Raw genomic sequence first — 230686 nt, 5'->3', positions numbered from 1 at the left:
CGGCGGCTGGCAATGGGGCATGAAGCTGATGCAGGAAATGTTGTTGAGTAAGTAGTGTAGCAGTATCTATTAATATTAATAAACGAAGGCCGTCTGAAACCGATATGTATTTCAGACGGCCTTTGTTTACAAATATCATGTTAAATATAATTAAAAGAAACTATTCTCATTTCTTTTTGAAGCAATATAATTCGGTTGTTTCGTTAAATTGAGTATAAAAATGCAAATACCATTTCATTTGGCTTTATTACCCACGCTGATTATCGCTTCCTTCCCTGTTGCTGCCGCCGATACGCAGGACAATGGTGAACATTACACCGCTACTTTGCCCACTGTTTCTGTGGTCGGACAGTCCGATACCAGCGTACTCAAAGGCTACATCAACTACGACGAAGCCGCCGTTACCCGCAACGGACAGCTCATTAAAGAAACGCCGCAAACCGTCGATACGCTCAATATCCAGAAAAACAAAAATTACGGCACGAACGATTTGAGTTCTATCCTTGAAGGCAACGCCGGCATCGACGCTGCCTACGATATGCGCGGCGAAAGCATTTTCCTGCGCGGCTTTCAAGCCGACGCATCCGATATTTACCGTGACGGCGTGCGTGAAAGCGGGCAGGTCCGCCGCAGCACCGCCAACATCGAGCGCGTGGAAATCCTGAAAGGCCCGTCTTCCGTCCTTTACGGCCGCACCAACGGCGGCGGCGTCATCAACATGGTCAGCAAATACGCCAACTTCAAACAAAGCCGCAACATCGGTGCGGTTTATGGATCGTGGGTAAACCGCAGCCTGAATATGGACATTAACGAAGTGCTGAACAAAAACGTCGCCATCCGCCTCACCGGCGAAGTCGGGCGCGCCAATTCGTTCCGCAGCGGTATAGACAGCAAAAACGTCATGGTTTCGCCCAGCATTACCGTCAAACTCGACAACGGCTTGAAATGGACGGGGCAATACACCTACGACAATGTGGAGCGCACGCCCGACCGCAGCCCGACCAAATCCGTGTACGACCGCTTCGGACTGCCTTACCGCATGGGTTTTGCCCACCCGAACGATTTTGTCAAAGACAAGCTGCAAGTTTGGCGTTCCGACCTCGAATACGCCTTCAACGACAAATGGCGTGCCCAATGGCAGCTCGCCCACCGCACGGCGGCGCAGGATTTCGACCATTTCTATGCAGGCAGCGAAAACGGCAGCCGAATCAAACGCAACTACGCCTGGCAGCAAACCGACAACAAAACCCTGTCGTCCAACTTCACACTCAACGGCGACTACAACATCGGCCGTTTTGAAAACCACATGACCGTAGGCATGGATTACAGCCGCGAAAACCGCAACCCGACATTGGGTTACAGCAGCGCTTTTACTGCCTCCATCGACCCTTACGACCGCGCAAGCTGGCCGGCTTCGGGTAGATTGCAGCCTATTCTGACCCAAAACCGCCACAAAGCCGACTCCTACGGCATCTTTGTGCAAAACATCTTCTCCGCCACGCCCGATTTGAAATTCGTCCTCGGCGGTCGTTACGACAAGTACACCTTTAATTCCGAAAACAAACTCACCGGCAGCCGCCGCCAATACAGCGGTCACTCATTCAGCCCCAACATCGGCGCAGTGTGGAACGTAACGCCCGCCCACACGCTCTACGCCTCGTATAACAAAGGCTTCGCACCTTATGGCGGACGCGGCTATTTGAGCATCGACATTTCGTCTTCCGCCGTGTTCAACGCCGATCCCGAGTACACCCGCCAATACGAAACCGGCGTCAAAAGCAGTTGGCTGGACGACCGCCTCAGCACCACATTGTCCGCCTACCAAATCGAACGCTTCAATATCCGCTACCGCCCCGACGCGCAAAATGATCCCTATACTTGGGCAGTCGGCGGTAAACATCGTTCGCGTGGCGTGGAATTGTCCGCCATCGGGCAAATCATTCCCAAAAAACTCTATCTGCGCGGTTCGTTGGGCGTGATGCAGGCGAAAGTCGTTGAAGACAAAGACAATCCCGACCGAGTGGGCATCCATTTGAATAACACCAGCAACGTTACCGGCAACCTGTTTTTCCGTTACACACCAACCGAAAACCTCTACGGCGAAATCGGTGTAACCGGTACGGGCAAACGCTACGGTTACGACTCAAGAAATAAAGAAGTTACCACGCTTCCAGGCTTTGCCCGGGTTGATGCTATGCTCGGCTGGAACCATAAAAATGTTAACGTTACCTTTGCCGCGGCCAATCTGCTCAATCAAAAATATTGGCGTTCGGATGCCATGCCGGGTAATCCGCGCGGCTATACTGCTCGGGTAAATTACCGTTTCTGATGAAATCAGGCAAAGGCCGTCTGAAAATAAGGCTATGATCTAAGCCATATTTCAGACGGCCTTTTATAAAGACTGAAATAAAACTAAACACATTTTTTCACTCAAATTGAACACGCCTCCAACAAAATGCCATAAAATCCGCCCATTGATTTGAATGTAAAGAGATACCTATGAAACTGAAAACCTTAGCCTTGACCTCATTAACCCTGTTGGCATTGGCCGCTTGCGGCAAACAGGCGGAAACCAGCGTTCCAGCAGACAGCGCCCAAAGCAACACATCCGCTCCGGCAGCCCCTGCCGCATTGACCGAAGGTGTCAATTACACCGTATTGTCCAATCCGATTCCGCAACAGCAGGCCGGCAAAATCGAAGTATTGGAATTCTTCGGCTACTTCTGCCCGCATTGCGCCCATCTTGAGCCTGTCTTGAGCGAGCACATCAAAACGTTTAAAGACGATACCTATATGCGCCGGGAGCATGTCGTGTGGGGTGACGAAATGAAACCTTTGGCACGTTTGGCGGCCGCAGTGGAAATGGCCGGTGAATCAGATAAAGCCAACAGCCATATTTTCGATGCGATGGTTAACCAAAAAATCAACTTGGCCGATACCGATACCCTGAAAAAATGGCTGTCCGAGCAAACAGCGTTTGACGGCAAAAAAGTATTGGCTGCATTTGAAGCTCCTGAAAGCCAAGCGCGTGCGGCTCAAATGGAAGAGTTGACCAATAAATTCCAAATCAGCGGCACGCCGACCGTTATTGTCGGTGGCAAATACCAAGTCGAATTTAAAGACTGGCAGTCCGGCATGACCACGATTGATCAGTTGGTGGACAAAGTACGCGAAGAGCAGAAGAAGCCGCAATAATTTAAAGGTTGAATGAGCAAAGGCTGTCTGAAAATAGGATTTCAGACGGCCTTTTATATTTAGGATCTATAGAATAAATGGTTGCTTAAAGCCTTATGGTTTTAAATTTGAATACAAAACAAAACGCCGTCTGAAATTTCAGACGGCGTTTTCGGTCAAATCGGCTTACAAACCCGGGAACATGCCTTTCATTCCCTTCATGCCTTTGGCCAAGCGCATCAGTTTGCCCAAACCGTTGCCGCTGAACATCTTCATCATTTGTTGCATTTGTTCAAACTGTTTGAGCAATTTGTTCACTTCCTGCACGGTTGTACCTGCACCCATCGCAATACGGCGTTTGCGGCTGGCTTTGAGCAGGGCAGGGTTGGCGCGTTCTTTAGGGGTCATCGAGTTGATGATGGCTTCTACTTTGCCCATCGCTTTTTCAGCCGTTCCTTCGGGGATTTGTTTCGATATTTGGCCCAGTTCGCCCGGCATTTTCGACATCAGGTTTTCCAAGCCGCCCATATTGCGCATCTGCTGAATTTGTTCTTTAAAGTCATTGAGGTCAAAGCCTTTGCCTTTTTGCAGCTTTTTCGCCATTTTGGCGGCGGCTTCTTCATCAATACCTTTTTGAACGTCTTCAATCAGGGTTAATACGTCGCCCATGCCGAGGATACGGCTGGCAAGACGGTCGGGGTGGAAAGGTTCGAGGCCGTTGATTTTTTCGCCGACACCGATAAATTTAATCGGTTTGCCGGTTACATGGCGTACGGACAATGCCGCACCGCCGCGCGAGTCGCCGTCCATCTTGGTCAATACGACACCGGTCAGCGGCAGGGCTTCATTAAATGCTTGAGCAGTGTTTACTGCATCCTGACCCAACATGGCATCGATAACGAACAAAGTTTCAACCGGGTTGACCGCCGTATGAAGCGCTTTGATTTCGTTCATCATCTCTTCATCGATTGCCAAACGGCCGGCGGTATCGACCATCAAGACATCGTAAAAATGTTTTTTGGCGTAATCGACGGCGGCAGTTGCAATCTCAACCGGTTTTTGGTTGGTATCGGATGGGAAAAAGTCCACGCCGACCTGTTCGGCCAACAGACGCAGCTGTTCAATCGCGGCAGGGCGGTAAACGTCGGCAGATACCACTAAGACTTTTTTCTTCTGATCGTTTTTCAGCAGGCGGGCGAGTTTGCCGACGGTTGTTGTCTTACCGGCACCCTGCAAACCGGCCATTAAAACGATGGCAGGCGGTGAAACCGATAAATCCAGTGTTTTGTTTTCCTTGCCCATCAATTCGACTAAGGCTTGGTTGACCACACCAATAAAGGCTTGGTCAGGCGTCAGGCTGCCGACGACTTCTTGGCCAAGAGCCTGTTCTTTGACTGTGTTGACGAATTCTTTAACGACGGGTAATGCAACGTCGGCTTCCAGCAGGGCAAGACGAACCTCGCGCAAGGCTTCTTTAATATTGTCTTCGGTCAGCGTTGATTGGCCGCGAATATTTTTAAGTACCTTGCTGAAGCGGTTGGTCAGGTTGTCTAACATACTTATCCTTGATAATGAGAATAGCTGCCCAATACAGGGCATTCTTTGTTAAAATAAAATTCGGATTATTTTACACGATAGTCCGAAGTTATGCTTCAAGAACACAAACACGACACCAAGGCCGTCTGAAACCCTGCCGGCTGTCCGTCTAGTGTTCACATGTCTATTGAGAAAGATATTTATGCCGATTGTCTTAATCTGCCTTATGCTGGTGTATGCCGGATTGGGCGCATTTTCCTGGTTGCAACATAAAAAGCACAATAATAAGTCTTACCCGCTGAAAACCGAACTGCTGATTTTGAGCGGCGCATTATTGGTACATGGCGCAGCATTGATGTTCCCTGTATTGCAGGATAGGGTATTGATTACCGGTTTTGGTTATTCGCTCAGCCTGATAGTTTGGCTGATGCTGATGATGTACTGTTTGGGCAGCTTCTTTTATTGTCTGCGCGGAGTGCAACTCTTATTGTATCCCTGTGCCGCATTGACCTTATTGTTGGGTTTCCTTTTCCCGGGAGATTTTTCAGGCCGTCAAATTGTAGACTTATTGCCGCTGTCGCACATTGCATCATCATTGCTCGCATACGGACTGTTTGGCATCGTTACCTTATTTGCCATCCTGATCCTTTTGCTCGACCGCAATCTGCACAAACGCCGTTTTTCTGCATTGGTCAGCTTCTTGCCACCTTTATTGAGTTTGGAGAAACTCATGTTCCAAGGTATGTGGGCAGGTTTCATTTTATTGACCTATTCCGTTATCAGCGGTACGTTTTTTGCCGAAGCCGTTTTCGGCAAACCCATGACCTTCACGCATAAAACCATCTTCAGTATTATGTCGTGGCTGATTTATGGCGCATTATTGTTGAAACACAGCATGACCGCATGGCGGGGTAAAAAAGCCGCAGTTTGGACTATTGTCGGATTTGTCAGTCTGATTTTTGCCTATGTAGGCAGCAAATTCGTCCTAGAAATTGTCCTTCAACGTATTGGATAAATAGAAACCATAAAAAAGGCCGTCTGAAACCAAAATTTCAGACGGCCTTTTTTTGTGTTTTTTTGTATGTATGGATTGTGTAGAAAGGTTGTTGGAGTTTTTTTATAAAATAAAAACCCTGTTAAAACAGGGCGGTGGTTAAATTTCTGAAAATAATTTTGCGAAAGGTGTTGACTGGTTTTATTGTGAGGCGTATAGTTCGGTTCTTCGCTGCTGACGCGGTGAAGAAAACGAAGCAGACAGTATAACACAGTTAGTTAAAATTTTCGATAATTTTAGTTGACATTTGCTAAATGTACTGTATAATTCGATTCGCTCTTTAAAAAACAGATTACCGATAAGTGTGAGTGCATTAGGCCTCACACTGTTTGAAAGACAGACAAGATGATGTTTTAGACATTGTCCTGTCGGTTTCTTTGAAGCAGACCAGAAGTTATAAGTTAGAGATTGAACATAAGAGTTTGATCCTGGCTCAGATTGAACGCTGGCGGCATGCTTTACACATGCAAGTCGGACGGCAGCACAGAGAAGCTTGCTTCTTGGGTGGCGAGTGGCGAACGGGTGAGTAATATATCGGAACGTACCGAGTAATGGGGGATAACTAATCGAAAGATTAGCTAATACCGCATATTCTCTGAGGAGGAAAGCAGGGGACCTTCGGGCCTTGCGTTATTCGAGCGGCCGATATCTGATTAGCTAGTTGGTGGGGTAAAGGCCTACCAAGGCGACGATCAGTAGCGGGTCTGAGAGGATGATCCGCCACACTGGGACTGAGACACGGCCCAGACTCCTACGGGAGGCAGCAGTGGGGAATTTTGGACAATGGGCGCAAGCCTGATCCAGCCATGCCGCGTGTCTGAAGAAGGCCTTCGGGTTGTAAAGGACTTTTGTCAGGGAAGAAAAGGCTGTTGCTAATACCGACAGCTGATGACGGTACCTGAAGAATAAGCACCGGCTAACTACGTGCCAGCAGCCGCGGTAATACGTAGGGTGCGAGCGTTAATCGGAATTACTGGGCGTAAAGCGAGCGCAGACGGTTACTTAAGCAGGATGTGAAATCCCCGGGCTCAACCTGGGAACTGCGTTCTGAACTGGGTGACTAGAGTGTGTCAGAGGGAGGTAGAATTCCACGTGTAGCAGTGAAATGCGTAGAGATGTGGAGGAATACCGATGGCGAAGGCAGCCTCCTGGGATAACACTGACGTTCATGCTCGAAAGCGTGGGTAGCAAACAGGATTAGATACCCTGGTAGTCCACGCCCTAAACGATGTCAATTAGCTGTTGGGCAACTTGATTGCTTAGTAGCGTAGCTAACGCGTGAAATTGACCGCCTGGGGAGTACGGTCGCAAGATTAAAACTCAAAGGAATTGACGGGGACCCGCACAAGCGGTGGATGATGTGGATTAATTCGATGCAACGCGAAGAACCTTACCTGGTCTTGACATGTACGGAATCCTCCAGAGACGGAGGAGTGCCTTCGGGAACCGTAACACAGGTGCTGCATGGCTGTCGTCAGCTCGTGTCGTGAGATGTTGGGTTAAGTCCCGCAACGAGCGCAACCCTTGTCATTAGTTGCCATCATTTAGTTGGGCACTCTAATGAGACTGCCGGTGACAAGCCGGAGGAAGGTGGGGATGACGTCAAGTCCTCATGGCCCTTATGACCAGGGCTTCACACGTCATACAATGGTCGGTACAGAGGGTAGCCAAACCGCGAGGTGGAGCCAATCTCACAAAACCGATCGTAGTCCGGATTGCACTCTGCAACTCGAGTGCATGAAGTCGGAATCGCTAGTAATCGCAGGTCAGCATACTGCGGTGAATACGTTCCCGGGTCTTGTACACACCGCCCGTCACACCATGGGAGTGGGGGATACCAGAAGTAGGTAGGGTAACCGCAAGGAGCCCGCTTACCACGGTATGCTTCATGACTGGGGTGAAGTCGTAACAAGGTAGCCGTAGGGGAACCTGCGGCTGGATCACCTCCTTTCTAGAGAAAGAAGAGGTCTGATGCATTCACACTTATCGGTAAACTGTAAAAGATGCGGAAGAGAAAAGCTTGAGTGAAGACAAGATTCGCTTAAGAAGAGAATCCGGGTTTGTAGCTCAGCTGGTTAGAGCACACGCTTGATAAGCGTGGGGTCGGAGGTTCAAGTCCTCCCAGACCCACCAAGAACGGGGGCATAGCTCAGTTGGTAGAGCACCTGCTTTGCAAGCAGGGGGTCATCGGTTCGATCCCGTTTGCCTCCACCAAGAACTTTACAAATCAAAGGAAGCCTGCTATACTTAGCAGCTTATTTTGATTTGCGAAGTGAAATATCGACGCATCGATCTTTAACAAATTGGAAAGCCGAAATCAACAAACAAAGACAATGAGTTTGTTTTGATTTTTTGTTCTTTGCAAAGGATAAAAAATCTCTCGCAAGAGAAAAGAAAACAAACACAGTATTTGGGTGATGATTGTATCGACTTAATCCTGAAACACAAAAGGCAGGATTAAGACACAACAAAGCAGTAAGCTTTATCAAAGTAGGAATTTCAAGTTTGCTTCCCTAGTCAACGGGTAGGCAGACGAAGTCAAAGAGGTTCTTGAAATGATAGAGTCAAGTGAATAAGTGCATCAGGTGGATGCCTTGGCGATGATAGGCGACGAAGGACGTGTAAGCCTGCGAAAAGCGTGGGGGAGCTGGCAATAAAGCTATGATCCCGCGATGTCCGAATGGGGAAACCCACCTCTTAGGAGGTATCCTTATCTGAATACATAGGATAAGCGAAGCGAACCCGGAGAACTGAACCATCTAAGTACCCGGAGGAAAAGAAATCAACCGAGATTCCGCAAGTAGTGGCGAGCGAACGCGGAGGAGCCTGTACGTGATAACTGTCGAGATAGAAGAACAAGCTGGGAAGCTTGACCATAGTGGGTGATAGTCCCGTATTCGAAATCTCAATAGTGGTACTAAGCGTACGAAAAGTAGGGCGGGACACGTGAAATCCTGTCTGAATATGGGGGGACCATCCTCCAAGGCTAAATACTCATCATCGACCGATAGTGAACCAGTACCGTGAGGGAAAGGCGAAAAGAACCCCGGGAGGGGAGTGAAATAGAACCTGAAACCTGATGCATACAAACAGTGGGAGCACCCTTGTGGTGTGACTGCGTACCTTTTGTATAATGGGTCAACGACTTACATTCAGTAGCGAGCTTAACCGAATAGGGGAGGCGTAGGGAAACCGAGTCTTAATAGGGCGAACAGTTGCTGGGTGTAGACCCGAAACCGAGTGATCTATCCATGGCCAGGTTGAAGGTGCCGTAACAGGTACTGGAGGACCGAACCCACGCATGTTGCAAAATGCGGGGATGAGCTGTGGATAGGGGTGAAAGGCTAAACAAACTCGGAGATAGCTGGTTCTCCCCGAAAACTATTTAGGTAGTGCCTCGAGCAAGACACTGATGGGGGTAAAGCACTGTTATGGCTAGGGGGTTATTGCAACTTACCAACCCATGGCAAACTAAGAATACCATCAAGTGGTTCCTCGGGAGACAGACAGCGGGTGCTAACGTCCGTTGTCAAGAGGGAAACAACCCAGACCGCCAGCTAAGGTCCCAAATGATAGATTAAGTGGTAAACGAAGTGGGAAGGCCCAGACAGCCAGGATGTTGGCTTAGAAGCAGCCATCATTTAAAGAAAGCGTAATAGCTCACTGGTCGAGTCGTCCTGCGCGGAAGATGTAACGGGGCTCAAATCTATAACCGAAGCTGCGGATGCCAGTTTACTGGCATGGTAGGGGAGCGTTCTGTAGGCCAATGAAGGTGCATTGTAAAGTGTGCTGGAGGTATCAGAAGTGCGAATGTTGACATGAGTAGCGATAAAGCGGGTGAAAAGCCCGCTCGCCGAAAGCCCAAGGTTTCCTACGCAACGTTCATCGGCGTAGGGTGAGTCGGCCCTAAGGCGAGGCAGAAATGCGTAGTCGATGGGAAACAGGTTAATATTCCTGTACTTGATTCAAATGCGATGTGGGGACGGAGAAGGTTAGGTTAGCAAGCTGTTGGAATAGCTTGTTTAAGCCGGTAGGTGGAAGACTTAGGCAAATCCGGGTCTTCTTAACACCGAGAAGTGATGACGAGTGTCTACGGACATGAAGTAACCGATACCACGCTTCCAGGAAAAGCCACTAAGCTTCAGTTTGAATTGAACCGTACCGCAAACCGACACAGGTGGGCAGGATGAGAATTCTAAGGCGCTTGAGAGAACTCAGGAGAAGGAACTCGGCAAATTGATACCGTAACTTCGGGAGAAGGTATGCCCTCTAAGGTTAAGGACTTGCTCCGTAAGCCCTGGAGGGTCGCAGAGAATAGGTGGCTGCGACTGTTTATTAAAAACACAGCACTCTGCTAACACGAAAGTGGACGTATAGGGTGTGACGCCTGCCCGGTGCTGGAAGGTTAATTGAAGATGTGCAAGCATCGGATCGAAGCCCCAGTAAACGGCGGCCGTAACTATAACGGTCCTAAGGTAGCGAAATTCCTTGTCGGGTAAGTTCCGACCCGCACGAATGGCGTAACGATGGCCACACTGTCTCCTCCTGAGACTCAGCGAAGTTGAAGTGGTTGTGAAGATGCAATCTACCCGCTGCTAGACGGAAAGACCCCGTGAACCTTTACTGTAGCTTTGCATTGGACTTTGAAGTCACTTGTGTAGGATAGGTGGGAGGCTTTGAAGCAGAGACGCCAGTCTCTGTGGAGCCGTCCTTGAAATACCACCCTGGTGTCTTTGAGGTTCTAACTCAGACCCGTAATCCGGGTCGGGGACCGTGCATGGTAGGCAGTTTGACTGGGGCGGTCTCCTCCCAAAGAGTAACGGAGGAGTTCGAAGGTTACCTAGGTCCGGTCGGAAATCGGACTGATAGTGCAATGGCAAAAGGTAGCTTAACTGCGAGACCGACAAGTCGAGCAGGTGCGAAAGCAGGACATAGTGATCCGGTGGTTCTGTATGGAAGGGCCATCGCTCAACGGATAAAAGGTACTCCGGGGATAACAGGCTGATTCCGCCCAAGAGTTCATATCGACGGCGGAGTTTGGCACCTCGATGTCGGCTCATCACATCCTGGGGCTGTAGTCGGTCCCAAGGGTATGGCTGTTCGCCATTTAAAGTGGTACGTGAGCTGGGTTTAAAACGTCGTGAGACAGTTTGGTCCCTATCTGCAGTGGGCGTTGGAAGTTTGACGGGGGCTGCTCCTAGTACGAGAGGACCGGAGTGGACGAACCTCTGGTGTACCGGTTGTAACGCCAGTTGCATAGCCGGGTAGCTAAGTTCGGAAGAGATAAGCGCTGAAAGCATCTAAGCGCGAAACTCGCCTGAAGATGAGACTTCCCTTGTGGTTTAACCACACTAAAGAGTCGTTTGAGACCAGGACGTTGATAGGTGGGGTGTGGAAGCGCGGTAACGCGTGAAGCTAACCCATACTAATTGCTCGTGAGGCTTGACTCTATCATTTGAAGAACTTCAAAGATAAAAGCTTACTGACTGATTCAGTCATCACCATTTATACCGATTAAGGCTTTACCGATTTGTAACAGTTTAAGTTTGGCGGCCATAGCGAGTTGGTCCCACGCCTTCCCATCCCGAACAGGACCGTGAAACGACTCAGCGCCGATGATAGTGTGGTTCTTCCATGTGAAAGTAGGTCACCGCCAAACAACCATTCCGAAGCCCCCGACTGATGTCGGGGGCTTTTTACATGCCTGTTGTTTCTGTCGGTTTGGTGGCAGAATTGGGGTAACAGGTGTTGGGATCAAACATTGGGGTAGTAATGTGCCGGTGTTTATGGAGTATTCGTGCATCTTGGTATTGGGATCGGAAATATTTACCCTGTTGTTATTCTTGCACAAAAGTACCGAAAGTTACGGTTAACTGTTTAGAATATTTGAAATCAAACGATATTTGAGTTAATATGTCGTAAGCATTTATGTGGTATGGGCTGTTGCCCTATCTGCGTATGTGACAGTGTTTACAGAGTGGAATAAAACCATTCGGTAGACTTCCTGACTGATTCAATCAAACACGTTATGGGAAAAAATCTGATGAAGAAATTTTTATTTGGTGCATTTGCCGCTGTTTGTGCAGCATTCTCTTTGGCCGCCGTGAACATCAATACCGCATCTTCTGCCGAACTGGAGGCCTTGCCGGGTATCGGCCCGGCTAAGGCGAAATCGATTGTAGAATACCGCCAGAAGAACGGTGCGTTCAAATCGGTGGAGGAGCTGAAAAACGTGAAGGGCATTGGTGATGCGGTGCTGAACAAGTTGAAGGCGGAGGCGACGGTTTCTTCTGCCGCGCCTAAGGCTGCCCAGCCTGCCGTGAAAAAATAACCTGACGGACGATCGTACCGTAATGCCGCCCTGCGGCCGAACCGTTTGCCGGTTGGGCCACGGGGCGGCTTTGTTTGGGGGGGGAATAAAACTTGAACCAGTGGAGACTTTACATGGGGTGAAGGGATAAACGGATAGGGCGCCTCTTGTTGGATAGGGATATAGAAGATAAAGGGAAGAAAGATATGTACTTAAAAGCATTTGACAGAAAACGGGATAGGGCAACTGTGCAGAGGGGCTACTCCTTGATACAGCTGCTGGTGGTGATGCTGCTGGTTTCGATCTTGGCGACGGCGGCCTTTACGGTCTATCGGGAATCGGTCCGCTCGGCCAACCTGCGTGCGGCTCATGCCGCACTGCTGGAAAATGCGCGCTTTATGGAGCAGTTCTATACGAAAAAGGGCAGCTTTAAGCTGACGTCGACGAAGTGGCCGGAATTGCCGGTGAAGGAGGCGGGCGGTTTCTGTATCAGGATGAGCGGCCAGGCTAAGGGTATCCTGGAGGGTAAGTTTACCTTGAAGGCGGTGGCGCTGGACAGGGAGGCGGAGCCGAGGGTGCTGCGCTTGAATGAGTCGCTGACGGCGGTGGTGTGCGGGAAGATGAAGGGGAAGGGCAGTTGTACGGACGGTGAGGAGATATTTAGGGGCAATGATGCGGAGTGTAAGCCTTTTATGGGGTGACAATAGAGTGGAAAGGAGATAAAAAAGTAAAAAGGACGTGCACAGGCACGTCTTTGGGGGAGAGGGGAGTTTAATTGTTCCTGCCAACACAACCAACCTCAGTTAGCTTTAGCTAAGGAAGGAGATGAAATATTTAGTCTTATCAGATTGGCACACTATCAATTTTCAGACGGCCCTTTGTTATAATCCTCTCTTTACCTGAACATAAAACAGGCCGTCTTATGGAAGTCATCCAATATCCCAATTCTCCGTTTAAACTCCACCAGCCCTTCCCACCTGCCGGTGACCAGCCCACTGCCATTGCCGGCCTGCTCGAAGGGCTTTCAGACGGCCTTGCCTACCAAACCCTGCTCGGTGTAACCGGTTCGGGCAAAACCTATACCATGGCGAACGTCATCGCCCAAAGCGGCCGCCCCGCCATCATCATGGCGCACAACAAAACCCTTGCCGCCCAGCTCTATGCCGAAATGCGCGAGTTTTTCCCCGAAAACGCGGTGGAATATTTTGTGTCTTATTATGACTATTACCAGCCCGAAGCCTATGTGCCCAGCCGCGATTTGTTCATCGAAAAAGACAGCGCGATCAACGAACACATCGAACAGATGCGCCTTTCCGCCACCAAAAACCTGATGACGCGCGACGACGTGATTATCGTCGCCACCGTGTCCGCTATTTACGGTATCGGCGACCCGACCGAATATCAACAAATGGTATTGTCCGTCAAAGAAGGCGACACCATTGAGCAGCGCGACATCATCGCCACGCTCGTTTCCATGCAGTACGAACGCGGCGATTTGGACTTCAAACGCGGCAGCTTCCGCGTGCGCGGCGACGTGATTGACGTGTACCCCGCCGAAAGCTCCGAAAATGCCTTGCGCATCAGCCTGTTTGACGACGAAATTGACCGCCTCGATATGTTCGACCCGCTTTCAGGCAGCCTTATCCAGCGCGTCGGCCGCTACACCGTCTTCCCATCCAGCCACTACGTTACCCCGCGCGACACCGTCTTGCGCGCCTGCGAGTCCATCAAAGAAGAACTGCGCGAACGCATCGAATTTTTCGCCCGCGAACAACGTCCCGTTGAGCAACAACGTATCGAACAGCGCACCCGCTTCGACCTCGAAATGCTCTACGAAATGGGCTTCTGCAAAGGCATCGAAAACTACTCCCGCCACTTCTCCGGTAAAAAAGAAGGCGAACCGCCGCCCACGCTGATGGACTACTTGCCCGACAACGCCATCATGTTCATTGACGAAAGCCACGTTACCGTCACCCAAATCGGCGGCATGTACAAAGGCGATGCATCGCGCAAGCAAAACCTCGTGGACTACGGCTTCCGCCTGCCTTCCGCCCGCGACAACCGCCCGCTCAAATTCCACGAATTTGAAAAAGTCATGCCGCAAACCGTCTTCGTTTCCGCCACCCCCGCCAAATACGAAGAAGAACACGCCGGACAAGTGGTCGAACAAGTCGTCCGCCCCACAGGGCTGGTCGACCCCCAAATCATCATCCGCCCCGTCGCCACCCAAGTCGATGACTTAATGAGCGAAATTAACGACCGCATCCAAAAAGGCGAACGCGTACTCGTTACCACCCTCACCAAACGCATGGCGGAGCAACTCACCGACTATTACAGCGAACTCGGCATCAAAGTGCGCTACCTGCACAGCGACATCGACACCGTAGAGCGTGTTGAAATTATTAGAGATTTGCGGCTCGGATTGTTTGACGTACTCGTCGGCATCAACCTCTTGCGTGAAGGCCTCGACATCCCCGAAGTCTCCCTCGTCGCCATCCTCGACGCCGACAAAGAAGGTTTCCTGCGCTCCCACCGCAGCCTGATTCAAACCATAGGCCGGGCCGCGCGCAACGTGAACGGCGTTGCGATTTTGTACGCCGACAAAATCACCGACTCCATGAAAGCCGCCATCGACGAAACCGAACGCCGCCGCGAAAAACAGATTAAATTTAACGAAGAGCACGGCATCATACCGCAGCAGATTAAAAAACAAGTCAAAGATATCATTGACGGCGTGTACCACGAAGAAGACAGCAGCAAAGGCCGTCTGAAAGGTAAAAACAAGGTTAAAGTCGGCGAGATTCACAACGAAGAAGACGCGATTAAAGAAATCGCCAAACTGGAAAAAGCCATGCAGCAGGCGGCTAGGGATTTGCAGTTTGAAGAGGCTGCTGTGTTACGCGATAAAATTAGGAATATTAAAGAGAACTTATTGTTTGGATCGGAATAAATTTAGGAGAAACTTACCCATCTTAGAGGATAAGCATTTTAGGTTGAGGATAACATTTTCAGTTTTAGTTTAAAATGCCGTATTTTATTAAATAGCTGGTTAAACTTTTTACTTGGAAGTTTTTTGAAGCTAAGTTTGATATATTGAATATAATTAAGCTTATGGTTAAATGGGCTTGTATATAGGATGTGAAAATTTTTTAGAAGAGCCTGTATAGTTCTATATTAAACGTTTAATTAATAAATGGTTAGATAGTTACATAGATAATATTAAGAATCTATGTGCTAATGTTTAACCAATATAATTATTTTTATATATAATTGATTTTTTGAGTATAAGGCTATTTAAAATGCAATGGAATATTCCTGAAGTTCCCGCAACATTAGTTCCAGAAGTCAAAAATAAGTGGGGAAAACCATGGATGTGGGCCGCTACTTTGGCATTTGCATGTTGCTGTTCATTGCTATGGATTTTATTGCTGAAAAAGTATGCAATTTATTCGTTGGTCTTTCCTGTTATATGGTTTGCAGCACTTTCTTACCGCTATATTTCTTCAGTCCATCGTTATGCCGCTATGGAGGCATGGCAGAAAGAAAAAGACAATATTCGTAGGAAGTGGACAGAGTGGGCTGGTAAGAGGGTTGCTGTAATAGACGCTTATGTAGCTCTGCCGTCTGAAATTGCACTGAATGATGTAATTGCTGAAACTAAAGGTAATGAGAGATTTGATTGTATTGCTTTTATTGATGGAGAAGATAATTTTGAACGACCATTGTGTCATGAAACAACGGTGTGGCAATTAGAAGAAAGAATTAGATCTTTGGCTGAGTTTTCAAAAAAATTGACCGTACATATCCATACTCCTGACAACGATATTTATGAAGCCTGGCAAAATAAGCTAATCAATATGTCGGAAACTATTGGTATAGAAAACTTGGATCTGGCCATCATGCCTCTACAGGATATGAGTGGATTTATCGATAATTGGTTTGAGAAATCTGAACCTGAAGGTATCCATGCTGTCTTATCGGCTTGGTTAAATCCAGATATAGATGATTTAGAATTTACTGAAACAGTAACCTGGATAGTTTTTTCCTCTCTGTATTTGGCTAAACAGAATAATCTACCAATTCGTGCATGGGTACAACGACCTATTACGCTGGATGATGGAAAACAACCACAGTTATTGAAAAAATATGTGGATTATGGATTACATGGTGAAGCAGTTGATGCAGTATGGTTTGCTTCTTCACATGAGGAAATCCAGCAATATATGGATGGGATTAAGGCAGCAGGAGGAGACTGGAATTACGACAGAAATAGTGTTTTAAGACATAATCCTGGACTTTTTATGGGACCTCTTGCTTCGGAAAATCAATTGCTCATGTTAGGTTTGGCTGTTGAAAATACTGATCAGAAAAATCAGTTATTTGGTTGGAATACGGATAATGGTTTTTATATGGGGCGTTTGATTCAGGCTTATGGTAATGTCTGAGATCTACTATCTGGTTTATAGGAATTGACGGTAAAGGAATGTAAAAATGAAGGGTATTATTAGATTGGGCGATTCTACTACGCATGGTGGTATGGTCATTCAAGCATCTTCCCAAATGACTATTGAAGGAAAACCTGCGGCACTAGTTGGAGATTTGGTTAGTTGCCCTATAACCGGTCATGGTGACAATCCGATTATTGAAGGCAGTCAGTATATGATGTTTGAAGGTAAAGCAGTTGCTGTCGATGGTTGTAAAACTGCATGCGGATGTGCTTTGATTAGTAGTTTGCCCAGTGTTGGGAGTGATTAAAAAAATCCTCTTTCCTTTTTGGAAAGAGGATTTTTCAAGTTTGCCTAATTGCTTATTTCTTTTCTTTAGGCATTTGAGATACCAATGACAAGTTGACATCCAAGCCTTCGATTTGAAAGTGCGGGCGGGCAAATAGGCGGACTTTGAAGAAGCCCGGGTTGTCCTCGATATCTTCCACCAATACTTTTGCCTCCCTCAACGGATGTGTTGCCTGCAGCTCGTCGCTCGGGTCGGTCATTTCCGTTACCAGGGTATTGATCCAATTATTCAGTTCCAACTCAAGCATACGGCGGTCTTTGGTGGTACCGATGTTTTCACGCTGGATCAGTTTGAGGTAGTGTGCCAGACGGGAAAGCAGGAAGACGTAAGGTAAACGGGCGTTAATGCGGCTGTTTGCGGTTGCTTCCTTGGTCTCGTACAACGCAGGTTTCTGAGTCGAGTTGGCGGAGAAGAAGCAGGCATAATCGCGGTTTTTATAGAAAGACAGCGGAACAAAGCCCAAGTTGGCAAATTCGAATTCGCGGGTTTCCGGAATCAGGACTTCTGTCGGGATTTTCATTTGATTGCCGGTGCCCAGGTCGTACATGTGAATAGGTAAATCTTCAATCAAACCGCCGGCCTGCGGGCCGCGAATTTGGACGCACCAACCGTTATTGATGAAGCTGCGTACCATATTGGCGGCAAAGGCAAATGATGCATTTGCCCACAAATAGCGGTTATGCTCCGTACCTTTTACCTGTTCTTCGTAATTGAAGCTGCGGACAGGCACGGTATCGCTGCCGTACGGCAGACGGGCAAGGAAGCGGGGAAGGGTCAAGCCGATATAGCGTGCATCGTCTGTTTCGCGGAAGCTTTTCCATTTGATGTATTCGGCACGGTCCATATAGTTGGCCAAGTCTTGGATGGCGGCCACTTCCTCCATGCTTTCTTTGCCGAAGAAAGATGCACCGACCGAGCCGATAAATGGCATATGTGCAGAAGCGGAAACACGCGAGATATTGCGCAGCAAAGCCATATCTTGAGGGCTGCGGTCAAATTCGTAGTTTGAAATCACGGCGCCGATAGGTTCGCCGCCCGGGGTGTCGTATTCGTTACTGTAAGTGTGGCGGTACAGTCCGCTTTGCACGATTTCAGGCGCATCTTCAAAGTCTTGAATCAAATCTTCTTTGGAAACATCAAGAATTTCAATTTTGACATTGTGACGGAAGTCGGTTCGGTCGACCAAGAATTTCAAACCGCGCCATGCGGATTCGATTTTTTGAAATTCTTCGTTATGGAGGATTTCATCCAGTTGACGGCTGAGTTGTTCGTCGATACGGGCAATGTGGTAATCGAGCAGGCTTTTGTCCAGGCGTTCCACTTTTTGGGAAGAGTCTTGGATCATTTTCATGAAGACGCTGACGGCTGCGGCGATACGCTCGTCGGCAGAGGCTTCCGACATTTTCTCGGCACTTTGGAATTGCTCGATATCGATGACGGAGTCAACGGCGTTCAGATTGATTTTTTTACACAGGTCTTCATAAACACTGTTTGTGCTTTCTTGTTCGATAACTGTAGTTTGGGCTTGGGCCTTTTGGCTTTTTTGCATATTTGAATCCTTACGGGTATTTCAGACGGCCTTTGATATTACTTATTATTGATAGGTGCGATTTTTTCAAGACGGTCGCGCAGTTCGGCAGACAGGTTTTCGTCACGCAGAATGGCTTCCAATTCGCGACGGAAAGCAGAGTCGTCCAATAAGTTGGATTTCAAATCGCGAAGCAGGTTGCGCATAGCCAGCAAGGCACGCAATTCCGGCACATTCTGGGCAATTTGTTCCGGATGGAAGTCGCGCATGGATTTGAAATCCAAATTCACATTCATCTCGCCGCCGGCAGGAGAGAGTGTGTTTTTGACGGTCAGATTGGCTTTAGGATTGAAATCGGATAATACTGAATCAAAGTTGTTTTTGTTGATATTGACTTTTTCTTTTTCGGCAAGATCGCGTTTATCTTGGCCGTTGCTGTAATCGCCGGTTACTAAAAGCTTAAGCGGCAACTCAACCTTTTTTTGTGCGCCGCCGGTATGCAAGTCCAATTTAATATTGATACGGGAAGGCGGAACTTCGTTTTGAAAACTTTTGCTCACGATGAAATTTATCCTTTTTTGATAGATTAAATGACACTTATGTCATTTTTTCAAATAAAATGCAAGGTATGGGGTCAGGAAATATCCTGATTGGTTAGTATAAATGTTAGACAGATAGCTTGTCTATCGTATTCAAATTTACCGGAAAAAGGTTTTTCAGTGAAATTTCACAAGCCGTTATGGGAAGAGGGGGTACTCCTATCGCCTCAACATTTTCAACAACAAGACAAATTCAATAATCATATGCATGCCCTGTTAATGAGAATGATGGGGGATTTTAGGTGGGGCTGTTTTCAATGTGAATTTGACCGTCAGGCATTAGAAGTTGGAAAAATCAAATTAGATACACTTCAGGCATGCTTGCCGGATGGCACCTTAATTGATTTGCAGGCCGGCGGACGCCACGTCAATGTGCGCAATATTGAAGGTCTGCCTTTACAGCAACGAAATGTTGTATTGTTGGCACTGCCCGTCTATCAGGCGCATGTTTCAAACTTGGTAGATGAGGATGAAACCAAAGATACGCCCAAGCGCTTTGTTAAGAGCTTTGAGAAGGTGGAGGATATTTTCTCTACCGAGGAAACAGAGTTTGCGGTGGAGGGATTGAATCTCACCATTCGTTTCGATTTTGAACAAAATGACGACTATATTACCTGTCCTATCGGTGCAATAGAGAAAGATGAGACGGGTGCTTTCGTTTGGGCTAAAAACTATATCCCGCCATTGTTATCCATAACAGGATCGGAAACTTTATTCTCTTGTCTTAACCGCATCACTTTGATGGTATTATCCCGTATAGAGAATTTGTCTGCCCGCCGCCGCTCTCGGAGCGAAAGTGTCGTTGATTTTTCAGTTTCCGATTCGATGCTGTTTTGGTTTCTGCATGGCTTAAATACCATTTATCCGGAATTGAAGCACCTGAATGACTACCCGCAGAAGCATCCGGAAGAGTTTTATAAACTTTTGGTACGCCTGCTGGGTATGCTGTATACCTTTAGAGCCAACGAGTCCGTTAAAGAGATAGACTCATATGATCACTTTGATTTGTTTGGAACATTCAACCGTTTGGAACAAAAAATCCGTGATTTGCTGGATGAGGTTATTCCTTCCCCTGTTATCGAATTGTCACTGGAGCATCTGAAATCGACGCATTGGCGCGCCCAGATATTTGATGACCGAATCAATGCTGATGCAGAGTTTTATCTTTCCGCCCATTCCGACTCCGTCGACTTTTTGGAATTGCAAAAACAGCTGCCTTTGGTCAGCAAAATCGGTGCGCCCGATGATGTGGAGCGGGTAATTAATACGGCAGTGGTCGGCGTACCTTTACATCACCTTCATCAGACTCCGCCGGGCCTGCCTTTTAGAATGGACAATGTGTATTTTAGGTTGGATAAACGGCATGTCGCGTTTGATAGGATGATGCAGTCCCAAGTATGCAGCATTTATGTTCCGGCCTCTATTTCTGATTTACATTTAAGCCTATTTGCAGTAGTGAGTATTTAATATGAATAACCAACCCTTAATTAGAACCGTTTTGAGAGATACTGCTTTGGCGGTATCCGCATTATCTGCCGGCTTTACACCTGACCATTCCGAATCATGGTATGCTCATTGCAAAAATCTGATTCAAGATTTAAAGGCAAAATTAGCTGAGCTTGGATGGAAAGAGGCGGATATTGAAGAAGTTTCATATGCACAATGCGCCCTTTTGGATGAGGTTGCACTGCGCACGCTGAAAGGTAACGACAGGGAAGTATGGGAAAGAAACCCTATGCAGGTTTGTTTTTTCCAATCATATAATGCAGGGGATATCCTGTGTGACCGAATCGAATCTTTGTGTAAAAACCACAAGGATGCCAGCCCCTTAGTGGCGGAAACCTATCTGAGTGTGATTAATTTGGGCTTCAGGGGCCGATATGTTCTGGATGAAGATGCATTACACACCGCACAGGAACAGTTGAAAAAAATCACACCCGCCTTTCCAAGCAATGCCGTATCGGAAGACGGTAAGTTGTTTTATATAGATCAAAAGGGAACGCCGCTGAAAAAAGCATTCAGCCTCCGTCCTGCCTGGCTGCTTGTGGGAAGCATTGTTGTAGCAGCGGTTGCATACTTTGCATTTAGATATTATCTGGATGGTTTGGTTGAACAAATACAAGCATTGTAATTTCAAGTGTTTATATAATGACTTATCGGAAAATTTCGGTTCTGGCAACCTTGGCTGTTTTTGAGCTCGTTTTACTGTATGTGTTCGCAGTATATTGGCAGGCAGGTTGGATAATCAAAGGCTGTGCTTGGGCATTGTCCGTTGGGGCTGCCTTTTATTATTGGCGTTTTTATCTAAAGAAAAAACGCGAACAAATCAATACGGATTTTTGGAAGAAAATCACAGAAGAATTGGATTCCAACGGAGATTTGGGTTGCTATACCATTCGTCTGCATGACTCTTCTGTGCCGAGAAAGTTGGTAGAGAGGGTAAATGAAACCGTCTATATCAATATGTCGGGTTCGGAAAATCTGCATCCGGTCGTTTCCAATTTGCTTGAAAATACAGCCCATAAGTATGTTTCTGTGAGTCTGGAGCTGTGGCTTTCCCCTGCGGAAAATACCGATATTGCGACCACTTTGCGCACATGGTTGCGTAATATACTTTTTCTGCAGAAGAGCACGGGTTTGACTATCCCAGTGCACTGGTTGATTCAAACGCCGGTGTCTTTTTTGTTTGATAGAAAAAACAGTCATTCCGTTTTTTCTATCATCAATAAGAAAGAACACAACCGTCTGCAGATAAACGAATTCTTAAAGAACCTGAAAAACGCCCTGTCCCTTAAATTCCTGCATGATAGCAATGCCCAGTATAGCCATCAATATATTTATCTGATGGAGGCACTGAATTTTTTAGAAGAAAAATTCTTAAAAAATACAGATAGCGGATGGGAGTATGTGGACATATGCAGTTTAAGCCTTGCCGATTGCGGAAATTTTCAAAATACATCTGAATGGGCAGCTTATCTGGTAAAAAATACAGATGGTCTTATTCCGACGGCAAAAAGCGTTCAACATGATTCGGTAAGATACATCCTATCCGAATATCTGGATAAATATGCCGTTTATCATAGAAATCATATTTCAGATATGATTTTTAAGGTATTATTCATTGGTGTTGCCGGTTTTTTTCTGGCCGCGTCGTTTTCAACTGTCAACAACAGCCGTTTGTTGGAACAAATCGGCACGCATATAGCGGACTTCCGCATGGAAACGGATAAAGCTGAACAGGATAAAAAAATAGGGCTGTTGAAGCAGGACTTGAAATTGCTTGAAGGATACCGTGATCACGGTGTTCCTGCGTATTTGGGTTTAGGGCTGTATCGTGCGCAGGCCTATACCCCCAAATTAAAAGCCTTAATTCCCGCCGAAGTTCCTAAAGCGCCCAAGCCTGTCAAAAAGCCGGAGCCGGTGGTTCTTACCCTGGACAGTTTGGCACTCTTTGAAACCGGCCAGTTTGAATTAAAAAATAATGCCAATAAAGCATTGATTGGCGTATTGAAGGCAATCGAATCACATCCTGATACCCGCATTTTAGTTGAAGGCCATACCGATAATGTCGGAAATCCTGTTTCCAATCAGCAGTTGTCAGAAAAACGGGCCCAATCCGTCAAAGACTGGTTGGTGATTTCCTCCAATGTTCCGGAGGGCAGGTTTGAAGTCAAAGGTTTTGGCGATACCAAACCGATTGCAGACAATCAGACAGAAGACGGTAAGGCCAAGAACCGCAGGGTTGAGATTATCCTTATTCCCTCGGCAACACAGTAATTCAATGCAGCACAAGTTGCTTTAAGCCTTAAAACTTAAAGCGTTTTTAATAAAACTAAGGAGTAAAAATATGGCAATTCCTGCTTATATGTGGCTGAAAGACGATGGCGGTTCCGCTATTAAAGGTTCCGTTGACGTTAACGGCCGTGAAGACAGTGTTGAGATCGTTGAGTTCCAACACAATGTCCGCATTCCTACAGATGCCAACACCGGCAAACTGACAGGTACCCGCGTTCATGAACCTATCGTATTGTACAAAGAATACGATGCGTCTTCTCCATACTTGTACAAAGCCGTGACCACCGGCCAAACTTTAAAAGAAGTAGAAATCAAGTGGTATCAAATTGATGCATCCGGTCAAGAGAAAGAGTACTTCAATACCAAACTGGACAACGTTAAAGTTGTCGCAGTAGGTCCTGTAATGCACAACATCAAAGACCCTGCACGCGAGCGTTACAACCACTTGGAACGCGTTGAATTGCGCTACGAAAAAATCACTTGGACTTATAAAGACGGCAACATCATTCATTCCGACAGCTGGAACGAAAGCCGCGCTTAATCATCCACATAAAGTGCTGCCTGATAAAGGTAGCACTTTTTTATAACACATTTTTACATCAGGGATATCAAATGTCTGCACATGATCAAGCCTTATTATTACGTCGTCTGAATACGCATTGCCAACAGGCAATGGAAGCCGCCGCCGGTTTATGTCAAACACGGGGTCATGCCGAAATTACGGTTGACCATTTGTTTATCAAGCTATTGGAATTAGGGGATGGCGATGTCGGCGCCTTATTGAGACGTTACGAAATAGATTCGGAAAACATCTGGAACCCTTTGCTGGACACGATGGATAAACTGCCGCGCAATGTCCGCGGTAATCCTTCACTGTCCAAATCACTGGTCAGCCTATTGTCAGACGCATGGCTACTGGCAAGTGACGAAGGCGCATCGGAAATCCGTTCCGCTTATCTGTATCAGGCATTGTTGAAATCCCCTTACCGTCTGATGACGCAGGATGCATGGCCGCTGTTGAGTCTGACGGAAACCCAAATAGGCCGTCTGAAAACATGGTTGGATGAAGTCTCAATCGAAGGCACCAACAATACGTTTGCCCAAACTTCTGCCGAAGAAGGCCAGGAAGGCACTCAGGCCGAATCCAAACCACAACCGGTTAAAGCAACCGGACAAAACGATGCATTGGCGCGCTTTACCGTCAACCTGACTGAAAAAGCAGCCCAAGGCGGCATCGACCCCGTATTTGGCCGCGAAACAGAAATCCGCCAAATGATGGATATTTTATCGCGCCGCCGTAAAAACAATCCGATTTTGGTCGGCGAGCCGGGTGTCGGCAAAACCGCACTGGTAGAAGGCCTGGCCTTGAAAATCGCCTCAGGCGAAGTGCCTAAAATATTAGAAAACACACAGGTATTGGTCTTGGATTTAGGCCTGCTGCAGGCAGGTGCGGGCGTCAAAGGCGAATTTGAACAACGCCTGCGTAACGTGATTGAAGCCGTTCAAAATTCCGAAGAGCCTATCTTATTGTTCATTGACGAAGCGCATACCTTAATCGGCGCTGGCAACAGCGCCGGTGGCGCAGATGCCGCCAACCTCTTAAAACCGGCCTTGGCACGAGGCGAATTGCGCACCATTGCCGCCACAACCTGGAGCGAATACAAACAATATTTTGAAAAAGATGCCGCATTGGAGCGCCGTTTCCAAATGGTCAAAGTAGAAGAGCCCGATGACGAATCAGCCTTTACCATGCTGCGCGGCTTGAAACAGCGTTATGCCGCCTACCATAAAGTCCATATTCAGGATTCCGCAGTCATCGCAGCCGTGCAACTCTCCAGAAAATACATTACTGGCCGCCAACTGCCCGACAAAGCCGTAGACTTGTTGGATACAGCCGCCGCCCGCGTCCGCATGAGCTTGGATACCGTTCCCCATATCTTCGGCTTGATGGAGGCACAGGCCTCCTCGCTGCAACGGGAATTGGAAGCATTGGATGCCGACAAACAACTGGGCCGTCTGAACGCGTCGCAAGAAGAAAACATCCGACAAGTCGAGCAGGAAATTGCCCAGCTGAACGAACAACGCGAAGAAATGAACCGCCGCTATCAGGAAGAAAAACAATTGGCGGACGAAATCCAATCCTTAATGGAAGCCGCCAAAAATACAGAATTGACTTCCGAAGAGCGGGAAGCCGCACAACAAAGCCTGACCGAGAAACAGCAACAGCTGGATGCCGTCGTCGCAGGCAAACCGCTGATTTTTACCAGCGTCGATGAAACCGTGATTGCCGACATTATCGCCGACTGGACAGGCGTGCCCGCAGGCAGCGTACTCAAAGACGAACTGGCCAACCTGCTGCAGCTCGAAAGCCTGCTTGAGCAACGCGTAGTCGGACAAAGCGAAGCCATCCATGCGATTGCGCAAAGTTTAAGGGCCGCCAAAGCCGGCCTGAAAACCAACGACTCCCCGTTGGGCGTATTCCTGTTGAGCGGCCCATCCGGTGTCGGCAAAACAGAAACCGCTCTAGCATTGGCAGACGCACTCTTCGGCGGCGAAAAATCACTGATTACCATCAACCTGTCCGAATACCGCGAAGCACACACCGTTTCCCAACTTAAAGGCTCGCCTCCGGGTTATGTCGGCTACGGCGAAGGCGGCGTATTGACCGAAGCCGTACGTCAAAAACCATACAGCGTCGTATTGCTGGACGAAGTCGAAAAGGCCCACAAAGACATCCTCAACCTCTTCTACCAAGTCTTCGACAAAGGCATGATGCGTGACGGCGAAGGCCGGGAAATCGACTTCAAAAACACCGTTATCCTGATGACTTCGAACTTGGGGGCAAACGAACTGACCCAGTTGCTGAAACCGCAAGAGCCAGAAGAGGCAGAAGAAGCCGCAGCAGAAAACCAAGAAGCAAACGAACAAGAACAGATCGCCGATACCGAAGTAGAACTTTCTGCACAAATGCCGGAAACTCCGTCTGAGCACACCGAAGTTTCAGACGGCCCTGCCGAAGCCGAAGAAGCACCCGAATACAGCTTGGAAGAACTGGCGGAAGCCATCCGTCCGATACTGACAGACCACTTCCAGGCCGCATTGTTGGCGCGTATGCAGGTCGTTCCTTACCGTCCGTTGGAAAAAGAAGCATTGGCTCAAATCGTCAGATTGAAGTTGGATAAAATAGCAGACCGGCTGTATGAAGCCCATCAAACGCGCCTCAGCTACAGTGAGGACTTTGCAGCGCTGCTGGCCGATTCCTGTACGACCGGCGACAGTGGTGCGCGCAACATTGACCACCTGCTGAACCGTCAGGTGATGCCGGCGATAGCCCAAAGCTTTTTACAATGGCAGCAGACGGCGGGTCATATGCCGGAGCGAGCGAGCTTGGAGGTTGGAGAAGAAGGTATAGACGTCTTGTTTGAGTAAGGCGGATTAAAGGCCGTCTGGAGGGGAAGTCAACAAGATTGATTACCTTTCAGACGGCCTTTTTTCCATTTATCCCATTTGCTTTACCATCAGTATAATCCAAGTTAATATATCAAATTCAATGTCATTCTAAAATTGTCTCGTCATGACCGCCCGCCAATCCTACCACCTTACCTTCGCCCGTTTCTCTCCGTCACTTTCAGTCCGTTCCTTCAGCGCATCCGAAGCGGTCAATACCGCTTACCGTGTCGAAATCACCGCTACCTCGACCGATTCCTCACTGCCTCTCTCTTCCTACCTCAACCAGCGCGCAGCGTTTGAGATTCGTCCGCAAGAAGGTTTACTGTCGGAAGTGGCCGGGGCATTCGGGTCTGCTTTAGACGACTCCCCGGCAAAGCAATGGCAGGGCATTATCACCTCATGCGAGAAGTTGTCGGTATCCAAGGATGAAACCGTTTACCGCTTTGTTTTAGAGCCGCGTTTCGCGGCTTTAAAGCATTTCCAAACCTCCCGGTTGTTCCAACACCAAACCGTCCCCGACATCGTTGCCGCCGTCTTCAAACACCACGGTTTCTCCGGCGTCGACTACCGTTTCCAAAAGAGCCGCAACTACGCCGTACGCGAGTATGTGACCCAGTATCTCGAAAGCGACTTCGACTTTATCAACCGTCTGTGTGAAGAAGAGGGTATTTGGTATGCCTTCGAACAGCATGAACAACATGGCGACGTAGTCGTCTTCGGCGACAGTCCCGAACATTACTTACGCAGCCAAGGCTTACCCGTATCCTACCGACCCCATGCCGGATTGGAGAGTGTCGGTACCGAAGCACTCTTTAACTTAAGCATCCGCCACAACCCCATTGTCGAAGGCATACGCACGGCCGACTACAACTACCGCAGTGCCGATACCGACCTATTTGCCGAAACCGACAACAAACAGTCGGAAGAATCAGCCGACAATACCGTTTTATTGGGCAAACAACAGCATTGGGGCCTTCATCCCAAAACAACCGACGAAGCCCAAGTTCAGACGACCCTGTTGAACGAAGCCAACCTCTGCCGCCAAACCGTCGCAGCCGGCAGCGGCAACGTCGTCTCCATGACGCCGATGAAGGTGTTCCAAACCGATGTCTCCTTCCCCGAAGCCCCCGACGGCTGGCTGGTACTTTCCATGGAGCACAGCGGCAGCCGCGATACCGCCTACAGCCATACCTTTACCGCCATCCCCGCCCAACTCGCCTACCGTCCTGAACGCATCACCCCGCGTCCGCATATCGACGGTACCTTACCGGCACGGGTAACTGCGGCAGAAAACTGCACCTACGCCTATATCGACGATATGGGCCGCTACCGCGTCAAACTCCCGTTTGACCTGGACGAATGGAGTCCCGGCGGGGAAAGCCGTCCCGTCCGACTGGCTAAACCCTATGCCGGTCCCGAATACGGCATTCACTTCCCCTTACACGAAGGCACCGAAGTGATGCTGTCCTTCGTACAAGGTAATCCCGACCGTCCGTATATCTCCGGTGTCATGCACGACAGTGCCCATACCGACCATATCCCTGCCGATTGGAACACAAGAAACGTCATCCGTACCTGGGCGAACAACAAACTGAGGATGGAAGACCTGCAGGGACAGGAACACATCAAACTTGCCACCGACTATCAGAAATCCCAACTCAACCTCGGCCATATCGTCGACTCAACCCGCAACAAACGCGGAGAGAACGGCGAAGGCTTCGAACTCAGAACCGACGGTTGGGGGGCCGTACGGGCAGGTAAGGGCATACTCGTCAGCGCACAAAACCAGGATGCCAACGGCAAAGTGTTGGATATGGACGATGCCATCGCACAGATCGAACAGGCACTCTCCCTGGCCAAAAGCCTGAACAAAGCCGCCCAAACCGCCAACAACCACAACACCGATGAAGAAACCCAAAGGGGCCGTCTGAAAGACGCCCTTAAAGACCTGAAAGAGGCAGGTTTGATCCAAACCGCCCCGGCCGGCATCGCCACCGCGACAGAGCAAAGCCAACTGCACACCGCCAATGAAAACATCCACCTCGTCAGCGGCAGCCATACCGACATCAGCGCCGGACAAAGCCTGACCGCCCATGCGGCAGAGAGTCTGAACCTGTTTGCGCAAAGCAGCGGCATCAAGGTACAGGCCAATCAGGGTAAAGTGGAAGTACAGGCACAGAATGACGAGCTGCAGCTGAATGCACTGAAGGATGCGACGTTAACCAGCAGTGCAGGGAAGATCACCATTGCGGCGAAGGAAGAGATTCTGATTACCTGCAAGGGGCGTATATCAAACTGAGCAACGGGGAAGTTGAGATCGGGAGTCCGAAGGTGGTGCGGGTGAGGGCACCGTTGGTGGTGAATGGGGCGAATGGGATCAATGCACGGCTACCATTACTTCCACAAACAGGTTTGTTTAGTAGGCGTTTCGATTTTAGTAGTGTATTCACTTCTGATTTTTTATCAGGAGGTATTAGTTATAAAGTAATTAATAGGGGGCAAAATTCAGAGCGTATAGAAACTTTTGATAAAAATGGGAGAACATCAAGATTTTATGGAGATTCGAAAGATGAAATCGAAATTTCTGTGATAGGTAAGCTGACCAAAGAGCAAAAATGGGCTCTCATCCCAGATAATGAGACAGAACATGAAGATCACTGTTGTGCCTGTGATGAAGAAGATCATGATTGTGAAGAAATATCTGAGACAGAAGAAGTCGTCGAGGATAATTTATTAGAAGATTACAACCAATTCGGAAATTAATATACTTAGAAATACTGTTTTAGGAAAATATTAAATTTATTATTAATAATAATTATTTAGGAAATTAATTATGAGAAAAAATAAGGCTGTATTTGACATATCCTATCCTTCTAATAGAAAAGGGTTCATTTATGCATTAGCACGAAGAGAAAGTAGTGCTGATTTAAATCAGAACGATTTAGTAAACAAAAAAGCTATTCATGAAATTAACGAAAGAGGGTATATTGGTTTGTTCCAGTATGGAGAAGGCGCTCTAATTGATATAGGATATAAAAAACAAGGCGAATGGACAGGAAAAAATGGAGCAGTATCAGAAGAAGCATTTAGATCATCTCGTGAAATTCAAGTAGCAGCAATTAATTTATCTATTGATTTATGGTGTAAAAGATTACGGGTATGGGGGTTTAATGAGTATTATGGAAAAATTGTTAAGGGGATAGAAATTACCGAATCCGGTTGTATTGCCGGCTGCCACCTAGTTGGTTCTGGTGGTTTAGCATCTTTTTTAGATATGCCTGGAAATTACAAAATTGATAAAAAAACAGGAAAACGACACAGCGAGTTTGATGGCAATAAAACTCATATCAGCGAATATCTGAAATTATTTGCCAACTACGATTTGGAAACCTGTTGCAAACGTAAAATTCGAGTAAAACTGCAAGATGTTGACGGTCTTCCTGTAAAAGATAAGGCCGTTAAAATACTATCTTCATATGATGGTAAACATTTAAATAGCAAATTTGAAGTTACTCATAAAACTGATACAGATGGGGAGCTACCTGTTATAGTCAGACATCCTGGAGCTGAAATCATTTTAGAAATTGATGGCATTAAAAGTGAAAAAGTTACTCAAGAAGTTGATCAGGTACAGCCATATACAATCACAGCTTCAGATATGAAAGTTTCGGCTCCATTGGCTGCAAAAGGCACTCCAGAACCCAAAAAACAAGATGAAATTACTCAGCAAACAAAAAATCCTGCTTCAGAATTGGAAGATGCTGCTTCTAAAGATGTCAATTTTCACCTTACTATTTTGGAAGGAGATACAAAAAAGCCAATCAGTAATGTTAAATTTACTTTGGTTTATAAGGGAACTCCTAAACAACATATTACAAATACGGAAGGGATTAAAGAAAATCTTCGTGCCGAAATAGGTCAGACTATCCAGGTTTGCATTGCTGGAGAAGGAAGACTGCAACCGATTACCTCTTTTACTGTCACAGAAAGTTTACGTGATACCGTAGTAAAGGTTTTACTTCCGGTACATACATTTACAATTATAGTTGTAGATACTCAAGGGAAACCTGTACCTAATACGGAATTCAGTATATTTTACCGTAAGAGGGAAAAAAGTAAAAAGACTGATAGTGAAGGTCGTTTAAAAGTAAAGGCCTTAGTCGGTTTCGTATATGGGCTTGGTAATAAAGGTAAACCACTATTACTGTTGAGATGTTTACAATCTGTTTCTATTCGAAAAATTACTGTTGATCATACAGCAAGACAGAATGCAAGGGATACTTTAGGGAGAATCCAATAACAGCTGTAACACAGGTGGTGCAACAAACTGCTTTTAATACTATAGGGCAGGTATTGAAAAATAAGCCCTTACAAAAACAACCAACTACGACACAAAAAACTCCCCCGCCAAAGCAAGAAGAGAAAGTTAAACCTCAACCTCAACAAAAAGAACCCCCCCGTCAAAAAAATACCCATACAGAACAGGGAGGAAAACCATTGACTGTTGTTGGTCGTGAGAGAGAGGCTAACTCATCTGTAAGGATTATTTTCTCCAGCTCTGTTAATGAATATCAGAGAAGTCTCGTAAGTAATAAAACAAAAGAAGTGCTTGAAAGTTTAGCAAAATTATCAGGTAAAAAACAACTTGTTATTACTAGTACAATTAGGACACCAAGAAAGCAGGCTGAGCTAATGTACAACCCTACGGCAACTTATGGTAAATATGGTACTGAAATTATTAAAATTGCAAATGCAGGAAAAAGACAAGGAGAAAGTAAAGAAGTCACTTTGGGTAAAATGGTACAAAAAATACTAGAATTTCAAAAACAGAATAGAAAAGTATCTCTTCACTGTGTATCAGAAGAAGCATATAAAAAGTTAAATGTCATAGATTTGGGAATTAACTCAAATGGACTTTCTTCTGCTGCTGAACAAAAAAAATTTTATGAATATTGTATTCAACTGAGTAATAAAGGTTTAATTAAAACGATTTTATATCCTGGAAATAATCCAGGAGAAGGGGCATTTCATTTGGAAATTAATCAATAATTGAGGGTTATATGTACAGAATAGGTTTTGTATTCTTGTTTTTTTATTTATATTTTATTTACTTTTCTGATATGAAAGGAGATCATCAAGATTTACTGGCATATTCAAGTGAAAAGGTAAGTGTAAAAGATAAATTAGATAATGGTATATATTTTTTATATAAAAAATGTAATTTAAGTTTTAATAAGTGTCATGAGTTACAAGCTGATAGACATAATGATTCATATTATTTATCTGGTAATCAAGAACCAAATGAAGAAAGAATGTATATATATGTACGGGACAGCTTGATAATTATGTATTCACTTATTTATTATGATGAAGAAATGATACCTACAATTATTTGGTCTGAGTTGAAGAGAGATGGAAATAGTCCATTTACTTATACTATAAGTAAAAATACAACTGTTTTTGGATTGAATGATGATGGAGATATAAATAATTTTTACGTTTCAAACACAAATGGCCATGATAATTCAATAGTTAAAATTGGAGATACCCCTAAAGGGAAAGAATATTACTTAAATCAAAAAGTATCTTTTAGGTTGGTAAAAGGTAGTGACTTTTCAATAGATTGTAAAAAATATTTAAATGATATGAAAAAATTAAATGTGGAAGATAAAGCATCATTTGGAGGAATTCTCGAGATGGCCTGTGATACTGATAGTTTTTTTCGCAATACTGCTAAATATGGAGAAAAAAGGAGTATTTATTTCAAAAAGTTAGAGTAATTTCTAAAGGGTAAATATATGATTTTTTCTAAATGTCATCACATGATATTATTTTTTTCTTTTCTGGGAGCGTTATTAGCTTGTGGGAAAGAGGCAGTAGTTACTGAAGGAACACTTGCTGATAGAAACATCAAAGAAGAGCCTGTTGTATCTCTTCAAAAAAGCAGTAGGGATAATTGTTATATTAATTATCCTAAGGAGTAGGGACATTTGGCGGAGGCGGAATGTTTAACGTTACCGATTTCATCTAAAATCTGGTTTCAGTCCTATCCTAGATTATCAAATGGTTTTCTTGATTTAAATAAGATTAAGGCGCCTAAGGATTCTAAAGAATATATATATGCTGTTCCAACAAGTATCCCCGAGTATGCAAAAGTTCTGGGCGTGATTCCCTATAATGATTCATTTGCATGGCTTGTTGTTGCAACTAATAGAGAGTCAGAAGAGTCTGAAGAAAATAGTATTATTGAGCAAAATTATAATATTTATTTGATTAATAGAAAGGATGGAAGCATCGGCCAAGATCATACCGGCCTTCCAAGTTTAGGCTCAATAGATTTGGTATACGAATCATTCTATGATAATAAAAAGTTGTTGCGCCCGCCCTTCAATTTTAAAAAAATAGATGGAATACTGAGTTACCATGTAGAAGATACCTTGTCCTTGAAGCCGCAAGGAAAGTGTGTGATGGAATTTGAACTCAGCAAAGAGTTTGTATTAAAAACAGATAGGGTCTGCTATGAATTTCATCAGGGTAAAAAATCCATATCTTCTACAAATAAGACTACTTGGAAGTTAAATCAGAAAAGTATGAAATTTGAAGATCAAGAAATTTCATCAGAAAATTAAAAGCCTGTATTGCATCAATACTCTGTATTTATTGAATTCTGAAAATCGGATAAGTTTTTAAACTATATAAAACTTGAAATATATGGATGCGTGTGTACAGTAAGCATAGATTAGGTTAAAAATTTAGCTTTCAGAAGGTTTTATTTAAAAAGGGCTCAGGCCGTCTGAAATATTCAGACGGCCTTTTTACAATCAAAACGGGATACCAAATCTCATCTCAATCTATGTTGCGAACGATTGATTATTTTGCAGAGCTGCTGACTTGTTTCATCCAGGCAAACAGTTCGTCTAAGTCATAATCGCCGCTGTGGCCGACATCCCAAGGCAGGGCGTAGTCGACGGTTTGGCCGTTGTTTTGCAGTTTGGCGGCTAAGACGGCGGAGACTGCCAGTGAGGTGTCGCGGTCGTTGGTGCCGACGCGGATGCGCCAGTTTTGCGGCAGATTTACGCCCGGTTTGCCGATGTAGTTGAGCGGGTTCATGATTTTGATGGTTTCTTCATCTGCGATTTCGGCGTTGGCGGCGGTGTTGTGCTGCATGGAGAACGCGGTGAAGTGGCGTTTGTCGACGGTATTGGTGCCGAAGAGTTGGTTTTCGCCTGCGCTCAAATCTACGCCATCAAAGGCTGGCGGTGTTTTTTGCCGTCCGGCGGCTTTTGCGTAGGCATCGAAATCGACGGAGACGACTTTGCCTTTGCGGACGGTCAGCCAAGTGCGGTCGCTCAGGTCTTTGCCTGCATCAAGCTGGGCTTGTGCGGATTTGGCAAGTAAACCGGCAATATGGTTTTTAAAGCTGCCGTTGCCTTGGGCGTCCAACGTCAGGGGTTTGCCTTCGGGGGATTTCAGGTTCAGGCTGTTGAGGTATGCGGGGTATAGGGGTTTGAGGAGGTCGGACAGTTTTTTCTCGTCATCGGTCAGTGTACCTGCGACCAGCTCGCGTTTGACGCGGTAGTCGAGCATGGAAATGTTCATTTTTTGTAGTCGTTGATACCGTTGAACTGCCATTCGTAAGCCATGTCGGCATGGTCCAAATCGGTAATCGGGCAGTAGGCGGATACGGCGAAAACTTTGTCGCTGCCGTCTGCTGCGCCTAAGGCTTTTAGGTGGTTTTCGTAATCTTTTTGGTCGGCTGTTGCGCCTAAGAGGGCGGACATCGCGCCGCCTGCGCTTGTGCCGTTGGAAATGATTTTTTCGGCATCGCCAGGCATGACTTTGTCGTTGGCTTTCAGGTAACGGACGGCGGCTTTCAAATCGACAATGGCGGCAGGTGCTTTACCGGTGGGTTCTGTCCGGCCACGTGCGCCAGGGGAGGCGACGACGTAGCCTTTGGAGAGGGCAACCAGGGCGGCGTTAGGCGATTTTTGGCCGTCTTCAGGCTCGCCGCGTTTGCCTTCTAAAGCGGGTTTGCCCGGTTCGGCAGGCATATATCCGCCGATTTGGTTGGGCAGAAAAATCGGTGCGGTTTCGGCGTTGAAACCGTCTATCTCGCCGCCGTTGTAATAGGCTTCGGGTACATAAATATTGATGATTTCGTAACGGGTATCGACAGGATTGCGGACGTAAACCACGCCTTCGTAAGCGCGGAATTTAACCGCCTGACCGTTCACTTCGATGCTTTGTTCGGTGTATTTTTGTTTGGAGAAGTCTAGGTCGTAGGTATCTGCGGTTTTGACGGAAGCGCAGGCGCTCAATCCCAGCGCGACAGAAACGGATAAGAGGGTTTTGTTTAGGGCGTTCATCATCATACTTTCTGAAGAGGTGTGAATGGATATGATAACCAATACTAAGGCCGAGACCTTTGCAAAATTCCCCAAAATCCCCTAAATTCCTACTAAGACATTTAGGGGATTTCTCATGAGTACCTTCTTTCAGCAAACCGCCCAAGCTATGATTGCCAAACACATCGACCAAGACATTTGCAAAATTCCTTTTCCCCAACAGCCGAAATCCTGTGTTTGGGTTTCGGCTGTTTGGGTAAAGATGAAGAGGGATATTTTGCAAAGGTTTCTTCAGGCCAACCAGTAGTAATTAAATCAAAAAGGGACATTATCGAAGTAGGTAAAACCTATAAAGTTTTTCACTGGGACATCACGCCCAAAAATAAAAGATATAATCCTCGTTGGTCTGTAACGGGTAGCTGACATTTCTAAGAGAGATATTATGAGAATTAAACAAATAGCATTATCTTGTTGTTTTTTATTTGGTATTGCTTGCACTCAGTCTGAACATGATGGGCAAAAGAACCAGGCGCAGGAGAGACGTACTGATACCGTTTTAGAAAACAGACAACAGAAGCCTGACACTAAGCCATTAATTCCAATCAATAAAGTAACAAAAAGTGAAAATATTCTTTCGGATTTCGCTCAGGATCGTATTTTAGACTTACTAAATGCTACGGATTCAGAGTGGATTGAATGTAAAGATGAAAAAGGTAAAAGAGTTAAAAATTTTCTGTATCCTACAGCTAGAATGTCTATTCAATTCAGAAGTATATCTGATGGATATATACACGAACTGGAGTATTGGAAAGATACATACAAAGAAATTCAGCAGCTCATTAAGTCAAAAAATATGAATATTCAAGATTTGAAATCAGAATATCTAGTATTAAATGCATATTCATTAAATAGTAAAAGTAAGAATCCTATCTCAATGAAAAAAGTTGGTGCAGTTTATGTTTCTTCTGATAATAAATTTTTTGAAATTAAACTATTAGATGGATCTTCTGCCCATATTGAGGTATTTAAAAATATTCCAAATTACCTTTTTGAAAGCCCTAATCCAGAATATGAATTAGGTAATGCTCCTGATTATTCTCCCTATTATTTTCGTTTTTGGTTTGATGGAGATAAAGAAAAACAAACATGCCGTTTAAAGTATAATAATGATGTTATTGATTAAATATCATTAGGCAGAGGCCACTTCCTGTTACTATTGAGACGATGCTTTTGAATACATAACGCTCGATGATGTAATATTTCTCAGATTGTTAATATATCTATTCGATAAACATATTTTCTATATATTGAAACGCACTCGACAAGATACTCGTTTAGTATGCGTAACGGTTTGAAAATAAGCAGGTGTGGCGGTATTTATGCTTGATTCGCGGATTCAACGTACTTGTCAGAACGTTTTGCTCAATTCGACAAACATTCTGGATTTGCCGTATTCGTAAAACTTGTCGTTGCTCCATGTTTTGTTGTGGGCAATGGTCAGGCGCGGAGTGATGCCTTTGAAATGGAGGGCGCGGTGCCATACGCTCAGGGAGGCGGAGGCTTCTTTGTCGCGGCGGTTTTGTTCGTTGCTGAAGAAGCCGGGGGCTTGGTAATGGCGTTGGGCGGCGCTGAGGCGTAGGACGGTGGAGAGGCCTTTGGGCCATTCTTGTCCCCATGTGGTGCGCAGGGCGTAGCGGTTGAAGCTGTCGCTTTTGTCGTCGCGGTTGCGTTCGCGGTAGAGGTCGATACCGGCCACCCAGTATTGGCGCGCGTTGCGGTAGTACACGATGGAGTTGCTGAGCAGTTGGCTGGTGTTGTTGGAATGCTCGCGGCGGCTGTTTTTCAGACGGCCTGCTTCAAATGCGCTGAGGGTTTGCAGCTTGGGTTGCCACCAATGGTTGTAGTGGAGGCGTGCACCGTTGGTGTAGGTGTAGGGGTCGTTGCCGTAGAAGCGGCGTTCGTGGAACGGGGTCATGCCGACGTCGTTGCGCTGGTCGGCATAGCCGATGCCTGCTGAGAAGCGTGTGGTGAGGTCGTTGTAGTTGGTGTGTTTGGGGTAGATTTTGCCGTAATGGTCTGCGCCTGCCGTGGCATAGAAGCCGCGTGGTAGCGACCATTTTTTTTCTGCACCGATTTGGTAATGGATGGCTGTGGCATTGATGGGCTCGGGGAATGTCCAGCCTCGGAAGCAGTCGTCGTCTGGATAGACAAGGCGCACGGCGCGGCATTGTTCGTCGCTCAGGTGGTTGCCCAGACGGCGTTGGCTGGGAGCTTGGTTGATGTTTTGTTCGCGCGTGATGTTTAAGCCGGCGTTGAATTGCCATGAGTCGCGTTCGCGCAGGGCTTTGCGGTAGGTTTCGAGGCGTTCTTGCAAGGCAGGCGGGAGGGATTCGGTTTGCAGTTTGTCGAACTGATCGGCTGCGGCTTCGTTTTGTTTGTCTTCAAACAAGGCGGTTGCAAGCTGCCAGCGGACGGCGGAAGCATCGGGCTGCTCGGCGATAAAGCGGCGGTAATGGCCGACAGCTTCGGCGGCACGTCCTTCGGATTGGGCAAGCAAACCTTTGGCGTAGCGCGCCATGGCACGGTCGTGTTCGGGCCATTGTTCGTAAATGGGCAAAACGGCTTTGATGCCGGGGATATTGTGGGCGACGACGGCGGAATACATGGCGCGTGCCAGTAATTCAGTGTTGGCAAGCAGGGTGTCGGCATCGACGTTGATGATTTTTTCAGACGGCCTGTTTGTTTGCTCGGCAGGGATGTTGTGCGCTTCGGGCTGTTCGGGTTCGGCTGTGTTGACTTGAAGCTCGGGTTTTACATCGGGAGGCACATCGACGGCGTGAAGGGAAAGGGGAAGGATGGCGAGGAGGAGCAGACGTTTTTTCATGGCAATGTTTGGGATGTTATCGGTATAAGTGGGCAGATTGTACAATGTTTTGAGCCGGAAATTTTGCAAACTGAGTGCCATTTTATCTGATAAAGACGATAAAAGGCCGTCTGAAACCCGATGGGATTTCAGACGGCCTTTATTTGCGAGTCGGATTTAGTTTTTGTCCAAGTCCAAATCGGCTTTGTATTCGATACGGCCTTGGCCTTTGTCTTCGATGGAAACGTCCAGCTCTTGTTTGCCGCGTTTGAATTTCAGATCGGCATCGTCGTGTTTGATTTCAGACTCAACCACATGGAAACCTTTGCTGCGCGCGTGGGCGATCACTTTTTTGGCCAGGGAAGGAATGGAATTGCGTTGGCCGGAGAGTTCGGCTTCGTATTCAAATTCGCCGTCGCCTTGATGATCGGCTTTGATGGTGTGCGCGCCATCCGGACGGTAGATTTCGGAAGGCAACGGGGAGGCGAATGCCGTGGCGGAGAAAAGAGCCAAAATGCCGGTGGCCAGTAACGATTTTGCTTTGGTCATCGGTTTTCCTTTCTGAAAAGGGTTTTGAGAACGACATCATCTTATCGGCAGGTATGAGGGGCGGCAAGCAGATAAACTCGATTTTACGCACGGCTACATGATTTGTTTGGAGGACGTTGGTTCTTTGCTTTGGGCTGGTGTTTGCTTGCAGAAAAATACTGAAAGTAAAGACTTAGCCGAGTCGGAACAATTCGCCGCCGTGCACCTTCAGCCATTGTTCGGCTTGGTCGACATGCGGCGTGAGCGAGTGGGTCAGAGCCCAAAACGCAGGGCTGTGGTTGGGATGGCGCAGGTGGGCGAGTTCGTGCAGACAGACATAGTCGGCGACATATTCGGGTGCGCCGATGAGCCGCCAGTTGAGACGGATGCCGGTGGTGTGGCGGCAAACACCCCAGAAAGTTTTGGCGTTGGAAAGGGAAATGGCGCTCGGAGTCAGGCGGGTGGTTCGGATATGGCCTTCGAGGCGCGGCAGCAGATATTCGTGCGCACGCTCGTGTAGGAAACGGCGCAAATGGGTGAGTTGGGTGGCGTTTTCTTTTTCGGGCAACAGGATTTCAGACGGCCTGATTTGGATGTGGTTTGCTGCGTGGACGGACAAGGCCGTCTGAACGCCTTGATACCAAATCCATTCGGGAAGCGTGTCGGTAGGTGTTTGTCGGGCCGGTGTTTTGTTTAAGGTACGGCGCAGGATGGCTTCGTTGTCGTTCAGCCATTGGGTAAAGGTGTGCCGGGTAACAAACGGAGGGATATTGATGCTGACGGTATCGGCGGAAACGGGGCGCAAGATGAGGTTTTTCTTGGCGCTGCGTTTGAGCTGGATATGAATAGTGAGGCCGTCTGAAAGGGTGTGGGTATGGAGGCGGGGCATGGTGTTGTGGGAAAGATTGGACGGCATGGAAAGGGTGGGCATAGCGGCCCACCCGATGGAATGATTTATTTGGTTTGGGGCGCGAACGGGCCTTGTCCGGTAATCAGGGGCTGCTGGCTTTCAATCCATTGCTCGCATTGGGCCATGAGTTTGGCTTCATTGCCGTTGTTGTGGGCAATGGGTTTGCCGATGATGACGCTGACCGTGCCGGGGTATTTGAGGAAGGAGTTGCGCGGCCAAAACTCGCCGCTGTTGAGCGCGACGGGGACGATGTCCATCTCAAACATTTTTGCCATGCGCGCGCCGCCGAGCTTGTAGCGGCCTTTTTCACCGGGCGGCAGGCGTGTGCCTTCGGGGAAAATGGTAATCCAATAGCCTTCGTTTTTACGCGCAAGGCCTTGTTCTAAGAGTTGTTTGTTGGCTTCGCGGCTGTTGCTGCGGTCAATGCCGATGGTTTTGACCAGCTTCAAACCCCAGCCGAAGAAAGGGATTTTGAAAAGTTCGCGTTTGGCAACATAGACTTGCGGCGGAAAAATCTCTTGCAGGGCAAGGGTTTCCCAGCCGCTCTGGTGTTTGGCGCAGATGATGGCAGGGCGATCGGGAATGTTTTCCGCGCCGCTTAAGGTGTAGTTCAAACCAATGATGTGCTTGAGCGACCAGTTGAGGATACGCACCCAAACTTGCGCCATTTTGTGCGCGCCGCCTTGAAAGGGCAGGGCAAGCAGCATAAAGGGGAACAGCAAAATAATGCTAGAGGAAAGGATGAACCAGTAAATCAGGTTGCGGATAATCAGCATATCGGGGGAAAGTCAGTCGTTTGAAGGCCGTCTGAACACCGTTGTCGGCAGTTTTCAGACGGCCTTGTCGTTTATAGGATGGCTTGCGCGGCTTCTTCGATTTGTGTGTTTTCACGCATGATGTATTGCGAGAAAGCGAGCAGGTTGTCGAAGACTTGGGTGTGCTCGGGCAGGTCTTGCTCGTGTTTGGCCAGCGTTTTTTTGCCTTTGCCGGTCAGGACGAGCGCGGATTTGCCGCCTGCGGCATCAATGGCTTGCAGGTCGCGCAGGCTGTCGCCGACCAGCCAGGTTTCGGCGGCATTGGCCTTGAAGCGTTCGATAATGTCGATAATCATGCCGGGCTTGGGTTTGCGGCATTCGCAGTTGTCAACGGCGGTATGCGGGCAAAACCAAATGCCGTCGATGGTGCCGCCTGCTTGAACGGCAAGGCGGTGCATTTTTGCGTGCATTTCGGTCAGGTCTTGCACGGTAAAGTATTTGCGGCCGATACCGGATTGGTTGGTGGCCACGGCGATGGTGTAGCCTGCCTGCGTTAAAAAGGCGATGGCATCCATGCTGCCTTCGATGGGAATCCATTCGTCAACGGATTTGACGAAATCGTCGCGGTCTTGGTTGATGACGCCGTCGCGGTCGAGGATGATGAGTTTCATGGTGTGGGCTCTTATTTTTCTGCTTTCAAACTGCTTTTCCATTTTTCAAAGGCCGTCTGAAAAACGGGTGTCAGTTTGGCGAAGGTTTCCGGGGTGTTTTTGACGTGGTAGAAGCCACCGAGCGAGGGCGTGTCGAGGGCGAGGACGTAGTCTTCCATAAATGCGCCGTAGCCGTCTTCTTCGTCGGTGTAGTAGAACTCAGTAAACCGTTGGCCGAGTTCGGTAAAGTCGTCCGCCGTTAATGCGCCGTCCATGTGTTTGAGCAGAAAGTGCCGTCCGCTGATTTTGCCCGAGGCCATGGCGGCGAAGTCAGCCGCGGTTTCGGGGGCGGTTTGCCAGACGGGGTTGACGAGGCCTGCATGCGCCGCCCACTGCCAGTACATGCCGATATGGGTGGCGGCGTTTTCGGGTGGGAGCTGGTCGGGATAGTCTTCGTCGAGATGGAAGCGGATATTGTCGTACATGGACGGTGTTCGTTGGGGGAAAGGGGGTATTGTAGCGGAAAATAATGAATTAGGCCGTCTGAAAGAGGGTGTTTCAGACGGCCTTAAGGGAATTTAACCTTTAAATACAGGGACAAGTTCCATTTGGCTCAGTATTTGGGCGGCAATGTTGATGATGCCGAAGAGGAAGACCCAAACCATCAACCAGAATCCTCCGTAAACTTTGTAGTTTTTGCCGACGCCGAATTTATGGCGCGAGCGGTAGAGCAGCATGGCGGGGATGATGCCTGTCCAAATGGTTGCGGCCAGACCGACGTAGCCGATGGCGGTAACGAAGCCGGTAGGGAAGAGCAGGCAGGAAATCAAAGGCGGCAGGAAGGTCAGCGCGGCGGTTTTGGTACGGCCGGAGATGCTGTCGTTCCATTTGAAGATGTCGGCGATGTAGTCGAACAGGCCGAGCGTTACGCCGAGGAAGGACGTTGCAATCGCCATGTAGGAGAACAGGGTCAACACTTTGTCCATATTGCCGGTTTGGGCGAACTTGGACAGCGTTTCGATCAGGACGGAAACTTGGCCTTCGGCGGCGATAACCGGTGCAAACTCGCTGCGCGGCAGGTTGCCTTGGATGGCGATTTGCCAGAGGACGTAAATCACCAAGGCAATCAGCGTACCCGACCACAGGGATTTGGCCACTTTGGGCGCGTCGCCTTTAAAGTATTTGAGCAGGCTGGAAACGTTGCCATGGAAGCCGAATGAGGCAAGGCAGACGGGCAGGGCGGTGGCAACATAAATCCAGTAGCTGGTGCCGGAAGGGGCTTGGGTGTCGAACAGGACAGGCATTTTGGCATCGGCAATCAGGCCGCCGGTTGCCCAGATGAAGGTGAGTACCATGCCGCCGATGAGGATGCTGGTGAAACGGTCAACCAAGCGTGCGGATGCCCAAACGCAAAAGGCGAGAATGCCGAAGAAGACGAGTTGGCCGACGGTGAGCGAAATTTCGCCGCCTACCGCGCTGCCGATGCCTTTGGCAGTCAGGTCGCCGCCGACGAAGATGTAGGCGTAGGTGAGCAGGTATAAAACGAAAGCGACAGCAACGCCGTTGATGACGTTCCAAGTCGGGCCGAGCAGGTCTTTAACCATGGTGTCGAAGCTGGCACCGTGCGGATAATGGGTGTTGACTTCCAAAATCATCAGGCCGCTGGAGAGCATGGAAAACCAGGTGTACAGCAACACGGCCAGCGAGCCGGTAAACCATACGCCGGAAGTGGCGGTCGGGTTGGCAAGCATGCCTGCGCCGATAACCGTACCGGCGATAATCATCGCGCCGCCGAATAGGGAAGGGGTTTTGGTTGACATTGTTTATCTTTCTTCTAGAAATGCGTGGCTGCCATTATGCCGTAAAGTGTAAGAAAAGGTAAAGCAAAGGCCGTCTGAAAACCCGATTGTCGTTTTCAGACGGCCTTTGATGTGTATAAATGCAACTGATCAAATCAATTTTCGCAGTTTCAATTCGTTTTTCAAATAGGCGTAATAAACCGGCGCGACGATGATGCCGCCGATGCCGAAAATGCGTTCAAAGACGACCATCGCCACCAGCAATTCCCATGCGCTGGATTCGATTTCCGAGCCGATGATTTTGGCGTTGAGGAAATATTCGAGCTTGTGGATGACAACGAGGAAAACCAGCGAGGCGAGGGCGACGTAAAGCGATGCGCCGAGGCTCAAAATAATGATGATGGTGTTGGAAATCAGGTTGCCCGCCACCGGAATCAGTCCGACGATAAAGGCGACGATCAGGACGGTCATTTTAAACGGCAGCTCAACGCCGAACAGCGGCAAAACCAAGTAAAGGTATAGGCCGGTCAGGAAGGTGTCGATCAGCGAGATTTTGACTTGGGCGAGGAACACGCGTTCAAAGCTGGTTTCAAAATTGATGATGCGCCGCATCAATTCGGCTTTAAACAATGGCATTTTGTGGCGGTTTTTGCGCATTTCCAGGCGGTGGAAACTGAGCATGGCGCCGATGATGATGCCGATGAGGATGTACACGAAGGACGTGATGCTGTTTTTACTGATGCGGGTCAGCGCGGCGCGGTATTCTTCAATCAGCTTGATCGCCGAGGCTTTGATTTCGGCCATATTGTTGGGCAGCATATTGAGAATGGCCGCAGGCAGGTCTTGGCTGTTTTTGGTGTCTTCCAAAATTGCCGCCAGCTTCGCCAACATAAAGCCGACATGGCCGCCGTGTATCAGGTGGTAAATGCCTAAAGACATCATTGTGATGATGCTGAACACGATGGCCAGCGTCAGCGTAGTGGAAATCAGGTTGATATTGTGCGCGTTGAGCGATTTATGCAGCCGCGTGTTGCGCGGCAAAACACGGCGGCGGAGCTTGAGGATGACGCCGTTGGTGCGCGTAATAAAGATATAGGTCAGGATAACCGACAGCAGCAGCGGCAGCAAATGGTAGTGCAAGACAATCAGCAAGGCCAAGCCCATCAGGATATAGGAAGCGTTGCGGAAAGTCGGGTTGTCGGTGTGGGAAGAGAGTAAGGACATGTGAAGCCAATAAGGTAAAAAGCAAAAAAACAGGTCAGGCCGTCTGAAAAACCATGTTCAGACGGCCTAACTTAATGACAGCGATTAATCGTGCAATGAGGCCGCGTGTAGCGTGTTTTCCAACAAAGTGGCAATCGTCATCGGGCCGACGCCGCCGGGAACGGGCGTAATCATGGATGCGCGTTCTTTGGCAACATCAAACTCCACGTCGCCGCACAGGCTGCCGTCGTCCAAGCGGTTGATGCCCACATCGATAACGACTGCGCCGGGTTTGACCCATTCGCCTTTAACGAAATTCGGAATGCCTACGCCGACCACCAAAATATCTGCGGCAGCAACTTCATCGGCAAGGTTTTGCGTGGCACTGTGGCAAATGGTTACCGTCGCGCGGGACAGCAGCAATTCCAATGCCTGCGGGCGGCCGACAATATTGGACGCGCCGACGACGACGGCTTTTTTGCCTTTCGGGTCGATGTCGTAGGCTTCCAACAAAGTCATCACGCCTTTGGGTGTGCAAGGGCGCATCAGCGGCATTTTGACGACCAGGCGGCCGACATTGTAAGGGTGGAAGCCGTCCACATCTTTATGCGGCTCGATACGCTCCAAAACCGCTTGGCTGTCAATGTGTGCCGGCAGCGGCAGTTGCACCAAAATACCGTCGACGGCAGGGTCGCCGTTCAATTCGTCCATCAGTTTCAGCAAATCGTCTTGCGTGGTTTCAGACGGCAGCTCGTAAGAGCGCGATTCGATGCCGCTTTTTTGGCAGGCCAGTTTTTTATTGCGTACATAAACCGCGCTGGCAGGGTCGTCGCCAACCAATACCACCGCCAAGCAAGGCGTGTGCAAACCTTTTTCCTGACGCGCTTTTACCGCCTGCGCGACCGCCTCGATGCGTTGCTGGGAGATTTTTTTTCCGTCTATAAGTTGTGCAGCCATGATTTTTCCTCCTCAATAGGGATAAATATTGCGTTTAAATTATCGCATTTTTCAGACGGCCTGACACAAAAGAGTGCCTCAATTACGAAACATAAAAATAAATAACGATTAAAAATAATAAGATAACCAAAAAATGAAAAAATAAAGCAAAGTAAGTGTTGACCGGACTGAAAAGGGTCTGTATAGTTCAGGTCTTCAGTCGGGGCGTAGCGCAGCCCGGTTAGCGCATCTGCTTTGGGAGCAGAGGGTCGTGAGTTCGAATCCCACCGCCCCGACCACAAAATTCTTCGCACGAATCGGCATGAGCGCCCGTAGCTCAACCGGATAGAGCACCGACCTTCTAAGTCGGGGGTTACAGGTTCGATTCCTGTCGGGCGTGCCAATTTTTACGGTGGCTGTAGCTCAGTTGGTAGAGCCCTGGATTGTGATTCCAGTTGTCGTGGGTTCGAGCCCCATCAGCCACCCCAGATGAAAGCCTGCATATTATATGCAGGCTTTTTTCCGTTTATACCCGAATTTTACTTCAGATTTAATTGGGTTTCAAAAAAGTATTTATCAAACCGTTTCATCATGGCATTGGCAAAGATGGCATTTGCTGTGTTATCAAATGTCAATGAATACGCAGTCAAGCCCGAATATTATACCGTTCGGTATCTTTTTATGGCGTTTCGCCGTTATCCTTTATAATACCCCGATTATTTTCTGTTTCATTCCCAAAGGAACCGCATCATGTCCGAATGGTCAGCTCCAGAATTTGAATCCAAAATCTGTCCGCCTGAAAAGCTGGCGGAACGTTTGGCGGCATTGCCCCGTCCGCTGGTGTTTACTAACGGTTGTTTCGATATTCTCCATAGGGGCCATGTAACGTATCTGGCGCAGGCACGATCGGCCGGTGCGGCTTTGGTGCTGGCGTTGAATACCGATGCTTCGGTGCGCCGTCAGGGCAAAGGGGACGACCGTCCGATTAATCCTTTGGAAAACCGCGCGGCAGTGGCAGCTGCATTGGCGAGCGTGGATTTGGTCACTTGGTTTGATGACGATACGCCTGCCGCGTTGATTGAAATGGTCAAACCCGATGTGTTGATTAAAGGCGGCGATTGGCCTGTGGATAAGATTGTCGGTGCGGCCGAAACGTTTGCGCGTGGCGGCAAAGTATTTTCGATTCCGTTTTTACACCAGACTTCGACCACCAAAACTTTGGCGAAAATCCGCGAAGCCGGAGGAGGCGAATGACGGATTTGAACAGCCGCCATTGGGCCTTGCTCGCTGCGCTTTCAGACGGCCTGCCGCAACACGTTTCTCAGTTGGCGCGAGTGGTCGGTATGAAGCCGCAACAATTAAACGGATTCTGGCAGCAGATGCCGGGCCATATCCGTGGTTTGCTGCGCCAGCATGACGGGCAATGGCGCTTGGTGCGCCCTTTGGCTGTGTTTGCCGAAGAATCTCTGCAACAAATGGCCGGAAAACAGGGTTTTCGTGCGCAGTTGAAACACGAATGTTCGTCCAGCAATGATGAAATCATGGCATTGGCGCGCCAGTCGGCAGATTTGGCGCATAAGGCCTTGTGTGTGGCGCATTTTCAAACCAAAGGCCGCGGACGGCAAGGGCGAAGCTGGGTCAACCGACAGGGCGAATGTTTGATGTTCAGCTTGGGCTGGGCGTTTGACAAGCCGCAGTATGAGCTGGGTTCGCTGGCGTTGGTGGTGGCATTGGCCTGCCGACGCGCGCTTGCCGATATCGGTTTGGACGTAAATATCAAGTGGCCGAACGATTTGGTCGTGGCCAACGATAAATTGGCCGGTATTTTGATTGAAACGGCGCGGGTAGAGAATAAAACCGTCGCCGTCATCGGCATCGGCATCAATTTTGTATTGCCGAAAGAAGTTGAAAACGCCACTTCCGTGCAGGCCTTGTTTCAGACGGCCTCTAAGCAGGGCGTAAGTGTCAAAACTTTATTAAATGCAGTATTGGCGCAACTTGATGCGCTGTTGAGCGAATACGCGCAAAACGGATTTGCGTCATGTATCGGCGAATACGATGCCGCCAACCGCGACACAGGCAGGCCGGTATTGCTGCTTCAGGAAGGGCGCATTGTCCACGAGGGCGTAGTCAAAGGCGTGGATGCACAAGGCGCGTTGCGTTTGCTGACGGACAAGGGCGAGAAAACGATTGTCAGTGGCGAGATCAGCTTGCGCCCGGATAACCGCCCGGCACAACCTGCAGCCGCCAAGCCGGAACGCTTTTTGCTGCTGGACGGCGGCAACAGTCAGTTGAAATGGGCGTGGGTAGAGAACGGCACATTTTCCGAAGTCGGCCGCGCGCCGTATCGTGATTTGACCCAGCTGGGCGAAGAATGGCTGCGATTTGCCGATGAAGATGTGAAGATTGTCGGTTGCGCCGTGTGCGGTTCGGTCAAAAAAGCAATGGTAGAAGAACAATTAACCCGTCCGGTCGAATGGTTGTCTTCCATGCCGCAGGCTTTGGGTATCCGCAACCATTACCGCCGCCCTGAAGAACATGGCTCCGACCGTTGGTTTAATGCGCTGGGCAGCCGCCGCTTTACGCAAAACGCTTGCGTCGTCGTCAGCTGCGGCACCGCCGTAACCACCGACGCACTGACGGAAGATAATCATTATCTCGGCGGCACCATCATGCCTGGTTTCCACTTGATGAAAGAGGCGATGGCGCTCAAAACCGCCAACCTCAACCGCCCCATCGGCAAGGTATATCCGTTCCCAACCACAACGCCGAACGCCATTGCCAGCGGCATGATGGATGCCGTTTGCGGCGCGTTGATGATGATGCATGGCCGTCTGAAAGACAAAACGGGCGAGGGCAAACCGGTCGATATTATTATCACCGGCGGCGGCGCCGCCAGAGTCGTGCAGGCGCTGCCAGAGTCATTCGTTCATGACAATCAAGTGAAAATCGTCGATAATCTCGTGATTCACGGACTCTTGCATTGGATTGCCCATCGCAACGGACAATAAAAAGGAAAACGCATCATGAAATGGCTGTTTGCGGTCTTGGTCGCACTCAACATCATTGTTTTTGGCAGCATGGTTGCCTATCGGACACAACATAAAACCGCCAAGCCCGAATCTGCTTTGGAAGGCGGTACGCACGAATTATTGCGCCCGTCTTCTTTGGACGCGCCCAAAGCTGAGCCTCAGCAGGCATCGCAACCCGATTGGGTGGCGGATGAATCAGACGGCCTGATTATGGCAGAACCTGAATCCGAAGAAGCAGAAGCCTTGCGTAAAAAGCAAGAAGCGCAGCAGTTGAAAGAGAAAAAAGAAAAAATGCGCCGCGAGAAAGAAGCGCAAGAGCGCCGTGCCGCCGAAGAAGAGATGGACGCGGCCGGCGTGGAACGCTTGTGTACCAGCAGCGCCACCGTAGTGATGGATGAAGACGATTACCACCGCATCAAAGGCCTGTTGGGCAAATGGCCTCATGCGGCCAGCCGCAGTATCGAAAAACGCAACGGCGCATCCGGTGGCGAGACTTCTTCCAAAACCTTCCGCGTGGTCTTGCCTGCCGACGGCGACACTTCCGCCCAGCTTGATGCCTTGGGCAGCCGAGGCTTTAGCGGCAGTATTCACAACGGCGAAATCAGCATTGACGTAACACGCAGCCGCTCTTCCGCCCAAGTTTTGATTTCACGCTTGTCCAGCGCAGGTTTCGGCGGCGCGCGCATTGTTGAGCAGGAAGACAGAAGCGTACCCGATACCGGTTTGAGCGTGGCGCGCATGACCGTGGTCTTTATGGCGGTCGACGAGCGCGATGCCCAAGACATCAGAAACATTGTCGGCCGTTATGGCAAATTGAACATGAAAACCTGCCGATAATCAGGCCTATTCGGTTCCAGACGGCCTGATAAACCGAACGCTGCAAAACACGAAACCCACTGTATCGGCAGTGGGTTTCATGTTTTTCGGTTTTGAGTATCTGATATAAAGGGGAACAGGTATGTTTCGTATATGCGCACTCCGAGTGTCAAGAGATAATGGGGAAGAGGGGGATAAAATCTGTCGTTTAATGGCTCGGATTAGGACGTCTTCCGAGTGGTTTTGATTATACGCTAATAATAACTATTATCAATAGCAAAACTAAAAAAAATAAGGGATTTTTCTGTAATAGATTGTTTTGTATGGGAATTAAGTTTCTGTATTGGCTTTGCCATGATTGAAAAGGCCGTCTGAACAAAGACGGCCTTTTGTCTATTAGAATTTAGGCATAGAGCAGCCTTCGGTGGCAATAATTCTACATTGTGCTTTTCTATTTTTTTGGCATTTTTCTAAGGCTTCCGCTTCAGCAAGACCAGGGGTAGTTGATCCAAAAAAAATTGTACCATTTTGATCTTGGGCAACGGCAAGACAGCCATTCCTGACCCAAGCATAAATTTTACACGGCTTATTTTTCCCGCCTAGTTCACAAGTTTTAATGGCTTCTCTTTTTGCAGCATCAAGTGAATCCATCTCGAGTGCCCCACCTGATATACCAGTTTTAGGGTTAGATGCCCAAGCCCCGTATCTTGAAGGAACCTCGATATTGACAACCCTTGGTTGGTTCTGAGCATAACCATTATTAGAAGATTGTGGTCTGCCAACGTTATATATAATTTGTCTGCCTGAGCTGTCGATAATACGACAGGTTCCAGTTGCCGGTTGGTATTCACCGCCACAGCCGTTGGCATAAACATTAAGACTTGCCAGTCCTAGCAATACAACAAGTAACTTTTTCATTTTAATTCCAATCTATTTATTATTTGAATCTTGATCAGTCTGCCGCTGCATCAGTCATGCGATGATTTGTTATCTTAATTACGCGGCTGACGTTGAACTAGGGTAAGGCAAGCATTTCAACCCTATCTTTCAGACGGCCTTTTGATTTGCTTCAATCACTCATAAACCCAAGCAATCAACATATCCAAAGCCATATAAAATAATGGCACTTTGTCTATTAGAATTTAGGCAGTGAGCAGGCTTCGTTTACAACAACTTTGCATTGTGAGAGTCCATGTTCTTGACATTTCCTTAATGCTTCTATTTCAGCCATGCCTGGTGGAGTTGTTCCGAAAAAATTTCTCCATGATTTACTATCCTTTCCTTGAGCAACAGCGATACAACCATTTCGAACCCAAACTAAAACTTTACATGGTTTGTTTTGTCCACCTTGTTCACAGGTTTTAATAGCTTCTCTTTTGGCAGCTTCAAGTGAATCCATCTCAAGTGCGCCGCCTGCAATACCAGTTTTAGAATTTAATGCCCATGCACCGTATCTTGAAGGGACATCGATATTAACAACCCTTGGTTGGTTCTGAGCATAACCATTATTAGAAGATTGTGGTCTGCCAACGTTATATATAATTTGTTTGCCTGAGCTGTCGATAATACGACAAGTTCCAGTCGCCGGTTGGTATTCACCGCCACAGCCGTTGGCATAAACATTAAGACTTGCCAGTCCTAACAATACAACAAGTAATTTTTTCATTTTAATTCCAATCTATTTATTATTCGAATCTTGATCAGTCTGCCGCTGCATCAGTCATGCGATGATTTGTTATCTTAATTACGCGGCTGACGTTGAACTAGGGTAAGGCAAGCATTTCAACCCTATCTTTCAGACGGCCTTTTGATTTGCTTCAATCACTCATAAACCCAAGCAATCAACATATCCAAAGCCATATAAAATACCGTATAATCAAGGCCAAATTAACTTTGCCTGCTTGTCGGGCCGTCTGAAAAATTATGCAACAAACCTACGCCGCCGTACAGCGAGATTTGCTCGAAGCCAACCATCTTTCCCCCGATTTGCTCGCCCAAAGCCTGAGCATTATTGGCGCCAACCATGTCGATTATGCCGACATCTATTGTCAGCGCACTGCCTATGAAAGCTGGCATTTGGAAGAGGGCATCGTCAAATCGGGCAGCTTTCAAATCGATCAGGGCGTGGGCGTGCGTGCCGTTTCGGGCGATAAAACTGCTTTTGCCTACGCCGACAGCCTGTGTATCGATTCAATCAACCGCTCTGCCAAAGCAGTTCGCGTGATTGGTGCGGCTGGCAACGAGGCCAGCGTCAAAGTGCCGACACCTGCCTACGGCAAGCCTGTCCACATGGCGATTGACCCTATTGCCAGCCTTGATTCCGCTGCTAAAGTCGCGCTGTTGAACAAAGTCGAAACGCTGGCCAAAGCCGCCGATCCGCGTATCGTGCAAGTGATGGCCGGTTTGACCTGCGAATACGACATGGTGTACATCGCCCGTCTGGACGGCAAACACGCTGCCGACATCCGACCCATGGTGCGCATGAATGTAACCGTCATTGCCAAGCAGGGCGAGCGTCGCGAGCAGGGCAGCGCAGGCGGTGGCGGGCGTTATGATTTGGCGTATTTCGATGAAAACTTGGTGCATCGGTTTGTCGATTCCGCCGTCAAACAAGCCCTGACCAATCTCGAATCCCGTCCTGCGCCTGCCGGCGAGATGACCGTCGTTTTGGGCAACGGCTGGCCGGGCGTGTTGCTGCACGAAGCGGTCGGACATGGTTTGGAAGGCGATTTCAACCGCAAAGAAACCAGCGTTTTCTCCGGCCGTATTGGCGAGCGCGTGGCCGCCAAAGGCGTTACCGTTGTGGATCAAGGCGATATTGCCGACAGACGCGGTTCGCTCAATATCGACGACGAAGGCAACGAAACTCGCCGCACTGTATTGATTGAAGACGGGATTTTGGTCGGCTATATGCAGGACGAAACCAACGCCCGCCTGATGGGTACGCAATCGACCGGCAACGGCCGCCGCGAAAGTTACGCTTCTGCGCCTATGCCGCGCATGACCAATACCTTTATGGAAAACGGCGGCTATGAGCCGGAAGAAATCATCGCGTCCATCGACAAGGGCATTTACGCCGTCAACTTCGGCGGCGGACAGGTGGACATTACCAGCGGCAAGTTCGTGTTCAGTGCATCCGAAGCGTGGTGGGTGGAAGGCGGCAAACTGCAATATCCTGTCAAAGGCGCGACTATTATCGGCAACGGTCCTGAGGTGTTGAAACACGTCTCCATGATAGGTAACGACACCGCACTCGACAGCGGCATCGGCGTCTGCGGCAAAGAAGGGCAGAGCGTTCCTGTCGGTGTCGGACAACCGACCCTGAGGATTGATGCCGGGCTGACCGTCGGCGGTAGCGAAATTTAAACGGCAGGCCGTCTGAAAGGTTTTCAGACGGCCTTTTACATTAGGATAAAACCATGCAGGAAGAGAATCGGAAATCAAGTTTTCCCATCGTGATGTTGCTGGTGTCGGTTGCCTTGTGGATAGCGTCTTTGTCCAATGTTGCATTTTATTTGGGCAATCATGAAAGCATGAAGGGTTTGACCGTTTTAATTTTGGGGTCGATATTTGCTTCTTTGGATATCAGGTATTGTGCGGCCTATGCCAATTATGTTTGGTTGGCGGCCATTGTGTTGCTGGCGTTGCGGAAGAAGGTCGTGCCTGTCCATGCGGCACTTTGGGGCTTGGCGCTGGTGGCTTTCAGTGTGAAAGCCGTACACGTCGATGAAGCAGGGAATACGGCGGATATCGTGCGCTACGGTGCCGGATTTTATTTGTGGTATGCCGCATTTGCGGTTGCCACCATCGGCACGTTTGCCGGAAAGATTAAGGAAAGAAAAGCCGCAACGCTGGCAGATGGGATGAAAAATGACGCTTGATGAATGGTTGCGCCAATCGGCACTGCCCAAAAACGAAGCGCGGATGTTGTTGCAATATGCGCTGGGTTACACGCGTGCGCAGCTGGTTACACGTGGTACGGACGATTTAGCGGAATCTGCCCTGCAAACCTTGGCGGCTTTGGTCCAACGCCGTCTGAAAGGCGAGCCGATGGCCTATCTGTTGGGCGAACGCGAGTTTTACGGACGACGTTTTGCCGTCAATCCCCATGTGCTGATTCCACGCCCTGAAACCGAGCATTTGGTGGAAGCCGTACTCAAACGCTTGCCGCCGCAAGGCCGCGTGTGGGACTTGGGGACGGGCAGTGGCGCCATTGCCGTGACCGTCGCGCTTGAACGCGTTGATGCCGATGTTCGCGCATCCGATATCAGCGTCGGTGCTTTGGATACTGCCCGTCAAAATGCGGCCGAATTGGGCGCAAAAGTCGAGTTTGCGCAGGGTTCGTGGTTTGATACCGACAGGCCGTCTGAAGGCAGATACGATGTGATTGTTTCCAATCCGCCGTATATCGAGAATGGCGATGAACATTTGTCGCAAGGCGATTTGAGGTTTGAGCCGCAAAATGCGTTGACCGACTTTTCAGATGGCCTCAGCCATATCCGCTACATTACCCAAGAAGCCCCCAAATACTTGAAAGCCAACGGCTGGCTGCTGTTTGAACACGGCTACGACCAAGGAGAAGCAGTGCGAAACATTATGCTGGAGAACGGTTTTTCAGAAGTGGCAACAGAGCAGGATTTGGCTGGATTGGACAGGGTCACGCTGGGGCGTTTGCCAGCTTAGTGGGCATGGTTTGTCGGAAATAAAAAAGGGCGTGTCGATCACGCCCTTTTGGTTTTCTGGTTTAGCTGTTTAGACGGCCTGGTTTAATGCCAAGCAGCGACGAACTCCGCCCAGTGTTGTTTTTCTTCGGCTTGTGCGGCCAGATAATGTTTGATGCGTTTGATTTCGACTTCGTATTCGTCAGCATCGAGCGCGCCGCTCATCATGCGAAAGCGCATATACATCAGGTAGGTATTGGCGGCATCGGTTTCACAATAATCGCGGATGTCTTTCAGACGGCCTGCATGATAAGCGTCCCAGACCTTGCTACCGTCCATGCCCAGTTTGCCGGGGAAGCCGCAGAGTTTGGCCATATCGTCCAAAGGCACGCTGGCACGCGGTTGGTAGAGGGCGAGTAAATCCATTAGGTCGCAATGGCGGGTGTGGTAGCGGCTGATGTAGTTGTTCCACTTAAAGTCGCGGCTGTCGCCAAAGTCGCCGTCACCCGTGTCCCAATAGCGGGCGGCGCTGATGCCGTGTATCAGGGCGCGATAGTGGAGGACGGGCAGGTCGAAACCGCCGCCGTTCCAGCTGACGAGTTGCGGCGTATAGTTTTCGATGACTTCGAAGAATTTGGCAATCATGACTTCTTCGCTGTCTTCGGGATCGCCGATGGTACTGACGCGGATTTTGTCCTGACCCCAGCGCATACAGCAGGAGATGGCGACGACTTGGTGCAGATGGTGTTGCATAAAGTCGCTGCCGGTTTTGGCGCGGCGTTGTTGTTGGGCAAACAGGACGACTTCGTTGTCGGGCAAATCGGCAGGTAAATCGTAAAGCTGGCGGATGCCGTTTACGTCGGGGATGGTTTCAATGTCGAAGGCGAGTATCGGAGTCATGGCGTGATCGGGTTGGATAAGGGATGATGTCATTGTGGCATGACAGCGCAGATAAAAAAAGAGGCAATCCCCCACAGGATTGCCCCAATACCTCAAATCAGAGATTTACGCTTCACAAACAATACAGGCTTTCACCTGCGGCTTTACAGATGCAGCTCAACTCTGCATCGGTAAACTTTCATTTCGGGCATTGCACCGAAATCTTCTAAAATACCGCAATTTCTTGCAATATCAGAAAACTGCTTACAAAAGATCTAAAACCGGCGAAGGCCGTCTGAACATCTTGTAATTTGATGTAGTGAAATTTACGCGAATTTTTACAGTTTGCCAAGTATTTTTTTCTGAAGGCTGGTTTCGGTATAAATTTCAGGTGTTGTCATATTTTTGCAATTATATTTCATAATTGTTCAAAAGTTAGATATTTATTTTATTTTTTTAAATTTTAATTTAATTTTATTTCATATTTTGAATGATTAAAATGTATTTTTTTAGATGAACTATTTTGTAATATGTTGTTTTTAAAAGAAATTAAATTTAATATGTGAATGAAAAGTGTGTTAAACCGGATGTTTTTCATTTGAGAAAAAATATAGGGTTGTTTGAAAGTTTCAATCGCGATGAAAAAAGTTGTTTTTAAAGCATTTAAAGCGGAATATTATTTGATTGTTTGAAGTCAAACATGAGTTTCGGTTTGATTCAATTAAAATGAAAAAGCGGCGAAAGAAAGTTTTCTCCGCTTTTTACATATTTAAATTGTAATTCAGTGTAGTCAATAAAAGCTGTTTTCGCCTTCGGGACGGGTTTTGAAGCGTTTGTGCAGCCAGAAATATTGTTCGGGATGCTCGCGTACCCGCTCTTCGATGAAGTCGTTCATGCGCTGGGTATCGGCTTCGACATCTTCGGTCGGGAAATTGTCCCAAGCCGGATAGAAGCGCAGGGTTACGGTATTGTCGGCTTCGCGCGTGGGGATGGCGGGAATGATTTTGGCTTTGGTCATGCCGGCGATACGGCTGAGGCCGGTAATCGTGGCCGTCTGAATGCCGAAGAAATTGACGAAAATGGAATCGTTGCGGCCGAAGTCTTGGTCGGGCAGATAAAGAAAGGGCGCATCGCTTTTGCGCAGGTGTTTGATGATGGCGCGCAGGCCTTCTGTGCGGCCGATCAGGAAAACATTGTTGTAGCGGTGGCGGCCTTTCAGGATCTGCTCGTCTAGGGTTTTGTTTTTTTGGTGCGAATACATGCTGGTCAGCGGCACATCCTGATTGAGCGTGTAAACCGCCATTTCAAATGCGGTAAAGTGCGGATAGAGGATGATGACTTTTTCGCCGGCGGCGAGGGCTTCGTCAAGATGGTGTTTGTCTTGATAGCGTACCAACGAGCGCAGCTTATCCGCAGGCGCGTACCAGTAGAGGCCGTATTCGAGCATCAGCTTCGCCATGTGTTGGAAATGGCGTTTGAGCAGGGCAGTGCGCTGGCTGTCGTTTAGCTCGGGAAAGCATTTTTTGAGGTTGACCTCACCGACTTTGCGACGCGGTTTGACTGCGTAATAGGCGAGAATACCGATCGCGTCGGCAATCTTATGCAACACGCAAAAAGGCAGCAGGCGGATGAGGTAGAGAAAAAGGAAGGCGGCTTTCATGAAGGCTCGCTGTATGTGGGCAAAGGGTTATTATAACCGAAAGGCCGTCTGAAAACGGGCTGGAACACGATTTCAGACGGCCTGGATGTCGGCTTACCATTGGAAACGGCCGCGCTTGACCTGTAGGCCTTCAGGGTTGAATTGCGAAGCCAATCCGTGATTGCGCAGGGCATGGGTGAGGGCAACGGCGAGTCCGTCGGCGGCATCGGCTTGCGGCGTGCCTGAAAGCGCGAGCATTTGGACCACCATATGCTGCACCTGCTCTTTGGCGGCCTTACCCTTGCCGACCACCGCCTGCTTGACCTGAAGCGCAGTGTATTCAAATACGGGCAAATCGTGCATGACCAAAGCAGCAATCGCCGCACCGCGCGCCTGACCGAGCATCAAAGTTGCGGCCGGGTTGACGTTGACAAACACTTGTTCGATGGCCGCCTGATGCGGCTGATAGTGGCGGATGATTTCGTCGATATGGCGGACAATCACGGCGATGCGTTCGGAAAGCGACGCGCCGGTCGGCGTTTTGATACAGCCGGAAGCAACATAATGATGCTCGCGGCCATGGACATCGATAACGCCGAATCCGGTCACGCGGCTGCCGGGGTCGATGCCGAGAATGCGTGTGGGTTGGGAGTGGGACATAGTGCGTGTTTAAAGTAATCGGTGTTTCAGGGCAGGCAGGCGCGTGCGCACGCTTTGCAGGCGCGCGGTATCCAAATCGGCCAAAATCACGCCTTCGCCTTCGGGCAACGTCGCCAACACATCGCCCCAAGGGTCGATAATCATACTGTGGCCGAATGTGCGGCGGCCGCTTTCATGCAGTCCGCCCTGTGCCGACGCGATGACGTAGCATTGGTTTTCCACTGCACGGGCGCGCAGCAGCAATTCCCAATGCGCCTTGCCGGTCGTGTGGGTAAACGCGGCCGGCAACAATAAAACATCAAACGGCTGCTGGGCGCGGAAAAACTCAGGAAAGCGCAAATCGTAGCAGACACCGGCCGCCAGCGGAACATCGTCCACGCTTAACTTCGGCACATCGCTGCCCGCCAGTATCGTATCGGCTTCGGCGTAGCGTTCGCCCAAACCGGAAAAGCCGAAAAGGTGCATTTTGTGGTAAAGCCCGATTCGGTTGCCGTTGCGGTCATACACCAGCATTGTGTTCATCACCTTGCCAGCGTTTGGGCTTTGCAGCGGAACCGTACCGCCAAACAACACCACGCCGCATTCCCTTGCCGTTTCGCTTAAGGCCGTCTGAAAACGGGTGTCGCAGGTTTCGCCAACGCGTCCATCGTCCAAAGGCTCGGCAAATGCCAGCTTGTCCGTATCGTTTTTGCCCATCAGCGGCCAATATTCGGGCAACAACACCCAATCCGCCCCTTGTTCGGCCGCCTCGCGGACAAGGCGTTTCATCGTGGCAATATTGGTTTCGGGGTCGGTGGACGACACCATTTGCACCGCGGCAGCGCGTAAAGAGCGCATCATCAAAACTCCTGTCAGATTTTGCAAGAATTGTAACTTGTTTACGCACAAGGCCGATACAATCGCCTCACAATTCCTCTCCAAAAAAGGATAAACCATGAACTTGAAACTTCTCCTCACTGCCGCACTTTCCACCGCCGCACTCGCCGCACATGCCGACGTACAGCTTTACGGCAGCATCAAAAGCGGCATCGAAACCTCGCAAACCCGTTTCCGCGGCCAAACACGCAGCAACACCGCCGTTGCCGACCAAGGCAGCCACATCGGCCTGCGCGGCTCGCATCCGATTGGTGGCGGAACGAATTTTATTTGGGAAGTCGAACAAGATACTCCGGTCGGTAAAAGCGGCTCCATCCGCCAAGACTGGCGTGAACGCCGCGAGAATTTTGGCCGTTAAAGGAAAGATTGAATAGTAAAGGCCGTCTGAAAAATCAGGATAACTGGTTTTCAGACGGCCTGTTTTTTATAGTGAGGCCGTTTGATTTAAAGAATACACTTAAAAGGCGGCAATCAATAATATCTTAATATTTTCAAAATTTAACGGTTTTGTATAACTTATTGATTAATTAAGAGATTAATAAGATATTTGTTGATTGATTAAAAAATTAGCATTGTCTTTACTTGAAAATTAATAAATTATCAAGTAAGGTTAAATGTAAGCGGTTTTATCCGTGAGTTAAATATTAATCAATAAGATAGGATGATATAACCATGAATAAAGATATTATCAAAGGAAAATGGGAGCAACTTAAAGGTAAAGCCAAAGAAAAATGGGGCGAGCTGACAAACGACGATTTGGACATCATCGAAGGCAAGCGCGATCAGTTGGCTGATAAAATCCAAGAGCGTTACGGTCGCACTAAAGATGAAGTTGAAAAAGAAATTGATGATTGGTTGAACAACTAAGACCGTTGAATTTCACAATAAACGGTCGTCTTTCCCTCGACCGTTTTTATATTAAACCGAAAGGAAAAAATCATGCTTCATTATTCGATCGTTTTCTTTATCATCGCTATTATTGCAGCTGTATTAGGTTTCGGTGGTATTGCAGGTAGTGCGGCAGGCATAGCCAAAATTTTATTTGCCGGTTTCTTGATCTTGTCGGTGATATCATTGATTTTTGGCAGGAAGAAATAATACCTGTAGGCCAATAAGGTTGTATCAAGTCACCATTCCGTCAAATATGCCGTCTGAAAAATCAGGATAACTGGTTTTCAGACGGCCTTTGTTCTTATAATAGCGGTTTATTTTTTTACACACTCAGCAACGGAGTTTCCATGCAATTTTCAGCATTCGGCGAAAAATTCACGCAACACAGCGGCATTTTGCAGTTGATGGACGATTTGGGCGACGCGCTCAAAAGTGACAAGCCCGTCAATATGCTTGGCGGCGGCAATCCGGCGAAGATTGCTGAAGTCAATGCGGTGTTCGCCGATGTGTTTTCCAAGTTGGCGGCGGAACACGCTGTTGAGAATATCGGCAATTATTCCAATCCGCAGGGTGATGCGGCGCTGATTGCGGCTTTGACGGAGTTTCTCAACCGTGAATACGGCTGGAATCTGACGGCGGACAATATCGCGCTGACCAATGGTTCGCAAAACGCGTTTTTCTATTTGTTTAACCTGTTCGGCGGCAAATTCAATCTTTCAGACGGCCAAACGGCTGAGAAAGCCATTTTGTTGCCGCTTGCGCCTGAATATATCGGTTATGCTGACGTGCATGTCGAGGGGCAGCATTTTATTTCGGTAAAACCGAAAATCGAAAATGTCGAACACGAAGGCGAAGCGGGCTTCTTCAAATACCGCGTGGACTTTGACGCGCTGGAGAGCCTGCCTGAATTGAAAGAGGGCAAAATCGGTGCGATTTGCTGTTCGCGCCCGACCAACCCGACCGGCAATGTGTTGACCGACGGTGAGATGGCGCGTTTGGACGCTTTGGCGCAGGAACACGGGATTCCGCTGATTATCGACAACGCTTACGGAATGCCGTTCCCGAATATTATTTACAGCGATGTGACGCTCAACTGGCACGAACACATCATCCTCTGCTTCAGCCTTTCTAAAATCGGCCTGCCCGGCGTGCGCACCGGCATTATTGTCGCTGCGCCGGAAGTGGTCAAAGCCGTCAGCAGTTTGAATGCGATTGTGAATTTGTCGCCAACCCGTTTCGGCGCGGCGATTGCGGCTCCGCTGTTAAACGACGGCCGTCTGAAACAGCTGGCCGACCAAGTGATTCAGCCATTTTACCGTCAGCAGGCGCAAACGGCGGTCTCCCTGCTCAAACGCGAATTGGGCGCGTATCCGTTGAAAATCCACAAGCCTGAAGGTGCGATTTTCTTGTGGCTTTGGTTTGAAAACCTGCCTGTTTCATCGCAAACCTTGTACGAAATGCTCAAAGCCGAAGGCACGCTGATTATTCCGGGCGAGCATTTCTTTGTCGGCATTGATAGGCAAGACTATCCGCACGTGCACGAGTGCATCCGTATGAGTATTGCGCAAGACGCGGAAACGCTGGAAAAAGGCATTGCCGCGATCGGTCGCGTGGTGCGCGGTTTGTACGATAAAAAATAAACGCTTTGAATAGACAAAGGCCGTCTGAAACATGAGCAATCGGGTTTCAGACGACCTTTTTGTCGAATTTAGATATGGTGGATAACCAGTTTTTTGCCTTCGTAATCGAGGACGTTGACGTCCATATCGAATAGGATTTTGATGTTTTCGGCGGTGAAAATATCGTTGGGCTTGCCCTGCATGGCGACTTGGCCGTTTTTCATGGCGACGACGTAATCGGCATAGGCGGCGGCCTGGTTGATGTCGTGCAGTACGACGACGGTGGTGCGCTTGTGTTCGTCGGTCAGCCGGCGCAGGATTTGCATGAGGGAGCGGGCATGATACATGTCGAGGTTGTTCAGCGGTTCGTCCAGCAAAACGTAGTCGGTGCGCTGGCAGAACACCATGGCAATCATGGCGCGTTGGCGTTGGCCGCCGGAAAGTTCGGTTAGGTAGCGGTCGGCGAAGTCTTGCAGGTGGAACTCGGTGAGCGCTTCTTCGACGATGGTTTTATCCGTTTCAGACGGCCTGCCTTGGTGGTAGGGATAGCGGCCGAACATGAGCAGGTCGCGCACGGTAATGCGGCTCATGATGCTGTTTTCTTGGGTGAGGATGGAAAGCGTGCGGGCGAGTTCGGCGGTAGGGGTGGTTTTGATGTCTTTGCCTGCGTAGCTGATGTCGCCGTGTACCAAGGGCTGCAGGCGCGCCATAAAGGAGAGGAGGGTGGACTTGCCTGCGCCGTTCGGACCTATTAGCGCGGTAATGCCGCCTTCGGGAATGTCGAGGCTGACGTCGTTGAGGATGGGGTTGCTGCCGATGGTGTGGCTGACGTTGCGGATGGTAATCATAGGCGGGTCCGAAAATGGGAAGTTGGGGTTTCAGACGGCCTTTCAGCATGGGGCCGTCTGAATTTTATTCCTGTATGGTGTGATTAGATTTCGCTGACGGTGACAAATTCGGGATTGTCGGCTTGGTCAATCAGGAAGGCGCGGACGCGTTCTTGCCAAAGCTCGCCGAATTGTTTGAGTTCGTCGGCATTTGCGCTGCCGCTGACGGCTTTGGGCATAATGTCGCGCATTTGCGGCGCAAAGGGTTGAAGCGCGGCGTTGAGGCTGATGGCAACGGTTTTGCCGGTATCGCGGCGGCGGAGCGCGAGTGTGCCGTTGATTTCGCCTGCACCAAAGGATAAGAGGTGGCGGCGGGCAAAGCGTCCGGCTGGGCCTACGCCGCCAAAGCCGGTTTCAGGTGCCGCGCCGGTAAGGAGTTGGACGACGGAAGCGGTAACGCCGGTTGTACCTTCGTCACGCTCGCCCTGCATAAAGGCTTCGATGTCGCCGCGTTGCGGCAGCTCTTCGCCGTAAAGGGCTTTCAGGCCTTTGACCACCATCAGGTAGGCGCCGGCGACGGTCGGGCAGGAATGGCCGCACAGGCGCACGGCATCGGCGTAGCGGTAAGTGAGGATGCCGTTTTCGGCTGCGCCGAGGAAGTCGGCCAATGCGTCTTGGACGGTAATGGTCGGGGCATTATCGAAGAATGAAGGGAGGCGTTCTTGTGTCATGAGGGTTGTCCTTTATGGGTTTGCTTAGGCCGTCTGAAGGTTTCAGACGGCCTGAGTTTATTTTTGCGAACGTTTGGGCACGTTTAATTTATTTCTTTTTCAACACCAAATATAAAAATACCAATCCACCTGCAAATTCGACGACCACGCTCAATACGGCCTGCATGCCGAGGAAGTGTTCGAAGATGGTTTGCCCGCCGACCAACAGGATGCCGCCGACACAAAAAGTCATGGGCAGGCGGACGGAATGTTTGACCGACGGGGAAAAGTGGTTGGCCAACGCGGCAACCAGCAGGCCGAAAAAGCTTACCGGGCCAACAACGGCGGTGGCGGTTGCAACCAGTGCGGCGATCCACAACAGCAGCCATAAGGTATTGCGCGTGTAGTTGATGCCCAAATTGATGGCTTGATTGCGGCCGAGCAGGTAAACATCGAGGCGGTGGCGTTCGCACCAGATCACGGCGGCGCTGATGAGCAACACGATTGCGCCGATACCCAACAATTCCGAGTGGACAGTATTGAAGGTGGCAAACATATTCGCCTGCGCGGCGGTAAATTCTTCGGGGTCAATCATGCGCGAAAGCAGCGATGACAGGCTGCGGAACAAAATCCCGAAAATCACGCCGATTAAAATCATGCGCGACAAATCGCGTCCGCCCTGTTTGATGAGCGTGTAAAACAGCAGCAGCGAGCCGCCCATCATGACGACCAGTTCAAAGCCGAATTTGCCCGTCAACGGCAGGGAAGCATAGCCCACGCCGCCGAGCGTAAACACCAGCAAGGTCTGTAAAAACACATACAGCGAATCGAAACCCAAAATCGAAGGGGTCAGAATCGGATTGTTGGTCAGCGTTTGGAAGAGTTGAGTGGACACGCCGACTGCATAGGCGACCATCAGCAACGCGGCAAGCTTGGTCAGGCGCAGGTGCAAGACAAAGTCCCAATCGCCTTTGACGTTGAGCGTCATAAACAGGACGCAGGAAACCAGCAACAGCGCAAAGGCGACCCACAACGGACGGCTGCTTCCTGCCATAAAACCGATATTTTTTTCAGACGGCATGAGCAGGTTTCCTTAATAAAAGCCATAAAAACAAAGCCGTCCCCATTACACCAAAAACCGTAGAGACCGGAATTTCAAACGGAAACACAATCACGCGTCCGACAATATCGCACAGCAACACCAAAGACGCGCCCAGCAAGGCCACCGCCGGCAGGCTCTGGCGCAGCTTGTCGCCCATCAGGCGGCTGATGATGTTCGGCACGACTAGGCCGATAAACGGAATATTGCCGACCGTTACGACCACCAAAGACGTAATCAGCGCCACAATAATCAGCCCCGACCACAGAATCGCCGTCCGGTTCAGCCCCAAATTCACGCTTACTGTTTCGCCCAAACCCAAAATCGTCAGCTGGTCGGCAATTAAATAGGCAAACAAAGCCAAAATCCCCGTTGCCCACAACAATTCATACCGCCCGAGCAACACGCCGGAAAAATCGCCCTGTTGCCACACGCCCAGCATTTGCAGCATTTCGTTTTCATACGCGATAAAGGTGGCCACCGCCTCAATCACACCGCCGAAAATAATCCCGACCAGAGGTACCATCAGTTGCGCGGTCGGCGGCAGGCGGCGGATCAGCAGCATAAAGACCAACATCCCAATCAGCGCGGCAACGGCGGCAACCGACATTTTTGCCAGCAGCGGCGCGGCCGGAAGCAGCAGGGTCATCAACAGCAAACCCAAAGCCGCGCTTTGACTTGCGCCCACCATCGACGGTTCGACAAAACGGTTGCGCATCAAAATCTGCATAATCATGCCGGCTACCGCCATCGACGCACCCGTCAGCACAATCGCAAACGTGCGCGGCAGGCGGCTGATGAACATGACTTGCTGGCTGTCGGATAGCGAAAACAGGGCGGACCATTTGAATTCGGCCACGCCGACCGACAGGCTGACGACAAACAATATCAGCAGCGCCACACCGTTGACCGCATTTAAAAATGAAGGTTTGTGAAACATAAAATGGTTCGGAAAAATAAGGCCGTCTGAAAGAAGGGTTAAGGTGTTTTGAGAAAAAAAGCAGGTTCGCCCATCATAAAAAACAGATGCAAACAGGCAAAAATTGTCCATTTGCACCATGTATTTTCAGACGGCCTAAATCCAATGAATTCAGGTCAAGCAGCTTGACCCTGTGGATCATCAAACCGTTCAGGCCGTCTGAAAGAAGCGGGCTGTTATGCCAGCGCCGAATTACTTGGCTGCATTAAACGCATCGCTTACCTGTTTGGAAGCATTCAGCAATTCTTGTGCGCCGCCGGCCGCCAGATAGGTTTCCGGCACGAGGTACACGACATGGCCTTTTTTCCATGCAGTTGTTTCGGCAACCAAAGGATTGTCCAAAACATCTTTCGCAGCCTGACCTTCTTCACCGATGGCTGCGCCGCGGTCTAAAACGAACAGCCAATCAGGGTTTTTCTCTTTCAGGTATTCAAAGCTGATAGGCTGGCCGTGGCTGCCTTCTTTAATCGATTCATCAACAGCGGGAACGCCGATATCTTTATGCAACCAACCGCCCAAACGTGAGGAAGGGCCGAAAGCCGACATCTTACCGCCGTTGACCAATACCACCAAACCCTTGCCTTTACCTTGAGCAGCGGTTTTTGCCGCTTCAAACGAAGCATCGATTTCCGCTTTCAGCTTGTCCGCTTCGGCCTGTTTGCCGAAGATTTGCCCCAGTGCATCGATGCGCTCTTTAGAACTTTCTTTCAGATTGGCGGTTTCGGCGGTCATCTCGATGGTCGGTGCGATCTCGTTCAACTTGTCAAACGCTTTGGCCGCACGGCTGCCGATGATGATGAGCTGCGGTTTGTAAGCGTTTAAGGCTTCGTAGTCAGGCTCAAACAGCGTGCCGGCAGGTTTCGTGGATTTGAAATATTCGTCTAAATAAGGCAGCTGGTTTTTATCGACGGACAAACCGGTTTTCACGCCCAGTTTGTTTAAAGTGTCGAGCATGCCCAAATCGTAAACGGCGATACGCTCCGGATTTTGCGGCACTTTCGCATCACCGCGCGTGGTTTTCACCGTCAGGCTTGCGCCTTCGGTTTGTGCGGCAGAAGCGGAAGCAGTTTGTGCCTGATTGGAAGCAGAATCTTTCGGTGAACACGCACCCAAAGCGAGGGTGCAGCATACGGCTAAAGCGGTCAAACGTAACATAGAGTTTCTCCGTAGTCGGAAATAAAGTAAATCGAAATGATAACTTGTATCGGATTATAAAGCTAGATGCCGTCTGAAAACTTTTGTTTTCAGACGGCTTTTTCAAGCTGATTGCTTAGAAGCGGTAGTTCACACCCAAGCGGACATCGCGGCCTGGTTCAGGCAGAGAATTGGCACCTGCGCGCTGGCTGTGCGGCTTGTAGTTTTTATCGAAGACATTGTTGACGGAGAAGTTGACGTTCAAGTCGTCTTTGCCTGTCGGTTTCCAGTTGGCGAAGATATCGTTGACGCCGTAGCCTGCACGGACGACATTCAGAGCCACATCAGAGCCGCGCGAGGTTGGGGCGTAGCCTGCATTTTGGACATAACGTCCGCGCCAGCCGATTTCCAGATTCGGATTGTCGAATTGGTAAGACAGACCTGTTGTCCATGTGCGTCCCATCGGGATGGCGGTCGTTACTTTGTCGGCGGTATCGCCGTTCAGCTTCGGTTTGCTGTAGGCTACGCCTGCACGTGCGGTCAGACCTTTCCAGCGGTAGGCTGCGTTCAGTTCGTAACCTGTGTTTTTCAGCTTGCCGCCGTTATACCAGACGTTGTTTCGCCCTTCTTGACGGATGGCCTGTACATCTTTGATTTGCTGATGGAAATAGCTGCCGGAGAGCGTCAGGGCAGAATTCCAGTGGTAGTTAAAGCCGATTTCTGCATTTCGCGAGCGTTCTGCTTTCAAATCAGGCGATGAAACAATCGGCCTGTTGTTTGCTAAAGCTGCTTCGTACAGGCGGGGGCTGCGGGTTGCATAGTTCAGGCTGGTGTTAATGGAAAAATCAGGGGTAATGTCATAAACTAAGCCAATGCTTGGATTGAGGTTGCCGTCTGAATTTTCTGTTTTGCTGCTGGTTTTCATTTTCCAACGGTCATAGCGCAAACCTGTGGTCAGTGTAACTGGAGAGAAATCCCAAATGCCTTCTACATATACGCCGGCATCGCTTTTCTTCTCGTTGTTTTCTCCGTTTGAGCTGCTTTTTTGAGTGCGCCAGTTTACTCCGTATTTCAGGGTATGGCGGTCAAATAGACGACTGTCGAGATTGAGGTTGGCTCCGTATGTCCGTACTTCGCCGTCCAATTCATAATTTGGATTGGGGACTTCGTCACGTTTGGTATTTAAACGGTAAACATTGGCTTTGATTTTGTCGATAAAGCCCCAGTTTCCGCCTTTGAATTCCAAGTTGGTGGTGTCTTGGGTCAGCGTGCGGTAACGCGGCGCGTTGTTGGCGGTATTCGGAATACGGTTGCCGTTGGCATCCAAAACGTATTGACCCGTGCGGCGGTCGGTTTGGAAGACTTGCGAGAAATCGAACTCTTCGCGCAGGGCGCGTTCCCCATATTGTTTCTCTTGGCGGTGGCTTAATTCAATGCGGTTGTCCTCGTTGAAACGATAGCCGATTTTGCCCAGCAAACCGCGCGAACCCAGTCCACTGTTTAAAACCTTATCGCTTCCGAGCAGATTACGGTAGCCTTTGCCTGCCGTGTATTCTTTGTCGCGTACGAAATTGCCTGAAACCAAAGCGTCAAAACCGCCTGCCTGACCATAAACGCTTACGCCGCGAGAATAGCCTTTATTGCTGCTGATGCCGGCATTGACTTTGAAACCGACATTTTGACCTTCTCTCAGCAAATCTTTGGCTTCAACCGTTTCGGCAACAATCGCGCCGCTGGTTGCACCGATACCTGCGGAGGCCGAACCTGTACCTTTTTGCACGGCAACGACTTTTACCAATGCAGGGTCAAGCATAAAGCGGCCGTTGTGGTGGAAAATCTGGCTGTCGGTGTAAGTATCGTCAACTTTATAGTCTATTTGATCTTGTCCCATGCCGCGGATGGTTACCCACTGCGACTGACCGTTGCCACCGCCGAAACTGATAGAAGGCTCGTTGAACAATACGTCTTTTAAATCAGTGGAAGTCGTTTCTTCCATACGTTTTGTCGTTACACGGTGTGTGGCGCTTGTAGCCTGACCTTTTACGGTAACGGTATCAAGGGTAACGCTTTCTTTCGCTTCGTCTTCCGCGTGGGCAAAGCCGGCGGCGAGTGCCAGTGAAAGCAGGCTGAATCGGAACAGGGGTGAAGTCATAGAAATTTCCTTTTCGGGATAAGTTTAATTCTTCAGTGAAAAATATTTATTAATAATAATTTCTATTTATTATTTTAAAGTTAGGATATTATTTTGTAAAGGTGTGCATAGGTTTGTACTTAACAGCGTCTTTTTCTGATTGGGACGTTTGGCGTTTGCTTTTGGTAAAAGGCCGTCTGAAAATATTTGCCAGTTTGGCCGGCGTGGAAAATAGGGAAAGAGGGTGCGAAATTATCGTGTCTGTTTTCAGACGGCCTTAAATAGAAAATTTTTACATTATTCTCTTGAATTTATCGGGTCGAACCCTAATTTGTCGCTGTGTTCAGGTAAGTTTGTCGACAAACTTGCCGCCTACTTTTTCAAACCGTATCTGCCGGATGAAGGCAGATGATTGTTTTCAAACTATTTATCGGAGCATAAAACATGACTATCCGTCCTTTACACGACCGCGTCGTCGTCAAACGCTTGGAAGCTGAAGAAAAAACCGCCTCTGGCATCGTTTTGCCGGGTGCGGCCGCTGAAAAACCCGATATGGGCGAAGTGATCGCCGTGGGTGCGGGCAAAATCGGTAAAGACGGCGCACGCCGTCCGCTGGATGTCAAAGTCGGCGACAAAGTGATCTTCGGCAAATACAGCGGCCAAACTGTAAAAGCCGACGGCGAAGAGCTGTTGGTAATGCGCGAAGAAGACATCTTCGGTATCGTTGAATAATTGTTGGATTAAGTTTCAGAACCAAAGGCCGTCTGAATCAAACATGAAGTTTTCAGACGGCCTCAAACAGATTTTTAATATTGATTTGGAGAATTTAAATGGCAGCAAAAGACGTACAATTCGGCAATGAAGTTCGCCAAAAAATGGTAAACGGCGTCAACGTATTGGCAAACGCCGTACGCGTAACTTTGGGCCCTAAAGGCCGCAACGTGGTACTCGACCGCGCTTTCGGCGGCCCGCACATCACTAAAGACGGCGTGTCTGTTGCAAAAGAAATCGAATTGAAAGACAAATTCGAAAACATGGGCGCGCAAATGGTGAAAGAAGTGGCGTCTAAAACCAACGACGTAGCCGGTGACGGTACCACTACTGCAACCGTATTGGCGCAATCCATCGTTGCCGAAGGCATGAAATACGTGACCGCCGGCATGAACCCGACCGACCTGAAACGCGGTATCGACAAAGCCGTTGCCGCTTTGGTTGACGAGCTGAAAAACATCGCCAAACCTTGCGACACTTCTAAAGAAATCGCCCAAGTCGGCTCTATTTCCGCCAACTCTGACGAACAAGTCGGCGCGATTATTGCCGAAGCGATGGAAAAAGTCGGCAAAGAAGGCGTGATTACTGTTGAAGACGGCAAATCTTTGGAAAACGAGCTGGACGTGGTTGAAGGTATGCAGTTCGACCGCGGCTACCTGTCTCCTTACTTCATCAACGACGCTGAAAAACAAATTGCTGCTTTGGACAATCCGTTTGTATTGTTGTTCGACAAAAAAATCAGCAACATCCGCGACCTGTTGCCTGTTTTGGAACAAGTAGCCAAAGCCAGCCGTCCGCTGTTGATTATCGCTGAAGACGTAGAAGGCGAAGCCTTGGCAACTTTGGTGGTGAACAACATCCGCGGCATTCTGAAAACCGTTGCTGTGAAAGCCCCTGGCTTCGGTGACCGCCGCAAAGCCATGTTGCAAGACATCGCCACCCTGACCGGCGGCGTGGTGATTTCCGAAGAAGTCGGCCTGTCTCTGGAAAAAGCGACTTTGGACGACTTGGGTCAAGCCAAACGCATCGAAATCGGTAAAGAAAACACCACCATCATCGACGGCTTCGGTGACGCTGCCCAAATCGAAGCGCGTGTTGCCGAAATCCGCCAACAAATCGAAACCGCAACCAGCGAATACGACAAAGAAAAACTGCAAGAGCGCGTGGCTAAATTGGCCGGCGGCGTAGCAGTGATCAAAGTCGGTGCTGCTACCGAAGTCGAAATGAAAGAGAAAAAAGACCGCGTGGAAGACGCGTTGCATGCTACCCGCGCAGCCGTTGAAGAAGGCGTGGTTGCAGGCGGCGGCGTAGCCCTGTTGCGCGCACGTGCTGCTTTGGAAAACCTGCACACCGGCAATGCCGACCAAGACGCAGGCGTACAAATCGTATTGCGCGCCGTTGAGTCTCCACTGCGCCAAATCGTTGCCAACGCAGGCGGCGAACCTAGCGTGGTTGTGAACAAAGTATTGGAAGGCAAAGGTAACTACGGTTACAACGCAGGCTCCGGCGAATACGGCGACATGATCGAAATGGGCGTACTCGACCCTGCCAAAGTAACCCGTTCTGCGCTGCAACACGCCGCATCTATCGCCGGCCTGATGCTGACCACAGACTGCATGATCGCTGAAATCCCTGAAGAAAAACCTGCTATGCCTGATATGGGCGGCATGGGTGGTATGGGCGGCATGATGTAAGGCCGTCTGAAACCTTCAGACAAAAAGCAAAACCGCACGGCAAGCAGCCGTGCGGTTTTTTATTTGCCAGAAAGAAGCGTGAGATGGTGAGGGGTATGCCATGATTTACGGAGAAATAAGGGCAGCCAGTTCCATTGAATCTGAAGCAGTTAAATAAACTTCATCATCGAAAAAGGCCGTCTGAAACTTTATTTTGTATTTCAGACGGCCTGCTTAATGATCTAAACCGTTACTTTTTGCCCGAACGGCTGTATCGGACAGCTTGAGACAAGATTTCTTCAATTTCTATCCACATAATGCCTCCTTACAGTAAACCAGGTTGACCTAAAGCCGGGTCGTTAGCTCTTGCCGCTTGGGCATCTTCGACAGTCAGTCCAAGGGCTTTGGCTACGCCTTCGCCGTATGCCGGATCGCAACGGTAGCAGTTGCGGATATGGCGATATTTGATGAAGTCTGGTGCATCGCCCATGGCTGCGGCGGTGTTGTTAAACAAAGCTTGTTGTTGCTCATTGTTCATCAGCTTGAACAAGGCGCGCGGTTGGCTGAAGTAGTCGTCATCGTCTTGGCGGTAGTCCCAGTGCGCCACGTCGCCGTTGATTTTCAAAGGCGGTTCGGCGAAGTCGGGTTGTTGCTGCCATTGGCCGAAGCTGTTGGGTTCGTAGTGCGGCAGGCTGCCGTAGTTGCCGTCGGCACGGCCTTGCCCGTCGCGTTGGTTGCTGTGAACAGGGCAACGCGGGCGGTTGACGGGAATTTGGCGGAAGTTTACGCCCAAACGGTAGCGCTGCGCGTCGGCGTAATTGAACAAACGGGCTTGCAGCATTTTGTCGGGGCTGGCGCCGATACCGGGAACGAGGTTGCTCGGTGCGAAGGCGGATTGTTCCACATCGGCGAAGAAGTTTTCGGGATTGCGGTTCAACTCGAATTCGCCCACTTCAATCAGCGGATAGTCTTTTTTCGGCCAAACTTTGGTCAGGTCGAAGGGATGATACGGCACTTTTTCCGCATCGGCCTCAGGCATGACTTGGATGTACATCGTCCATTTCGGAAACTCGCCGCACTCGATGGCTTCGTACAGGTCGCGCTGATGGCTTTCGCGGTCGTCGGCGATGATTTTTGCGGCTTCTTCGTTGGTCAGGTTTTTAATGCCTTGTTGGCTGCGGAAATGGAATTTCACCCAAAAACGCTCGCCCGCTTCGTTCCAGAAGCTGTATGTATGCGAACCGAAGCCGTGCATATGGCGGTAGCTGGCGGGGATGCCGCGGTCGCTCATGACGATGGTGACTTGGTGTAGGGCTTCGGGCAGCAGCGTCCAGAAGTCCCAGTTGTTTGTGGCGGAACGCATATTGGTGCGCGGGTCGCGTTTGACGGCTTTGTTCAGGTCGGGGAATTTACGCGGGTCGCGCAGGAAGAACACGGGCGTGTTGTTGCCGACCATATCCCAGTTGCCTTCTTCGGTATAGAACTTCAATGCAAAGCCACGGATGTCGCGTTCCGCATCGGCTGCGCCGCGCTCGCCTGCCACGGTGGTGAAACGGGCGAACATCTCGGTTTTCTTACCGACTTCGCTGAAGATTTTGGCGCGGGTGTATTTTGTGATGTCGTGTGTTACGGTGAACGTACCGAACGCACCCGAACCTTTGGCGTGCATACGGCGTTCGGGGATGACTTCGCGCACGAAGTCGGCGAGTTTTTCATTCAGCCACAAATCCTGCGCCAGCAACGGGCCGCGTGGGCCGGCAGTCAGGCTGTTTTGATTGTCGGCAACAGGCGCGCCGTTGTTCATGGTCAGGTGGGTAACAGGGCATTTAGAGACGGTCATGATGATTTCCTTTGCAAAATGGTCAGTGATTTATAAAACGATTTGCCGAAAAGCATATTCGTAGCCGGTTTCTTGGTATTCATAAATTTCTTGTATCGACATTTGTTTTTCCTTTTGCTTAAGCTATGAAAAGAACTATACAGAAAGGTTTTAACTATTGGAACTATGACTTCAATTTAATATTGTTATTATTAATTGAGATTTTATTTTTGTTAGATTTTTATTATCGAATAAACATGTTAAACAAAAAGGTCGTCTGAAACTGTTTTCAGACGACCTTTTTGTATCTCCGTTCGCATTAAAGCTTGCGCATCATCATCATGAAATATGCGCCGCCTATGAGCGTGGCCATCATTCCGGCGGGGACTTCGTAAGGGAACATTACCTGCCTGCCCAGCCAGTCGGCCGTCATCATAACCGATGCACCGATGAGTGCGGCGGCGGCAAGTTGCTGTTTGGGCAGGCGTGCGCCGAGCATACGGGCCAGATGCGGCGCAAGCAGTCCGACGAAGCTCAAGGGGCCGATAAGCAGTGTGGATAAGGCGGTTAACGCTGCGCTTGAGACGATCAGCACCAGCCGTGCAAGGGGGACGTTGATGCCGACGGAGCGGGCGATTGTTGCGTTCAGACTGAGCAGTCCGAGCCAGCGTTGCAGCGTGAGGATGAGGAGGAGTGAGGCGGCGGCGAGGAGGCAGACGGTAAGGGCGGATTCGGGCGTTGCCTGATAGGTTGAACCTGACATCCACAATAAAAGCAGTTGTACGCGGAAATCGCCGGTTGCCATCCAAATGCGGATGGCGGCATCGGCGAGTGCGGCCAGCGCCATGCCGGTAAGCAGGATTTTTTCGGGAGTAAATCCGTTTTTGCGGTTGAACAGCATCAACAGCCCCAAGGATACGAGAGCGGAAACGATACCTGTCAGCCAAAACCAGCCACTGCCCGAGGTAATGCCGAACAGCATCACTACCGACATCGCGCCGAATGCCGTTCCAGAGCTGATGCCCAAGAGTTCGGGTCCCGCCATCGGGTTTTGCGTCAGCCTTTGCAGTATGACGCCGGTCAACGCGAGCATGGTGCCGGTGGCGGCGGCGAGCAGCACGCGCGGGTAGCGGAATACGAAATATTCCGGGTCTATAGTCAGGCGCAGGGTTTCGTCATAGCGTCCAACCGTAAACGCCAATACCGATACGGCGACGGCGATAATCAGCAGAAAACGCAAGAGGTGCGGGACGTGCGGCGCGGCGGTTGAAATATCGGAGGTTGTCTGAAACGAAGGACGCGGAGGTGCTTTAGCCGTCAGCCACAACAAAAGCGGCGCGCCGACGAGGGCAGTTACAGCGCCGGCTGGCAGATCGGTGCCGCGGTAGTGTTTCAGCAGCATCAGGCCGTTGTCCGTCAGCATCAAAAGCAGTGCGCCGACGATGAAGGAACAAATCAGGCGCATGGACAGCGTGCGTACGCCCATTTGCCGCACCAGCGTCGCCGCCGCCAATCCGACAAAGCCCATCATGCCGACAAAGCCGACCACGCCCGCACTCAAAAATGCAGCAACCGCCAAAGACAGCAGGCGGATTTTCTTCACCGGTATGCCTGCCGATTCCGCCTGCGTGTCGCCCAGGCTCATGATGTTTAACGGTTTGATTAAAAAGGCGGTAAGTATGGCGGCAACAGCAATCCGCCACAAAAGCCCTAACGTATCGCGCCAACTGTCCTGCACCAGGGAGCCGCTGCCCCACTGCATCACGCCGCGCGTCTCTTCGCTGAAAAACAGCATCACGATACCGGTGAGGGAACCCAGATACAGGCTGACCACCAAACCCGCCAGCACGACGCTGAGCGGTTGCAGGGCGCGCCGTGCCGACAGCCGCAATACCGCGCCCAAAGCCGCCGCTGCGCCGGCAAATGCCACGGCGGACGTGCCGTAGGCAAGGAAGGAAGGGGCGAACACGGTCGCCGCCACCAAAGCCGCCTGCGCGCCGCTGCTGACTGCCAGTGTACTGTCGGATGCGAGCGGATTGCGCATCAACTGCTGCATCAGCATGGTCGCCATCGCCGTACTGCCGCCCGCGAGCAGCGCCATAGCCATGCGGGGCAGGGTGTTGTTCTGCACCATCAGCGCGTCCAAAGGCAGGCTGTCGGGACGATCAAACAGCCGCAGCCACGGCAGCGTCCATTCCAGCTTCAATATCCAAAACGCCGTCAGCGCGCACGATATTGCCAACGTGGCGGCAAGGATAGGCAGAGGTCGTCTGAAAATCTTTACCATGCGACTTCCTTTTGTGCGGACGGGTTTTTAGACGACATCGAACGCATCAGTTGCAAAGTGAAACGCTGCATGGATGGCAGCGCGCCGTAGCTCCACGACGGCTCGAAGATGCGGCGGTTTGCAGGGCGGCTGAACGGCAGACGTTGCCAAAGCGCGCTTTTTTCGAGCGTTGCACGTGTATTTTGAGGATGCGGTTTGACGATGATCAGCAGCGTGTTCGGCGGCAGCTTTGCCAAATCTAAAAGCGTGATGTTTTCGAAACCCCATTCGTTGCTTTTGCCCGTCCAGGCATTGTTTAGCCCCAATTTGTCGAACACAGCCTGAAACAGCGAAGTCTTGCCGTAAATCCGCAAATGCCGCCCGTCGGCAAACTGCACCACCGCAAACGGGCGGCCGCGATATGCCGAAAGCGCGGGTTTGGCGCGAGCAAACAGGTTTTCCGTACCGGCAATCAGCTTTTCGGCAGCGGCAGGGTCGCCGATGATTTTACCCAGCCTGCGCGTGGCTTCGACCGTGTGGGCATATTCGATGCTTTTTGCCGTGCCGAAATCCACTTCGCGTACCGGGGCGATTTTTTCAAACTGGGACTTGGCGGCGGCATACCAGGAAGATTGCACGAAAAAATCAGGCTTTATCTGATACAGCCGCTCCAAATTCGGCTGGAAGCGCAGCCCCGCTTCCTTGACGGCAGCGGGCAGCGGCGGATGGTTCACCCAGGTATCGTACACGCGGCGGTCGGCGACGCTGACGGGCGGATGCCCCATCGCCGTCAGTGTTTCGGCGACCGTCCAGTCCGAAGTCGCCACGCGCGGTGCGGCGGGTGCAGGCAGGGAAAACAGGAGGGCGGCGGTAAAAAACAGCCGTGCGGCAAGGCGGGGAATGTCGTCTGAAAAGCGGTGGGACATCAGCTTGGAAGGTTTTTCGGTTTTTGAATAAAGGGTCGTCTGAAACATATCGGATACAGGTATTCTACAATGGTCTGCAATGTCATCCGGTTTGGATTCGGGTGGCGGATTTTATGATCGGAGCTTATGCGGCAGGACGGCTTGCCTGCGTCAAGGCAATGCCACGGGTCGGCCGTTTTCAGGATGGGCGATGATGTTCATATCGACGCTGTAAATGTCTTTCAACACTTCTGCGGTCATGATGTCGGCGGGTTTGCCCGTTTTTAATAGCCATCCCTGTTTGAGCGCGACCAGTTCATCGCAATACTGCGCCGCCAGATTAATATCGTGGATGACGATGATGACGCCCAAACCCAAATTGCGAGACAGCTTGCGCACCAGTGCCATCACGTCGATTTGGTGGGCGATGTCCAAAGCGGCAAGCGGTTCGTCCAGCAGCAAAAAGCGGCTTTGCTGCGCCAGGCACATCGCCAGCCAGACGCGCGAACGTTCGCCGCCCGACAGCGTATCGACGATTTGATCGGCAAATTTTTCCGTATGCGTCAGCCGCAACGCCTGTTCCACCGCCTGTCTGTCCGCATCGTTCGTGCGCCCTAAAAGCCCGCTCCAGGCATAACGCCCCATCATAACCAGCTCGCGCGCGGTCAGCGCGGTAGCGGCGGGCAGTTGCTGCGGAAGATAGGCGACTTCTTTGGCGTATGCGCGGGCGGAATAGGCGCGTATTTCTTTGTCGTTTAGCAATATCCTGCCGCCTGCAGGTTCATGCTGGCGGGTGAGCAGTTTCAACAGCGTGGACTTGCCCGAGCCGTTATGACCGATGAGGCCGTACACGCGGTTAGGGAAAAAGTTGACGCTGATGTCGTGCAGCAGCGAGCGGCCGGGTATGGCGAAGGTGGCGTTTTGGATTTGGAACACGTTTCAGACGACCTTTTAGTGGGTTTGACGTTATTCGGAGAAAGCGGCGGCGCAGCAAAATCCATTGCCCGTTGTCGGTGCCAATGCCGCAAAGGCGGAGTTTTACGGCAGTTGTCCGAAAGCGTAGGGCAAAGTCGGACGCCCCAGGCTCCAAGGTCGTCTGAAAACGTTTCAGACGACCTTTGGACCGTTGGAGGCCGTTTGCCGCCCGTCCCTTAAAAATCGACCGAAGCCGACAGGGTGAAGCTGCGCGGTGCGCCGGCGTTCAGGTAGCCGCTGTTAGGGTATCCGCCGACGGATGCCCAGTATTTCTTGTTGGCAACATTATCGAGGCGGGCGCGGAAGGTGGCTTCGTGCCTGCCGATTTGGGTGTGGTAGCGCGCGCCGATGTCGAAGCGCGTCCAGCCGCCGACTTTAAGCGTATTGGCCGCATCGGCGTAGGAAGAACCGGTGTAAACCATGCGTCCGTCAAATGCCAAACCCTGCACTTTCGGCACTTCCCATTCCAAGCCAATGTTGGCTTGGGTTTTAGCCGCGCCGATGGTGCGTTTGCCGTCAGTTAAAGATGAGCCGGTAGATTTCTGCTTGGCATCGAGCAGGGTAATGCCGCCCAAGAGCCTCACACCTTGTGCGACTTCCCCGTAAACGGTGATTTCCGCGCCCCGGTGGCGGTCTTTGCCTTCGGAGGTGAAGCGGGCGGTGTTGTTGCTTTCGGCAACGTAAAGCGAACGCGGTTTGTCGGTGTGGAACAGGGCCAATCCCGCGCCGAAGCCGTTGGCTTCAAATTTCGTGCCGATTTCTTTTTGTTTGGAAACATAGGGTTTGAGCGATTCGCCGGTATTGCTGACGGCGTAGACCCGGCCGTTGATGGAGGCAGTCGAGCCTGCAGTCGCGCCTTGTCCCAGGCTTTCGATGTAGTTGCCGTACACCGACCAATTCGGCGTGATGCGGTACACCGCGCCGGCGGCGGGACTGAGGCGCGATTTTTTGTAATTTTCGGTTTGCGCGCCCGTATTATAGGCGTAAGCCTTGTTATGCACCTGCTGCCAGCGCGCACCGAGCATGAATTGCAGGCGTTTGTCCCAAAGGCTGAAGGTGTCACCCAAGGCGAAGCTGGTCAGGCGTGTTTTGCCGGTAACAGCAGGATTGCCCATGTCGTTGCCCGAATACAGCGGGTTGGCGGCTGCAGGTTGCGGATAGCGGGACGGGTTGTAGAGGTTGGTCGTATATTGGTTGCCCCAATCCATGATGTAAGCGTTTTTGCGCGAGGATTGGAACCGGTTGGCGGCGGCGGTCCATTCGTGCTCTACCGCGCCCGTATTGAATTTGCCGCGCAAACCGATTTCGCCCGTGTCGATTTTATCCTTACGCGCGTTGTCAAAGCGGTAAATCGATCCGTTGCCGTTGACATTGCCGACAGTCAGGTTTGCCAGAGAATTGTTTTCCTTGCTGCGGCGGAAGCCGTAGGCGGCGTAGGCAGTCAGGTTGTCGTTGAAATCGTATTCGCCGCGCATTGTGCCGAACCAGTCGCGCTCGTTGGAATACGTCCAAGGCTGCGCCCAGTTGGACGAGGCATCAGGCGCGGCCGGCACGGCGGTCAGACCTGACAGGGTAACATTGGTACGCGTGGCTTTGAGCTTGTTGTCCTGCCAGCCCAAATCGGCGGACAGGCGGGCATTTTCATTGCGCCAGTCTAGGCCGACATTGACCAGGCTGAGTTTGGACTTTTCGTCGTCTATTGCGGTTTTGCCGTTATGGTGCGCCGCATTGACGCGCACGCCGAATTCCTGATTTTGTCCGAAACGGCGCGCCACGTCCGCCGCCAAACCACCGCGTTTTCCCGCGCCGTAATTGGCAGTCAGCCGGTTCAATCCTTCATTGGACGCGCGTTTGGGCAATACGGATACCGTGCCGCCGATATTGTTGCCGCCCGGTGCCATGCCGTTTAAGAAGGCGGATGCGCCACGCTGGACTTCCACGCGTTCGAAAAGCTCGGTGGCGATGTATTGGCGCGGCAGGATGCCGTAAAGGCCGTTGTACATGGTATCGTCCGATTCGGCGGCAAAGCCGCGTATGAAATACGCTTCCTGAAAATTGCCGTAACCGCGCGCAACGCGGACGGTCGGGTCGTTTTGCAGTACGTCGCCGACGCTGCGCGCATGTTTGTCCTGAATCAGCCTATTGGTGTAAGCAGTATTGGAGAACGGCGATTCTAGGTTTTTTTTATTGCCCAAAATACCCACGCGGCTGCCGCGCGCCACCTGTCCGCCCTTAAATGCAGGAATCAAACCGCCCTTGGATGCGTCCGCGCTGGCGGTTACGGTGATGGTTTCGAGTTCGGCGATTTCTCGGTCTTGGGGTTCGTCTGAGGCAAATGCCGCCGAAACGGCAAAGAGGGAGAGGCTGAGGATGCTGAGTCTGGAAGCGGGCTTAGTCATTTGTATTTTCTTTCAAAAGTCGATCGTAACGGTTAATTTTAAAAGAAAATTAATTTCATTTCAAAAAAAATAAATAAATGACAAAAGGTCGTCTGAAACTGTTTTCAGACGACCTTTTGACTGAATGGCTATCAACTTTACCGTTTACACCGCATCGTACAAACTGCGCACCACCCTGCCGATGGCGGCAATACCTTTTTCCAGCGTTTCCGCGTCCTGCGCGATGCTCATGCGGATGCACTCGCGGGTGTGCGGGTAATCCTGCGTGTCGATGCCGACGAAGAAATGTTCGCCCGGAATAATCAGCGTGCCTTCGGCTTTGAGCATTTCGTACAGAGTTTGCGACGAAACGGGCAGGTTTTCAAACCAGAGCCATAGGAAAATCACGCCTTCGGGCTTGTGGATTTTCAGCGGATATGCGCCCAGCTCGCGCTTGAGCAGCGAGACGGCATTGCGGTAAAACGGCCGGATGACGTCGTCTGAAAGCTGTTTCAGACGACCGTCCCGCAACAGCGGCGTTGCAATGGCTGCGCCGAAGCGGGTAGGCGACAGGTTCACAATCGCGTTCAGACTGCTGACGGCTTTGACCACTTCCGGTGCGGCGACGATGATGCCGGTGCGCACGCCCGGTAAGCCGACTTTGGAAAGGCTGAAGCAGAGGATGATGTTTTCGTGCCAATTCAGCGTCACGTCGCTGTAAATGATGTTGGGGAACGGTATTCCGTAGGCGTTGTCGATAATCAGCGGAATGCCGTGTTCTTGCGCCAAAGCGGCCAGCCGCGCCATTTCGCCGTCGGTCAGCACGTTGCCGGTCGGGTTGGTCGGACGCGAACGGCAAATCGCGCCGATTTTGCCTGCTTTGAGTTCGGGCAGGCTTTCCAGCGCGTCAAAGTCCACGTGGTATTTGAAGAAGCCTGCTTCGCCTTAAAAAAGGCCGTCTGAAACTTTATTTTGCGTTTCAGACGGCCTTATTTTTAGTCAAAACAAGGGATTATTTATCCTGTTTGGCTTTGCGTTCTTCCAACCAATGTTCCAAGTAGTGGATGCTGACACCACCTTTTTGGAAACCCGGATCGCTGAACAAGTCGCGGTGCAGCGGCGTATTGGTTTTGATGCCGGTAATCGCTAGCTCGGCAAGGGCTACGCGCATTTTTGCCATGGCTTGGTCGCGGTCTTTACCGACGACACAGACTTTGCCGATCAGGCTGTCGTAGTAAGGAGGGATGCGGTAGCCTTGGTAAATATGGCTGTCGACACGGACGCCGAAGCCGCCGGGCAAGTGGCAGCTTTCAATCAGGCCCGGGCTTGGAATGAAGTTGTACGGGTCTTCGGCGTTGATACGGCACTCAAACGCGTGGCCTTCGACTTGAATGTCTTCCTGTTTGTATTGCAAAGGCAGGCCGGATGCGATGCGTAATTGCTCTTGGACGATGTCCACGCCGGTGATGAGCTCGGTAACCGGATGCTCAACCTGAACGCGTGTGTTCATCTCGATAAAGAAGAATTCGCCGTCTTCGTACAGGAATTCAAACGTACCTGCGCCACGATAGCCGATGCGTTTGCAAGCGTCGGCACAGGCTTTGCCAATTTTGGCGCGTTCTTCTTCAGTGATGAACGGAGCCGGTGCTTCTTCGATGACTTTTTGGTGGCGGCGCTGCATGGAGCAGTCGCGCTCGGCGAGGTAGATGGCGTTGCCGTGTTCGTCGGCAATCACTTGGATTTCGACGTGGCGCGGACGTTGCAGATAGCGTTCCATGTAAACCATCGGGTTGCCGAATGCCGCGCCTGCTTCGGCTTTGGTCATTTCGACAGACTGGAGGAGGTCTTCTTTTTTCTCGACGACGCGCATACCGCGACCGCCGCCACCGCCGGATGCTTTGATAATGACGGGATAACCGACTTTATCGGCAATTTTGAGGATTTCTTCGCCGTCGTCCGGCAATGCGCCTTCAGAGCCGGGAACGCAAGGCACACCGGCTTCGATCATGGCGTGTTTAGCGGATACTTTGTCGCCCATCAGACGGATGGTGTCGGCTTTAGGGCCGATGAAGACAAAGCCGGATTGTTCGACTTGTTCGGCAAAGTTGGCGTTTTCGGCGAGGAAGCCGTAGCCCGGGTGGATGCCGTCGGCTTCGGTGACTTCGGCAGCAGCAATGAGGGCGGGAATGTTGAGGTAGCTTTGTGCAGATGCGGCAGGGCCGATGCACACGGATTCGTCGGCGAGTTTGACGTGCAGGCTGTCTTTGTCGGCTTCGGAATGGACGGCGACGGTGGCGATGCCCATTTCACGGCAGGCACGCAGGACGCGCAGGGCGATTTCGCCCCGGTTGGCGATCAATACTTTTTTCAGCATGATAATCTTTCCGGATGGTTCAGACGGCCTCAGCGGCCGCCTAATGCGTTGCGGATTTTCTGGTCGGTTTTGTATTGGCTCAAAGCGTAAACCGACCACATGGCTGCCGGTATCCAGCCAACCAGCGTACACTGCAGAATCAGACAGATGATGCCTGCAAACGGACGGCCGATGGTGAAAAACTGCAACCAAGGCAAGAAAATAGCCAAAATCAGACGCATGGTTTGTCCTTAATGAACAGAAAAAGGAATTTCAGACGGCCTTGAAGATAAAGGCCGTCTGAAAAAGCGGATTATTCAATGATGAAGAGCGGCTCGCCGTATTCGACCGGAGTACCGTTTTCAACCAAAATTTCTTTAACGACACCGGATTTCTCGGCTTCGATTTCGTTCATCAGCTTCATGGCTTCGATGATGCACAAAGTATCGCCGGCTTTTACTTGTTTACCTACTTCAACGAAAGCTGCGGCGTTAGGGCCGGGAGCGCGATAGAACGTACCTACCATAGGCGATTTTTGCGCGTTGGACAAATCGCGAGCGGCAGGGGCTGCGGCTGGAGCGGCTGCGGCCGGAGCAGCAGCAGCAGGGGCGGCAACCGGAGCGGCTGCGGCAGGTGCCGGAGCAGCATAAATAGGCGCTGCGGCGGCAGTGGTACGCGTAATGCGGACTTTTTCTTCGCCTTCGGTAACTTCAATTTCTGCAATGCCTGATTCTTCGACCAAATCAATCAGTTTTTTTAATTTACGCAAATCCATTGCTTTTCCTTTTTAGCGCGGCATAAAGTGCATATTGGGTATGCGCCGCTGTGGTTTTAGATGATTTCCTGAGACGTCGGAAGGTAGGTTTGCCATCCGGCGTTTAAATAATGTCGGAACAGGGCGGAGCCTGAGAAATGAATCTGGTTATTTTCCCGAACTTGTCGGTAAATGTCCAGTAAAAGATAGAAAAAAGGCGTTTTTCGGCGAAAAAAGAAAGGAACGCTGATTTTCGTTAAAAAGTGATTTTTTCAAGAGCGTTTATTCTAATTTATTGGTTTTTCGACAAAACATGCCGTCTGAAAACCAACTTTGCGCGTATAATGGCGCCTGTTTTTTTAAAGTATGCACGACAATGGATATTTCCGATTTTGATTTTGAATTGCCCGAAAAACTGATTGCCCAGCATCCTCCGGAAGTGCGCGGCAGTAGCAGGCTTCTGGTTGCCTTGCCTACATTGCCGATTGAAGACAAACATTTCGGCGATTTACCCGATTATGTCGCACCGGGCGATGTGCTGGTGTTTAACAATACCAAAGTGATGAAGGCACGCCTGTTCGGCCAAAAAGCCAGTGGCGGCAAAATCGAAGCCCTGATTGAGCGGGTATTGGACGCACATACCGCATTGGCGCATATCCGTTCGTCCAAATCGCCGAAACCGGGTACAGAATTGATTTTTGAAGGTGATATCCGTGCCGTCATGATGGAGCGAGCGGAAGAATTGTTTTGCCTGAAATTTGAAGGCGAGCAAACCGTTTACGAACTTTTAGAGCAAAACGGCCATCTGCCCTTGCCGCCTTATATCGAACGCGCGGCCGATGATGAAGACGACAGCCGCTATCAGACCGTGTACGCCAAGTATCAAGGCGCAGTGGCCGCGCCGACGGCGGGTTTGCACTTTACCGATGAATTGTTGGGCCGTCTGAAAGCCAAAGGGGTAGAAACTGCGGAAGTGACCCTGCACGTCGGTGCCGGCACATTCCAACCCGTGCGCGTCGATAAAATTGAAGAACACAAAATGCACAGCGAGTGGTTTGATGTACCGGCCGAGACCGTTGCCGCCGTTGAAGCCGCCAAAGCGCGCGGCAATAAAGTGTGGGCTGTGGGCACAACCTCCATGCGCGCCTTGGAATCCGCCGCACGCGAGACAGGCCGTCTGAAAGCCGGTCGCGGCGATACCGATATTTTCATTACGCCGGGCTACCGCTTCAATGTTGCCGACCGCTTGATTACCAACTTCCACCTGCCCAAATCAACCTTGCTAATGCTCGTCAGCGCGTTTTCGGGCATGGAACATATCCGCAGCGTTTACCGTCATGCGGTGGAACAGGAATACCGCTTTTTCAGCTATGGCGATGCGATGATTTTGGGGAAAGCGGAATAAATCGGAAACGGATTGGAGCGTTTCAAACTGGTTATTTGGGATTGTCCAGAATCCAAATCAGTTGAAACGCTCTATTAAAATATGCAGCTGAAGCAAGTTATCTAAGGGTCAAATTAATGGATGAGAAAAAAATAGATTTTTTGCTGTATAGCGTACCTGAAAATGTGGACTATACGACGATTCCAGAAGAGCTTGACTTGGAGGATGTGCCGCAAGAGAGGATAGATGGATTAATCAAATTGCTATCCAATGAAAATGAGGTATTGCAATTTGATTCAGCACGCCTGCTTGTTCACTGGGGTATTGATGAAGGTTTTGATACTTTGGTTTTGATGTTTGAGAAAGGGGAGACAGAGGGAATGATTGATCATCGTTTACATGGTTATGATGATACAGATCGGCATATCTTGTCTGCTTTTATCAGTTACTGGGCATCTAAAGCAGATCAGAGTCAGCAAAAAGGTGATGATGCACGTCAGAAAATCTTTCCTTCTGTGGCTAGAATTATTCGTAAAGCATCATCGGCAGATTTTTCTATCAGTGAGTTGTTTTGGCTGGTTACGAAAATGCAGTTTATGGAGTATGTGCCGCTCGTTAAGGAGTATCTACGGCATATTATTGACTATCCAAGTAAACGGTATTGGGAAATCCATGATACTGTAAAATCATTATTAGAAATAGAACCGCAATTTATTCATGATTTATTTGAAAGTAAACACAAAAAGTTATCGGACTTTGGATTATAAAAAGAATATTGTGAATAAAATGAAAACAAAAAGGCCGTCTGAAAATAGTTTTTCAGACGGCCTTTTATCTTTCCATGCTTAGGCGTCGATGTTTTGTGCCAGCAGGGCGTTGTTTTCGATGAAGGCACGGCGTGGTTCGACTTCGTCGCCCATCAGGGTTACGAACACTTCGTCGGCGGCGATGGCGTCTTCGATGCGGACTTTCAGGAGGCGGCGGACGGTAGGATCCATCGTGGTTTCCCAAAGTTGTTCCGGATTCATCTCGCCCAAGCCTTTGTATCGTTGGATGGACATGCCTTTTTGGGCAACGCTCATCAAGATGTCCAAAGCGCCTTCAAAGCTGTCGATGTCGTATTCGTTGTCGCCTTTGTAGAGCTTCGCTCCTTTGCCGACCATGCCTTTGAGTGCGGCGGCGGTTTGGGTAAGGGTTTGGTAGGCTTTGCTGTTGAGGAACTTAGGCTCTAGGTAGCTCACCATCACGTTGCCGTGCAACTTGCGTGTGATTTTGATGAACTGGTGTCCTTCGTGGCCTTCGATGCGTTCGAGTGCGACTTCTTTTTCGTCCAAGAGGCCGCTCAATTCGGCAACTGCGCGGTCTGCGCTTTCTGCCGTGCTGAGATCGACCGGCGAAGCGTGCAACATGGCATGTAGGACGAGTTCGTCAATGATGCGGCTTTCTTGCTCGATAACCGTTTTTGCCAACAGGAATTGTTTGGCGGTATTGGCAAGCTCTTCGCCTTCGATGGTACGGCCGTCTGAAACGATTTTGGCTTTTTCCAATGCCAAACCGAGCAACCATTGGTCTTTTTCCAGTTCGTCTTTGAGATAGCGCTCTTGTTTGCCATATTTGGCTTTGTACAAAGGCGGCTGGGCAATGTAGATGTAGCCGCGTTCGACCAGCTCGGGCATTTGGCGGTAGAAGAAGGTCAGGAGCAGGGTGCGGATGTGCGCGCCGTCCACGTCGGCATCGGTCATGATGATGATGCGGTGGTAGCGCAGTTTTTCGGCATTGAATTCTTCTTTGCCGATGCCTGCGCCCAAAGCGGTAATCAGCGTGGCGACTTCTTGGCTGGCCAGCATTTTTTCAAAACGTGCTTTTTCGACGTTCAAAATCTTACCTTTGAGCGGCAAAATTGCTTGGAATTTGCGGTCGCGGCCCTGCATGGCGGAACCGCCTGCGGAGTCGCCCTCGACGAGGTAGAGTTCGGACAGGGCAGGGTCTTTTTCTTGGCAGTCGGCCAGTTTGCCCGGCAGACCCAAGCCGTCCATCACGCCTTTGCGGCGGGTAATTTCGCGGGCTTTGCGTGCGGCTTCGCGCGCGCGGGCGGCATCGACGATTTTGCTGGTGATGATTTTGGCTTCGGTCGGGTTTTCTTCAAGGAAGTCGGTCAAGGCTTGGTTGATGACTTCGTTGACAACGGGGCCGATTTCGCTGGAAACCAGTTTGTCTTTGGTTTGCGATGAGAATTTCGGATCGGGCAGTTTGACGGACAAAACGCAGGTCAGACCCTCACGCATATCGTCGCCGGCGGTTTCCACTTTGGCTTTTTTAGCCACTTCGTTGGCTTCGATATAGTTGTTGATGGTGCGGGTCATCACTTGGCGCAGCGCGGTCAGATGGGTGCCGCCGTCGCGTTGCGGAATGTTGTTGGTGAAACATTGCACGCTTTCTTGGTAGCTGTCGTTCCATTGCATCGCGCATTCCACGCTCATGCCGTCTTTCTCGCCGAACGCGTAGAAGATTTTTTCGTGCAACGGTGTTTTTTTGCGGTTCATGTATTGCACGAAACCAGCCACGCCGCCGGAAAGGGCGAAGCTTTCGTGTTTGCCGTCGCGCTCGTCAATCAATTCGATGTCCACGCCGTTGTTCAGGAAGGAAAGTTCGCGGATGCGTTTGGCGAGGATGTCGAAGCTGTATTCGACATTGCCGAAGGTTTCCGCGCTGGCGAGGAAGCGTACGGTCGTGCCTTTTTTGTCGGAATCGCCGACAACCTTCAACGGCTCTTCGGTTTCGCCGCGTACGAAGCGGACGAAGTGTTCTTTGCCGTCGCGGTAGATGGTCAGCGTTACCCAGTCGGACAGTGCGTTGACGACGGAGACGCCCACGCCGTGCAGGCCGCCGGAGATTTTGTAGCTGTTGTTATCGAATTTGCCGCCTGCGTGCAAGACGGTCATGATGACTTCGGCGGCGGAGCGGCCTTCTTTCGGATGGATGCCGGTCGGCATACCGCGGCCGTTGTCGGCCACGCTGACGGAATTGTCGGCATGGATGGTTACGGTGATTTTGTCGCAATGTCCGGCGAGCGCTTCGTCAATGGCGTTGTCGAGCACCTCGAACACCATGTGGTGCAGGCCGCTGCCGTCCTGCGTGTCGCCGATATACATACCGGGGCGTTTGCGTACCGCTTCCAAGCCTTCCAGCACTTGTATGCTGTCGGCGCCGTATTCTTCGTGTTTTTGGTCAGTCATGGTCTTTTCTTGCTGAATTTCAAGGAATTTTTCCGTACGCACAATGAAATGTCAAACGGGCGCGGCGGATGTGTTCCGAAAGGTCAAAATAATAGGCAATTATACCTGATTTTGCTGGAATATTCAGCGTTTTAAGTGCAAAAAGGCCGTCTGAAAGATTAAATTTCAGACGGCCTTTGTATTGGAAAACAGGTTTAGCGTTTGACACCGTTCAATCGCGCCCAGCCTTCTTCGATTTCGGCAGGCTCGATGTCGAACCATTGGCTGTAAATGCCGCTGAGTTCTTCGACTTGTTCGTCCAAAAGGCCGGATAAAACAATGCGGCCGCCTTGTTTGGTGCGTGCGGCAAGCATTTCGCCGAGCATACGCAACGGGTTTGCCAGAATGTTGGCGACAACGACATCAAACTGGCCTTGCGGCAAGCCGTCCGGCAGGTAGAACTGCGCGTCAACGTTGTTTTGCGCGGCATTGTCTTTGCTGGCGCGGATGGCTTGTTCGTCAATATCTACGCCGATGGCGGAGCCTGCGCCGAGTTTGAGGGCGGCAATGGCCAAAATGCCTGAGCCGCAGCCGTAGTCCAATACGCTTTCGCCGCCTTTGAGCTGTGTGTCGAGCCATTTGAGGCAGAGGCGGGTGGTCGGATGGCTGCCTGTGCCGAAGGCAAGACCCGGGTCAAGTTGCAGGTTGACGGCGTTGCCGTCGGGCGCTTCGTGCCAAGACGGGGTAATCCATAGGCGGTCGGAAATTTGAATCGGGTCGAATTGCGCTTGGGTCAGGCGTACCCAGTCTTGATCTTCAAGGATTTCGCCGGTGTATTTCAAATCGTTCAAACCGCATTCCTGCGCGGCGGCTTCGATAATGGAAGCGGCATCGTCGCTTTCGCCGAAAAGGGCGATGACTTTGCTTTGTTGCCAGATTTGTTCGGTCGGCATGCCCGGCTCGCCGAAAATGGCCTGCTCGTTTTCTGTACCGGCGTAGGCATCTTCAATGGCGGCGGACAATGCGCCGTGTTCCATCAGCGCGTCGGCAAGGCGTTCGGCGACGGCATCGTTGACGTTGATGGTGATTTGTTGATAGGACATGGTGGGGCTTTCTTTTTAATAAGGCCGTCTGAAAATCGATGTTGTGCTTTCAGACGGCCTTGTAAGGTATGAAACCTGATGATGCGGGTTTATCGGTTTTTCAAACCCAATACGTCTTGCATATCGTACAGGCCTTTTTTGCCGTTTGCCCAAACTGCGGCGCGTACGGCACCGGCGGCAAAGGTCATGCGGCTGCTGGCCTTGTGGGTGATTTCCACGCGCTCGCCGTCGGTGGCGAAGAGGGCGGTGTGGTCGCCGACGATGTCGCCTGCGCGGACGGTGGCAAAACCGATGGTGGATGGATCGCGCGGGCCGGTGTGGCCTTCGCGGCCGTAAACGGCGCATTCTTTGAGGTCGCGGCCGAGGGCGTCGGCAATGACTTCACCCATGCGCAACGCGGTACCGCTTGGGGCATCGACTTTGTGGCGGTGGTGGCCTTCGATAATTTCGATGTCGTAGCCTTCGTTTAACACGCGGGCAACAGTGTCGAGGATATGGAAGGTCAGGTTGACGCCGACGCTGAAGTTGGCTGCAAAGACAACGCCTATTTTTTCGCCTGCGGCTTGGATGGCGGCTTTGCCTGCATCGTCAAAACCGGTCGTGCCGATGATGATGTTGACGCCTTTTTCCACGCATTTTTGCAGGTGTTTCAGGGTTGGCTCGGGACGGGTAAAGTCGATAAGGACATCGCTTTGAGCCAGTACGGCATCCACGTCGTCTGAAATGGCAACGCCGGTTTTGAGGCCGGAGGCGAAGCCTGCATCCAAACCCAATACTTCCGAACCGGAATGCTCGAGTGCGCCAGAGAGGACGGTATCGGGATGGTTGTTGACCGCTTCAACCAATACGCGACCCATGCGGCCGTTGACGCCGGCAATGGCGATTTTCAATGCGCTCATGGGGCTTCCTTATTTCGCGTTGGTTTCGGTGGTCGGAACGACGTTTTGTCCGGCTTGAACGGCTTCGATGGATTTTTGAATGGCATCGCCTTCGGCGCGTGCGAGGACGTCGTTTTCAAAGTACAGGGTCAGGTTGCTTTGTTCTTTGATGATGCCGTTGCGGCTGGTGTTGAAAGTGTAATCCCAGCGGTCGGCATGGAAGGCGTCGCGCAGGAGCGGTGTACCGAGCAGCAGTTGGACTTGGTCGCGGGTCATACCTTGGCGCAGGGAAACCACGGCGCGGGGATTGAGCTCGTTACCTTGAATGATTTTGAGTTTGTAGGATGGAAAGTTGGATACGCGCTCGGCACTGCATGAGGCCAGACCTAAAATAGCGGCGATGGCAAGGCATAAGGCTTTATTCACGGGCTTACCTTTCTGTGTCATTTCGGGAAAGATGTTTATCATCGCTTGAATATTTTTAAAAAGCAAACGATAATCATCTTCTTAATTTTTCTTTTCGCCGATTTTCAATTGCAAGACCGGCGGCAGATTGCCACCCTTTAACGGCCCAATAGTGGGCAAACGGGCGGAAAGTGCGTATTATAACGGTTATTACCTTACAGGGATATTGAATATTATGGAAAAATTCAGCAACATTGCGCAATTGAAAGACAGCGGTTTGAAAGTTACTGGTCCACGTTTGAAAATTTTGGACTTGTTCGAGACTCATGCCGAGGAGCATTTGAGTGCGGAAGATGTGTACCGTATCCTGTTGGAAGAGGGCGTGGAAATCGGCGTGGCGACGATTTACCGTGTGTTGACCCAGTTTGAACAGGCCGGCATTTTGCAACGCCACCATTTTGAAACCGGCAAAGCGGTTTACGAATTGGACAAAGGCGATCACCACGACCACATCGTCTGCGTGAAATGCGGCGAAGTAACCGAATTCCACAATCCGGAAATCGAAGCGCTGCAAGACAAAATCGCCGAAGAAAACGGCTACCGCATCGTCGATCACGCGCTGTATATGTACGGCGTATGTGGCGAATGCCAAACCAAAACCAAACGTTAAGCAGTTTGTATGTTGATTTTTCAGACGGCCTTGGGCATTTTCAGCTTGAGGCCGTCTGAAACTTTATGGGCTTTACGATGAAGATTCCTTTTCTTGCGCCACGGGATTATCGTTTCCCCGACCCGTCTTACGCTTTGGCAGAATGCGACGGCTTGGTCGGCGTCAGCGGCGATTTGGATACGGGGCGGCTGTTGTCGGCGTATGGGCAGGGGATTTTTCCGTGGTTTAGCCGCGACGGTTGGTTTTTCTGGTATGCGGTTGCGCCACGAGCTGTGATTGTGCCGGAAAACCTGCGTATCGGCCGATCGCTCGCCAAAACTTTGCGCCACAAGCCGTATCGGGTAACGGTCAACCGCTGTTTTGAAAAAGTGATTGCCCATTGCGCCAATGTGCCGCGTCCGGAACAGGACGGAACGTGGATAGAACCAGCGTTTCAGACGGCCTATTTGAAGCTGCACCATCAGGGGCATGCGCATTCGTTTGAATGCTGGCTGCCGGATGAACAAGGCGAAATGCAGTTGGCAGGCGGGTTTTACGGCGTGCAAATCGGCTGCGTGTTTTATGGCGAATCGATGTTTGCCTTGCGTCCCGATGCGTCAAAGATTGCGTTTGCCTGCGCCGTCCCATTTCTGGAGGATTTGGGCGTTGCGCTGATAGACTGTCAGCAGGATACCGAACATATGCGCCGTTTCGGTTCGCAGCTGATGGATTTTGCCGACTTTCAGACCGCCTTGAAGGATTTGAACGCGAAACCGTTAAAGCGGAATATCGAATGCCGCGTGGTGGCTGAAAATCTTCTGCAAAAGATTGGCGGCGAAGATTGATTTATCGGCACGGCGTGTCGTCAGAATCGACAGTCTGCATATTGTGATTGGGAAACCGGTTGGAAAATAAATACGATTCAACTCTCTTGAACAGGCCGTCTGAAAATCTTGGCTTAACCAAAATCCCGTCGTGTAACGCTCGGCGCTAATCATGTTAATAGCTGACGAAATCGCTTTTACATGGCAAAATAACGAGTTAAATATTTGTAATAGGGCGGCCTGAATAGGTTTCAGACGGCCCTGATCTCTTGAAGGAATCAACATGTCTTTGCAAAACATCATTGAAACGGCTTTTGAAAATCGTGCCGAAATCAATCCGAATACCGTTACCCCCGAAGTGCGTGAAGCGGTTTTGGAAACCATCCACCAGCTCGACTCCGGCAAACTGCGCGTTGCCGAGCGTTTGGGTGTGGGCGAATGGAAAGTCAACGAATGGGCGAAAAAAGCCGTATTGCTGTCTTTCCGCATTCAGGACAATGAAATCCTCAACGACGGTGTAAACAAATACTTCGACAAAGTGCCGACTAAATTTGCCGATTGGTCTGAAGACGAATTCCGCAGCGCAGGTTTCCGCGCAGTTCCGGGTGCGGTTGCCCGCCGCGGCAGCTTTGTGGCGAAAAATGTCGTATTGATGCCTTCTTATGTCAATATCGGCGCATACGTTGACGAAGGTGCGATGGTTGATACTTGGGCGACTGTCGGCTCTTGCGCACAAATCGGTAAAAACGTGCACTTGAGCGGCGGCGTCGGCATCGGCGGCGTACTCGAGCCTCTGCAAGCCAGCCCGACCATTATTGAAGACAACTGCTTCATCGGCGCGCGTTCTGAAATCGTCGAAGGCGTGATTGTCGAAGAAGGCAGCGTGATTTCTATGGGCGTATTCATCGGTCAATCCACCAAAATCCTTGACCGTACGACCGGCGAAATCTATCAAGGCCGCGTACCGGCTGGTTCGGTTGTCGTATCCGGCAGCATGCCTTCCAAAGACGGCAGCCACAGCCTCTACTGTGCGGTTATCGTCAAACGCGTGGATGCGCAAACCCGTGCGAAAACCAGCGTGAATGAATTGTTGCGCGGTATCTAATCGGATAACGATAACGCCGACTGAGGGTGGGTGGCAAAGCCTGCTTTACGGTCGGGTGTGAATACAAAACAGGCAGAATGTTCTGCCTGTTTTTTATGGCTTAAAGGCCGTCTGAAATAATTTCAGACGGCCTTTTGTTTTTGATGACGGGTTGTTTAAGATAATCGAAGGAGAGGGGTTCTTTGCCTGAAATTACGCTTTCGGCCAGTCGGCGCAATAGTATTGCCAATAGACTTCGATAAAAGGAATCTCGCCGTAATCGCACAGCCACGGTTTGGCGCGTGTGGTGTAGTGGATGATGGGCGGGGCGGTATCCGGCAGAGGGAACATTTCGTCAAGGTCGTATGTTTGGAAAAATCTTCTGGCGCCGGTTTGGTAATTCCAAGACTCTTCCAATTGCAGCCAGTTTTCTTGAAATACGGTGTTTAGAAAGCATTGGTCACCAAAGGGGATGGCTTTATCAATGGTGGCGGCGGTTTGCAGCAGTTGCTCCGCGATATTGTGTTTGCGCCATTGACCCAAATCGGCCAGCAGCATGCCGGAATTGAAATAGGGTGTGGTGTGCAGGCCGGTCGGATGGTTCCAATCGGTACGGGCAAGATAGGAATCTTGTACGGCGGCGACGGGATAGCCGCGCATATCGAGGTTGAACAAATCGTGCAGGGACTGGGTAACCACCATATCGCTGTCGAGGTAAAGGGCGCGGTCGACGGGCAGGTGCTGCATCATCAGGCGGAAAAATGCGGCATCCGAAATATGGGACAGGCGGCGATATTGGCTGAAGTCCATTTCAATTTTGACATCATTCAGACGGCTGCCGCTGGCGGCGAGTTTTTGGTTGGTATAGTTGATCCATTCCTTCCTGAAGGTGTTGTGCATAAGGTAGAAATTGACACCTGTATTGTGCGTACAGATGGACTTCATCAGGGTATGGACTTGTTCGGCGTAGCCGGTATCGGCAGCAAGGACGATGGTGATGTTGCTCATTGGTTAAATTCCCTTTTTTACAATGTTTTGGAGTTGGTCAGTTATTTTCTTGATTTTGTGTGGTGGGTAAAGCGGCATGGTCTTCGGTTTCCGACACGGCCTTTTCTACTAAATCCCGTTGCAGTTGTTTGCCGGCTTTGATGCCCAATTTGCGCAGTTTTTCGGTGCTGCTGATGAGGTTGCCCCTACCGGAAACCAAGCGGCTGTAGGCAGTCTGAAACTGGGATTGAGCCTGACCAAGCGCTTTATTGATGCCGTCCATGCTTTCGACAAAGCCAACAAATTTGTCATAGAGTTTGCTGCCTGCTTCGGCAATGGCCAGCGCGTTTTGGTTTTGCTGCTCATTGCGCCAGATGTTGGCAACGGTGCGCAGGGTGGCGAGCAGGGTGCTGGGGCCGGTCAGCATGATGCGTTTGTCGAAACACTCTTGGAAGAGGTTCGGATCGTGTTGCAGGGCGAGGAGGTAGGCCGGTTCGACAGGGACGAACATAAAGACGAAGTCCAACGTTTTGACACCCTCAAGGTCGGTGTAATCCTTCGCTGCCAAGCTTTTGATGTGGGCGCGGATGCTGGCGACGTGGTTGGCAAGCTCGCGCTCTGCTTCTGCGCCGGTGCTTTGCGTATAGCGGACGTAGGCGGTCAGCGATACTTTGGAGTCGATGACGATTTGTTTGTTGTCGGGCAGATTGATGAGGACGTCGGGCTGGAGGCGGCGTTGGGTGCCGTCTGCTTCGTGGCGGACGCTGGAAGCTTGAACGATGTATTCGCGGCCTTTTTGCAGGCCGGAATTTTCCAATACGCTTTCCAAAATCATCTCGCCCCAGTTGCCTTGGGTTTTGTTTTGCGTGCCGGTCAGCGCGGTGGTCAGCGCTTTGGCATCGTGGTGGAGCTGGGTGTTGAGTGTTTGCAGGCGTTTGAGCTCGTTTTCGATGGTCAGGCGTTCTTTGGCTTCTTTTTCATAAGTCTGCTGAACCAGCTCGCTGAAGCCGTGTATGCGTTCGTTGAGCGGATTGAGTAGTTGCTGGAGATGGTCGTGGTTTTGTTCGGTAAAGCGGCGGCTTTTCTCTTCCAGAATAGTGTTGGCGAGGTTTTGGAACTGGTCGCTCAGGTTTTTACGAGCATCTGCCAGCAGGGTTAGTTTTTCTTCGGCAGCCTGACGGTCTTTTTCCGATTGGGTGTTGAGGCGCTCGTTTTGGACTTGAAGCGCGTGGTTTTGCTCCAAAAGGGCGGCGTATTCTTGTTTCAGACGGCCTTTTTCAGCTTCCTGTTGCTGTAAAAGGCTGTTTTTGTCGTCGATATTGGCTTTTTCTTGCGCCAGTTGTGTGGAGAGGCGTTCGTTTTGGACTTGCAGCGCATGGTTTTGCTCCAACAGCGTGTCGTAGTCTTGTTTCAGACGGCCTTTTTCCGTTTCCTGCTGTTGTAAAAGCGTATTTTTATCCGCACTCAATGCCTGTTCTTGAATCAGTTGCGTGTTGAGGCGTTCGTTGTTGATTTGCAGGTTTTGCGCGCTTTGCTGCCATTTTGCACATTCGTGTTTTAAAGCTTCGGCTTCGGCCTCGCAATCTTGCAGATAGGCAATCTGTTTTTCGGCTGCGGCAAAGCGGTTGCCTGTCTCCTGCAATTCGTCTTGCAATTCCTGCACGGTATGGCGGCTTTGCGCCAAGTCCGCCGCAGTTTGAGCCTGCACCTGTTCGGCAAACTCATGCAGGCGGCGGCTTTCGGCCAATTCTTGTAAAACAATAAAGTGTCGGCTTTGGGTTTGGTAGCGTGTTATCAGCCAAGCAAACAGCGCGCCGATAAAAAATGCGGCCGCACCGGTCAGGATTAGGGTGTTGTTCATGCTGGAAATAGTCAATATGCAGAATGTTTCACTATATCATATATTTGCAGCGCATTTTATGGTCGGATATGCGCTAGAAACGTGTGTTTTCTTTAAAAGAAGCTATCAAAGGTATTGGTTTTGACTAAATGAATATTTGGTTTGCAAAAAATATAATTTTGTAACATTTTGAATTTAAAAATATATTTAATTTAGAGTGCAATTTTGCAACAAAAAAGGAGGGATTTTATGGGCGCAGAAAGATACGTTTGTAGTGTATATGTAATTAAGACATCGGTGTCATTGAAAAAGACATCGGTGTCATTTTCAAAACAAAATATAAATTAACTAAAATCTTCATTATGTACATTTTTATCATTTTATCTTTACGAAAAAGTCGTATTAATTAACGATTAACACGGTATGATTCGTCCTGTCGGCGGCGCAGATGCCGGCGAAAAAATGTGTATGTTGTTAAATAACATTTTGTATCTATGAAAAAGGACTACTTAAAATGGCACATTTAATAACGCTTGCCGTCGCTTCTTTAATCGGTATGTCGGGGATACCGGCCTCCGCACTCGGCGTCGCCTACAATATTGAAACGGTAGTACACAAATAATTCAATTATAAACGAATTGATTACAATACTTCAGAAAACGCAACTTAGGCCGTTTTTCGGCCGACAGACAAGAAAGTGAGACAAACAATGAAAACTTTAATTAAACTGGCAGCAGCCTCTTTAATCGGTATGTCCGGCCTGACCGTCGGCGCAACCAATATCGCCCACAATATGGCTGATGCCGACAAATAAAAAATACACAACACACCCTTAAATACACAGAAAAGAGTTAAAATGAAAACATTAATCAAATTGGCTGCGGCTTCTTTGATCGGCATGTCCGGTTTGACAGTTGGCGCAACCAAAATCGCAAAAAATATGGCAGAAGCTGCCAATAAATAAACGCAAGTGAAATTAAGCTTGTTTTGGTGATAAAAAAGGCCGTCTGAACATTCAGACGGCCTTTGTATTTGATGGCAAACCGTTTTATTTGCCGATACAGAAGCGCGAGAAAATCACGCCCAGCAAATCGTCGGCGGTAAATTCGCCTGTGATTTCGCTGCACGCGTTTTGGGCGAGGCGCAGGTGTTCGGCGAAAAGCTCGATTTGGTTGTTGTCGCAGAGGGCGGCGTTTTCCAGCTCGGTTTCGGCTTCGTGCAGGGCGTTGAGGTGGCGGTTGCGGGCGAGGAACAGGCTTTCGCTTTCGCCCTGCCAGCCGACTTCCTGCAACAGCGCGTGTTTGAGCAAGTCGAGACCCGCACCGGTTTTGGCGGACAGGCTGATGACGGTGTCCGCGCCGGTTTGCGCGAGGCCGTCTGAACGGACGGCGACAGGTTCGCCGGTCAGGTCGGCTTTGTTGTGGATTTCGATTTTTTTCAAACCTTCGGGCAGGCTGTTCAAAATCGCTTGGGTTTTGGCATTCACGCCTTCGCGCGGGTCAATCAGAATCAGGGCGACATCGGCTTCGGAGACGGCTTTGCGGCTGCGCTCGATGCCGATTTGTTCGACCACGTCGTCGGTTTCGCGCAGACCGGCGGTGTCGATGATGTGGACGGGCACGCCGTCGAGGGTGATTTGTTCGCGCACAGTGTCACGGGTGGTGCCGGCGATGTCGGTTACGATGGCGATGTCGTCGCCCGCCAAGGCGTTGAGCAGGCTGGATTTGCCGACGTTGGGCGCGCCGACGAGGACGACGTTCATGCCTTCGCGCAAAATCGCGCCTTGTTCCGCACTGGCGAGCACGGTTTTCAGACGGCCTTGCAGGGCTTGGAGCTTGCCGCGCGCGTCGGCGGCTTCGAGAAAGTCGATGTCTTCTTCGGGGAAGTCTAACGTGGCTTCAACCAGCATCCGCAGGGTGATGAGATCGTCCACCAGCTCGTGTATGTGTTGGGAAAACGCGCCTTTGAGCGAACGCAACGCCATGCGCGCGGCGGACTTGCTGGAGGCATCAATGAGGTCGGCGACGCTTTCGGCTTGGGCAAGGTCGAGTTTGTTGTTGAGGAAGGCGCGTTTGGTAAATTCGCCCGGTTCCGCCATGCGCGCACCCAGTTCGAGGCAGCGCGAGAGCAGCATGTCCATCACGACTGGGCCGCCGTGTCCCTGCAATTCAATCACGTCTTCGCCGGTAAAGCTGGCAGGGGCGGCGAAGTAGAGCAGGATACCATTGTCTATCGGCTGCCCGTCGCCGCCGAGAAAGTCGGTGTAAAGCGCAGTGCGCGGTTTGGGCATTTTGCCGCCGCTGAGGGTTTGTGCCAAAGGCAGCAGGTTTTTGCCGGAAAGACGGATAACGCCGACGCCGCCGCGTCCGGGGGCGGTGGCGATGGCGGCGATGGTGGGTTGGGTTGCGGACATGAGAACTCGCGTATAGATAAATTTAATGGGCGTATTATAGCAAAAGGCCGTCTGAAACTTTGGGTTTTGGGGTTTCAGACGACCTTTTTAGCAGATTGGCAATGTGGGCGTACTACTTGAACGGTTCAAGTATTTTTAATTTCCAAATCATCCGGTAGTAAGTCGTGTACGGAGCAGTTTAAAGCAGAAGACAGTTGATATAGTTTATCAACCGTTATGTTGACCTCCCCCCTTTCTATTCTACCCATATAGCTTCTGTCTATATCGGCAAGTAAGGCTAAGCTTTCTTGGTTGATATTAGACTGTTTGCGGATTTCTCGGATTTTTATACCTATCAAAACACTGATTTTACTCATGAGATTTGTCTTCACAAATCTCAAAATATCCAATTTTGACGCTTATTTATCCACGGATTATAATCCGTATTTTTGGAAAATATCTAAATGTGGAGAACGTTAAATGGCAAGTTATATTGAAAGCTCTTTAGGGCGAGGTGAACGTATTGTTTATAAAGCGCAAGTATCGTGGTTTTCCCAATTCTGGAGGATTTTTTTCGGTATCCTGCTGTTGATGTGGGTAATCGGTATCGTATTTATAGTGTTCGCGGTATTGAATGTAATGACAACCGAGCTTGCTTTAACTAACAAAAGGGTTATCGCTAAGTTTGGCTTTATCCGCCGGCAAACAATTGAGATAAATATCAACCGTATCGAAAGTATTTCGGTAAATCAAGGTTTTTGGGGTAGGATTTTCAATTATGGCTCCGTAGTGGTCAGAGGGACGGGCGGTAGTCATGCTCCGATTCCTTATATCGCCCGACCAATGGAGTTCCGTCAACAATTCAATGATTTTATAGATAACGAAATTGGTGGGGGCTCGAAAAATCAAATTGAATTAAAACCGCCTGCCGTTTGAGGTGGGTGGAAACGGTGGTTTTTGTTTTATATAGCCCAATTACTTTATTTTCGATACGCAATACCTATTGCCGTCATTTCCGCGCAGGTGGGACTGACGAGGTTGGAAGCCTTGAAATATCGGAAGTTAGTTATGTTTGCTATAGCAAAATTGTAATTAAATATTTATTTCTATCGATCCGAATATGAAAAGGCCGTCTGAAACTTTGGGTTTCAGACGGCCTTTAAATTAAGATGATTAAACGGCGGCGACGGTAAAGCGTTCAAACAAATGCGCTTTGTTTTCCACATCGTCGGCGATGGCGACTGCCAAATCGGCCACGCTGATGCCTGCCGGAATTTCACCGTCCATCAGCAAATCGTCTTTGCCCAAGCGGTATTTGCTGGTTTTGTCTTCGCTGAAACCGCCGTCTGCGCCTAGCCGTGCCGGAGGGGAAACGAAAGACCAGTTCACGTCGTGGCGCGGCAGGAGTTCTGCCAAGAGATGGCGTGCGCCATTGGCGCCGTCGAAAATTTCTTTCGGGAAGTCGGGCGTATCGATAACTTGCAAACCGGGTGCCACATACAGGCTGCCTGCGCCGCCAATGACCAATAAATAAGGCACTTGCGCTGCTTTTGCCGCTTCGACGATGCTGTTTGCGCCGCGTGTGAAATCCGCGCCGATGTTGGGATTGGTCCAGCCCGGGTTGAACGCGCTGACTACGGCATCAAAACCGGCCAGTTTGTCGGCAAAATCTGCTGCGTTGACATCTGCGGAGACTGCGGCAACATTTTGCGCTTGGAACACTTTGTCTGTGTTGCGGGCGAAAACGGTCACTTCATGACCGCGGCCTGCCAATTCTTGAACGACTGCGTTGCCGACATAACCAGTTGCACCGATAACTGCGATTTTCATATTTGACTCCTTGTAGGGATGTGATTGATTAGATGAGTGCATTGTAAGGTCGTCTGAAACGCTTGATAATCCCTGTTTTACTGTTATGATTGTGAAGTTAAACTAAACAATTATTTCCAAATGCAAGACATCAACCCCCTGCTTGTTTTCGCCGCCGTCCTCGAACACGGCAGCATGAACGCCGCTGCGGCCGCGCTGGGCATGACTCCGTCTGCCGTCAGCCAGCACATCAACCGCCTCGAAACCCTGCACGGCATCAAGCTGTTAAACCGCAGCACGCGCAGCCTTACGCCTACCGATGCCGGCCGCGCCTTGGGCGAATACTGCCACCGCCTCGCCGCCACCCTTGCCGATACGCGTACCGTTATCGACAATCTGAAGACCGAACCTGTCGGCGAATTGCGCATTTCCCTGACTTCTACGGTCATCAAATCCCGCGCTTTTCAGACGGCCTTTTCGCGATTGCAAACTGAGTTCCCTAAAATCCGTCCTATCCTTAATTTCAGCGATACTTTGGACGACCTGCAACACAATCAGACCGACATCGCTATACGCGGTGGCGACCGTGCTTTGGACGATCCCAACTTGGTTGCGCGCCATCTCGTGACGTGGCCGTACATGATTTGCGCCGCGCCCGATTATCTCGACCGGTATCCGCCCATTACCCATCCCGCGCAGCTTCATACCCATCGCTGGCTGCACTTCCTGCCCGTCCGCACGACCTTGCAAAACGGTGAAGAAAGCTATTTCCTCGACGTCGCCGACAGCATTGCCTGCACGCATCTTGCCGCAGTGTGTAGTCTGACCGAAAGCGGTTTCGGTTTGTCTTTGCAGGTGGGAGGCGAAGTGAGGGAGAAAATTGCGCAAGGCCGTCTGAAAGCGGTTTTGCCTGAATGGACATTGCCGCCGGTCAGCCTTTATTTGGTCACGCCTTATCGTGTGCAGTCTGCCAAAACCGAGGCTGCCGTGCGCATTTTTACCGAGAGTTTTGCCAAGGAAGGGGATTTATGAACGCGGAAAATTGGAGCGTTTACCTGATTTTGTGCGAAAACGGCGCGTTTTATTGCGGCATCAGCAAACGTCCGCAAGAGCGATTTGCAACGCATTTGTCAGGAAAAGGCGCGAAATACACGCGTTTGAACAAGCCTGTCGAGATGCGCATCGTTTCAGACGGCTTGAACAAAAGTGAAGCGCTGAAACGGGAACTCGGCATTAAGAAATTGATGGCAGAGCAGAAGCGGGGATTGTGGGCTGAAGCTGAAACATTGGCAAAAGGTTAATGGCGGCAATGGATTAAATTGTAGTCGGGATATGAATACCCTTATAAATAGGTAAGCCTGCTGGCGTCTTTTACATAGGCAAGCGGCAAATGTTTATTAACATGATTCAAAAAGGCCGTCTGAAACCTGATCGGGGTTCAGACGGCCTTTTTGGGATGGGGATGGCTTTCAGGTTGACGCTACTCATGGAGAAGTCGGTAAAAATTTGAATTCTAAAGGAAACTTTGAAAATAAAATGAGTAACTGCTTGAACAATAAAATAAAAGTTATCGCGCTTCATGACAAATGGCGTAAATTTCTATCCGAGTAGAGAGGTGGTGTCAATATGTTTTTCCTGTTTTTGTGACAAAATCTGATTTATACCAATATTTATTATAGTGTAGGTCAAAAGTATTAGTTTCTATGCTAGAATTTTTGAGCTGTTTATATAAAACAGTGATTTAAACTAAAACTAAGGAAAGACAGAACATGAACAAATTACTGATTGCCGTAATGATGATGGCTGGTTTGACAGCTTGTTCCCAAGAGGCTAAACAGGAGACTCAAGAGGCTGCTCAAGCCGTTGCATCTGAAGTTAAAACCGAAGCCGCTTCTGCTGCCGATGCGACTGCATCCGCCGCTCAAGAAGCAGCTGATAAGGTTGAAGCCGCTGCCAGCAAAGCAGAGGAAGCCGCCAAACCTGAAGAGGCCGCCAAGCCCGAAGAGAAAGCCGAAGCGCCTGCCGCTGAAGCCAAGCCTGCCGAATCCGCCAAAGTGGACGGCAAAGCTGTTTTTGAAGCGAACTGTAAAGCATGCCACAGCGGCTTGATTCCCGGCGCTCCGGCCGTAGGCAAAAAAGAAGACTGGGCGCCTCGCATTAAACAAGGCAAAGACACCTTGCACAAACACGCCCTCGAAGGCTTTAATTCCATGCCTGCCAAAGGCGGCAACGGCAGCTTGAGCGACGATGAAGTGAAAGCCGCAGTTGACTACATGGCCAACGAATCCGGCGCTAAATTCTAAACCGCACCGATTGAAACGCACCTTGTCACAAGGTGCGTTTTTTATGGGCAGACGGATGAAAGTTGAAATAGGGCCGATAAACGGGCAAAGGCCGTCTGAAACATTTTATTTTGAAGCACAATCGGCTAAAATCAGGCGAATTATTTTATGCAGGAGCAAACCATGAGCAATCAACACGACAACGTAGATGCCGGCGAAATCGCCAAGTTCAGCCAAATCGCCGATAAATGGTGGGATAAAAACGGCGAATTCAAGCCCCTGCATGACATCAATCCCTTGCGCCTCGACTATATCGACGGCTATGCCGGATTGGCAGGCAAATGCGTGCTGGATGTAGGCTGCGGCGGCGGGATTTTGTCGGAAAGCATGGCCAAACGCGGCGCAGAACACGTTACCGGCATCGATATGGCGGAAAAATCCCTGCAAACCGCCGCTGCCCATGCGGCCGCTCAACACGTTGCCAATATCGATTACCGCTGCATTCGCGTCGAAGACCTCGCCGCCGAGCAGCCGCACAGCTTCGATGTGGTAACGTGTATGGAAATGATGGAACACGTTCCCGATCCGGCCGCCATCGTTCAAGCCTGTGCGAAACTGGTCAAACCCGACGGCATGGTGTTTTTCTCCACCATCAACCGCAATCCCAAATCTTATCTGCATCTGATTGTCGGCGCGGAATATCTGTTGAAATTCGTCCCCAAAGGCACGCACGACTGGAAAAAATTCATCACGCCGGCAGAACTCGCGCGCATGTGCCGCCAAGCCGGATTGGATACCGTCGGCAGCAAGGGCATGACCTACAATTTGTTGAGCGGCCGTTATTCCCTGTGCGATTCGACCGAAGTTAACTACATGGTTGCCTGCCGTCCGGCATAAGACTACACGGATAAAATACACGGGCTTGCCCGATATTTGAAACGGTATGTCGAAAGCAGCTCGATACAAATATCGGTAAGGCAAATCAGGCCGTCTGAAAAGAAAAAAGGCATGTGCGATACATGCCTTTTTTGTATGTGGGTTGTACTCGTTATTCCGTCCAAGACGAATACGGATGTTTGCTCAAATACGCATTGGTGAATTTACCGTCAGACGTGATTTCCTTGCCCAGCCAAGACGGTTTGGGAAACTCGGTATCTTCAGACGGCAATTCGATTTCCGCCACAATCAAGGGCGCATTGTCACCGAAATATTCGTCGATTTCATACACAAAGCCTTCAAATTCGACACGATAGCGGTATTTTTCCATTTTAAACGGGCACATGTCCGCCATCATCGCCTGCGCATGAGCCAACGGGATTTCGTATTCAAACTCGCTGCGCGTCATGTCGGAAATATAGCCTTTCAGGGTCAGCCATGCTTGCGAACCGATAATCCGCACACGGATGGTGCGCTCTTTTTCCACGCTCAAATAGCCCTGTTGTAACACCAGCGGCTCGCCTGCCGCTTCGCGCCAACTGTCATCCGCCAGCAAAAAGCGGCGTTCGATTTCAACCGTCATGAATTCTTTCCTTATTTACCAAACAGGCCGTCTGAAGATTAAAACGGCTTGAAAACCACCATATAAAGCGCGGCCACCATCATCAAAACGGGGAGTTCGTTGAATACCCGATACCAGCGGTGCGAATACACATTGCTGCCGTTTTGAAAACGGCGCAGCAACAGGCCGCAATAAAGCTGGTAGGCCAAGAGCAGCAGGCCGCACAATAATTTAACCGCCAGCCAGCCGTTGCCCCACCAATTGTTGACAAAGCCGATGGCCGCGCCGAATATCAGCGTTCCCCAGCCCAAAGGCGACATAAAGCGGTACAGCCGCCGCGACATATCCGTCAGCCGTACATATTCCGCGCTGCCGGGCTCTAATTGCGCCAGATTCACATAAATCCGCGGCAGATAAAACAGTCCCACAAACCAAGAAATCACAAAAAATATGTGCAACAGCTTAAACCACAAATACATTTCAGACGGCCTCAACACCTAAAACCGTTATTTTATCCGCAATGCGGCCCAAGCCGAAACAAAATAGTCAAAACAATCCGACAGGGTGCGCCGCGACAATGTGTTGCAGGCATGATTTTACCCAAAAGCCAAATTGTAAATTCCGCAATAATATGCACATTGAGATATGCACAATGCAAAAAACTTGCTAGAATTCTATGCTATTTAACTATAAAAGCATTATGGACGGAAAACATGAAACAATTTGAAATCAGCCACAGCGTCAGAAAAGCGCTTTGCGACTACCTGAATACGCGCAATCTAAACCTCAAAGCCGCCATGGACAACGAAACAACCAATGGCGAAGTCGCGGCCATCGTTCACGCAGGATTGCCGGCGATGATTCGGAAAATCTATTCTTTGGAAAAAATGAAATCCTTTTTCTGGACGAAAAAAGATTTGATGATGGAATTTATCAATATGCGTTTGGCCGCCAGCGATAAAAAGGGCAAAAACTAATTTTAGCGATGGGCCGGGGGAGATTGGGGTTTGAAATACGGACTTCAGTTTCTTCCGAAAAAGTTGTTAGAGATTGGACGTATTTATTGTTCCTCATTAATTGTGCCAACCGAAAGGCCGTCTGAAACATTTCAGACGGCCTTTAATTTTGAATCAGCAACCGTTCTGTTTAAAACGGCGGATTTTCAAATCAAGCTGCGTTGTCGAAACCGCTGTGGCGGAGCAGGGCATCCAGGCTTGGTTCGCGGCCGCGGAAGGCTTTGAAGGATTCGGCTGCGCTGCGCGAACCGCCGACGGCCAGCACTTCTTTCCAGAAGCGGCGGCCGGTTTCGGCCACGTCGTCGCTTTCTTCAAACGCTGCGTAAGCGTCTGCGCTCAAAACTTCCGCCCATGCGTAGCTGTAATAGCCTGCGGCGTAGCCGCCGGCGAAGATGTGGCTGAAGCTCAAGGCAAAGCGGTTGTATGTCGGCGGTTGGGTTACGGCGACTTCTTGACGCACTTTGTCCAAGATTTGCGGCCATTCTTTCAGACGGCCTTCATCTTCCTGATGGTAGATTTCCATGTCGAAGATGGCAAATTCCATTTGGCGGACGAGGAACATACCGCGTTGGAAGTTTTTAGCTGCGTGCATTTTGTCGAACAGCTCTTTCGGCAATACCGCGCCGGTTTCTTCGTGCGAGGACATTTGCGCCAATACGTCGTATTCCCAGACGAAGTTTTCCATGAATTGGCTGGGCAGCTCGACTGCGTCCCATTCGACGCCGTTGATGCCGGATACGCCCACTTCGTCAACTTGGGTCAATAAGTGGTGCAGGCCGTGGCCGGTTTCGTGGAAGAGGGTGATGATTTCGTCGTGGCTCAAACGCGCTTCTTTGTCGCCTACAGGCGGGGTGAAGTTGCAGACGAGGTAAGCGGTCGGCAGTTGCAGCGTCCCGTCGGCGAAACGGCGGCGGCTTTTGTAGCCGTCCATCCATGCGCCGCCGCGTTTGCCTTCGCGTGCGTACAAGTCCATGTAAACACCGCCGATGGTTTGGCCGTCTTGTTTCAGCTCGAAATAGCGCACGTCTTTGTGCCAAACGGGGACGGTTTTTTCAGCCAGCTCGATGCCGTACAGTTTTTTGATTTGGGCAAACAGGCCTGCCAATACTTTGCTGATAGGGAAGTATTTTTTCACTTCGGCTTCGCTGAAGGCGTATTTGGCTTGGCGCAGTTTTTCGGCGGCGTAGCTCAAATCCCACGATTGCGGGTCTTCGATATTCAGGTTTTCGCGCGCAAAGGCCTTGATTTCGGCAAAGTCTTTTTCGGCAAACGGTTTGGCGCGGCGGGCAAGGTCGTGCAGGAAGTTTAAAACCTGTTCGGGCGTGTCGGCCATTTTGGTTGCCAGCGACAGCTCGGCGTAGTTTTTGAAACCGAGCAGTTTGGCGGTTTTCAATGCGTTTTCGAGGGTACGGTCGATGTTGGCCGTATTGTCGAATTTGCCGTCGTCGGACAATTCGCTGGCGCGGGTAACGTAGGCGCGGTAGATTTGTTCGCGCAGTTCGCGGTTGTCGGCGTATTGGATGACGGCGAGGTAGTGCGGAATTTGCAGGCCGATTTTGTAGCCTGTTTTGCCTTCGCTTTGCGCGGCGGCGGCAAACATGGCGATGGAGTCTTCGGGAATGCCGGCAAGCGGCGCTGCATCGTCAAAGTAAATGCCGAAAGCGTCGGTTGCGTCTTGGATGTTTTGTGCGAATTTGGCACCCAGTTGCGCGCCTTCGGTTTGCAGTTGCGCCAGTTCTGCCTGCTGTTCGGGCGGCAATTCGGCACCGCTGAGGATGAAATCGCGCAAGTCGTGGTTGAGCTTGGTTTGCTGCGCTGGGGAAAGGGTGTCGAATTCGGCAGAGTTTTTGATGATTTTGAAGCGGTTGTACAACTCGATGTCTTGACCGATTTCGGTGAAGAAGATGGTGATTTCGGGCATCAATTCGTTGTATACGGCACGCAGCTCGGGCGTGTCGACTACGGAGTTGAGATGGGAAACCACGCTCCAAATGCGGCCGACGCGTTCGGTAATGTCGGTCAGTTTTTCGACAGTGTTTGCCCAGTCGGTGTGCGTTTGTGCTTTGATGGCGGCGATTTGTTCGCGTGCTTCGGTAATGGCGGTTTGCAGGGCGGGTTTGATGTCTTCGGTTTTGATTTGGTCGAAACGGGGTTCTTCGCCCAAGTGGAGCAGGACGTTGTCGCTCATATGGTTTCTCCTGAATAAGATGGTTTCAGACGGCCTTGGGGCCGTCTGAAAAGAAAACGATAGGCGTTATATGGTGGCAGACAGGCAGAATTAAAGTGTTTTGCCTGCCTGTCGGTCAGCCTTATTCCGGACCGCGCGGATTGGCGTGCAACGGGGCGGCCAGTTCGAGGCGCATGGTGGTGCCTTCGGGGGCGTAAACCGCATTGGCAACATTGGTTTGCAAGGATTCGGCAAACGAGCCGTGATACACTTTTGCGCCTTGGTGGGTCAGGTTGGATTGTACGTCGACGTACACTTCGCCGCCGATTTGTCGCCAGAGGTGGCAGAAGGTGTAGTCTTCGGACAGGTAGCGTTTGCTTTCGGGATCGACCATGCAGTCGAAGAAGCGGTAGTGCAGGCCTTTGTTTTCCGGGCTGTAGTCGCTGTCGGAGACGTAGTTCAACTCGGGATAAGCCTCTATCATTTTTTCAAATACGCTGCGCTTGATGACCATAAAGCCGGTTGGCGCGTCATGAACCTTCATAAAGCCTTCTTCATCGACTTTCAGGACGATTTCGCCGTTTTCATTTTTGTCGTTGGTGTTGACGGTGTAAGAAGTGTACATACGCTCGAAATCGGCTTGGGTCATGCCGGCAGGAAGGCCTGCTTGGGGCCAGTTTTCGCGTTTGAGCGGATAAACGCCGGCCACAACGTCTTTATCGGCCAAGAGCAGGCGGTAGAATGAGTCGGGAGAGAAGCCGATGTCGGAGTCAATCCAGAATAAATGCGTCCATTCTTTGTTTTCCAAAAATTTGGCCACGCAGTTGTTGCGCGCGCGCGTAATCAGACTTTCGCCGCGCTGCATCATTACTTGCAGCGGCAGGCCGAGGGAGGCGTTGGTGTGGACGATGTTCAGAAGCGAGAGGGTGTAGTTGTGGAAATATTTGCCGTCATGGCTGGGGGTCATAATGACGGGGTACATTTCGGCAAGGGCTGATTCGGGCAACATGGCTTTTCCTTATTGTTGATTGTGAACTTCATTATTGTAAGGGATTTGATTGTATCAATAAACAAACCGTACTATTTTGTTTGGTTGATCAGTCGGTATTGCGTGCGTAAAAATTCGTCTAAGACGGCCTGTTGTATTTCCAGCCGTTTGGAAACGGGGGAGGCGAAGCGTACGATGATGTGGTACACCTTATCATCGTGCGGCACGCGGGACACGCGCGGCTGGGCGGCGGGGGTAATAAAGAGTTTTTGCGCTTGAACGTTTTCCAAATATTGTTGGATAACGGGAACATAGGCCGCGCACAACGGCTCAAGCACGGCTTTCAGACGGCCTGTGATTTCGTCCGAATCCAAATGAATCGGCACGGGGATTTCCACCGTATGAATCACATAATTGCCCAAAATATTGTCGCGGCGTACGGTATGGCTCAAAAGCAGGCTGTTGGGAAACGAGAGCGTTTTGCCGGAAAGCTGGCCGATCAACGGATTAGGGCCGATTTGCATCATCAGCGTGTTCAGCATATTGATATCGACCACCCGTCCGCGCAGGCCGTTGATTTCGATGTAGTCGCCGATGGAGTATTGTTTGGTTACCGAGCGCAGGATGCTGCCGGACAAACACATAATCAGCTCTTTGGTTGCCACCACAATCGCCGCGGCCACTGCAAACATCGACAAGGCCAAAGTTTGAATCTGCGCCGCCCAAATCATCGCCAGCCCGAGCAGGATCAGCAACATGGTTACGTTGCGGCTGAACACCAGCGAGCGGCGTTTGTTTTCAATGCTCAAATCCGGATGGCTGCGAAAATGCGCCGAGAGCAAGATGCTGCGCCCAGCAATGACGGCCACAATCATCAATACCGACATCAATGCCGATTTGATGATTTCTTCACTGACAGGCAAAGCGTTCAGCCATTCATGCATGGTGTTCCACATAATCCTGTTTCCTTTCCCTTCTTAGGCCGTCTGAAAACCCATGCGTTCAAAAATTTCTGCCGCACACGCTTCCGATACCGCAAACAAAGTTGCTACGCTGCCCAAAGCCCGTTGCGCCGCCGCGCTCAAATCGTCGCGGCACACTTCGCCCAGCCACTCAACCGGCCGCACCAGCGACATTTTTTCATCGTCCCATTGCGGACAATGCACCGCGCCGCCCGTAATCCTGCCGACCCGATAACGGCGTAAGGCAGGCGAGTAGGTCAGTACGGCATCTCCATCGGCCAACTCGTTGGCAAACCGCCACATCTGAGCCGCACCCGATTGCGCTGTTCTCAATTTCACATCCGGCACGGCCGAACGGTAAATATCCGTCAGTTTCTCACGGCCAAAACCCTTGGCCGCCGCTTCGGCCAGCATGGGCCAGGCCAACGCCGCCACACCGCGTTCAAAAAATACATCATAAAGCGCACCTTGCGTGCTGCGAACCATATAAAGTCTGGCTTGTTTTCCCATTACAGTACCTGTTTGTTTGAAGGATTCATCCCTTGGTTTCAATATTACCCGTTACGGCTGAAAAATTCGATATTCAACATAGGCGGAAAGGGTTAAATTACCCGCTGAAAATGAATGAATGATGAATGAAAGGCCGTCTGAAAAACAAAATAGGCTGATATATCAATAGATGATATATCGTAACAATATATTAATAACTGTAAAATTTTTTACGCTTGCATCAAAAAAAGGTAAGATGGAATAATCAATCGAGAAAGATTGCTATTCACTGAACATTTAGGAGAGAAAAATGACCTGTAAAACCCACGAACATCATGACCACGTTCACGGCGCAAACTGCGGCCACACTGCCATCAAGCACGAAGGCCACGTCGATTATCTGCACGACGGCCACCTGCACCATGAGCACAACGGCCACTACGACGAGCATGCACTGAGCGTCAATGAAACCAACCCTGACGGCTGCCATCCGGTTGATACCTGCCACGGCCACGTTCACGGCGAAGGTTGCGGCCACGAAGCCGTACCGCACGGCGATCACGTCGACTACATCGTCAACGGCCGTCTGCATCACCAACACGGCAACCACTGCGACGACCACGGCCCGGTTGAAATCGTTAAATAAAACTGTTTTTCAGACGGCCTTTAATATGGGGCTTCTATAGAAAAAGGGGGTGTATTTTCACCCCCTTTGCTTCGTTTGCCCTGTATTTAAAACTGCTGCGGCTTACCGCCTCAAAATCTGTACTGAGCCAATGTATTTACTGGGTGCTTGGCATTGTTTCGGCATTGTCGCTCCCCTTTGTTGTGGGCTATCTTTCCTTATTAATCAAAGGCTTTGTGTAATAAACTTTTCAGATAATCACTCTATTCAATAAGGCTGTCTGAAAGCCTAAATCTTTATCCGATTTATGTTTTTAAAGCGCTTTTTAAATTAAAGGCCGTCTGAACATATGGTTTCAGACGGCCTTTAGTTTTACCAATTCACGCGGACGGCCCTGCTGCCGAGCAATGTTTCCAGTTCGTCAAACAAGGCGGTGCTTGGCGTTACCATCCATTTGGGTGAAATTTTCAATTTGCCTGATGCTTTGCCGTTGCTGTACGACAGTTGCAGCGGAATGTGCGACGTGTCGGGCAGGCGGTGGGCAGTAAGGATGGCGGCGAGGCGCGTGATGTCGTGGCCGGGTGCGAGGGCGAGGCTGAGGCTGCGGGCGTAGCGTTCGCGCGCCATTTGCAGGGTCATGACTTGGTTGGCCATGATACGCAGCCCGTCGCCGCCGCCGTAGTCGTCGCGGCTGACTTTGGATTCGATAATCAGTACTTGGTCGGGTTTGAGGTAGTCTGCGCAGTTTTCCAGCGTGTGGCCGCTGACCATGATTTCCACCAGACTGCTCAAATCTTCAAGGCTGACGAAGGCGATTTTGCCGCGCTTGCCCATCATGGTGCGCACGGCGGTCACGAACCCGGCGAGGCGCACGCTGTCTTGCGGTTTCAGACGGCCTAACTTGGTCGGGGCGATTTGGCGGACTTCTTGGGCATATGGGCCGAACGGGTGTCCGGACAGATAAAAGCCGATGACGGTTTTTTCTTCGGCGAGTTTTTCCGACTCGCTCCACATGGGCGCGTCAACGAGCTGCACCGGTTCGATGGCGTCTTCCATCATGTCGAAAAGTCCGCCCTGATTGGCGTTGGCGGCTTTTTGGTCGGCGTTGTTCATGGCAAGGTCGATGTTCGCCAAGAGCATGGCGCGGTTGGGTTCGATGCTGTCGAACGCGCCGCCGCGGATTAGAGCTTCGAGGGTGCGGCGGTTCATGTGTTCTTTGCCGACGCGCTCGCAGAAGTCCAAGAGGCCGGTAAACTTGCCGCCGCTTTGCCGCGCGGCGATGATGGATTCGACGGCGGCTTCGCCCGTGCCTTTAATCGCGCCGAGTGCGTAGCGGATTTTCATGTTCGGATACGGCGTGAAGCGGTAGTCGGATTCGTTGATGTCGGGCGGCAGGAACTCGATGCCGTTGGCGCGGCAGTCGTCGTAGAAATGCTTGAGCTGGTCGGTATTGTCCAATTCAGACGACATGGTTGCCGCCATAAATTCGGCGGGATAATGGGCTTTGAGCCATGCGGTCTGGTAGGAAATCAGGGCGTAGGCGGCGGCGTGGGATTTGTTGAAACCGTAGCCGGCGAATTTTTCCATGTAGTTGAAGATTTCGTCGGATTTTTCGCGCGAAATGCCTTGTTTTGCCGCGCCTTCGGCGAAGATTTCGCGGTGTTTTACCATTTCTTCGGGTTTTTTCTTACCCATGGCGCGCCGCAGCAAGTCCGCGCCGCCGAGCGAGTAGCCGCCGATAATCTGCGCCGCCTGCATCACTTGTTCCTGATACACCATAATGCCGTAGGTCGGCGCGAGGATGCCTTCGAGCAGCGGGTGAATATATTGGAATTCCTGACCCTTTATGCGCGCGACGAAGTCGGGGATGTTGTCCATCGGGCCTGGGCGGTAGAGCGATACGAAGGCGATGAGTTCTTCAAACTTGGTGGTGTGCGCCGTTTTCAGCATTTTTTTCATGCCGGTCGACTCGAACTGGAAGACGGCGGTGGTGTTCGCATCGCGGAAGATTTGGTAGGCGGCTTGGTCGTCAAGCGGAATCTTGCCAACATCGACGATATCGCCGGTGGTGTTTTTGATGTTGTTCTGCGCCATTTCGATAATGGTCAGGTTGCGCAGACCCAAAAAGTCGAACTTCACCAAACCCACGTCTTCTACGTCGCCCTTGTCGTACATAGATACGGGCGAGGCGGATTCGTCCGCCTGATACACGGGGCTGTAATCGGAAATCTTGCCCGGCGCAATCAATACGCCGCCTGCGTGCATACCCAAACCGCGCGTCAAGTCTTCCAGCTTTTTCGCCAGCGTAATCAGTTCGTCCGCTTCTTCTGCTTCAATCAATTCCTGAATCTGCGGCTCGGTCTCCATGGCTTTTTCCAAACTCAGGGGTTTATTGGCTTCCAACGGAATCAGCTTGGACAGTTTGTCGCACAGCATAAACGGCAGTTCCAGCACACGCCCCACGTCGCGAATCACCGCTTTGGACGACATCGTGCCGAAGGTAACAATCTGGCTTACCGCATCCGCGCCGTATTTCTCGCGCACATATTCAATCACGCGGCCGCGGTTTGCCTGACAGAAGTCAACGTCAAAGTCAGGCATGGAGACGCGTTCGGGGTTCAAGAAACGTTCGAACAGCAGCGCGTATTTCAGCGGGTCGAGGTCGGTAATCTTCAATGAATACGCCACCAATGAGCCTGCACCCGAACCACGGCCCGGTCCTACCGGACAGCCGTGTGTTTTTGCCCAGTTGATAAAGTCTTGTACGATAAGGAAATAGCCGGGGAATTTCATCTGGATAATGATGTTCAGCTCAAAATCCAAACGTTCCTGATATTCCGGCATTTTTGCCGCACGCTCCGCCTCGTCGGGATAAAGCTGAACCATACGTTCCTGCAAGCCCTCGTTGGACAGCTTCACCAAATAATCGTCCAGCGACAGGCCGTCCGGGGTAGGGAAGAGCGGCAGGAAGTTTTTGCCCAATGTGATGTGCAGATTACAGCGTTTGGCAATTTCTACCGTGTTTTCCAAGGCTTCGGGCAAATCGGCGAAACGTTCGGCCATGGTTTCCGGCGGAATGAAAAACTGGCTCGGCGTGAAATCGCGCGGACGTTTTTTGTCTGTCAATACCCAGCCGCCTGCGATGCACACCCGTGCCTCATGTGCGTTGAAATCGTCGCGGCTCATAAACTGAGTCGGATGCGTCGCTACCACCGGCAAACCCAATTCCTCTGCCAGTTTCACGCTGCCGGAAACGCAAGCCTCCCATTCGGGTCGTTCGGGTAGGCGTTGCAGCTCTAAATAAAACGCATCGGGAAACCATGCCGCATATTTCAACGCCGCCGCACGCGCTGCGTCTTCGTTGCCGTTCAAAAGATTCACGCCCACTTCGCTGTAATGTGCGCCACTCAAGCAAATCAAGCCGCTGTTGTCGCCGTTTTCCAGCCATTCGGGATTAAGTTCCGCATGATGGATATTGCGGTCTTTGCCGACATAGGCCTCCGTCAAAAGTTCGCTCAAGCGCAGATAGCCCGCATCGTTGCGGATAATCAGCATGGCACGAAACGGCTTGTCGGGCGCATTCGGATTGCCTATCCACACGTCTGCTGCACCGATCGGCTTAATCCCAGCGCCGCGGCAGGCTTTATAGAATTTCACCAAGCCGAATTCGTTCATCAAATCGCTGATGCCCAAAGCAGGCAAACCGTATTCCTGCGCTTTGGCAATCAGTTTTTTAATCCGCACCATACCGTCGGTAATCGAGAATTCAGTATGCAGGCGCAGGGGATGTAGGTCGGCTCGGTCATGGCAAAATCGGCGTAAACAATAAAAGGCGTATTGTAGCAGGGTTGGCAGCTAAAGGCCGTCTGAAAACCAAATGTAATGGGGTTGGATAAAGCAAATCAAACAGAAGGGGGGCTTTCTTTCAGACGGCCATGTTAAAATATCGCCATTATTGAAAAGGATTAAATGATGGAAGCAACCGTCTATCTTGAAGACAACGAATACATCGCGTTGTGCGACCTGTTGAAATTGGCCGGCCTTGCCGAAAGCGGCGGACAGGCAAAAGCGTTTATCGCCGAAGGGCTGGTATTGCGTAACGGCGAAACTGAAACCCGTAAAACCGCCAAAATACGCGGCGGCGAAGTGATTGAGTTTGACGGTGCGCGCTTGGAAATCGCCGATGGATACGACTCTGAAGAATAAAGCCGAAGCCATCTTGGGCGAGCCGTTATTAGACGAACCCGTCCGTCCCGAGTCGTGGGAATGTTGCGGCAGCGAGTGCGGCGATGCCTGTATTCAGACAATGTATTGGGCGGAAAAAGCACGTTATGACGCGCAACAGCGGAAATTGAAAGAAGCTGGTTGGACGAATGGCGAAGATGAGGCAAAGGCCGTCTGAAAAAGGTTTAGTTGAATAAGACCATGCTTTTTAAAATTTTTCACTGACACGTCGTTATTTTTAGTTTGCGATAAGAAAATAAAAAAACGCAATAAAAAAGGGTATACGTATACATACCCTTTGAAAGTCAGATAGAAAACGGCATTATAGAAAAACAAATGACGGAATAAGATTTGCGGTTGGTCAACTCATCTCATTCCACCTTGTTTTACAATCACTCAGGCAATGCTTCACCTGCAAGATTCTCGATTTCTTCGCGATGCGCGTCAAACCATGAGCTGACCACTTGATTGACTTCGTCCATGCCTTGTTTTTTCAGGCTGGAGAACAGTTGAACGCTGATTTTTTGACGCTCGGTGTAGGGTTTGAGTGATTTTTTTACCGCCGCCAAAGTTTTAATCTGATCGTTTTTAGACAGTTTGTCTGCTTTTGACAGCAGGATATGCACAGGGCGGCCGGTGATGTGGAAGAAGTCCAGCATTTGAATGTCTAAAGCCTTGAGTGGATGGCGCGAGTCCATAATCAGAATCAGGCCGATCAGTTGGCGGCGTTGTTGCAGGTAGTCGCCCAAGAGTTTTACCCAGTGTGCACGAATGGCCTCCGGTACTTGCGCGTAGCCGTAGCCGGGCAAGTCGACCATGAAATTGCCGTTTTCCAGTTCAAAGAAATTGATGTGTTGGGTGCGGCCCGGTGTTTTGGAAACGTAGGCAAGGCGCACATGATTGGTTAAGGTATTGATGGCGCTGGATTTGCCGGCATTGCTTCGGCCGACAAAGGCAATCTCGGCCGGCGTGTCGGGCAGGTCTTTCAGATGGTTGACCGTTGTAAAGAATTTGGCGTTTTGAAAAAGGTTCATCAGTATTTCCTTGCATGGAAACAAAACTGCAACATCATAATTTGTATCGGGCATTTATGTTGCAGCAGTTTGGTAATTTGAGTAGTAATTTAATGTAAACTTGGTATAGAATAGCACGTTTATAGAATTATCGGTTTTAATCGGGAAAATTCCCCGGTATTTGAGTATAAAAAAGGCATTGACGCGGTACGCAATGCTGTAATCAGGAGCACTCCATGAAACGATTGACTTTATTGGCCTTGGTATTGGCTGCCGGTGCGGTTTCCGCTGCCCCTAAAGCAGATGCTGAAAAAGGCAAACAGGTAGCGACTACTATCTGTGCGGCGTGTCACGCAGCCGATGGTAACAGCGGTATCGCAACTTATCCTAAACTGGCAGGTCAGGCTGCGGCCTACACCTACGGTCAAACCATGGCCATCAAAGACGGTACCCGTACCCACGGTGCTGCCGGCGTGATGAAACCGATGGTGATGAACTTGTCCGAACAAGACATCCGCGACGCTGCCGCCTACTACGCTAAACAACAAGGCAAACCGGGCGAAGCCAATCCTAAAGAAAACCCAGAGCTGGGCGCGAAAATCTATCGCGGCGGCCTGAGCGCTAAAAAACTGCCGGCATGTATGTCTTGCCACGGTCCTAGCGGCGCAGGTATCCCTGGCGGCGGTACTGAAATCCAAGCCTATCCTCGTCTGGGCGGCCAACACAAAGCTTACGTTGTCGAGCAAATGAAAGCTTACCAATCCGGTCAACGCAAAAACGCCATCATGGCCGATATTGCCAACCGCCTGAGCGAAGAAGAGTTGAACGCAGTAGCCAACTTCATCCAAGGTTTGCACTAATTTCGTTTTGAAACGAGCTTATTGATACAGGCCGTCTGAAAACTCTTCAGACGGCCTTAGCCAATATAGGCCGATAAGCCTGATTGGTTTTTTCAAATAGCGATAGCAAGATTTTTACTACAATATGCAGTATTCTTCCTTTCGCATCACACGTCATAGCAGTCCGTTCTACCGATCGGGTTGCCCCAAGCCGACATTTGAGACATGAGTAAATCTTCATCATCCGTCCCACTCATCCATAGACCGTGGTTTGCCTTTTTCAGCTCCATGCGTTTTGCCGTCGCCCTGCTCAGCCTGTTGGGCGTAGCTTCGATTATCGGTACGGTCTTGCAGCAAAACCAGCCGCAAGTCGATTATTTGGTGAAATTCGGCCCGTTTTGGTCGCAGATTTTCGGCTTTTTGGGTCTGTACGACGTGTACGCCTCGGCGTGGTTCGTTGTCATCATGATGTTTTTGGTGGTTTCCACCGGATTGTGCTTGATTCGCAATGTTCCGCCGTTTTTGCGCGAGATTCGTTCCTTCCGTGAAAACGCGAAGGAAAAATCGCTGGCGGCAATGCGCCATTCCATCGTTTTAGACGGACAGGTGACGCCCAAAGTCGCACAACGGTATTTGGAAGTGCAGGGCTACGGCTGTAAAACCGTTACGCGTGAAGACGGTTCGGTTTTGGTGGCGGCGAAAAAAGGTGCGATGAACAAATGGGGCTATATCTTTGCCCATGCCGCGCTGATTGTGATTTGTTTGGGCGGTTTGATAGACAGCAATATTCTGCTGAAAATCGGTATGCTTACCGGCCGGGTCGTGCCGGACAATACGGCGGTTTACGCCAAAGACTTTAAGCCCGAAAGCGTGTTGGGTACGTCTAATTTGTCGTTTAGGGGCAATGTCAATATTTCGGAAGGTCAGAGCGCGGACGTGGTATTTCTGAATGCGGATAACGGCATGCTCGTGCAAGACTTGCCGTTTTCGGTCAAATTGAAGAAATTCCATATTGATTTTTACGATACCGGTATGCCGCGCGATTTCGCCAGCGACTTGGAAGTCACGGACAAGGCAACCGGCAAAGTCAGCGAACACACTATCCGCGTCAACCATCCTTTGACGCTGCACGGTATTACGGTTTATCAGGCAAGTTTCGCCGACGGCGGCTCGGACTTGACGTTTAAAGCGTGGAATCTGGCTGATGCCGACCGTACTCCGGTCAAACTCAAAGCGACTTCCATGCGCGAGTTTCCGCTGGATTTGGGCAAGACCTCTTATAAACTGGAATTCGACCAGTTTACTTCGATGAACGTCGAAGACATGAGCGAGCCGTCTGAAAAAGAGCAGAACTTGAAATCCGCCCTCAACGATGTTCGCTCCGTCCGTCAAGAAGGCAAAAAATACACCAATATCGGCCCGTCTATCGTTTACCGCATCCGCGACAAAGCAGGGCAGGCGGTCGAATATAAAAACTATATGTTGCCGGTAAAACAAGATGAAGACTATTTCTTCATTACCGGCACACGCAGCGGCTTGGCGCAGCAATACCGTTGGTTGCGCATTCCGATGGATAACAACGGCCAAATCGACACCTTTATGGCTTTGCGCCAATATCTGAAAGATGATGCAGCACGCCGTAAAACCGTTGTCAACGCCGTTAAAGGCGCGCCTGCCGAAATCCGTGAGCAATTCATGGCGGCGGCGGAAAACACTTTGTCGATTTTTGCCAAAGGCGGCTATTTGGCTTTGGACGAATTTGTTACCACCAACATTCCGAAAGATCAGCAGGAAAAAATGCAGGGCTATTTCTATGAGATGCTCTATGGCGTGATGAATGCCGCTTTGGAAGACACGATCAGCACATACAATCTGCCGGCTTGGCCGCAAGATGAAAAACGCAACCGCTTCCTGCTGCATGCAATGGATGCTTACACAGGTTTGACCGAATATCCCGCGCCAATGATGCTGCAACTGGATAGTTTTGCCGAAGTGCGCTCTTCCGGCCTGCAGATGACCCGTTCGCCGGGTGCATTCCTGGTGTATTTGGGGTCGGTATTGCTGGTGTTGGGTACGGTGTTTATGTTCTATATTCGTGAAAAACGTGCTTGGCTGCTGTTTTCAGACGGCCGTATCCGTTTTGCCATGTCTTCCAGCCGCAACGAACGCGACTTGCAGAAAGAATTTCCGCAACACACACGGCAATTGCAGCAGCTTGCCAAGGATTTGAACCATGAATAACAAACATCAGGCCTTGCCCGAGCATGAGCTTCTGACACACAAATCATTTATCCGAAACCTCAACCTCTTCGACTGGGCATTCGCACTGCTGATTGCCATCGGTGCGTTTATTGCCCAAACCCAGGCCGGTCTGCATATGGACATCTACGAAATGGTGATTTTGTGGGCGAGTGCCGGTATTGCCGTTTTTCTGGGTTGGTTTTTTAAACCGATGCGCTGGTTTATCCCTGTGGGCGTGTGCCTGGCGTATTTGGCCGTTGATTTGTATGGCGGCGATATCAAACGCGCAGACGGCTTCCTGCTCAAATACCTGTTAAGCAGCCAGTCGGCGATTATGTGGCAATGCGCGTTTGTATTCTTTGCCTTGTTTGCCTATATCGTCGGTGCGATAGCGGCGGTGCGCAAGAATGTGCCGACCAATACGCTTTTGGGCATGGGGAGCGTGTTTGCGTGGGTTTCCGCGATGGCGGGCTTTGTTGGCTTGCTGGTGCGCTGGCATGAAAGCTATCTGTTGCGTCCCGATGCCGGCCATATTCCGGTTTCCAACCTTTACGAAGTATTCATCTTGTTCTTGGTCATTACGGCGCTGATGTATCTCTATTACGAAGGCCGTTTTGCCGTACAAAAACTGGGCGGATTTGTCTTCAGCTTTATGGCGGTTGTAGTCGGATTTGTCTTGTGGTACAGCGTTTCGCGCGAGGCGCATACCATTCAGCCGCTGATTCCTGCTTTGCAGTCTTGGTGGATGAAAATCCACGTTCCGGCCAACTTTATCGGCTACGGCGCATTCTGTATCGCCGCCATGCTGGGTATTGCCGAACTGTTGGCGCTCAGAAAAGAAGATGCGGGCAAAAAATCATGGCTGCCGCAATCTCAAGTTATTGAAGAAGTCATGTACAAAGCGATTGCCGTCGGTTTCCTGTTCTTCACCATTGCCACCATCCTCGGCGCATTGTGGGCGGCCGATGCGTGGGGCCGCTATTGGAGCTGGGACCCGAAAGAGACTTGGGCATTCATCGTTTGGCTGAATTACGCGGTCTGGTTGCATTTGCGGCTGGTGGCAGGCTGGCGCGGCAAAGTGTTGGCTTGGTGGGCGGTCATCGGCCTGGTCATTACCGCCTTTGCCTTTATCGGCGTGAATATGTTCTTGAGCGGCCTGCACTCTTACGGCACTTTGTAAATCGCTTATTCTGCACTTTATTTCAGACGGCCTTTTTCCGTTTTCGGGGAAAACGCCGTCTGAATCGTTTTTAATCATTTTTTCAGACGGCCTCAAACCATGTTGGTATTAGGAATTGAATCATCTTGCGACGAAACCGGCGTTGCGCTCTACGACACCAAGCGCGGCCTGTTGGCGCATCATTTGCACACCCAGATGGCGATGCACGCCGAATACGGCGGCGTTGTTCCCGAATTGGCCAGTCGCGACCATATCCGCCGTGTGGTGCCGTTGACGCAAGGTTGCTTGAAGGAAGCAGGCGTAGGCTATGCCGACATCGACGCGGTTGCCTTTACGCAAGGTCCGGGCTTGGGTGGCGCATTACTGGCCGGTTCAGGCTTCGCCAATGCCTTGGCATTTGCCATCGGCAAGCCCGTTATCCCCGTTCACCATCTTGAAGGCCATTTGCTCTCGCCCTTGTTGGCAGACGACAAGCCTGAATTTCCATTTGTCGCTTTGCTGGTGTCGGGCGGGCATACACAATTTATGGCTGTACGCGGTATCGGCAATTACACCTTGCTGGGTGAAAGTGTGGATGATGCGGCAGGCGAGGCATTTGATAAAACGGCCAAGCTCTTGGGCCTGCCTTATCCCGGCGGTGCCAAATTATCCGAGCTGGCCAAACTCGGTACGCCTGATGCCTTCACATTCCCACGCCCCATGCTCCATTCGCACGATTTGCAGATGAGCTTTTCCGGTTTGAAAACCGCTGTTTTGACCGCTGTCGAAAAAGTCCGCGCCGAAACCGGCAGCGATGAAATTCCGGAACAAACACGCAACGACATTTGCCGCGCTTTCCAAGATGCGGTAGTTGACGTATTGGCGGCCAAAGCCAAAAAAGCGTTGTTGGATACCGGCTTCAGAACTTTGGTGGTTGCCGGCGGTGTGGGTGCAAACTGGAAACTGCGTGATGAATTTTCACGCTTAACCGTCAAAATGCCGTCTGAAAAAGGCAAACCCAAACCGCAGGAAGAAAAAATCAATATTTATTTCCCGCCGATGGCATACTGTACCGACAACGGCGCAATGATTGCCTTTGCCGGCGCGATGCGTCTTGCCGAGCGTCAGGCTGTCGGTGCATTCAATGTCAAACCGCGCTGGCCGCTGTCGGATATTGTGAAGCAGGGCTGATGTATTAGACTGCTTCGATGCAATGAAAGGCCGTCTGAAAACCTGAAGATATGGTTTTCAGACGGCCTTTAACTAAATGGATTTATGTTGTGAAGTCTCTTTGTAAATAAAGAAGAGCAGTTATCCCGGAATTTCGATTTTAGTTTCCGTTTTGGCGAAATTCATTACAAATTGGCTTTTGAAATTGCGCACCCTGTTGACGGACGTAAGCACGCGGCGCGTGAAGGCGTGATAGGCAGGCATATCGGTGCAATGCACCAACAGCAAGAAATCATAATTGCCGGAAATTTCATAACATCCGACAACTTGCGGATCGCGCTGCATACTGCGTTCAAATGCCTCTTGCACATCGTGGTACTGGCGTTCGAGGTCAACTTGGACAAAGACGCTGATGTTCAAGCCGACTGCCTGCGGCGAGACGATGGCGGCTTGGCGGATGATGACGCCTTGTTCGGTCAGGTTTTTGATGCGCCGCTGGCAAGTGGCAATCGATGAATGCACTTGTGCGGCCAATTCTTTCAGCGGAATGTCCGCGCGTGTTTGGAGAATGTTGAGGATATTGCGGTCGAGTTTGTCCAGTTCCATTTCAGACGGCCTTTGAATGTAATATTTTTTGATTTTTTAATCATAATAGGAAAATTATCTTTGTTATATAAAAAAATATGAGAAATTTTTTCACACATTTTCTTTACAATATCAATATTGATTTATCTAGGAAGGCCGTCTGAAATGACGAATTTATCCAAAGGTTTGCTGGCGGCCATAACGTCCAATGTGTTGTTTGCCATGCTGTTTCTGTACGGCGTATGGATGCAGCCGATGAGCGGCACGGAAATTTTTGCGTGGCGTATGGTGGCGATGCTGTCGGCTTTATGCGTGCTGATGACGATGGTCAACGGTTGGCAGGCGGCGGCGCGGTTTGCAAACAATATCGGCCGTGATTGGAAGCGGTGGCTGTTGATTGTATTGCCGACGCCGATATTTGCCAGCCAGTTGTGGCTGTTTGTCTGGGGGCCGGTCAACGGGGAAGGGGTAAACATCGCCATGGGTTATTTCCTGTTTCCTTTGGCGATGATGCTGGGTGGACGGATTTGGTTTAAAGAGTGTTTAAACCGATTGCAGATGGTTGCCGTTGCGTTGGCATGTGCAGGCGTAGCATGTGAATTGGTACGGTCGGGTGCGTTTTCGTGGACGACGGTGTGGGTGTTCGGTACCTATCCGTTTTATTATCTGCCACGCCGAAAACTGGGTGTGCCTTCTTTAATCGGTCTGACCTTTGATTTAATGATGATTACGCCGTTTGCGTTGGCGTATATTATATTTGCAACGGATACGCCAGCGATGATTGCGGCCAAACCGGTTTTAATTTTCTTTATTGTGTTGCTAGGCTTCAATAGCGCAATATCTATGCATTTGAATTTGAAGGCGAGTCAGTTGTTGCAGGTTGCGGTGTTCGGCATGTTGAGCTATTTGGAACCTGTATTGCTCTTTATTGTGTCGATTGTGTGGCTGGGCGATCCGGTGCAAAAAGGCGCATTGATCGGCTATGGCCTGATTTGGTCGGGATTGTGCGTGATGATTGTCAATGGCTTGTTGGGAATGAAGAAAGAAAAGAAATTGGCTAAAGCTTGATGATAGATTAAGGCCGTCTGAAAACTGAGTTGGTCAATATTTTCAGACGGCCTTTGATATTGAAAGGGACGTATCGGATACGCCCCTTTTGTTTTACCAGCTTTGGGCGACACGGTCGGCTTCTTGCAGGCGTTCGACTGTGCCGACGTCCAACCAAAGGCCGTTGTGGTGTTCGCCGCTGATTTGGCTTTGGCTCATGGCTTGACGCAACAGAGGGGCAAGTTTGGCAGCCTGATGCGCCGGGGTATCTTTGAAAAGTGCGGGATGATAAACGCCCACGCCGCTGAAAGTCAGGGCTTGGCCGTCTGCAGATGAGGCGGATACCAGGCCGTCTGAAAGCAGGCCGAAGTCGCCTTCGGGATGGTGTGGTGGATTGTCCACCAGCCATAAATGGGCGAGAAGGTTGTGTTCCTGCATACGCTGGGCAGCCAGTCGTGCAGCTTGGAAATCAATGTCAGTCAACACATCGCCATTGACGACCAAAAACGGCTCGTCGCCCAAAAGAGGCAGGGCAGTGGCAATGCCACCGGCGGTTTCCAGGCCTCCGGCGAGTTCTGGAGAATAGGCAATGCGCACGCCGTAGTCCGAACCGTCTTTCAAGGTATCTTCGATTTGTTGGCCAAGCCAGGCATGGTTGATGACGATTTCAGTGAAACCGGCCTGTTGCAGGCGGCGCAAGTGCCAGCCGATAAGCGGTGTGCCTGCTACTTCGAGTAAGGGTTTGGGTGTGTGGTCGGTCAAGGGGCGCATGCGTTCGCCGCGACCGGCGGCCAGTATCATTGCTTTCATGAGGGTGCCTATAATGTATGAGCCAGAAAAGGTCTCAGGCCGTCTGAAAAATGAAACCGATGTTTCAGACGGCCTGAGACCTTTATTTATGCCAAATATTTGAATTTCCTACGAAAATACAGCAATGCCGGTGCTTGTGTGTCGGTATTGCGGATTTCGTTGATCTGAACGAAAAAGACGTAATGCGTGCCGATTTCGCGTTGATCGACAATGCTGCCGTGCAGGTGCGCCAGCGCGCCTTCTACCTCGAGCTGTCCGGTTTGTCCCCTGTGCCAAATATGGTATTCGAAGCGTTCTTCGGGCGAGAGGTCGGTCAGTCCGGCAAAGTGTTCGGCAACATCCTGCTGGCTGTCGTTGAGCGTGTTGATACACAAATCACGGTTGCCTTGCAGGATGGGAATGATGGCGGATTGGCGGTTGATGCACAGCATGACCGTCGGCGGCTCGTCGGTAACGGCAGTTACGGCAGTCATAGTAATGCCATAGCGTCCCGTTTCGCCGTCTGTCGTGATAACGTGTACGCCGGCGGCACAGGAGGCCATGGCATCTCGAAATAGTCTCTTGAGTGTGTGTGTTGAGTCTGTCATCCGGCTTTCTTTATTTTAATGCCTGTTCGATTTTTGCCAGCTCTGCCAAGAGTTCTTTAAGTTGTGCCATTTTTTCTTTGGACAGAACTTTTTCAATCGCATCGTAGCGTTCGTCAACCAATGCACCGATGGATTCATAGAGTTTCTCACCTTCGGGCGTCAGTTTTAGATAAACACGGCGTTGGTCGTTGGAAGGCTTCAGGCGAACGGCCAAACCTGCTTTTTCCAGGCGGGTTAGAATGCCTGTCAGGCTGGGGCGAAGGATGCAGGCCTGATTGGCCAAATCTTGAAAGTCGAGTGTGCCGTTTTCCGCTAAGAGCCGGATGATACGCCATTGCTGGTCAGTAATATTGGCTTGGTTCAGAATAGGGCGGAATTGGGTCATCAATGCTTCCCGTGCCTGAATCAGACCGATATTGATAGATGCATGTTTAGATTGGTTGGGCATTACTAAGTCTCCGGTGTTATCAAAAATCAAACCGTTGAAGCGTGAGGTAGATTGATAAAGGCGAATATTGCTGTTTTAAGGCTGCCGTCGGCCGCCGGGTCATGGGAACAAAAGCATCACTGCCACAATATTAGATGAAGATCTCTAACAGTTTGTTTTGATAATAATGTTTCCAATTGTTCTTATGGTTATATCTTAGTCTATTTTCTTTATAATCTCAACAAAATCATATGTTATTGGGAAAGAGATAGTTTATTTATTTATGAAATGGAATTGGTTGAATATATTCAGGTGAAATTATTCTTTAAATTTTCTATTTTTAGTGGATTTTCAATGAATTTAGCTGAAGATATTTGCCAAGTAAATTCTGATTTTTAAGCCGATATAACTGGAAAGTCCGGATGTGTGATGAATCATTTTGCCATCTTTTAATATGATAATGGTCGGTGTAACGGCTATGTTCCATTTTTGAGCCATCAGGCCGTCTGAATCGTTGAAGTTTGGAAAGGATAGATTGTTTTGTTGCATATGGTGGGCAATGTCTGCGTCGCTTCCGGAGCGCAAGGCTACGCCCAGTGTTGGGATATTGTCTTGGTGCAGCTTTTCTATGGTTGATGATGTGTATGAACAAATACGACACCAGCTGCCCCAAAAATAAATGACGGCAACCCGATTTTGGCTGAAGGATTGAAGGGAAGTGGTTTGCCCATCGGTTAAAGTGATGGTTTGTGCTGCTGACTGCAAGGGTTGGTCAGGCTTGCGCACCCAGTCGACAATCAGGGATAAGAAGATGAAGATAATCACAGCCTGAAGCAATGATTTGGCGTAGTGGAGCAGGGTTTTCGTCATATATTACGGGGGATATTGGATTATCGTTTTATAAATGAAAAAAGCCTTGCAAAGCAAGGCCTTTTGATTCGATTCTGAAAACGTATTAACGTTTGGAGAATTGTTTTGCGCGACGTGCTTTGCGCAAACCTGGTTTTTTACGTTCAACTTCACGAGCATCGCGAGTAACGAAGCCTGCTTGAGACAGAGCTGGTTTCAGGGCTGCATCGAAGTCGATCAGGGCGCGGGTGATGCCGTGACGGATAGCGCCGGATTGACCGGTTTCGCCACCACCGGTTACGTTAACTTTGATGTCGAAAGATTCGGCATTTTCAGTCAGAACCAGAGGCTGACGTACAACCATGCGGCTGGTTTCGCGTGCGAAGAATTCGTCAACGGGACGGCCGTTTACGATGATTTGGCCGGTACCTTTAGTCAAGAATACACGAGCCACTGAACTTTTGCGGCGGCCTGTGCCGTAGTAGTATTTACCGTTCATGTCGTGTCCTTATTATTTCAGTTCCAAAACTTTAGGTTGTTGTGCAGCGTGGCCGTGTTCGGCGCCGGCGTACACTTTCAGTTTTTTGATCATGGCGTAGCCCAGAGGACCTTTAGGCAACATGCCTTTTACGGCTTGTTCCAAAGCGCGGCCTGGGAATTGCTCTTGCATTTCGCGGAAAGTACGCTCGTAGATGCCGCCTGGGAAACCAGAGTGACGGAAGTATTTTTTGTCTTCGAATTTAGCACCGGTCACGCGCAGTTTGTCTGCGTTGATGACGATGATGTAGTCGCCGGTATCAACGTGAGGGGTGTATTCGGGTTTGTGTTTGCCGCGCAGACGGTGTGCGACTTCGGCTGCGACACGACCCAGAACTTTGTCTTCTGCGTCAATGACGAACCATTCGCGCTTCACCTCGTGGGGTTTTGCAGAGAAGGTTTTCATGGTTGGAATCCAGATATATATAGAAAGTTATGGATTTTAAAGAGGAGATTGGTTTTTGTCAATCTTAATTGAGTGTGTTTGATGCATGAATATGCGGTTTTTTCAGACGGTCGGAAATCTTTACGAAAGTCTTTACTTGGAAAGGGAAAAGCCACACCTGTCGGCATGGCTTTTTTTAGGGAATCCCCACGAGTGCCGTTTAGGCTGAATCCGCTTGAACCTTGCTGACAAGGCGGTCACCTCGGGTAGTTTCGGGTGCGTCCGATAAACGGACGCTCGCGCCCACTACAGCTCCCGGCAACCTAAAGCGAACGTATTGGTTCAAAGGAATATATGCCTTCGCGAACACCGCAGGGAAAAGGGGAAAATCAGTTTTGTTCCAAGCGCGCCAGTGCTTTTTGGCACGCGTTGTTCATGTCGGTTATTCTACGCTCAAATTCACCGATTGCCAAATCGTCGTTGAGGGTGGTTTTTAAGAGGTCGTGTACGACGTTGAGGGCTGTCATGACGACGATTTTGTCCGTGCCGACGATGCGGCCGCTTTCTTTAATCGCGTCGCTTTTTTTGTTGAGCATTTCAACGGCTTGCAGGAGGGTGGCTTTTTCTTCACTCGGCGTGTTGATGGTGAAGTTGACATTCATGATGTCGAGATTGACTTGTTCGATACTCACGGGGCGTCCTTTTATTGTTGTGTTTCTTGGGGCAGTCGGGCAATGAGGCTGCGGATTTGGTCTGCGCTTTGGGCCAGTGCGTTGCGGTAGCTTTCTTTTTCGACGGTCAGGCTGTCAATTTTGCTTTGCAGGTCTTCTTTGAGTTTGCCGACTTGAACCAGCAAGGCTTCGCTGAGTTCGTCAATGGCTGCGTCGTGTTGGCGTTTTTGTTGCTCTTGCTCGAGTTTGAGTCTGTCGATTTCTTCGTTGAGACGGCGGTTTTCTGAAACCAGCGTTTCAAATTTTTGGACAAGTTGGTAAACGTTGATTTCCAGATTGTTCAGTGATTGGTTCATGTGTTTCCCTTCAGACGGCCTGATGGCCGTCATATTATGTGTCAGGCCGTCTGAATGGCAGACGGCGCGACCGTTTATTCGAAGCGCGCGCTTCGTTCCATCAGTCGTTCAACGACTTGCTGCGGGGTCATTTCTTTGCGGATGAGTTGCAGCAGGGTTTGGGTGATGGGCATATCGATTTGGTATTTGGCGGCGGTATTGAAGACTTCTTCGATGGTGCTGACGCCTTCGGAAACGTGGCCGATTTCGACAAGTACTTGATGCAATTCTTTGCCTTCTGCAAGGCCGAGGCCGACGCGGCGGTTGCGCGAGAGTGCGCCGGTACAGGTCAGGATAAGGTCGCCGATGCCGGCCAAGCCCATCATGGTTTTGGGTTGCGCGCCCATGGCGATGGCAAGGCGGGTGATTTCGGCAAGGCCGCGTGTTACTAAGGCTGCGCGTGCATTGAGGCCGTACTCGAGGCCGTCTGAAAGGCCGGTGGCAATTGCCATGACGTTTTTAACGGCACCGCCCACAGCGACGCCGATGACGTCGGTGCTGCCGTACAGGCGCATTATGTTGGTGTTCAGTTGGGCAGTGGTTTCTTCTACCCAATCTTTGTTTTCGGAAGCAAGCACGACGGCGCAAGGCAGTTGTGCTGCAAGTTCTTGGGCAAAGCTCGGACCTGAGAGAACGCCGATTTTTTTATTGTTAGGCAGGACTTCTTTCAGTACTTGGAAAGTCAAAAGGCCGGTATCTTGTTCAAAACCTTTGCAGGCTGCAAGAACGGGAATATCGGCGGCGTTATGCTGTTTGAGCAGCTCGGCGCTGCTTCTGAGGCCGGCTACGGAGGTAACGATCAGGGCAAGTTGGCTGTCTTTCAGCGCTTCACCCAAATCGGCGTGAACGGTCAGGGACTCAGGGAAAGGGAAGCCGGGCAGGCCGTGTTTGTTTTCGCGGTCTGCTTGCAGGGTGCGGATTTGGTCGGGATTGCGTGTCCAAAGGGCAACTTCATTGTTGTGGTGCGCAAAGTGCAACGCGAGAGCTGTACCCCACGAACCTGCGCCGATGACGGTAATTTTCATGTTTCTCTTCCATATGGGAACGGGGCTTACTTTAAAACAAACGGCTTTGGGGTGCAAGGGCGGCGTTTGTGAAAAATATTTTGTGCCGTTTAAAAAGCCTTAGGCCGTCTGAAAGTTCAGACGGCCTGTTTCGGTTTATGATTTATTGTTACCGGAATGGTAGGCATCGTAGGCGTAGTAGTCGTAGCTGTTGTTGGCTTCGCGCTTCATGCCGTTGAGGACGACACCTTTGATGTTGATGTGATTTTGTTTGAGGCGTTCGACGCTGGCCTCAAGCTCTCGTGCACGCGTGTGCGCATAACGGCTGATCATCAGGACGGTGCCTGCATGTTGGCCGATGATGACGGCGTCGGTCACGGCCAATACGGGCGGCGTGTCCAAGATGACGTAATCGTAGCGTTGGCGCGCGTGGGCGAGCAACTCGTTGAAACGGTTGTCCATCAAAAGCTCGGACGGATTGCTAGGATAGCTGCCGCTGCTGATGAGGTGGAGGTTCTCAATGCCGGTCTCTTGTACGGCTTTGGCCGGAGCCGCTTTGCCGTTGAGGATGTCAGACAAGCCGAACTCGGGGGTAAGGCCGAAGAGTCGGTCAAGGTAGCCTTTGCGCATATCGGTATCGATGAGCAGAACACGTTTGCCTGACTGCGCCATTACGGTGGCGAGGTTTGCGGAGATAAAGGATTTACCTGCTTCAGGCGCGGCACCGGTAATCATGAGGACGTTGTTAGGCGCGTCCAGCATGGAGAAGTAGATATTGGTGCGCAGGGCGCGGATGGCTTCTACGGCAGTATCGGCTCGGTCTTCGCTAGCTAGCAGATAGTTGGAACGGCCGCCGGTTTTCTTGAATTTGCTTTTGAAGAAGTCGCGTTTTTGCTGGGTTTTGGAGTGCGGAACAAGAGCGACGACTTCCAAATTGAGGTTTTCGATTTCTGCAGATGAAGTAATGCCGTTTTTCATGCGGTTGCCGATCATGAGCCACAAAGCGGTCAATGAGCCTGCGGCAAGTGCGCTCAGGAACGTGATGACGGCTTTGCGCGGTGCAACGGGGTTTTCAGGGACATAGGCATAATCGACGATGCGGACATTACCTTGCGCGCTGGCTTTCATGATGTTGAGTTCTTGTTGTTTGCTCAACAGTTGGACGTAGGTAGCCTGGTTGGTTTCTACGTCTCGGGTCAGGCGGATAACTTCTTGTTGGGTATTCGGTAACTCGGCAATTTGTTGATTAATTTTGTTTTTAGCGCGCTCGAGGACGGCAAGTTTGTCCAATACGGCTTTATAGGAAGGGTGTTCCGGCATGTACAGCTCGGCCAAACCTGCTTCTTCGGTTTTGAGCAGGGTAATTTGGGTTTCGATGCCGGTCAGGCTTTCCAATGCGCCTTTGGACTCGAGCGGAATGTCGAGAGAGCCTGATTGTTGGCGGTAGGCATTGAGTTTGTTTTCAGCGTCTTGCAAGGTTTCTTTCAAGCGTGGCAATTCTTCGCTGATGAAGGCCAAACCGCTGGATGCAACTTGAACGTCGCGTTCACGGTTTTGCGCAACGTAGTTGTCGGCAATGCTGTTGAGGATGACGCTGGTGCGCTTAGGGTCGGTGCCGGTAAAGGCAAGGTTGATGATGGGGCTGGTTTTACCTTTGCTGATGACCGCCAGTTTGTTTTGGATATTTTCGATGGCGCTGATGCGCGAGAACTTGGTCAACGCAAATTCTTGACCTGGATTGGCCAGGATTTGATCGATTTTAAGGGTGGTTTGATTGTTGATTTTAAGAGGCACGCCGACCTTGCCTTCTACAACGCGTTTGTCAGGCAGGGTAAGGGTATAGGCCTTGTTGCTTTTGGTGGTCAGCGTGAAGGTTTTGTTGAACCATTCGTCTTGTACGGTAAAGCTGCCGACGGTCAATCTAGGATCGGGGTCGCCGCTGATGTTGTGCATCAGGCTGCCGATAACGGGTGTGTATTTGGCTTTGACTTCTTGGTCAAGCTGAAGGTCATCAACGGTTTTACCCAGCACCAAGCGTGATTGAACCAGCTCGACTTCTGCTTCAGACGGCGTGGTTTGGTTGTTGAAGATGCTGTTGATTTCGGTCAGGATTTGGTTTTGTCGCGTTTCAATTTCCAGCATGGCATCGGCACGGTATTGCGGAGTGGATGCCAGGCTGAAGGCCGCACCAAGAATGCCGCCTGCAAGCAGGGCAGCGAGGATTTTGTATTTATTTGTCCAAATTACGCGCAGCTGTTGGCCGAAGTCGATTTCGTCGTTGTCTGCGCTGTAAGGTGTGTAGGTCGTTTTTTTCATTGCTTGCTTTCTTGTTCATGCCAGTTTTATACCGGTTGAGTTTTTCCGTTTAGTTTGGTTTTCCAAGTGTCTGCGGCAGCATTGAGCTGTTCAAAAACGGCTTCAAACATTTCGCTGCTTTGTTTGTATGGGTCAGGTACGGTTTTTTTAGGCAACCATTGGGCAAACAGCATGGTTTTGCTGCGTGCCGGCGGATGGATGTCGGCCACCATGTCGATTTGACAGGGCTCCATGACGAGAATCAAATCGGCCTGTTCGCACATTTGGGCAGTCAGTTGGCGTGCCGTATGGCCTGCAACGATAACGCCGTGTTTGAGTGCGGTTTTGATGGCTTGGAAATCGGCATCCTTACCTGCCAGTGCTTTTATGCCGGCGCTGCTGATGCGGTGGCCGGGTAGTTTTTTCTGCATGATCCGCTCGGCAGTGGGGGAGCGGCAGATGTTGCCTAGGCAGACGATGAGTATGTTGTGGTACATGATATTGTTTTCGGTTTATGGTCTGAAAAAAAGCGTGAGTCAGACTATAAGATACTGCTTTTCCGTTTGTGCGGTGTGTACGGCTTTTGTATGCCGTTTATGTAATTTGGTCGGATTGTGCGTGATTTTGTATCCTGCTGTCAAACAAGGGTCTGACAGCAGGAACCACTGTTTATTTAAACGTATTGTCGAGGGTGTTGACGTTGCTGATGGAGTTGGTAATTTGTGACATTACGCGGTTCCAACGGGTAACCGGGGCGGCGGTAACGTAAACGGTGTCTTCCGAACGCAGTTTGAATTCGCTGCCCAGCGCGTAAGAAGTCGCATCTTTCAGGTTGAGCTGATAGATGTGGATAGGTTTGGCCGCATCTTCTGGTGCGCGGCGGATCACGAATACGCCGGTTGCATCCGCATAGGCTTGGTTCATGCCGCCCACTTCGCCGAGCGCCTGGGTCAGGTTGAGGCCGTGGTTGCCGATCGGCAGGGTGGCTTGTTTGCCGACTTCACCCATGATGTAGATTTTGTTGTTGCTGCTATTAGGAACGTAAACAATGTCGCCATGGCTGAGGAGATGGTTTTGCGACATATCGCCGTATTGCAGCATGTCTTGTAGGGAAATGGTGCGGTCGACGCCGTTGTGCGTCCATTTGATGTGTTGGGTGTCGGCACTTTGGGTAACGCCGCCTGCTTGGTTGATAGCATCCAAAATGGTCATCGGGATATTGGTAATCGGCAGTTGACCTGCTTGGTTGATGGCACCGGATACAGAAATACGTTGCGAACGGAATTCGGTAACGTTGATGGCTACTTGAGGGTTTTTGATGTAGCGTTTCAGAAGGCTGGTCAGGGTATTTTGCAATTCGTCCAAAGTTTTGCCTTTGGCTTGAATTTTGCCTGCCAACGGGTAAGTGATATAACCGCTCTCATCTACCCAGGCACCGCGGCTGACTTGGTTGGTTTGCGGATTGCTTTGCTGGATAGGGGAGTTGAGGTCGGAGTGCGCCCAAACCATGATATTGAGGACGTCGCCGCTGCCGATGCGGTAGCGGTAAGCGCTTTTGCTTTGCTCCAAGCCTTGGTTGGATTGGGAAAGTACGGGCGGCGTACGCATTTTTTCAATCAGGTTGGGCGTGATGGGGTAAACGGCAACACGGCTGTCGAGGTTGGTATCGGCGGCGGTGTCGGTATCGGTGTAAACAATGGTTTTGGTTCTGGTTTTGATGGTTGAACCGGGAATGACAGTCGTGCTGTTGCAGGCAGTCAGTGCGAATAGAGTAAGCAGGGAGAGCGTTTTTTTCATGTAGTAGTCCTTGCGGGATGGTGTCCGGGCCGTCTGAAAATGTTCAGACGGCCTTATTGTTTTGTTGCCAAACCAAGTCGCAGATACCGTCTTTAGGTACGAAGCCTGTCGGTGCGCGCAACAGAAGCTGGCGCAGGCTGTTTTGGTCGCTTTGGAGACAAGCGGTTTGGAGTTCCGACAGTATGTCAGATAATTGCGTCCATGGAAGCATTACTTCACTGGCGGTCATAATACGGGGATGAGTGGTTTTTTGCACCTCGTCGCCGATGAGCAGTTCTTCATAAAGTTTCTCGCCCGGGCGCAGGCCGGTAATCTTGATTTCGATGTCGCCGTGCGGGTGTTGCTCGTCTTTGACTTTGAGTCCGCTGAGAACGATCATTTGACGGGCAAGGTCGATGATTTTGACAGATTCGCCCATGTCGAGGACGAATACGTCGCCGCCTTTACCCATTGCGCCGGCTTGGATAACCAGTTGCGCTGCTTCGGGAATGGTCATGAAGTAGCGGGTAATGTCTTGGTGGGTCAGGGTAATCGGGCCGCCTTCGGCAATTTGTTTTTCAAATACAGGGACAACGGAGCCGGACGAACCCAATACATTGCCGAAACGCACCATGCAGAAGCGTGTTTTTTGTTCCGGCTCGGCGGCAAGGGCTTGCAGGCAGAGTTCGGCCATGCGTTTGCTGGCGCCCATGGTGTTGGTCGGACGGACGGCTTTGTCGGTGGAAATCAAAACAAAGGTGGAAACGCCTGCATCTACGGCAGCCTGCGCGCAGCAGAGTGTGCCGAATACGTTGTTTTGAATGCCTTCGATGGTGTTGAATTCGACCATAGGGACGTGTTTGTAGGCTGCGGCATGATAGACGGTATCGACTTGGTAGGCCTTCATGACGCTGCTAAGGCGTTCTTTGTTTTGAACCGAACCCAAAAGCGGTACGACTTCGACTTGGCTGCCTTGCGCGGCTTGGGTTTCGCGCAATTCTTTGTCTATGCTGTACAGGGCGAATTCGGACAATTCAAACAACAGCAGTTTGGTCGGACGGCAGTTGAGAATTTGACGGCAAAGCTCGGAGCCGATAGAGCCGCCTGCGCCGGTCACCATCACGACTTTGTCGCTGATGTCGGCGCTCATTAATTCAGGGCGAGGTGCCACAGGGGTGCGGCCTAGCAAATCGACCACAGAGATTTTTTTCAATGAGCTGACGTTGATTTTGCCGTCGACCAAATCTTTCATGCCCGGAATGGTCAGGACTTCGCATTTGTATGCTTCGAGGCGGCGAATGATGTCTTTGCGTTCTTCCGGCGTAGAACTTGGAATTGCCAGCAGAATTTTGCGGACGCCGTAACGGCTGATCAGCATCGGGATTTCATTGGGGTTGTGGACGGCAAGGTCATAGATGACGGTACGTTGGATTTTCGGGTTATCATCGACAAAGGCAATGGCCGAATATTCGTTAACCTGTTTGATGGCTTCCAACAACTGGCGGCCGGATTGGCCTGCACCGTAGATGATGACGGGGGTCATCTGTTTGCGGTGATGATCGGTCAGAATCGCACGCAGGATCATGCGCGAGCTGGTCACGCCGACCACCAGAACCAAGAAATAGACGATGGGCAGGGCAAGGTGTAGTTTTTGTTCAAAAATCAGGGTGGTCAGGCAGAACAAGACCGCTGAAATGATGCTGCCGAATGCGGCGGCGGTCAGGACGCGGATGCTGACGAAGCGCGTGACGGCACGATAGAGGCCGATACGGATGAAAAGGATGATGGTCAGCAACGCGGTGCTGCCGAAAGCCAGCCAGTTGGCGATACTCAACCATTCGTCGGAATATTGCACTTTGAGGCTTTGGGCAAACCAAAACGCCACGAATATCATCAAGATATCGTGGATGACGAAGAAGGTTTTTTTAAGGTTGCGCGGCAGAGCCAGCAGGGTTTCCAAGTTCATTTTATATTTCTTGTGTCTGAGTGTTGTAATGTGGCTTGGTACGGATTGTTTGAAGCAGGCTGTTTTATTTTTTTCAGACGGCCTGAAGTTGCAGGCCGTCTGAAAATGATTATGCCGTGGCTTCAGTCAATACGGCTTCGATGTTTTCTTTGCAGAACGCAATTTCTTCATCGGTCAGGGTTGGGTGCACCAAGAACATCAGGCTGGTGTCGCCCAACTCGACAGCGTTTTTCAAACGCTCTTTCGGACGCCAAGGCGTGTCGTCGAAGGCTTTTTCCAAATACACTTCGGAGCAGCTGCCTTGATAGCAGGGGACTTTGCGCGCGTTCAGTTCGTTGACGATGCGGTCGCGTGTCCAGCCGTCTTTCAGGTGTTCGGGTTTGACGAAAACGTAGAACTTGTATTGTGCGTGTTCGATGTAGTCGGCCACTTCAACCAAACGGATGCTGGCAAATTTGCCCAAACTTTCAGCCAGTTTGGCGGCGTGCGCTTGACGGCGGGCAGTCCATTCAGGCATGCGTTTGAGCTGGATGCGGCCGATGACCGCCTGCATTTCCAACATGCGCCAGTTGGTACCGAAGCTTTCGTGCAGCCAGCGGAAACCGGGTGCGTGTTCGCGGTTGTACACGGCATCGTAGCTTTTGCCGTGGTCTTTGTACGACCACATTTTGCTCCATAGCTCTTTGTCGTTGGTGGTTACCATACCGCCTTCGCCGCCGGTGGTCATAATTTTGTCTTGGCAGAACGACCAAGCACCGACATGGCCGATAGAGCCGACGGATTTACCTTTGTATTTCGCACCGTGCGCTTGGGCGCAGTCTTCGATAACCCACAAGTTATGTTCTTTTGCCAAAGCCATGATGTCGTCCATTTCGGCAGGCATACCGGCAAGGTGAACCACGATGATGGCTTTAGTGTTTGGCGTCAAAGCGGCTTTGATGGTTTCGGCGCTGATGTTTTGGCTGTTCAAATCGACATCGGCAAACACCGGATTTGCACCGGCGGTCACGATACAGGATGCGGAAGCCAAGAAAGTACGCGAAGTGACAATCACATCGTCGCCTTGGCCGATGCCCATTGCTTTGAGCGCTACGTCCAAAGCCAACGTACCGTTGGAAAGGGCGACGGCGTATTGAGTGCCGACAAAAGCAGCAAATTCTTTTTCAAATTCGCGACATTCCGTACCTGTCCAGTAGTTGACTTTGTTGGACAGCAGGACTTTGGAAACGGCATCGGCTTCTTCTTGAGTAAAGCTTGGCCATGGGGAGAGTGATGTATTAAGCATTTGTTTTTCCTGCGAAAAGACTGGTTGAGCCTTTGGGGGCGATTTCTTCCAGCAGTTGGCGGTTGATCAGGGTGTATTTCTGACCGTTGATTTCGACGTATGCGCCGTCGTAAGGAGGGAACCAGAAGGCGCGGATTTTCTTCTCGATATTGTCGCCGTCGCGGATTTGCTTCATGGCTTCCATTTCGTCACGGCTGACGTAGCGGCCACCGATGTTTGGCGTGGTTGGCAATTTGGTTTTCGACTCGATGGCGCGGGTGATGATGCGTCGTGCGAAATCTTCCAATGCCTGCATGGTTTTGCGTTCAAGCGATTGGGCGGTTTCTGTTTCGGCGTCGATAGGGAAACGGTCCACTTCGATGATTTCACCGGTATCGATGGAAGCATCGACGTAGTGGGCGGTATTGCCCCATTCGTTCAACTCGTCCATGATGGCCAGATTGTAGCCGCCTGTGCCTTTGTATTCGGGCAACAGCGCAGGGTGGAAGTTGATCGTGCCTAAAGTCGGAATGCTCAGGAATTCATCACGCAGCTTGCGCCAGTAAAGGACGGACAAGCCCAAATCGTATTTCAGACGGCCTTCTCGCATTGCTTCCAAAGCCGTATCGAAGGTGTACAGGGGCAAGCCCAATTCCTGTGCGGCGGCCGTGGTCGGCGAGCCTTGCAGATGGCTGTCGGTCAAGACGCCGACGATTTCGATATGGTCTTGTTTGGTCAAAAAACGAAGCAGGTTGGCGGAAACCTGTTTGCGACCCATAAATAAGATTTTCATGGAGAAATGTCCCTTATGCATTTGCTTTTTCGGTGGCGGAAGTTGTCAGTGTAGTCAATTCTTCCAGGGTGTTTATCCAAAGGGTAGGCTGGTATTCACGACCGTATTGCTCGGGCTCGGCTTGATGAATATTGTGCGGCTTAGGCATGATGCCTATGGAGAGCCAACCCAGTTTGTTGGGTGCGACAAAATCTTTTTTGATGTTGTCGCCGATGTAGATGAAACGTTTTGCAGCCGGATATTTGTTTTGCAGGAAGACAAAACGCTTATCGTCGGGTTTTTCCGATTGCATGGCTTCTGAAATCAAAATGTCGTCAAACAAATCGGTCAAACCCAAGGCCTGTATTTTCAAACGCTGTGTCAGACTGCGGCCGTCTGTAATCAGGGCGCGTGCGGCAAAAGGGCGCATCAGCTTCCGTAAAAAAGACGGTTCGACATAGGGTCGGATAACAGGTCGGTGTAGTCGATATTGCCACAAAAGTGATTGTTTCTCTAGTTCGTTTAATTTGCAATGATGACACAAATTGTTGAGCCAGTCTTTACTTTTATTGTCTACAATTTCATTTAGTACGTCGGCATCATATTGCGGGTAAAGCGACGTAATTATCCCTACAACTGCCTGTATTCCAGAGCATTTGTAGTCGTACTCAGAGTAAAGCGTATCGTCAAGATCAAAGACGATGACGGATTCTTCCGGCTTAATCATGTTCTCTTACCAAAACTTTAGCATCGTAACGAAGCATGATTAAATTGTTTTCCCAGTCGTCGGAGAAGGGGACGTCTTGGCCGCCGATGTATTCTTGAATCAGCCAGCCCGGATAGTTGCCGCCTGCGGCGTAAGTCAGTGGAAAACCGCCGCCGAAGCGCGGGTTAATTTCCACACCGTAGGTTGTGCTGTCGGTTTTGCTGACGAAGAATTGCGCGGTAATGCAGCCGCGTGCGCCTTCCAATACGGCCATTTTTTCAATCAGCTCCTCATACAGGGCATTGCGTCGGGTTGCGCCTTTGCTGACTTCACCGGTGCGCACTTCCAAACGTTCGCGAGGAATGGCGCATTTCAGACGGCCTTGACGGTCGTAATACATATCGACGGTAAACTCGGAGAAAGTATTCTCGATATCGATGTATTGGGCGAACATCATTTTCGGGTCTTCGGTAATGTCGACAGTCAAATCAGCCGGTGTGTTGATTTTTTTCGCACCGATGGCGCGGCTGCCGTCATAAGGCTTGGCAAAACATGGGAAAACCAAGCGGTCACGTTCGTAAATTTCAGGCGAACGGATGCTGTATTGTGCAAACAGGCCTGCGGTCAGGCGCTTGTCGCGGCACAGGGTAATCAGTTTTGCATCAGAAATGACAATATGTATTCCTTCAGCTTCAAAACGGTCGCGTGCTTCAGCCAGTTTGAGCAGCTCGGTATCGATGGTTGGCACAATCAGACCGATGTCGTGTTGTTTGGCCAGCTGGAAAATGCTGTCAATGTATTCGGCTGCATCGATACGCGGTACGCTGAAAGCTTGGTCGGCAACATGGCAGGCAGAAGACATGTGGGGGTTGAGGTCAGTGGCAAAAACGCCGATGCCGTCTGAAAAACGTGCGGCTTCGGTTTGAAAGTCCTGCACCAATTCGACACGGCGACCTGCCGACAGAATCAGTATATTATTTTTTTTCATCAGTTTTGTTACCCGTGAAATAAGGCATTGTGGCTTCCCCTTCGGCTGAGATGCCTTCTTTGACGAAGACTTTTTTAACTGTCAGGAACAAAATTTTTATATCCAGCCAAAAGCTAAAGTTGTCGATGTACCAAACATCATGGGCGAATTTTTCATCCCATGAAATGGCGTTGCGGCCATTGACTTGCGCCCAACCGGTCACGCCCGGTTTCATTTCGTGGCGGCGGTTTTGGAAGTCGTTGTACAACGGCAGGTAGTGCATCAGCAGCGGACGAGGGCCAACTAGACTCATCTCGCCTTTTAAGACATTCCATAATTCAGGAAGTTCGTCCAAACTGGTGGCACGTAATTTTTTGCCGAAATCGGTCAGGCGTTCACTGTCCGGCAGTGGGTTGCCGTCTTTATCGATTGCATCGCGCATGGAGCGGAATTTAATCATTTTAAACGGCTTGCCATCCTTGCCCGGCCGCTCTTGGATGAAGAACACGGGCGAGCCTAGGTTTTTGCGGATGAGGTACACCAAAATCAAAAACACAGGCGACAGGATAATCAGCCCTGAAGCGGAGGCAACAATGTCAAACAGGCGTTTGAAAAATTTATTCATGAGCTAATCTTTCAATCAGGTTGACGATTTTTTGATAGGCAACGTCGCGTTTGAAGCGGCGGACGATTTCTTCGGACTGAACAGGATCGTTTTTGCGCTTCAAAATATCTTTGGCGGCTTGAACGAAACCGTCCACATCGCCAGAACGGTAGTTCGCATGCGGCAGCAGGGTAAGGACTTCGGCAACTTCGTCGTTGACCTGGCTGTTCAGAATCGGTTTTTGCAAAGCCATATAGTCGGAGAGTTTGTTGGTAATCGACTGCATGGCGTAAGAGTGGATGGCGTTGACGGAAATGTCGCAGCCCTTGGCGACCGACATCATTTCGGCATAAGGAATGTAGCCGTAGAACTTGATGCCGTCGCAGGCGTATTGTTTGAGCCTGTCCAAATCGGGGCCGCCGCCCATGATGTGCAACTCGACGTTTTCGCCGGCGTCCAACAGCTTGCGAACGCCTTTGCACACGGTTTCCACGTCATAGCTGTAACTGAGCGTGCCCAAGTAGAAAAAGCGGGTTTTGTCGTCGCCAAAATCTTTGGCAGGCGCGGCATCAAGTTTCGGAAAATCAGCACCGATATAGACGACTTCGCCGGGTACGTTCGGATTGGCTTCTTTGGCGCGGTCGAGATAGGTCTGCGATACGGCAACCAGCGCGTCGGCATAGCGGTAGGCTTGGTTGGCTCGTGAAGCAAAGGGCAGCAGGTTGTGCGGTACTTTTTTCAAAAACGGTACGACTGAGGAGAAAGATTCCGGCCATACGTCCTGCACATCGACAATCAGTTTGTAACCCAAACGCGCCTTGTGCTTGCCCAACAGCAGGTTGGTGGCAATCAGCGGATAGGCGGAAAAGACGACGTTTTGTTCGCCCGGACGGCAGTTTTCCAACCATTTTTCAAAATGTTTGACGAAGCGGTGATGACTGGTCACGCGTCCCAAAGACACATTTTTGCTGTATCCGCTTTCTTCCAACAGCATGACTTTCAGACGGCCTTGTGAGGCGGCCTCGGCATCTTCAGGCCGTCTGAAAGATTTGTCGTAGTGCTTGAAGTTGCTGGTAATCAGCAACACGTCATGCGACTGCGACAACAGCTCGGCAAGATACCAGAAGCGGTTGAAATGCGGCTCGGACGGCAGCGAGCAATAAGGGGCGACGATGGTAATGTTCATGTTTCAGACGGCCTTACATTTCGTACGCAGCCATGGTGGTGCGGTAGATTTCGTCGTCGGAGCATAAGGTTTCGACATGTTTGTGCAGGGCTTTGCCCATTTGACCGCGCAACTCCGGATGCTTGATGAGTGTATCGACGGCTTCGATAAAAGCTTCGTCATCGCCGAAAGGAATGCAGTAGCCGGTTTGGCCGGTGATGACCATTTCGGAAATGCCCGCCATGTTGTAGGTCACGACAGGCGTGTCGTAAAGGCCGGCTTCCAAAATATTGTTGCCGACACCTGCGCCGTGGTCGCCTACGCAATGCGGCGTGTTCACCAAAATATCGACTTCTTTGAAGTAGCCGGTCAAGTCGCGGACACCGCCAAGGAAGGTGACTTTGTCTTCAATGTCCAAACGTTTGGCTTGGGCTTTGAGGTTGTCCATTTCTTCGCCGATACCTGCAACGTTGAGGCGTACAGGCATACCGCGGTCAATCATTTTCTTCAAAATATCCAACATCAGATGCACGGCGCGGACGGTGTCCAAACGGGAAAGCGTGCCCAGTTGGACATAGTCTTTGACTGTTTTTTCAGGAACGAAATCCGCTTTGTGCAGGGCGTTGTAAGTGTAGGTGATGCGGTTGGCAGGGAAACCGTAACGGATGAGTTTTTCTCGTTCGTGTTTGCAGTTGCCGATGATGTAAACGCCCAGCTTGTCGAAAAGCTTGGCAATTTTTGGATAAGTTTCTGGATCAAGGCCGCGCGCGTGGTAGAACACTTTGGTTTTCGGCGAAGCGAACTTGGCCGCAATGGCGCAGGCCGGAACGATACGCGCCATTTGGCAGTGAATCACATCAGGTTTCTCTTTTTTCAGCAGTTTCATATAGGCAAACATGCCTTTGACGTAACCCAAAAGACCGCCTTGGTAAAAATCGATCGGCTGCCAACGGATGCCCAATGCTTGCGCTTCCTGAATCAAAGGGCCGTCTGAAGAGGCCAATACGATATCGTGTCCGCGTTGTTTGAGCAGGCGGCCGAGGCGGAAAGTGGCGTTTTCAGTGCCACCGAGGCCGGACATGGAGGTAGTCAGGATGATTTTCATGATGGTTTCTTCGTATCGTATAGTGTTTCGTTGTATGCGTAAGCGGCCATATCTTTCAGCTTGGGCGCAACAAATACGCTGTAAATAAAAATCAGCAGGCAGGGCAGCCAGATAAACGGCATACGCAAAATGGTGGACGGAATAAAACCGGCCAGCAGGAAAATGCCCAAGGCAACCCAAGCCAGTACGCGCGATTTGCCTGTTACTGCGCGGTTTGAGGCGGTGTAAAGGAAATAAAACGCTGCAAAAGCAATAAAGCCGAGCAAGGAAATCATGCCGAAACCCAGATACAGCTCGATGATGAAGCTGTGCGGGTTTTCAAAGCCCAAGCTGTCGCTCAAATGGCCGCCGAAATATTCGCGGAAGTTTTTAGGACCGTAGCCAGTCAGCAGCAGGGGCGGATTATTCCAAAAGTAGTTGTAAATCTCCTGACGGTAGGACACGGAGTTGTCGCTACCCAAGTCGTACAGGAAGAGGTACACGCGGCTGGAAAAGCGTTCTAAGAACTGGTTGCCGTTGAGCGACAGCAAAAATTCCGCAATCGCGCGTGACGGAATCATCGACAACACTAAAGCCAGCAAACCAGCTACGCCGACAGTAATAAAACCGTTTTTGCGATAGGCTGTATAAACCAGCAAAATCAACAGATAACAGCCGATGGCGGTACGCGATACACTGGCGAAAATGGCCATGCCCAATAGCAGGAACAAACCCCAGCCCAGTAATTTTTCTTTGTGTTTGCGTCCTTGGAGTTGGAAGAAAAACAAAATGGCGGGCGCAAGGCAGACTGCAGTGGCGGCAAGGTTGTTCGGATTAAAGAACAAGCCTTTGAGCGAACCTTCATCAATAGCCAACTCATCGCTGGCACTCACAAACTGAATCCCGGTAGCCAGCTCTACAAACGGCGGTACGGCGATAAACAGCGTAAATACAATGAGGAACTTCTGAATTGTCCTCAAAGGGTCTTCGGCGCGCTTCAATACTTGGTAAAACAAGTAGAAGAAAGCCGGAACCGCCATAAAAAACAAAATATCCATGTACTGCGTCGGCGTTAGCGACGTAATGCCCATGTGGATGGCAGGCCAGATGCACATGGCGGTCAGGGCGCAGAGCATGGCAAAAATCTTGCGCGGAATATGCTTGCTTTCCAGAAAAAATACGACAAAACCAAGCAGTACAAATATCAGGGTCAACGGGTTGTCGATACGCGGCACGCCGACCTTAAAGGACAGCGCGGGCCCCAGCATATAGGCTGCGAGCATGATGTATAGGATGTAAGTGTATAAGTTCAGACGTTTTATTTTCATGGTCGTTCTGTTGTTATCGTAGAGACGTGGATCTCAGGTTGGCTATTTTGCCGAACGGTTTAATTTGGCTTTGATTTTTTCGGTCGCGGCAAATAGTGCGTGTTTGTATTTTAGGAACAGGAAACCCAGTCCGACTGCCCATGCCAGCGCAAACCAAATGTAGTTGTCGCGCGTACCCAGCCAAGTGTAGGCAAGGCAGATCATCAGGCAGAGCGTTGAATTGGTATAAATCTTCAGGCGCGGCAAAGGTTGCCACAGGCGTGAAGAGAATTCGGTTTTAAAGATAAAAAACAGCCAAAAAGCTGTTGCGCTGGCCATAGCCGCACCTTTTGCACCGAATTTCGGCACCAGCAGATAGAGCAGGGCGGTATTGGCGATAAAGGCAACGATGTTGATGACGGTAATCAGCCAAGTCGAGCGGACGACGTTCAAACCGATGCCGCTGACTTCAGTCAGCGTGTAAAACAGGGGGAAGAGCATACACGAGAGCAGGATAAATTGAACCTGCGTGTATTTTTCCGGCAGTATCCAAGTCGCCATCGGCGAGAAAATCCCGATGAGGCAAATCATTGCGCTGATGAGGACGGTCATGGAAAGCGTGATGTCGCCGATTTTATCCAGATTGGTTTTTTCTTCTACCCATTTGAACACCAAAGGCGCCCAAATAGTGGAAAACACGCTTTGGAAAATCAGGGCGACGGCACCAAAGCTGACCGCCATCGAATAAATACCCAACTCGTCCAAACCCGAGATGTTCTTGAGGACAAAGCGGTCAATCGAAGTCAGGCCCCAATAGGCCAAGTTGCCGAATGCCAGCGGAAGGCCGTAGCGCAGGCCGTCTCGATGTAGCTCGGACGACCATTTCGCATGGGAAACGGCTTGCAGGTCTTGGCGCAGCTGATATATCAGCAGTACAACGGTCAGTACTTGGGCGGCAGTGTAGGCAAAAACCAGTGAAGTGGTATTGGCAGGCAAGCCGGAAGCAATCACGGCAAAAACCAACACCAAAATCAAGAATTTTGGTGCAAGCTGGCTGACGGAAAAAGCCAATGCCTGCTCTTTCATCCGCAAAATCAGAGCTAAAAAACGAGTAATCAGCGTGGTGGCCAAGAAAATCAGAAAGAGAATCCCCAAATTTGCACTGGAGATGTCAAAAATGATTTCAGACGGCCATGATGCGTTTATCAGTAACACTAAAACCACAACCGCCACAGTTAGAATCAATGGCGATAAAAAAACGGATTTGAACAGCGCAGCCTTGTCTTTAACGGCGTAATAGTCGCGAATATAGGATTGGTCCAGCCCCAAGCCCAAGAGCAGAATGCTCAGTCCGGCAATGGTCTGCAAGAGTACGATACGGCCGATGTCTTCCGCAGGGAAGTACCATGAGATGAGTGGCAGGGAAAGCAGGCCGAAGGCGGCGCTTCCTACCGGGCCCAATGCGTAGCCGAGGATTTTTTTTGCGTTCATATTATTTGTTTTCAGACGGCCAGAAGTTCGAGCTGAGCGTTTTTCGTAAGGTATGCGTTGTTACCGTTGCCGGTTTGCCAAGGCCGTCTGAAAAACAAATGGCCTTGGGAAACCGGCCGCCGTCCCGGCTGGGGAAACCGGAGGCAGCCGGATGCGTCTGAAGCAAGATTATGCTTTGATGACTTTAGGATTTTTCACTGGGAATTTGCCGCGTGTATCGACAATCAGCTTGGCATGTTCGGTGATCATGTCATAGTCGAATTTGTCGTGATCGGTGGTCAGAACCACGCAATCGTATTGGGCGACAGTTTCAGGAGTCAGCGCTTCGCTCTTCAGGTCGAAGTAGTGGTGGCCGGGGATGTGTGGGAACTCTGGAACATGCGGGTCAGAGTAGGAAACCACTGCGCCCAGTTTGTGCAGACGGTCCATAACTTCCACAGACGGGCTCTCACGCATATCGTCCACGTTTTTCTTGTAGGCGATACCCAATACCAAGATTTTGCTGTCTTTGATAGAACGGTTGTGGTCATTCAAAGCCAGGCCGACTTTTTCGATAACGTAGTCGGGCATGTGGGAGTTCACTTCGCCGGCCAGCTCGATGAAACGGGTGTTTACACCGTATTCGCGTGCTTTCCAAGTCAGGTAGAACGGGTCGATAGGGATACAGTGGCCGCCCAAGCCAGGGCCTGGGTAATAAGCAACGAAGCCGAACGGTTTGGTTGCAGCGGCATTGATGACTTCGTGAATGTCGATGCCCATTTTGTCGGCAACGATTTTCATCTCGTTCACCAAGCCGATGTTTACGGCGCGGTGGATGTTTTCCAGAAGTTTGGTCAGCTCGGCTGCTTTGGTGGAGCTTACTGGAACAACTTTATCGATGGCAGGTTGGTACAGCGCCAGGCCGACTTCCAAACACGCAGGGGTATGGCCGCCGATGACTTTTGGAATGGTACGGGTTTCAAAGTTAGGGTTACCCGGGTCTTCACGCTCAGGAGAGTAAACCAAGAACACGTCTTGACCGACTTTCAAGCCGCCTTCTTCCATGCGCGGCAGCAATTCTTCTTCGGTAGTGCCGGGGTAGGTAGTGGATTCCAAAGACAGCACTTGACCGGCGCGCAGGTAAGGTTTTACCGCATCGGTAGTGTCAATCACAAAGCTCATGTCCGGCTCGCGGTATTTGTTCAACGGAGTCGGTACGCACAAAATGACGGCTTCTACTTCGCCGATGCGGGAGAAGTCGGTCGTTGCTTCAAACAGGCTGTTGGAAGCAGCGGCAATTTTGTCGGAAGGGATATGCTCAATGTAGCTTTCACCTTTGTTGAGCTTGTCGACTTTGTTGGTGTCAATGTCGAAACCCAAAACTTGGTAACCGATATCCACATAGCGCAACATCAGTGGTAAACCGACGTAGCCTAAGCCAACGATGCCGATTTTTGCGGTCTTATCGGCAAATTTTTGTATCGTAATGTTTTTCATGATGTCTTTCGTTTAATGAATGAGTAAATCGGGAGTGTTTGCCCGATGCCTGAGTTGTTTGCTGCAACCGCATAGCCATAGCCGGCTGCCGTATCGTGTGAAGCCTTAAAACCATACTTATAATTACATTAGACAAAATCATAAGCACTTATCTGATTCGTCTCAATCAAAAAAGTTTAACGGTCGTTCAGACGGCCTGTAAGGTATGAAAAAGGTATTTTTGAATATTGAACTTTTAGAAGTTACATTCAACTAAATGTTTTAATTTTAAATATTGCTTTGTCAAATACATGTTTCATGAAATTAAACTACCGTTTATGCCGTTTAAAACCCTTCTAGAATAAAAACTTTTAATAAATTTTCATGGCTTAACTTATCTTAATAATTCATTCTTTCGTGATGAAAAAAAGGAAAATTTGTCGACAATCAGCTTAAGGATAGTTAACACAAGTCAAAGTTTTAAGTTGGAATACGTTGTAGTCATTATAATATTTCGATGAAAAACACATTTATTGCTATGCAAATGATAGATAGATTCTATTGAAAATGGTTTAATTATCAAGCTGAGGCAATTAGACGGATTTTTTCCGGAGAATCCATTTAATGTCCTGCCCGATGATTTCTACCGATTGACTTTGCCAAGGGCCGTCTGAAAGTATGGCGGCCGGATTTTCAGGGAGGGAGAAAAGAGGTTTGCCTGCGCCTAACAGTTTCGGCGCTTGGTAGAGGACGATTTCATCCACCAAGTCATCCTTCAGGAAGGCTGAAGCAAGTGTTGAGCCAGCTTCTACCAGAACTTCGCCAACGCCAAGCTCTGCCAGTTGCGGCATGAGGGAAAGAAGATTGATGCGACCGTTGATGTGTTCAGATGGCCTGATGATGCGGATATGTTCAAATTTACCCAGCGCCTGCAAACGTTGTTCGTCTGAGGAAAGGGTAACGATAACGGTCGGGCTGTCGGTATCGGTCACGAGGTGGCAGTCCAAAGGGATTTGCAGTTGGCTGTCCAAGACGATACGCGCAGGTTGACGTAGGGTGGGGAAGCTGCGAACGTTGAGTTTCGGGTTGTCGGCAAGCACGGTACCGATACCGGTCAAAACGGCGCAACTTTCGGCACGGAGAATTTGTACGTCTTCGCGCGCCGCTTCGCCGGTAATCCAAAAGCTGCGGCCGTCTGAAAGGGCGGTTTTGCCGTCCAAACTGGCGGCGCATTTGAGGCGGATAAACGGTCTGTCACGTTCGATACGCGACAGAAAACCACGGTTGAGTTCGCGTGCCTGAGCTTCCAACAAACCGCTTTCGGTACGTATTCCGGCGGCTTCCAGCATGGACAAACCTTTGCCTGCGACCAACGGGTTGGGGTCGGTCATGGCGGCGACCACGCGCGTTACGCCGGAATGAATCAGCGCTTCGGCGCACGGTGGCGTGCGGCCGTAATGGCTGCAAGGTTCCAGTGTGACATAGGCTGTTGCGCCTTTTGCCGCCGCTCCGGCCTGCCTTAATGCGTGAACTTCAGCGTGCGGCTCGCCTGCTTTGACGTGGAAACCTTGTCCGACGATTTGTGCGCCGTGTGCAATCACGCAACCGACGCGGGGATTGGGGGAAGTAGAAAACCGCCCAAGCTTGGCCAGCTCGAGGGCGGTTTGCATCATTTGGGTATCAAGTGCGGAAAACATGGTTTCAGACGGCCTTATTTGGCTTTACATTCGGCGATGACTTGGGTGAATTCGGAAACGTCTTTAAAGCTTTTATAGACAGACGCGAAGCGGACATAAGCAACTTGGTCGATTTTTGCCAGCTCCTCCATCGCCATTTCGCCGACGATGTGCGAAGCGACTTCTTTTTTGCCCAAACGGTAGAGGCGCTGCTCGATAAGGGCAACGGTTTCATCGATTTGTTCTTGTGTGACAGGACGTTTGTGCAGCGCACGCTCAAGGCTGGTCTGCAGTTTGTGCGCATTGAAGGGAACCCGTGTGCCGTTGGATTTGATGACTTGCGGCATCCGCATTTCAACAGTTTCAAAAGTGCTGAAGCGTTGTCCGCATTCCAAGCATCTGCGACGGCGACGGATGCTGTTGGTGTCTTCCAGCCATCGCGAGTCGGTTACTTGTGTGTTGGGGTGTTGGCAAAACGGGCACTTCATCGGGTTTCCTTGTCATACGCTCGGCAAGGTCGCTAAGCAATTGAATTTATTGTTTGTGAACTATTATTGTAGCGGATTGCGTTATTTTCGTATAGTAAAGGCTTTTGCGTAGAATTTAGGTATAAAAAGGCCGTCTGAAAGGGCAACTTTGGCGAAGTTGGGCTTTTCAGACGGCCTTGAGTTTTTCAGTCAATCAAACGTCAAACCGATACACCGACGGCACGGGCGATTTCCAAACCTTCTTCCGCACTCATGTAAACCGGATTGTCGGGGCGGTCGCTGAGGACAATGTCGCCGTCTTGAAACATCACTAATTCATTGACTGCCAATTGCGACCAGGTTTCATCTCGCGTCAGGGGCAGGGTGGCGATGACGGAAACTTTATCGTTCGGGGTGGTCACTTCTGAAAAATCGACCATGACATCATCGTCCAGCAAACGCGCTTTACCAAACGGGGCTTTGCGCACGATGTAGTGCAGTAAGGTGCTGGCGTGGGCAAACAGGCAGTCGCCGTTGGACATCACGAAATTAAACAAGCCATAGCGGCGGATTTCATGGGTCAGACCGGCGATGGCATCAAACAAAACTTCAGGTTCGGGCTTGGTGGCAAAACGGCTGCGCAGGCGGTTGAGAATAAAGCAGAACGCGCGTTCGGAATCGGTCGTGCCGACGGCATGGTAGTACTCGCCCTGCTCGGGGTAAAAATCAATCAAATGGCCGTTGTGGGCAAACAGCCAATATTCGCCCCACATCTCGCGCATGAAGGGATGAGTGTTCGCCAATGAGGTCTGGCCTTGTGAGGCCTTGCGGATATGGGCGATAACGTTTTCAGATTTGATTTGGTAGGCGCGTACCAAGTCGGCAACGGGCGAGTTGGCGCTGGGTTTGTCGTCGTGAAACAAGCGCACGCCTTTGCCTTCGAAAAAGCCGATACCGAAGCCGTCGGCGTGGTGGTCAGTAATGCCGCCGCGACGGCGGAAGCCTTCAAAAGAAAACATGATGTCTGTGGGCGTGTTGCAATTCATGCCGAGCAGTTGGCACATGGTGTTAACCTTTATTTTTGGGGTATTTATAGGGTTATTATGGTGTATCGGGCAGGCAGTTTCAATATGTAGAGTGTGATATGTTTATAACTGTCTCATACTTGGCGGGCCGTCTGAAAAATTGCTGTCAAAAATTCAGACGGCCTTAAAGCGTTTCCATACAGGACGGCATTGTTCGGGTAAGTCGGGACAGGCGCCGAGTATGCCGCCGCTGAAGTCGTTGGGGCGGTGGAAGTCGCTGCCTGCGCTGGCGAGAAAGTTGAAACGGTCGGCAAGCAAGGCATAGTTGAGGCGGTCGTTTTTACAGCAGTTGCCGCTGTGCACTTCAATCCCTGCGCCGCCGAGGTTTTTAAATTCTTGAAACAGGTTTCGTTTGGTGGTGGCGGATAATTCATAGCGCATCGGGTGGGCGATAATGGCCATGCCGCCCGCGCCTGTAATCGCGGCTACGCAGTCTTCCAATGTGGCCCATTCATGTCTGACGGAACAGGATTTGCCGTCGCCCAGATATTTGGTAAATGCCTGCTGTTTGTTTTTGACATGGCCTTCGCGGATGAGGAATTCGGCAATGTGGGTGCGGCTGGCCATTTCTTTGTTGGCGGCCAATGCCAGCGCTCCTTCATACGCGCCTGTGATGCCTTTTTTCTCCAGTTTGGCCGCGATGGCTTCCAATCGTTTCAGACGGCCTTTGCGGACTTCGGCAAGCAGGTTTTGCAGGGTTTCGTTGTGTTCGTCAAAGTCCAACCCGACAACGTGGATGGTGCGGCCACGCCAAGTGACGGATATTTCCACGCCGTTGACGAAGGGGAGGCCGAGGGTATCGGCTTCTGCACGTGCTTCGGCAAGTCCGCCGGTGTGGTCGTGGTCGGTCAGGGCGAGCAGGGTGCAACCGTTTTGATGGGCGAGTCGGACAACTTCGGTTGGGGACAGCATACCGTCTGAAAAGGTCGAATGGCAGTGTAAATCAATCATGGTTTTGCTTTGAATTTTCTCAAAAAAGGCCGTCTGAACGTTTCAGACGGCCTTGCTTTAGAACATTAGAACAGAGAGTCCAGTTGTTGTCTGTTGTTGCCGGTATTGCTTGGCAGAACTGGGGTTTCGTCTGATTCTTCGCGGGCTGGCGCAGTGTTGCTCTCGGCACGGCGGCGGTTTTCATTCGGAACGGCACGACGGGCAGATTGAGCGGGATGCGGAGCAACGCCGCTGTTGTCCAAGGCCAGGTCGGAGCTGGTGGTCATGCGTTCGCGCATATACACTTCGCCACCGTTCGAAACCACGCCCTCAGGGGCTTTCATCGGTTTGACGCTGGTGCCTTTCAGGGCAAAGCGCATGTATTCTACCCATACCGGTACGGCGATTGTACCACCGTAACCTGCACGACCCATGCTGCGTGGTTTGTCAAAGCCGATATAGACGGCAGTCACAACGCTAGGGTTGAAGCCGACAAACCATGCGTCTTTGTTGTCGTTGGTGGTACCGGTTTTACCGGCGATGTCGGCGCGGCCGAGTGCGGCTGCACCGCGTGCGGTACCGACACGGACAACGTCCTGCATGATTTTGTACATGATGTAAGCGTTGCGCGGGTCAATGGCTTGAGGTGCGTTTTCACCGGCTACCAAAGGCTGCATTTGCGCTCTCAGACGGCCTTGGCTGTCGTAGATTTTGTCGATGACGTGGGCAGATACTTTGTAACCGCCGTTGGCAAAGACGCTGTAACCTTCTGCAATACGCAACGGCGTGGTTTCGCCTGTACCCAAAGCCATAGACAGGCTGGCAGGAATTTCAGACGGCTTGAAGCCGAAGCGTTGGATGTATTGTTGCGCGTAACCGATACCGATAGACATCAGGATGCGGATGGACACCATGTTTTTCGAAGCGGTCAAAGCCTGGCGCAGCGTGATGTAACCGGAATAGCGGCCGTCTGAATTTTTCGGGTTCCACGCTTTACCGTTAGCACCTTTGCCCGGCAGGGAAATCGGCGCATCGTTAATCATGGTGGAAGCAGTCATGCCTTTTGCCAAAGCGGCGGAATAAACGAACGGTTTGAACGTCGAGCCGGGTTGGCGCATGGCTTGAGTTGCGCGGTTGAAGGTTTTGCTGTGGTAGTCATAGCCGCCGACCAATGCACGGACTGCACCGGTTTTCGCATCTAAAGACACTAATGCGCCTTGCAACAAAGGCTCTTGAACGACGGTAAAGGTATCGCCGCTGCCTTTAACGCGAATGACGGAGCCGCGGCGGATGCGGTCTTCGCCCATTTTTTCGTTGTTGACGGCACGGGCGGCAAAGCCTAAAGCGTGGCTGTTCAGCGTCACTTTACGACCGCTCGGCAACTGAATTTGTACACCTTTGCGTGAGGCTTCCAATACAACCGCCGGAATCATTTTATCGACGGTGTAAAGCGTAGAAAGGTATTGGCTGACGGTTTCTTCTACATTGTCGCTTTTGCTTAGGTCAATGTAGTTTTCTGCACCGCGGTAGCTGCTGCCGCGGTCGAAGTTGCGCAGAACTTTACGCAGGGCTTCGGTGGCCACGCGCTGGTGTGCGGTGTCGACGGTGGTATATACCTTGAAGCCTTGAGTGTAGGCATCTTCGCCGTATTTCTCAAACAGCTCTTGACGCACCATTTCGGCAACGTACAGGGCGCTTTGATCGATGTTTTGTACAAAACGCTCGTAATGCAACTCTTCTTTCAAAGCCTGATCGCGTTGCTGCAGGGTAATCATGCCTTCTTCCAGCATATTGTTCAGAATATAAGCCTGACGCAGTTTGGCACGCTCAGGGTTCACAATCGGATTGTAGGCGGAAGGGGCTTTGGGCAAGCCGGCCAGCATGGCGGCTTCGGCCAATGTTAATTCATTAACATTTTTATTGAAATAAATTTGGGCTGCAGATGCAAAACCATAAGCGCGTTGACCTAAATAGATTTGGTTGAAGTACAGCTCCAAAATCTTGTCTTTGCTCAAAGACTGCTCGATTTTGTAGGCCAACAGGGCTTCGTTGAATTTACGGGTGAATGAACGCTCGCTGCTCAGGTAGAAGTTTTTGGCAACCTGTTGCGTAATCGTACTGGCACCGGATTGAACGCCGCCGGCCATGACGTTGCCGATCGCGGCACGCGCCACGCCCCAAACGTCCACACCCCAGTGGTCATAGAAGCGTTTGTCTTCGGCGGCAATCACGGCGTCTTTCAAAATTTTCGGGAAGTCGCCGATTTTGGTAAATTCACGCCGTTGTTCGCCGTAAACGCCAATGACTTGGCCGTCTGAAGAATAAATCGTCAGCGGCATTTTTGGTTTGTAGTGTTGTAAAGTGTCCAAAGACGGCAGCTTCGGATAGGTGACCAAAATTGCAATTGCAATCAGACCTACACCGAAAAGAGCCAGTCCTAATAAGAGACCCATGCAGGTCGTTATAATCTTTTTAATCATGACTAAGTAATAATTTTGCCATTAATGGCGATAAATAAAGTAAAATGGGAAACGATTTCTATCAGCCACAGTCAATACTGTGTAAAGAATAAGAAGTCCTTTACGGATAACGAAACAGTTACTCACTCCTAAATGATACAGGGAAGTCAAATCATGCGCTTATTTAAAAGCACGAAAGATACCAAAACAGGCAAGGCTTCTAGCGGATTGAACAACCGCTCTGCCATCGGCGTCGACATCAGCCAACATGCCATTAAGATGGTACAACTGACAGGCCGTAGTTTAAACCAAATTCAGCTGGAAAAATACGTTATTACCAAATTGCCTAAAAATATTGTCAAAGGCAACAAAATTCAAGACTACGATCAGCTTGCTACTTACATCCAACATACTTACACACAATTACGCAGTTCTTGCAAAAATATTGTTGCTGCCGTGCCACAAAATTTGGCGACAGTCGAGCAAATTATTTACAACCCGCGTGATACCGATTTGGACTTGGAAGAGTTTATCGAGGCGGAAGTCGGCCAATTTGCGCCTATTGAAGAAATGAACTACGACTTTCAAGCCGAAGAAGTCGGTTCGGGTCAGCATGTTTTAGCTGTTGCCGCCAAAAAAGACGATGTCGAGCCACGCATTGAAATGTTTGAAAATGCCGGTCTGCCTTTGTCTGCTTTGGACTTGGACTTGCTGGCGCAACGCAATGCCTTCGTCTATTGGATGAATACGCATGCTCCCGAAATGGCAGAGGAAAAAGTTGCCGTGTTCGGCATTCATGCGACTCAAATGTATGCCCTGATTCTGCAAAACGGCCGTATTCTTTACAAACAAGAAACGCCGGTCAGTACTGAGCAGCTTAATCAGCTGATTCAGCGTACTTATCAGGTAACGGAAGAAAAAGCCGCACAAATGATGGCTTCTCAAAACAAGCCTTCCGACTACCAGTCTCAGATTGCCGACCGTTTTAATGTACAGGTTGCGCAAGAAGTTCAGCGTGTTCTGCAATTTTACTATACCACACAGGCCACTGATTCTTTTCACAATATCAAACACATCCTGCTGACCGGCTTTACCGCGCAGCAGGCAGGTTTGGCAGAAAGCATTTTCTCGCAAACCAATACGCCAACAGAATATCTGCATCCGATTTCATATGTGGAACGCAGTGCAAAAGTAGAATTGCCGCAGTTTCAAATTGATGCGCCGTCACTGACTTTGGCGTTCGGATTGGCATTAAGGGGACTTTGAGAACATGATCGAATTAACCAGAATCAACCTTCTCCCATATCGGGAAGAGATTAAACAGCGCAAGCAGCAGCAATTCAAAATATTGATGCTTGGCGCTTTTGCAGTAGGTTTGGGCTTGGCGGCCGCTACCTATCTTGGTATTGACAGCGCCATCAGCAATCAAGAAGGCCGCAACAACTTCCTGCAAACCGAAATCGACAGACTTGATAGAGAATTGGGCGAAATCGATAAACTTCAGCAAGAAAAAGAAGCCTTCTTGGCCAAAAAACTGAAAGTTGAAGAGTTACAGGAAAAACGCTATCAAGCGGCCTATATCCTTGATTCTTTGAATACACTTACGCCCGATAATACTTATTTGACCGCGTTGGAAGCCGAAAGTCCGACCAGCTATAAAATCAGCGGTCATGCCATCAGCGACAATAAAATCGCCGTTATGATGCGCTCCCTGCCAAGTACAGGTATTTTCTTGCAGCCTGAATTGTTGAGCATTAAAAAAGTAGATAACTACCAAGAATTTACTTTGAAATCTTCAATCAACCAAGTAAATACACCGGCTCCTGCACCGACTGCCCAAAGCAGCGGTGAAATGGCCGAACCTGTGGCCGAACCTGCTCCGGAGGTTCAATAATGGCATCTAAAAACTTAAAACAATTGGACGTACAAAACCTGTACCTGCTCAATATGCCTTCAAAACTTTTGCTGGCAGGTTTATTGATTGTCGGTATGTTGGCTTTGGGCTATGTCGGCGTATTTAAAGATCAGATTGAAACCCTGAATACGCAGGAAGCTAAAGAGGAAGAGCTGAAGGAAACCTTTACGCGTAAAAGCATTCAGGCAGCAAGCTTGAATAATCTGAAGGCCGAATTGGCTTCGATCCGTTCTGCATTCGACGTTTTGTTGAAACAATTGCCGACCGACGCAGAAATTCCGAACCTGATTCAAGAATTGCATCAGGCAGGTTCAACCAACGGATTGCGTTTGGACAGCGTTGCACCGCTCCAACCTGAAAACGATGGTCCGATTCAAAAACTGCCGTATCAGATTTCCATCACAGGCAAATACTCTCAGATCAGCCAATTTACCCGTGATGTAGGCGATTTGTCGCGCATTATTACGTTAGATTCTTTAAAACTCGTGAACGCAGGCGAGGACAAAGAAGGCAAAGGTAATAAAGGCGAGTTGACATTGAGTGCGATTGCGACGACTTACAAAGCACGTCCGGCCGAAGAGATTGCTGCCGAATTGGCTGCGCAACAGGCACAAGAAGAAGGCAAACCTGCCGAGAATGAGCAAAAATAAAAGAATAGGGAAATCATGAAAAAAATCATCTTACTCTTAAGTCTTCTTCCCTTGGCAGCCTGTACGCAAAGCTATGAAGATTTGACTCAATGGATGACGCAAACCCGTCAGGAAGCAAAATCCAAGATTATTCCGTTTGAAGAGCCGACGGTTACATTGCCTAAACCGTATAGCCCGCCGAACTTTAAAGGCATGAATGCGTTTGATTCCCGCCGTTTGGATACCGCCCCTAAAGGCGGTAATGCGCCGGATGTGAACCGTCCGAAAGAAACATTGGAAGCCTTCAGTTTGGAAAATATGGCCTTTGTCGGAACGCTGCAAAGCGGCGGCAAAGTTTCCGGATTTATCAAGGTCAACGACCATGTTTATACCGTTTATCCCGGAAACTACATCGGTCAGAATTACGGCAGAATCCAAAGTATTACCGAAGATAAAATTATCTTGACCGAGCAAGTTGAAGACAGCTACGGCAACTGGGTGTACCGGAAGGCCGAATTGCCATTGAGCAGTAAAGAGGCGGATTCTTCCAATAGCTCAGATAGTTCGAATTCAAATTAATTTAGGGGTCTCACTCGATTATGAAAACCAAACACATGACAAAATTATTTGCCGGCTTCAGCGTTGCCCTCGCTGTTCAGACGGCCTTTGCAGGCAATATTACCGATATCAACGTTTCCACTTTGCCTGACAACCAAAAAATCATCAAAATCCGTTTCGACAAAGACGTCACTACACCTCATGGTTTTGTAACATCTACTCCGGCGCGTATCGCATTGGATTTTGCCAACACCAATATCCGTTTGCCTCAGCCTGTTTTGGAATATGCAGACCCATTGCTGAATCAAATTACTGCGGCACAGAACAATGACCGCGCACGCGTAGTTTTGGGTTTGAACAAAATCAGCCAATACAATACTGAGATTCGCGGCAACGAAGTTTGGGTGTTTGTAAACGAATCTACTGACCAAACCAATGCAGCCGTTGCAAATGAACGTGCGGCTACGCCGTCTACCGCGCGCGCTGCTCAGACTTATCAAGCCGTTTCAGCAGCCAATATCGATTTCCGCAAAGGCGCACGCAATTCCGGCATTATTGAATTGTCCGTCCCAGGTTTCAGCGGGCAGCCGGATATTAAACAACAGCGCGACCGCGTGGTTGTTACCTTGAAAAACCATACTCTGCCGACACAAGCGCAACGCAGTTTGGATGTGGCTGACTTCAATACCCCTGTACAAAACGTTACGCTCAAACGTATCGGCAATTCTACCCAGCTCATTATCCGCAACAATAATGCGAATTGGGACATTAATACCAAAGCTTCTTCCGGACGCTTTGTATTTGAAGTATCGCCTAAAGCCGCCAATACCGAATCCGGCGGTTTGAACCAAAATACGAACAAATCGTTCAAAGGCCGTAAAATTTCTTTGGATTTCCAAGATGTAGAAGTTCGTACCATCTTGCAGATTTTGGCAAAAGAATCCGGTGTGAATATTGTTGCCAGCGATACCGTCAAAGGCACCATGACTTTATCCCTGAAAGATGTACCTTGGGATCAGGCTCTGGATTTGGTCATGCAGGCGCGCAATTTGGATATGCGCCGTCAAGGCAACATTATCAATATCGCACCTCGCGATGAATTATTGGCAAAAGACAAAGCCTTCTTGCAGGCTGAAAAAGAGATTGCCGAATTGGGTCCGCTGTATTCTCAAACCTTCCAGTTGAAATACAAAAATGTGGAAGAATTCCGCAAAATTCTGCGCTTGGAAGAATACGACAGCAATAATTCCAATACCCGTAATACTCTGTTGAGCAACCGAGGCAGCGCCTTAATCGATCCGGCCACTAATACGCTGATCGTGACCGATAACCGCGGCGTGATTGAGAAATTCCGCAAACTGATTGATGAATTGGACGTTCCAACCCGTCAAGTGATGGTGGAAGCGCGTATTGTGGAAGCAGAAGATACCTTCTTCCGCAACTTGGGCGTTAAATTCGGTTCCGGTGGTGCAAGTGGTCGTAATGCATGGGGCAGCAACTGGAGCAATGCACAAACCAACTACAATACCAATGCCTCGTTTAACCGTGGCGATGTAGGCTACCGCACATGGACTTTGGATCCGAACGTCAGTCTGCCGACCGCAGCTGCAGTCAACAGCATTGCACTGGTGCGTGCGTTCTCGTCCGGCGCATTGGGTTTAGAAATCAGCGCGTCTGAAGAACAAGGTAAGAGCAAAACCATTTCCAATCCGCGCGTGCTGACGCAAGACCGCAAAGAAGCCAAAATTGAATCCGGTACGGAAATTCCTTACCAAGAGGCTTCTTCCAGCGGTGCAACTTCGATTACCTTCAAGAAAGCCGTTTTGGGCTTGACCGTAACGCCGAACATTACGCCTGACGGTCAAATCATCATGACTGTGAAGATTAATCGCGATACCCCGATCGACTGTACCGTGGATTCTCTGACAACCAAGTGTATCAACACCAAACACTTGAATACCCAAGCTATGGTTGAAGATGGCGGCACGCTGATTGTCGGCGGTATTTACGAAGAAGAAAGCACCAATGCAGTGAACAAAGTACCTGTTTTGGGCGATATTCCTGTTGTCGGCAATCTGTTCAAATCACGTGGCAAGCGTGAAAACCGCCGCGAACTGTTGATTTTTATCACGCCGCGCATTATGGATAATGTGGGTAACAATCTGCGTTATTGATTTTAGAATGACAAACAGGCATATCTGCAAAGGTATGCCTGTTTTCGTTTTCAGACGGCCTTTCGTTTCAGGCCGTCTGAAAAACGACGAACTTTTCCACGAAACCACCATATCGTATAAAATGACCCACATGGAAAAAATCAACGGCAATTTAATCTTAATCGGGCTGATGGGCGCGGGCAAAACCACTTTGGGCAAGCAGCTTGCCCAAATGTTTGAATGCCCGTTTTACGACAGCGACTACGAAATCTGCACTTCTTCGGGCGTAACCATTCCGACCATTTTTGAGATGGAAGGGGAGGAAGGCTTCCGCAACCGTGAAACCAATATGCTGAAGAAGCTCGCTTCCCGGCGCAACATCGTTTTATCGACCGGTGGCGGCTCCGTATTGCGCAGTGAAAACAGACAGATTTTGCGCCAAAACGGCACGGTTGTTTATCTGCATGCCAGCCCCGAAACCTTGCTGGAGCGTACCCGTTACGACAGCAACCGGCCGCTGTTGCAAGTTGCCAACCCTTTGGCCAAACTGCAAGAGCTGTATGACCAACGCGATACGCTGTACCGTCAAACCGCCCATCTCGTCATCGAATCCGACAGCTGCCACAAAACGCTCAAACGCCTGATACAGGCTTTAGGCGAATAAATACGCTTTGCAAAGGAATACTATGCGCACACTGACTGTCCAAACCCCGTCCCATCAATACCCCATCTTTATCGGGCATAAACTGATTGAGCAGGCAGATACGCTGCTGCAGCCCTATTTAGGCAAAAAAGCAGCCATCATTACCAACGAAACCGTTGCGCCGCTTTATCTCAAACAGCTTCAGACGGCCTTAGACAGACTGGGTGTACCGCATTTCAGCATCATCCTTCCCGACGGCGAAGAATATAAAAACTGGCAGACGCTCAACCTGATTTACGATGGCCTGATGCAAAACCGTGCCGAACGCAAAACCACTTTAATCGCTTTGGGCGGCGGCGTGATAGGCGATATGGTCGGCTTTGCCGCGGCAACTTATCAACGTGGCGCACCTTTTATCCAAGTGCCGACCACATTGCTCAGTCAGGTCGATTCCTCGGTCGGCGGTAAAACCGCCATCAACCATCCGCTCGGTAAAAACATGATTGGCGCGTTCTACCAGCCGCAAGCCGTGCTGGCCGATTTGACCGCCCTGCAAACGCTGCCGCAGCGCGAACTTTCCGCAGGTATGGCCGAAGTCATCAAATACGGTGCCTTGGGCGATGCCGAATTTTTTGCTTGGTTGGAAGAAAATATGGCCGACCTGATGGCGCAACACCAAGAAAAAATGGCAGAAGCCGTTTATCATTGCTGCAAAATAAAGGCCGATATTGTTGCCCAAGACGAAACCGAGCAGGGCATCCGCGCATGGCTTAATCTCGGCCACACTTTCGGCCATGCCATCGAAGCCGAAATGGGCTACGGCGTATGGCTGCACGGCGAAGCCGTTGCCGCCGGTTGCGTCCTCGCTTCTCGTTTGTCGCAAATTTTGGGCAAAACCCAACAAGCCGATACCGACCGCATTGCCGCTTTAATGGAAGCCGCCTCCCTCCCATCTGTGCCGCCTGTTTTCTCATTTGAAAAATGGATTGAACACATGAGCCACGATAAAAAAGTCAGCAGCGGCATCATGCGTTTTGTCGGTTTGGAATACTTGGGCAAAGCCAATATCACCGAAATTACCGATATGGAAATCCTCCGCCAAACCTTGCAGCCGTATTTGTGAAGAATGAATGAGGTTTGCTTTAAAATATAAAAAGGCCGTCTGAAAGTCATTTTCAGACGGCCTTTGGTTTTTTAAGCGTTTTGATTCATCGGCTTAAAGTTAGATAAACCAATTTGAGCGGGTCAATTATTTAAAGCGTCTTTTTATCTAACTCGGCAATAATCAACAAGCCGCTGTCAAAGCGTCGGCTGTCGGCCAGTTTCAGACGGCCTTGATGGCGTTTGACAATGGTGTCTGCAATGGATAGGCCCAAGCCGGTGCCTTGTTGCTCGGTGCCGAGAATGCGGTAGAAGGGGTCGATAACGCGTTGGCATTCGCTTGGGGGAATGCCGGGGCCGTCGTCTTCCACCCAGATGTTGAGGTATTCTGCGGTTTCATCAAAGCCTAAATCGATGCGGCCGCCTTTAGGGGTATAGCGGATGGCGTTGTCGGTAAAGGTTTTGATAAGGGTGTAGATTTCAGTGTCGTCGGCGTGGATTTGGCAGTCGTTTTCAACGGCAACACCGATGTCTTGACCTTTGGCCAGCGCCAGCGGCATGAGTTCCTGCAAGACGCGGCGGAACTGGTTTTGCAGGCTGATCAGGGTTTTGGGGCGTTGGGTTTCGGGTGCTTGGGCGCGTGCGAGGGAAAGGAGTTGCTCAAGCAGGTGGCGGTTTCGCTGTATGCTTTGTTGCAACAGGGCGGACTGCTCGCGCGCTTCGGCGGACAGCTGCATATTGTTGAGCCGCTCTGCCTGAAGGGAAAGGGCAGTCATGGGGCTGCGCAATTCGTGTGCGGCATCGGCGATAAAGCGTTGCTGTTGGCGGACGTTTTCGTCGGTACGCTGCAACAGGTTGTTGATGGCGACGACAAAGCCTTGGATTTCACTGGGAATGTTTTGCGTGTCCATTGGCGAGAGGTTGTTGATTTGGCGCTGTTCCAAATCGTTGGACAGGGTTTTGACGGAACGCATGGCGCGGTGGGTAATCCAGACGGTGAGCAGGATAATCAGGGGCAGGGCGAGGAGCATGGGGAGGATGCTCTGCACGGCGGCCATTTCGGCCAGCTCTTCGCGGTAGTCGCTTTCCTGCATGACGGCGATGCGGCCTTGCTTGGTGTTGCGGGTATAAACGCGGTAGTAATCGTCGTCGTCATCGGCCTGAATGGTGTGCAGGCCGTCTGAAATCTGCTCAGGCAGGCTGACAATGGGGTTGGGCGTATTGGGAAATTGAACGGAAATCTTGTTGTCGTTGTCGAGAGAGTGTTTCTCGTCATCGGCATCGCTCGGGTCGAGATAGTTCGCGACTTGGCGCAATAGGTCGTCTTGAACCTCTTGGGTCTCGTGATAAGTATCGTAATATGAAAATATGCCTGCAAGAATGGAGAGGGGCAGGAGCATGCAGATCAGGGCGAGGCTGATCCGGACTTGCAGGGATTGTTTGATGGTGTGGATAAGGCGTTGCATGGTTTGTGTATTGGTGTTGTTTTGGTTTTTCAGACGGCCTGGTTGTTTTGTGCAACCAGCCAGCCGACCCCGCGGACGTTTTGAATCGCTTCTTTGCCGAGTTTTTTGCGTAAGGCGTGAATCAGGAAGTCAACAGCGTTGCTTTCGACTTCTTCACCCCAGCCGTAGATTTTGTCTTCCAAATCGCTGCGCGACAGAATCATGCCCGGACGCAGCAGCAGGGCTTGGAGGACGGCAAATTCTTTGTTGCTGAGCATGATGGCCTGCTCTTGCCCGACCACTTCCGCCTGATGGGTGGAAGGGTTGAGTGTGATGATGCCGTTGCTCAGCAGCGTTTGCGCCTGTCCGCCGTGTCGGCGCAATACGGCGCGCATACGGGCTTGCAGTTCCGCCATGTCGAAGGGTTTGACGATGTAGTCGTCTGCGCCGCCGTCCAGGCCGTTGAGGCGGCTGTGCAAATCATCGCGCGCGGTCACGATTAAGACAGGGACGGTACAGCCGCCGTTGCGGATTTGCGCCAATACGTCCAAACCGTCTTTGCCGGGCAAACCTAAATCCAAGAGCAGCAAATCGTATGCTTGCGCAGCCACTGCTGCGGCAACTTCCGAACCGCGACTGACCCAATCGACAGCGTAGCCGGTGTCTTTCAGGTTGGCGCTGACGGCTTGGGCAATCATGGCATCGTCTTCAACCAATAATACACGCATGGAAGTTCTCCGGAGGATGGGTGGATAGGGATTATAACCGCACTCAATTAGTAAAAATTTAGGAACTGTCGAAAAACTGATTTTTTGCAAAAGATGAGGCCGTCTGAAATTCGGTTTTCAGACGGCCTGTATGCTTCAATCCCGATTATTTAGGGTTTTTCTCAATCAAGGTAACCAATTGGTCGATATAGCCTTGAACAAATCCGCGTGCAGATTCGATGAGCTGGCCGTTGTCGTCAAACAGGGTAGGCGAGTTGCCGAGGAACACTTCCGGCTGGCCGGTCAGCGGCATATCGAAATACGAAAGGGCAAGGCGCAGATTTTTTTGCGCGCTATAACCGCCCATTTTACCGACGGAATGGCTGATGATGCCGGCCGGTGTTTTTTTCCAGGCAACATCGGCATTGGGTTTGGAGCCGATGTCGATGGCGTTTTTCAGACAGGCCGGGACAGTGCGGTTGTTTTCGGAAGTCACGAACAATACGCCGGCCGAGGCTTTGATGGTTTCGCGGAACTCGGTATAGCTGGACGGAGTAGGGAAGTCGGTAACGGCAGGATCGTCGTAGTCGAAGTTGTATAAAGGCAAATGGCCGATTTCGACGATTTGCGCTTCGTAGCCTTCGGGGAACATGGAAATGACGTTTTGTGCGATTTTTCGTGCAAACGAGCCTTTACGCAGACTGCCGACCAAGATGCTGACTTTCTTTGACATGTTTTTCTCCTGTTTAATAATAAAAATGAAAACGATTCTAAATTTTAGTGTTGTCTGGGGATGCGGTCAAGGGTTCAGACGGCCTGTCAAAACGGTTTATGCTAAAATAACGGTTTTGCTGATATTTCAAATTATTATGCACGCTTCTGATTTGCAAGAGGGCGAAACGGCACACGAATACTTCGCCGACAATCCCGACTTTCCTGCTAAAACCATTGTCGCCACCTTATTCATCGGCGCATTTTTCTGCTATCTCAACGACACGCTGCTGAATGTCGCGCTCACGCCGATTATGAAGGATTTTGGTGTCGATAAGACCACGGTCCAATGGCTGACGACGGGCTTTTTGCTGGTCATGGGGGCATTTACGCCGATTACGGCAGGCGTGATTCAATGGTTTGAAACGCGCAAAATGGTGCTGTTTACGCAGGCAACGTTTTTAGCAGGATCGCTGATTTGCGCGTTTGCACCGACGTTTGGCGTATTGGTGGTCGGTCGGATGGTGCAGGCAGTGTCTGCCGCGTTTTTTGTCCCGCTTCTGTTTAACGGCGTATTGTCGATTTTCCCGCCCAACAAGCGCGGAACGGCGATGGGTGTGATTACCATGATGTTTACCGCCGCGCCTGCAATGGGGCCGACGCTGTCGGGCATCATCATCGACCATACGCATTGGCGCGTGCTGTTCGGCTTTACCGCGCCGTTTATGTTGGCGGCGATGGTGCTGGTGGGTAAATATTTGACAGTCAATTTGAGTAACATCAGCCGTCCGAAAATCGATATGTTGTCGGTCGTGTTGTCAATTGCGGGTTTTGGCGGGCTGGTTTATGCGAGCAGTAATTTTGCCCATATGCCGCTGGTGGAATTTGTCCTGCTCTTTACCGCTTCCGTTGTGCTGGTGGGTTGGTTTGCGCACCGGCAGTTCCGTTTGGCCACGCCGTTGTTGAACCTTCGTGCGTTTGAATACAAACAGTTCAGATATTGCGTTGTGATTTTGGCCGGTGCGGTATTCCTGTTTTTGGGCTTGGAGCTGATGGTACCGATGTACACGCAGCAAGTGTTGATGCTGACCGGTACGGCAACCGGTCTGATTCTGATGCCTGCCAGCATTGCCCAAGCGGTTGCCGCGCCTTTGTTCGGCAAATTGTTGGACAAAAAGGGTGGACGTTTTGTCGTCTTGCCAGCAACAGTGATGCTGGTGGTGTCGCTGGCAGTATTGTGGCTGTTTTTGCGGATTGATACGCAAGTGGTGATGTTGACGGCGATGTTTACGCTATTGGCGCTTTCCGTGTCTGCTTGTGTAACCGGCGAAACCCATGGTCTGAACGCGTTGCCGAAAACGCTTAATCCGCACGGTGCGGCGATTCTGACTACTATTAATCCGATTGCCGGTGCCATCGGCGCGGCGTTTTTTGTCGGTGCGACCAATATCGGCGAGAAACTTTCCAGCGCAGATATGCCGCAACAGGCAATGCTGGACGGTATCCATTTGGCGATGGGTTGCGCTTTGGTTGTCGGTGTTGTAGTTGTCATGTTTGCTTTGCGTTTGAAAGCGCATCAGAAATAAATAAAAAGGCCGTCTGAAACGTTCAGACGGCCTAAGTACCTCGTAAGAATTTATAAGATTTTGTAACACAATGAAGTTGAAAAGTATTTTATCAGTCGGCCTGATGATGGCGGTTTGTCCGTCATGGGCTTTGGATTTCGGGCGTATTCCTGAAAATGAAATTTCCGTTTATGTGCAGGAATTGGACAGCGGCAAAGTGATTGCCGAGCACCGTGCCGATGAATTGCGCAATCCTGCTTCGACCATGAAGCTGGTAACGGCGTTTACCGCGTTTCGTATGTTGGGCGGCGATTATCGTTGGAAAACTGAGTTTAAAACCAACGGCTTAATCAAAGGCGATACGTTGAAAGGTAACGTGTATTGGGTGGGGAGCGGCGATCCTGTGTTTGACCAGCATGATCTGGTGCAAATGCAGCAACAGATGCGCGATAAGGGCATACGCCATATTGACGGACATCTGATACTCGACCGCAGCCTGTGGGGCGATGTGAAGAATCCGGATGATTTTGCTTCCGATTCTGCCGAAAGCTTTATGACGCCGCCCGATCCTAATATGTTGGCGTATAAAACCGTTGAACTCCGTGCTGAAAAAGAAGAGGACGGAAGCTTGGTCATCCGTACCAATCCGCCGCTGCCGAATCTGAATATTCAAAACAAATTGACGCTTGAGAATAAAGAAGGGAAGTGCAGTGTTTTAAAAAACCACATGAAGACTTCCTATAAAAACAATACGCTGACCGTATCGGGCAAGCTGCCGGAAAGCTGCTTGGGCAAAGAACTGTATCTGAATATGTACAGCACGAAAGAATTTATCGGCAAAAGTTTTGTGAACCAATGGCGCCAACAAGGCGGCACGGTTTCAGACGGCCTGACAACAGGTGTCGCGCCTCATGACGCGCATGTGTTGGCGAGTCATCTATCCAAACCGCTTACCGATATCCTCACCGATATGAACAAGCATTCCAATAATCTGATTGCCCGTTCGGTTTTCCTTAAATTTGCCGGAAACATGTCTGATTACAAGCTGGCGCAGGCCAAGGCTGCGTCTATCGTAAAAAGCGAGCTGGCGGTTGCCGGTATTAATACGGAAGGGCTGGTGTTGGAAAACGGCTCAGGCCTGTCCCGCGTTGAACGGCTCAATGCGCGAATGATGGCGCAAATGTTGGAAAAAGCCTACTTCAGCCCGTTTAAAAACGAGTTTATCAGTACGCTGCCGATTGCCGGTAAAGACGGCACGCTTAAAACACGCTTGAAGCAGCCCGGTGAAAACCTGCGCCTCAAAACCGGTACGCTTAAAGATGTCCGCGCATTGGCTGGGTATTGGTTGGGCGAAAAGCCGTTGCTGGTTGTCGTCATTATCAACAGCCAAAAATCAACCGATTATTTACGCGACTTGGATAAGCTGGTGTCTAAAATTGTTCAGCCCGGTGGCGAACATTGGATTGATGCTAAGGCCTCCTGCATGATTAGGTATCAGGCTTGATAAGCTAAAAAAGGCCGTCTGAAAATGTATTGACGTTTTCAGACGGCCTTTGTGTAAGAAGGGGAGGCAAGTATTTATGTCTATTTTGAAAGATGATTTAGGGATTTTATGAATAAACGTTTGGTGTGAGTCAGCTTGAGATGGATGATCTTTCAGGATTTAAACCATATGTCTTTCAGCCTTATTAAGTTACTCTGTTTTATATTATCTAAATAGCTGGATTTTTTATGAAAAGGCATAAGGTACAGACGAAAAAAATACCGGTAAAAACCGGTATTTTTTATTTTTAACTTGATGGCGCGGCGGACGGGGCTCGAACCCGCGACCCCCGGCGTGACAGGCCGGTACTCTAACCAACTGAGCTACCACCGCGCATCCACTGTCAAAGACAATGAAAAGGAAAGTGGTGGGTGATGACGGAGTCGAACCGCCGACATTCTGCTTGTAAGGCAGACGCTCTACCAACTGAGCTAATCACCCGAAAAAGGGAGATACTGAAGAATCAGTATTTTAAAATAATGGCGCGGCGGACGGGGCTCGAACCCGCGACCCCCGGCGTGACAGGCCGGTACTCTAACCAACTGAGCTACCACCGCGCATCCACTGTCAAAGACAATGAAAAAGAAACTTGGTGGGTGATGACGGAGTCGAACCGCCGACATTCTGCTTGTAAGGCAGACGCTCTACCAACTGAGCTAATCACCCATGCGCAAATTTGCGAAGACGCTATTAAACCAAAAAATCCTGATGCGCGCAAGATTTATTTGCCGATAATTAGATGTCTCCCTGCAAGCACCAGTTTTCAAAGGAAATAATTTCTTCCTGCTTGCCTGCAACAACCAAAATGTCACCGGTTTCCAGAACGAAATCAGGGTCAAGGTCTTGGATTTTTCCGGTATTGCGGCGGATAAACAATAGTTTCAGATAATGCGCTGCCAATGGCAATTCACGGATGGTTTTGCCGATGGCGTGTGCCTCGCCTTGCAATGGGAAAGCATGGCGGCAGACGGCCTTGCTGTCTTCGTCGGAGAAGCTGTCATCATCACTGCCGACAAACAAGTCTTGCAAAGATGCATAGCGGCTGTGACGGATATGGGTTATGGTTTGATAAACATGGTTGTAAGAGAGACCGTGACCCAACATGGCATAGCTTGCCAGCACCAGGCTGGTTTCTTTGGTATCGGAGACGGTTTCTTCCGCACCCATTTCGGTAAAGGTTTTGACGTAATCGTCATTGGTGGCTCGAACATAAACTGGCATGCTCGGATGCATGGACATGATGTTGCCGAGAACATGTTGGGTCTCGTGCATATTGTTCAGCGTGATGACCACCATTTTGGCGCGTCCCAAGCCGGCGGCTTCCAAGACTTCACGGCGTTTGGCATCGCCAAAGGAAACCGGTTCGCCTGCGTTGCGTGCCACTTGTACGCGGGCAATATCCAAGTCAAGGGCAAAGTAGGGGATGCCTTCTTGCGCCAATACACGGGCAACCGATTGACCGCCGCGTCCGAAACCGATAATCAGGACGTGTTCGGATTTGCTCATGGTTTCCACCAGCATGGAGTGTAAGTCCAAGGCTTTCATGTCCCAGTCGGATTTGACGAAGCGGCTGACGATGGCATCGCTGCTGCCCAAGATAAATGGTGCGGCAATCATGGAGAGCAAGACGGCAGCAGTGGCTGCTTGTTCCAATTCGGGCGAAACCATATTGATTTTGCTGGAAATAGCCAGCATTACGAAGCCGAACTCGCCACCTTGTGCCAAATAAAGCGCACTTTTGAGGCTGTCGCTCGTAGGGTTTTTCATGCGCAAAGCGATGATGAAGACGACCAGTGCTTTCAAAATCAACAGGATTGCCAACAAAATCAGGATTTGCTGCCAGTTGCCGATCAGCGCCTGAATATCGAGTTTCATACCGACGGTAATGAAGAAGAAGCCCAGCAGGATATCGCGGAATGGACGGATGTCGTCTTCCACCTGAATGCGGTATTCGGTTTCGGAAAGCAGCATACCGGCGACGAATGCGCCCAATGCCATAGACAGGCCTTCAAGCTCTGTCAGATAAGCTACGCCCAAAGTAACCAGCAAAACGTTGATCATGAAGAGTTCGGACGATTTGCGTTTGGCAACCAGTCTGAACCAGCGTGACATCACACGGCTGCCGACAACGAACAAAATGCCCAAGGTCAGCAACATTTTCAAACCGGCCAAGCCCAGCTCTACCCATAAGTTGCCTTCGCTGCCGCCGGCAAGTGCCGGAATCAGAATCATCAGCGGTACAACGGCAATATCTTGCATCAGCAAAACACCCATGGCCATTTGACCATGCGGCTGACCCAGCTCAGTTTTCTCCGACAGAATGCGGCTGACAATGGCGGTGGACGACATGGTCAGTGCGCCCGCAGTGGCAAACGCCCAGTTAAACGGCGTGCCCATTGCCATCAAAATGCCCATAATTGAGAGCATGGTAATGATGACTTGCAAACCGCCCAAGCCGAATACGAGGCGGCGCATGGCTTTGAGTTTGGGCAGGGAGAATTCGAGACCGATGCTGAACATCAAGAACACAATGCCGATTTCGCCCAAATAGTCGGTGGCGTGGCTTTGCGGAATCAGTTTGAACATACCCGGACCGGCAATAAAACCGACCAAAAGATAACCGAGCATGGAAGGAATGTTGAACTTGCGACAGCAGATAACCGTAATGACGGAAACCAACAGGACAATGACAATGGGACCGAGGGAGAATTCGTGCATAGAGTGGGCGGCCTTTCGTTAAAAGTAGCTATTGTTATATAGGCCGTCTGAAACACGTCGAAAACCGACAGCAAACCCAAATAAAAACGCACAGAATGAACTTCATTTCTGCGATTTGATTTCCTGTATCATGCTTATTTGGACTTACTGTTTCGAGCGTTATCTAACGGATTATTAAGATTATATCAAGATAGAATGTAAAGTAGTGTTTTGATTGACAAAAAGGGCCGTCTGAAATATTCAGACGGCCTTTAAATAAACAAACGGTTTAAGGCATCAACATGCCGCCGTTGACATGAAGTGTCTGACCGGTAATGTATTTTGCCTGATCAGAAGCCAAGAACAAGACTGCATCGGCAATATCTTGCGCTTCACCGAATTTGCCCAAAGAAGTTTGCGCTTCAAAGGTTTTGCGGGTTTCTTCCGGCAGGGCGCGGGTCATATCGGTGTCGATAAAGCCGGGGGCGACGCAGTTGACGGTAATGCCGCGGCTGCCGACTTCACGTGCCATAGATTTGGAGAAGCCGATTAAGCCTGCTTTTGCCGCCGCATAGTTGGTTTGACCGGCATTGCCCATCACGCCGACAACGGATGTGATGTTGATAATGCGGCCGGTACGCTGTTTCATCATGCCGCGCAATACGGCTTTGGAGGCACGGAACACAGATTTGAGGTTGACCTGCATGATGTCGTCCCATTCTTCCTCTTTCATGCGCATCAGGAGGTTGTCACGGGTAATGCCGGCGTTGTTGACCAAAATATCCAGTTTGCCGAATTCTTTTTCGATGTCGGCAATCAGGTTTTCGATGGTTTCAGGTTCAGCAGAATTCAATGCACGGCCTTCGCCGCCCCACTGTGCCAAGCGTTCGCTGATTGCAGCCGCACCGCTCTCACTGGTGGCTGTACCGATAACTTTTGCACCGGCCGCAGCCAAAGTATCGGCAATCGCCGCACCAATACCGCGCGATGCGCCGGTTACCAAAGCGATTTTGCCGCTTAAATCTTGTGTACTCATGTTTTATTCCTTAATTGCGATTGGGAAAAATGGTTTCAGACGGCCTTATTTACCTAGTGAGGGTGCTTGATACCGTCGTTTGTTGATTCTTCGTAATAAATATTCTTTGTAGTATGCCCATGCTTGCTTTTTTTGTCCTTGTTTCCAAAGCCGTTTGGCTGCTTGTCTAAATTTCCTTTTAGGATTTGGAAAGGGCAACCAAGTTGATAGAGGTTGTTCTAGATATCCGTTATTCCATGGGGAATTCTTAAAATATTGATCATATGCAGGGTGGAAGCCTAATTGATGCCACGGTTTGATATGACCAACAAAATGGACTAAGCGGATATTGTTGGGATTGTCGATTAATTCACTGTATTTTTGATGCCAATGTATCCAGTTAAAGTTTTCTGAAAGCCAGTGTACATGACCTATACAGGCTAAATTCAAAATATCTTGGTCTGGACAGGAGAGTTTAAAATTCTGTTTTTCTACGGCTTGCATTTTTTCAGACAAAATTTTATCTATTGCCATATCATTCCATTTGTCAATATTGAATAGAATGACCCCGGAGTTGAAATAAGGCTCAGTATCTGTAAAACCAAATTGATTGAGTTGTTTTATATATGCTCTGTATAAGATTGCATCAGGTACGGCGGCAATCAAAGAATTTGAAATGTCGATTTCAAATAAATCATCAATGTTACCCAAGCACAGTACATCAGTATCTAGATAAAGTGCAGTATGAGCAATACCTTTTAATAAGCAAGGGATACTCATACGGTAATACATAGCGATAGTAAAATAATGGGTAGTTTGCAGGGTAGAAAAGTATTCTGTATTTAAATGGTAAACGCTTATTGAGTAGTTTTGATTTGATGTTTCAATTTGATTAAAAATATTAAAATCATAACCTTCTGAACCACTAACTAACAAATGAAAATGTATTGGGCTGGTATTGTTTTGCAATACAGAAAGTAACGCAGTGCCGATGTGTTTGATATAGTTTTGATCGGCTGCATAAACAATATGTTTCGGCTGTTCAATGAATTCTCTTTTGCGGATATGAACAGTTTCTAATACTAATTTTTCTCGATTAAACATTTAAATTCTCCACAACTTCTCTATCGATTTCAGGTAATCCGATAGGGATATTCGGTTCAATATCAAATGCGCAGCTGATCCAGTTGCTGAAGCTGTATTTGTGTTTCAGGCCGGGGGCAAGCGGTACATACGGCAAGGTCAGGAAGGCTTTGAGTTCGTCAAGGTTGCTTCCATTCCAGTAGAACATATTGTTCGGGTGATAAAAATCGTAATGTACGATGGTCGGATTGGTCGTAATCAGTTTTTTTTCCAAACCGATCGCTTCGAAAATCCGCAAAGAGAGGCCGTAGTGCTTGCGGTTGAGGAAATCTACCAATACGGAGGATTTGGCCGCTTCTTCTAAGTTTTGACGATAGGAGAGGGCGTTTTCAAATGAGAAGAACTCGACTTCAGGAATGCCTAAAGCCGCTTGTTCTTCTTCAATTTTCTTGCTGGCTAAGCGGAAATCTATTTCTAAACCGATTGAACGCGCAGCTTCGCAAAATGCACGGATGTCATTGTTGCGGTCGGCAGCGTACGAGCCGATAAACAAGATTTTGTTTTGCGGGTTTTCAGACGGCCTGAAGCTGTCAAAGTAGAAGCTGGTGGTTGGAAAGAGTTTTTCGGTGTATTCGGGATGTTTGCCTTGGTCAAACGGATCGAAAAAGTAAAATTTGTCGAAAAATTCGATGTTGTCGAAGTCTTCTTTTAAGAAGGTCAGGGCTTCCCAGTTGTAATACACCATTAATTTTGAATGCGCTCTGAGCTTGGCGATGAAGTCTTTCGGATAGGCCCCCAGCCAAATCATGAAGCAATAATCCGCTTGTTCGGGATGTTCGCTTAACAGGGTATTGAGGCGTTCTTCTACGGCGCGGAACATGGTCCGTTTTTTGAAGTCTTTTTGTCCAAGAATATTTCGATACCAGATTTTTTTCAGCCGTTGAAATACATTTTTGTATTTGAACTCTTTTTCTTCATAGGTCAGAGACAGCACTTCAAATCCGCATTTTTCCAAGTTCTCAATAATGAGTTCGTGGATTTTGAAGAGTTCCGGCATGGCGAGAATGACTTTTTTCTTACTCATAATGTATTCAATATAATATTTTGTCAGGCAGGTTATATTTGCCATAGGCAATAGGGTTAATCAATGCCGAGCAGGCGGTTTAGCCATTGTGTAAACGAATAATAGGCTTTGATTTCAGGGTCAGGTTGCTGATACGGGCGTGCCAAAAATTCAGGCAATGCGTCTAAATCACCGCCGTCCCATACGAACACACGGTCTGGGTGGTATAGGTCGATCTCCAAGATATGTTTGTTGGTGGTAATCAGTTTTTTATCGAAACGCAACGCATCAAAGATACGGAATGATAAGCCGTAATGTTCGAATTGTGCAAAATCTACGACTGCGCCGCAACTTTGCACTTGGCTGAGGTTTTCTTCAAAGCTGAGGATGCTGCTGCGGTCGAGATAGCGGATGCCGTTGTGTCCGAAGGCTTTTTCAGCCCTGTCGTCTTTGCAGTAGATATGAAAATCCAAGGGTAGGTTGAGGCGTTCGGTTTCTTGGATAAAGCGTTTGGTTTGCTCTTCGCGTCGGAGTTCGTAGCCACCTAAAAAGTAGAGTTTGTTGGTGGGCGCATATTCCGCTACGGGAAAGTCAAAGTAAAAATTGGTGGTGGCTTTGAAACGGCATTGCGGATATTTTTGAATATCGTCGGGGTCGAAAACCCAGCATTGGTCAAAATAATCCAAATATTCAATGATGTCTGGGAAGCGGCCTACGCCATCCCATTGATAATTCACGCAAACATTGCTGTGTTCGCGGATGGTGGCGATAATCTCTTTGGGGTAAATATTGGCGCGGATACAGAGCGCATAATCGGCTTTTTTGCCGTTTAGCAAGGCCAATTTTTGCTGAATGTCGTCGAGGTGGCGGCTGTATTTGAGGTATTTTTTATAGTTGCCGTCTTTGGTGATGTGTTTGTGGTAGAAGTTTTTGAGTCTGCTGCCCAAGTTCGGATAATAGGAATCTCGGTCGTCATAGCACAGATTAATGACATCAAAACCAAGAAAACGCAGATTTTTTTCGATACATTGATCCAGTCCGTACATGTAGGGAACGGCAAGAATAATGGTTTTTTTCATAATGTATTCGGATTGGAGTGGGCTGATTTTTCAGACGGCCTTGCCTGACAGGATAAGGCCGTCTGAAAACATTTTTAGTGGGCTTCGATAAATGCAGTCACTTGATCGGCATTGGTCAATGCGCTGCACGCGGCTTCTTTATTGATGCGTTTGGCGAGGCCTGCGAGGACTTTGCCGGGGCCGCATTCGGCGGACTCGGTAATACCTTCGGAAACAAGCGCGTTGACGGTTTCTGTCCAGCGTACCGGGCTGTACAGTTGGCGTACCAAGGCATCTTTGATTTTGTCGGCATCATCATAAGAGGCAACATCGGCGTTATGAATGACGCGGATCTGCGGTTGTTTGATGGTGATATCTTTCAATGCTTCGGCAAGTTTTTCCGCTGCGGGCTTCATGAGGCTGCAATGTGAGGGAACGGAAACAGGCAGCGGCAGGGCGCGTTTGGCTCCGGCTTCTTTGGCGGCGGCCATGGCGCGTTCGACTGCGGCGGTATTGCCGGCAATCACAACTTGGCCTGGAGAGTTGAAGTTGACGGCTTCAACGACTTCGCCTTGTGCAGCTTCGGCACAAATGGCTTTTACTTGTTCATCTTCCAAACCCAAAATAGCGGCCATTGCGCCTACGCCTTGCGGTACGGCGGATTGCATGAGCTCGGCGCGCAGACGAACCAGTTTGACCGCATCTGCGAAATCCAATGCGCCGGCAGCGACGAGGGCGGTGTATTCGCCGAGACTGTGGCCTGCAACGACGGAAGGGATTTTACCGCCGGCTTCCAAGTAGGCGCGGTAGGTGGCAATGCCGGCAGCCAGCATGATGGGCTGGGTGTTGACGGTTTGTCCGATTAATTCGGCATCTTCGCCGTTAATCATTGCCCACAGGTCTTGACCCAATACGGCGGAAGCTTCGTCAAATGTGGCTTTAACGATGGCTTGCTCGGCAAAGCCGTTCATCATGCCTAGGCTTTGTGAGCCTTGTCCGGGGAAAAAGAATGCGAAAGACATGGTAATTCCTTATTGGTTTGAATGTTTGAGGGTGTCCGCCAGCAGAAGAAGGGTGGCGACAGTATTGGTTGCGGTGGTCAGCCGGAAGGTGCGGACAAATTCAGGTTTGCTGGTTTTATGCCGGAATGCGAGGCTGCCGCAATAACCGCCCGGCCAGCCGCCAAGCAGATTGAGCAGATGCAATTTTGCTTCGGGTATGCGTCTGCCGTGGTTGCATGCGCGCTGTTTGTCTAGGTAGTAAAGCAGGAAAACGTATGCGCTCAGTGCAAGATAGGCGATTGCCAGTTTGGGCAATATTACAGCTGTTATGCTTAAAAACAGGCTACTGATATAGAGTGCAAACGTTAGAGATTCCATGGGTTTGAGCAGAATAGGCCGTCTGAAAAGGATGTTCAGACGGCCTAACCGTTAGTATTTCACCAAAACCGCACCCCAGGCAAAACCGCCGCCGATACCTTCAAGCAAGAGGTTTTGTCCGCGTTTGATTTGGCCGTTTTTAATACCGACATCCAGTGCCAGCGGAATGGAGGCGGCGGAAGTGTTGCCGTGGTCTTGGACGGTCAAGATCACTTTGTCCATGCTCAAGCCTAAGTGTTTGGCGGTAGAGTCGATAATGCGCTTATTGGCTTGGTGCGGCACAAGCCAATCGATTTGATCGGTGGTGTAACCGGCTTCTTCGATAACGTCATCTGCGATTTTTGCCAGCATTTTGACGGCAAACTTGAATACACCGGGGCCGTCCATGCTGATGTAGGGCGAACCGCAAATCTGGCCGTTGGCGATTTGTCCGGGGACGTTCAAAAGGTTGAGGTAGTTGCCGTCGGCTTTGAGTTTGCCGTGGATGATGCCCGGTTCGTCAGATGCGCTTAAGACCACCGCGCCTGCGCCGTCACCAAAGAGGACGCAGGTGGTGCGGTCGTTCCAATCGACGATACGGCTGAAGGTTTCCGCGCCGATCACCAAAGCGTTTTTTGCCATGCCGCTTTTGATGTAGGCATTGGCAGTGGTCAGGGCATACATAAAACCGGCGCACACGGCTTGTACGTCAAAGGCAGGGCAGCCATTGGCAATACCCAATTTTTGCTGCACGATGGTCGCAGTGGAAGGGAACTGCATATCGGGAGTGGCTGTGGCGACGATAATCAGGTCGATATCGTCAGCCTGCAAACCGGCATCTGCCAAGGCGCGGCGCGCTGACTCGGCGGCCAAGTCGCTGGTTTTTTCGCTGTCGTCTGCAATATGGCGAAATTTGATACCTGTACGCGTGGTAATCCACTCGTCGGAAGTGTCCACTTTTTTGGCAAGGTCGTCATTGCTGACGCGGTTGGCAGGAAGGTAGCTGCCTGTACCGGAAATTTTGGCATATTGCATGAGAACGGCCTTTTTAGAGAGTTAATTCAGATAGTCGGGTATTGTAAGCGAAAATGGGAAAATTCCCAATATTAAGAATGAAGTCGGTGATTAAAGATAAAAACAGGCCGTCTGAACATTGTGAAGTTTCAGACGGCCTGTATATATCAGCCTTAAGCTTCCGTTGTTGGAGCAGCGGTTTCTTCCAGTTCGGCTGCTGCTTTGGCGGCTTCCAAAGCAGCCAACTGGGTGGCTACGCCTTGTTCGATTTGGGCGAGACCGGCAGATTTGGCTTCGTGATAAGCTTCTTCCAAAGCATAACGGAAGCCGACTTCGTCGGTTCCGCCGTGGCTCTTAATCACGATACCGCGTAAGCCAAGCAGGATGGCGCCGTTAAATTTACGCGGATCCAGTTTGCCTTTCAAACCTTTGAGCGCGGGCAGGGCGGCAATGGCGGCAAGTTTGTTGAACAGGGTGCTTTGGAATTCGCGGCGGATGGCGCCGCTCATGAATTTAACCGCGCCTTCGATGGTTTTGAGCATAACGTTGCCGACAAATCCGTCTGCGACAACGACATCGGCTTCGCCATACAAAACGCTGTTGCTTTCGATATTGCCGATAAAGTTGAGTTTGCTGCTGCTCAACAGTTTAAAGGTTTGTTTGACGGCATCCGTGCCTTTAATGTCTTCTGTACCGACGTTCAAAAGGGCGACACGCGGGCTGCCTTTTTCGGGGTGCAAAGCGTGTACAAGCTCGCTGCCGATGATGGCAAATTGAACCAGTTGTTCGGGTGTGCAATCGACATTTGCACCCAAATCCAAAGCCAGGGTAACGTGTTCGCTGTCGGAAGGCAGGAATTTGGCGATGGCAGGGCGCTCAATGCCGGGAATGGTTTTGAGGACGAATCGGGCGGTCGCCATCAGTGCGCCGGTATTGCCTGCCGATACGGCGGCTTGCGCATTGCCTTCTTTGACTTGGTTGATGGCGATGCGCATGGATGATTCTTTTTTATTTTTCAGCGCGGATTGCGGCGCTTCATCCATTTCGACGACTTGCGCTGCATGGCAGACGGTAATGCGGTCCATAGGCGCGCCTGCCGAGCTTAATGCTTGGCGTACTGCTGCTTCATCTCCGACCATAATCAGGTGTACGTCGGATTGCTGTTTCAGGAAATCCACTGCACCGGGGACGGTCATCGCAAGGCCTGCATCTCCGCCCATGGCATCTACGGCCAGTGTAATCATGTTGTTCTCCGGTTTGTGTGTTTCAGACGGCCTCAAACAATCGGACAAGCACTCTCATCTGATTTTCAGGAGATTGAATTGAAAATCAGATGAAAAGGCTTGTTGCGACGGTCGTGCCAGATTTATTGGTTTTGCGCGGCCAATTTGTTGTGTTCGTCAATGTCCAGCGCGTCCCAAGGATAGTTGATCCACCAGTCTTCAACGGTAATGCCGCTGAAATAAGGGATACCTTCAGGAATTTTACCGACTTTGGCTTTGATTTTTTCATGCAATACTGCCACGCCGACAGTGCCGAAATCTTCTTTCAACAATTCGTTCAGGCAGAATTCCATGGTAACGCGGCTGTCGTCCACTTCGTCAACAACCAGTACGTTTTTGCCTTTCAGGGCATCTGGAACGGGATCAAGCCATTGGACTTTTTTCACTTCCTCGGTAACTTGACCTTCATTATCACTGTCGTAGTAGGCTGTGGTGACGGCGTAAATCGGAATTTCCAAGAAGCAGCGCAACATGCGGGCAGGGATAAAACCGCCGCCGCCAATGGCAATCATGGCATCGTATTTGGTGCCGGAGTTTTGGATTTTTTCCGCCAATCCTTTGATTACGCGGTGGATATCGTCGTAGGTGTACCAGATTTTATGTTTCATGGTGTGCTTCCGAAGAGGAAAATACAGGGTGCAATGCAAAAAAGCCAGTCATTGCATGGCAATATTCTGGCTTTTTCAGTCAGACGAACGGATTATTCGCCTTTAGCTTTTACCACTTTGCGGCCACGGTACATACCGTTTGGGGAAATGTGGTGTGGACGATGCACTTCGCCGGTTGCGCTGTCAACAGACAGAGAAGGCGCAGTCAGAGCGTCGTGTGAACGGTGCATACCGCGTTTAGAAGGGGATTTTTTGTTTTGTTGAACGGCCATTTCAAGCTCCTAGATAAATAAACTGTGTCCTAATTAACTGCTTTTCAAACCTGCTAAAACAGCGAAGGGGTTTGGTTTGTCCCGATTGACTTCGTCCAGTGTTCCATTGTTGCCGCAGTCTTCGTGTCGAGGGGAGAAAGGGAGCGACATCAGGATTTGGTCTTCAACCAGAGTCCGTACGTCAAGCTCTTTTTCGAGCAGCATGCCTTCCAATTCTTCATCGGCAAGCATGGCTTCGTCCAAACTCTCTTCATCGGCAAACAGGACGATACGGCTGGTTTCATCGAGTAGAAACGGCATGGGCGTAATGCAACGCTGGCAAATCAGGGGCATGTCGGCTTTGACGTTTAAATCGAGAAACAGACGTTGCAGCCGGTCGCGACCGCCTTGCAGCGTAAACGACACGCATGTCTGTTTGTCGGCCGGATAATCGTGCGAACTGACTCGTTCATCCAATTCTTCGAGCAGGAAGCTGCCTTGCAGATTCTGCCCTTCGGCGGCGAAAACTTCTGGATCAATCAAATTAGGGTATGACATAAACGGAGTATGATATAATTTCGGCAGTCTAACGTCAATGTTTTTAAGTAAAAATATGGAAGTAAAACTGCCTTTGGTTTTAGGGTCGAGTTCGGTTTTCCGCTGCGGACAGCTTCGCCGTTTGGGTATCGATTTTCAGACGGCATCGCCTGATTTTGACGAAACGCCTATTGTGGGCGAGCATGCGGGCGAAACGGCGCTGCGTTTGGCGGAAGGCAAAGCCCGTTCATTGGCGGCAGCTTTCCCTGCTGCGCTGATTATCGGCGCAGACCAAGTCGCATGGTGTGAAGGACGGCAGTTGGGTAAGCCGATGAACGTCGCAAATGCACAACAGATGCTGGCGGACTTGAGCGGAAAACGGATTGAATTTTACAGTGCAATCGTGCTTTTGAATACTGCTACGGGCGAGGTTCAGCATCATGTCGATCATACGGTGGTTGCCATGCGACAGTTGACGCAGGAACAAATCAGCCGATATTTGGAACGCGAGCCGGATGCGGTTTATTGTGCCGGCGCGGCGAAGAGCGAGGGTTTGGGCGCCGCTTTGTTGGAGCGGATTGAAAGTACGGATCCGAATGCTTTGATCGGCCTTCCGATTTTCCGTCTGATTGATTTTTTGAAAAACGAAGGTGTGGAAGTTTTATAGTTTGAGGCCGTCTGAATATGTTCAGACGGCCTGAGATTTTTTGGAGTTGCAAGAATGAAACCGATTTTGTATTTGATTCCTACCCCTTTGGGTGCGCCTGATACGCCATGCCTGTTGCCGCATGAACAACAGGCGATTGTCGGGCTGACGGATTTTGTCGTAGAAGCGGAAAAAACAGCGCGCGCGCATTTGAAGCATTTGGGCGTGACTACGCCTATCCGTGAGCTGAATCTGCAAACGTTGAATGAACACACGGATTTGAAGACTTTACCGGAATTGCTGAAACCTTTGCAAGAAGGCCGCAGTATGGGCATTGTCAGCGAGGCGGGTTGTCCGGCTGTTGCCGATCCGGGTGCGAATTTGGTGGCATTGGCGCATAAACACGGGTTTGAAGTACGGCCTTTGGTTGGCCCGTCTAGTTTGCTGCTGGCGCTGATGGCTTCGGGTGCGAATGGGCAGAACTTTGCGTTTAAGGGGTATCTGCCGTCTGAAAAAAATGAGCGGATTCAGAGTTTGAAGGTTTTGGAGCAACGTTCACGCCAGCAGAATGAAACGCAGCTGTTTATCGAAACGCCGTATCGCAACGATGCGTTGTTGGCTGATGCGGTGGAAAACCTGCATCCTGAAACGCGCTTATGTGTGGCTACGGACTTGACCTTGCCGACACAGGAAATCATCAGCCAGACGATTGCGCAGTGGCGAAAAAGAAAAGAAATGCCGAATTTGAAAAAACGTCCGACGATTTTTGTGTTGCATGCCGCTTAAAACTGGATTGGGTTCAATTTCAAACTGTATTTGTTTGAGGAAATAAAAAAGGCCGTCTGAACAACAGACGGCCTTTGTGTTGCCTAAGCTTTTATCAAGAAACGACTTCGCCTTGGGCGCGTTGTTTTTCGATGCTGCGGTTGATGTGCCATTGTTGGGCGATGGTCAAGAGGTTGTTGACTACCCAGTACAGAACCAAACCGGCAGGGAAGAAGAAGAACATGATGGAGAAAACCAAAGGCATGATTTTCATCATTTTCGCCTGCATAGGGTCGGTTGACGGCGGATTCAGATAAGTTTGTGCAAACATGGTTACCGCCATAATCAAAGGCAGGATGTAGAAAGGATCCGGACGGCTCAAGTCGGTAATCCAACCCAACCAAGGCGCTTGGCGCAATTCTACGGAGGCGAACAATGCCCAATACAGACCGATGAAGACGGGGATTTGCAACAGCATAGGCAGACAGCCGCCCAGCGGATTGATTTTCTCATCTTTGTAAAGCTGCATCATGGCTTGTTGTTGCGCCATGCGGTCATCGCCGTATTTCTCTTTGATGGCTTGCAATTTAGGTGCGGCGGCACGCATTTTTGCCATAGAGCGGTAAGAGGCGTTGGTCAATGGGTACAGTACGGCTTTGACGATGATGGTCAAAACGATGATTGCCCAACCCCAGTTGCCGATGATGTTGTGCAGTTGGTTCAAGAGCCAGAAGAGCGGGGAGGCGAACCAGTGTACTTTGCCGTAGTCTTTGGCCAGTTGCAGTTTGTCGGCGATGTTGGCGATAACGGAAGTGGTTTGCGGACCGGCATACAGGTTGATGGCGGTTTCAGCTTTTGCGCCGGCTTGGATGGCGGCTAAAGGCACGCTGACGCTTGCGCTGTACAGGTTGTCGCCGCGACGTTTGATGTCGATGTTGCATTCGCCTGCAGAGCATACGCTTTGGCCGTCTTTAGGCTGCAAAATCCAAGTGGACATGAAGTGGTGTTCAATCATGCCGAGCCAGCCGGTCGGAGTTTTGCGGATGTATTCGGCTTCGGGTTTGCCGGATTTGGCATCGTCGTCCAAATCAGAGAAGCTGACTTTTTGGAAGCCGCCTTCAGGAGTGTAAACCACCGGGCCGACATAAGAGCGGGTGAAGTAGCCTTGGCCTTCAGGTTCGCTGTGGTCGCGGACGATGCGGTAGTCTGCGCTCAGGTTGACGGGTTGGCCGTTGCTGTTGGTAATGTCGAAACGGACGTTAACCAAGTAGCTGCCTTTGGTGAAAGTATAAACTTTGTCGATTTTCAGGCCGTTGGTTTCAGGTGCGCTCAGGCGGACTTCAACTTTGTCGCCTTCCAAGCTGTATTGTTTTTGCGGAGCGGTAAAGCTGATGCCTTTTAGAACGTTGTTGCCTTGTGCGTCCAAAAGCTCGGATTGGGCAACGTAGGTGTATTCCTTGCCGTCGTTAAACAGGACGAAAGGTTTGTGTTCGTCGCCGGTTGCTTTGTATTGCAAGAGGGTCAGCTGACGCAGGTCGCCGCTTTTCTCGTCGATGACAGCTTTAACCGTGTCAGTGGTAACGGTAATGGGGGTGGCTGGGGCAAGCGCGGCTTCGGCAGCGGCTTTTGCCGGAGCGGCGGCCGTTTGCTGTTGCGCAGCTTGTTGCGCCGGATTAGGTTTGGGGCTGGGGAAAAAATGTTCCCAGCCGGCAAAGATTGCCACTGAAATGGCAAAAAACGCCATTAGTCTTTTAAAATCCATAAGAGATTCCTGGAATTGACGGATAGGTAATCGAGATGAAAACTGCTTCAGACGGCATTATATAGAAACCGACGGGAAATTAAAGGAAATCGTGTTCTTTAAATGGTTGACAGCAGCATTATGGAACAGGGTCATGTCCGTGTCCGCCGAAAGGATGGCATCGTGCGATGCGTTTGATTGCCAGCCATCCGCCTTTGAATGCGCCGTATTTTTTGACGGCTTCGACTGCATATTGTGAACAGGTCGGGGTATAGCGGCAGCGCGGCGGAATGAGGGGGCTGATGCAGTATTGGTAAAAGCGGATGAGTGCAAGGAAGAGCTTGGAAAGCAGGGTATTCATCGGCGTTTTTTCATCAGCTGGGCAAGTTGGTTTCGGGCTTCCGGAGCAGTTTCCCGATTAAACGCCTGACGCACGCGCACAACAAAATCATGCGGCGGCAGCTGGTGTTGATTCAGCCTGAACCAGTCGCGGATGACGCGCTTCATATAATTGCGGTCGTGGGCGCGTTTGGCGGTCTTTTTACTGACGACCAAGCCAAGGCGCGGATGGCCGAGCGCATTGTCTGCGGACTGGGAGACTTGCAGCAAATCGCGGCTGCGTCGGTTTTTCAACGCAAAAACGGATGAAAAATCATCCGTTTTTAATAAGCGATACTGCTTCGAGAAGCCGTAATTCAAAATTATACAGCCAGGCGTTTGCGGCCTTTGGCGCGACGGGCAGCCAATACTGCGCGACCACCGCGGGTTTTGGAGCGAACCAAGAAGCCGTGGGTGCGTTTGCGTTTGGTAACGGAAGGTTGATAAGTGCGTTTCATGATGTTTCCTAAAAATTGGTAGATAATTAAACCGTGAATTACACTCCAATTTGCCGCTTTTGTCAATCAATATAAAAACTTTTCGTTGGCTAAAGTGTGACAACGGGTTTTATGCATTGATAGAATTTGTGGATAAAATTTTGCGGCGGTTGTGGATAAAAAAGAGCGGAATGGGTATAATCGCCCAACCTTGCTTTTCTCTGTGCGCAAGGCAGTCTGAAAGCAGCGGGAGTATCGTAAAAATTTGATTTTTATCGAATTGCCTGTCTGCTCTACCTTCTTGTATTTCCCAAATCTTCCATTTTTCCGAGCTTAATCTCATGACGTTAGCTGAATTTTGGCCGCTGTGCCTTTGCCGCCTTCACGAAATGTTGCCTGCCGGGCAGTTTGCGCAATGGATTGCGCCTTTGACCGTGGGCGAAGAAAACGGCGTATGGGTGGTGTATGGTAAAAACCAATTTGCCTGCAATATGCTCAAAAGCCAGTTTGCCGCCAAAATTGACGCCGTGCGTGCCGAATTGGTGCCTCAGCAGGCTGCTTTCACGTTTAAGCCGGGCGTAGGTGCGCATTATGAAATGGCGGCTCAGGCTGTTGCACCGGTGCAAGTGCAAGAGATTATTGAAGTTGAAGAGTTTGTAGAGCCTGTTCAAATGCCTTTGCAAACTGCTGCAATGGAAGAAGATAGGCCGTCTGAAACGGTTTCCAAGCCTGCCGCTGCTATGACGGCTGCCGAGATTTTGGCGCAACGCATGAAAAAACTGCCGCATGAGCCTCAAGTGCAAACTGCCGCTCCGACTGAGTCTAAAGCAGTTGCCAAAGCCAAAACCGACGCGCAACACGATGCGGAAGAAGCGCGCTACGAACAGACCAATCTGTCGCGTGACTATACATTTGAAACTTTGGTGGAAGGTAAGGGCAATCGCCTTGCCGCCGCAGCTGCCCAAGCGATTGCTGAAAATCCGGGGCAGGGCTACAACCCGTTTTTCTTATACGGCAGTACCGGTTTGGGTAAAACCCACTTGGTGCAGGCCATCGGCAACGAATTGCTGAAAAACCGTCCTGATGCCAAAGTGCGCTATATGCACTCGGACGACTATATCCGCAGCTTTATGAAGGCTGTGCGCAACAACACTTATGATGTGTTCAAGCAACAATACAAACAATATGACCTGCTGATTATCGACGATATTCAGTTCATCAAAGGTAAAGACCGTACGATGGAAGAGTTCTTCTATCTGTACAACCATTTCCACAACGAGAAAAAACAACTGATCCTGACGTGCGACGTATTGCCTGCCAAAATCGAGGGTATGGACGACCGTCTCAAGTCCCGTTTCTCATGGGGTTTGACTTTGGAACTCGAACCACCCGAATTGGAAATGCGCGTGGCGATTTTGCAGAAAAAGGCAGAAGCAGCCGGTATCAGTATCGAAGACGAAGCCGCTCTGTTTATTGCCAATCTGATCCGCTCCAATGTGCGTGAGCTGGAAGGTGCGTTTAACCGTGTCAGTGCCAGCAGCCGTTTTATGAATCGCCCTGTCATCGACATGGATTTGGCGCGTACGGCTTTGCAGGATATTATTGCCGAGAAACACAAAGTCATTACTGCCGACATCATCATCGATGCGACAGCCAAATACTACCGTATTAAAATCAGCGATATATTAGGCAAAAAACGCACGCGCAATATTGCCCGTCCGCGCCAAGTCGCCATGAGCCTGACCAAAGAGCTGACTACGCTCAGCCTGCCTTCTATCGGCGATGCCTTTGGCGGTCGCGACCACACGACTGTGATGCACGGCGTCAAAGCGGTGGCGAAACTGCGTGAAGAAGATCCCGAATTGGCGCAAGACTACGAAAAACTGCTGATTTTGATTCAGAACTGACCCAATGCAATATTCAGACGGCCTGATGTCAATATGAGGCCGTCTGAAAACAAAAAATATTTTAAAATACCCAAATCAACCGATTTCAAATTCAAAGGAATGGAACATGCTGATTTTACAAGCCGATCGCGACAGTCTGCTCAAGCCGTTGCAAGCCGTTACTGGTATTGTCGAACGTCGCCATACTCTGCCGATTTTGTCCAATGTGTTGCTGGAAAGCAAAGACGGACAGACCAAACTTTTGGCAACCGACTTGGAAATCCAAATCAATACCGCCGGCCCTGAAAGTCAGGCAGGCGATTTCCGTATTACGACCAACGCTAAAAAATTCCAAGACATTTTGCGCGCCCTGCCTGACAGTGCGCTGGTGTCACTGGATTGGGCAGACAACCGTTTGACTCTGCGCGCGGGCAAATCCCGTTTTGCCCTGCAAACCCTGCCGGCTGAAGACTTTCCGTTGATGAACGTCGGCAGCGATGTCAGCGCGACTTTCTCGCTGACTCAAGAGACCTTCAAAACCATGCTTTCGCAAGTGCAATACAGCATGGCGGTTCAAGATATCCGCTATTACCTCAACGGCTTGCTGATGCAGGTTGAAGGAAACCAACTGCGCCTTGTTGCAACCGACGGCCACCGCCTTGCTTATGCGGCCAGCCAAATTGAAGCGGAACTGCCGAAAACGGAAGTGATCCTGCCGCGCAAAACGGTATTGGAACTCTTCAAGCTGTTGAACAATCCGTCCGAGTCCATCACCGTTGAGCTTTTGGACAATCAAGTACGCTTCCAATGCAATGGTACAACCATTGTCAGCAAAGTCATCGACGGCAAGTTCCCTGACTTTAACCGCGTGATTCCTTTGGATAACGACAAGATTTTCCTCGTATCCCGTACCCAGCTTTTGGGTGCGCTTGAACGTGCTGCCATTCTTGCCAATGAAAAATTCCGCGGCGCGCGACTGTTCCTGCAGCCTGGTTTGCTGAGTGTCGTATGTAGCAACAACGAGCAGGAAGAAGCACGCGAAGAGCTGGAAATCGCTTACCAAGGCGGAGAACTCGAAGTCGGTTTCAACATCGGCTACTTGATGGATGTGTTGCGTAACATCCACTCCGACGATATGCAGCTTGCCTTCGGCGATGCCAACCGTTCAACGCTGTTTACCGTGCCGAACAATCCGAACTTCAAATACATCGTAATGCCGATGCGTATTTAATTGGTGTGTGAACAAACAAAAAGAGCGTGTACGGTACACGCTCTTTTTTATAGGCTTGAATCAAAAGGCCGTCTGAAAATTGTTTTTCAGACGGCCTTTCTATCAAACCGGGATGATTCGGTTAAATAGGAAAACTGGGATTAACGTGGACGTGGTTCGCAGTTTTTCACCAAGAATGAGCCGTTAGGGGCGTTCACGCCAACTACTTCAGAAGTAGTGTGGGTGTTTTTGTCGATGAAACCGGCAGACATTACATAGCCTTTACGGTTGGTGAAAGTAGTGCCAGTGCTGTCAGAACGTTTTTTGTCGACAACCAAAGAGGCTTTTTTGCCACCGGCGTTTACGTCAGCAGTAACTGCACGGCCGCTACGGTCAAAGCCGTACATCACGTTCAGTGATTTGCCACCGTCACAACGGTAAGAAACGAAGCCGGCAGGTGCAGCGGCAGCAGAGAAGGAAACAGTAGCCAATGCGGCTGCAGTGATAACAGAAAGTAATTTCATGATCTAAGCTCCATATGAGGGTTGTGTGTTATCTTGCAAAATGAGAAAGGGTTTCCGTTTGCAGATGAAGCGTATTTTAGGCGTTTTGTCGGTAGTGGCAATTAGGTAAATTGCAAAACAGTGTTTACTTATGATTACCCGATTGTTTATTAATAGAAAGTTGTTTGTAATTTGGTGTTGCAAAGTGGTTATGGGGGTTGTTGCGGAATATATACATTAATGATTCTTTAAGAAATATAGCGAAAGAATACAAAAAAGGCCGTCTGAATATTCAGACGGCCTTTGATATGAAGCGGTTTACAAGAAGAAAATTGCAGCCACAGTCACGGCGATGATGCCGTAGATGGTCATCGGGATGACAGTTTTCTTGATGATGGCACCTTCGGCGTTGTTTACGTTCAACACGCTGCACACGGCGATGATGTTGTTGATGCAGACCATGTTGCCCATTGCGCCGCCGACAGATTGCAGGGCGAGGATGAGGGTGACGGACAAGCCGGTATCAAGCGCGATTTGTTGTTGAATCGGGCCAAAGGTCAGGTTGGATACAGTGTTTGAGCCAGAGAAGAATGCACCGATTGCGCCCAGGTATGGGGAGAAGTACACCCAATGTTCGCCGGCCATATTGGCAAATTCTTTACCGATGATTTTCACCATGGAGTCGTCGCCGCCAACCATCATCAGTTGAACCATAATCAACGCACCCATCAGGGCAAGCAGAGGTTTTTTGGTTTGGTTGAAGGTTGCAGCGTAGAAAGACCACGCATCTTTGAATTTGGTTTTGTACAGCAGGATGCAAATCCAAACGGTGAAGACAAACGGAATCCATGCCGGAACGTAGAGGGTTTGGTAGGAAGCGTTTACACCTTGGCCGAAGATGTTGCCGAAGGTAATGGTCAGAGAGTCGCTGACGGTGATTTTGGACAAATCAAACGGCAGTTGGAAGCTGAACCATTCTTCTTTGCTGGTCAGCAGGCCTTTGATGCCGAGCTGTTTGATACGGGTAACCACCAGCATACCGATAAGCATACCCAGAGGGGCAAGTGCTTTGGCAACTTGGGCGAAAGGTACTTTTTCGGCATTCGGGTCTTTCGGATGGTCTTTGCTCAAGCCCCAGCCGTGGTTGGCCGCGAATACGGACACCATCAGACCGATTGCGCCGGCAACCAGAGATGGGAATTCTTCATTAACCATCGCCAATGCAACATAAGGAAGGGTACAGGAGAATACGGCGATGCCGATGAAGCCCAAATTTTTGCGGATTTCAGCCCAAGGAACGATGAAGCTCAAGCCGATAACAGGGATCACGAAACCTGCGAAGAAGTGCATGACACCGGTTTGCATACCGATTTCCATAATGCTTTTTTGATCCAGGCCCAACGGCGCGAAGCCGAACCAAGTCGGTGTGCCTACCGCGCCGAAGGAAACGGGCACGGAGTTCATCACCAAAGTGAAGATGGCTACTTTCAGCGGATTAAAGCCCAAGCTCATCAGAATCGGCGCGGCAATGGCGGCAGGCGTACCGAAACCGGATGCGCCTTCAATCATAAAGGCGAAAGACCAGCCGATGATCATCAACTGGGCAATCGGATTCGGGCTGATGGTAGCCAGCCATTTGCGGATGACGTCGATACAGCCGGTGGTTTCCATCATGCGGTTAAACATGATGGCACCGAAAATTACGGTAATCGGGGTCAGGGTAGAAACGAGGCCTGACGCGACCGTTGCATTGAGCAACATGGCGTCGTCGCCGAAATAAAACAGTTTGATGGCATAAATCAGCGCGGCGGTAATCGGCAGTGCGACGTAGGACGGCATACTGTTTTTCTTAACCATCAGCCAGATCAGCAGCACGATGGGAAAAATACTGAGAAAGAGAGCCATGGGATTGTCCTCGGGGCAACGGGCATCATAACCGTCAATCAATGGCGGTTTGATGCGATGTGTTGAGTAATAGATGTTTTTCGAATAAGGATTGCCACTTTTTTAGATGCAATCAGTTATCAGGTAAATTAGTTTTACCAATTTATGAAAACTGTTGCACACTTTACGTAATCTTATGTAATCGGTCAAGAGGTTTGTAAAAAAACAGGCCGTCTGAAATTGGGTTTTCAGACGGCCTGAGAGCATTGCCAGTAGTGCATTTGGTCGAATATCGAATGGTATTTACATTCAATATTTTGTAAAGGTTTTGTTTTTAATTGATTTCAAACGAATTATTCTATTCCTGCCCATTTATGCGTTTGTACGCTCAGTTGCCAATGGACGGGGGCGTCGGGTCGGCTGTTTAAAACACCGATTTGGCGGATGGTGTCGTAGATATTCATCACACCGTCTTGTTCGCAAGGCGAGAGGTAGTAATGCTGGGCAAGGATTTTGCGTTCCATCTCTTGGCAAAACGCAATGACATCGCCGTCGGCAACAATGCGCACTTCGTCGGCTTTCTCAATGCAACTAGATTGATATTTGGCGGCGTAGCAGGCCTTAGGGCTGGTGGCAACGTAGTCGATTTGCGGCGGAGCGGGGTTGAGGCCGTTGGTTTCGATACACAGAAAATAGCCTTCGGCTTTGAGTGCATTGAGCAGGGTATCCAAATGCGGTTGGATGGTGGGTTCGCCGCCGGTAATGATGATGTTGCGCACCGTATAGGTTTTCAGACGGCCCAAAATATCGGACAGGCTCATCATGCCGAATTTGAGGTAGTCGGTATCGCACCAGCTGCACGCAAGATTACATTTGCCCAAACGGATGAAAACGGCGGGTATGCCTGTGTTCCAGCCTTCGCCTTGCAGGCTTTCAAAGATTTCGACAATGCGGTATTGGGGATTGTTTGGTGTGATTTGAATGGTCATGAATGTCGGATGTGCGGGATTTAATTGTTGTGGTGAAGCGTTTTGAGAAATCGGTTGAGGCAGCCATTCTTTCTGTTAGTTTGAGGGGAAAGAATGGCTGGTGTGTTTAAGCGTTAATGACGGCTGCGGCGGCCAAAAATGCCGGCAAGCCTTGTTTGAGCAGAATGCCTTTGTTGCCTGATGAAAACGCGCCCCATGCGGCGGCGATGAGGACGAAGCCGAGGAACAGGATGGTCGCGCCGTAAACGGCGTTGTCGGGGGCAGCAAAGCGCGCCCATACCAAGCCGATGGCGAGGAAGCCGTTGTACAGGCCTTGGTTGGAAAACAGGGTTTGCACGTGTTTTTGTTCCATAAATTCGTAAGGCATGTTGAACAGTTCTGATGCTTTTTCGCTTGGGATTTGCGTCATTTCGAGCCAGGCGATGTAGAGATGTTCGACAGCGACGAAGAGGACGAGGAGGGTGGAGAGGAGTTTCATGAAGATTCCTTTTGATGTTTAGCGGATGGGTGTGTTTGGGGAACAGGCCGTCTGAAAAATACAGGATGGCAGTTTATTCACTTTCATATTCTGCACACGAAGTCGGCGTTTCCCATAATTTCACGCTGCACACTTTGACACCGGCGTTTTTCAGACGGCCATACATTTCTACGCTCATGTTTTCGGCGGTGGTGCGGCAGGGCAAGCGCAGGGTTTTCATGTTCCAGCCTTCCAAAAGCGCGGCGATTTGGCTTTCGCGTTCGTTGTTGCCGTGATAGATGAAGGCATGGTCGAACGGGTCGGTAATGTGTTGTTTGACGATGGCTTTCAGGTCGGTAAAGTCCATCACCATGCCGTCTTTTGCTCCGCCTTGGATAACGGGTGCGGAGACGGTGATTTCGAGTTTGTAGGTGTGACCGTGCAGGTTTTGGCACTTGCCGTCATGCCCGTCGAGCATGTGCGAGGAATCGAAGGTAAAGATTTTGGTGATTTTCATGAGATGAAGGAAGCCGATGAGGCCGTCTGAACGGTGTAAAACCTGTTTCAGACGGCCTTAAGATTATTGTTCGGAAGGAAGTTTGAGGAAATGCTCGCGATAATGGCGCATTTCTTCGATGCTTTCGAGGATGTCGTCCAATGCCTTGTGCGAACCGCGTTTGACCACGCTTTTGGCGACGGCCGGATTCCAGCGTTTGGCCAATTCTTTCAGCGTGGATACGTCTAAGTTGCGGTAGTGGAAATAGGCTTCCAAACGCGGCATGTATTTGACCATGAAGCGGCGGTCTTGATGGATGGAGTTGCCACACATGGGCGTGGATTTCTCGGGTATCCATGCGGACATGAAGTCCAACAGGTTTTGCTCGACTTCGGCTTCGGTCAGTTTGGATTCGCGCACGCGTTGGGTCAGGCCGGTGCGGCCGTGGGTGGCGGTGTTCCACTCGTCCATGCCGTCGAGCAACTCGTCGCTTTGATGGATGACGTAAACGTCCGACTGCGCCAGTACGTTCAAATCGGAATCGGTAATGATCATGGCGACTTCGATAATGCGGTCGTGTTCCGGGTTGAGGCCGGTCATTTCCATATCGAGCCAGCAGAGATTGTTTGCGTTTTGGGTCATTTCAGACGGCCTTATGTTTTCAGTTGGCAGTATTATAAAGGATAAAGGTTCGGGCCGTCTGAAAGCATTTGTAACAAGTTGTGCAATCTCTTGATATAATCGTCCGTTACACAAAAATTCACCGCCAAAAATCATGAACCCAAGCCCTTTGCTCGATATTATCGATACGCCTCAGGATTTGCGCCGTCTGGAGAAAAAACAGCTGCCGCAAGTCGCCGCCGAATTGCGCGAATTTCTGTTGGATTCCGTCGGTAAGACGGGCGGCCATTTCGCCAGTAACTTGGGCGCGGTCGAGCTGACGGTGGCACTGCATTATGTGTACGACACGCCCGAAGACCATCTGGTCTGGGATGTCGGCCATCAAAGCTATCCGCACAAAATCCTAACCGGCCGCAAAAATCAAATGCACACCATGCGCCAATACGGCGGTTTGGCGGGTTTTCCGAAACGCAGCGAGTCGGAATACGACGCGTTCGGCGTAGGCCATTCTTCCACATCCATCGGCGCGGCATTGGGCATGGCCGTTGCGGACAAACAGTTGGGCAACAACCGCCGCAGCGTCGCCATCATCGGCGACGGCGCCATGACGGCAGGTCAGGCGTTTGAAGCCCTGAACTGCGCAGGCGATATGGATGTCGATTTGCTGGTTATCCTCAACGACAACGAAATGTCGATTTCCCCCAATGTCGGCGCGCTGCCGAAATATCTCGCCAGTAACGTCGTGCGCGATATGCACGGCCTGTTGAGCACCATCAAAGCCCAATCAAGCAAAGTGTTGGACAAATTGCCCGGCGCAATGGAGCTTGCCCAAAAAGTCGAAAATAAAATCAAAACCTTGGCAGGCGAAGCGGAACACGCCAAACAGTCGCTGTCTTTGTTTGAAAACTTCGGTTTCCGTTACACCGGCCCGGTGGACGGCCACAACGTTGAAAATCTGGTGGACGTATTAAAAGACTTGCGCGGCCGAAAAGGCCCTCAGTTGTTGCACGTCATCACCAAAAAAGGCAACGGCTACAAATTCGCCGAAAACGACCCTGTCAAATATCACGCTGTTGCCAAGCTGCCGAGCGAAGTGCCTGCGCCGGAAGTCAAACCTGCCGCGGCCAAACCAACTTATACGCAAGTTTTCGGCCAATGGCTGTGCGACCAAGCGGCGGCTGACGAGCGTTTGGTTGCCATCACGCCTGCCATGCGCGAGGGCAGCGGCTTGGTTGAGTTTGAACAGCAATTCCCCGACCGCTATTTCGACGTTGGAATCGCCGAGCAACACGCCGTTACCTTTGCAGGCGGTTTGGCATGCGAAGGCATTAAGCCTGTCGTGGCGATTTACTCCACTTTTCTGCAACGCGCTTACGACCAGTTGGTACATGACGTTGCCTTACAAAACCTGCCTGTTTTGTTTGCCATCGACCGTGCAGGTATTGTCGGTGCAGACGGCCCGACCCATGCCGGTTTATATGACTTGAGCTTTTTGCGTTGCGTTCCGAACATGATTATTGCCGCACCAAGCGACGAAAACGAATGCCGCTTGCTGCTCTCAACCTGCTATCAGGCAAACTCGCCGTCCGCCGTCCGTTATCCGCGCGGTACAGGCACGGGCGCAACTGTTTCAGGTGGCCTGGAAACCGTTGAAATCGGCAAAGGCATCATCCGTCGCGAAGGCGGAAAAATTGCCGTTATCGCCTTTGGCAGCATGGTTGCCCCATCATTGGCCGCCGCCGACAAGCTGAATGCGACCGTTGCCGATATGCGCTTTGTCAAACCGATAGATGAAGAACTGATCGTCCGTCTTGCCCGAAGTCATGATTACATCGTTACTGCTGAAGAAAATGCCGAACAAGGCGGCGCAGGCAGCGCAGTGTTGGAAGTGTTGGCGAAACACGGCATTTGCAAACCGGTATTGCTTCTGGGTGTAGAAGACAAAGTTACCGAACACGGCGACCCGAAAAAACTTTTAGCCGATTTGGGGCTGAATGCCGAAGCCGTTGAAAAACGCATTGCCGGTTGGATAGAGGCCGTCTGAAAAATATTAGAACATCTCAATACATTGCGTAATTTATGAGAAAAAAATTAATCAGCATCAGTATGGTGCGCAACGAAAACGACGTTATCGAATCGTTTGTCCGTCATAATCTCGAGCTGATGGATGAAATGCACATCATCGATCATGGCAGCAACGATGGCACAAGGGAAATCCTGATTCAATTGAAAGAAGAAGGTTTACCGGTATTTATCTATCAATATCAAGCGCTCAAGTTCAATCATGAGCAATTGGTAAACCTGCTTATGAAGCAGCTTGTAGCAAAAGATGAAGCGATAGATTTCGTTTTTCCGCTGGATGCGGACGAATTTATTTCATGTCCTAGCCGTACCATGCTGGAACAACTCTTGGATGTCATCGGAGAAAACAGGATCGGTATGTACCTTTGGCGCGGCTATTTGCCGACATCGTTGCAATACAACCCCAATTTCACCACACAATTTACCGAGCAACGCCTCGAAACGCTCTTTACTCCCAAAGTCATTGTTCCCAGATGGGCTGCTGAATCTTGCAGCATGATTATCGGCAGCCATTACATGTTGGATAAAGATGGCAATAAGGTTAAATCAACCCTGTTTCATTCGCCGGATTATCGAGGCTTACATTCCTGGTTTATCGAGCAGTTTTCCGCACAATTTGCAGAGACCGATTTGTTGTGGCTGGGGCATTTCCCAATCCGCTCCTTGAACCAGCACATCAAAAAAATCCTCGAAAAGTCCATCTTGATTGCCATTAAAGACGGAAGTACCGATATTGCCTGGGAAAACCAGTTGCGCGAATTGTTGGATAACGGCATGAAGATGGACTTGAACGATTTACGGCTGTTGGCATACAGATACCGCGCCGGTTCTACAAGTTTGGAAGACCCGCATTGTAAAGTCAGCCATTACGAACCCTTGCGTAAAAAACCGCTGATGCTGAAATACACATCGCCGGAAGCAGGCGATCCTTTGATGACTGTCGGACATTTGGTACTTGCATTGGCAAGCGGTGCAAAAGATTCCTCTTTAGGCTTTAAGGCCGTCTGAAAAACAGCCAGCCCGCACACACAATGATAGGAAAACCTTATGATCAGTATCTTTGATATTTTTAAAATCGGCATCGGCCCGTCCAGCTCGCACACCGTCGGCCCGATGAAGGCCGCGGCCGCTTTTGCCGATTTGCTGCATGCCGAAAACTTGGATACACAAGTGGCGCGCATTGTCATTGAAGTGTACGGCTCACTTGCTTTGACCGGTATCGGACACGGCACATTCGACGCATTATTGCTCGGTTTGGAAGGCAGCCTGCCGCACGATATTCCGCTTGCAGACATCCCCAACGCTTGGAACGCATCCGCACGCAGCACGTTTTAAAACTCAACGGCCGCGAAATGGCCTTCAATCCCGAAAAAGATTTGGATATCCGCGGCGACAAAGTGTTGCCCAAACATCCGAACGGTTTGAACTTTATCGCCTACCATTCAGACGGCCAGAAGCTGAAAGAGCAGATTTATTATTCGGTTGGCGGCGGTTTTATCGTAACAGACGAAGGATTTGCACAAGAGGCGCAGGAAAATGGTGATGTGCCGTATCCATACAAAAACTGCGACGAGTTGCTGGCACAATGCCGTCTGAACCAGTTGAATATTTCCGAAGTCGTGTTGGCCAATGAAGCAGCGTTGGCAGGTTGCGATGAAGTGGAAGTGCGCCGCCGTGTGGCTGCCGTAGCCGATGTGATGGAAAACTGCATCAAGCGCGGCTTGGGCGCGGAAGGGCAGTTGCCCGGCGGCTTGAACGTTCGCCGACGCGCGCCGCAGTTGGCGGCCAAACTCAAAGTCCTGCGCGAGAGCGAAATCGTCAATACCCAACTTTGGCCGATGGTGTACGCCATGGCGGTCAATGAAGAAAATGCCGCCGGCGGACGTGTCGTCACCGCACCGACCAACGGCGCGGCAGGCATTATTCCTGCCGTATTGCACTATTTCCGCAAATTCAATCCGCACGCTAACCAATCGCGTGTCGAAGATTTCCTGCTGACTGCCGGCGCTATCGGTATTTTGTATAAAACCAACGCGTCGATTTCTGGCGCGGACGTCGGTTGCCAAGGTGAAGTCGGCGTGGCGTGTTCCATGACGGCAGGCGCATACGCCGAAGTTATCGGCGGTACCCCGAAACAAGTGGAAAACGCCGCCGAAATGGCCATGGAACACCACTTGGGTCTGACCTGCGACCCTGTCGGCGGCTTGGTGCAAATCCCCTGTATCGAGCGTAACGGCATCGCCGCCGAAAAAGCCCTCAAGCTCGCCACCCTCGCGCTTTTGGAAGACGGCACAGACAAAAAAGTCTCACTTGATGAAGTGATTCAAACTATGTTGCAAACCGGCCGCGATATGAAGGCAACTTATAAAGAAACCTCACTCGCAGGTTTGGCTATTACCTTGCAGAAAAAAGCCGTACCGGTATCCGTGCGCGTGGTGGAATGTTAGCAATAGGGTAGGGGATCTGCCCGATAAAAAAAGCCGTCTGAAAAATCTTCAGACGGCCTTTTTTGTATGGATCGAATAACTAACCGTTTTTTTGATAAGGGTTTTCTAGTCCGGCCATTAAGTCGCGGAAGTATTCGCGCAACTGTTTTTCGGAGCAACCCATCAGCAGCGCGTCTTCAAATGCGTCCTGCGCTATTTGGTACAGTTCGTTTAAGTTTTCGGTCATGACTTTGACTTTTTCGGTGCAGGAAACAATCTGACCGTCGTCGTCATACCATTTGGGCATTTGCGGCATCGCCATCGTGCACCTCAATTCAAGAAACGGGATGGGTCGTTTTTCTTCACGCGGCGGGCAAAGGCGTATTTTCCGTTCCAATATTTGTGGCCGAGGCTGGTAATTTCGATACGTTTACCCGTTCTCGGCGCGTGAATGAAATTGTTGTTGCCGATGTAAAGGCCGACGTGGGAAATACGGCCGCGGCCCATGGTGCGGAAAAAGACCATGTCGCCCGGCTGCAATTCGGAACGACTCACGGCAACGCCCATTTGCGCTTGTTCGGCAGAGGTGCGCGGCAGGTTTACGCCCATGGCGCGTTTAAAGATGTGTTGCATGAAGCCGCTGCAGTCAAAGCCGGTAGAGGCTGATGTGCCGCCGTAGCGGTAGGCCACGCCGAGCAGGCCCATGGCGCTGCCGATTAACTCATCTGCATTGCCCGAAGGTGCGCGCGTATTGTTGCTTGCGGCAGGATAGGTATTGGTGGGATGGACAGGGGTTGCCTGACGCGTATTGCCGTAAACGTTGGCGTTGTCGTTGAATTGGTTTAAAACACGCTGACGGGTGGTAATCAGGTTTTCCAAATCATCGGCGTAAGAAAAATTGACGCTCGCGAGCATGGCGACCGAAGTCCAAACTGCTGCGAGCCGGAGTAAAAAATTCATTATAAAAACTTCCGTTTCAGAAGGCATTCCCTGCCGATTGCAGGCACATTGCCGGTTTCTGAGATGTTATCCCGTATCATTCTCTTGTTATCTGCTTGATTGTATTCAAAAACTGTCTTTTTGGCAAAAAAACTGCTGTTATTTTGCGTTAAACCCTTGTTTCCAAAAGAACTAGAAAAACATCAGGCGCGGTTTCGCTTGATTTATCCGCCGCTGCAACCATATAAGCGGCATTCATTGATTTATTTTCAGAGACTGACATGACACAAAATCACAGCGATATCCGTACACGCTTTATCTTTGACGATATGCCTATCCGCGGTATGCACATCCGCCTCGAAAAGGTTTGGCACCACATCGTCAACCAAAAACATTATCCTGTCGCCATCCGCCGCGCTTTGGGCGAGTTGTTGGCCGCCGGCTCTTTATTGTCTGCCAACCTTAAAAACGAAGGCACGCTGATTGTTCAGGTTCAAGGTCAGGGCCGTCTGAAAATGTTGGTGGTGGAAGCGACTTCTGAAAATACTGTCCGTGCTACCGCGCGTTGGGACGAAACCGCTGAAATCCGTGATGACGAAAGCCTGACTGCGCTGTTGGGCAAAAACAGCGTGTTCGTTTTGACTCATCAGCCTAAAGATGCTGACCCTTGGCAAGGTGTTGTACCGCTGGAAGGCGACAGCATTGCGCAAATGTTGGTCAACTATATGAAACGTTCCGAGCAGCTCGATACCTATATTACGCTTGCCGCCGATGACCAAGCCGCAGGCGCATTGTTGCTGCAACGTCTGCCGGAAGAAGAATTGGATGATGCTGCGTGGGAACATGTGACCACGCTTGCGCAAACGCTTACTCCGCAAGAATTGACCGGTTTGGACGCTCATCACGCCCTTTACCGCCTTTACCATGAAACCCCGCCCCGCGTTTTTGAACCGGAAGCCATTGAATTTGCCTGCACCTGTTCCCGCGGTAAAGTCAGCGATATGCTGTTGATGCTTGGCGGTCAGGAAGTCGGCGGCGTGGTGGCAGAACAAGGCAGTATTCAAATTGATTGCGATTTCTGCCATAGCAAGTATGTGTTTGATGAAACCGATGTCAACGCTTTGTTTGGTGCGGATGTGGTGAATGCCGTCCGTCAAGAAAATGAGCGTTTGCAGTAATCGCGCGATAAAAGTTGCTTAAAAAATTGGATTATTTAATAGAAGGGCAGGTGTAATACCTGCCCTTTCTTTTTGGGAGAATTGAATATCATCAATAAAAAATGCCGTCTGAAAAAAGCGTGGGCTGATTTCAGACGGCATGATTGTTTTAAACGATGCGTTTAATGTTTAAAGATTATTTCCAAACCAACAAAGCGTGGTTGCGTTTGCCGCGGCGGACGATGGTGTATTTGCCGAAACGTTTGTGTTCGTCGGTCAGCATGTAGGCGTCGTCAGGTTTTTCAGCGGCATGGTTCGGATTGTTGGCTTCGGCAGGTTTGCCGTTGAGCAAAACCGCTTTGCTGTTTACAAAGCCGCGCGCTTCTTTGTTGGAAGATGCCAAACCGGTTTTTACCAAAGTCTCAACCACGTTGAGGCTCTCGGAAACTTCAAAAGTCGGCAGGCCGTCGAGAGCGAGCTGTTCAAAGTCGCTTTCGGTCAGGCTGCTTTGGTCTTCGGCAAACAGGCTTTCAGAAATGCGTTGGGCGGCGGCAAGGGCTTCTTCGCCGTGAATCAGACGGGTCATTTCCTCGGCAAGAATGCGTTGCGCTTCTGGCTTGGTGCCGCTGGCTTTGTCTTTGGCTTCGATGGCATCGATTTCTTCGATAGACAGGAAGGTAAAGTATTTCAGGAATTTATACACATCGGCATCGGCCACTTTCAGCCAGAATTGGTAGAACTGATACGGCGAGGTTTTCTTCGCGTTCAGCCATACCGCGCCGCCTTCGGTTTTGCCGAATTTGGTGCCGTCTGATTTGGTTACCAAAGGCAGGGTCAGGCCGAATACTTGTTTTTGGTGCAGACGGCGGGTCAGGTCGATACCGGCAGTGATGTTGCCCCATTGGTCGGAACCGCCGATTTCCAAAACCGCGCCGTGGCGTTTGTTCAATTCGGCAAAGTCGTAGCCTTGCAGCAGGGAGTAGGCGAACTCGGTGAAGGAAATGCCCACATCGTCGCGCTCGATACGCTGTTTGACGGACTCTTTGTTCAGCATAGCGTTGACGGAAAAATGCTTGCCGATGTCGCGCAGGAAGTCGAGGCAGTTCATGCTGCCGAACCAGTCGGCGTTGTTGGCCATAATAGCAGCGTTATCGCCTTCAAAGCTCAAAAACGGTTTCAGTTGGTTGCGGATGCTTTCTACCCAGCCGGCAACGGTTTCGGCGGAATTCAAGCTGCGTTCTGTCGCTTTAAAGCTTGGGTCGCCGATCATACCGGTCGCGCCGCCCACCAAAGCAATCGGCGTATGGCCGGCTTGTTGGAAACGGCGCAATGCCAATACAGGCAGCAAGTGGCCGATGTGCAGGCTGTCGGCCGTCGGGTCAAAACCGCAATAGAGGGAAATTTTTTGTTCGTTTAACAAAGCGTCTAAGGCTTCGATGTCGGTAGTTTGCGCGATTAAGCCACGCGATTGTAGGTCTTTGATGACGCTCATTGATGTCTTCCAAAAAAATTAGCAGTTTTACAAACTGCTAATTGTAGCAAATTTCATCGGATGAATGGCTATGGCTTACTGAAGAAGCGTGTGTTTTTCAGAAAAACGCTTGGCCAGTTCTCTACCGCCGTAAGGGTTGATGTGGTCTCTATCGGAATAAACCGGCAATCCGTTGATTTTGAAGTTCTCCGGAATATAGGCAGTAGCATCGATAATGTGCACATTGGCATATTTTTCTGCCAATTCTTTGATGCGTTCATTTCCTTTTGAAGTGACTGTTTCATCAATGGCAAGATTCTGACTAAATCCCGGTATGCGGTAAGACAGAATATAGGCACGTAAGCCGTTGTATGACAGATTAGGGTTGTCTATCATCAGGTAAACCGCTTGTTTTTCCGAAGAAAGTTTTTGCAACATGAGGTCGAATTTTTTGAAAAAATCGGTATCGTAAGCAAGGGAGTGGCTGTTTTCAGGCATTTGGCTGCCCCAGCGCATGGCCAAAAGCACTTTTGAGTATTGGGGCAGATGCTCTTTGGCATACTCATAAACGGCACGGCATGAGGCGTTTTGTTTGAATACGGGGGCAGCATAATCTTCTACATAGGCACAACTGTCCGCAGTAACCATCGTTGCCGACCATTTTTCTTTTTTGCCGACGGTATCAAAAAACGTTTTATATTGGTCGGCATGCGAATCGCCCAAAATCAGTAATTCCGGCTGTTTGTCGGTATCGCCCCAAACACATTGTTTGTCGGTATTGTTGTGGCAAGAAGTGTAGGAACGCGCCAATCCCATACGGTCGTACTGCTCCATAAACGGGAGCTTCATGGCAAGAAAAGGCGTAATGGCCAAAACAAGCATGGGGACGGCATAAATCCATGCCACAGACTGGGCAAAAGAGCCTTTCCACTTTTTAAACGGCTTCTCGACAAAATAATAAGAAAGCAGAGAGAGTGCAAACATTAAGACAATCGCGGCCGCAGTCGAATACGAAGGCAGATTGTTTGAACCTATGTATCTCATAAAAGCCAATACAGGCCAATGCCACAGATACAGCGAATAGGAAATCAAGCCTATGCCGACAGTAATCTTCCATTGGAAGAATTTTTTCAGCCGGTGTTCAAATTGATTGAAATAAATGAATGCGGCGGCGGCCAAACAAGGAATGATGGCGGCAGGTCCCGGGAAATAGGCGGTTTTTTCCGTATAGGCAAACAGGCAGGCAAACAGTACGCAGACGGAAAGTAATGCGCCTGCCGCTGCATATGGTTTGCCGGTATCCAGCCCTTGCTGTTGCCGGTATTGCATCCACACGGCTGTTAATGAGCCGATCAGCATTTCGCAGGCGCGCAGATGGGGCAGGTAATATTTATCCAGCGAAGTCGGTATAAAAGAAGCCAAAATGCTGAATACGCATAGCGTGATGAGGAAGGCAAATTGGGTGCGCCAACTTTTGCGGACAACCAATAACAGCAATATCGGAAAGACGAAATAATATTGCTCTTCGACCGATAAAGACCAAATGTGAAGCAAAGGTTTTTCTTCTTGTATGGGATCGAAATAGCCCTGACCCTTTGCAAAAAAGATATTAGAGATGAAACCCAAGGTGGACAGTGCCGTCCTCCATAAAAGGGAAAAATCATCTTTGGTGAATAAAAGAAAGCCGCATATCAGCGTTACCGTCAATACGGTAAAAAATGCGGGCAGTATCCGCTTGATACGGCGGATGTAAAACTTTTTGAACGAGAAAATCCCACTGCTCATTTCACGATGGATAATCATCGTGATCAGAAAGCCGGAAATGACAAAAAAGATATCAACACCAAGAAAGCCGCCAGGCAGCCAGTTTTTTTCAATATGGAAAACGACAACGGATAGAACAGCAACGGCACGCAATGTATCAATATCTGGGCGGTAAGATAAAACTTTGCTCATAATATTTTGATTTTAATTAGTTTATATTAATGGCGTCGTCTGAAAAGTGATTCCTGCCGAGAATGGCAGTATTTCGGAGGTCGGCCATCGTTTGTCGGAACAGGGCAGTTTGTTTGCCTTCTTAGAATGATTGCTGATGATATGCGTTTGAATAGTAATGGATTAGAGTAGGAATAAAGTTGATAGTTTCAACATAATATTTAATATGTTGTTTTTATAATGAATCAATACGATGTGGTATTGTTTAATTATTTATTGTCATATCAATGATATTGTTATTGATGATGTAACCTTACGCTATTTTTAGGTGAGGCGTCGGTAAGAAATGGGAGATTTTAAGAAAGAAAAATTACGGGCTATGCCCGTATTTATTATGGAGATAATGTCTTGTTTTTTTGATATTTCAAGACGTGAGGCCGTCTGAAAATAAATTCAGACGGCCTTAATCTTAGAAAAGGCCGTCTGAAAAAGCGTTTTACCGGGTTTATACGTTAAACAGGAAGTGCATCACATCGCCGTCTTGTACGACGTATTCTTTGCCTTCCACACGCATTTTGCCGGCTTCTTTGGCCTTGGCTTCGCCGCCTAAAGCGATGAAGTCTTCGTAGGAGATAACTTGGGCGCGGATGAAGCCGCGTTCAAAGTCGGTGTGAATCACGCCGGCGGCTTGCGGCGCAGTGTCGCCTTTGTGGATAGTCCAGGCGCGGACTTCTTTCACGCCGGCGGTGAAGTAGGTTTGCAGGCCCAAGAGGTCGTAGCCGGCACGAATCAGGCGGTTCAGGCCCGGTTCTTCCAAGCCCATTTCGGCGAGGAATTCGGCTTTTTCATCGTCTTCCAACTCGGCGATTTCGCTTTCCATCGCGGCGCAAACGGCAACGACAGGCGCGTTTTCTTTTTCAGCCAATTCTTTCAGGCGGTCGAGGTGCGGATTGTTTTCAAAACCGTCTTCGGAAACGTTGCCGACGTACATGGCAGGTTTGGCGGTCAGCAGGAACAGCGGCTTGAGCATGGCGAGTTCTTCCGCGTCCAAACCGAAGGAGCGGACGGGTTTGCCTTCGTCCAGATGCGGCAGCAGTTTTTTGCACAGCTCGACCAGTTTTTGCGCGTCTTTGTCGCCTGAGCGGGCGCGTTTTTCTTCGCGGACGATGGCTTTTTCGACGCTGGCGAGGTCGGCAAGTGCCAATTCGGTACCGATGGTTTCGATGTCGGCAATCGGATCGACTTTGCCTGCAACGTGAACGATGTTGTCGTCGTCAAAGCAACGTACGACGTTAACAATCGCGTCAGTCTCGCGGATGTTGGCGAGGAACTGGTTGCCCAAGCCTTCGCCTTTGCTCGCGCCTGCGACCAAACCGGCGATGTCGACGAATTCGACGATGGCAGGCTGCATTTTTTGCGGATTGACGATTTTTGCCAATTCGGCCATGCGCGGATCGGGGACTTCAACGATGCCGACGTTGGGTTCGATGGTACAGAAAGGATAGTTTGCCGCTTCGATACCCGATTGGGTCAGCGCATTAAAGAGGGTGGATTTGCCGACGTTGGGCAAACCGACGATGCCGCATTTCAAGCTCATGGTTTTTCCTGAAAAGATAAAAGTTTAACGGCGGATTATAGCATATTGTGGAGGTACTCAAAACAGCCGCAATGCTGGTGTGTTCTTATAATAAAAGGCCGTCTGAAAAAAGAGGGGCAGGCATTCAGCCTATTGTTCTTCCGAAGAATGAGTAAATGAATAAAGCCATTAAATAAAACAATTTTACGGACAGGAGGCTTAAGATTAAACCTAAAAGAATGCCCAGTACCCAATAAATCATCTGACGGTATTTCGGGTCGGATGCGGTACGCAACATTTTGAAATACAAAACCAGACAGCCGAACATGCAGATTGTTTGAAACAGAATGAGGGGGAGGCTGTCAATGGCTTCGGAAATCGACCCATAAAGGATGATTGTCCCTATGCGTATGCATAAATAAATTAAAGCCGAGCCTGCCGCCGAACTCCCAAAAGTGACAGGCGTGTCGGATGAATCGGCTGTTTTGTGGGGCTGAAGTCTGCCGAATAACAAGATAAATACAATGTCAAACATAATGATGGTTGCCTTGGTGTGAGGTGTTTTTATTTTTCAGACGGCCTCTGGGTGGTCTGAAAGCTTATTGTGCTGCGATATGGGGCAGTGCCGCATTAAGGTATGTCAGTAGTTGACTATCATCGTGCTGAAGCGGTTGCCATGCTTCATTGAGCACATTGATTTTGTAGCGGGTTATCTGCTATTGCCCAAAATAGTCCGAAATACGGGCAAGTTAAATGAATAGGGTAAGAGTGGCAAGCAGGTTGAAAAACATTATGAGGCTTATGGATAAAGCCTTTGCTATGGTTCGCAGTTGGTTGAAAGGCCGTCTGAAAACTGTTTCAGACGGCCTTTTTTCCGTACTGCTTTAACCGGTATTACGCAAACCTTGCGCTACGCCGTTGATGGTCAAGTGAACCATCAGCAGGGCGTGCGGATTGTCGGGCTCTTTGCGCAGGCGTTTGAGCATGGCGACTTGCAGGCCGTTGAGGGCGTTCAGGTATGGAATCCTCAAGGCAAGCGAACGGGCAAGGCTGCGGTTGTCGCGCAGGAGCTCTTCGGTTTGCAGCAGGTCGAGCAGTGCTTTGCGGCTGCGTTGGTATTCTTCCTTGATCATGCCGAAGATGACTTTTGCTTTATCGGGCGATTCGCTCAAGCCGGCATAGTTTTCCGCCAAGGTGATGTCGGTTTTCGCCATCACTTGCTCCATATTGGAGAGCATAGCTTGGAAGAACGGGTTGTTTTGGGCGTGTTCGCGCAGGGCGGCGAGGGTTTCGGGTTTGCCTTCGCACAAGGTTTCCACTGCGCTGCCGAAACCGTACCAAGCCGGCAGCATGAGGCGGTTTTGCATCCAGGAGAATACCCACGGAATCGCGCGCAAGTCCTGAATCCGCGCCAGGGTTTTACGGCTGGCGGGACGGCTGCCGAGGTTGAGGGTGGCGATTTCCTGAATCGGGCTGGTTTGCAGGAAGTAGTCGATAAAGTCGGGGTGGGTAATCAGTTCGCGGTAGTATTTGAACGATACGTCCGACAAATCCTGCATCAGTTTGGCATCAGGGTCTTTTTTATCCGGCAGGATACTGGCTTCCAAAGTCGCGGCAACCAAGGTTTCCAAGTTGCGTTGGGCATTGCCTGGGTCGGCGTATTTGGCGGTAATGACTTCGCCTTGCTCGGTAATGCGGATTTGTCCGGCAACGCTGCCTGCAGGTTGCGCCAAAATGGCTTGGTAAGACGGGCCGCCGCCGCGACCTACGCTGCCGCCGCGGCCGTGGAACAGGCGCATGCGGACATTGTATTTTTTGAAGAGTTCGACTAAGCCCAATTCGGCCTGATACAGACACCATGAGCTGGTAACGTAGCCGCCGTCTTTGTTGGAGTCGGAGTAGCCGAGCATGATTTCTTGAATGTTGCCGCGGCTTTCGAGCAGGGCGTCATACCAGTCGAGGCGGAACATGGTTTCCATGACCGGGCAAGCGTTTTCGAGCGCTTCGATGGTTTCAAACAGAGGCACGATGTTGATGCGGCTGCGCGGTTTGCCGTTTCCCACTGTCAACAGGCCGCTTTCTTTCAGCAGCAATGCCAAGGCGAGCAGGTCGCTGGGTTGTTCGCAGTTGGAAATAATGCTTTGCGTAACGGCATCTTCGCCGAATTCGTCTTTGATTTTGCGCGCTTCGTTGAAAATCGCCAGTTCGTGACGGGTATGGTCGCTGTATGTGATGAACGGGCTGTATAGCGGGCGTTGATGGCTCAATTCGCGCAACAGGGCGGCTTGTTTTTGCTCTTCGTTCAGGCTGTTGTAGTCTTCCAAACCTGCGTGTTGGAAAAGTTCGGCAACCACATCGGCGTGTTTGCCTGCGTGTTGGCGCAGGTCGAGCGGCATCATGTGGAAACCGAACACGGACACGCTGCGGATAATGTCGGCCAGACGGCCTTCTGCCAGCAGTTGGCTGCCGTTTTCGTGGAGCGAGCGTTGCAGTTTTTTCAGGTCGTTGAGGAACTCTTCAACCGTGGCATAAGGCTCGAGGAAGCCGAATTTGCAGCCCATGCCCAAACCGAGTGAACGTGCCTTGCCCATAGCGCGTGCCATGATGTAGGCGATGGCGCGGCGGTAGGGTTCTTCGGCGCGGGCGATTTCTTCATCGGGAGACTGGGCGGAAAGTGCCATCACGTCGTCGTTGACTTTGACGCGGCGGATGGAGAGCGGCAATTCGCGGTAGAGTTTGTCGAGTTCGCCGCGATAGAAACGGAATACGGCGTCGGCATGCCGTCTGAACGCAAAACGCAAGGTTTCGGCAGAAACGAACGGGTTGCCGTCGCGGTCGCCGCCGATCCAGCCGCCGATTTTGAGAATATTCGGAACGCGGACACCGGGATAGGCCGTCTGAAAATCGCGTTCCATTGTGCGGTAGAGTTTAGGCAGGGCTTCAAAGAAGCTCATCGGGAAGATGGATACACCGTTGTTGATCTCGTCGTTGACGCTGAGTTTGTGGCGGCGCGTTTCGCTGGTCTGCCACAAGCCCAAAAGGACTGTGTCGATTTCGCGGCGCAATTGAGCCAGTGCATCAGGATTAGTGCAGCGTTCGCGTTGCGGCAGCAGCGCGCGGATGCGGCGGTTGAAGCTCAAGACGGTTTGGCGTTGCACCTCGGTCGGGTGCGCGGTCAAAACGGCGGTAACGACCGTGTTGTCCAGTTGTTGTTGCACCGCTTTGCCGTTGACTTTTCCGGCTTTGAGCTTGCGCACGGTTTCCGTCAGGCTGCCTTCGGCGCTGTTGTGTCCTGCATCTTCGTGGATTTGGCGGCGGCGTTCGTGGTGCACGTCTTCGGCGATGTTCAGAATTTGTGCGAACAGGCCGCAGGCCAGGGTTAAATCGTGGGTTTGCTGTTCGTCCAGTTGCGGCAACACCTTCTCAATCAAGGCGGCGCTGTCGTCTGAAGTCGATAACAACTTAACGGTTTCGACCACCAAAGGCGATGCTTCTTCATGCAGCAGATTGAACAGAGACTGTTTTAAAAATTCCGCATCCGCTGCCAAAGCGGCATCTTTGGGATTGTTTAAGATATGCAGTTGCATGATTTTTCTCTTATTTAAATGTTAATTTGGGTTTGTCCCGAATCCATTGTATAGCAAATTTTTGTAAACTGCCAATGCTGCCGTCCGATACATTTCAAACCGGAAAACGGCCGTCCGTATCCGCCGCGTGGCCGGTGTCTGTAAAATGCCGTAAAATATTGACTGTCAAAACAGAGGCGAGAACCCCATGATTGAATTCCCCAACCAGCCCGATTTTCCTGAGCAACACACCGCCGTCGCCGTCGGCACCATCAACATGAGCCAGCAGGCGGTACGGGTGTTGATAGAGAATGCAACCGAAAAGGCAAGCATCCTGACCATCGCCCGCGTTGCCGCCATTCAAAACATCAAACAAAGCGGCAACCTGATTCCGCTGCACCTGCCCGGCCGCATCATCGGCGTGCAGGTTGATTTCGATATTAACGTCGAGCTGGCCTGCCTGAAAGCCACATTGACCGTCCAAGCGCACAGCAACGGCAGCATTGCCACCGAAGCCCTGACCGGCCTCAATCTGGCACTCTTGAGCGTTTACGACATGATGAAAGACGTTGACCGCAATATGATGCTCAGCGGCATCCGCCTCGAATCCGAAACCAGCAGCGAAGGCCGTCCTTTCCTGTTTGACAACGCCTACGAAAATATCAATTTCTAAATTACTCAGGCCGTCTGAATATTCGGTTTCAGACGGCCTTATTGTTATGATGAACGATCAACAACTTTTGCGGTTCAGCCGCCATATCCTGCTGGATGAAATCGGTATCGAAGGCCAAGAAAAACTCTTGGCCGCCCATGCGCTCGTTGTCGGTTGCGGCGGACTAGGCGCGGCGGCCTTGCCGTATCTTGCCGCCGCCGGCATCGGCCGCCTGACGATTGCCGATGCCGATACCATCGACGAGACCAACCTTCAACGCCAAATCACGTTTACCGAAGCCGATATCGGCAAAAACAAGGCTTTGGTGATGCAAGGCCGTCTGAAACAGATCAACAGCCAAACACACATTACCGCCATGGCCGAATTTCTCGATGAGGTCAGGCTTGTCGAATTGGCAAACGCCGCCGACATCATCCTCGATTGTTCCGACAACTATCCCACGCGCCAGGCGGTCAACCGCGCCGCCGTTGCCACGCACACGCCTTTGGTTTCCGCCGCGGCCGTCGGCTTTGACGGACAAATCGCCGTGTACCGCCCCGACCTTCCCGATACGCCCTGCTATGCCTGCCTATTTGATGGCGAACAAGCCAGCGACGGCGCTTGTGCATTGTTCGGCGTTTTTTCGCCCTTGGTCGGCGTTGTCGGAACGACCCAAGCCGCCGAAGCGCTTAAAATGCTGCTCGGTATCGGTGCGCCGTCGCACGGTAAACTTTCTACCTATAACGCATTGAGCGGAAAATGGCAGCAATACGGGGTGAGACACAATCCTGAATGCCCGGTTTGCGGCGGCCGTTAAAGACAAAAGCAGGGCAAGGGTTTCAATGCTCCGAAGCCAATCCGCCGGAGCAATCATGCTTATCTTTCATTAAACTTGAAAGAAGGCGTTTCTTCCCTTTTCAGACGGCCTGTGGCACGATATGATTCAATGATTAATAAATTTTTTGAGGCCGTCTGAAAAAGATAGGGAGAAACCGGCTTAATGAATATTATTCGTGCCTTATTGGTGGTATTGGGTTGCCTGACTTTGGGCGAAGCGGCCGTTTGGATTTTGGGGTTGAAGCTGCCGGGCAGCATTGTCGGCATGGGTTTGCTGTTTGCCGCGCTTCAGGCCGGCTGGGTCAAATTGTCTTGGGTGGAAGAGCTGGCGGACATTTTGATGGCGAACCTGACTTTGTTTTTGGTGCCGCCTTGCGTGGCCGTCATCAGTTATTTGGATGTGATTGCAAACGACTGGTTTTCGATTTTGACGGCCACCATCGCCAGTACGGTGTGCGTGTTGTTGGTCACGGGCAAAGTGCATGAGTGGGTCAGGAGGCTGATGTGATGGGCGATATCGACAATTTGTTGCGTATGCCCGTGCTTATGCTGTTTTTGACTTTGGCCGTGTATGCTTTGGCGGTGCAGATTCGGGTGCGCACGGGAAACGTTTTGTGCAATCCGGTATTGATCAGCACGCTGGTGTTGATGGGGTATTTGAAGGTATTTGCCATCGATTACGAGCTGTATCACGACGCGGCGCAGTTTATCGATTTTTGGTTGAAACCGGCGGTCGTATTGCTGGCCGTGCCGCTTTATCGAAATTGGGACCGTATCCGCAGCCAGTGGTTGCCGGTGGTGTTGTCGCAATTGGTGGGCAGCGTGACGGGCATTGTTACGGGCGTGTATTTCGCCAAATGGCTGGGCGCGTCGCGCGATGTGGTTTTGTCGTTGGCTTCCAAATCGGTGACCAACCCGATTGCGATTGAAATCACGGCATCGGTCGGCGGTATTCCGGCGATTACGGCGGCAACGGTGATTATCGCCGGACTTTTTGGACAGATGGCCGGATATAAAGTGTTGAAAGGGGCGTTGTATATGCCTTCTTCAGTGGGGATGTCTTTAGGGACGGCCTCCCATGCGATGGGGATTGCGGCGTCTTTGGAATACGGCCGCCGTATGGCCGCCTATGCCGGTTTGGGTTTGACGCTCAACGGCGTATTGACGGCGGTATTGGTGCCTATTTTGATTCCCTTATTGGGCGTATAGCGTTCAGGCCGTCTGAAAATAGTGTAAACAGGAGAAAATGATATGGCTGTAAATTTGACTAAAAAACGTGCAGACGAATTGTTGGAAATCGACGGCATCCGTCTGTTTACAGGTCGTGCCGGCATCAAGCAACAAGACCGCGACGATTTGACGCTGATGGTGTTGGGCGGCGGCCATACGGTGGGCGCGGTGTTTACGCAAAACCGTTTCTGCGCCGCGCCGGTGCATATCGCCAAGTCGCATCTGTTTGACCAAGACGGCGTGTGTGCTTTAGTCGTCAATACGGGCAATGCCAATGCAGGTACCGGCGCACAAGGCCGTCTGGACGCGATTAAAGTGTGCGCGGCGGCGGCGGAACAGGTCGGCTGCCAATCCAATCAGATTATGCCGTTTTCGACCGGTGTAATTTTAGAGCCACTGCCTGTGGATAAAATCGTGGCCGCTTTGCCGCAAGTGCGCCCTGCATTCTGGTCGGACGCGGCTCGTGCCATCATGACGACGGATACTGTACCGAAAGCTGCTTCACGCACAGGCTTGGTCGGCGAGAAACACACAGTCCGCGCTACCGGCATCGCCAAAGGCTCGGGCATGATTCATCCGAACATGGCGACCATGTTGTCGTTTATCGCCACCGATGCCAAAGTGTCCCAACCGATTTTGCAGCTGATGACGCAAGAAATCGCAGACGAAAGTTTCAATACGATTACCGTGGACGGCGATACCAGCACCAACGACAGCTTCGTGATTATGGCGACAGGCCGTTGCGGTCAAAGCGAAATCGACAATACCGCCGATCCGCGCTATGCGCAGCTCAAAGCCTTACTCGGTTCGCTGGCTTTGGAACTGGCGCAGGCGATTGTCCGTGATGGCGAGGGTGCGACCAAGTTCATCACGGTGGAAGTGCAAAACGCGAAAACCCGCGAAGAGGCGCGCAAAGTGGCTTATGCTGTCGCCCATTCGCCTTTGGTGAAAACCGCTTTCTTTGCCTCCGACCCGAACTTGGGCCGTCTGTTGGCAGCCGTCGGCTATGCCGGTATTGAAGACTTGGATGTCGATGCTTTGAAAATGTGGCTGGATGACGTGTTGGTGGCCGAAAACGGCGGCCGCGCGGAAAGCTATACTGAAGAAGCAGGACAAGCAGTGATGAACCGTCCGGAAATCACCGTCCGCATCGATTTGCAACGCGGCGATACGACGGCGGCCGTCTATACCTGCGATTTGTCGCACGAATATGTGTCGATTAACGCGGATTACCGTTCTTAAAAACCTTTATCCTTGTTTTCAGACGGCCTTTGAGAAAAGTATCAAGGCCGTCTGAACACATTGACTGCGTGTTTATTATGAAATTTCCCCAGACTTGGGCGGCGCGCCTTGCCCACAAAATCCGCCAAACCAAACGCCTGTCGAAAAAGAGCATTGCCCTTCTGTTTTTGCTGGCAGGATCGGCACTGGTTGCCCTGACGGCTTTGATGTTTGCGTACTTGGCGGATTTGGCTTTGGAATGGAACGCTTTGCTGGTGGGGAAATATCCGTGGTTTGCGTGGGTGGCTTTGCCGCTGGGTTTGCCGCTTTTGGCGTGGTTTACGCGCAAATTTGCGCCGTACACTTCCGGCAGCGGTATTCCGCAGGTCATCGCCTCTTTGTCTTTGCCTTATGGCGCGCAGAAAACCCGTTTGATTCGTCTGGGCGAAACCTTTTTCAAAATTCCGCTGACGTTTTGCGCCATGCTGTTGGGTGCGTCTGTCGGTAGGGAAGGGCCGTCTGTGCAAGTGGGCGCGGCGGTAATGAACGCTTGGGGCGCGTGGTGTAAAAAGCACGGGCTGGCGTTTAGGGGCATGCAGGAAAACGATTTGATTGCCGCAGGCGCGGCCGGCGGTTTGGCGGCGGCGTTTAACGCGCCTTTAGCCGGCGTGGTCTTTGCCATCGAAGAATTGGGGCGCGGCGTGCTTTTGCGTTGGGAACGTCAAATCCTGATGGGCGTGTTGGCGGCCGGTTTCATTCAAGTGGCGATACAGGGCAACAACCCGTATTTCTCAGGGTTTCAAGGGCATGAGCTGCCAAACATGCTGATGTGGGCCGCGGTGTCGGGCATCATCTGCGGTGTAGCAGGCGGATTGTTCAGCAGCTTTTTGTATCGCGGCGCAGCGGCATTTGCACCGGTACGCTGGCGCAGTTTCATCCGCCGCCATTTGTTGGTAGTTGCCTTTGCAATGGGTATTTTGCTGGCGTTGCTTGGTACGTTTTATCAAGGCAAAACCTATGGCACGGGTTATCACGAAGCCGCAGCCGCACTCAAAGGCGCGTATGAAGCGCCGATCGGCTTGGCCGCCGCAAAATGGGCGGCGACCGTGTTCAGCTATTGGGCAGGTATTCCCGGCGGTATCTTCACGCCGTCTTTAACCATCGGTGCGATGATAGGCGAACACATGGCTTCTTTCGTGCAACTGGGCGACGCGTCCAATGTCGCGGTTTTGCTCTGCATGGCCGCATTCCTTGCCGCCGCGACCCAATCGCCGTTGACCGCCGCCGTGGTGGTAATGGAAATGACGGGCGGACAGAATTTGCTGTTTTGGATGCTGCTGACTTGCATCTTCGCTTCGCAAGTCTCGCGCCAATTCTCGCCGCATCCGTTTTACCATGCTGCAGGTTTGCGCTTCAGACGGCATATTGAAGCCGAAAGCGGACATGTTCAGCACGAGAAAAAAGAATAGGTCGGCATATAAAAGGCCGTCTGAAAATCGATTTCAGACGGCCTTTGTTATGTCGTTTAAAGCTGTATTTCAGTTTTACTTAAACAGCAAAATCAGCAACAAAACAACCGCAATCACACCCAGCCACAGGCTTTGGCGTTGCTGTACTTTGACCAGATGCACATAGGCATCGCGCATTTCCTGCTGGCGGTTTTCATCAATCAGCGCACTGATTTTGCGCGGCAGGGAAGGGATGATTTGCGCCCAGTCGGGGGCTTCGTTTTTGAGGTTGCGCCAAAGGGCTTTGGGGCCGACCTGTTCGTTCATCCAGCGCACCAAAAACGGTTTGGCGGTTTTCCACAAGTCCAAATCGGGATCGAGTTGGCGGCCTAAGCCTTCGATGTTGAGCAGTGTTTTCTGCAGCAATACCAGCTGTGGTTGGATTTCGACATTGAAGCGACGGCTGACTTCAAACAGGCGCATCAGCACCAAGCCGAAGGAAATTTGCGAAATCGGTTTGTTGAACACCGGTTCGCACACGGCGCGGACGGCGGCTTCCAATTCTTCCGCACGCGTGTCGGCAGGTACCCAGCCCGATTCGATATGGGCGGTGGCGACGCGGTGGTAATCGCGGTTGAAGAAGGCGAGGAAGTTGATGGCGAGATAGCGCTTGTCGTAGTCGGTCAGCGTGCCGACAATGCCGAAATCGAGGGCGATGTAGCGGTTGTCGGCGGCGACCAGAATGTTGCCGGGGTGCATATCCGCATGGAAAAAACCGTCGCGGAAGACTTGTGTGAAGAAGATTTCCACACCGTAATCGGCAAGTTTGTGCAAATTAATGCCGTCTGCTTTGAGTTTGGCGATATCGGATACCGGTGTGCCGTCCATCCATTCGATGGTCAGCACGTCGCTGGTGCAGTAGTCGTAAAACACCTTCGGCACAATCAGCATATTGCTGTTTTGGAAATTGCGACCGAGCTGGCTGGCATTGGCGGCTTCGCGCATCAAGTCCAATTCATCGTGCAGGTATTTATCAAATTCGGCCACCACTTCGCGCGGCTTCAAACGCTTGCCGTCTGAAAACAAACGCTCTACCCAGCCTGCACCAAAGCGCATCAGCGACAAATCCTGTTCGATAACGGGCAAAAGGTTGGGGCGCAAGACTTTCACTGCGACTTGTTCGCCCGAATGCAGGCGGGCTTTGTGTACTTGGGCGATGGACGCGCTGGCGACAGGCTCGGTTTCAAATTCCGCGTATAAAGTGTCGATGGATTGTCCCAGTGATTTTTCGATTTGCGAGCGCGAAAGCTGCGCGTCAAACGGCGGCACTTTGTCTTGCAGCCTTGCCAGTTCGACCGCGTAATCGTGCGGAATCAAATCGGGGCGCGTGGACAATACCTGTCCGAATTTGATGAAAATCGGCCCCAGGCTTTCCAACGCCAAACGCAGGCGTACGGCAGGCGTCTCGTGTTTGAACTTGGACGACTGCGGCAGCATATTGAGGAAAGTCCGCGCCCAACCCGGATGGACCAGCGAGGCAATCAGCTCGGCAAGGCGGTAGCGGTAGAGCGTGCAGAGGATGGTTTTAATGCGTTTGAGGCGGTTCATGATGGACGCAGATAAATCGAAAAACAGAATTATATAGGAAAAACAGGTAAGGGCTTCAGACGGCCTGAGACTTTTGCAAAAACATTTGCCGCATAGTGAACAATTTTATAAAGGCTCAGATTTTGCCGCCCCAATAAAAAGACGAATATTCACATCATAAATATTCGTCGGCTACTTGCCCAAACTGCCGATTCAAGACATAATCGGGAAATGTGCAGGAGAGTGTTACACCCAACTACAATGTAACCACCGAAGGCGCAGACACCCTTAAATCGCTCAGGTATCAGGGACTGCACATTGAAACAAACAATCTGGAGAGCGGCGTTAGAATAACGTCCACCGAAGGGGAGAAGGCCGTCTGAACCACCATTCAGACAACCGCGCAAAGCAGTGAGCAGACTGGTTTGCCATCATGCGGATACGGCCGAAAATCTCAGGTTCAAGGACAGATAGGGTCATCCGCGCACAGGTGCGCGGGCGGCATCTGAACAAAAAATCCGGAGAAACTTGAGAATGACTGCTCTGAAAACCACCCCATTTCATCAAGCCCATCAAGATGCAGGCGCGAAGCTGGTCGATTTTGCCGGCTGGGAGCTGCCCATCCATTATGGTTCACAAATCGCCGAACACGAAGCCGTGCGCACCGACGCCGGTATGTTTGACGTATCACACATGCTCGTTACCGACGTAGCAGGCGCAAATGCCAAAGCCTTTTTTCGCAAATTGATTGCCAACGATGTCGCCAAACTCGCTTTTGTCGGCAAAGCCCTTTATTCCGCTTTGCTCAACGACAACGGTGGCGTGATTGACGACTTGATTGTTTACCGCACCAATGAAGCCGAAACCCAATACCGCATCGTGTCCAACGGCGCGACCCGCGAAAAAGATACGGCGCAATTCCACAAAGTCGGACAAGAGTTCGGCGTTGCCTTCAATCCGCGCTACGACCTCGGCATGCTCGCCGTACAAGGCCCGAAAGCCATCGAAAAACTCCTGACCGTCAAACCTGAATGGGCGGACGTGATTCACGGTCTCAAACCGTTCCAAGGTGCAGACTTGGGCAACGACTGGTTTGTCGCCCGTACAGGCTATACCGGCGAAGACGGCGTCGAAGTCATCCTGCCCGGCACTGAAGCCGTCGCATTCTTCAAAGCCCTGCAAGCAGCAGGCGTACAGCCTTGCGGCCTCGGCGCACGCGACACCCTGCGCATGGAAGCCGGTATGAACCTTTATGGCAACGATATGGACGACAATACCAGCCCGCTCGAAGCAGGCATGGGTTGGACCGTTGACTTGAAAGATGAAAGCCGCGACTTCGTAGGTAAAGCCGCCTTGCTGGCATTGAAAGAAAAAGGCGTTACCGTGAAACAGGTCGGCCTGTTGCTCGAAAAAGGCGGCATCCTGCGCGCGCATATGGAAGTGTTGACCGACAAAGGCCAAGGCGAAACCACCAGCGGCGTATTCTCTCCAAGCCTGAAACAATCCATCGCCATCGCGCGCGTACCGAAAGATTTTGATGGAGATACCGCCAAAGTCCTGATTCGCGGCAAAGAAGTAGACGTGCGCGTACTGAAGCTGCCGTTCGTCCGCAACGGTCAAAAACAGTTTGATTAATATCGGTTCAGACGGCCTTTATTTGTTAAGGGCCGTCTGAAAGCAGGTTTTAAGGAATTGTTATTTCCTATGAAAGCAACCTTCTGCAATTTATTGTTGGTATTTATGTTATCGGCTTGCGCTTCGTCTGCAGGCGAGCGCGGATTGATGTTTTTCGATACAGAAGGAAAATCTCGTACTGCAACATTTATGAAAACCGTTGGCGGCAATGGAAAGATTGCCGGTGAGGTGACGATAGACGGGGAATATGCCCTTGATATTATCCGCATGAATGATGATTTGAGTATTGCCGTGCAAGATAATAAGGGTAGAAGCCGTGCTTCCGACCTGAAATCATTGTCGCAAGCGAAATCATTTACCCTGTATGCGTTCAGCCGTTATGCGGGAACAGTTGAAGTGGATAAAGTATCGGCAGTTACAGGCATTTGTGCAGATTACCGCAACAAAGGCCTGAAGGTTGCCGTTGCAGACAATATGAGGTCCAAACAAGGAATCGTTGTATTCCGCGCAAGCGGCGTAATGGCAAGTAACAAGCGCAAGATAAACGAAGCATATTTGGATTATTCTGCATCCCCTAAACTTCCTTCCGCCCAAAAGCAAAAATTGGAACAAGATAAAAACAATATGATTGCCGTCCATTACGGACGCTTGGAAGAATTAATCGCACGAGGTATCTGCGCACGCTAAGCTGAGCAGATGCCGTCTGAAAATAACCCCCTATCAATGGAGTATCAAACCATGAGCAACAACATCCCAGCCGAACTGAAATACGTTGCCAGCCACGAATGGCTGCGCCTTGAAGACGACGGTACCGTTACCGTCGGCATTACCCACCATGCGCAAGAGCTGTTGGGCGACATCGTGTTCGTCGAGCTGCCAGAAGTCGGTGCAAACCTGGCTGCCGAAGAACAAGCCGGTGTGGTTGAGTCTGTAAAAGCCGCATCTGACGTGTACGCGCCGATTGCAGGCGAAATCGTTGCCGTCAACGAAGATTTGCCAAGCGCTCCGGAAACTGCCAACAGCGATCCTTACGGCGCAGGCTGGTTCTTCAAAATCAAACCTGCCAACCCTGCCGATTACGACGGTCTGCTGACTGCCGAACAATATGCAGGCGAAGTAGCTTGATTTTTGCAAACATCCAAACAGGTTTTTTATCTGTTTGATATTGCAGGTCTTAGGTCGTCTGAAAAATGCTTTCAGACGGCCTTTGTTTCAATTTTTCCTCAATAAACATGAATTACTGCGAATTTGTCGCCACGCTACCCGACGATACGGACAACCCCAACCAACATTATCACGACACGCAATACGGTTTTCCGATTGAGGACGACAATGAATTGTTTGAGCGGCTGGTGTTGGAAATCAATCAGGCAGGATTGAGCTGGACGCTGATGCTGAAGAAGCAGCAGGCATTTCAGACGGCATTTAAAGGTTTCGACATCGATACGGTCGCCGCATTTGACGAGGCCGATATTGAGAGACTGCTTGCCGATGCAGGCATCGTCCGCAACCGCCTGAAAATCAACGCAGCCATTTATAACGCGCGACAAATCAAACAAATACAGCAAGAATACGGCTCATTTAAAAACTGGCTGGATGCGAACCATCCGCTCGACAAGGCTGAATGGGTGAAGCTGTTTAAAAAACATTTCAAATTTGTCGGCGGCGAAATCGTCGGCGAATTTCTGATGAGTACCGGCTACCTACCCGGCGCGCATGTGGAAACCTGTCCGGTTTATAGGGAAATATTGGCATGTCGTCCAAAGTGGGCGGAGGCCGTCTGAAACAACATCTGCAAGAAAAAACAGTGTTGATATCGATAACACCGAAGGAGTAGAAATGAAACTATCTGAATTGTTCAACCCGAACGAATTTGCCGCGCGCCATTTGAGCTTTGGCGACGAGGCTGCGCTTTTGGAAGCGCTCGGCGAGAAGAGCATGGATGATTTTGTCGGCAATACTGTGCCGCAAAGCATCCGTATGCCGTCCGAACTCGACCTGCCCGAAGCCCTGACCGAGGCGGATGCGTTGGCGAAATTGAAAGGCATTGCGTCTAAAAACGTGATCAATAAGTCCTATATCGGTTTGGGTTATTACCCGACCCGCGTGCCGAATGTGATTTTGCGCAACGTATTGGAAAATCCAGGCTGGTATACCGCCTACACCCCGTATCAGGCGGAAATCGCGCAGGGTCGTTTGGAAGCTTTGTTGAACTTCCAACAAGTGTGTATCGATTTGACCGGTTTCCCTGTGGCAGGCGCGTCTTTGTTGGACGAGGCAACTGCCGCGGCCGAAGCGATGGCGATGGCGCACCGCGTGGGCAAAGTGAAATCCGAGCGTTTCTTTGTGGATGCGCGCGTGTATCCGCAAACTTTGGACGTGATGAAAACCCGCGCCAAATATTTCGGCTTTGAACTGGTGGTCGGCGATTTTGCCCAAGCGGATGAAGGCGAATACTTCGGCGCGCTGTTCCAATACGTCGGCAAAGATGGCGATGTGCAAGACTTGCAGGACGTTATCGGCCGTCTGAAAGCCAAAGGCACAATCGTGGCCGTTGCCGCCGACATCATGAGTTTGGTTTTGCTGAAGTCTCCGGCTGAATTGGGCGCAGATATTGCTTTGGGCAATACCCAACGCTTCGGTGTGCCGATGGGCTTTGGTGGTCCGCACGCTGCTTATTTCGCGTTTAAAGACGAGTTCAAACGTTCCGCTCCGGGCCGCATCATCGGCGTATCCAAAGACGCATCGGGCAAACCCGCGCTGCGCATGGCGTTGTCCACACGCGAGCAACACATCCGCCGCGAAAAAGCGACATCCAATATTTGTACCGCACAAGCATTGCTGGCGAACTTGGCCGGTATGTATGCCGTTTACCACGGCCCTGAAGGCGTGAAACGCATTGCCAACCGCATTCATGCGCTGGCTTCTGCCTTTGCCGATGCGCTGGTTTCAGACGGCCTGAATGTGGTTCACAAAGTCTTCTTCGATACCGTTACCGTCGATTTCGGCAGCAAAGAGAAAGCAAACCAAGTGTTTGCCGCTGCTTTGGAATCGGGTTACAACCTGCGCCGCGTCAACGATACTCAAATTGCGGCTGCATTCCATGAAACGTCGGCATACGAAGATTTGGTCGATTTGTACCGTGCGTTTACCGGCAAAGATACGGCTACATTTGCCGATGATGTCAAAGGCCGTCTGAATGCCGAATTGCTGCGTCAGGATGACATTCTGCAACATCCTGTGTTCAACAGTTACCACACCGAACACGAAATGTTGCGCTACCTGAAAAAACTCGAAGACCGCGACTTGGCGATGAACCGCAGCATGATTTCATTGGGCAGCTGCACCATGAAGCTCAATGCGACTGCGGAAATGTTGCCGATTACTTGGGCAGAGTTCACCGACATCCACCCCTACGCCCCCAAAGACCAAGCCGCAGGCTACCGCGAATTGCTTGCTGATATGGAAAACAGCCTGAAAGCCATCACCGGCTTTGACGCGATTTCCTTCCAGCCCAACTCCGGCGCGCAGGGCGAATACAGCGGCATGCTCTCCATCCGCCGCTATCAAGAAGCCAACGGCGAGGGACACCGCCACATCTGCCTGATTCCCAAATCCGCACACGGCACCAACCCTGCGACTGCCGCTATGCTGGGTTTGAAAGTCGTCGTTGTCGATACCGACGAACACGGCAACGTCAGCATCGACGATTTGAAAGCCAAAGCCGAGCAATACCGCGACGCTTTGTCCGCCATCATGATTACTTACCCGTCCACCCACGGCGTGTACGAAGAAGGCATCCGCGACATCTGCCGCATCATCCATGAAAACGGCGGACAGGTTTACATGGACGGCGCCAACCTCAACGCCCAAATCGGCATCATGCAGCCTGCTGAAGTCGGCGCGGACGTGTTGCACATGAACCTGCACAAAACCTTCTGTATCCCTCACGGCGGCGGCGGTCCGGGCGTCGGCCCTATCGGTTTGAAAGCCCACCTTGCCCCGTTTGCACCGGGACACGCTTTGACCGACACCTACAGCGCCAGTGCCGACCAAACCGCCGTTGCTGCTGCGGCCTTCGGTTCTGCGTCCATCCTGCCGATTACTTGGATGTACCTGACCATGATGGGCAAACAAGGCATGGAGCAGGCAACACGCTGGGCATTGCTCAACGCCAACTACGTTGCCAAACGTCTGAGCGAAGACTATCCGATTCTGTATACAGGCAAAAACGGCCGCGTCGCGCACGAATGTATCGTTGATTTGCGTCCGCTTAAAGCCGAAAGCGGCATCACTGAAACTGACATCGCCAAACGCCTGATGGACTATGGCTTCCACGCGCCGACGGTTTCCTTCCCTGTTGCCGGTACGCTGATGATCGAGCCGACCGAAAGCGAAAGCAAAGCCGAACTCGACCGCTTCATCGCCGCCCTGAAACAAATTAAACAGGAAGTGCTGAAAGTTGAGCGCGGCGAGTGGCCGAAAGAGGACAATCCGCTGGTGAATGCTCCGCATACCGCGTCTGATGTAACCGGCGAATGGGCGCATCCGTACTCCCGCGAAGAAGCTGTCTTCCCATTGCCGTTCGTCCGCGAACACAAATTCTGGCCGAGCGTCAAACGGGTAGATGAAGTGTATGGCGACCGCAATCTGGTTTGCTCCTGCTTGCCGATTGACGCATACGAAGAATAAGCCTGAATAGGTTTAAAATTGAACAGGCCGTCTGAAAATGAAAATAGTTTTCAGATGGCCTTTTGTTTGTTAAGATATTCCACCCGAGAACATACATTTGTTTTTGGTAAAACAATAGATAAGGCATTCGGAAAGATAAACGGCGCATGCCTTTGCTTGCGGATAAAACCAAAACGGCTTCCCATAACGATAAGCAAAAGGCTGTCTGAAAAACAGGAGGACACGATGGACGAACTTTTTATTCAAACGCTGACGATTGCCGGCTCCGATTCCGGTGGTGGCGCAGGCATACAGGCGGATTTGAAGACATTTCAAATGCGCGGCGTGTTCGGCACCAGCGTACTGACCGCGGTTACCGCACAAAATACTTTGGGCGTATCGGCAGTGCATCCGATACCGACCGACATGATTGCCACGCAAATTGCTGCGATTCAGGAAGATTTCCAAATCCGCGCCTATAAAATCGGCATGCTGGGTACGGCGGAAATCATCGAATGTGTGGCGGAACAAACCGCCGAATGTGACTTCGGCAAACGCGTGTTGGATCCGGTTATGATTGCCAAAGGCGGTGCCCCGCTGTTGGAAAACTCGGCCGTCGAAGCCATGAAACGCCTGCTGCTGCCGCATACGGACGTCTTGACCCCCAATCTGCCCGAAGCGCAGGCATTGACGGGTATCAATATTGAAAACCGCCAAGATGCGGAACGCGCCGCCAAAATTCTTCAGGATTGGGGCGTGAAAAATGTGGTGATTAAAGGCGGCCATCTTGCCGACAGCCAAAGCGAATATTGCACCGACTGGCTGTTTACGCCATACGAAACCATTGAGCTGAACAGCAAACGTTTCCCAACGCCGCATACGCATGGCACGGGCTGCACGTTTTCGGCCTGCATTACTGCCGAGTTGGCAAAAGGGTTTAGCGTGCCCGAGGCGGTTCAAACGGCAAAAAACTATATTGCCGCCGCCATTTCCCATCCTTTGGGCATTGGGGCAGGACACGGGCCGGTCAACCATTGGGCGTATCAGGACAAATAATGCGTTTAGGCCAATTGTAATTGATTGTATTTTTCAGACGGCCTGACTAGGTTTATCACTTGAAATTGTTTACAATATCAGATTAATGCTTTTACGGATAAAAAAGACACCATGCAAGTTACCTCAAAATGGATAGACGGAATGTGCTTCGTCGGTACAACGGCAAACGGACACAGCGTTGTGATGGAAGGCGCGGCGGCTGAAGGCGAAGTCAAACGCGGCCCCAGCCCGATGGAAATGCTGTTGTTGGGTGTAGCAGGCTGTTCCAGCATCGATGTCGTGATGATTGCCGAGAAACAACGCCAAAAAATCACCGACTGCCGTGCCGAAGTGACTGCCAAACGCGCCGACACCGCGCCGCGCGTGTTTACCGAAATCCATATCCACTTCAAAGTGTATGGTCGAGATTTGCAAGAAAGCGCGATTGAGCGCGCCGTACAGATGTCTGCCGAAAAATATTGCTCCGCATCGATTATGCTGGGTAAAGTGGCAAAAATGAGCCACAGCTTCGAGATCGTCGAAACAGAATAAGGCGGTTTTCAAGGAAAAAGCCGGAGCGTGAGACGGCTGCACACAAAAAAGCAGATATATTCACGCATTAACATGAATATATCTGCTTGCTTTTTATTCCTTTTTCTCTCTCTCTATCAGCCTTTATAACTTGGCTTGTTGATCTCATTGTGCAAGTTTCGTTTAACATTGTCAACAATTTTTAATTATATTTTAAACAACCCCGAAAGATGCAGGTTTGTAAACGCTTGCGCCTTAATACGGATACTGGGGAAACATTATGGATTACGAAAATAATACCAACGTTGCGCCTGCAACTTCATCGCTTATTTTGGAAGAGCGTCACGATTCGGAACTCTTCCGCGTGTACGCATTGATTTTGGACGGCATTACCGACCATCTGCTGCTGCCGGGCAAAAAACTGACCGAGTCCGAGCTTTGCCGACAAATGGTTTGCTCGCGCAATACCGTGCGTGGCGCATTATCGCTTTTGGCGCACGATAAAATCGTCGATTTGCAGCCCAATCGCGGCGCATTTGTCCATGTGCCGGACTTGAAAGAAATGAAAGACGTGTTCAACACGCGTATCGAAATGGAAAGTATGATTCTGAGCGTCCTTATCGATATGCCTGACTTGGAAATGCGTCTGCAACCGCTTTACGCCATGATTGAGCAAGAGGGCGCAGCCTCCGAAAGCGGCGACCGCGTGGGTTGGAACCGCCTGTCCAATGCCTTCCATGTCGAATTGGCGCGGCTGTTGGACAACGATGTCCTGTTTGAAATCATGAATACCTTGTGCGCGCGCTCTTCATTGATTGTGGCCGTTTCCGATCCGCTTCGCAAAGAAAAGCGCAACATCGATTCCAATTCGCACCATGAACACCGAGAAATCCTCGATTTATTGGTGGCCGGCAAGCGCAACCGTGTGACCAAAGTCATGCGCCGCCACTTGGGCGCGTGTATGGAACGCTTGGAACAGAAACTCGAGATATAATCGGTTTGACAATAACAAGGCCGTCTGAAATATTCAGACGGCCATTGGTTTATCCCTACAAAGCGAAACGCCATGAAACCAAAAATCCAAAGACACGAACAGATCCTCACCCTTGTCCGCGAACATAACTTTATGACGGTGGAAGAATTGGCGGCAAATTTGGATGTTACGCCGCAAACCATACGCCGCGATGTGCAAGAGTTAAGCGAGACCGGACAACTCAAACGCTATCACGGCGGCGCATCTTTGGGCGACGTTTCAGTCGTAACGGCAGGGCAGGAGCGGCGCAACCATCAGCAGCAGGAAAAAAACGCCATTGCCCGACTGATTGCTTCCACCATTCCCGACAATGCCTCGCTGTTTATCAGCATCGGCACCACCATGGAAGCCGTCGCCGCCGAGTTGGTCAGACAGCGTAAAAACCTGCGGATTATCACCAACAACATCTACGCCGCCTCCATCACTGCGGCGCGTACCGATTACACGGTCATCATCGCTTCCGGCGTGGTCCGTCCTTTGGACGGTGGCATTACCGGCGTGGCGACCGTCGATTTCATCAACCAATTCAAAGTCGACTATGCCATCATGAGTACCCACGGCATAGAAAACGACGGCTCGCTTTTGGATGACGATTACAAGGAAGTCAGCGTCATGCAGGCGATGGTAAACAATGCCCGCGTGCGCTATCTTGGTGTCGACCACAGCAAATTTAACAGCAATGCCTTGGTCAGACTGGGCGATATCGGCGCATTCGATAAGCTGTTTACCGACCGCACACCATCCGCCGCCATGCAGAAAACCCTAAACGAGCGCGGCGTAGCGTGGCAGGTTGCCGACCCTGTATCAAAGTAGCCAAGTCGGGTACAATTGAGCCATCATTCCATTCCTTTCAGACGGCCTGATTGAATGTTCAGGCCGTCTGAAAACAGAAAATCATTTTCCCATCAAAGAAATATTATGTTGAATAAAGACCAATTCGCGGACAACCACTTTATCCGCACCATCATTGAAGAAGACCTCAAAAGCGGTAAACATACAGCCATCCAAACCCGTTTCCCGCCCGAGCCAAACGGTTACCTGCACATCGGCCACGCCAAATCCATCTGCTTGAACTTCGGTTTGGCTTATATTTACGACGGCTTGTGCAACCTGCGTTTTGACGATACCAACCCTGAAAAAGAAAACGACGAATACGTCAACGCCATCAAAGAAGACGTTGAGTGGTTGGGCTTCCATTGGGCGGGCGAGCCGCGTTTCGCTTCCAACTATTTCGACCAGCTTTACGACTACGCCGTCGGTTTAATCAAAGACGGCAAAGCGTATGTCGATGATTTGACGCCAGAAGAAATGCGCGAATACCGTGGTACGCTGACCGAAACAGGTAAAAACAGCCCTTACCGCGACCGCAGCATCGAAGAAAACCTCGACCTGTTCACACGCATGAAAAACGGCGAGTTCCCCGACGGCAGCAAAACCCTGCGCCTGAAAATCGATATGGCTTCGGGCAACATCAATATGCGCGACCCCGTCATCTACCGCATCCGCCGCGCCCATCACCACAACACCGGCGACAAATGGTGCATCTATCCGATGTACGACTACACGCATTGCATTTCCGATGCCATCGAAGGCATCACGCATTCCTTGTGTACGCTTGAATTTGAAGCACACCGTCCGTTGTACGACTGGGTGTTGGACAACATTCCTGCGCCGCACGCTACACGTCCGCGCCAATACGAGTTTTCCCGTTTGGAGCTCTTGTATTCCATCACGTCCAAACGCAAGCTGAACCAACTGGTTTCAGACGGCCATGTTGCCGGTTGGGATGATCCGCGTATGCCGACCATTTCCGGTATGCGCCGCCGCGGCTACACGCCAGAAGGCCTGCGCCTGTTTGCCAAACGCGCCGGTATTTCCAAATCTGAAAACATCGTCGACATGAGCGTGTTGGAAGGCGCGATTCGTGAAGAGTTGGAAAACTCCGCTCCGCGCCTGATGGCGGTTTTGAATCCGCTCAAAGTAACCCTGACCAACTTTGAAGCCGGCAAAACACAAAGCCGCCGTGCCGCGTTCCATCCGAACCACGAGGAAATGGGCGATCGCGAAGTACCTATTTCACAAACCATCTACATTGAAGCCGACGACTTTGCCGAAAATCCGCCTAAAGGCTTCAAACGTCTGATTCCCGGCGGCGAAGTGCGTTTGCGCCACGGCTATGTCATCAAGTGCGATGAAGTAGTAAAAGACGAGGCAGGCAATGTGGTTGAACTCAAATGCAGCATCGACCACGATACCTTGGGCAAAAATCCCGAAGGTCGCAAAGTTAAAGGCGTGATTCACTGGGTTTCCGCCGAACACGCCGCCGAAATCAAAGTCCGCCTGTACGACCGCCTCTTTACCGTCGAGCGTCCCGATGCCGTGCGCGGCGAAGACGGCAACTATCTGCCGTTTACCGATTTCCTCAATCCAGAATCCATCAAGGAAATCACTGCCTATGCCGAACCTGTCGCAAAAGATCTGCCGGCAGAAAGCCGTTGGCAGTTTGAACGCATCGGCTACTTCGTAACCGACCGCAAAGACCACAGCAAAGACATGCCGGTGTTTAACCGCACGGTGACGCTGAAAGATTCTTGGCAAGCAAAATAATTGTCCAAAGGCAGTCAGTATGCACTGGCTGCCTTTATTGTGTTTAAATTTTTGATTTTATAATAGGAATTTTATGGAAAACCAAATACCCATTTCACAGGAAGTTCAATATCACGAACCCAAACGCCTTTCTGCTTTTGCTGGTATAAAATGGATTACCGATGCTTTCGGTATTTTCAAACTTCATCCATGGAAATGGGTAGGCGTATTATTGGCTTATATGATCGTAGGTTTTGTGGTTTCTATTACTGACTTGCTAGGAATTAATGCGCTTTCTAGTTTAAAAAACATTGTATTCAGCTACGTAGGATTATGCTTATTAGGCGGAGCCATGTATGTTGCTAATGATACTAATAATGGAAAAGCATTTGATGTAAAAGATTTTTTTGTTGTTTTTTTAGATAAAAAAATGAGTTTTTTCATTTTATTGTTACTTCAGGTGCTATTCAGTATAGCTGTTAGCTTACTTATTATTCCGCTATATTTTGCAGGTTATTGGGCAATGATGATTGGTGTTGTATTGATTGTTACTGTCCTTTTGTCTATCTTTTTATTAACCCCTGCTTTGATTGTTTTAGATGGTCTGAAGCCATGGGAGGCTATTAAAGCTAATGTCAAAGCGCTTATGTGCAATATTCCTGCAATGTTAGTCTATGTTGTAGGTGTGGCTCTCTATTCTTTTATGTCGGGCGTATTAGGCATCATGTTTGGCCAGTGGATTACCTTTATCATACTTTTACTATTCCTACCTGTCAGCGTAGTTTTACTGCTGGCTCCTTATATTGCTTACCGCAGTATTTACCCTAATGGTCGTGTTGTGAAATCCTAAGTGGATAAAGGCCGTCTGAAAACTTGGAATCCGGTTTTCAGACGGCCTTTGTCGATAAAAGGGATGAGATGGAACGTTATTCTGTACATTTGAAACTGCTGGGAATGGCGGTGTTGTGGGGTGCGTCTTGGCCGATGGGGCGGATGCTGGGGCAGTCGCTGCCGCCGTTGACGGGCGGGGCGGTTCGGTTTGTACTGGCTTCGGTTTTGCTGTTGGGCTGGTTGTTTGCGCGCAGCAGGTTTGCGACTTTGGCGGCTTTGTCGGCGCGGCAATGGCTAGGTTTGGCGGTGGCTGCTTCCGTCGGCGTGTGCGGCTACGCGGTGTTTTTTATGCTGGGTTTGCAGGCGATGCCGGCGGGAAAGGCGGCGGTGGTTGTGGCGGTAAATCCCGTGCTGACGCTGCTGTTGGCGACTTGGTTTTTCGGCGAGCGTTTAAATGCGAAGATTTTGGCGGGTATGCTGCTGGCGGTCGGCGGCGCCATTATGGTGGTAACGCAAGGGCAGCCGTTGACGGTGTTATCGGGCGGTATCAAGGCAGGAGAGTGGTTGATTTTCGGCTGCGTAGTTTGTTGGGCAGCTTATACCTTAATCGGGCGTGCGGTTTTGCGCGGGATAGATGCGCTGACGGTAACGACGGCAACTTCATTCATTGGTGCGTTGATGTTGTCGGCGGTGGCGTCGTGGACGGACGGATTGCCGTTTGAGGCGATAGCGGCAATGGATGGACGCGGCTGGACGGCCTTGGCGTGGCTGGTTATCGGTGCGACGGTATTGGCCTATGCGTGGTATTTTGAAGGCGTGAAGACTTTGGGTGCAGGCAGTGCGGCGGCGTATATTACGCTCGTGCCGATTTTCGGTGTACTGTCTTCGGCGTGGTTTTTGGGCGAACCGCTGCATATTTCACTGGTTGCAGGTTGTGCGGCGGCAGTCGGCGGCATGACGCTGATGCGGTATGGGCAGAAGGCCGTCTGAAGTTGGGCAAATACTTGGATTTTTGATGATAAGATTGCGGTTGCCACGTTACTTCCAGCTGTAATCTTATTGCAGGATAAGACCAAGTCACGGCCTCAGTGTTCGATTTAAAAATTTGACACCCTGCCTCCAACTGCCTAAAATTCAACTTTCTCAAAAATCTACCGTATCCTGCGGCACGATTTCATACTTTCAGACGGCCTTTGTGCCATCTCTCTGATACTATTCAAAATATATCAATACTATGCACGTTTCAGAACTCCAAACCCTCCACATTTCCAAACTCTTGGAAATGGCAGAAGAACATGGCATTGAAAACGCCAACCGTTTCCGCAAACAAGACCTCGTTTTTGCCATCGTCCGCCAGATGATGAAGCAAAATGTCAGCTTTACCTGTTCCGGCACACTCGAAATCCTGCCCGACGGCTTCGGTTTCCTGCGCAGCGCAGATACTTCTTACCTTGCCGGTCCTGACGATATTTATGTTTCGCCCACGCAAATCCGCCGCTTCAATCTGCACACCGGTGACACCATCGAAGGCAGCGTGCGCGTACCTAAAGACAACGAACGCTATTTCGCACTTGTCCGCCTCGATACCATCAACGGCGATCAGCCTGAAGTCTGCAAACACAAAATCCTCTTTGAAAACCTCACGCCTTTATTCCCAACCGAACAATTCAAACTTGAGCGCGACATCAAAGCCGAAGAGAATCTGACCGGCCGCGCTATCGACTTGGTTTCCCCAATCGGTAAAGGCCAACGTGCATTGTTGGTGGCGCCGCCTAAAACCGGTAAGACCGTGATGTTGCAAAACATTGCCCACGCTATTACCGCCAATTATCCCGATGTCGAGCTGATTGTCCTGTTGATTGACGAGCGTCCGGAAGAAGTGACCGAAATGAGCCGTTCTGTACGCGGCGAAGTCGTTTCCTCTACGTTTGATGAACCGGCGCAACGCCATGTACAAGTGGCCGAGATGGTGATTGAAAAAGCCAAACGTATGGTTGAACACAAAAAAGACGTGGTCATCCTGCTGGATTCGATTACCCGTTTGGCGCGCGCCTACAATACCGTTGTGCCGACTTCGGGCAAAATCTTGACCGGCGGTGTCGATGCCAACGCCTTGCACCGTCCGAAACGCTTCTTCGGCGCAGCGCGTAATGTGGAAGAGGGCGGTTCGCTTACCATTATTGCGACAGCGCTTGTTGAAACCGGTAGCCGCATGGACGACGTGATTTACGAAGAGTTCAAAGGCACGGGCAATATGGAATTGCACCTTGACCGCCGTATGGCCGAAAAACGCCTGTTCCCGGCCATTAGTATCAATAAATCCGGTACGCGCCGCGAAGAATTGCTGGTGCCGAACGATCAGTTGCAACGCATGTGGCTCTTGCGCAAATTCCTGCATCCTATGGACGAAATCGAAGCGACCGAGTTTTTGGTGGGCAAACTCAAAGACTCTAAAAATAACGACGATTTCTTTGAATTGATGCGCGGTAAATAAGCATAAGGCCGTCTGAATATGTTTCAGACGGCCTTTACTTTGCTTGAGGAACCTTTATGACCATCCGAATGAATTGGCAAAACTTATTATCCACCCAACGCTTCCGTACTAAAAACGGCGAAATCGTGCCGACCGTTACCCCTTCGACTCAAGAAGGTGCCGATGCCTTGCGTACGGATTTTCACATCGACTACGACCGGGTTGTTTTTTCCGGAGCCTTCCGCCGCCTTGGCCGTAAAACACAGGTGCATCCGCTGGCGCAACATGACTTGACGCACAACCGCCTGACGCACAGCGTTGAAGTTGCCAGCGTGGGCAGGAGCTTGGGCAACCGCGTGGGCGTGATGTTGCATAACGGCGGTTTTCTGCCGCAGGGCAATACGCCCAGCGATATTGGTGCCGTGGTGCAGGTTGCCTGTTTGGCTCATGATTTGGGCAATCCGCCGTTTGGCCATACCGGCGAAGATGCTTTGCGTGATTGGTTCAGACGGCCTGAACATCAAATTTATCTGAACACATTAAACGAAGCGGAACGCAACGATATTCAAACCTATGAAGGCAATGCGCATAGCCTGCGTATCGTCGCCAGCCTTGAAATGTATCCGGAGGCAGGCGGAATGCGCCTGACTGCGGCAGCCATCGGCGCATTGCTGAAGTATCCGTGGACAACGCAACATCCAAACGGCAGAAAGAAATTCAATATTTATCAAACCGAGTTGCCGTTTATCCGTCAAGTTGCCGACGAATTGGGGCTGGTTTCCGCGGGAGTAGACAGCTGGGCGCGCCATCCTTTGTCTTATTTGATGGAGGCTGCCGACGATATTTGCTATGCCTTGCTGGATTTGGAAGATGCCGTCGAATTGGATTTGCTCACGGATACGGAAGTAGAAAGTATTTTGTCCGAGCTGACCTTTGCCGAAAGCGCATGGCACGCCAGCTCCAGCCGTCAGCGTTGCGCCATGTTGCGCGGCATTGCGATCGGCAAGGCGATTGATGATGTCGCGCAAACCTTTATGCTGCATCAGTCCGACTTGTTGGACGGAACATTCAAAGGCAAAGACCTGCTTGCTCTGTGCAGCCCGCAAGTGCAAAACACTTTGGCAAAAGCGAAAGAATTGGCACAAACACGGATTTTCCGCCATCACACCAAGCTCTTGACCGAGATTGCCACGTTCCCATGCTTAGGCTCCATCTTAGATTTGCTCGTCCCTGCCGCCTATGCCCTGATTGCAGAAAAACAGTTAGCAACGCGTCAGTCTTTGGCGTTGGAATTATTGAAAAAGCACAATCCGATTCTTCCTGAAGACAGTCTGTATCAGGCCTATATGAAGATTTTGGATTTTGTCGGCGGCATGACCGATAACTCCGCCGCTAAAATGGCGCAGGATTTGTCAGGAGTAGGGATTTTACGTTAATTTTATATTGTTTAACTTCAATTGGTTAAATAAAAATATAAAAAGTTTCTGTGAAAAGAGTAGACAGGCTTTAGTAAAGCCTATATCATTCGGTCTTCTTGATTCACAACGCACTTGCGAAGTGATGAGGATGCACCCGTAGCTCAGTTGGATAGAGTATCTGGCTACGAACCAGAGGGTCGGGCGTTCGAATCGCTCCGGGTGCGCCACAAGATTTATCCGCGCCCATCGTCTAGCGGTTAGGACATCGCCCTTTCACGGCGGTAACCGGGGTTCGATTCCCCGTGGGCGTGCCAGTTTTCAAAAAAAACGCAATCTGTTTCAGATTGCGTTTTTTTATTGCATTTACTGTTTGTGTTCTAAGGCCGTCTGAAATGCTCAGCAACTCAAGAGACAGAAGTGTGTAAAATCAATTGCCCTGAATTTTGTCATCTCTATGCGCTTTTCAATCTCATTTTACCATTGTCAAAACCCGATTTATTGACAACAGTATTCATCTTAAGAGTTCCTAAACCTGAATTTACATGATTTCATATTTATAATTTCTTGATTTTAGAAAATAAAAATATTTATTTGAACTTTTCTTAAAAAATGCCGTCTGAGATAAAGACAAGACGGAATATCTCTGTTAATGTGTAAATGTCAGCCGGCGTTTGCCGGTTTTTTATTGAAACCATTTGGGAGTCAATTATGAATATGAATGTTAAATTAATCGTTCCTGCCGTTTTGGCGGCTGTTGCCCTGACTGCATGTAGCAGCGGTTCTAAAGCCAAACCTGAAGCTAAAGCTGCGCCTACTGCGCAACAACAAACTCAAGCTCAGGCTCAACAAGCTCAAGCTCCAGTGCCTAATACTTTGAAAGTAGACTCTATCGACGGTACTAAAGAAGTTCACTACAAATGCGGTAAAGACGGCAAAGAGCCTCTGAGCGTAATGTACGGCTTCAAAGGCAACGAAGTTGTTGCTGCACAAGTAAAATACAAAGGCCAATTAACTGAAAACCTGTTCCGTATCACTGACAGCAGCAAAGATGTAAACGCATTCTGGGGCGGTAATGTCGCTTGGGTTGCTGAAGCAGCTACTGCAGCCAACGTAGACAAAGTTGACGGCAACATGCTGACTATCCGCGGTACTACCGAAGTAAACGGCAAACAAGAAGTGGTTGATCAAATCGTTACCCGCTTCTGCGCATTGGACAAAGGTGCGAAAGCTGCCGCTAAACCAGCTGCTAAAAAAGTGAAAAAATAATCTTTGCCGACAGCTTTAAACGCTGGGTAAAATAAAACAGGCCGTCTGAAAACTTTTCAGACGGCCTGTTCTTTTGAACGGCTTAACCTAAGAACCAGAATTTCAGTGCCCACAACACGGCGACAATCCATACCATAGGCGGTACGTCTTGAGTGCGGTTGCACAAGAGTTTGATGAGTGCGTAGCTGATAAAGCCAAACGCAATACCGTCGGCAATCGAGTAGGTAAACGGCATGAAGACGATGGTCAGGAATGCCGGTGCGGCTTCGGTCATGTCGTCCCAATCGATTTCACGCGCGCTGCGCAACATTTGCGCGCCAACATAGAGCAGGGCGGGTGCGGTAGCGAATGCAGGAATGCTTTGAACCAGCGGGGAGAAAATCAGACAGGCCAGCATCAGTACGCCGACGGTAACGGCAGTCAGGCCGGTACGGCCGCCGGCAGAAACGCCTGCCGCGCTTTCAACGTAAGGGGTAGTGGAAGAAGTACCCAAGGCGGCGCCTGCGATAATGGCGGTAGAGTCGGCAAGCAGGGCGCGTTTCAAACGTGGCAGTTTGCCGTCTTGCAACAGGCCTGCGCGGTGGGAAACGCCGACCAATGTGCCGGTAGAGTCAAACAGGTCAACCAGGAAGAATACAAAAATCACGCTGACCATGCTGACGGTGAACAAGCCTTTAAAGTCCATCTGCATGAAGGTTGGTGCAATGCTCGGAACTTCGCCGACCACGCCTTTGAACTCGCTCAAGCCCAAGATGGTGGAGATAGCGGTCAGCGTCAGAATGGTAATGATGATGGAGCCTTTGACGCGGAAATGGCCAAGTGCAACTACCATCACAAAGCCTGCCATAGCCAGCAGGGCGGTAGGCTGGTGGATGTCGCCCAAACCGACCAATGTGGCAGGATTGGCCACAATCACGCCTGCGCCTTTGAGCGCAATCAATGCCAAGAAGAGGCCGATACCTGCGGCAATCGACATTTTCAAGCCCATAGGCAGGGCGTTGACCAGCATTTCACGCACTTTAAAGAAGCTGAACAGGATAAAAATGATGCCTGAAATGAAAACGGCACCCAAAGCCACACGCCAGTCCACGCCCATGCCTTTGACGACGGCAAAGGTAAAGTAGGCGTTCAAGCCCATGCCCGGCGCGAGGGCGATCGGGTAGTTGCCGACAAAACCCATCACGAAACAGCCGATGGCGGAAGCGATACAGGTGGCCACAAATACTGCGCCCATATCCATGCCGGTTTCGCCCAAAATCAGGGGGTTGACGATGATGATGTAACACATGGCGAGGAAGGTGGTCAAACCGGCCATGATTTCAGTGCGGACGTTGGTCTGATTGGCACTCAGGTTGAACAATCGTTCCAAAACGCTTTGATTTGAAGAACTCATTTAAAAATATTCCTTTTGGGAAAGCCGCTTGCGGGACGGCATCGTCGGATTGGTCTGCAAAAAGTTTGGTTTTTGGCCTTAACTTCTCAACAGATAAGGGAATTTTCGGGCGGTATTATACTGAAAAGCCTTTTGTTCGGGTAATAAAAATACATGAATCAGATAATGCCGGGCCGAACCAAGATAAAGGCCGTCTGAACAGTTTCAGACGGCCTTTGTTTGTGTGTGCTTATACCGGTTTGCCTTTCAGGGAGAAGGTGTAGGCTTCGGTGATTTCCAGATCTATCATTTGGTTGATCATGTCGGGTGTGCCGGTAAAGTTGACCACGCGGTTGTTGGCGGTACGGGCTTGCAGTTGGTCAGGGTCTTTTTTGGAGATACCTTCAACCAAGCAGCGTTGAACCGTGCCGATCATGGTTTGGTTGATGCGCGCGGTTTCGGCTTCGATGACTTCGTTCAAAGCTTCGAGGCGGCGCACTTTTTCTTCGTGCGGCGTGTCGTCGTGCAGGTTGGCGGCAGGCGTGCCAGGGCGCGGACTGTAAATAAAGACGAAGCTCAAGTCGAAGGCAATGTCTTTCACCAGTTTCAAAGTTTGCTCGAACTCGCGCTCGGTCTCGCCCGGGAAGCCGACGATAAAGTCGGAGCTGAGACACAAATCAGGACGGATGGCGCGCAGTTTGCGGATGATGGATTTGTATTCCAAGGCGGTGTAGCCGCGTTTCATCGCGCTCAATACGCGGTCGGAACCGCTTTGAATCGGCAGGTGCAGGTGGGAAACCAGCTTCGGCAGGTCGCGGTAGCACTCGATAATCGCGTCGGTAAATTCGCGCGGATGGCTGGTGGTAAAGCGCAGGCGTTCGATGCCGGGGATTTCGTGGACGATGCGCAACAAAGTGGCAAAGTCGCAGATTTCGCCGTTTTCCATTTCGCCGCGATAGGCATTGACGTTTTGGCCTAAGAGGTTGATTTCTTTAACGCCTTGTTGCGCCAAACCGGCAATTTCAGTCAATACGTCGTTAAGTGGGCGGGAGAATTCTTCGCCGCGGGTGTAAGGGACGACGCAGTAAGAGCAGTATTTGGAGCAGCCTTCCATAATGGAAATGAATGCCGAACCGCCTTCTACGCGCGCAGGCGGCAGGTGGTCGAATTTCTCGATTTCGGGGAAGGAAATGTCGATTTGAGACAGGCCGGTGGTTTCTTTGTCGACGATGAGTTTGGGCAGGCGGTGCAGCGTTTGCGGACCGAAAACCACGTCCACATACGGAGCGCGTTTGACGATATTTTCGCCTTCTTGAGAGGCAACGCAGCCGGCAACGCCGATGATGAGGTCGGGATTTTTTTCTTTGAGCGGACGTACGCGGCCTAAGTCGGAGAAGACTTTCTCTTGCGCTTTTTCACGCACGGAGCAGGTATTGAACAAGATGATGTCGGCGTCGTCAGGTTGGGTAACCTGCTCGATGCCGCCGTGTTCTTCGGCGAGGACGGACAGCATTTTTTCGCTGTCGTACTCGTTCATTTGGCACCCGAAGGTGCGGATAAATACTTTTTTCATGGTTTGTTTTGATTGACTTGCTTGTTGTAAAAGGGTTCAAACGGCCTGTGAAATACTCGGGCCGTCTGAAAAATTATTCTTCCGCCTTTTTCTGCTTTTTGGCGTGTTCGATGAATCTGTCAGCTTCGGCGTCGGTCAAAATCCAGATTTCGCGGACGAGGCGGCTTTCTTCGTTGTATTTGAATGCAACGGCTTTGCCGGTTTGATTCAGCAGGCGGCCCATCGGAATGAAACGGTCGTTTTCATCGTGGATTTTGGTGAAGCGGGTGATTTGCAGTTTGGCCGCGTTGCCGTCCACAATGCCCAAGGTCAGCAGGCGCGTCCAAGAAAAACCGCCTTTGCTGACTTTCAGATAAGGCAAATCGACAGTCTTTAAAACGGCCACATCCATATCGTCAGGCAGGCTGCGTTGTGCATGGACGAGGGAGGACGCCAAAAGGGCGAGGCTGAGTATGAATCCGCGTAACATGATGCTTTTCTTTTATTGTTTCAATAGGTCGCGGATTATAGCACAAGCAGGAAAAATGTGGATAGAGTGTTTGTTTTTAAAGAATAATTTTGATTTTGCGCCCGATTCTTATTTTGAAGCTTGGGCCGTCTGAAAAGGATTTGGTGTTAAAATGGCTCCGATTTGATTTTCAGACGACCTCTTACGAAAGAATTGACTATGAACCGTAATGAAAGCTTGTTCAACCGCGCCAAAGCCATTATTCCCGGCGGCGTGAACTCTCCTGTGCGCGCATTCGGCAGCGTCGGCGGCGTACCGCGCTTTATCAAAAAGGCAGAAGGCGCATATGTTTGGGACGAAAACGGCACGCGTTATACCGACTATGTCGGCTCTTGGGGCCCTGCGATTGTCGGCCATGCCCATCCTGAAGTCATTGAGGCCGTACGCGAAGCAGCATTGGGCGGTTTGTCGTTTGGTGCGCCGACTGAAGGCGAAATTGTCATTGCCGAAGAAATCGCTAAAATCATGCCGTCCGTCGAGCAGCTGCGCCTTGTCAGCTCCGGTACGGAAGCAACGATGACCGCTATCCGTTTGGCACGCGGTTTTACCGGCCGCGACAAAATCATCAAGTTTGAAGGCTGCTACCACGGCCATTCCGACAGCCTGTTGGTGAAAGCAGGCAGTGGCCTGCTGACGTTTGGCAATCCTTCTTCCGCTGGCGTGCCTGCCGACTTTACCAAACACACTTTGGTACTTGAATACAACAATATCGCCCAACTGGAAGAAGCCTTTGCGCAAAGCGGCAATGACATTGCCTGTGTGATTTTGGAGCCTTTTGTCGGCAATATGAATCTGGTTAGGCCGTCTGAAGCCTTTGTCAAAGCCTTGCGCGAATTGACTGAAAAACACGGTGCTGTGTTGATTTACGATGAAGTGATGACCGGCTTCCGCGTGGCGCTGGGCGGCGCGCAATCTTTGCACGGCATCAAACCTGATTTGACCACCATGGGTAAGGTGATCGGCGGCGGTATGCCTTTGGCGGCGTTCGGCGGCCGTAAAGACATTATGGAATGTATTTCCCCGTTGGGCGGCGTGTATCAGGCAGGTACATTGTCCGGCAATCCGATTGCGGTTGCAGCCGGTTTGAAAACGCTGGAAATCATTCAGCGCGAAGGCTTCTATGAAAACCTGACTGCCTTAACCCAACGCCTTGCCAACGGTATTGCCGATGCGGCTAAAGCACATGGCGTTGAATTTACGGCGGACAGCGTGGGTGGTATGTTTGGTTTGTATTTTGCCAGCCATACGCCGCAAAACTATGCTGACATGGCGCGTTCCAATATCGACGGTTTCAAACATTTCTTCCACGGTATGCTCGACCGCAATGTCGCATTCGGCCCGTCAGCTTACGAAGCCGGTTTTGTTTCCGCCGCGCATACGCCTGAGCTGATTGACGAAACCATTGCTGTGGCACACGAAGTGTTCAAAGAAATGGCAAAATAAAAGCTGAAGCTGTCATGTGAAAAAAGGCCGTCTGAAAAATATTCAGACGGCCTTTCGCTATTTTAAATCAATGCTTGATTATGCTTCTTCGGCTTTGCTGCGGATAATCAGCAGAGGCAGGTGGCTTTGACGCATTACGGTCTCGGCGAAGCTGCCCATCAGCAGGTGCATCAGGCCGGTGCGGCCGTGTGTGCCGAGTACCAGCAGGTCTGCGCCGTTGTTGTCGGCGTAGTCAACCAAGTCTTGCGCCATTTCGCGCGCGCCTTTGTTGGCAACCAACAGGTGTTTCACGATGTTTTCAACGCCGCTTTCACGCGCTGTTTTTTCTGCGAAATCCAAAACTTCGTTGCCTTGAGCCACTGCAGCGGCTTCGTAGCTTTCGTGTTGCAGGAATTCAGGCGCCAAAGCCATGTATTCGGCAGGGTTGGCAACGTGAACCAAAGTCAGTTGGGCTTTGTTGAGGCTTGCCAGTTCGGCGGCGTGTTTCAATGCATTGAGGGAAGTCTCGCTACCGTCAACGGCTACAACCAGATGTTTGTACATATTTATTCTCCTTTTGCGCCGAGTAGCGGCACTTTCGTTTAATATGAAATCAGAACTTGTCTGAATGTGAAACGATTATAAACTCTTTCGGGCGGGTACAACAGCCCATCTGCTTTCAAGTATAATGTCAGTCCGATTCGCCTGTGGCGTTTTTCATTAATTTATTGATATATCACAAGGTTACTTATGCAGGACGCCGCTTTTCTTTCTTCGCGCCGCTTTGGCGGCATTGCCAGACTTTACGGAGACGAAGCACTGGCGCGCTTTTCGCGTGCGCATGTGTGCGTGGTCGGCGTCGGCGGCGTCGGCTCGTGGGCGGTGGAGGCTTTGGCGCGCAGCGGTATCGGTCGTTTAACGCTGATTGATTTGGACAACGTTGCCGAGTCCAATGTCAACCGCCAGTTGCACGCCTTGACCGATGATTTCGGTAAGGCAAAAGTTACCGCTTTGCGAGAACGCATCGCCCAAATCAATCCGCAATGCGAAGTGACGGAAATCGAAGATTTTGTAACCGAAGACAATCTGGACGAGCTTTTCAGACGGCCTTTTGACTTTGTCATTGACGCCATTGACCAAATCCGTGTCAAAGCGGCGATGGCGGCGTAT

General features: G+C 50.3%; 208 protein-coding genes, 11 tRNA genes, 3 rRNA genes, 1 other RNA gene, 4 pseudogenes and 1 riboswitch (2 of these 228 running past the window's edge). Of the genes and pseudogenes, 105 read left to right on the top strand and 122 right to left on the bottom strand.

What is annotated here, in order from left to right:
• The 3 genes from KCG54_RS10200 to KCG54_RS10190 form a co-directional block, all read left to right on the top strand.
• On the top strand, positions 1 to 55 hold the 3' portion of the coding sequence (locus tag KCG54_RS10200) for an alpha/beta hydrolase (RefSeq protein WP_254324108.1). It extends 479 nt beyond the left edge of the window; the window shows 55 of its 534 coding nt (coding positions 480-534); its start codon lies beyond the left edge, outside the window; its stop codon occupies positions 53 to 55.
• Between the two features lie 165 nt (positions 56 to 220).
• Positions 221 to 2329: a TonB-dependent receptor gene (locus KCG54_RS10195; RefSeq protein WP_254324107.1), complete on the top strand. Its 2109-nt coding sequence runs from the start codon at positions 221 to 223 to the stop codon at positions 2327 to 2329.
• Positions 2330 to 2499: 170 nt separating this feature from the next.
• A complete protein-coding gene (locus KCG54_RS10190; protein WP_003749428.1) occupies positions 2500 to 3195 on the top strand; it encodes a thiol:disulfide interchange protein DsbA/DsbL in 696 nt (231 codons plus the stop codon).
• 165 nt (positions 3196 to 3360) lie between these two features.
• Here the strand turns inward: KCG54_RS10190 and ffh are convergent, their stop codons facing one another.
• Complete coding sequence (gene ffh / locus KCG54_RS10185; RefSeq protein WP_070645238.1) at positions 3361 to 4731, bottom strand: signal recognition particle protein; 1371 nt, start codon at positions 4729 to 4731, stop codon at positions 3361 to 3363.
• Between the two features lie 181 nt (positions 4732 to 4912).
• Between ffh and KCG54_RS10180 the strand changes: the two genes are divergently transcribed.
• From KCG54_RS10180 to KCG54_RS10130, 11 genes are all read left to right on the top strand, one after another.
• Entirely contained in the window at positions 4913 to 5725 is an 813-nt protein-coding gene (locus KCG54_RS10180; protein ID WP_254324106.1) for a cytochrome C assembly family protein, read from the top strand.
• A gap of 449 nt (positions 5726 to 6174) precedes the next feature.
• Positions 6175 to 7715: ribosomal RNA gene (locus tag KCG54_RS10175) — 16S ribosomal RNA — on the top strand.
• Positions 7716 to 7820: 105 nt separating this feature from the next.
• Positions 7821 to 7897, top strand: a tRNA-Ile gene (locus tag KCG54_RS10170).
• Positions 7898 to 7902: 5 nt separating this feature from the next.
• Positions 7903 to 7978: transfer RNA gene (locus KCG54_RS10165), tRNA-Ala, on the top strand.
• A 348-nt stretch (positions 7979 to 8326) separates the two neighbouring features.
• A 23S ribosomal RNA gene (locus tag KCG54_RS10160) occupies positions 8327 to 11214 on the top strand.
• A gap of 95 nt (positions 11215 to 11309) precedes the next feature.
• Positions 11310 to 11423, top strand: a 5S ribosomal RNA gene (rrf, locus tag KCG54_RS10155).
• The 16S, 23S and 5S rRNA genes sit together here with 2 tRNA genes alongside, the layout of an rRNA operon.
• A gap of 384 nt (positions 11424 to 11807) precedes the next feature.
• Entirely contained in the window at positions 11808 to 12095 is a 288-nt protein-coding gene (locus KCG54_RS10150; protein WP_036472233.1) for a ComEA family DNA-binding protein, read from the top strand.
• A 185-nt stretch (positions 12096 to 12280) separates the two neighbouring features.
• Positions 12281 to 12775 carry a type IV pilin protein gene (locus tag KCG54_RS10145; protein WP_254324105.1) on the top strand — a complete coding sequence of 165 codons (495 nt, stop codon included), beginning with the start codon at positions 12281 to 12283 and terminating at the stop codon, positions 12773 to 12775.
• A 221-nt stretch (positions 12776 to 12996) separates the two neighbouring features.
• Positions 12997 to 15024: an excinuclease ABC subunit UvrB gene (uvrB, locus tag KCG54_RS10140; protein ID WP_254324104.1), complete on the top strand. Its 2028-nt coding sequence runs from the start codon at positions 12997 to 12999 to the stop codon at positions 15022 to 15024.
• Between the two features lie 349 nt (positions 15025 to 15373).
• Positions 15374 to 16519 (top strand): hypothetical protein, encoded by a 1146-nt coding sequence (locus KCG54_RS10135; protein ID WP_254324103.1) that lies wholly within the window; start codon positions 15374 to 15376, stop codon positions 16517 to 16519.
• Between the two features lie 46 nt (positions 16520 to 16565).
• On the top strand, positions 16566 to 16829 hold the full coding sequence (locus tag KCG54_RS10130; RefSeq protein WP_049332348.1) for a PAAR domain-containing protein: 264 nt from the start codon (positions 16566 to 16568) through the stop codon (positions 16827 to 16829).
• Between the two features lie 52 nt (positions 16830 to 16881).
• On the opposite strand, the gene tssC is transcribed toward KCG54_RS10130, so the two are convergent.
• Positions 16882 to 18417 carry a type VI secretion system contractile sheath large subunit gene (tssC, locus tag KCG54_RS10125; RefSeq protein ID WP_128580714.1) on the bottom strand — a complete coding sequence of 512 codons (1536 nt, stop codon included), beginning with the start codon at positions 18415 to 18417 and terminating at the stop codon, positions 16882 to 16884.
• Between the two features lie 38 nt (positions 18418 to 18455).
• On the bottom strand, positions 18456 to 18956 hold the full coding sequence (tssB, locus tag KCG54_RS10120; protein ID WP_049332195.1) for a type VI secretion system contractile sheath small subunit: 501 nt from the start codon (positions 18954 to 18956) through the stop codon (positions 18456 to 18458).
• A gap of 159 nt (positions 18957 to 19115) precedes the next feature.
• Here tssB and tssK point away from each other — a divergent pair, with 159 nt between their 5' ends.
• The 12 genes from tssK to KCG54_RS10060 all read left to right on the top strand — a co-directional run bounded on the left by tssK (position 19116) and on the right by KCG54_RS10060 (position 32869).
• Positions 19116 to 20462, top strand: a complete 1347-nt coding sequence (gene tssK / locus KCG54_RS10115; protein WP_254324102.1) for a type VI secretion system baseplate subunit TssK — start codon at positions 19116 to 19118, stop codon at positions 20460 to 20462.
• Position 20463: 1 nt separating this feature from the next.
• Positions 20464 to 21126: a DotU family type IV/VI secretion system protein gene (locus KCG54_RS10110; protein WP_101756361.1), complete on the top strand. Its 663-nt coding sequence runs from the start codon at positions 20464 to 20466 to the stop codon at positions 21124 to 21126.
• Between the two features lie 17 nt (positions 21127 to 21143).
• Positions 21144 to 22772 carry an OmpA family protein gene (locus KCG54_RS10105; RefSeq protein WP_254324101.1) on the top strand — a complete coding sequence of 543 codons (1629 nt, stop codon included), beginning with the start codon at positions 21144 to 21146 and terminating at the stop codon, positions 22770 to 22772.
• A 70-nt stretch (positions 22773 to 22842) separates the two neighbouring features.
• Positions 22843 to 23331, top strand: coding sequence for an Hcp family type VI secretion system effector (locus KCG54_RS10100; RefSeq protein ID WP_049332188.1), 489 nt, complete (start codon positions 22843 to 22845; stop codon positions 23329 to 23331).
• Positions 23332 to 23402: 71 nt separating this feature from the next.
• The gene (tssH, locus tag KCG54_RS10095) at positions 23403 to 26219 is read left to right on the top strand and encodes a type VI secretion system ATPase TssH (RefSeq protein WP_254324100.1); all 2817 of its coding nucleotides are present in this window, start codon (positions 23403 to 23405) and stop codon (positions 26217 to 26219) included.
• 145 nt (positions 26220 to 26364) lie between these two features.
• Positions 26365 to 28539: a type VI secretion system Vgr family protein gene (locus KCG54_RS10090; protein ID WP_254324099.1), complete on the top strand. Its 2175-nt coding sequence runs from the start codon at positions 26365 to 26367 to the stop codon at positions 28537 to 28539.
• Positions 28540 to 28580: 41 nt separating this feature from the next.
• Complete coding sequence (locus KCG54_RS10085; protein ID WP_254324098.1) at positions 28581 to 29003, top strand: hypothetical protein; 423 nt, start codon at positions 28581 to 28583, stop codon at positions 29001 to 29003.
• Positions 29004 to 29073: 70 nt separating this feature from the next.
• Positions 29074 to 30540 carry a hypothetical protein gene (locus KCG54_RS10080; protein ID WP_254324097.1) on the top strand — a complete coding sequence of 489 codons (1467 nt, stop codon included), beginning with the start codon at positions 29074 to 29076 and terminating at the stop codon, positions 30538 to 30540.
• A 17-nt stretch (positions 30541 to 30557) separates the two neighbouring features.
• Positions 30558 to 31289: a hypothetical protein gene (locus KCG54_RS10075; RefSeq protein ID WP_254324096.1), complete on the top strand. Its 732-nt coding sequence runs from the start codon at positions 30558 to 30560 to the stop codon at positions 31287 to 31289.
• An 11-nt stretch (positions 31290 to 31300) separates the two neighbouring features.
• Positions 31301 to 32020, top strand: a complete 720-nt coding sequence (locus KCG54_RS10070) for a hypothetical protein (protein WP_254324095.1) — start codon at positions 31301 to 31303, stop codon at positions 32018 to 32020.
• Positions 32021 to 32038: 18 nt separating this feature from the next.
• Positions 32039 to 32224, top strand: coding sequence for a hypothetical protein (locus KCG54_RS10065; RefSeq protein WP_254324094.1), 186 nt, complete (start codon positions 32039 to 32041; stop codon positions 32222 to 32224).
• Positions 32225 to 32230: 6 nt separating this feature from the next.
• Entirely contained in the window at positions 32231 to 32869 is a 639-nt protein-coding gene (locus KCG54_RS10060; RefSeq protein WP_254324093.1) for a hypothetical protein, read from the top strand.
• A gap of 241 nt (positions 32870 to 33110) precedes the next feature.
• Here the strand turns inward: KCG54_RS10060 and KCG54_RS10055 are convergent.
• Positions 33111 to 34606: pseudogene (locus tag KCG54_RS10055) on the bottom strand (subtype B tannase).
• Positions 34607 to 34721: 115 nt separating this feature from the next.
• On the opposite strand from KCG54_RS10055, the gene KCG54_RS10050 reads away from it, so the two are divergent.
• Positions 34722 to 34892 carry a hypothetical protein gene (locus tag KCG54_RS10050; RefSeq protein ID WP_254324092.1) on the top strand — a complete coding sequence of 57 codons (171 nt, stop codon included), beginning with the start codon at positions 34722 to 34724 and terminating at the stop codon, positions 34890 to 34892.
• Positions 34893 to 35027: 135 nt separating this feature from the next.
• On the top strand, positions 35028 to 35768 hold the full coding sequence (locus tag KCG54_RS10045; protein WP_254324091.1) for a hypothetical protein: 741 nt from the start codon (positions 35028 to 35030) through the stop codon (positions 35766 to 35768).
• 225 nt (positions 35769 to 35993) lie between these two features.
• Here KCG54_RS10045 and KCG54_RS10040 read toward each other — a convergent pair whose 3' ends face one another.
• The 9 genes from KCG54_RS10040 to folD all read right to left on the bottom strand — a co-directional run bounded on the left by KCG54_RS10040 (position 35994) and on the right by folD (position 44250).
• Positions 35994 to 37469, bottom strand: a complete 1476-nt coding sequence (locus tag KCG54_RS10040; protein ID WP_432761029.1) for a surface lipoprotein assembly modifier — start codon at positions 37467 to 37469, stop codon at positions 35994 to 35996.
• A 156-nt stretch (positions 37470 to 37625) separates the two neighbouring features.
• Positions 37626 to 37997 carry a hypothetical protein gene (locus KCG54_RS10035; RefSeq protein ID WP_004520945.1) on the bottom strand — a complete coding sequence of 124 codons (372 nt, stop codon included), beginning with the start codon at positions 37995 to 37997 and terminating at the stop codon, positions 37626 to 37628.
• 172 nt (positions 37998 to 38169) lie between these two features.
• Positions 38170 to 38865 carry a M48 family metallopeptidase gene (locus tag KCG54_RS10030; protein WP_254325021.1) on the bottom strand — a complete coding sequence of 232 codons (696 nt, stop codon included), beginning with the start codon at positions 38863 to 38865 and terminating at the stop codon, positions 38170 to 38172.
• A gap of 65 nt (positions 38866 to 38930) precedes the next feature.
• Positions 38931 to 39662, bottom strand: coding sequence for a lysophospholipid acyltransferase family protein (locus KCG54_RS10025; RefSeq protein WP_254324089.1), 732 nt, complete (start codon positions 39660 to 39662; stop codon positions 38931 to 38933).
• A 71-nt stretch (positions 39663 to 39733) separates the two neighbouring features.
• Entirely contained in the window at positions 39734 to 40312 is a 579-nt protein-coding gene (gene gmhB, locus KCG54_RS10020; RefSeq protein WP_039863836.1) for a D-glycero-beta-D-manno-heptose 1,7-bisphosphate 7-phosphatase, read from the bottom strand.
• Between the two features lie 11 nt (positions 40313 to 40323).
• Positions 40324 to 40776 (bottom strand): cell surface protein, encoded by a 453-nt coding sequence (locus tag KCG54_RS10015; RefSeq protein WP_254324088.1) that lies wholly within the window; start codon positions 40774 to 40776, stop codon positions 40324 to 40326.
• A 93-nt stretch (positions 40777 to 40869) separates the two neighbouring features.
• Positions 40870 to 42111, bottom strand: coding sequence for an aromatic amino acid transporter (locus KCG54_RS10010; RefSeq protein ID WP_254324087.1), 1242 nt, complete (start codon positions 42109 to 42111; stop codon positions 40870 to 40872).
• 129 nt (positions 42112 to 42240) lie between these two features.
• Positions 42241 to 43314: an AI-2E family transporter gene (locus KCG54_RS10005; protein WP_070813641.1), complete on the bottom strand. Its 1074-nt coding sequence runs from the start codon at positions 43312 to 43314 to the stop codon at positions 42241 to 42243.
• A gap of 84 nt (positions 43315 to 43398) precedes the next feature.
• Positions 43399 to 44250 (bottom strand): bifunctional methylenetetrahydrofolate dehydrogenase/methenyltetrahydrofolate cyclohydrolase FolD, encoded by an 852-nt coding sequence (gene folD, locus KCG54_RS10000; protein WP_254324086.1) that lies wholly within the window; start codon positions 44248 to 44250, stop codon positions 43399 to 43401.
• A 200-nt stretch (positions 44251 to 44450) separates the two neighbouring features.
• Here folD and KCG54_RS09995 point away from each other — a divergent pair.
• From KCG54_RS09995 to KCG54_RS09970, 6 genes are all read left to right on the top strand, one after another.
• Positions 44451 to 44528 (top strand) — tRNA-Pro (locus tag KCG54_RS09995).
• A 27-nt stretch (positions 44529 to 44555) separates the two neighbouring features.
• A tRNA-Arg gene (locus tag KCG54_RS09990) sits at positions 44556 to 44632 on the top strand.
• Between the two features lie 9 nt (positions 44633 to 44641).
• Positions 44642 to 44717: transfer RNA gene (locus KCG54_RS09985), tRNA-His, on the top strand.
• Positions 44718 to 44976: 259 nt separating this feature from the next.
• Entirely contained in the window at positions 44977 to 45483 is a 507-nt protein-coding gene (locus tag KCG54_RS09980) for an adenylyltransferase/cytidyltransferase family protein (protein ID WP_141745162.1), read from the top strand.
• Positions 45480 to 47240: a bifunctional biotin--[acetyl-CoA-carboxylase] ligase/type III pantothenate kinase gene (locus tag KCG54_RS09975; RefSeq protein ID WP_254324085.1), complete on the top strand. Its 1761-nt coding sequence runs from the start codon at positions 45480 to 45482 to the stop codon at positions 47238 to 47240. Before KCG54_RS09980 ends, KCG54_RS09975 begins: the two co-directional genes overlap by 4 nt.
• 15 nt (positions 47241 to 47255) lie before the next feature.
• Positions 47256 to 48098 carry a cell division protein gene (locus KCG54_RS09970; RefSeq protein ID WP_254324084.1) on the top strand — a complete coding sequence of 281 codons (843 nt, stop codon included), beginning with the start codon at positions 47256 to 47258 and terminating at the stop codon, positions 48096 to 48098.
• A 375-nt stretch (positions 48099 to 48473) separates the two neighbouring features.
• Here KCG54_RS09970 and KCG54_RS09965 read toward each other — a convergent pair whose 3' ends face one another.
• Positions 48474 to 48995, bottom strand: coding sequence for a DUF4189 domain-containing protein (locus KCG54_RS09965; protein WP_254324083.1), 522 nt, complete (start codon positions 48993 to 48995; stop codon positions 48474 to 48476).
• Between the two features lie 217 nt (positions 48996 to 49212).
• Positions 49213 to 49743 (bottom strand): DUF4189 domain-containing protein, encoded by a 531-nt coding sequence (locus KCG54_RS09960; protein WP_254324082.1) that lies wholly within the window; start codon positions 49741 to 49743, stop codon positions 49213 to 49215.
• Between the two features lie 257 nt (positions 49744 to 50000).
• Between KCG54_RS09960 and tldD the strand changes: the two genes are divergently transcribed.
• From tldD to prmC, 3 genes are read left to right on the top strand one after another with little or no spacing between them, the layout of a single operon-like run.
• Complete coding sequence (gene tldD, locus KCG54_RS09955; protein ID WP_070460573.1) at positions 50001 to 51443, top strand: metalloprotease TldD; 1443 nt, start codon at positions 50001 to 50003, stop codon at positions 51441 to 51443.
• Between the two features lie 53 nt (positions 51444 to 51496).
• Positions 51497 to 51958 (top strand): hypothetical protein, encoded by a 462-nt coding sequence (locus KCG54_RS09950; protein WP_254324081.1) that lies wholly within the window; start codon positions 51497 to 51499, stop codon positions 51956 to 51958.
• The gene (gene prmC / locus KCG54_RS09945; protein ID WP_254324080.1) at positions 51948 to 52760 is read left to right on the top strand and encodes a peptide chain release factor N(5)-glutamine methyltransferase; all 813 of its coding nucleotides are present in this window, start codon (positions 51948 to 51950) and stop codon (positions 52758 to 52760) included. The genes KCG54_RS09950 and prmC overlap by 11 nt, the downstream gene beginning before the upstream one ends.
• An 83-nt stretch (positions 52761 to 52843) precedes the next feature.
• Here prmC and KCG54_RS09940 read toward each other — a convergent pair whose 3' ends face one another.
• The 4 genes from KCG54_RS09940 to KCG54_RS09925 all read right to left on the bottom strand — a co-directional run bounded on the left by KCG54_RS09940 (position 52844) and on the right by KCG54_RS09925 (position 56756).
• The gene (locus KCG54_RS09940) at positions 52844 to 53638 is read right to left on the bottom strand and encodes a 3'-5' exonuclease (protein WP_254325020.1); all 795 of its coding nucleotides are present in this window, start codon (positions 53636 to 53638) and stop codon (positions 52844 to 52846) included.
• A gap of 769 nt (positions 53639 to 54407) precedes the next feature.
• Complete coding sequence (locus KCG54_RS09935) at positions 54408 to 55292, bottom strand: lipid A biosynthesis lauroyl acyltransferase (protein ID WP_283254592.1); 885 nt, start codon at positions 55290 to 55292, stop codon at positions 54408 to 54410.
• A gap of 78 nt (positions 55293 to 55370) precedes the next feature.
• Positions 55371 to 55916: a crossover junction endodeoxyribonuclease RuvC gene (gene ruvC, locus KCG54_RS09930; protein WP_254324078.1), complete on the bottom strand. Its 546-nt coding sequence runs from the start codon at positions 55914 to 55916 to the stop codon at positions 55371 to 55373.
• A 9-nt stretch (positions 55917 to 55925) separates the two neighbouring features.
• Positions 55926 to 56756, bottom strand: coding sequence for a carbon-nitrogen hydrolase family protein (locus KCG54_RS09925; protein ID WP_254324077.1), 831 nt, complete (start codon positions 56754 to 56756; stop codon positions 55926 to 55928).
• Between the two features lie 94 nt (positions 56757 to 56850).
• On the opposite strand from KCG54_RS09925, the gene KCG54_RS09920 reads away from it, so the two are divergent.
• From KCG54_RS09920 to KCG54_RS09905, 4 genes are all read left to right on the top strand, one after another.
• Positions 56851 to 57150, top strand: a complete 300-nt coding sequence (locus tag KCG54_RS09920; RefSeq protein WP_254324076.1) for a porin — start codon at positions 56851 to 56853, stop codon at positions 57148 to 57150.
• A gap of 314 nt (positions 57151 to 57464) precedes the next feature.
• Positions 57465 to 57659 carry a CsbD family protein gene (locus KCG54_RS09915; RefSeq protein ID WP_254324075.1) on the top strand — a complete coding sequence of 65 codons (195 nt, stop codon included), beginning with the start codon at positions 57465 to 57467 and terminating at the stop codon, positions 57657 to 57659.
• A 72-nt stretch (positions 57660 to 57731) separates the two neighbouring features.
• Positions 57732 to 57890 carry a DUF1328 domain-containing protein gene (locus KCG54_RS09910; protein WP_039862543.1) on the top strand — a complete coding sequence of 53 codons (159 nt, stop codon included), beginning with the start codon at positions 57732 to 57734 and terminating at the stop codon, positions 57888 to 57890.
• 140 nt (positions 57891 to 58030) lie between these two features.
• Positions 58031 to 59323, top strand: coding sequence for a valine--pyruvate transaminase (locus KCG54_RS09905; protein WP_254324074.1), 1293 nt, complete (start codon positions 58031 to 58033; stop codon positions 59321 to 59323).
• A gap of 68 nt (positions 59324 to 59391) precedes the next feature.
• Here the strand turns inward: KCG54_RS09905 and KCG54_RS09900 are convergent, their stop codons facing one another.
• The 6 genes from KCG54_RS09900 to KCG54_RS09875 form a co-directional block, all read right to left on the bottom strand.
• Complete coding sequence (locus tag KCG54_RS09900; RefSeq protein ID WP_254324073.1) at positions 59392 to 60150, bottom strand: iron ABC transporter ATP-binding protein; 759 nt, start codon at positions 60148 to 60150, stop codon at positions 59392 to 59394.
• Between the two features lie 83 nt (positions 60151 to 60233).
• On the bottom strand, positions 60234 to 60860 hold the full coding sequence (locus KCG54_RS09895) for an FmdE family protein (protein ID WP_070826344.1): 627 nt from the start codon (positions 60858 to 60860) through the stop codon (positions 60234 to 60236).
• Between the two features lie 88 nt (positions 60861 to 60948).
• Positions 60949 to 61920, bottom strand: a complete 972-nt coding sequence (locus KCG54_RS09890) for an iron chelate uptake ABC transporter family permease subunit (RefSeq protein WP_254324072.1) — start codon at positions 61918 to 61920, stop codon at positions 60949 to 60951.
• Positions 61910 to 62878 (bottom strand): ABC transporter permease, encoded by a 969-nt coding sequence (locus tag KCG54_RS09885; protein WP_254324071.1) that lies wholly within the window; start codon positions 62876 to 62878, stop codon positions 61910 to 61912. Before KCG54_RS09885 ends, KCG54_RS09890 begins: the two co-directional genes overlap by 11 nt.
• Positions 62879 to 63109: 231 nt before the next feature.
• On the bottom strand, positions 63110 to 64072 hold the full coding sequence (locus KCG54_RS09880) for a siderophore ABC transporter substrate-binding protein (RefSeq protein WP_254324070.1): 963 nt from the start codon (positions 64070 to 64072) through the stop codon (positions 63110 to 63112).
• A gap of 115 nt (positions 64073 to 64187) precedes the next feature.
• Positions 64188 to 66203: a TonB-dependent receptor domain-containing protein gene (locus KCG54_RS09875; protein WP_254324069.1), complete on the bottom strand. Its 2016-nt coding sequence runs from the start codon at positions 66201 to 66203 to the stop codon at positions 64188 to 64190.
• Positions 66204 to 66626: 423 nt separating this feature from the next.
• Between KCG54_RS09875 and groES the strand changes: the two genes are divergently transcribed.
• Entirely contained in the window at positions 66627 to 66914 is a 288-nt protein-coding gene (gene groES / locus KCG54_RS09870) for a co-chaperone GroES (RefSeq protein WP_003744509.1), read from the top strand.
• Between the two features lie 98 nt (positions 66915 to 67012).
• The gene (groL, locus tag KCG54_RS09865) at positions 67013 to 68647 is read left to right on the top strand and encodes a chaperonin GroEL (RefSeq protein ID WP_254324068.1); all 1635 of its coding nucleotides are present in this window, start codon (positions 67013 to 67015) and stop codon (positions 68645 to 68647) included.
• 304 nt (positions 68648 to 68951) lie between these two features.
• Here groL and katA read toward each other — a convergent pair whose 3' ends face one another.
• The 4 genes from katA to KCG54_RS09845 form a co-directional block, all read right to left on the bottom strand.
• Positions 68952 to 70466 (bottom strand): catalase KatA, encoded by a 1515-nt coding sequence (gene katA, locus KCG54_RS09860; RefSeq protein ID WP_254324067.1) that lies wholly within the window; start codon positions 70464 to 70466, stop codon positions 68952 to 68954.
• Positions 70467 to 70764: 298 nt separating this feature from the next.
• Positions 70765 to 72732, bottom strand: coding sequence for a Fe(3+)-hydroxamate ABC transporter permease FhuB (gene fhuB, locus KCG54_RS09855; RefSeq protein ID WP_254324066.1), 1968 nt, complete (start codon positions 72730 to 72732; stop codon positions 70765 to 70767).
• On the bottom strand, positions 72726 to 73685 hold the full coding sequence (locus KCG54_RS09850; RefSeq protein WP_254324065.1) for an iron-siderophore ABC transporter substrate-binding protein: 960 nt from the start codon (positions 73683 to 73685) through the stop codon (positions 72726 to 72728). The genes fhuB and KCG54_RS09850 overlap by 7 nt, the downstream gene beginning before the upstream one ends.
• 102 nt (positions 73686 to 73787) lie before the next feature.
• Entirely contained in the window at positions 73788 to 74552 is a 765-nt protein-coding gene (locus tag KCG54_RS09845) for an ABC transporter ATP-binding protein (RefSeq protein ID WP_254324064.1), read from the bottom strand.
• Here KCG54_RS09845 and KCG54_RS09840 point away from each other — a divergent pair.
• On the top strand, positions 74538 to 74771 hold the full coding sequence (locus KCG54_RS09840) for a hypothetical protein (protein WP_254324063.1): 234 nt from the start codon (positions 74538 to 74540) through the stop codon (positions 74769 to 74771). The two genes, KCG54_RS09845 and KCG54_RS09840, sit on opposite strands and share 15 nt — an antisense overlap.
• On the opposite strand, the gene KCG54_RS09835 is transcribed toward KCG54_RS09840, so the two are convergent.
• The 5 genes and pseudogenes from KCG54_RS09835 to accB all read right to left on the bottom strand — a co-directional run bounded on the left by KCG54_RS09835 (position 74768) and on the right by accB (position 80097).
• Positions 74768 to 76990 carry a TonB-dependent receptor gene (locus KCG54_RS09835; RefSeq protein ID WP_254324062.1) on the bottom strand — a complete coding sequence of 741 codons (2223 nt, stop codon included), beginning with the start codon at positions 76988 to 76990 and terminating at the stop codon, positions 74768 to 74770. The two genes, KCG54_RS09840 and KCG54_RS09835, sit on opposite strands and share 4 nt — an antisense overlap.
• A gap of 144 nt (positions 76991 to 77134) precedes the next feature.
• Positions 77135 to 77914 (bottom strand): annotated as a pseudogene (locus KCG54_RS09830) (aminotransferase class I/II-fold pyridoxal phosphate-dependent enzyme); the annotation flags it as partial.
• A 67-nt stretch (positions 77915 to 77981) separates the two neighbouring features.
• Positions 77982 to 79343 (bottom strand): acetyl-CoA carboxylase biotin carboxylase subunit, encoded by a 1362-nt coding sequence (gene accC / locus KCG54_RS09825; RefSeq protein ID WP_107723997.1) that lies wholly within the window; start codon positions 79341 to 79343, stop codon positions 77982 to 77984.
• 29 nt (positions 79344 to 79372) lie between these two features.
• Positions 79373 to 79564 (bottom strand): YqaE/Pmp3 family membrane protein, encoded by a 192-nt coding sequence (locus KCG54_RS09820; RefSeq protein WP_003680299.1) that lies wholly within the window; start codon positions 79562 to 79564, stop codon positions 79373 to 79375.
• 71 nt (positions 79565 to 79635) lie between these two features.
• Positions 79636 to 80097 (bottom strand): acetyl-CoA carboxylase biotin carboxyl carrier protein, encoded by a 462-nt coding sequence (gene accB, locus KCG54_RS09815; RefSeq protein WP_254324061.1) that lies wholly within the window; start codon positions 80095 to 80097, stop codon positions 79636 to 79638.
• A 355-nt stretch (positions 80098 to 80452) separates the two neighbouring features.
• Here accB and queA point away from each other — a divergent pair, with 355 nt between their 5' ends.
• Together queA and KCG54_RS09805 are read left to right on the top strand one after the other, a co-directional pair.
• Positions 80453 to 81481, top strand: a complete 1029-nt coding sequence (gene queA, locus KCG54_RS09810; RefSeq protein ID WP_070633218.1) for a tRNA preQ1(34) S-adenosylmethionine ribosyltransferase-isomerase QueA — start codon at positions 80453 to 80455, stop codon at positions 81479 to 81481.
• Between the two features lie 116 nt (positions 81482 to 81597).
• Positions 81598 to 82227: a hypothetical protein gene (locus KCG54_RS09805; RefSeq protein WP_254324060.1), complete on the top strand. Its 630-nt coding sequence runs from the start codon at positions 81598 to 81600 to the stop codon at positions 82225 to 82227.
• Positions 82228 to 82305: 78 nt separating this feature from the next.
• Here KCG54_RS09805 and gyrB read toward each other — a convergent pair whose 3' ends face one another.
• The 4 genes from gyrB to KCG54_RS09785 form a co-directional block, all read right to left on the bottom strand.
• Positions 82306 to 84696, bottom strand: a complete 2391-nt coding sequence (gyrB, locus tag KCG54_RS09800; RefSeq protein ID WP_254324059.1) for a DNA topoisomerase (ATP-hydrolyzing) subunit B — start codon at positions 84694 to 84696, stop codon at positions 82306 to 82308.
• A 194-nt stretch (positions 84697 to 84890) separates the two neighbouring features.
• The gene (gene prmA / locus KCG54_RS09795; RefSeq protein WP_254324058.1) at positions 84891 to 85778 is read right to left on the bottom strand and encodes a 50S ribosomal protein L11 methyltransferase; all 888 of its coding nucleotides are present in this window, start codon (positions 85776 to 85778) and stop codon (positions 84891 to 84893) included.
• An 89-nt stretch (positions 85779 to 85867) separates the two neighbouring features.
• Complete coding sequence (gene dapB, locus KCG54_RS09790; protein WP_036492678.1) at positions 85868 to 86677, bottom strand: 4-hydroxy-tetrahydrodipicolinate reductase; 810 nt, start codon at positions 86675 to 86677, stop codon at positions 85868 to 85870.
• Between the two features lie 9 nt (positions 86678 to 86686).
• Complete coding sequence (locus tag KCG54_RS09785) at positions 86687 to 87082, bottom strand: outer membrane protein assembly factor BamE (RefSeq protein ID WP_039862532.1); 396 nt, start codon at positions 87080 to 87082, stop codon at positions 86687 to 86689.
• Between the two features lie 151 nt (positions 87083 to 87233).
• Here KCG54_RS09785 and fur point away from each other — a divergent pair, with 151 nt between their 5' ends.
• The 3 genes from fur to dapD all read left to right on the top strand — a co-directional run bounded on the left by fur (position 87234) and on the right by dapD (position 89639).
• Positions 87234 to 87731 (top strand): ferric iron uptake transcriptional regulator, encoded by a 498-nt coding sequence (gene fur, locus KCG54_RS09780; protein ID WP_003682812.1) that lies wholly within the window; start codon positions 87234 to 87236, stop codon positions 87729 to 87731.
• Positions 87732 to 87808: 77 nt separating this feature from the next.
• Positions 87809 to 88555 (top strand): leucyl/phenylalanyl-tRNA--protein transferase, encoded by a 747-nt coding sequence (gene aat / locus KCG54_RS09775; RefSeq protein WP_039862530.1) that lies wholly within the window; start codon positions 87809 to 87811, stop codon positions 88553 to 88555.
• Between the two features lie 262 nt (positions 88556 to 88817).
• On the top strand, positions 88818 to 89639 hold the full coding sequence (dapD, locus tag KCG54_RS09770; protein WP_003749076.1) for a 2,3,4,5-tetrahydropyridine-2,6-dicarboxylate N-succinyltransferase: 822 nt from the start codon (positions 88818 to 88820) through the stop codon (positions 89637 to 89639).
• A gap of 192 nt (positions 89640 to 89831) precedes the next feature.
• On the opposite strand, the gene KCG54_RS09765 is transcribed toward dapD, so the two are convergent.
• From KCG54_RS09765 to KCG54_RS09750, 4 genes are all read right to left on the bottom strand, one after another.
• On the bottom strand, positions 89832 to 90626 hold the full coding sequence (locus KCG54_RS09765; RefSeq protein ID WP_254324057.1) for a glycosyltransferase family 8 protein: 795 nt from the start codon (positions 90624 to 90626) through the stop codon (positions 89832 to 89834).
• Positions 90627 to 90663: 37 nt separating this feature from the next.
• Positions 90664 to 92466 carry a DNA recombination protein RmuC gene (rmuC, locus tag KCG54_RS09760; protein WP_254324056.1) on the bottom strand — a complete coding sequence of 601 codons (1803 nt, stop codon included), beginning with the start codon at positions 92464 to 92466 and terminating at the stop codon, positions 90664 to 90666.
• 1027 nt (positions 92467 to 93493) lie between these two features.
• Positions 93494 to 94858: a tRNA uridine-5-carboxymethylaminomethyl(34) synthesis GTPase MnmE gene (mnmE, locus tag KCG54_RS09755; RefSeq protein WP_254324055.1), complete on the bottom strand. Its 1365-nt coding sequence runs from the start codon at positions 94856 to 94858 to the stop codon at positions 93494 to 93496.
• A gap of 125 nt (positions 94859 to 94983) precedes the next feature.
• Positions 94984 to 95214 carry a helix-turn-helix domain-containing protein gene (locus tag KCG54_RS09750; protein WP_049344313.1) on the bottom strand — a complete coding sequence of 77 codons (231 nt, stop codon included), beginning with the start codon at positions 95212 to 95214 and terminating at the stop codon, positions 94984 to 94986.
• 103 nt (positions 95215 to 95317) lie between these two features.
• Between KCG54_RS09750 and KCG54_RS09745 the strand changes: the two genes are divergently transcribed.
• Positions 95318 to 95773, top strand: a complete 456-nt coding sequence (locus KCG54_RS09745; RefSeq protein ID WP_049344311.1) for a PH domain-containing protein — start codon at positions 95318 to 95320, stop codon at positions 95771 to 95773.
• A 237-nt stretch (positions 95774 to 96010) separates the two neighbouring features.
• On the opposite strand, the gene KCG54_RS09740 is transcribed toward KCG54_RS09745, so the two are convergent.
• Positions 96011 to 96667 carry an NAD(P)-dependent oxidoreductase gene (locus KCG54_RS09740; RefSeq protein ID WP_254324054.1) on the bottom strand — a complete coding sequence of 219 codons (657 nt, stop codon included), beginning with the start codon at positions 96665 to 96667 and terminating at the stop codon, positions 96011 to 96013.
• A 120-nt stretch (positions 96668 to 96787) separates the two neighbouring features.
• Here KCG54_RS09740 and KCG54_RS09735 point away from each other — a divergent pair, with 120 nt between their 5' ends.
• The 4 genes from KCG54_RS09735 (at position 96788) to ubiG (ending at position 99825) form a co-directional block, all read left to right on the top strand.
• Positions 96788 to 97678, top strand: coding sequence for a LysR family transcriptional regulator (locus tag KCG54_RS09735; protein ID WP_254324053.1), 891 nt, complete (start codon positions 96788 to 96790; stop codon positions 97676 to 97678).
• A complete protein-coding gene (locus KCG54_RS09730; protein WP_254324052.1) occupies positions 97675 to 97947 on the top strand; it encodes a GIY-YIG nuclease family protein in 273 nt (90 codons plus the stop codon). Before KCG54_RS09735 ends, KCG54_RS09730 begins: the two co-directional genes overlap by 4 nt.
• Before the next feature lie 468 nt (positions 97948 to 98415).
• Positions 98416 to 98949 (top strand): c-type cytochrome, encoded by a 534-nt coding sequence (locus KCG54_RS09725; RefSeq protein WP_070649437.1) that lies wholly within the window; start codon positions 98416 to 98418, stop codon positions 98947 to 98949.
• A 162-nt stretch (positions 98950 to 99111) separates the two neighbouring features.
• Positions 99112 to 99825, top strand: coding sequence for a bifunctional 2-polyprenyl-6-hydroxyphenol methylase/3-demethylubiquinol 3-O-methyltransferase UbiG (gene ubiG / locus KCG54_RS09720; protein ID WP_210392312.1), 714 nt, complete (start codon positions 99112 to 99114; stop codon positions 99823 to 99825).
• Between the two features lie 151 nt (positions 99826 to 99976).
• Here the strand turns inward: ubiG and KCG54_RS09715 are convergent, their stop codons facing one another.
• Positions 99977 to 100447, bottom strand: a complete 471-nt coding sequence (locus KCG54_RS09715) for a CYTH domain-containing protein (RefSeq protein ID WP_003749055.1) — start codon at positions 100445 to 100447, stop codon at positions 99977 to 99979.
• A gap of 38 nt (positions 100448 to 100485) precedes the next feature.
• The gene (locus KCG54_RS09710; protein ID WP_254324051.1) at positions 100486 to 100905 is read right to left on the bottom strand and encodes a CopD family protein; all 420 of its coding nucleotides are present in this window, start codon (positions 100903 to 100905) and stop codon (positions 100486 to 100488) included.
• A 234-nt stretch (positions 100906 to 101139) separates the two neighbouring features.
• Between KCG54_RS09710 and KCG54_RS09705 the strand changes: the two genes are divergently transcribed.
• Positions 101140 to 101403 (top strand): hypothetical protein, encoded by a 264-nt coding sequence (locus tag KCG54_RS09705; RefSeq protein WP_254324050.1) that lies wholly within the window; start codon positions 101140 to 101142, stop codon positions 101401 to 101403.
• A 190-nt stretch (positions 101404 to 101593) separates the two neighbouring features.
• On the opposite strand, the gene KCG54_RS09700 is transcribed toward KCG54_RS09705, so the two are convergent.
• From KCG54_RS09700 to KCG54_RS09685, 4 genes are all read right to left on the bottom strand, one after another.
• Complete coding sequence (locus tag KCG54_RS09700; protein ID WP_254324049.1) at positions 101594 to 103630, bottom strand: M3 family metallopeptidase; 2037 nt, start codon at positions 103628 to 103630, stop codon at positions 101594 to 101596.
• Between the two features lie 121 nt (positions 103631 to 103751).
• Positions 103752 to 104618 (bottom strand): hypothetical protein, encoded by an 867-nt coding sequence (locus KCG54_RS09695; RefSeq protein WP_070615877.1) that lies wholly within the window; start codon positions 104616 to 104618, stop codon positions 103752 to 103754.
• Between the two features lie 71 nt (positions 104619 to 104689).
• Entirely contained in the window at positions 104690 to 105553 is an 864-nt protein-coding gene (locus KCG54_RS09690; protein WP_188212291.1) for a mechanosensitive ion channel family protein, read from the bottom strand.
• Between the two features lie 21 nt (positions 105554 to 105574).
• Complete coding sequence (locus tag KCG54_RS09685; protein ID WP_254324048.1) at positions 105575 to 106069, bottom strand: restriction endonuclease; 495 nt, start codon at positions 106067 to 106069, stop codon at positions 105575 to 105577.
• A 289-nt stretch (positions 106070 to 106358) separates the two neighbouring features.
• Between KCG54_RS09685 and KCG54_RS09680 the strand changes: the two genes are divergently transcribed.
• Positions 106359 to 106694, top strand: a complete 336-nt coding sequence (locus KCG54_RS09680) for a hypothetical protein (protein ID WP_150537172.1) — start codon at positions 106359 to 106361, stop codon at positions 106692 to 106694.
• 351 nt (positions 106695 to 107045) lie between these two features.
• Here the strand turns inward: KCG54_RS09680 and dnaE are convergent.
• A pseudogene (gene dnaE / locus KCG54_RS09675) lies at positions 107046 to 110479 on the bottom strand (DNA polymerase III subunit alpha).
• A 166-nt stretch (positions 110480 to 110645) separates the two neighbouring features.
• Here dnaE and KCG54_RS09670 point away from each other — a divergent pair.
• Together KCG54_RS09670 and KCG54_RS09665 are read left to right on the top strand one after the other, a co-directional pair.
• The gene (locus KCG54_RS09670) at positions 110646 to 110879 is read left to right on the top strand and encodes an RNA-binding S4 domain-containing protein (RefSeq protein ID WP_070825845.1); all 234 of its coding nucleotides are present in this window, start codon (positions 110646 to 110648) and stop codon (positions 110877 to 110879) included.
• Positions 110857 to 111075, top strand: coding sequence for a hypothetical protein (locus KCG54_RS09665; protein WP_254324047.1), 219 nt, complete (start codon positions 110857 to 110859; stop codon positions 111073 to 111075). The genes KCG54_RS09670 and KCG54_RS09665 overlap by 23 nt, the downstream gene beginning before the upstream one ends.
• 214 nt (positions 111076 to 111289) lie before the next feature.
• Here KCG54_RS09665 and yihA read toward each other — a convergent pair whose 3' ends face one another.
• Positions 111290 to 111931, bottom strand: coding sequence for a ribosome biogenesis GTP-binding protein YihA/YsxC (gene yihA, locus KCG54_RS09660; protein WP_254324046.1), 642 nt, complete (start codon positions 111929 to 111931; stop codon positions 111290 to 111292).
• Positions 111932 to 112146: 215 nt separating this feature from the next.
• On the opposite strand from yihA, the gene KCG54_RS09655 reads away from it, so the two are divergent.
• The 4 genes from KCG54_RS09655 (at position 112147) to tsaD (ending at position 117340) form a co-directional block, all read left to right on the top strand.
• Positions 112147 to 112770 carry a c-type cytochrome gene (locus KCG54_RS09655; protein WP_003684518.1) on the top strand — a complete coding sequence of 208 codons (624 nt, stop codon included), beginning with the start codon at positions 112147 to 112149 and terminating at the stop codon, positions 112768 to 112770.
• 267 nt (positions 112771 to 113037) lie between these two features.
• Positions 113038 to 114990: a cytochrome c biogenesis protein ResB gene (locus tag KCG54_RS09650; protein WP_254325019.1), complete on the top strand. Its 1953-nt coding sequence runs from the start codon at positions 113038 to 113040 to the stop codon at positions 114988 to 114990.
• A complete protein-coding gene (ccsB, locus tag KCG54_RS09645) occupies positions 114983 to 116170 on the top strand; it encodes a c-type cytochrome biogenesis protein CcsB (protein WP_003749026.1) in 1188 nt (395 codons plus the stop codon). The genes KCG54_RS09650 and ccsB overlap by 8 nt, the downstream gene beginning before the upstream one ends.
• Positions 116171 to 116269: 99 nt before the next feature.
• On the top strand, positions 116270 to 117340 hold the full coding sequence (gene tsaD / locus KCG54_RS09640; RefSeq protein ID WP_254324045.1) for a tRNA (adenosine(37)-N6)-threonylcarbamoyltransferase complex transferase subunit TsaD: 1071 nt from the start codon (positions 116270 to 116272) through the stop codon (positions 117338 to 117340).
• 120 nt (positions 117341 to 117460) lie between these two features.
• Here tsaD and KCG54_RS09635 read toward each other — a convergent pair whose 3' ends face one another.
• On the bottom strand, positions 117461 to 117925 hold the full coding sequence (locus KCG54_RS09635) for an Lrp/AsnC family transcriptional regulator (RefSeq protein WP_107867844.1): 465 nt from the start codon (positions 117923 to 117925) through the stop codon (positions 117461 to 117463).
• Positions 117926 to 118069: 144 nt separating this feature from the next.
• On the opposite strand from KCG54_RS09635, the gene rarD reads away from it, so the two are divergent.
• Positions 118070 to 118972, top strand: a complete 903-nt coding sequence (rarD, locus tag KCG54_RS09630) for an EamA family transporter RarD (RefSeq protein WP_254324044.1) — start codon at positions 118070 to 118072, stop codon at positions 118970 to 118972.
• A 93-nt stretch (positions 118973 to 119065) separates the two neighbouring features.
• Here the strand turns inward: rarD and murU are convergent, their stop codons facing one another.
• The 29 genes from murU to KCG54_RS09485 form a co-directional block, all read right to left on the bottom strand.
• A complete protein-coding gene (murU, locus tag KCG54_RS09625; protein ID WP_070645347.1) occupies positions 119066 to 119761 on the bottom strand; it encodes an N-acetylmuramate alpha-1-phosphate uridylyltransferase MurU in 696 nt (231 codons plus the stop codon).
• Between the two features lie 86 nt (positions 119762 to 119847).
• The gene (gene hpaC, locus KCG54_RS09620; protein WP_254324043.1) at positions 119848 to 120348 is read right to left on the bottom strand and encodes a 4-hydroxyphenylacetate 3-monooxygenase, reductase component; all 501 of its coding nucleotides are present in this window, start codon (positions 120346 to 120348) and stop codon (positions 119848 to 119850) included.
• A 10-nt stretch (positions 120349 to 120358) separates the two neighbouring features.
• Entirely contained in the window at positions 120359 to 120796 is a 438-nt protein-coding gene (gene hpaR / locus KCG54_RS09615) for a homoprotocatechuate degradation operon regulator HpaR (protein ID WP_003684610.1), read from the bottom strand.
• A gap of 339 nt (positions 120797 to 121135) precedes the next feature.
• Complete coding sequence (locus KCG54_RS09610) at positions 121136 to 121645, bottom strand: protein disulfide oxidoreductase (RefSeq protein WP_254324042.1); 510 nt, start codon at positions 121643 to 121645, stop codon at positions 121136 to 121138.
• A gap of 85 nt (positions 121646 to 121730) precedes the next feature.
• Complete coding sequence (gene rpsI, locus KCG54_RS09605) at positions 121731 to 122123, bottom strand: 30S ribosomal protein S9 (RefSeq protein ID WP_003681515.1); 393 nt, start codon at positions 122121 to 122123, stop codon at positions 121731 to 121733.
• A gap of 12 nt (positions 122124 to 122135) precedes the next feature.
• Complete coding sequence (gene rplM, locus KCG54_RS09600) at positions 122136 to 122567, bottom strand: 50S ribosomal protein L13 (protein WP_003684605.1); 432 nt, start codon at positions 122565 to 122567, stop codon at positions 122136 to 122138.
• A 179-nt stretch (positions 122568 to 122746) separates the two neighbouring features.
• Positions 122747 to 122927: non-coding RNA, 6S RNA (ssrS, locus tag KCG54_RS09595), on the bottom strand.
• An 8-nt stretch (positions 122928 to 122935) separates the two neighbouring features.
• Positions 122936 to 123238, bottom strand: coding sequence for a cell division protein ZapA (locus KCG54_RS09590; protein ID WP_254324041.1), 303 nt, complete (start codon positions 123236 to 123238; stop codon positions 122936 to 122938).
• Positions 123239 to 123249: 11 nt separating this feature from the next.
• Positions 123250 to 123573: a hypothetical protein gene (locus KCG54_RS09585; RefSeq protein WP_254324040.1), complete on the bottom strand. Its 324-nt coding sequence runs from the start codon at positions 123571 to 123573 to the stop codon at positions 123250 to 123252.
• Between the two features lie 74 nt (positions 123574 to 123647).
• On the bottom strand, positions 123648 to 124637 hold the full coding sequence (locus KCG54_RS09580; protein WP_254324039.1) for an NAD(P)H-dependent glycerol-3-phosphate dehydrogenase: 990 nt from the start codon (positions 124635 to 124637) through the stop codon (positions 123648 to 123650).
• Between the two features lie 135 nt (positions 124638 to 124772).
• Positions 124773 to 126932 carry a polysaccharide biosynthesis tyrosine autokinase gene (locus KCG54_RS09575; RefSeq protein WP_254324038.1) on the bottom strand — a complete coding sequence of 720 codons (2160 nt, stop codon included), beginning with the start codon at positions 126930 to 126932 and terminating at the stop codon, positions 124773 to 124775.
• A 26-nt stretch (positions 126933 to 126958) separates the two neighbouring features.
• Positions 126959 to 127408, bottom strand: a complete 450-nt coding sequence (locus tag KCG54_RS09570; protein ID WP_004520878.1) for a low molecular weight protein-tyrosine-phosphatase — start codon at positions 127406 to 127408, stop codon at positions 126959 to 126961.
• Between the two features lie 172 nt (positions 127409 to 127580).
• Positions 127581 to 128708 carry a polysaccharide export protein gene (locus tag KCG54_RS09565; protein WP_254324037.1) on the bottom strand — a complete coding sequence of 376 codons (1128 nt, stop codon included), beginning with the start codon at positions 128706 to 128708 and terminating at the stop codon, positions 127581 to 127583.
• 43 nt (positions 128709 to 128751) lie between these two features.
• Positions 128752 to 130653, bottom strand: a complete 1902-nt coding sequence (locus KCG54_RS09560) for a polysaccharide biosynthesis protein (RefSeq protein WP_254324036.1) — start codon at positions 130651 to 130653, stop codon at positions 128752 to 128754.
• A gap of 109 nt (positions 130654 to 130762) precedes the next feature.
• Positions 130763 to 131938 carry a DegT/DnrJ/EryC1/StrS family aminotransferase gene (locus tag KCG54_RS09555; RefSeq protein ID WP_254324035.1) on the bottom strand — a complete coding sequence of 392 codons (1176 nt, stop codon included), beginning with the start codon at positions 131936 to 131938 and terminating at the stop codon, positions 130763 to 130765.
• Positions 131931 to 132710 (bottom strand): methionyl-tRNA formyltransferase, encoded by a 780-nt coding sequence (locus tag KCG54_RS09550; RefSeq protein ID WP_070814986.1) that lies wholly within the window; start codon positions 132708 to 132710, stop codon positions 131931 to 131933. The genes KCG54_RS09555 and KCG54_RS09550 overlap by 8 nt, the downstream gene beginning before the upstream one ends.
• Before the next feature lie 13 nt (positions 132711 to 132723).
• A complete protein-coding gene (locus KCG54_RS09545; protein WP_254324034.1) occupies positions 132724 to 133416 on the bottom strand; it encodes an HAD family hydrolase in 693 nt (230 codons plus the stop codon).
• A complete protein-coding gene (locus tag KCG54_RS09540) occupies positions 133409 to 134383 on the bottom strand; it encodes an ATP-grasp domain-containing protein (RefSeq protein WP_254324033.1) in 975 nt (324 codons plus the stop codon). Before KCG54_RS09540 ends, KCG54_RS09545 begins: the two co-directional genes overlap by 8 nt.
• Positions 134370 to 134987, bottom strand: a complete 618-nt coding sequence (locus KCG54_RS09535) for a sugar transferase (protein ID WP_049333552.1) — start codon at positions 134985 to 134987, stop codon at positions 134370 to 134372. Before KCG54_RS09535 ends, KCG54_RS09540 begins: the two co-directional genes overlap by 14 nt.
• Positions 134980 to 136152, bottom strand: a complete 1173-nt coding sequence (locus KCG54_RS09530) for a glycosyltransferase (protein WP_254324032.1) — start codon at positions 136150 to 136152, stop codon at positions 134980 to 134982. The genes KCG54_RS09535 and KCG54_RS09530 overlap by 8 nt, the downstream gene beginning before the upstream one ends.
• 13 nt (positions 136153 to 136165) lie before the next feature.
• Positions 136166 to 137236 (bottom strand): glycosyltransferase family 4 protein, encoded by a 1071-nt coding sequence (locus tag KCG54_RS09525; protein WP_254324031.1) that lies wholly within the window; start codon positions 137234 to 137236, stop codon positions 136166 to 136168.
• Positions 137233 to 138543 carry an O-antigen ligase family protein gene (locus tag KCG54_RS09520; protein ID WP_254324030.1) on the bottom strand — a complete coding sequence of 437 codons (1311 nt, stop codon included), beginning with the start codon at positions 138541 to 138543 and terminating at the stop codon, positions 137233 to 137235. Before KCG54_RS09520 ends, KCG54_RS09525 begins: the two co-directional genes overlap by 4 nt.
• A 42-nt stretch (positions 138544 to 138585) precedes the next feature.
• Entirely contained in the window at positions 138586 to 140013 is a 1428-nt protein-coding gene (locus KCG54_RS09515) for an oligosaccharide flippase family protein (protein ID WP_254324029.1), read from the bottom strand.
• 168 nt (positions 140014 to 140181) lie between these two features.
• Positions 140182 to 141489, bottom strand: coding sequence for a nucleotide sugar dehydrogenase (locus KCG54_RS09510; RefSeq protein ID WP_004520865.1), 1308 nt, complete (start codon positions 141487 to 141489; stop codon positions 140182 to 140184).
• A 572-nt stretch (positions 141490 to 142061) separates the two neighbouring features.
• Positions 142062 to 143165, bottom strand: a complete 1104-nt coding sequence (gene ribD, locus KCG54_RS09505) for a bifunctional diaminohydroxyphosphoribosylaminopyrimidine deaminase/5-amino-6-(5-phosphoribosylamino)uracil reductase RibD (protein ID WP_254324028.1) — start codon at positions 143163 to 143165, stop codon at positions 142062 to 142064.
• Positions 143166 to 143179: 14 nt separating this feature from the next.
• On the bottom strand, positions 143180 to 143632 hold the full coding sequence (gene nrdR, locus KCG54_RS09500) for a transcriptional regulator NrdR (RefSeq protein WP_254324027.1): 453 nt from the start codon (positions 143630 to 143632) through the stop codon (positions 143180 to 143182).
• Between the two features lie 200 nt (positions 143633 to 143832).
• Positions 143833 to 144675: a class II glutamine amidotransferase gene (locus KCG54_RS09495; RefSeq protein ID WP_070460457.1), complete on the bottom strand. Its 843-nt coding sequence runs from the start codon at positions 144673 to 144675 to the stop codon at positions 143833 to 143835.
• A gap of 135 nt (positions 144676 to 144810) precedes the next feature.
• Positions 144811 to 145647: a PHP domain-containing protein gene (locus KCG54_RS09490; RefSeq protein ID WP_254324026.1), complete on the bottom strand. Its 837-nt coding sequence runs from the start codon at positions 145645 to 145647 to the stop codon at positions 144811 to 144813.
• A 65-nt stretch (positions 145648 to 145712) separates the two neighbouring features.
• A complete protein-coding gene (locus KCG54_RS09485) occupies positions 145713 to 148106 on the bottom strand; it encodes a penicillin-binding protein 1A (protein WP_254324025.1) in 2394 nt (797 codons plus the stop codon).
• Positions 148107 to 148259: 153 nt separating this feature from the next.
• On the opposite strand from KCG54_RS09485, the gene pilM reads away from it, so the two are divergent.
• From pilM to aroB, 7 genes are all read left to right on the top strand, one after another.
• Positions 148260 to 149351, top strand: coding sequence for a type IV pilus assembly protein PilM (gene pilM, locus KCG54_RS09480; RefSeq protein ID WP_039862505.1), 1092 nt, complete (start codon positions 148260 to 148262; stop codon positions 149349 to 149351).
• 4 nt (positions 149352 to 149355) lie between these two features.
• Positions 149356 to 149979 carry a PilN domain-containing protein gene (locus tag KCG54_RS09475; RefSeq protein ID WP_254324024.1) on the top strand — a complete coding sequence of 208 codons (624 nt, stop codon included), beginning with the start codon at positions 149356 to 149358 and terminating at the stop codon, positions 149977 to 149979.
• Positions 149979 to 150650, top strand: a complete 672-nt coding sequence (locus tag KCG54_RS09470; protein ID WP_004520855.1) for a type 4a pilus biogenesis protein PilO — start codon at positions 149979 to 149981, stop codon at positions 150648 to 150650. Before KCG54_RS09475 ends, KCG54_RS09470 begins: the two co-directional genes overlap by 1 nt.
• A 15-nt stretch (positions 150651 to 150665) precedes the next feature.
• Positions 150666 to 151208, top strand: coding sequence for a pilus assembly protein PilP (locus KCG54_RS09465; protein ID WP_003684527.1), 543 nt, complete (start codon positions 150666 to 150668; stop codon positions 151206 to 151208).
• A 20-nt stretch (positions 151209 to 151228) separates the two neighbouring features.
• Positions 151229 to 153361: a type IV pilus secretin PilQ gene (gene pilQ / locus KCG54_RS09460; protein ID WP_254324023.1), complete on the top strand. Its 2133-nt coding sequence runs from the start codon at positions 151229 to 151231 to the stop codon at positions 153359 to 153361.
• Between the two features lie 130 nt (positions 153362 to 153491).
• The gene (locus KCG54_RS09455) at positions 153492 to 154004 is read left to right on the top strand and encodes a shikimate kinase (RefSeq protein ID WP_003684491.1); all 513 of its coding nucleotides are present in this window, start codon (positions 153492 to 153494) and stop codon (positions 154002 to 154004) included.
• Between the two features lie 22 nt (positions 154005 to 154026).
• Entirely contained in the window at positions 154027 to 155106 is a 1080-nt protein-coding gene (aroB, locus tag KCG54_RS09450; RefSeq protein WP_254324022.1) for a 3-dehydroquinate synthase, read from the top strand.
• Positions 155107 to 155236: 130 nt separating this feature from the next.
• On the opposite strand, the gene KCG54_RS09445 is transcribed toward aroB, so the two are convergent.
• From KCG54_RS09445 to KCG54_RS09435, 3 genes are all read right to left on the bottom strand, one after another.
• Entirely contained in the window at positions 155237 to 156550 is a 1314-nt protein-coding gene (locus tag KCG54_RS09445) for a sensor histidine kinase (protein ID WP_254324021.1), read from the bottom strand.
• 29 nt (positions 156551 to 156579) lie between these two features.
• Positions 156580 to 157257, bottom strand: a complete 678-nt coding sequence (locus tag KCG54_RS09440; RefSeq protein ID WP_070460434.1) for a response regulator — start codon at positions 157255 to 157257, stop codon at positions 156580 to 156582.
• A gap of 145 nt (positions 157258 to 157402) precedes the next feature.
• Entirely contained in the window at positions 157403 to 157969 is a 567-nt protein-coding gene (locus KCG54_RS09435) for an NADPH-dependent FMN reductase (RefSeq protein ID WP_070825875.1), read from the bottom strand.
• 136 nt (positions 157970 to 158105) lie between these two features.
• Here KCG54_RS09435 and KCG54_RS09430 point away from each other — a divergent pair, with 136 nt between their 5' ends.
• Both KCG54_RS09430 and dacB read left to right on the top strand, forming a co-directional pair.
• Positions 158106 to 159533, top strand: a complete 1428-nt coding sequence (locus KCG54_RS09430) for an MFS transporter (protein WP_254324020.1) — start codon at positions 158106 to 158108, stop codon at positions 159531 to 159533.
• Between the two features lie 70 nt (positions 159534 to 159603).
• The gene (gene dacB / locus KCG54_RS09425; RefSeq protein WP_254324019.1) at positions 159604 to 161016 is read left to right on the top strand and encodes a D-alanyl-D-alanine carboxypeptidase/D-alanyl-D-alanine endopeptidase; all 1413 of its coding nucleotides are present in this window, start codon (positions 159604 to 159606) and stop codon (positions 161014 to 161016) included.
• A 295-nt stretch (positions 161017 to 161311) separates the two neighbouring features.
• Here the strand turns inward: dacB and KCG54_RS09420 are convergent.
• The 16 genes from KCG54_RS09420 to KCG54_RS09345 all read right to left on the bottom strand — a co-directional run bounded on the left by KCG54_RS09420 (position 161312) and on the right by KCG54_RS09345 (position 173043).
• A tRNA-Asp gene (locus KCG54_RS09420) sits at positions 161312 to 161388 on the bottom strand.
• Between the two features lie 32 nt (positions 161389 to 161420).
• Positions 161421 to 161496 (bottom strand) — tRNA-Val (locus KCG54_RS09415).
• 39 nt (positions 161497 to 161535) lie between these two features.
• Positions 161536 to 161612 (bottom strand) — tRNA-Asp (locus KCG54_RS09410).
• A gap of 33 nt (positions 161613 to 161645) precedes the next feature.
• A tRNA-Val gene (locus KCG54_RS09405) sits at positions 161646 to 161721 on the bottom strand.
• 69 nt (positions 161722 to 161790) lie between these two features.
• Entirely contained in the window at positions 161791 to 163773 is a 1983-nt protein-coding gene (locus KCG54_RS09400; protein ID WP_254324018.1) for a monovalent cation:proton antiporter family protein, read from the bottom strand.
• A gap of 268 nt (positions 163774 to 164041) precedes the next feature.
• Positions 164042 to 164788 (bottom strand): 3-oxoacyl-ACP reductase FabG, encoded by a 747-nt coding sequence (gene fabG / locus KCG54_RS09395; RefSeq protein WP_107724043.1) that lies wholly within the window; start codon positions 164786 to 164788, stop codon positions 164042 to 164044.
• A gap of 45 nt (positions 164789 to 164833) precedes the next feature.
• Positions 164834 to 165871: a glycosyltransferase family 8 protein gene (locus KCG54_RS09390; RefSeq protein WP_070584735.1), complete on the bottom strand. Its 1038-nt coding sequence runs from the start codon at positions 165869 to 165871 to the stop codon at positions 164834 to 164836.
• On the bottom strand, positions 165864 to 166934 hold the full coding sequence (locus tag KCG54_RS09385; protein WP_254324017.1) for a hypothetical protein: 1071 nt from the start codon (positions 166932 to 166934) through the stop codon (positions 165864 to 165866). Before KCG54_RS09385 ends, KCG54_RS09390 begins: the two co-directional genes overlap by 8 nt.
• Before the next feature lie 56 nt (positions 166935 to 166990).
• The gene (locus tag KCG54_RS09380) at positions 166991 to 167992 is read right to left on the bottom strand and encodes a hypothetical protein (RefSeq protein WP_107857371.1); all 1002 of its coding nucleotides are present in this window, start codon (positions 167990 to 167992) and stop codon (positions 166991 to 166993) included.
• A 74-nt stretch (positions 167993 to 168066) separates the two neighbouring features.
• A complete protein-coding gene (gene fabD / locus KCG54_RS09375) occupies positions 168067 to 168993 on the bottom strand; it encodes an ACP S-malonyltransferase (RefSeq protein ID WP_254324016.1) in 927 nt (308 codons plus the stop codon).
• A 9-nt stretch (positions 168994 to 169002) separates the two neighbouring features.
• Positions 169003 to 169287 (bottom strand): DUF1294 domain-containing protein, encoded by a 285-nt coding sequence (locus KCG54_RS09370; protein ID WP_254324015.1) that lies wholly within the window; start codon positions 169285 to 169287, stop codon positions 169003 to 169005.
• 114 nt (positions 169288 to 169401) lie between these two features.
• The gene (locus tag KCG54_RS09365; protein WP_107857368.1) at positions 169402 to 170364 is read right to left on the bottom strand and encodes a beta-ketoacyl-ACP synthase III; all 963 of its coding nucleotides are present in this window, start codon (positions 170362 to 170364) and stop codon (positions 169402 to 169404) included.
• 152 nt (positions 170365 to 170516) lie between these two features.
• Positions 170517 to 171587 (bottom strand): phosphate acyltransferase PlsX, encoded by a 1071-nt coding sequence (plsX, locus tag KCG54_RS09360; RefSeq protein WP_254324014.1) that lies wholly within the window; start codon positions 171585 to 171587, stop codon positions 170517 to 170519.
• A gap of 122 nt (positions 171588 to 171709) precedes the next feature.
• Positions 171710 to 172234: a phosphoribosyltransferase gene (locus KCG54_RS09355; protein WP_254324013.1), complete on the bottom strand. Its 525-nt coding sequence runs from the start codon at positions 172232 to 172234 to the stop codon at positions 171710 to 171712.
• 92 nt (positions 172235 to 172326) lie between these two features.
• Positions 172327 to 172506 (bottom strand): 50S ribosomal protein L32, encoded by a 180-nt coding sequence (rpmF, locus tag KCG54_RS09350; RefSeq protein ID WP_002240035.1) that lies wholly within the window; start codon positions 172504 to 172506, stop codon positions 172327 to 172329.
• A gap of 33 nt (positions 172507 to 172539) precedes the next feature.
• Positions 172540 to 173043 carry a YceD family protein gene (locus tag KCG54_RS09345; RefSeq protein ID WP_128582706.1) on the bottom strand — a complete coding sequence of 168 codons (504 nt, stop codon included), beginning with the start codon at positions 173041 to 173043 and terminating at the stop codon, positions 172540 to 172542.
• Between the two features lie 55 nt (positions 173044 to 173098).
• On the opposite strand from KCG54_RS09345, the gene KCG54_RS09340 reads away from it, so the two are divergent.
• Together KCG54_RS09340 and KCG54_RS09335 are read left to right on the top strand one after the other, a co-directional pair.
• Positions 173099 to 173689 (top strand): Maf family protein, encoded by a 591-nt coding sequence (locus tag KCG54_RS09340; RefSeq protein ID WP_254324012.1) that lies wholly within the window; start codon positions 173099 to 173101, stop codon positions 173687 to 173689.
• A 54-nt stretch (positions 173690 to 173743) separates the two neighbouring features.
• Positions 173744 to 174454 (top strand): SAM-dependent methyltransferase, encoded by a 711-nt coding sequence (locus KCG54_RS09335; protein WP_254324011.1) that lies wholly within the window; start codon positions 173744 to 173746, stop codon positions 174452 to 174454.
• Positions 174455 to 174548: 94 nt separating this feature from the next.
• Here the strand turns inward: KCG54_RS09335 and yidC are convergent, their stop codons facing one another.
• The 4 genes from yidC to rpmH form a co-directional block, all read right to left on the bottom strand.
• The gene (gene yidC / locus KCG54_RS09330; protein ID WP_254324010.1) at positions 174549 to 176195 is read right to left on the bottom strand and encodes a membrane protein insertase YidC; all 1647 of its coding nucleotides are present in this window, start codon (positions 176193 to 176195) and stop codon (positions 174549 to 174551) included.
• A gap of 118 nt (positions 176196 to 176313) precedes the next feature.
• Entirely contained in the window at positions 176314 to 176535 is a 222-nt protein-coding gene (yidD, locus tag KCG54_RS09325; RefSeq protein WP_003684591.1) for a membrane protein insertion efficiency factor YidD, read from the bottom strand.
• Positions 176532 to 176873, bottom strand: coding sequence for a ribonuclease P protein component (rnpA, locus tag KCG54_RS09320; RefSeq protein ID WP_003748912.1), 342 nt, complete (start codon positions 176871 to 176873; stop codon positions 176532 to 176534). The genes yidD and rnpA overlap by 4 nt, the downstream gene beginning before the upstream one ends.
• A gap of 2 nt (positions 176874 to 176875) precedes the next feature.
• Entirely contained in the window at positions 176876 to 177010 is a 135-nt protein-coding gene (gene rpmH / locus KCG54_RS09315; protein WP_002214728.1) for a 50S ribosomal protein L34, read from the bottom strand.
• Positions 177011 to 177330: 320 nt separating this feature from the next.
• Here rpmH and dnaA point away from each other — a divergent pair, with 320 nt between their 5' ends.
• Together dnaA and dnaN are read left to right on the top strand one after the other, a co-directional pair.
• Complete coding sequence (gene dnaA, locus KCG54_RS09310; RefSeq protein ID WP_254324009.1) at positions 177331 to 178896, top strand: chromosomal replication initiator protein DnaA; 1566 nt, start codon at positions 177331 to 177333, stop codon at positions 178894 to 178896.
• 106 nt (positions 178897 to 179002) lie between these two features.
• Entirely contained in the window at positions 179003 to 180106 is a 1104-nt protein-coding gene (dnaN, locus tag KCG54_RS09305) for a DNA polymerase III subunit beta (protein WP_004520410.1), read from the top strand.
• Between the two features lie 140 nt (positions 180107 to 180246).
• Here dnaN and KCG54_RS09300 read toward each other — a convergent pair whose 3' ends face one another.
• From KCG54_RS09300 to orn, 6 genes are all read right to left on the bottom strand, one after another.
• On the bottom strand, positions 180247 to 180609 hold the full coding sequence (locus KCG54_RS09300; protein ID WP_004520408.1) for a DUF7606 domain-containing protein: 363 nt from the start codon (positions 180607 to 180609) through the stop codon (positions 180247 to 180249).
• A gap of 297 nt (positions 180610 to 180906) precedes the next feature.
• Positions 180907 to 182493: an L-lactate permease gene (locus KCG54_RS09295; RefSeq protein WP_254324008.1), complete on the bottom strand. Its 1587-nt coding sequence runs from the start codon at positions 182491 to 182493 to the stop codon at positions 180907 to 180909.
• Between the two features lie 332 nt (positions 182494 to 182825).
• Positions 182826 to 183461 carry a 7-carboxy-7-deazaguanine synthase QueE gene (locus KCG54_RS09290; protein WP_254324007.1) on the bottom strand — a complete coding sequence of 212 codons (636 nt, stop codon included), beginning with the start codon at positions 183459 to 183461 and terminating at the stop codon, positions 182826 to 182828.
• Positions 183462 to 183567: 106 nt separating this feature from the next.
• On the bottom strand, positions 183568 to 183939 hold the full coding sequence (locus KCG54_RS09285; RefSeq protein WP_254324006.1) for a DUF1304 domain-containing protein: 372 nt from the start codon (positions 183937 to 183939) through the stop codon (positions 183568 to 183570).
• Between the two features lie 73 nt (positions 183940 to 184012).
• Entirely contained in the window at positions 184013 to 184435 is a 423-nt protein-coding gene (gene queD / locus KCG54_RS09280; RefSeq protein ID WP_254324005.1) for a 6-carboxytetrahydropterin synthase QueD, read from the bottom strand.
• 63 nt (positions 184436 to 184498) lie between these two features.
• The gene (gene orn, locus KCG54_RS09275) at positions 184499 to 185056 is read right to left on the bottom strand and encodes an oligoribonuclease (protein WP_039862353.1); all 558 of its coding nucleotides are present in this window, start codon (positions 185054 to 185056) and stop codon (positions 184499 to 184501) included.
• Positions 185057 to 185189: 133 nt separating this feature from the next.
• On the opposite strand from orn, the gene dxs reads away from it, so the two are divergent.
• The 3 genes and pseudogenes from dxs (at position 185190) to KCG54_RS09260 (ending at position 189564) form a co-directional block, all read left to right on the top strand.
• The gene (gene dxs / locus KCG54_RS09270) at positions 185190 to 187079 is read left to right on the top strand and encodes a 1-deoxy-D-xylulose-5-phosphate synthase (RefSeq protein ID WP_254324004.1); all 1890 of its coding nucleotides are present in this window, start codon (positions 185190 to 185192) and stop codon (positions 187077 to 187079) included.
• A 35-nt stretch (positions 187080 to 187114) separates the two neighbouring features.
• Positions 187115 to 188125 (top strand): glycosyltransferase family 2 protein, encoded by a 1011-nt coding sequence (locus KCG54_RS09265; protein ID WP_254324003.1) that lies wholly within the window; start codon positions 187115 to 187117, stop codon positions 188123 to 188125.
• 39 nt (positions 188126 to 188164) lie between these two features.
• A pseudogene (locus KCG54_RS09260) lies at positions 188165 to 189564 on the top strand (L-serine ammonia-lyase).
• A 79-nt stretch (positions 189565 to 189643) separates the two neighbouring features.
• Here the strand turns inward: KCG54_RS09260 and KCG54_RS09255 are convergent.
• Together KCG54_RS09255 and KCG54_RS09250 are read right to left on the bottom strand one after the other, a co-directional pair.
• Positions 189644 to 189865, bottom strand: a complete 222-nt coding sequence (locus tag KCG54_RS09255) for a hypothetical protein (protein WP_004519529.1) — start codon at positions 189863 to 189865, stop codon at positions 189644 to 189646.
• Positions 189866 to 189873: 8 nt separating this feature from the next.
• Positions 189874 to 190503 (bottom strand): C40 family peptidase, encoded by a 630-nt coding sequence (locus tag KCG54_RS09250; protein ID WP_107737751.1) that lies wholly within the window; start codon positions 190501 to 190503, stop codon positions 189874 to 189876.
• Between the two features lie 260 nt (positions 190504 to 190763).
• Here KCG54_RS09250 and hslO point away from each other — a divergent pair, with 260 nt between their 5' ends.
• Positions 190764 to 191660: an Hsp33 family molecular chaperone HslO gene (gene hslO, locus KCG54_RS09245; RefSeq protein WP_254324002.1), complete on the top strand. Its 897-nt coding sequence runs from the start codon at positions 190764 to 190766 to the stop codon at positions 191658 to 191660.
• Positions 191661 to 191835: 175 nt separating this feature from the next.
• Here hslO and tyrS read toward each other — a convergent pair whose 3' ends face one another.
• The 5 genes from tyrS to ppc all read right to left on the bottom strand — a co-directional run bounded on the left by tyrS (position 191836) and on the right by ppc (position 200208).
• Entirely contained in the window at positions 191836 to 193131 is a 1296-nt protein-coding gene (tyrS, locus tag KCG54_RS09240; protein WP_254324001.1) for a tyrosine--tRNA ligase, read from the bottom strand.
• A gap of 75 nt (positions 193132 to 193206) precedes the next feature.
• Positions 193207 to 195066, bottom strand: a complete 1860-nt coding sequence (locus tag KCG54_RS09235) for an acyltransferase family protein (RefSeq protein ID WP_254324000.1) — start codon at positions 195064 to 195066, stop codon at positions 193207 to 193209.
• Positions 195067 to 195550: 484 nt separating this feature from the next.
• Positions 195551 to 196642, bottom strand: coding sequence for a redox-regulated ATPase YchF (ychF, locus tag KCG54_RS09230; RefSeq protein WP_003748877.1), 1092 nt, complete (start codon positions 196640 to 196642; stop codon positions 195551 to 195553).
• A 124-nt stretch (positions 196643 to 196766) separates the two neighbouring features.
• The gene (locus KCG54_RS09225; RefSeq protein WP_188213474.1) at positions 196767 to 197156 is read right to left on the bottom strand and encodes a hypothetical protein; all 390 of its coding nucleotides are present in this window, start codon (positions 197154 to 197156) and stop codon (positions 196767 to 196769) included.
• Between the two features lie 349 nt (positions 197157 to 197505).
• On the bottom strand, positions 197506 to 200208 hold the full coding sequence (gene ppc, locus KCG54_RS09220; protein ID WP_070822707.1) for a phosphoenolpyruvate carboxylase: 2703 nt from the start codon (positions 200206 to 200208) through the stop codon (positions 197506 to 197508).
• A 187-nt stretch (positions 200209 to 200395) separates the two neighbouring features.
• Between ppc and KCG54_RS09215 the strand changes: the two genes are divergently transcribed.
• From KCG54_RS09215 to KCG54_RS09190, 6 genes are all read left to right on the top strand, one after another.
• Positions 200396 to 200860 (top strand): cyclic pyranopterin monophosphate synthase MoaC, encoded by a 465-nt coding sequence (locus tag KCG54_RS09215; protein ID WP_070646624.1) that lies wholly within the window; start codon positions 200396 to 200398, stop codon positions 200858 to 200860.
• Positions 200861 to 200909: 49 nt separating this feature from the next.
• On the top strand, positions 200910 to 201656 hold the full coding sequence (locus KCG54_RS09210; RefSeq protein ID WP_254325018.1) for a HesA/MoeB/ThiF family protein: 747 nt from the start codon (positions 200910 to 200912) through the stop codon (positions 201654 to 201656).
• 183 nt (positions 201657 to 201839) lie between these two features.
• Positions 201840 to 202184, top strand: a complete 345-nt coding sequence (locus KCG54_RS09205; RefSeq protein WP_049322516.1) for a CidA/LrgA family protein — start codon at positions 201840 to 201842, stop codon at positions 202182 to 202184.
• Positions 202184 to 202885, top strand: a complete 702-nt coding sequence (locus KCG54_RS09200; RefSeq protein WP_432761028.1) for an LrgB family protein — start codon at positions 202184 to 202186, stop codon at positions 202883 to 202885. Before KCG54_RS09205 ends, KCG54_RS09200 begins: the two co-directional genes overlap by 1 nt.
• 42 nt (positions 202886 to 202927) lie before the next feature.
• The gene (gene argJ, locus KCG54_RS09195; protein WP_254323999.1) at positions 202928 to 204148 is read left to right on the top strand and encodes a bifunctional glutamate N-acetyltransferase/amino-acid acetyltransferase ArgJ; all 1221 of its coding nucleotides are present in this window, start codon (positions 202928 to 202930) and stop codon (positions 204146 to 204148) included.
• Between the two features lie 77 nt (positions 204149 to 204225).
• Positions 204226 to 205596 (top strand): chloride channel protein, encoded by a 1371-nt coding sequence (locus KCG54_RS09190; protein WP_254323998.1) that lies wholly within the window; start codon positions 204226 to 204228, stop codon positions 205594 to 205596.
• Positions 205597 to 205671: 75 nt separating this feature from the next.
• Here KCG54_RS09190 and ubiB read toward each other — a convergent pair whose 3' ends face one another.
• Positions 205672 to 207183 (bottom strand): ubiquinone biosynthesis regulatory protein kinase UbiB, encoded by a 1512-nt coding sequence (ubiB, locus tag KCG54_RS09185; RefSeq protein WP_254323997.1) that lies wholly within the window; start codon positions 207181 to 207183, stop codon positions 205672 to 205674.
• 205 nt (positions 207184 to 207388) lie between these two features.
• Positions 207389 to 207486, top strand: a riboswitch (glycine riboswitch).
• Between the two features lie 210 nt (positions 207487 to 207696).
• On the opposite strand from ubiB, the gene gcvT reads away from it, so the two are divergent.
• From gcvT to KCG54_RS09100, 17 genes are all read left to right on the top strand, one after another.
• On the top strand, positions 207697 to 208797 hold the full coding sequence (gene gcvT / locus KCG54_RS09180) for a glycine cleavage system aminomethyltransferase GcvT (RefSeq protein ID WP_254323996.1): 1101 nt from the start codon (positions 207697 to 207699) through the stop codon (positions 208795 to 208797).
• Between the two features lie 147 nt (positions 208798 to 208944).
• Complete coding sequence (locus KCG54_RS09175) at positions 208945 to 209484, top strand: hypothetical protein (RefSeq protein ID WP_349306445.1); 540 nt, start codon at positions 208945 to 208947, stop codon at positions 209482 to 209484.
• 51 nt (positions 209485 to 209535) lie between these two features.
• Complete coding sequence (gene gcvH, locus KCG54_RS09170) at positions 209536 to 209922, top strand: glycine cleavage system protein GcvH (protein WP_141761473.1); 387 nt, start codon at positions 209536 to 209538, stop codon at positions 209920 to 209922.
• 107 nt (positions 209923 to 210029) lie between these two features.
• Complete coding sequence (locus KCG54_RS09165; RefSeq protein WP_049332166.1) at positions 210030 to 210581, top strand: DNA-3-methyladenine glycosylase I; 552 nt, start codon at positions 210030 to 210032, stop codon at positions 210579 to 210581.
• A gap of 55 nt (positions 210582 to 210636) precedes the next feature.
• Positions 210637 to 213489 carry an aminomethyl-transferring glycine dehydrogenase gene (gcvP, locus tag KCG54_RS09160; protein ID WP_254323994.1) on the top strand — a complete coding sequence of 951 codons (2853 nt, stop codon included), beginning with the start codon at positions 210637 to 210639 and terminating at the stop codon, positions 213487 to 213489.
• Positions 213490 to 213714: 225 nt separating this feature from the next.
• Positions 213715 to 214524 (top strand): bifunctional hydroxymethylpyrimidine kinase/phosphomethylpyrimidine kinase, encoded by an 810-nt coding sequence (thiD, locus tag KCG54_RS09155; protein ID WP_254323993.1) that lies wholly within the window; start codon positions 213715 to 213717, stop codon positions 214522 to 214524.
• A 111-nt stretch (positions 214525 to 214635) separates the two neighbouring features.
• Entirely contained in the window at positions 214636 to 215055 is a 420-nt protein-coding gene (locus tag KCG54_RS09150) for an OsmC family protein (RefSeq protein WP_254323992.1), read from the top strand.
• Between the two features lie 259 nt (positions 215056 to 215314).
• Positions 215315 to 216028, top strand: coding sequence for a GntR family transcriptional regulator (locus tag KCG54_RS09145; RefSeq protein WP_254323991.1), 714 nt, complete (start codon positions 215315 to 215317; stop codon positions 216026 to 216028).
• 72 nt (positions 216029 to 216100) lie between these two features.
• The gene (locus tag KCG54_RS09140; RefSeq protein ID WP_254323990.1) at positions 216101 to 216880 is read left to right on the top strand and encodes a DeoR/GlpR family DNA-binding transcription regulator; all 780 of its coding nucleotides are present in this window, start codon (positions 216101 to 216103) and stop codon (positions 216878 to 216880) included.
• A 105-nt stretch (positions 216881 to 216985) separates the two neighbouring features.
• On the top strand, positions 216986 to 218674 hold the full coding sequence (locus KCG54_RS09135; RefSeq protein ID WP_254323989.1) for a glutamine--tRNA ligase/YqeY domain fusion protein: 1689 nt from the start codon (positions 216986 to 216988) through the stop codon (positions 218672 to 218674).
• 73 nt (positions 218675 to 218747) lie between these two features.
• Positions 218748 to 219503, top strand: a complete 756-nt coding sequence (locus KCG54_RS09130; RefSeq protein WP_254323988.1) for a BPSS1780 family membrane protein — start codon at positions 218748 to 218750, stop codon at positions 219501 to 219503.
• Positions 219504 to 219571: 68 nt separating this feature from the next.
• Positions 219572 to 220474, top strand: a complete 903-nt coding sequence (locus tag KCG54_RS09125) for a DMT family transporter (RefSeq protein WP_254323987.1) — start codon at positions 219572 to 219574, stop codon at positions 220472 to 220474.
• Positions 220475 to 220718: 244 nt separating this feature from the next.
• Positions 220719 to 221978 carry a transcription termination factor Rho gene (gene rho / locus KCG54_RS09120; RefSeq protein ID WP_003680905.1) on the top strand — a complete coding sequence of 420 codons (1260 nt, stop codon included), beginning with the start codon at positions 220719 to 220721 and terminating at the stop codon, positions 221976 to 221978.
• Positions 221979 to 222034: 56 nt separating this feature from the next.
• Positions 222035 to 223393, top strand: a complete 1359-nt coding sequence (locus KCG54_RS09115) for a deoxyguanosinetriphosphate triphosphohydrolase (RefSeq protein WP_049336415.1) — start codon at positions 222035 to 222037, stop codon at positions 223391 to 223393.
• Between the two features lie 132 nt (positions 223394 to 223525).
• A tRNA-Arg gene (locus KCG54_RS09110) sits at positions 223526 to 223602 on the top strand.
• 12 nt (positions 223603 to 223614) lie between these two features.
• Positions 223615 to 223689 (top strand) — tRNA-Glu (locus tag KCG54_RS09105).
• A 394-nt stretch (positions 223690 to 224083) separates the two neighbouring features.
• A complete protein-coding gene (locus KCG54_RS09100) occupies positions 224084 to 224641 on the top strand; it encodes a hypothetical protein (RefSeq protein WP_070826444.1) in 558 nt (185 codons plus the stop codon).
• Between the two features lie 82 nt (positions 224642 to 224723).
• Here KCG54_RS09100 and KCG54_RS09095 read toward each other — a convergent pair whose 3' ends face one another.
• The 3 genes from KCG54_RS09095 to KCG54_RS09085 form a co-directional block, all read right to left on the bottom strand.
• Entirely contained in the window at positions 224724 to 226034 is a 1311-nt protein-coding gene (locus KCG54_RS09095) for an NCS2 family permease (protein WP_254323986.1), read from the bottom strand.
• Positions 226035 to 226263: 229 nt separating this feature from the next.
• Positions 226264 to 227586, bottom strand: a complete 1323-nt coding sequence (miaB, locus tag KCG54_RS09090; RefSeq protein WP_003684389.1) for a tRNA (N6-isopentenyl adenosine(37)-C2)-methylthiotransferase MiaB — start codon at positions 227584 to 227586, stop codon at positions 226264 to 226266.
• Positions 227587 to 227659: 73 nt separating this feature from the next.
• Positions 227660 to 228055 carry a hypothetical protein gene (locus KCG54_RS09085; RefSeq protein ID WP_049333912.1) on the bottom strand — a complete coding sequence of 132 codons (396 nt, stop codon included), beginning with the start codon at positions 228053 to 228055 and terminating at the stop codon, positions 227660 to 227662.
• 198 nt (positions 228056 to 228253) lie between these two features.
• Between KCG54_RS09085 and hemL the strand changes: the two genes are divergently transcribed.
• On the top strand, positions 228254 to 229537 hold the full coding sequence (gene hemL / locus KCG54_RS09080) for a glutamate-1-semialdehyde 2,1-aminomutase (RefSeq protein WP_049336068.1): 1284 nt from the start codon (positions 228254 to 228256) through the stop codon (positions 229535 to 229537).
• Positions 229538 to 229615: 78 nt separating this feature from the next.
• Here hemL and KCG54_RS09075 read toward each other — a convergent pair whose 3' ends face one another.
• Positions 229616 to 230080 carry a universal stress protein gene (locus tag KCG54_RS09075; RefSeq protein ID WP_003680896.1) on the bottom strand — a complete coding sequence of 155 codons (465 nt, stop codon included), beginning with the start codon at positions 230078 to 230080 and terminating at the stop codon, positions 229616 to 229618.
• Between the two features lie 186 nt (positions 230081 to 230266).
• On the opposite strand from KCG54_RS09075, the gene KCG54_RS09070 reads away from it, so the two are divergent.
• Positions 230267 to 230686, top strand: partial view of a tRNA threonylcarbamoyladenosine dehydratase gene (locus KCG54_RS09070; protein WP_107867785.1) — the 5' portion only. Its footprint extends 357 nt past the window's final position; the window shows 420 of its 777 coding nt (coding positions 1-420); the start codon lies at positions 230267 to 230269; its stop codon lies beyond the right edge, outside the window.

It is taken from the genome of Neisseria subflava (assembly GCF_024205705.1).
Classification (GTDB): Bacteria; Pseudomonadota; Gammaproteobacteria; order Burkholderiales; family Neisseriaceae; genus Neisseria; species Neisseria subflava_D.
The sequence above is the reverse complement of the archived record's forward strand: the minus strand, read 5'-3'. Positions and strand labels throughout refer to the sequence as shown.

Bases quoted from the DNA above. Each gene is read 5' to 3' on its own strand.
- KCG54_RS10025 (WP_254324089.1), bottom strand. From the start codon at position 39,662: ATGCTGATTATCCGCAACCTGATTTACTGGTTCATCCTTTCCTCTAGC.
- KCG54_RS09915 (WP_254324075.1), top strand. From the start codon at position 57,465: ATGAATAAAGATATTATCAAAGGAAAATGGGAGCAACTTAAAGGTAAA.
- tyrS (WP_254324001.1), bottom strand. From the start codon at position 193,131: ATGAGCGTCATCAAAGACCTACAATCGCGTGGCTTAATCGCGCAAACT.
- mnmE (WP_254324055.1), bottom strand. From the start codon at position 94,858: ATGTCCGCAACCCAACCCACCATCGCCGCCATCGCCACCGCCCCCGGA.
- KCG54_RS10045 (WP_254324091.1), top strand. From the start codon at position 35,028: ATGAGAATTAAACAAATAGCATTATCTTGTTGTTTTTTATTTGGTATT.
- KCG54_RS09610 (WP_254324042.1), bottom strand. From the start codon at position 121,645: ATGACGAAAACCCTGCTCCACTACGCCAAATCATTGCTTCAGGCTGTG.
- ppc (WP_070822707.1), bottom strand. From the start codon at position 200,208: ATGCAACTGCATATCTTAAACAATCCCAAAGATGCCGCTTTGGCAGCG.
- KCG54_RS10070 (WP_254324095.1), top strand. From the start codon at position 31,301: ATGTACAGAATAGGTTTTGTATTCTTGTTTTTTTATTTATATTTTATT.
- KCG54_RS09940 (WP_254325020.1), bottom strand. From the start codon at position 53,638: ATGACTCCGATACTCGCCTTCGACATTGAAACCATCCCCGACGTAAAC.
- rpmH (WP_002214728.1), bottom strand. From the start codon at position 177,010: ATGAAACGCACTTATCAACCTTCCGTTACCAAACGCAAACGCACCCAC.
- KCG54_RS09965 (WP_254324083.1), bottom strand. From the start codon at position 48,995: ATGAAAAAGTTACTTGTTGTATTGCTAGGACTGGCAAGTCTTAATGTT.
- rmuC (WP_254324056.1), bottom strand. From the start codon at position 92,466: ATGAACAACACCCTAATCCTGACCGGTGCGGCCGCATTTTTTATCGGC.
- KCG54_RS09390 (WP_070584735.1), bottom strand. From the start codon at position 165,871: ATGTTTAATCGAGAAAAATTAGTATTAGAAACTGTTCATATCCGCAAA.
- KCG54_RS09215 (WP_070646624.1), top strand. From the start codon at position 200,396: ATGATTGAATTCCCCAACCAGCCCGATTTTCCTGAGCAACACACCGCC.
- gmhB (WP_039863836.1), bottom strand. From the start codon at position 40,312: ATGAAACTCATCATCCTCGACCGCGACGGCGTCATCAACCAAGACCGC.
- dacB (WP_254324019.1), top strand. From the start codon at position 159,604: ATGAAGTTGAAAAGTATTTTATCAGTCGGCCTGATGATGGCGGTTTGT.
- KCG54_RS09085 (WP_049333912.1), bottom strand. From the start codon at position 228,055: ATGTTACGCGGATTCATACTCAGCCTCGCCCTTTTGGCGTCCTCCCTC.
- aroB (WP_254324022.1), top strand. From the start codon at position 154,027: ATGCGCACACTGACTGTCCAAACCCCGTCCCATCAATACCCCATCTTT.
- KCG54_RS09910 (WP_039862543.1), top strand. From the start codon at position 57,732: ATGCTTCATTATTCGATCGTTTTCTTTATCATCGCTATTATTGCAGCT.
- KCG54_RS09740 (WP_254324054.1), bottom strand. From the start codon at position 96,667: ATGAAAATCGCAGTTATCGGTGCAACTGGTTATGTCGGCAACGCAGTC.
- KCG54_RS09235 (WP_254324000.1), bottom strand. From the start codon at position 195,066: ATGAGCAAAGTTTTATCTTACCGCCCAGATATTGATACATTGCGTGCC.
- KCG54_RS09970 (WP_254324084.1), top strand. From the start codon at position 47,256: ATGAAATGGCTGTTTGCGGTCTTGGTCGCACTCAACATCATTGTTTTT.
- ribD (WP_254324028.1), bottom strand. From the start codon at position 143,165: ATGTTTTCCGCACTTGATACCCAAATGATGCAAACCGCCCTCGAGCTG.
- KCG54_RS09095 (WP_254323986.1), bottom strand. From the start codon at position 226,034: ATGAGTTCTTCAAATCAAAGCGTTTTGGAACGATTGTTCAACCTGAGT.
- queD (WP_254324005.1), bottom strand. From the start codon at position 184,435: ATGAAAATCACCAAAATCTTTACCTTCGATTCCTCGCACATGCTCGAC.
- KCG54_RS09960 (WP_254324082.1), bottom strand. From the start codon at position 49,743: ATGAAAAAATTACTTGTTGTATTGTTAGGACTGGCAAGTCTTAATGTT.
- argJ (WP_254323999.1), top strand. From the start codon at position 202,928: ATGGCTGTAAATTTGACTAAAAAACGTGCAGACGAATTGTTGGAAATC.
- dnaA (WP_254324009.1), top strand. From the start codon at position 177,331: ATGACGTTAGCTGAATTTTGGCCGCTGTGCCTTTGCCGCCTTCACGAA.
- KCG54_RS09295 (WP_254324008.1), bottom strand. From the start codon at position 182,493: ATGGCTCTCTTTCTCAGTATTTTTCCCATCGTGCTGCTGATCTGGCTG.
- aat (WP_039862530.1), top strand. From the start codon at position 87,809: ATGAAGATTCCTTTTCTTGCGCCACGGGATTATCGTTTCCCCGACCCG.
- KCG54_RS09265 (WP_254324003.1), top strand. From the start codon at position 187,115: ATGAGAAAAAAATTAATCAGCATCAGTATGGTGCGCAACGAAAACGAC.
- KCG54_RS09470 (WP_004520855.1), top strand. From the start codon at position 149,979: ATGGCATCTAAAAACTTAAAACAATTGGACGTACAAAACCTGTACCTG.
- KCG54_RS09750 (WP_049344313.1), bottom strand. From the start codon at position 95,214: ATGAGTAAAATCAGTGTTTTGATAGGTATAAAAATCCGAGAAATCCGC.
- ubiB (WP_254323997.1), bottom strand. From the start codon at position 207,183: ATGAACCGCCTCAAACGCATTAAAACCATCCTCTGCACGCTCTACCGC.
- groES (WP_003744509.1), top strand. From the start codon at position 66,627: ATGACTATCCGTCCTTTACACGACCGCGTCGTCGTCAAACGCTTGGAA.
- KCG54_RS09475 (WP_254324024.1), top strand. From the start codon at position 149,356: ATGATCGAATTAACCAGAATCAACCTTCTCCCATATCGGGAAGAGATT.
- dapD (WP_003749076.1), top strand. From the start codon at position 88,818: ATGTCTTTGCAAAACATCATTGAAACGGCTTTTGAAAATCGTGCCGAA.
- KCG54_RS09560 (WP_254324036.1), bottom strand. From the start codon at position 130,653: ATGAACTTGGAAACCCTGCTGGCTCTGCCGCGCAACCTTAAAAAAACC.
- KCG54_RS09890 (WP_254324072.1), bottom strand. From the start codon at position 61,920: ATGCCGTCTGAAAAAAATATCGGTTTTATGGCAGGAAGCAGCCGTCCG.
- KCG54_RS09540 (WP_254324033.1), bottom strand. From the start codon at position 134,383: ATGAAAAAAAATAATATACTGATTCTGTCGGCAGGTCGCCGTGTCGAA.
- KCG54_RS09555 (WP_254324035.1), bottom strand. From the start codon at position 131,938: ATGCTTAATACATCACTCTCCCCATGGCCAAGCTTTACTCAAGAAGAA.
- dxs (WP_254324004.1), top strand. From the start codon at position 185,190: ATGAACCCAAGCCCTTTGCTCGATATTATCGATACGCCTCAGGATTTG.
- KCG54_RS09255 (WP_004519529.1), bottom strand. From the start codon at position 189,865: ATGGCGATGCCGCAAATGCCCAAATGGTATGACGACGACGGTCAGATT.
- KCG54_RS09975 (WP_254324085.1), top strand. From the start codon at position 45,480: ATGACGGATTTGAACAGCCGCCATTGGGCCTTGCTCGCTGCGCTTTCA.
- KCG54_RS09380 (WP_107857371.1), bottom strand. From the start codon at position 167,992: ATGAAAAAAACCATTATTCTTGCCGTTCCCTACATGTACGGACTGGAT.
- rarD (WP_254324044.1), top strand. From the start codon at position 118,070: ATGACGAATTTATCCAAAGGTTTGCTGGCGGCCATAACGTCCAATGTG.
- gyrB (WP_254324059.1), bottom strand. From the start codon at position 84,696: ATGACTGACCAAAAACACGAAGAATACGGCGCCGACAGCATACAAGTG.
- tsaD (WP_254324045.1), top strand. From the start codon at position 116,270: ATGTTGGTATTAGGAATTGAATCATCTTGCGACGAAACCGGCGTTGCG.
- KCG54_RS09665 (WP_254324047.1), top strand. From the start codon at position 110,857: ATGGATACGACTCTGAAGAATAAAGCCGAAGCCATCTTGGGCGAGCCG.
- pilQ (WP_254324023.1), top strand. From the start codon at position 151,229: ATGAAAACCAAACACATGACAAAATTATTTGCCGGCTTCAGCGTTGCC.
- KCG54_RS10065 (WP_254324094.1), top strand. From the start codon at position 32,039: ATGATTTTTTCTAAATGTCATCACATGATATTATTTTTTTCTTTTCTG.
- KCG54_RS09075 (WP_003680896.1), bottom strand. From the start codon at position 230,080: ATGTACAAACATCTGGTTGTAGCCGTTGACGGTAGCGAGACTTCCCTC.
- rplM (WP_003684605.1), bottom strand. From the start codon at position 122,567: ATGAAAACCTTCTCTGCAAAACCCCACGAGGTGAAGCGCGAATGGTTC.
- KCG54_RS09290 (WP_254324007.1), bottom strand. From the start codon at position 183,461: ATGACCATTCAAATCACACCAAACAATCCCCAATACCGCATTGTCGAA.
- KCG54_RS09920 (WP_254324076.1), top strand. From the start codon at position 56,851: ATGAACTTGAAACTTCTCCTCACTGCCGCACTTTCCACCGCCGCACTC.
- KCG54_RS09550 (WP_070814986.1), bottom strand. From the start codon at position 132,710: ATGAAAATCTTATTTATGGGTCGCAAACAGGTTTCCGCCAACCTGCTT.
- KCG54_RS09690 (WP_188212291.1), bottom strand. From the start codon at position 105,553: ATGTGGAACACCATGCATGAATGGCTGAACGCTTTGCCTGTCAGTGAA.
- KCG54_RS09520 (WP_254324030.1), bottom strand. From the start codon at position 138,543: ATGAAAATAAAACGTCTGAACTTATACACTTACATCCTATACATCATG.
- KCG54_RS09850 (WP_254324065.1), bottom strand. From the start codon at position 73,685: ATGTTTCAGACGACCCTTTATTCAAAAACCGAAAAACCTTCCAAGCTG.
- KCG54_RS09145 (WP_254323991.1), top strand. From the start codon at position 215,315: ATGGATTACGAAAATAATACCAACGTTGCGCCTGCAACTTCATCGCTT.
- KCG54_RS09355 (WP_254324013.1), bottom strand. From the start codon at position 172,234: ATGAAACATAAAATCTGGTACACCTACGACGATATCCACCGCGTAATC.
- orn (WP_039862353.1), bottom strand. From the start codon at position 185,056: ATGACCCAAAACGCAAACAATCTCTGCTGGCTCGATATGGAAATGACC.
- yidC (WP_254324010.1), bottom strand. From the start codon at position 176,195: ATGGATTTTAAAAGACTAATGGCGTTTTTTGCCATTTCAGTGGCAATC.
- KCG54_RS09250 (WP_107737751.1), bottom strand. From the start codon at position 190,503: ATGAATTTTTTACTCCGGCTCGCAGCAGTTTGGACTTCGGTCGCCATG.
- KCG54_RS09635 (WP_107867844.1), bottom strand. From the start codon at position 117,925: ATGGAACTGGACAAACTCGACCGCAATATCCTCAACATTCTCCAAACA.
- KCG54_RS09950 (WP_254324081.1), top strand. From the start codon at position 51,497: ATGCAGGAAGAGAATCGGAAATCAAGTTTTCCCATCGTGATGTTGCTG.
- KCG54_RS09200 (WP_432761028.1), top strand. From the start codon at position 202,184: ATGGGCGATATCGACAATTTGTTGCGTATGCCCGTGCTTATGCTGTTT.
- KCG54_RS09565 (WP_254324037.1), bottom strand. From the start codon at position 128,708: ATGAAAAAAACGCTCTCCCTGCTTACTCTATTCGCACTGACTGCCTGC.
- gcvH (WP_141761473.1), top strand. From the start codon at position 209,536: ATGAGCAACAACATCCCAGCCGAACTGAAATACGTTGCCAGCCACGAA.
- folD (WP_254324086.1), bottom strand. From the start codon at position 44,250: ATGGCTGCACAACTTATAGACGGAAAAAAAATCTCCCAGCAACGCATC.
- KCG54_RS09570 (WP_004520878.1), bottom strand. From the start codon at position 127,408: ATGTACCACAACATACTCATCGTCTGCCTAGGCAACATCTGCCGCTCC.
- KCG54_RS10110 (WP_101756361.1), top strand. From the start codon at position 20,464: ATGAATAACCAACCCTTAATTAGAACCGTTTTGAGAGATACTGCTTTG.
- KCG54_RS09710 (WP_254324051.1), bottom strand. From the start codon at position 100,905: ATGTATTTGTGGTTTAAGCTGTTGCACATATTTTTTGTGATTTCTTGG.
- KCG54_RS09135 (WP_254323989.1), top strand. From the start codon at position 216,986: ATGTTGAATAAAGACCAATTCGCGGACAACCACTTTATCCGCACCATC.
- ccsB (WP_003749026.1), top strand. From the start codon at position 114,983: ATGAATAACAAACATCAGGCCTTGCCCGAGCATGAGCTTCTGACACAC.
- KCG54_RS09430 (WP_254324020.1), top strand. From the start codon at position 158,106: ATGCACGCTTCTGATTTGCAAGAGGGCGAAACGGCACACGAATACTTC.
- KCG54_RS09905 (WP_254324074.1), top strand. From the start codon at position 58,031: ATGCAATTTTCAGCATTCGGCGAAAAATTCACGCAACACAGCGGCATT.
- KCG54_RS09900 (WP_254324073.1), bottom strand. From the start codon at position 60,150: ATGATTACCATCCGCAACGTCAGCCACACCATCGGCAGCAACCCCATC.
- KCG54_RS09880 (WP_254324070.1), bottom strand. From the start codon at position 64,072: ATGTTACGTTTGACCGCTTTAGCCGTATGCTGCACCCTCGCTTTGGGT.
- KCG54_RS09695 (WP_070615877.1), bottom strand. From the start codon at position 104,618: ATGTTGCCCGAATCAGCCCTTGCCGAAATGTACCCCGTCATTATGACC.
- KCG54_RS09895 (WP_070826344.1), bottom strand. From the start codon at position 60,860: ATGACACAAGAACGCCTCCCTTCATTCTTCGATAATGCCCCGACCATT.
- KCG54_RS09525 (WP_254324031.1), bottom strand. From the start codon at position 137,236: ATGAAAATCATCCTGACTACCTCCATGTCCGGCCTCGGTGGCACTGAA.
- KCG54_RS09300 (WP_004520408.1), bottom strand. From the start codon at position 180,609: ATGAAATTACTTTCTGTTATCACTGCAGCCGCATTGGCTACTGTTTCC.
- KCG54_RS09490 (WP_254324026.1), bottom strand. From the start codon at position 145,647: ATGATTGATTTACACTGCCATTCGACCTTTTCAGACGGTATGCTGTCC.
- KCG54_RS10035 (WP_004520945.1), bottom strand. From the start codon at position 37,997: ATGACCAAAGCAAAATCGTTACTGGCCACCGGCATTTTGGCTCTTTTC.
- KCG54_RS09445 (WP_254324021.1), bottom strand. From the start codon at position 156,550: ATGCAACGCCTTATCCACACCATCAAACAATCCCTGCAAGTCCGGATC.
- KCG54_RS10100 (WP_049332188.1), top strand. From the start codon at position 22,843: ATGGCAATTCCTGCTTATATGTGGCTGAAAGACGATGGCGGTTCCGCT.
- KCG54_RS10145 (WP_254324105.1), top strand. From the start codon at position 12,281: ATGTACTTAAAAGCATTTGACAGAAAACGGGATAGGGCAACTGTGCAG.
- queA (WP_070633218.1), top strand. From the start codon at position 80,453: ATGGATATTTCCGATTTTGATTTTGAATTGCCCGAAAAACTGATTGCC.
- ffh (WP_070645238.1), bottom strand. From the start codon at position 4,731: ATGTTAGACAACCTGACCAACCGCTTCAGCAAGGTACTTAAAAATATT.
- KCG54_RS09700 (WP_254324049.1), bottom strand. From the start codon at position 103,630: ATGAGCGACAACGTCCTGCTCCACTTGGGCGAAGAACCCCGTTTCGAC.
- KCG54_RS10030 (WP_254325021.1), bottom strand. From the start codon at position 38,865: ATGCCCCGCCTCCATACCCACACCCTTTCAGACGGCCTCACTATTCAT.
- KCG54_RS09580 (WP_254324039.1), bottom strand. From the start codon at position 124,637: ATGAAAATTACCGTCATCGGCGCAGGTTCGTGGGGTACAGCTCTCGCG.
- KCG54_RS09820 (WP_003680299.1), bottom strand. From the start codon at position 79,564: ATGCGTCTGATTTTGGCTATTTTCTTGCCTTGGTTGCAGTTTTTCACC.
- KCG54_RS10105 (WP_254324101.1), top strand. From the start codon at position 21,144: ATGACTTATCGGAAAATTTCGGTTCTGGCAACCTTGGCTGTTTTTGAG.
- miaB (WP_003684389.1), bottom strand. From the start codon at position 227,586: ATGAAAAAAGTATTTATCCGCACCTTCGGGTGCCAAATGAACGAGTAC.
- KCG54_RS10015 (WP_254324088.1), bottom strand. From the start codon at position 40,776: ATGTACGACAATATCCGCTTCCATCTCGACGAAGACTATCCCGACCAG.
- KCG54_RS09510 (WP_004520865.1), bottom strand. From the start codon at position 141,489: ATGAAAAACATTACGATACAAAAATTTGCCGATAAGACCGCAAAAATC.
- fhuB (WP_254324066.1), bottom strand. From the start codon at position 72,732: ATGGTAAAGATTTTCAGACGACCTCTGCCTATCCTTGCCGCCACGTTG.
- fabG (WP_107724043.1), bottom strand. From the start codon at position 164,788: ATGAGTACACAAGATTTAAGCGGCAAAATCGCTTTGGTAACCGGCGCA.
- KCG54_RS09575 (WP_254324038.1), bottom strand. From the start codon at position 126,932: ATGAAAAAAACGACCTACACACCTTACAGCGCAGACAACGACGAAATC.
- KCG54_RS10005 (WP_070813641.1), bottom strand. From the start codon at position 43,314: ATGTCCTTACTCTCTTCCCACACCGACAACCCGACTTTCCGCAACGCT.
- KCG54_RS09715 (WP_003749055.1), bottom strand. From the start codon at position 100,447: ATGACGGTTGAAATCGAACGCCGCTTTTTGCTGGCGGATGACAGTTGG.
- KCG54_RS09805 (WP_254324060.1), top strand. From the start codon at position 81,598: ATGGATGAGAAAAAAATAGATTTTTTGCTGTATAGCGTACCTGAAAAT.
- KCG54_RS09175 (WP_349306445.1), top strand. From the start codon at position 208,945: ATGTTTTTCGATACAGAAGGAAAATCTCGTACTGCAACATTTATGAAA.
- KCG54_RS09925 (WP_254324077.1), bottom strand. From the start codon at position 56,756: ATGATGCGCTCTTTACGCGCTGCCGCGGTGCAAATGGTGTCGTCCACC.
- KCG54_RS09340 (WP_254324012.1), top strand. From the start codon at position 173,099: ATGGAAGTAAAACTGCCTTTGGTTTTAGGGTCGAGTTCGGTTTTCCGC.
- KCG54_RS09745 (WP_049344311.1), top strand. From the start codon at position 95,318: ATGGCAAGTTATATTGAAAGCTCTTTAGGGCGAGGTGAACGTATTGTT.
- KCG54_RS09650 (WP_254325019.1), top strand. From the start codon at position 113,038: ATGCGTTTTGCCGTCGCCCTGCTCAGCCTGTTGGGCGTAGCTTCGATT.
- KCG54_RS09515 (WP_254324029.1), bottom strand. From the start codon at position 140,013: ATGAACGCAAAAAAAATCCTCGGCTACGCATTGGGCCCGGTAGGAAGC.
- KCG54_RS09165 (WP_049332166.1), top strand. From the start codon at position 210,030: ATGAATTACTGCGAATTTGTCGCCACGCTACCCGACGATACGGACAAC.
- KCG54_RS09485 (WP_254324025.1), bottom strand. From the start codon at position 148,106: ATGATTAAAAAGATTATAACGACCTGCATGGGTCTCTTATTAGGACTG.
- KCG54_RS09440 (WP_070460434.1), bottom strand. From the start codon at position 157,257: ATGCGTGTATTATTGGTTGAAGACGATGCCATGATTGCCCAAGCCGTC.
- hemL (WP_049336068.1), top strand. From the start codon at position 228,254: ATGAACCGTAATGAAAGCTTGTTCAACCGCGCCAAAGCCATTATTCCC.
- KCG54_RS09875 (WP_254324069.1), bottom strand. From the start codon at position 66,203: ATGACTTCACCCCTGTTCCGATTCAGCCTGCTTTCACTGGCACTCGCC.
- rpmF (WP_002240035.1), bottom strand. From the start codon at position 172,506: ATGGCCGTTCAACAAAACAAAAAATCCCCTTCTAAACGCGGTATGCAC.
- ubiG (WP_210392312.1), top strand. From the start codon at position 99,112: ATGAGCAATCAACACGACAACGTAGATGCCGGCGAAATCGCCAAGTTC.
- KCG54_RS09680 (WP_150537172.1), top strand. From the start codon at position 106,359: ATGACCTGTAAAACCCACGAACATCATGACCACGTTCACGGCGCAAAC.
- rho (WP_003680905.1), top strand. From the start codon at position 220,719: ATGCACGTTTCAGAACTCCAAACCCTCCACATTTCCAAACTCTTGGAA.
- hpaR (WP_003684610.1), bottom strand. From the start codon at position 120,796: ATGCCCAACCAATCTAAACATGCATCTATCAATATCGGTCTGATTCAG.
- KCG54_RS09285 (WP_254324006.1), bottom strand. From the start codon at position 183,939: ATGAAACTCCTCTCCACCCTCCTCGTCCTCTTCGTCGCTGTCGAACAT.
- prmC (WP_254324080.1), top strand. From the start codon at position 51,948: ATGACGCTTGATGAATGGTTGCGCCAATCGGCACTGCCCAAAAACGAA.
- KCG54_RS10130 (WP_049332348.1), top strand. From the start codon at position 16,566: ATGAAGGGTATTATTAGATTGGGCGATTCTACTACGCATGGTGGTATG.
- KCG54_RS09495 (WP_070460457.1), bottom strand. From the start codon at position 144,675: ATGTGCCAACTGCTCGGCATGAATTGCAACACGCCCACAGACATCATG.
- KCG54_RS10195 (WP_254324107.1), top strand. From the start codon at position 221: ATGCAAATACCATTTCATTTGGCTTTATTACCCACGCTGATTATCGCT.
- tssH (WP_254324100.1), top strand. From the start codon at position 23,403: ATGTCTGCACATGATCAAGCCTTATTATTACGTCGTCTGAATACGCAT.
- ruvC (WP_254324078.1), bottom strand. From the start codon at position 55,916: ATGTCCCACTCCCAACCCACACGCATTCTCGGCATCGACCCCGGCAGC.
- KCG54_RS09150 (WP_254323992.1), top strand. From the start codon at position 214,636: ATGCAAGTTACCTCAAAATGGATAGACGGAATGTGCTTCGTCGGTACA.
- KCG54_RS09400 (WP_254324018.1), bottom strand. From the start codon at position 163,773: ATGCACGAATTCTCCCTCGGTCCCATTGTCATTGTCCTGTTGGTTTCC.
- KCG54_RS10040 (WP_432761029.1), bottom strand. From the start codon at position 37,469: ATGAAAAAACGTCTGCTCCTCCTCGCCATCCTTCCCCTTTCCCTTCAC.
- KCG54_RS09535 (WP_049333552.1), bottom strand. From the start codon at position 134,987: ATGAATAAATTTTTCAAACGCCTGTTTGACATTGTTGCCTCCGCTTCA.
- KCG54_RS09765 (WP_254324057.1), bottom strand. From the start codon at position 90,626: ATGAGCAACATCACCATCGTCCTTGCTGCCGATACCGGCTACGCCGAA.
- accB (WP_254324061.1), bottom strand. From the start codon at position 80,097: ATGGATTTGCGTAAATTAAAAAAACTGATTGATTTGGTCGAAGAATCA.
- KCG54_RS09885 (WP_254324071.1), bottom strand. From the start codon at position 62,878: ATGTTTCACAAACCTTCATTTTTAAATGCGGTCAACGGTGTGGCGCTG.
- KCG54_RS09100 (WP_070826444.1), top strand. From the start codon at position 224,084: ATGAATATGAATGTTAAATTAATCGTTCCTGCCGTTTTGGCGGCTGTT.
- uvrB (WP_254324104.1), top strand. From the start codon at position 12,997: ATGGAAGTCATCCAATATCCCAATTCTCCGTTTAAACTCCACCAGCCC.
- groL (WP_254324068.1), top strand. From the start codon at position 67,013: ATGGCAGCAAAAGACGTACAATTCGGCAATGAAGTTCGCCAAAAAATG.
- prmA (WP_254324058.1), bottom strand. From the start codon at position 85,778: ATGTCCTATCAACAAATCACCATCAACGTCAACGATGCCGTCGCCGAA.
- murU (WP_070645347.1), bottom strand. From the start codon at position 119,761: ATGAAAGCAATGATACTGGCCGCCGGTCGCGGCGAACGCATGCGCCCC.
- KCG54_RS09465 (WP_003684527.1), top strand. From the start codon at position 150,666: ATGAAAAAAATCATCTTACTCTTAAGTCTTCTTCCCTTGGCAGCCTGT.
- accC (WP_107723997.1), bottom strand. From the start codon at position 79,343: ATGCTGAAAAAAGTATTGATCGCCAACCGGGGCGAAATCGCCCTGCGC.
- yihA (WP_254324046.1), bottom strand. From the start codon at position 111,931: ATGAACCTTTTTCAAAACGCCAAATTCTTTACAACGGTCAACCATCTG.
- KCG54_RS09655 (WP_003684518.1), top strand. From the start codon at position 112,147: ATGAAACGATTGACTTTATTGGCCTTGGTATTGGCTGCCGGTGCGGTT.
- yidD (WP_003684591.1), bottom strand. From the start codon at position 176,535: ATGAATACCCTGCTTTCCAAGCTCTTCCTTGCACTCATCCGCTTTTAC.
- KCG54_RS09585 (WP_254324040.1), bottom strand. From the start codon at position 123,573: ATGAACCAATCACTGAACAATCTGGAAATCAACGTTTACCAACTTGTC.
- KCG54_RS10150 (WP_036472233.1), top strand. From the start codon at position 11,808: ATGAAGAAATTTTTATTTGGTGCATTTGCCGCTGTTTGTGCAGCATTC.
- tldD (WP_070460573.1), top strand. From the start codon at position 50,001: ATGCAACAAACCTACGCCGCCGTACAGCGAGATTTGCTCGAAGCCAAC.
- katA (WP_254324067.1), bottom strand. From the start codon at position 70,466: ATGACCGTCTCTAAATGCCCTGTTACCCACCTGACCATGAACAACGGC.
- KCG54_RS09125 (WP_254323987.1), top strand. From the start codon at position 219,572: ATGGAACGTTATTCTGTACATTTGAAACTGCTGGGAATGGCGGTGTTG.
- gcvT (WP_254323996.1), top strand. From the start codon at position 207,697: ATGACTGCTCTGAAAACCACCCCATTTCATCAAGCCCATCAAGATGCA.
- KCG54_RS09385 (WP_254324017.1), bottom strand. From the start codon at position 166,934: ATGAGTAAGAAAAAAGTCATTCTCGCCATGCCGGAACTCTTCAAAATC.
- dapB (WP_036492678.1), bottom strand. From the start codon at position 86,677: ATGAGCGCATTGAAAATCGCCATTGCCGGCGTCAACGGCCGCATGGGT.
- KCG54_RS09435 (WP_070825875.1), bottom strand. From the start codon at position 157,969: ATGTCAAAGAAAGTCAGCATCTTGGTCGGCAGTCTGCGTAAAGGCTCG.
- KCG54_RS09130 (WP_254323988.1), top strand. From the start codon at position 218,748: ATGGAAAACCAAATACCCATTTCACAGGAAGTTCAATATCACGAACCC.
- KCG54_RS10050 (WP_254324092.1), top strand. From the start codon at position 34,722: ATGAGTACCTTCTTTCAGCAAACCGCCCAAGCTATGATTGCCAAACAC.
- dnaN (WP_004520410.1), top strand. From the start codon at position 179,003: ATGCTGATTTTACAAGCCGATCGCGACAGTCTGCTCAAGCCGTTGCAA.
- KCG54_RS10190 (WP_003749428.1), top strand. From the start codon at position 2,500: ATGAAACTGAAAACCTTAGCCTTGACCTCATTAACCCTGTTGGCATTG.
- ychF (WP_003748877.1), bottom strand. From the start codon at position 196,642: ATGAGCTTGAAATGCGGCATCGTCGGTTTGCCCAACGTCGGCAAATCC.
- rpsI (WP_003681515.1), bottom strand. From the start codon at position 122,123: ATGAACGGTAAATACTACTACGGCACAGGCCGCCGCAAAAGTTCAGTG.
- KCG54_RS09140 (WP_254323990.1), top strand. From the start codon at position 216,101: ATGAAACCAAAAATCCAAAGACACGAACAGATCCTCACCCTTGTCCGC.
- KCG54_RS09345 (WP_128582706.1), bottom strand. From the start codon at position 173,043: ATGTCATACCCTAATTTGATTGATCCAGAAGTTTTCGCCGCCGAAGGG.
- KCG54_RS09205 (WP_049322516.1), top strand. From the start codon at position 201,840: ATGAATATTATTCGTGCCTTATTGGTGGTATTGGGTTGCCTGACTTTG.
- pilM (WP_039862505.1), top strand. From the start codon at position 148,260: ATGCGCTTATTTAAAAGCACGAAAGATACCAAAACAGGCAAGGCTTCT.
- KCG54_RS09115 (WP_049336415.1), top strand. From the start codon at position 222,035: ATGACCATCCGAATGAATTGGCAAAACTTATTATCCACCCAACGCTTC.
- KCG54_RS09210 (WP_254325018.1), top strand. From the start codon at position 200,910: ATGAACGATCAACAACTTTTGCGGTTCAGCCGCCATATCCTGCTGGAT.
- hslO (WP_254324002.1), top strand. From the start codon at position 190,764: ATGACACAAAATCACAGCGATATCCGTACACGCTTTATCTTTGACGAT.
- KCG54_RS10090 (WP_254324099.1), top strand. From the start codon at position 26,365: ATGACCGCCCGCCAATCCTACCACCTTACCTTCGCCCGTTTCTCTCCG.
- KCG54_RS09335 (WP_254324011.1), top strand. From the start codon at position 173,744: ATGAAACCGATTTTGTATTTGATTCCTACCCCTTTGGGTGCGCCTGAT.
- KCG54_RS09705 (WP_254324050.1), top strand. From the start codon at position 101,140: ATGAAACAATTTGAAATCAGCCACAGCGTCAGAAAAGCGCTTTGCGAC.
- KCG54_RS09225 (WP_188213474.1), bottom strand. From the start codon at position 197,156: ATGTTTGACATTGTATTTATCTTGTTATTCGGCAGACTTCAGCCCCAC.
- KCG54_RS09545 (WP_254324034.1), bottom strand. From the start codon at position 133,416: ATGATTAAGCCGGAAGAATCCGTCATCGTCTTTGATCTTGACGATACG.
- KCG54_RS09730 (WP_254324052.1), top strand. From the start codon at position 97,675: ATGAACGCGGAAAATTGGAGCGTTTACCTGATTTTGTGCGAAAACGGC.
- KCG54_RS09725 (WP_070649437.1), top strand. From the start codon at position 98,416: ATGAACAAATTACTGATTGCCGTAATGATGATGGCTGGTTTGACAGCT.
- fabD (WP_254324016.1), bottom strand. From the start codon at position 168,993: ATGTCTTTCGCATTCTTTTTCCCCGGACAAGGCTCACAAAGCCTAGGC.
- KCG54_RS10135 (WP_254324103.1), top strand. From the start codon at position 15,374: ATGCAATGGAATATTCCTGAAGTTCCCGCAACATTAGTTCCAGAAGTC.
- tssC (WP_128580714.1), bottom strand. From the start codon at position 18,417: ATGCAAAAAAGCCAAAAGGCCCAAGCCCAAACTACAGTTATCGAACAA.
- nrdR (WP_254324027.1), bottom strand. From the start codon at position 143,632: ATGAAGTGCCCGTTTTGCCAACACCCCAACACACAAGTAACCGACTCG.
- KCG54_RS09835 (WP_254324062.1), bottom strand. From the start codon at position 76,990: ATGACTAAGCCCGCTTCCAGACTCAGCATCCTCAGCCTCTCCCTCTTT.
- KCG54_RS09735 (WP_254324053.1), top strand. From the start codon at position 96,788: ATGCAAGACATCAACCCCCTGCTTGTTTTCGCCGCCGTCCTCGAACAC.
- KCG54_RS09190 (WP_254323998.1), top strand. From the start codon at position 204,226: ATGAAATTTCCCCAGACTTGGGCGGCGCGCCTTGCCCACAAAATCCGC.
- KCG54_RS09455 (WP_003684491.1), top strand. From the start codon at position 153,492: ATGGAAAAAATCAACGGCAATTTAATCTTAATCGGGCTGATGGGCGCG.
- KCG54_RS09670 (WP_070825845.1), top strand. From the start codon at position 110,646: ATGGAAGCAACCGTCTATCTTGAAGACAACGAATACATCGCGTTGTGC.
- KCG54_RS09365 (WP_107857368.1), bottom strand. From the start codon at position 170,364: ATGCAATATGCCAAAATTTCCGGTACAGGCAGCTACCTTCCTGCCAAC.
- KCG54_RS10180 (WP_254324106.1), top strand. From the start codon at position 4,913: ATGCCGATTGTCTTAATCTGCCTTATGCTGGTGTATGCCGGATTGGGC.
- KCG54_RS09685 (WP_254324048.1), bottom strand. From the start codon at position 106,069: ATGGGAAAACAAGCCAGACTTTATATGGTTCGCAGCACGCAAGGTGCG.
- KCG54_RS10010 (WP_254324087.1), bottom strand. From the start codon at position 42,111: ATGTCAACCAAAACCCCTTCCCTATTCGGCGGCGCGATGATTATCGCC.
- gcvP (WP_254323994.1), top strand. From the start codon at position 210,637: ATGAAACTATCTGAATTGTTCAACCCGAACGAATTTGCCGCGCGCCAT.
- plsX (WP_254324014.1), bottom strand. From the start codon at position 171,587: ATGATTACACTGGCCGTAGATGCCATGGGCGGAGATGCAGGCCTTGCG.
- KCG54_RS10080 (WP_254324097.1), top strand. From the start codon at position 29,074: ATGAGAAAAAATAAGGCTGTATTTGACATATCCTATCCTTCTAATAGA.
- hpaC (WP_254324043.1), bottom strand. From the start codon at position 120,348: ATGACAGACTCAACACACACACTCAAGAGACTATTTCGAGATGCCATG.
- thiD (WP_254323993.1), top strand. From the start codon at position 213,715: ATGGACGAACTTTTTATTCAAACGCTGACGATTGCCGGCTCCGATTCC.
- KCG54_RS09530 (WP_254324032.1), bottom strand. From the start codon at position 136,152: ATGAACATTACCATCGTCGCCCCTTATTGCTCGCTGCCGTCCGAGCCG.